Below are 230,686 nucleotides of genomic sequence, written 5' to 3' on the forward strand. Positions count from 1 at the left end.
GCATTTTCACAATGCTGGCAGGCCACGGTCAGCCAGTTTTTCGTCAGATGAGGATACTCCCCTTCCGCACTGTCCAGGCCTTCGCCGCCTTCGGTGAGCACCCGGTTCCAGAGCATGCCCATGGGGACATTATTTTGCATTTTGCAGGCTACTGCACAGGTATTGCACCCCACACAGCGACTCTGATCTATGGTTATTCCCAGTTTAGCCATGCGCTTAACCCTCCACTTTCTTCACTTCGACCAAGGTATCCAGAAAAGCAACAATAGGTCCATAGAGCAGCTTCTTGCCGCGGGGATTTTTGTTGGGATTGGTGACTTCCTGCAAGTCTCCTTTTTGGAAATAGCGGGACCACCATCCTTCGGAAAGCTGAACCATTCCCGGGCGCATATCATTGACGATCTGGCAGCGGCACTGGAAGCTTCCCCGGTCATTAAACACTTCCACAAACTCTCTATTTTGAATTCCCCGGGCCTGGGCGTCGATGGGATTAATCCGGACAAGAGGTTCATTATTAATCTGCAGCAGCCAGCGGGCATTGGAGAATGTGGAATGGGCACGGAAACGGGCATGAGGTGAACCTAACATGAGCGGATAGTTTTGATAGAGGGGATTGGCCGGCGACGCTTCGTTGGGTTCCTCCCACACGGGGAAAGCGCAATGGTCTTCCAGGAATAATTCATTGTAAAACTCCAGTTTGGTGGACTCAGTACCGAATACCCGGTCAAGATAGGCTACGTAAGGCTGATCAGGAACATTCAGCCTCATGATGCATTGATTGGCTTTCAGCGCTTCCACCGTGATTCCCTGGAGGGCCGGGTCCGGTGAGTCCAAGAGCGCCCGCACATAATCTTCCGGTGTCTCAGGCAGATATTGGTCAAGGCCCAGCTTTTGAGCCAGTTCCTTTTCAATTTGAAAATCGGATTTGCTTTCAAATAAGGGTTCAATGACTTTTTGCTGGAGCAGAATGTGATTCCGCTCATTGATCAAATAAGCGATGTCATACTCCGATTCAAAACTTGAGCAGGCCGGCAGGACAATATCGGCGTAATTCACGCTGTCACAATGTTGGTTGTCCACCACAGCGATAAATTCCAGGGAGTCGGCCCATTTTAAGGATGTATTGTAATCCGGTATCATCTGATGGAGCATATTTCCCTGAAAAAAGAACGCCTTGATGGAGGTGGAAGCCGTGGGGATGTCACTAAAAGGCACTTCAGCCGGGGCTGGAGCAAACTCCGGCGGCAAATCCCAGCTGCCCATGGCGGTGACCCAGGACCAGCAGGTTACATGCTGGGTGCCTTGCCCGACTCCGCCTCCCACACGGCCGATATTTCCGGTAAGGCCGGCGAGGATGGTAGCCAGACGGCCGGTGGTATCGGAATGATACCATTTATCCGGGCCGCCCAAACCCCATTGGATGCTGGCCGGGCCGCCAAGGGCGTATTCCCTGGTCAAATCCGTGATGACCTCTTCCGGTATCTCTGTCACTTTAGACGCCCAGGCCGGGGTATATTGCCGGGTATGTTCAGTGAATGCTGTCAGAACCGTTTTGACTTTAACTCCGTTTACCGTAAACTCTCCTTCTACTTCCGGCAGAATCCCCGGCGCCTCAACCGGTCGGGGAGAATCGGAATTTTTGTCCCAGACCAGATAGTTGTTTCCTTCATCCCGTAAAATCCTTTGGTTGTCTTCCCGGATCAGGAAGGGAGCACTGGTATAACTTCTGACATACTCCTGATCATACCATTGATTATTCAAGACCAGATGGATCATGCCTAAATATAAGGCGCTGTCCGTCCCGGGGCGAAGGGGAATCCATTGATCGCACTTCGCCGCTGTCGTGGAAAACACCGGATCAATGCAGACCATCTTCGTGCCTTTTTCCTTAGCGTCAAAGAAAAAGGCCGCATCAGTGAGTGAGGTTTCCAATAAGTTATTGCCCACCAACAGAACCAGATTGGAATTGACCCAGTCCGTAATCTCATTGGTATTGGTTATATTGAAGGGTCCCATAACGATGGATTGCCCGCCGGCCTGACTCATGTCGATGCCGAAATCCAAAGCACCATGCTCCTGAGCGCCGATCAGGGCGGCCAAGGTACTCATGGGATACTGGACGCCGGAACTGTTTGACCATAAAATTGATTTTCCGCCGTATTTGCCTTTGATTTCCGTAAGCTTGTCGGCAATGGTCGTCAGGGCTTCATCCCAGGAGATAGCTACAAACTTGCCTTCTCCTCTTTCCCCAACCCGTTTCAGGGGGGTCTTTAAACGATCCGGGCTGTACACTCGTTCTACTTCGCTGAGGCCCCTGAGGCACACTTTTTTGTGATGGCCGTCAGGCCATTCATTGGGCTCAATTTTCACCAACTTGCCCTCACGGACGGTGCATTTCATTGAACAACGGCCTCCGCAGTTGGGGGGATGAAAGGTATAGGCAATCTTCTCCTCTTCCGCCCCTTCCGCTGCTGCCGGACGAATCCAACGGTTCAATGATCCGGTACCTATCATTCCGAACGCGGCCAATCCGCCGCTGGCCTTAATAAAGTTCCGCCTTGAGATCTCCATGTAAGCATCCTCTCTTTTCTGTTTGATTGACTTGTCTAGACGTTGATAACTATTCCCGTTTGTGCTTATTTTCTCCTTTGTGGTACCGGCCAAAGAAGATGAGATCCCTTTGTTCCTTTTTGCCTTTTTCCTGAGCTGGGTGTCCGTGGATTTGGCGGCATTATACAAACTGAACGGGGCAAATTTGTGGTTATTTCTAATCCCGGGCAATATTGACAAATACATCATGAAAAGCCGGCTCATTCACTCCATTGACGGCCTGGCCCAGATCAGTTTCCTGGCTGCCGGCCAGGCTGTTGATGCTTTTGCCGTTGATATCCTGCCTGGCTGAGCAAAGTATCAGATGAAGGGGTAAGTCATGGCGGATTTTGGCTTTTAAGACCACTTCCCCCCAGGAGTTATAAACGACAACCTTGTCTCCGGCTCCAATGCCTTTTTGTCGGGCTAATTCCCAGCTCAGGGAAAGCTCGTCTGTCGCTTGTCTCTCCAGGAGCCAGTCAAGATGAGCAAACTGGGAGTTGAAGAAATCCGCCCGCCGCCAATTGAGCAGCCGGTAGGGATAACCTTGGGGAGCAGTCTCCGGCAGCACCATCAGGGGAAGCTCCGGACACCCCCACTCCATAGCCTGAGGGACGGAGAAGCGGTACTTGGGATAATGTGAATCCGATAACATATCAGGTTGCACGATTTTTCTTGGGCCTTGCTTTAATTCCCGGTAACTGTCGATTCCCAGGGTTTCACATAATTCTGGCGGAACCGCCCTCTCCAGCCATTGGGACAGGGGCCGCTCCACAGGAAACGGGCAAAGTCCCGGGGCTTCTTCACTAATAGCCACAGCAAGGGATTGGGCAATTTCCAGTTCGGAACGGGTCTCACCGAGAGGCGCAATGGCCTGTTCATTAAGTCCAATCCAGCGGTGCCATTCCCCTGCCACCAGATCCTCAGCCTCCAGAAAGGTGGCCGCCGGCAGAACAATATCGCAGCAGCGGGAGGTTGACGTCAGAAAAAAATCGGTGCCCACAATCAAATCCAGACCGCCCATCAGCTCCCTAAGCTTTTGCAGGTGGGTTCCCTGGACCAAGGGGTTGCTTTGGGTGATCCAAAGCATCCGGATATCCGCCCCATCGTCCCCATGGTTCACTGGCAGAGTAGGAAGGCTAAGCTTCCGGTTCCCCCACTTATCTGAATCCCAGAGATCCGCAAAGGGTGAAAACCCAGACCGGGCCGCAAAAATACCTTCACCGTAATTTTCCGTAACTCCGCCGGCAGCGGCAAGGGCATGGATGGCCCGGATATTCTGGCCGCTGTTGCTGTATTTTTGCAGCCCTTTACCAAGCCAAAACGCCGGATTTGAGCTATGGCGCAGCTCATCGGCCAGATCCGCAACCATTTGGGGGGTGACCCCTGCAATAGTTCTTATCTCTTCCGGATCCGCTTCCAATAACCAATCCTTGAGGTTTTCCCAGCCTTCCGCCTCATGGACAAGAAAGCGGTAATTAATGCTGGTTTTAAACATAAGCTCCCGCAAAACAACCAGAGCCAAGGCCCCATCACCGCCCGGCTTAACCACAATCGTCTTATCAACCCGGCCGGCTGTGGCGGAAGGGAACACGTCAATCAGAATAACCCTGGCGCCGCGTTGGCGCGCCTGCTGGAGAATCTTCATTTGGTGAATTGCCGTAGCGGCAGGGTTGACGCCCCAAAGAACAATCAAATCCGCCTTCTTCATATCTTCCGGATCTTTGGCCCTGACCCTGCCAAAATCCAAGAATTGAGCGTCCAGCCCCGGTCCGCTGCTCTGGGGCCCCCGGATCTCGGTGATTGGCGCCATTGCGGACAGCATGCCGGATAAAGAGCGCGCCAAGACCCCGGTATTGGCTTTTCCGTCCAGGAGTCCCAGGGGTAAGAGATGGTTATGCCGGTTGTAAATCTGCACTATTTGCCGGGCAATTTCCCCTAAAGCCTCTTCCCAGGTTATCCTTTGCCAGTCTCCTGAACCCCGGCTGCTTTGCCGCAAAGGGTGGAGAATTCGCTCGGGATGATACACATGCTTAACAAAGCTATATCCTTTGGCACACAGAGTGCCTAAGGTATAGGAATTTTGGGGATCCCCCGTTATTTTAAGCAGCCGACCATTGTCTGTATAAGCCAGGATACTGCAAGTATCATAGCACTTGAGGGGACAAACATGCCGGGTCATCTGCATCATCTTTTCCTCCAATACTTACGGAACAATCAATGTTCACATTAATAACCTTACCAATCTATAGAAGTGATAGCTATTTCCCATGAAGTCAGCCTGTACCGCTATTTGTTAAAACAATGAACGGGAGCCTTTCTTATTTTACCAAAGTATTGATTTTTACTGAATCCCCTGAAATCTTTTCTCCCTGAGGTTTGCCCCCCCACTCCTTTTAGATTCCACCTCGTGACGGCCACCCTTGGTCTTGGCCATACATCCCCACTATCACTGTACTCATCAGGGCAAACAGCATAAGGCGGACAGCTTCCCCAGCTATCCGCCTTATGCCCCATGCCCCAGGCATGTGTAACCTATTTCTCTATATTATCCTCCTCTGAACCCGGCCGGTTCCCTCTTAACCTCCCGCCAGCTCCAGCAATTCCTCCAGATTCTTCTTGCCGAAAACAACTTTTTCATCGTTGACGACAATAGCCGGTACGCTCATAATCCCGTACTTGTTTTTAAAATCAGGGTAATGAGCCACGTCGATCATCTCCGCCTCGATCAGGGGATTTTTCAAGGCCATCAACTGGGCCAGAGTCACCACATCCGGGCAGAGAGTGCAGGAAAGCGAAACCCCAATTTTGAAGTTGACTTTCCTGCTCACTCCCCGGATTTTGGCCAGGGTCTCTTCTCCTACCGCCTGGCCAGGTCCTGCCGCGTTATACAGGGCCAGAATAAAAGAGTTGATTTCGTGGCCGCCGGGTATGCCGTGAAACTGCACTCCCGTATAGGCCCCGTCCGGTCCCAGCACCGCAACGGCGGGGAAAAGGGTGATCTTGGCTTCTTTCTCTCTGACCGCGTCCTCACCCCGGTTCAGGAACTCAACCTCCACCTTATCGGTCAGCCCGGCAAACTCGGACAGAAAGCTCCGCAGTTCCTCGCTGAATTCGCTGCCCTCCTCCAGAAAGGCCAGCAACCCAATCCGGTTTTCCAGCCGTTCCAGAATAGGCACCAACTGTTCCTTAAGGGAGTCGTCCAATAACGAAGATCCCTGCCGGGTGACTGGAGCTTTCTCCTCATCACCCAGCTCGCCCAGTTCACCCAGCCCCAGCCGTTCCTTCTTCCCTACCAGATATTTCTCAGCGCTGGTGGCCGCAATAGCGCCGTCCGCTACGGCAGTAACCAGCTGCCGCAGCTCCTTGGGACGGATATCCCCTGCAGCATAGACCCCCTCCACATTGGTGCCCATGCTCTCATCGGTGGGAATATAGCCCCGCTCATCGATGCGGACCTCCTGAGCATATTCGGCGCTTTGCGGAATGTATCCCACGAAAACGAACACGCCAAAAGTCTGCTTCTGATCCGTTGCATCATACCGCCATCTTTCGCCACTCCGGTTATTGACGAATTCAGCATAGCGGAGAACCGTATCCCCGCCCGCTTCCCGAAGCTCGGTGTTGAACTTCACCTCGATCTTCGGGTGGGCCAGGACTCTTTCGGAGATGGTTTGGGGGCAGGAAAATCCATCCCCCCGGACGATCATGGTGACTTTTCTGGCATAGCGGGTCAGGAAAATCCCTTCCTCCGCCGCAGCCAGCCCTCCTCCGATCACGAAAACATCCATCCCTGTGAAAAATTCACCGTCACAGGTTGCACAATAGCCGATACCCCGTCCTCTGAATTCCTCTTCCCCAATGAAGCCCAGCTTTCTGGGCACAGACCCGGTGGCAATGATCACAGCCAGAGCCTCATAGTCCCCTTCATCCGTCCGGATTTTCTTAATATCCCCAGCCAAATCCACGGACTCCACTGCCGCCTGCTGAAATTTCACACCGAATTTTTCCGCCTGCCTGCGCATGGTCTGGCTGAGCTCTTCCCCTGAAACATTCAGGATACCCGGATAATTCTCCACCTCGGAGGTGATTTTGATCTGCCCTCCGGCCCGGTCCCGATCAATCACAAGGGTTTTAAGCTTCGAACGCCCGGCATAAATGCCCGCAGCCATCCCCGCACTGCCGGAACCGATAATAATCAGGTCATAGAGTTCTTTCATAGAGCTTACAGCTTCCCTACCAGATCCAGGCTGGGTTTAAGAGTCTCCGCTCCGGGCCGCCATTTGGCCGGGCAAACCTGATCCCCATGCTCCGCAACGAACTGGGCAGCCTGGACCTTGCGCAGCAATTCCGCTGCCTCACGGCCAATGTTGTTGCTGTTGACTTCATAGGCTACGATCTTTCCTTCAGGATTGACCACAAAGCTGCCCCGCAGAGCTAAGCCCTCCTCTTCAATATAAACCTCAAAGTCCTTGGCCAGCTTGGCAGTTGGGTCGGCCAGCATCGGATAGCGGATTTTTCTGATGGTGTCGGAGGCATCATGCCAAGCCTTATGCACAAAATGAGTATCGGTGGACACGGAGTAGATCTCCACACCGATTTTCTTGAATTCATCGTATTGATCGGCCAAATCCCCCAGCTCTGTGGGGCAAACGAAGGTAAAATCAGCGGGATAGAATACGAAAACCGACCATTTGCCCAGCAAATCCCCTTTGGTTACTTCCTTGAAAGCACCTTCCACAAAAGCCTGCACCTTGAACTCGTTTACTTCTTTACCGATAAGTGACATAATAATTTCCCCCTTATCATTATTTTTTTATGGTGATCGGCAAAATGCCGGATCTATCTTTTCTTCTTTCGCTTATCTTCCTCTGCCCTTATCCACCTTTAATGATAATTATAATCTTTATAAATAAGTAATTCATATTATATATTGTATCTATTTGCCTGGCAAAATCAAGTACATTTTAGTCAATTTGCCAAATTTTTTTCCTACATCTAGTTGTGAAACCACTTCCTCCGCAGCCCAGCCGCTCCCCCATCTTAAGCTTTCCGGCCGGAAGCAAAAAATAGGACGGTTTTGCTTTGTGGGAAAAAGCAAACATCCATCCTTTTTTCGGCATATTATGCAATATCAAGATAAAGGGGTAATTCTCAATGCTCAATTCCACCCAAAGAAGCGCCGCCCAGGCCGCCCATGAAACCGCCTTTGAGCTAAGTTTAATCAAAGATGAAAGAATCGGCGATGTTCTTTTTCTGATTGCTTCTATTATCGCCTTAATCTCCACTTACCAGGCTGAGGAAACCATCATCATCGAGGAATTCAGCCAGACACCTCAGCCGGATCGTTCTGCCCGCACGATCGCCGCGTCAAGCTGGACATTTTTGATCGGCAGCATCCTTATAGCTTATGTAGCCATCGTCAGATACCGGGAAATCGCAGCCTCTGCCCCTGATGCATCACCTTTAATGTTAAAGGGAAGATGGTTCACTGCTATAGGGGATATCGTCAGCGTCATCGGCTTTGGTCTGTCCGCCCTGGGCGACCAGCTGAAAGCCCATGCATCTTCCCAAGAACCAACTATAGCCCGTTAGCTGGAGCCATTGATTCCGGGACCCCTACCCCGTTCCAGGGTCCGCTGATCAAGTGCATAATACTTTAAGGCCTCTTCATCGATCTCCACACCTAAGCCCGGGCCCCGGGGTACCAGGATACGGCCCCTTTGGACTGTTATCTCCGGTCGAATCACATCTCTGGCAAAATAACGCCGGGATGAAGATAAGTCTCCGGGGATATAGTTGTCTTTCAGGCTGGCTAAATGGACATGGAGAATTTTTGATATCCCGCTTTCCATCATACTGCCGATCCAATAATGGATCTTACGCTTACGGCAGATCTCAATCATTTCTTTAACATAGGCCAGACCGCCTACGCGGCCCACCTTGAGATTGACAGCCTGACAAGCTCTTAACTCAGCAGCCTGGATCAGATCCGCTTTGGTCTGGATACTTTCATCCAGACACAGGGGCGTCCGCATTTGCTCCTGAAGCCTTTGATAAGAGACCAGATTTCCGGATGCCAAGGGTTCTTCAAGGCACAGCAATCCCAGCTGATCCATTTCTCTCAGCTCGGGGAGCTGTTCTGCCTGGAAACTTCGGTTCCCATCAGCCAACAGCATTAAATCAGGGTATTTTTCACGGACCCTCCGCAATTTGGCAAAACCGTCCCCAGGCTTGATTTTAATTTTAAACCGCACATACCCCTCTTGAAGATAATCTTCGATTTGCCTGAGCAAGGTGGCCGGCTCCAGGTCTCCCAGGACCATGCCCCCATAAATCCTCGCCTGGGTCTCCTCATGAAAGACAGCATCCATAATCGGCTGCTGCTGCCGGCGGGCGAACCCGTCCAGAAGAGCGTTCTCTACCCCGGCCACAGCCATGGGATAACCCAAGTCCGGCCAGGAGTGAATGGCAAAGGGGTGGGGTATTTCTCTCTCCAGAAGTCGGGGAAGCAAGTGCTGGAGCAGGACTTCCTTGGCGCGGGGCAGGGTCTCCCCAGTATAAAAAGGTTCCTTGAAGGCAACCGCTTCGCCAAAGCCGGAATGGCCCAACTCATCCGTCACCTTAATCACAAGGGTCTCCCGCTGATTAAGTATAGTTTGGGCGGATTTAAAACTGAACTTCATGGGCATGTTCAAATGGAACACTTTAATTTTCTCAATCCGCATGGGCCAGCTCTGCCAAATTCTTTTTCAGTATTTTGCCCGTGGCATTTTTCGGCAGTGACCGTAAATGCACTATTTTCCGGGGCAATTTATATCTGGCCAGCTTCCCGGCCAGATAATCCCTGAGCTCCTCATCTCCCAAAGAAGAAACCACAAACAAAACCGGTACCTGTCCCCACTTCTCATTCTTCATCCCCACAATGGCACATTCAGATATCTCAGGATGGGCATACAGCACATTCTCAATTTCCCGGGGATAGATGTTTTCCCCTCCGGAGATAATCATATCTTTGCGCCGATCCAGGATGTAGAGATATCCCTCCTCATCCATACAGCCCATATCCTGGGTGTTAAGGAACCCCTCCACCGCCTCTTTCCCCAGATACCCGTCCATAACCATGGGGCTTTGAACGGCTACTTCCCCGATTCCCTCTGCATCCGGATTAACAATACGCAGGGTGACCCCCGGCAAGGGCAAGCCCACCGCATCAAGCTTGGCGGGATTTTCCGCCACACAAAAGGTCGTGCATTGGCTGGTGGTCTCCGTCATGCCGTAGGATTTATAGATGGGAATCCTTTTCGCCAGACAAATTTCCACCAAGGACTTAGGAATGAATTCCCCACTCACCAAAACCACCCGCAAACGATGTTGGCGGATGCGGTTGACAATCCTCATCAACAGGGTGGGAACCAGGGAGAGCATCGTCAGCGAGCCCTCTTCGATCCCTTTTAAGATCTGCTCTTCATCAAATTTCCCCATCAAGGTGACTCGGGTGCCATTATACAAACTGCGCATTAAAATGGCCAAGCCGCCGATATGGTACATGGGAAGGACGAGCAGCCAGTTATCTTCTTCCCTGACCCCCAGGACCTGTTGGGAGGCCTGGACATGGGCATAGAACTGCTTCCGGCGCAGGGGCACCGACTTATAGTCACCGCTGGTGGCACTGGTATCCATAATCACCGCAATTTTCTCCGGGGCCTCTTCTTCCCGGCAGCGTGCCTGTTCATCATAGTCACCGGCCAGCACCCTTGCCAAGGGAATAAACGTATCATCGTCGGAAAAAGCCACCCGGATGTTTAATGTTTTTAGCTTTTTTGCTCTTTCCTCCCCAGTCAGGCGGGTATTCATCATGAACACCTCGATTTGCAAAGCCTGCAGGGCCAAGAAAAACAGGGCCATCTCCACAGAATTATGAGCATAAAGAGCAACTCTGTCTTCAGCTTTAACAAAGGGATAGATCCGGCCGGCCAGGTCGGTGACACGCCGGTCCACCTCCTGAAAGGACAGTTCATTTAAAAACAGCTTATGGGGTTTCTCCAGAGCCTGCTTTTTAAGCCAGTTGACCACCATTACCTTCCCCTGCCCTTGCTTAGTTCAGTAAAATTCGTGGACATTCTTAAGGAAACTTGGGAAACCGCTGAAAATCCGGGCTCCGTTTCTCCTGATAAGCGTCCCGCCCCTCTTTCGCCTCATCGGTGGTATAGTACAAAAGGGTGGCATCCCCGGCTAATTGCTGCAGACCGGCCAGCCCATCCGTATCGGCATTGAAAGCCGCCTTGAGGAAACGCAACGCCGTGGGGGAATGCCGGAGAATTTCCCTGGCCCAGGTTACCGTTTCCTCTTCCAGCCGCTCAAAGGGCACCACCTTATTCACCAAGCCCATGGCCAGGGCCTCCCGGGCTGTATATTGACGGCATAAATACCAAATCTCCCGGGCTTTTTTGTGTCCGACAATGCGGGCCAGATAGCCGGCCCCATAACCGGCGTCAAAGGACCCCACTCTCGGTCCGGTCTGACCGAAGCGGGCATTTTCCGAGGCAATACTCAAATCACAAACAATGTGCAGAACATGACCGCCGCCGATGGCATAGCCATTGACCATGGCTATGACCGGTTTGGGAATGACCCGGATTAAGCGCTGGAGATCCAAAACATTAAGCCGGGGAATCTGATCCTCGCCCACATACCCCCCATGGCCCCGCACCCGCTGGTCCCCTCCGGAACAAAAAGCCTCCTGATCCTGACCCTGGCCATGATTGGCCCCCGTCAGAATAATAACGCCAATCCGGCTGTCTTCCCGGGCCACCATAAAAGCATCCATCAATTCCTTAACCGTTTTGGGCCGGAAGGCATTGCGGACCTCCGGCCGGTTGATGGTGATTTTGGCCATCCCTGCACAGGTCTCATAGATAATGTCTTCATACTGAGCGGCAAACCTTTCCCAGGCAAAATTCATAATCATACCTCCAATCAAACTTTTTCACACCTTCAGGGCTGAAAGCACCCGACCAAAAACACCGGACCAAAAGTATGGCCTTAAGGCTTGGCTGACTCCTGCAAAAAATTCCCGACTATTTCCGCAAACGTGACGGGATTTTCAAGATGAGCATTATGTCCCGCCCCCGGGATCATCTCCCTCTTGATCCCGGGGTTTAAATCCACGAGCTCCCAGCCAATTTCCTTATACTTCTCATCCTGTTCCCCATGGATGTACAGGATCGGCATGGGCAAAGCCGGGATCCGCTCCCTTAAACAGGGAAACACTCCCTGCCCGCTTCCCAGCAGAGTATTGGCCAGGGCATGAGGCGCATTCCCCAGACGCCTTGCCCTGATCTTAGCGCGGATTTCCGGGGGCAAGCGGGTCTGGGAGGCAAACAGAGGGAGGCTGGACCAGTGCTCAGCGAACCACTCTATTCCCCTATCCAGAATCTCCTGGGCCAGCCGGACATCCTGTTCTCTGCGCAGAGCCCGCTGCTCCTCGTCCCCTATCCCATAAGCTGAACTCTCCAGAATCAGCCCCTGAACCTCCCGGGGATAAGCGGCCCCATAAGCCAAGGCTATACGCCCACCCAGAGAATAGCCCAGCAAGGAATACCTTGTGCAGCCTAACCCTGCAACCAGCTCATGGAGATGCCCCAGCAACACGGGCAAGCTATAGGGTTCAAGGGAAGAAGGCTTGGCGCTGCGGCCATGCCCGAGCAAATCCACCAGAACCATTTGACAGTCCTGGAGCTGAAGGGCTTCCCAGGTGCCGGAGCTTTCCGCAAAACCATGGAAACAGACCAGAGTCGGCCCGGAACCCTTTACCTCTACATAATACCGGCAGCCCTCAATCGTCATGAACACCTTGTTCTCCTCACTTATCCTTTAATCAAGATTTGTCAACCGATCATGCAGCTCTTTGCTCAGCCGGGCATCGATTTTGACATTCAGCACCTTGACCCCCCTTAAGGTAAGGGCTTCCTGAAAATTCTGTGCAAAGCTTTCATAATCAACCGGTTCATAATAAATCAGATCATAGAGGGTCTTAAGCCCGCTGAAATCCATGCCGTGAGGGGTCATAAACAGCAATTCAAAATACTTATTTTCACTTTGGGGCAGATACTTAAAAATAGCACCCCCATTATTATTGAGGAGGATGATAATTAAATTCAGTCCATGGTTTTTCCCGATCAGCAGGCCGTTTAAATCATGAAAGAAGGCTAAATCCCCGGTCAGCAGCACCGTAGGATGGCCGCTGGTGGCAACTCCCAAAGCAGTGGAGACCGTGCCGTCGATGCCATTGGCCCCCCGGTTGCCTAAGACTTTAATCCGTTGTTGACGCGCCTCCAGAAAGTAATCCACATCGCGGATGGCCATACTATTGGCAACAAAGAGACGGCTCCCCTCGGGGAGACTGTCCTGCAGCTTTTGCACCAGCTTCCCTTCAAACAGCTCCTCCTCATCCTGAGCGAGATTGAGCCGCCGGCGCATGCGGGTTTGATAATGCTGCCACCGTCCCGAGTAGTCATCATTGGTATTGTAAACCTTGACAGACTGAGCAAAAGCCTTGGGTGAAGCAATAAGATACCGGCTGATCGACAGGGAGGGATCCCGGTATTGAAAGTGGTCATTGACCTGAAAATACAGAACATCCTGATGCATGGCCGTGAAATTCTGCAACCGTTTGGAAACGGGAGTCTGACCAAAATGAATGATAAATTCAGGCTTTAATTCCACCTTAACCGCATCCCTTTTCAGAAAGGCGTCATAGCAATCCATGATCAAGGGATGGTCATCATTGCGGAAATTGGCGAGAGGATCGGCCAGCAGGGGGGCCTTTAAACGCTCTGCCAGCTCCAGAACCTCCCTGTGATAATCCGCGTAAGGATCACCGCCGCAGATAATGATCCCCTTTTTATCCTGGAAAACCGAACTGTCCATAGTCACCGAACTATCCATAGTCAGCCCCTTCTCCCCTGTTTTCCAGGCAAAAGGATAGTCCAAGCGGCCCGCCGTGAAATCCACCCCATCCAAATCAGGACTTAAGGGTTCACGCAAAGGGATATTGATATGAGCTACCCCATATCCCCGATCCAGAGAACTTACATAAGCCTTGCGCATCACCCCGCGCACATACCGGTACATGCCTTCCCTTTCTTCAGGAAGAGCCAGTTCTTCAAAGTACTTGGCGTAATCATGATAAAACTTGATTTGATCGATGGTTTGGGGAGCCCCCACCTGACGCAACTCGGGGGGCCGGTCTGCCGTTAAAACGATTAAGGGGACATGGGAATGCTTTGCCTCGACGATAGCCGGGAAGTAATGGGCCACCGCCGAACCGGAGGAGCATACCAGCACAACGGGGCGCTCTTTTTCCTTAGCTATGCCTAAGGCGAAAAACCCTGCCGAGCGTTCATCGATACTGACATAGACCTGAAAGCCGTATTCGCAAAACAGCACGGATAAGGGAGTGGAACGGGAACCGGGACTAATCACGGCTTCACGCACACCGAGCTGGTATAATTCGTCAACCAGGGCCGCAATATAATTTGTCATCGCTGTTCCCCTTTATCACAGACTTTCCAGGATGGTTTTGGCTTTATGGGCCGTCTCCGCATATTCCTCTGCACATTCTGAACTGGCGACGATACCACAGCCTGTATAGGCATAAACTGTCCTTCCCTCAATGAGGGCCGAGCGGATTCCGGCCACAAAGATGCCATCCCCCTCTTCATTCATGATGCCTAACGGGGCGGCATATAACCCCCGCTCATGCTTTTCCCAGCGGGCGATGATGGCCAAAGCTTCTGCCACCGGATATCCGCCTAAGGCCGGGGTAGGATGCAGGCGTGCAACCCAATCGGTTAAAGAGCTATTCTCCTTGGCCTTTGCCGCCAGAGGAGTCTTCAGGTGATACAAATTCCTGAGCTGCAAAGTCGTCGTCTCTCCGATCAGGACTTCATCGCTGTAGGTGTTCATGACCTTGGCTATGTAATCCAGAACAATTTGATGCTCATGGCGGTTTTTGGGATCGTTGAGAAGGGCCGTCTTCCCTTGCTCATCCTCTTCATCAGCAGTTCGTGCCCGGGTACCCGCCAAAGCATAGCTCATGATTTGCCCTTTTTCCTTCCTCGCTACTATTTCCGGCGTTGCGCCAAGGAAGGTCTTTCCCTCCTTACAATAGGCAAAAACGAAGGAATGGGGATTTTTCTCCATAAGGTTTTTCAACACACTTTCAACGGACACCATGGTATTACACTGAATTTTTATCTCCCGGGAAATCACCACTTTCTGAACTTTCCCGGCCAGAACTTTTTGTTTTGCACACTGGAATAACTCCTGCCATTCCTGATAGTCATCAGCAAGGATCTCATAATCATGTCGATGGGAAGCAAACTCTTTGGGGGGAACAGCGGAAATATCGGCTGTCTCATGGGCGTAATAAAGCTTTTGCCCGGCCTTTTCTTCAACCAGATAGTATTGGAAGGCTATGGTCTCATTGCCCAGCCCCGACCATTTCGGATCTTTAAGGGTGGGAAAGAAAGTTCTGGTTGAAAAGACATAGGGATATCCCCGGTAGCTCTCCCCCGGCCCAAAGGTTTTTAAACGCCTGGCCCCCATAATAAGCTGTTGCTGGAAAGGATGATAAAACAACACCCGCTCCTCATCTTCAAAGCTCTGCCAAAAAGCAAAGCTGTCATTTAAAGCCACTTCCTTCTCCTGGTAGTTCAAACTTATCTCCCCGTTCAAATCCTCTTAAATCAAATAATGAACTCAAGTTCATTTCTTCATCTTGGATATTACTCTCATTCCTATTTATTGTCAATAAAAAAAATCCCCCCATAGTGTTTTAAGCAGTCAATGCCAAAAGCCTGAGGAGAATTGACTTTCCTCAGGCTTTCCTTTCAGTGAATTATTTTCCTGTCCCAAAAACGAAAGCGCTTTCGTTTTTGGGACAGCCCGGCAAAAAAAGATCTTCAGGTACTCCGTGGTTTATCTATAATCATGGCTAACACCCCCTAGAATAGCTCAGGAAAAATATCCTGGGGCAGCTCCTCCCCATAATGAACATAACTCAGGGTGAGTCCCTGAGGAGTTGCCGTAACTCCCCCCCGTTTCCGATCGAGAGACGCCAGTATATCCGGAATCTCCCCCGGCTGAATGCGGTTTTTCCCCACATAAACCAAGGTCCCGGCAATAATACGCACCATATTATAAAGGAAGCCATCGCCGATGCAGGTAATCCGGAGATGTCCCTGATTCTCCGCCACTTGACATAGATAGAGGGTGCGTTCAAAGGTTTTGCTGGTTCCCCCTGCCGCTGAAAAAGCTTTAAAATTATGCCGTCCCACCAAATACTGGGCCCCCTGCTGCATCCTTTGCCAATCCAGCCTGACAGGCTCATGCAAAGAGTACAGCCGGGTAAAGACATCGGCTACCGGATGGTTATCGATCCGGTAGTCATAGCGCTTCCACTTAGCGGAGAAACGGGCATGAAAATCCTCAGCTGCTTCCTGAGCCGCCAGGATGCGGATATCCCGGGGGAGCAGACTATTAAAGGCCTTGGGAACTTTATCCACGGGAATCCGGGCCCTGGTCCGGAAATTTACCACTTGACCGGCGGCATGAACCCCTGTATCTGTTCGTCCGGCTGTATTGAGGGTTACTTCTTCTTCCACCAACTTAGCCCACACCGTCTCCAAGGTACCTTGAATAGTGGGGCCGTGGAATTCCGGCTGGCGTTGAAACCCATGGTAATGGGTCCCGTCGTAAGCAACCTTTAAACAAATATTCCTCTTATCATCCATCTGGAAGCTATCCTTTCTATCCTTAATATAGCATGGCCTTTCTTTCCCATATTAAAACCCCCGTTCAACACCGTCAAGCCACCGTTGAACCCCCAAGTTCCCCCGCCTCCCCATTGCCCCAGGAAAAACAACCATTCGCCCCGGAAGGAACTTTTTCTCCAAAGTTTGTGCCCCGGATAACTTCCCGGAAAGCTCCTTTAATCCCGGTCCGCCGCCCTTTCATTCTTATTCCGTTTTCTTCCTTTCCCCCCTTTGATACAATGCAATAAACATTTTCATCTTTATAAACTATTGAGGATGGTATGAGAGAAGGAGGACTACCTATGGAAGAAAAGAATCTTGAGGCTTTGCTGGAAGAGGATAGACAGTTCATCCCCAGTGAGGAATTCCACAAAAACGCACTCATTCAAAGCGCGGATATCTATGAACAAGGTCAAAGCCTCGGCTTTTGGGAGGAACAGGCTAAACAACTCTCCTGGTTGAGCCCTTGGGAAAAAACCCTGGAGTGGAATCCTCCCTTCGCCCAGTGGTTTGTCGGCGGGAAACTCAACGCCTCCGCCAACTGTCTGGATCGCCACCTCCATGATTGGCATCGCAATAAAGCCGCTATTATCTTCGAAGGCGAAAACGGGGACAGCCAGGTTCTTACCTACCAGGATCTCCATCGTGAAGTCTCCAAATTCGCTAATGTCCTCAAAGCCAATGGGGTGGACAAAGGTGATCGGGTCACCATCTATCTGCCCATGATTCCGGAAGCTGTGATTTCCATGCTGGCTTGCGCCCGGATTGGGGCTCCCCACAGTGTGGTCTTCGGAGGCTTCAGTTCGGAAGCTTTGCGGGATCGGGTCATTGATGCTCAGGCCAAAGCCGTCATCACTTCCGATGGCAGCTTCCGCCGGGGCAACACCATCCCCTTGAAAGATAATACCGATATCGCTTTGGACGGCGTGGACTGCGTGGAACATGTCTTTGTCATTCAACGAACCAAACAAACCGTACAAATGAAGGAAGAGCGGGACCTTTGGTATCATGAAGAAATGGCCAAGGCCTCCCCGGTGTGTCCGGCGGAGCCCATGGATGCAGAAGATATGCTTTTTATCCTCTACACCAGCGGTACCACAGGAAAACCCAAGGGTGTAGTCCATACCACGGGGGGCTATATGGTAGGGGTATCCACCACCCATCGCTGGGTCTTTGATCTCAAGGAAGAGGATGTTTACTGGTGCACCGCGGATGTGGGCTGGATTACCGGCCATTCTTATATTGTCTACGGCCCCTTGGCCAATGGAGCCACGGTCCTTATGTATGAGGGAAGTCCTGATTATCCGAACCGGGATCGGTTCTGGGAAATCGTCGAGAAATACAAAGTCACCATTCTTTATACCGCACCCACCGCCATCCGGACCTTTATGAAGTGGGGTCCCCAATATCCCCAGAGCCGGGATCTATCCAGCCTGCGCTTGCTGGGCTCTGTGGGTGAACCCATCAATCCGGAAGCCTGGATGTGGTACTACAAATACATCGGCGGCGAACGGTGCCCCATCGTGGATACCTGGTGGCAAACCGAGACAGGTATGATTATGATGACCCCTCTGCCGGGAATTACTTCCTTAAAGCCCGGTTCCTGTACCGTACCTTTCCCAGGAGTCAGAATCGAAGTGGTGGACAGCGCCGGCCATCCCGTCCCCAAGGGAGGCGGCGGCTACCTGGCTATCAAGGAGCCCTGGCCTGCTATGCTGCGCAATATCTACGGAGATCCGGCACGCTTCGAGCGGACGTACTTCGGCAACTGGCCGGGAGTCTACTTCCCCGGTGATGGCGCCAAGTGGGATAAGGACGGATATTTCTGGATACTGGGCCGGGTGGATGATGTCATCAACGTTTCCGGTCACCGGATCGGCACCATGGAAGTGGAAAGCGCTTTAGTGGATCACCCCTCTGTTGCTGAGGCTGCCGTTATCGGTAAAAACCATGAAGTTAAAGGGCAGGCCCTGGCCTGTTTCGTCACTTTAAAGGAAGGCATCGAAATCACTCCCGATCTGGAGGACGAATTAAAGAAACATGTGGCAAAGAAGATCGGAGCTCTGGCCCGGCCGGATGATATCTTCTTTACCGCCGAACTGCCCAAGACCCGCAGCGGTAAGATCATGCGCCGCCTCCTCAGAGACATTGCCGAGGGACGTGCTATCGGTGATACCACCACTTTGGCCGATGCCTCTGTGGTCAATACCCTCAAAGCCAATTACCAGGAGTAAGTCAACCCCATAGTGAGGAGTCCCTCACTACTATGAGGCCAGGGATTCCCCTGGCCTTTCTTTAACCATATCTCCAGCATTCCAAGCCTTCATTTCCTAGTGTATATGATAAGCCTCCCTAAATGTATATTGATGAAAATATAAAACCCCGCAGCCGTCTTAAATGAATCCTGTCAAAGATGACCAAAGCCATAATTTCATAATTATTGTCAATTCCCATCGGATTTTCTTGAGCCCCAACGTTTCCCAAAGGAAAGGAGCGAGATTATGAATAAAACTACGCGCGGGTGGACTGTAACCTTTGCCGGCACAGGTATCAACCTTGCCCTGGGAGTGCTCTATACCTGGAGTGTTTTCGCCGCTGCCTTGACCGAGCAATTAGCCTGGTCAAAAACTGCCGCCTCCCTGCCCTATACGGTGGCCTGTGCGGTATTTGCCCTGATGATGGTTCCCGGAGGCCGCCTCCAGGACCGTTTCGGACCCCGCTGGGTGGCTACGGCAGGAGGCATCTTCGCCGGAGGAGGACTTATTCTAAGCAGCCTGACGGATTCTCTCTTCGTCCTCACCTTAACCTTCGGACTCATCGCCGGAATTGGGATCGGCCTTGGCTATTCGGCAGCAACCCCGGCCGCTGTAAAATGGTTCCCTCCCCAAAAGAAGGGCCTGATCTCAGGCATCGTCGTCGCCGGTTTTGGATTAGCCTCCCTCTACATCGCTCCCCTGACCAATTCTCTCATCGGCAATCTCGGTGTCAAAAGCGCCTTCCGCATTGAGGGATTGATTTTCCTCTTTGCCATTGTTGCTCTCTCCCAAGTATTAGCAGTTCCTCAATCTAACCCCACCCCCACCGCTCCCTCCACACCGGCCTCTCCCCAAGCCGCCACTTCCCTCAATGCTCCCCCATCTCCTCCGCCTGCAGCAAAAGGGGATTTCAGCTGGCAGGAAATGCTTAAAGATCCCCGCTTCTATCTCCTCTGGGTTATGTTCGCTGCCGGTGCTACTGCAGGACTTATGATCATCGGGCAGCTTTCCACCATCACTAAGCTTCAGACCGGGATCTCCTGGGGTTTCGCCATGGTCGCTTTGTTGGCCATCTTTAACGCCGGCGGCCGGGTGTTGGCCGGTTGGCTTTCAGACCGAATCGGCAGAAGTTGGACCATGCGCATCTTTTTCAGTCTGCAAGGTCTCAATATGCTGGCCTTTACCTTCTACAGCAGCCCCGCGCTCATCGCCCTGGGGGCTATTATGACCGGTCTGAGCTATGGTTCCCTCCTTTCCCTTTTCCCCTCAGCCACTTATGACTTTTTCGGCACCAAAAACGGCGGTGTCAACTACGGGCTGATCTTTACCGCCTGGGGTGTGGGCGGAGTCTTCGGTCCTCTGATGGCCGGAGCAGTGGTGGACCTGACCAACAGTTACTTCTATGCTTATTTAATCGCTGCCGCTCTCTGTCTGATCGCCGCTTTCCTGACCATCTTCCTAAAAAGCAGTCCCCTGGAAGCGGAAAAAGCATAGTCAAGACTGCAGGCCAGAATACGCCGACAAGCCGACAAAGCGTAAACATTGACTGCATCTTAACTTAATAAATATGGCGGTTAAGCTTAACGTAAAGACCACTGGCTACCAGAGGTCTTTACGTTTTTCTTATGCTCTTCAAAAGTGCTAAGGTCCGGATAACGGTATTCTTCTTTAAGCCTTATTTACGAAAACCTGATTTATCAAATAACATTAGAGTTTTTTGGAATAATAAAAGACTGTAGATAAGTTAAGCACTGGTTTCTCTCCTGAAATCAGTCTCCATCAAATTGAACCAAAGGAGGGTATTAAATATGACTCTAAATCGACGGGATTTTCTTAAGAAGGCATCCTTAGGCGCTGCCGTAATGGCTGGTTCCGGCTTCTTAGTCGGCTGTAACACCACCAATGTCACTCCCCCTGCCGCTACTCCTGACAAATGGGATATGGAGACGGACGTGGTCGTTGTCGGAGCAGGCAACGGCGGCTTAAGTGCGGGTGCCGCTGCTGCGGAAGAGGGAAAAAAGGTCATCATCTGCGAAATCAGTGGTTTCATCGGCGGTGGTTCCATTTATTCCGGCGGCGGGCTCCACACCTGGGGCACCAAAACCTGGGAGGAATACAAAGCTCACACGGAAGACTTGCACGACCCGGTCTTGGCTAAAACCTATGTGGAAACCTTCAGACAAACCTACATTCCCTGGCTGCAAAAAATCGGCATTCCCATCACCCCAGCCGGCGGAGATCGGGGTTATCTCAAAGACTACACCATGGGATCCGGAGAGCAGGGCTATCTCAGACAAAAAGCCTATTTCGACGCTTTACAAAAATTCATTGAAGGCAAAGGCGGCCAACTCTTAACTAATACCCGGGTTCGCCAATTGGTTGTAGACGAAAACGGTATCGTCAGCGGGGTTTACGCTCAGAAAAAAGGAGAGAATCCGCTCTTTATTAAAGCCGGTGCTGTAGTATTAGCCGCCGGAGGCTTCCAAGCCAACAAAGGCCTGACCGCCCAATACATAGGCCCCTATGGGGACACTGTCCGCAATATGGGAACTCCCTACAATACCGGGAGCGGCATGCTCATGGCTCAAGGTGTGGGAGCATTAAACGGCGGCAGTTTCTCCACTTTCTCCGGAACCCTCATCGGAATTTCTCCTAATCGTCAAACTGAGGAAAACCCTGAAGAGTATGAAAAGGCCCGGAGCGGCGATCCCCAGACTCTCCCCGGCATCGGCAACGGCCGGCCGCCCGCGCCCGGCTGGGTCTCCTTCCTTTTCCCGGAAGATACCACCGGCATTTTAGTCAATCTTCAAGGCAAGCGGTTTATGGATGAAACTTCGCCTATTGATGCCAAGTATCCCCGGGTCCCCCAAACCATTATCAAGCAAAAGCGGGGCATGGCTCTTATGATCGCCGACCAGGCCATCTTTGACAAAAACAAAAGCTCAGACGCCATTCTGAAAATGAATGAAAGCCAGGGAGTCAAGGTGATCAAAGGCAATACTCTGGATGAATTGGCCACGAAATTGCAGGATGCCTATGGTGTCTATAAAGGAACCTTGATCAAAACCATTAACGACTATAACACAGCTGTTGGTAACGGTAGCGCGGCTCAGTTGGATGTTCCCAGAGTAGGAGGGCATTTTAAAGTTGCTGCCGGCCCCTTCTATGCCTTTCCCACAGGTGTCGCCATCTACCACACCTTTGGCGGTCTGATTATCAACGAAAAGGCTCAGGTTCTCGATCTGCAGCGGCAGCCCATCGCGAATCTCTATGCCGCGCCTCCTACTGCCGCCATGTTCCGGGAACCCTATGCAGGTGGGATCGCCTCGGCAGGAACCTTTGGCTACATTGCCGGTAAAGTGATTGCCAAGGGCTCAGTCTGATTCCCTCATAGTAACCGATAAGATAAGATTCAAACTGGCATGATTCTATCCAAAGGAAGTATCTTGCCTGATACACTTCTCTGTCAATAGAAAACAGGGCTTATCAGTTCTTGCTGATAATGCCCTGTTTTTTATGCATCCAATACCTCTCTGCCGGAATTGGATTTACCATTGAGCTTCGTGTAGAGGGTCCTGCGATTGATTCCCAGCTGTTGGGCAGCCAGACTTTGGTTCCCATCCACCAGCTCCAGGACATACTCAATGACCCTTCTCTCAGCCAATTCCAGCAAACCTTGGCGATGGGAGGTCGTCTGGACTGTCTCTGCCACTAATTTTTCCACAGTTCTTTTCCTATAAGCTTGCTGTATGCCCGGAGACAGATGCTCCAGCATGAGAGTCTCTCCATCCTCCAGCATAATGATCGCCCGCTCCATAGCATGCTCCAGTTCCCGGACATTGCCCCGCCAATAATATCTCAGCAGCGCATCGACGAACACTGGATCCATTTTAATCTTACCCCGATCGTATTTTAGGGCAAGCTTCTTAATAAAATACTCGGCCAAAGCTCCAATGTCTTCCTTGCGCTGCCTTAAGGCCGGCAGCTCAATAATAAAGGTACTGATTCGGTAGAATAAATCCTCACGGAATAAACCATCATCGGCATGTTTCAGCAGATCGATCTTGGTGGCCGCCACGATGCGGACATCCACTTGGATTTCTTTGGTGCTGCCGATCTTCTGCACTTTCCCAGTGGAGAGCACACGCAGGAGTTTGATTTGATCCTTAAGGGGCATGCTTTCGATCTCATCCAGGAAGAGGGTTCCTCCTGAAGCCGCTTCTACCTTACCGATCCTGCCTCCCTTCAGAGCACCGGTAAAAGAGCCTTCTTCGTAACCGAACAACTCACTTTCCACCAGCTCCCCGGGGAGGGCCCCGCAGTTAATCGCCACGAAAGGTCCGTTGCGGCGAGGACTGGCACAATGCATGGCTTGAGCAAACATTTCCTTACCTGTACCGCTCTCGCCATGAATCATAACCGGCACCGAAGTCCTGGCTACATTGGCGGCAACCTTTTTAGCTTCCTTAAGGAGGGCACTTTCCCCAATAATCTGATCAAAGGTAAACAACCCTTTGCCTTCCCCTTCCGGAGATGGGAAAATTCCAGGCTTTCTGCCCTCCAGCCTATCCTTAAGCAAAATAAGCTTATAAGGTTTTTCATTATCCACCTGAATTTCTGCACAAGTAACCGCAGCTTCTTGCTTATCCCTAAAACCTGCTCCGACACCCAGCCTTGCCAGCTGCTTGTTCAATTCGCCCTCTATATTGTTCTTGCGCCTAATCTTCAATAGTTCCAAAATTTTATTGTTATAAAGCTGAACCGTATCCCGCTCATCCACAAAGGCAACTCCGTGAGGCATACAATCAATAATCTTTTGCATATGCTTCTCATACCCATTGGTCAAGGGCAGGTACAAGCTATCAAACGCCTGGGCGATAAAGCTGATCATACTATAAGCCTGAAGGCAAAATCGGGGATCTTCAAATCCTAACCCCAAAGCTCCGATGACTTCATTCTTTTCATTATGAATCGGAGCCGAAACACCGTGATTCTGAGTATAGTTTTGACTGTACCGATAAGGGTGGACCAGAAGGATGGGCTGATTATAAAGTTTCGCAAGGCAACTGGCGGTGGTACCTACGGTTTTCTCATTGCAATGTCCTAAGGAAGCATGACCGGACATTCCACCACTGCGAAACAGATGATAGTTTAAACCATCAACAGTATTAAGGTATAGAGTAAGACCGTCCTGCTCCACGAGTTCCACGATCCGTTCAAAAAAGAACCCGTACTTGTTTAGTATTTCCTGCAACTTTTTATATTCTTTTCCTGAGAGATTGACCGGATGGGGGTCTGTCCCATAGGGATCGATCCCATAGCTTCTGCTCCGCTCCCATGATTCAATCACTTCGCTCGGAACCATTTGCTTATTAACCTTTTCCCCCGCTAAAAAGCGCTGCCATTCATCCTTAATCTTCGGGAAGTATGCGGGATCAATCCCTTCCGCCCTCACTAACTTCAAACAATCGTGCAACCTCATCTTTCTTCACTCCCCCCAGGCATCCTCTTTTCTACCCTCGCATAGTTTCCTGGCCCTATAACGGTTATACCGCTCTTTATATTTCTTGATACCAGGTTATGAACTTCAAGCAAAGGATAACTATTTCTTTCACATGAACGCAGATATACTTAAATTATACTAAATGGAACAATTAAGAACAAGAAGGGGTTAAGAGGACCAGATTTTGAGTAAAAAATAAGCACTTGCTCTAAAGTGGATAAAAAATCTCAAGCCAATTCATGGGATATTGACTGTTTCGAGCCGGAAGTCCTTGATAACACGAGCACAATTCAACTCTTGGAGCCGCTGGCATACTTTTTGCATTATAAAATGCATATCACATCTCCTTCACCCCTGAAAAGATAAAAAGCGACAGGCGGATAGGAAGGGATAATGCAAAAAGAAAGCTCAAATAACAAGGAGGAAGAATTAACAATGAACAGAAGGGATTTTCTCAAAAAAGCTTCTTTAGGCGCTGCCGTAGTCGCCGGCTCCGGCTTCTTAGTAGGCTGCAACACCACCGATGCCACTGCTCCCGCTTCAGCCCCGGAGAAATGGGATATGGAGACCGATGTGGCTATCGTCGGCTCCGGCAATGGTGGATTAAGCGCCGGATGCGCTGTGGTCGAAGAAGGAAAAAAAGCTGTCATTTGCGAAATCGCCGGTTTTATTGGCGGCGGCTCCATCTATTCCGGCGGTGGTATCCACTGCTGGGGAGTTAATACCTGGGAAGAGTATCGAAAGCATTTCGAAGACTTGCATGATCCGGTTCTCGGCAAGACCTATGTCGAAACCTTCAGACAGACCTATATCCCCTGGCTCCAAAAGAATGGTTTCCCCATCACCCCTGCCGGCGGCACCCGCGGCTACACCAAAGACTGGACCATGGGCTCCGGTGAACCAGGTTATCTCAAACAAAAATCTTATTTTGATGCTCTCCACAAATTCTTTGAAAGCAAAGGCGGCCAGGTTTTATTAAGCACCCGTGTCATGCGTCTGGTCATCGATGAAGCTGGTGAAGTCTGTGGGGTTCATGCCCTGAAGAATGACGGAACCCAGCTCTTTATCAAGGCCGGTGCTGTCATCCTCGCCGCCGGCGGCTTCCAGGCCAATAAAGGGCTCACTGCCCGCTATATGGGTCCCTACGGTGATTCCATCCGTACCATGGGTGTTCCTTACAACACAGGCAGCGGCATGCTCATGGCTCAAGGAGTCGGCGCTTTGACCGGCGGAAGCTTCTCCACCTTCTCCGGAACCCTGATCGGAATTTCTCCTAATCCTCAAACTGAGGAAAACCCTGAAGCCTGGGAAAAAGCCCGCGGCAGCGATCCCCAAAGCTTACCGGGTATCGGTGATGGCCGCCCCCCTGCTATCGGTTGGGTCTCCTTCCTCTTCCCTGAAGACACGACAGGATTATTGGTCAACCTTGAAGGAAAGCGTTTTATTGATGAATCCTCTCCAATCGATGCTAAATACCCCAGAGTTCCCCAATCCATCATCAAACAAAAACGAGGCATGGCCCTCATGATCGGTGACCAGGCTATCTATGACGCCAACAAGAGCTCTGAAGCCATTATGAAGATGAATGAAGCCCAAGGCTGCCTGACGATCAAAGGCGATACTCTCGAAGAATTAGCTGTTAAGCTGCAGGAAACCTATGGATTCTATAAAGGGGCATTCCTGAAAACCATCAGTGAATATAACAAAGCCATCGACAATGGAACGGCTGACCAGCTGGATGTTCCCCGTGTAGCCGGACACCATAAAATAGCCCAAGGACCTTTCTATGCCTTCCCGACGGGAACCTGCGCCTATCACACCTTCGGCGGTTTGGTCATTAACGAAAAAGCTCAAGTCCTCGATGTGCAAAGACAACCCATTAAAAACCTCTACGCAGCTCCTCCTACTGCAGCCATGTTCAAGGAGCCTTATGGCGGTGGTGTAGCTGCTGCAGGAACCTTCGGATATATTGCCGCCAAAGTCATCACCAAAGGGTCTGTTTAATTCAACTCTTTACAGCAAAGCCAGGTCAATTCATGACCTGGCTTTTTGTTGCACTATTCCGACAAAATGCAGCAGGAAAATCCTGCTAAAAATAGAAGTAGTAATCAACTGAGCGTAAATGAGGTTTGAAGGAGTTGGCGAGTTGTTCACGATACCAATTGTCTATGAAGATAATCATTTACTGGTCGTTGATAAACCACCCAATATCCTATCCCAAAAAGACAGTACCGGGGATATGGATATACTCACCTTACTCAAGCAGGATATCAAAATACGCTACAATAAACCCGGCAATGTCTATTTAGGCCTGGTTCATCGCCTGGACCGGCCTGTAGGCGGAGTCATGGTTTTTGCCAAAACTTCCAAATCGGCAGCGAGACTTTCCGAGCAGATCAGAAATCGGGAGTTTACCAAAACCTATTTAGCACTTATCCAGGGGCAGCCGGCGAAGCAAAAAAACACCTTAATCCACTATTTAGTCAAGGACGAAAAGTCAAATAAGGTATCCGCAGTGAAGAAAGGCGCTAAAGGGGCCAAAGAGGCTATTCTGGACTATGAAGTGGTGCATAGTCAGTCTGATCTCAGCCTGGTAAAAGTCAATTTGCGTACAGGCAGACCGCATCAAATCCGTGTGCAGTTTGCCCATCTGGGCCATCCTCTTTATGGAGATTATAAATACGGCAAGATAGTAAAGACTTCTAAGACATCCCTGACGAGACCGCACCTTGGCCTTTGGTCTTATGAGATTTCCTGCCTGCATCCCATATCCAAGGGTCAAATACATTTTAAGAGTTATCCCCATCAACACAAGCCTTGGAATCAATTTGAACTGGGTTTGTCATGACCAAAACAGCCGCATATCTTAAACCCAGAATGGTAACACAAGCACTGTCCTAGAATTTCTATTCTTAAGAAAGAAATATCTTTTCATAATCCAAATAAAGAAGGAAAGTTATGAACTAGTGTCGAAATACACAAATCGACAAATTATCTTGGTTTCGGGAGGAACTTTATGTCAGGCGAAATGATCTGGGCGTCCTATGAGGAGGCCATTAAAAAAATCAGGTCGGTCATCGGAACGCGCATAAAAGGTAATGAGTCTAATGAAATCTCCGAGATTCATATTCTGGCCAATTCAGAGCGTAACCCCAAACAAATCGTACGGGATGTCGAATCCGTACTGGCTGCTCAATTCGGCATAGAAATCGACCACAAAATAGTGAGTGTTGTGCAACTGGAGCAGCAAGAAGATGAAGAAAGCCCTTCTCCCAACTTCCCCCCGAAAAGAGCACAGATCCGCCCTAAGCTGATCAGTATATCCTTACATACAAACAAGATGATGGCTGAGGTAAAAGTTGAGCTCTCGATGGGAGATGAGACCTATGAAGGAATTGCTTCAGGCACCTCCACAACTTATAACAGACTGCGCCTTTTTGTGGATGCTACAATCAATGCCTTATCAGGTTCCCTCATGGAAAAACTTTTCTTTGCCACGGAAGATGTGATGATCACCCGTTTAGGAAAATATCAGGTGGCACAGGTCATCATCTGCTTGATAACCCCCTTAGGCGAACAGAACTTGGTTGGCTGTGCACTTGTCAAAAACGATGAGCGGGAAGCCATCGTCAAAGCGACCTTAGATGCTGTAAACCGAAAACTATGGTTTTATTAAATTAAATTTAAAAAGATAACTTTTTAGCTATGTTGATTTTGACCGGCTTAACACCTAAAGATTAGCATTGTAAAATCGTTCTTTCCTATTTGAGCGAAGCGGAAAAGAGCGAAGCGGTTACACCTTGATCTTAAATAGATTAAAAGGGGGTCTACCGCAATGAGCAAACTCTATAAAATCATTACTGTCCTTGTAACGCTTGTTCTCGCAGGCGGCGCAAGCTACAAAATCTAATCTGTGTTAAAGCCGGTCATTCAAGATGAGGAGAGCATGTTAAAAGCAAACTTCAAATTCCGCAGCTATTTTAACTTCATAGTTTTTTGTGCAACCCTCATTCTGATATGGAGCATGTTAAGCACTCATTGGGAAATAGGTATGCTGTCTTCTTTTTTAATTTTTGCAGTGTTAACCGTTGCCAGTGAGTGCTTACCTGTAGCTCTGCCTAAGGGTGGCTACGTCACAGTAAGTTGTGCAGTCTTTGTCGCAGCGGCCATCTTATTCCCCATGGGAGTTATCCTTCCCATAGCAACCTGTGGAGCATTGATTCTCTTTGGCAAGGCGGCTGAAGATCAGCCTTTATGGAAACGTTTTTTCAATGCCTCACAATTTATCATCTCCTTAGCTATGGCTAAAACTGTCCTTATCCAAGCCGGACTCACTGATTTTGCGGTGGATATAAGACATTTACCCTTCTATCTCCTTGCCGCCTTTACGTACATGCTCTCCAATGTAACTCTTGTCTCCATTGCCTTAGGAAAAATCAGCGGCAAATCCCCTTGGGCTATTTGGAAGGGCAATATCCGCTGGTCTGTACCCAACTTTCTGGCCCTTGCTCCTCTGGGGGTCCTGATGGCTATGATTTATGTACGTTATGGCCCCTTAGGACTGATCATGCTTTCCGTACCCCTGCTGCTTGCCCGCCACTCCTTCCAGCTCTACATCGATATGCGGAAAAATTATCTTAACACGGTTACCGCCCTCGTCCAGGCTTTGGAAGCCAAAGATTCCTATACCAGCGGCCATTCCAGCCGTGTTGCCCAATGGTCTATTAAATTAGCTGAAGAAATGAACTTGCCGGAGGACCGGGTGGAGTTTATCAAGTACGCCGGAATTTTGCATGATGTGGGGAAAATCGGAGTCAGTGAAACTATCCTCAATAAAAAAGGCAAACTGGATGATGCGGAATGGAAATTTATCTGCAATCATCCCGTAATCGGTCAAAACATTATTCAAAGCATTGATTTTCTTTTTGATGTGGGATCTGCCGTGCGCTTTCATCATGAGCGCTTTGATGGTGCAGGTTATCCCGACGGTATCAAGGGCAAGGATATTCCCCAGGAAAGCCGGATTATTGCTGTGGCCGATACTTATGACGCCATGACCTCAAACAGAAGCTACCGGCAGGCCCTTTCTTCATCGGAAGCTATTGCCGAATTGCGGCGGGTTGCGGGAAGCCAATTGGACCCGGAAGTAGTAGAAGCCTTTTGCCGGGTTATTCAGAAGGAAAATCAGACGGAAAAACTTTCGCCCATAACAGACATGCCAATAGCCAACTAAGGGTTAGGGGGAGATAAGATGCTGCTTGAATCCATTATTTTGGCTATCCTGATCGGCTTTTTAGTTGGAGGAAAGCTTAATTCTTTGTTTGAAATAAACCTTAAAGGACTGGAGCTCTTATTTTTAGGAGCTCTTTTGCAACTTTTTGCCTTTTGGTCAGTAAAACTCCATCTGGAGTGGGCAAATTACTGGGTTATACCTTTTTCTCACTCACTATCTTATTTATTGCTGATGGGCTTTACCTTGAAAAATCGAGCCTATAAAAGCTTTTCTCTGGTTTCTCTGGGAATTGCCCTAAATGGGGTGGTCATTGTTCTTAATGGGGGACTAATGCCGGTTGACCCTGCTTATCTCCCTGAAGCAAGCCGACAACTTCTCCAAGCTGGAACAGGCACCCATGGCATCCTTACGGATTCGACCCGTTTAAAAATACTGGCGGATATCTTGTTTATAAATATCCCGGTTTTGGGAAAGCAGCTCTTTAGTCTGGGTGATATTCTTATCGACCTGGGCATGGGAACCTTTATTGTCATGCAGATGCGCCGATCATATGATATTCCACAATAAAAATGACCTTATCTTACAGCAATGCAGGATAAGGTCATCTTTCTTTATTGATTTTCGATAAGCCTTCCTAATCAAAAAGATGGCAGGCCACCCAATGCCCCGGAGAAATCTCTTTCAGCTCCGGTGCTGTTTCTTTACAGACAGGCATTTCTTTAAAACAGCGGGAACAGAAGCGGCAACCGGCAGGGGGGTTAATGGGGCTGGGCACATCCCCCTCCAAAATAATCCGCTGCTTTTTCTTCTCCGGATCAATAATGGGTATAGCGGAAAGCAAAGCCTGGGTATAAGGATGCAAAGGATTAGCATACAGCTCCTTTTTGGGGGCTATTTCCACCAGCTTCCCCAGATACATGACACCTACCCGGTCGCTGATATGCTTCACTACATTCAAACCATGGGCAATGAAGAGATATGTCAGCCCGAATTCATCCTTCAGATCAGCCAAAAGATTGAGGACCTGGGCTTGAATGGACACATCCAAGGCCGAAACCGGCTCATCACAGACAATGAGCTTGGGTTCTACAGCCAAAGCCCGGGCAATCCCTACCCGCTGACGCTGGCCTCCGGAAAATTCGTGAGGGTAGCGGTTTCTTTGATGCTGGGCCAGACCGACACAGTTCAAAAGGTAAGTGACACGTTCCTCCACCTTGTTGGCCGGCAATAAATTATTGATCACAATCGGCTCAGCAATGATATCCCCTACGGTCATCCGGGGATTTAAGGAAGCGTAAGGATCCTGGAAAATCATCTGCATATCCTTGCAATAGGCCCGGCGCTGATTTTCCTTAAGCTTGGTAAGATCCTTGCCCTCAAAAATCATACTGCCCTTTGTGGGGCTGTAGAGATTAACAATAATTTTACCCAGAGTGGTTTTTCCGCAACCGGATTCTCCCACCAGACCAAAAGCCTCTCCTTTACGAATGGTAAACGAGACATCGTCCACTGCCTTCAGCAAACTGCTGGATTTGCCGAAAAAGTTGCTTTCTACAGAAAAGTGTTTGGAGAGATTTTGAATTTCCATTAAAACGCTCATTGGGCAGCCAATCCCCCTTCCTCAGCTTCTTCCTGAGCTTCTTCGTATAAAAAGCAGCGCACTTTGTGCCCGTCGATCTCCAGAAGTTCCGGGGTTTCCCTGGTGCAACGTTCCATGGAGCGGTCACAGCGATCAGAAAAAGAGCATCCGGGAGGCATATTTAAAGGATTAGGCACCATGCCCTTGATCATATACAAGCGTTCATCGCTGTCATCATCGATCTGGGGGATGGAGTTGAGCAGCCCCACCGTATAGGGATGTAGAGGGTTTTTAAATAAAGTCTTCACATCAGCCTCTTCCACGATTTTTCCGCAATACATGACGATGACCCGGTCTGCCGCTTCTGAAACAACACCCAGGTCATGGGTGATCAGCAAAACCGCCATATTAAATTTTTCCCGCATATGATAAAGCAGATCGAGAATCTGGGCCTGAATGGTCACATCAAGAGCCGTGGTCGGTTCGTCGGCGATCAACAGCTGGGGCTCACAGGACAAGGCCATGGCGATCATGACTCTCTGACGCATTCCCCCGCTCATTTGGTGGGGATAATCATCAGCCCGTTTAGCCGCCGAAGGTATACCTACCATGTCCAGCAACTCAATGGTTCTGGCCAAAGCCTCTTTTTTGCTGATCTTTTTATGGATGATCAGGCTTTCCATAATCTGATCCTTAATCCGTTGGACCGGATTCAAAGAGGTCATGGGTTCCTGAAAGATCATAGAGATTTTGTTGCCCCGAATATCCTGAAGCTCCTTTTTGTTCATCCGGGTCAGGTTTTGGGAGTCAAACAGAATATCGCCGCCGGCAATTTTGCCGGGGTTCTGTAAAAGCCCCATAATGGACAGGGAGGTCACGCTTTTACCGGAGCCCGATTCCCCCACAATAGCCAGAATTTCACCTTTATCTACTGAAAAACTGATGTCGTCAACGGCTCTCACCGTACCGCGCTTCAGTTTAAATTCTGTTTTTAAATTGTTTACTTCCAATAACATTGTACTCATACCCCTATTTTATTCTGGATTTTGGATCAAGAGCATCGCGAAGCCCGTCACCCAGTAGATTAAAGGCCAAAACGGTAATCGTGATGGCAATGCCCGGGAAAATCAAGGTATAGGGTGCGGTAAAAATGAAACCTCTGGCCCTTCCTAACATATCTCCCCATTCAGCAAAGGGCGGTTGGACACCCAGTCCTAAAAAGCCAAGTGCCGCGGTATCCAGCACAGCTGTGGAAATTCCCAAGGTGGCCCGCACAACGATCAGGGATACGATATTGGGCAGGATATGTTTAAAGATGATCCGGCTGTCCCTGTTGCCAATCACCTTGGCCGCCTGCACATAGTCACTTTCTTTGATCGAGAGAATACTGCCCCGGACGATGCGGGCATACTCCGGAATGGACACCAAGCCAATGGCTATGACCGCTTTATCCAGGCCCTTGCCCAGAGCAGCCATGAAAGCAATGGCCAACAAGATGGAGGGGATGGCCAGGATCATATCCATGAATCTCATGATGATCGTATCTGTTCGGCCGCCGCGATAGCCGGCGATGGCTCCCAGAACAACACCGACAGTAAGTGAGATGGAAACTGCCGCAATTCCGACAAAGAGAGAAATCTTCGTTCCATCCATGACTCTGCTGAACATGTCTCTGCCCAACTGGTCGGTGCCAAACCAATGCTCGGCATTAGGATGAGTAAAGCTTTTGGACATATCGGAATAGTTGGGGTCATAGGGCAAAACCTGGATGCCCAGGAGGTTGCTCACCCAGACCACGAGAGAAATAAGAACCAGCATGATGATGATACATAAGCCGACCACTGCGGCCTTATTCTGCTTGAGTGTATCCCACATTTCCTTCAGCTGCGACTCCGGTTTTTCCACGTATTCAGCAGCCTGCAGAGTGTTATCTGAGCTTGAAACATTCGTGTTCTTCATACAAGCTACCTCCTACTTGGAATATTTAATACGTGGATCTAAAAAGGCATAGATCACGTCGACCAGCAAATTCATCAGTACAAAAACCGTGGCAATCAGCAGTACAACTCCCTGCACCACCGGGAAATCAGACTTAAGGATACAGGCTACGGTATAGGAACCGATGCCCGGCCAGGAGAAGACGGTTTCTGTCAGCACTGCTCCGCCGAGCAGACTCCCCAATTGGAGACCAATAACCGTGACGATAGGTATCAGACCATTGCGGAAGGCATGCTTGCGTATGACCTTCCCCTCAGATACTCCCTTCGCTCTTGCGGTGCGGATATAATCCTGCTGCAGGGTCTCCAGCATGCTGGAGCGGGTCATACGGGTAATGATGGCCATGGAGTACATAGCAAGGGCCGTACCCGGCAAGATTAAATGCTGGAAAGCATCGGCAAAGGCCTCTATATCTCCGGCAATCAGGCTGTCGATAAGATAAAATCCTGTAACACTCATGGGCCTCAGCAGCGGATCGATCCTGCCGCTGGAGGGAAGCCAATGGAGAGTCCCGGAGAAAAGAATAATCAGCAGGATTCCCAGCCAAAAGATGGGCATGGATACTCCCACCAGGGCCAGGAACATGCCTGCATTATCGAACAAGGAGTTCTTTTTCACCGCGGAAATAATACCAATAATGATTCCGAATACAGAAGCAATAATAATAGCGAACAAGGCCAATTCAATAGTGGCCGGAAAACGGGACATAATTTCCTCAATGACCGGTGCCTTAGTATAATAGGATGTTCCTAAGTTGCCTTGCAGAGCACCTGTAATAAAATGAAGATATTGAAGGGGAATGGGGTCGTTTAAGCCGTTGGCCTGCCTCCAAACATCCACTGTCTCCTGAGTCGCATGCTGTCCGAGGACAATGGGCGCAGGATCGGGTGAAAAAACACGCATGATCAGGAACACAATAATGGATACACCTATCAATACTGGAATTAACATTAAGATTCGTTTAATGATATATTTTAGCATCTCCAACACCCTTCGGCTCTAAAGATAAAGAAAACTTGGCGGGCGGCAAGCCTCGTGAAAAAAATCCGGCTTTGCTTAAAAACACCAGAGGGATTAGTTCAGTGTGAAAAAGCAAAACCGGGAACCGGTAAAGATACCGGTTCTCGGCAGCCTACTTTTTTCTATTGTTTGGATACTCCGGCAAATGGAGTAACACCGGTTACATGGTATAAGAAGTTTTGAACATTCGGTCTGTACGCAGCGAGAGTCTGAGCATGGGAAATCGGGAGCCATGCTGCGTCTGCAGCTGCGATCTTTTCCAGTTCAGTATAGATCTTATTGCGCTCTGGGCCCGCAGGAGCTTTAATGCCTTCTTTAATCAGGTTGTTAAATTCAGGGTTAGCATAGCGGGCTACGTTCATGGTCGGGTCTTCATGAGCCAGCAGATACATAAAGTTGTCCGGATCTCCGTTATCTCCGATCCAACCATAGAAGCAGATATCATAATCTCCTGCCTTAACTTTCTCTTTATAGGTTGTCCAGTCAAAGGAGTCGATGGTGGCGGTTACACCAACTTTAGAAAGGTAACCTTGAATTGCTTCAGCCAAGGCCTGACCGGTAGCGGCATTATAAGGTCTGGGGTTGGTATAGGTGATGATATGAACATTTGTTATGCCGGCAGCCTTGAGGGCTTCCGCAGATGCCGCAGGGTCATAGGCAGCTTGAGCGATGCTCTTGTCATACCCTTCCATAAAGGTCGGCAGAATGGAGGTTGCCGTCTCGGAATAGCCTTGGTAGAGACTGTCAACTAATTCCGGAACATTAATAGCTTGAGAAACGGCTTTGCGGGCTTTAGCATCATTAAAAGGCGCTTTTGAAGTGTTATAAGCCATATAGTTGACATTCATGCCGGGAGCCTGGAAGACTTTATTCCCTGCACCGGTGATTTGATCAACCACTGTAGCATCGATGCCATCGATCATATCGGCTTCGCCATTATTTAAGGCAACCACACGGGCTGAGTTATCTTTGATGAATTTGAAAATGACATTCTTGGTCAATGCTTTTTCGCCCCAGTATTCATCATTGCGAACCAGAACGATGTTTTCATCCTTAGCCCAGCTTACAAATTTGTATGGACCGGTGCCTACAGGAGTTTGGTTCACGTTGTTATTGTTGTCCTGTAATGCCTTAGGACTGACCATAGGAGCACTCATAACCATAGCCAGGTTATTGAGGAAAGGAGTACTGGGATCTGTTAAATTAATTTTAACTGTGTAGTTATCCACAACTTCTACGCTTTTTACCGATCCATAAACAAAGGAACCATAGGCCATATCAGGAGTGGCCTGAGGCGGAATCTGACGGTCGATATTGAACTTCGCCGCTTCGGCATTGAAGTCTGTTCCGTCATGAAACTTGACGCCCTCTTGAAGGTAGAAAGTGTAAGTAAGGCCATCTTCACTTACATCCCACTTTTTAGCCAAAGAAGGTTCAACCTTTGTTGAATCCTTATTGTACTGCAGAAGGCCTTCATAAATATTGATCATGACCTTTGCCGATTCTCCATCATCGACAAGGGCTGGGTCCAGTCCTCTGGGCTCGGCACCCTGAGCATAGATTAATGTTTCTTTTGCTTTGTCCACTTTTTCTCCTGAGTCAGGACTCCCTGTGCTTGTGCTGCCTCCACCGCAACCGGTGATGGAAATGCCGACTAAAAGCACCATCAAGGCAAGGGCAATAAACCGTTTTCCTTTTTTCAACTTTCTTCTCCCCTTTGTTATATATTAGTTAACCTTATTTTATTCTATCACTCAATAGGATTCTGTCAATAATCTAAATCTTTTCTAGATTATAAAACTTTTAGGCAGATCTAAGGAATATTCAGTTAAGATATGGCATTTCTTAAATATTTGAAAAAATAGGTGCAGATCTCATGAGTTATCAGTGCTTCTTGATGGGATTTAAATTCTTCTAAGGGCAAAATCGGCTGACCGGGTTATGCCGGACATGAAAATCTCCCGCAAAGGTGAACTTTGCGGGAGATCGGCAAAATAACCTGAACAGAATGAGCAATTTGTTTCTCCTAATGGTTAAACTGCTCCGCTTGAGGAATAAGAACTCTATACATTTCCGGGGGAATACTGGTTTCCCAATGTCCCGTGAACTTTGCCAACCCAACCACCATAAACCAGACCAGGATAAGGACAATAGCCGTCCTTTTGGGGTCGAAGGCCAGCCCTTTCCCACCGGATGAAGGTAAACTGAATTCTAAGGTTCCTTTGACCGGACAACTTTTAATACAGTTCAGACACCCGGAGCACTCCGGCGACCAAATAGCTTTTGCTTCAGCTACTTTGAGCTGATTAGGGCAAACAGCCGTACATTTTTGGCAGGAGATGCATGTATCCCCATTTCTACGGATCTTCCAGGGGCTGAAGATACTGAGCAAGCTCATCAGCGCACCATAGGGACAAAGATATCTGCACCAGAAGTTCTGGATAACTACCGAAAGCAAAGCAAGCACGGCAATAACGGTCATGCCCGTCACGGTAAGGTTTTTAAAAAAATCCAACATTTTAACATCAGCGATCATATTATAAGGGGTCTGCAGAAAACCATAGGCACTGGGGCCATCCATGAGGATCAGGATAAAGACCAGGAAAAAGCTGAGAAGAATATATTTCAGAGAACGCAAAGGATAATCCAGCCAACGGGGCAGAACAAAATTCCTGCCCCAAAGCTTCCTGCCGAGGATAGCTAATCCCTCGGATAAGGTGCCAATGGGACAGATCCAAGAGCAGAAGCTCCGTTTGAATAGAAGAGAAAGAGCCATAGCCAAGAGGAGGATGACAAGTCCCGCTGGATGAATAATATCAAATATCCCTGTGTACAGCCAGGATTTCAGAGCAACCAAGGCACTGATGGGCAGGAAAGCTTCCACTCCGGCCGGACGGTGAACCAGCAAGGTGGCATTAGGATCGGCATAGGAATTAACAAAGCGAATGAATTGAATGCCGATCAACAAAGTAATCAACTCAAATAAAAGCTGCACCGCCCTCCGCTCCAGAGATGCCCGGTCTTGATTGAGCAGCTTCAACCTACTTTTTTTCTCTTTTTTAATATTCATTATTGTCCATCCTTCTTGCACATCTTTACTCATTATTTTGGCATACATCTCATTTTACTTAAAAATTTCCTACCAGAGTGTGATTACAATCACTTAATAGTGCTTCAGCAATCGAACGCAACTCAAAAAGCCAGGCTTAATAAAGCCTGGCTTTTCTCACAGAGACCAGAATCCCGCTAATGTTTCACTAGACGAGTTCAATAAGAACCATTTCTGCAGCGTCTCCGCGGCGAGGCCCGACCTTAATGACCCGGGTATATCCACCTTGGCGATCAGCATACTTTGGAGCAATTTCTGTAAACAGTTTGGTGACCACATCTTCTTCCAACAGATAAGTCAGTGCGTTTCTGCGTGCAGCGAGATCCCCTTGCTTGCCGAGAGTAATCATCTTCTCAGCAATCGCGTTAACCTCTTTGGCACGGGCTTCTGTGGTTTGGATGCGCTCGTGTTTTAAAAGGGAGGTAGCCAGGTTGCGAAGCATGGAGCCTCTGTGACCTGTGTTTCTTCCCAATTTACGGTAAGCCAATGTTGTTCCCCTCCTTTTGCACCGAATTAGTCATCGGCTTTGCGGAACCCCAAGCCGAGCTCTTTTAACTTAGACTCCACTTCTTCCAAGGATTTACGACCCAGGTTGCGCACCTTGATCATATCCTCTTCCGTCTTCTGGGTCAGTTCTTCTACTGAGTTAATGCCGGCCCGTTTCAGACAATTGTAAGAGCGGACTGAGAGGTCAAGATCTTCAATTGTCATCTCCAGGATTTTGTCTTTCGCTTCTTCTTCTTTCTCCACCATAATCTCAACATTGTTGAGCTTATCGGTGAGGCCGATAAAGAGACGCAAGTGCTCACTGAGAATTTTCGCAGCCAGGCTGGTCGCTTCTTCCGGTGTGATACTGCCGTTGGACCAGACTTCAAGGGTAAGCTTGTCATAGTCTGTGACCATTCCGACACGAGTATCTTCAACGGTATAATTGACCTTATAGATGGGCGCGAAGATGGAGTCGATGGGAATGATTCCGATGGCTTGGTCTGGCTTTTTGTTCTTATCAGCCGAAACATAGCCCCGTCCTCTTTCGGCAGTCATCTCCATGAAAAGACGACCATCCTTATCCAAAGTCGCGATCTTCAAGTCCGGATTGAGTATCTCAATATCGGCATCGGTGATGATGTCGCCGGCCTTGATGACTCCTTCTCCTTCGGCTTCCAGACGGAGAACTTTGGGTTCATCCGTATGTCCTTTTAATGCAAGGCTCTTCAGGTTGAGGATAATGTCTGTAACATCTTCCAAAACCCCTGGTACAGTAGAAAACTCGTGGAGTACCCCTTCGATCTTTACTGATGTGACTGCCGTCCCCGGAAGAGAGGAGAGAAGAATTCTTCTCAGGGAGTTACCCAAGGTAATCCCATATCCTCTTTCGAGAGGCTCAACGACAAATTTAGCGTAGGAATTATCGTCTGTACGTTCGACACATTCAATCTTGGGCTTCTCGATTTCTAACATCGGAATGCACCTTCTTTCTCGGGAACTTGATATCAACAAGCCATCCTAAGCTCATGATTAGATTAACGGGAGTATTTTTCAACGATGAGATGTTCTTGGATGGGCAATTGAATATCTTCTCGATCAGGTAGTGCGATGATTGTTCCGGTTGCAGCATTAGCATCCAAGCTCATCCATTTCGGTGGAGTCCGGTCCAAAGAGGACAGGATTTCCTTCAGGCGTGGTGAAGATTTGCTGGCTTCTTTGACACCAACGACATCCCCCACACGAACGAGGAAAGAAGGAATATCAACACGGCGGCCATTGATGGTAAAGTGACCATGGCGCACCAGTTGACGAGCTTCCGGACGGGATGTAGCAAATCCCAGTTGGAATACTACATTGTCAAGGCGACGCTCCAAGAGACGAAGCAGGTTTTCACCCACGATCCCTTTTTGGCGGTTGGCCTTATCATAGTAGCTGCGGAATTGTTTTTCCTGAACGCCATAGATCCGGCGGACTTTTTGTTTTTCACGCAACTGAATACCATATTCAGTTGGCTTCTTGCCACGGCTTTGGCCGTGCTGACCAGGGGCATAGGCACGACGATCGATCGCGCATTTGCCTGTATAACAACGATCTCCCTTAAGGAAGAGCTTCATACCTTCCCGGCGGCATAAACGACAAACAGGGCCTGTATATCTTGCCATGATGACACCTCCTTATACCCTTCTACGTTTCGGAGGCCGACAACCATTATGGGGAATCGGCGTCACGTCTTTAATCATATTGACCTCCAAGCCGGCAGCTTGCAGAGCACGGATCGCAGCCTCACGGCCGGCACCCGGTCCTTTGACAAAGCATTCAACTTCTTTCAGGCCATGTTCCATGGCAGCTTTGGCAGCAGTTTCGGCAGCCATTTGGGCAGCATAAGGAGTGCTCTTACGAGATCCTTTGAAGCCGAGGGCTCCCGCACTGGACCAAGAGATCACATTGCCTTTTGGATCGGTAATGGTGACCATACTATTGTTAAATGTGGACTTAATATGGGCAACGCCAGTAGCGATGTTTTTACGCTCACGGCGTTTTGTGCGTACAACTTTACGCGCCATCTCGGTAATCCCCCCTTAATTACTTTTTACGTTTTGCGCCAACAGTCTTGATCGGACCTTTACGGGTACGAGCATTCGTCTTAGTGCGTTGACCCCGTACAGGAAGCCCGCGACGATGACGTAATCCACGGTAGCAGCCGATTTCCATCAAGCGCTTAATATTAAGGGATACTTCCCGACGCAAGTCACCTTCAACTTTAATTTCTTTATCAATAACTTCCCGAAGGCGGTTTACTTCCTCTTCGGATAAGTCACGAATACGGGTCTCCGGGTTGACGCCGGTTCTGGCGAGGATCTTTTGTGCGGTGGGAAGTCCGATACCATAGATATAGGTCAGACCCACTTCAACACGTTTTTCCCGCGGTAAATCTACTCCAGCGATACGTGCCATCTAAACTTTACACCCCCATAAGCTGTTACACCATTGGGACAGACATCCCATGGCTGTTACATTCATTCCAATAAACAAACCATCCGCAACAAACTCTAGTTATGCAAGGTGACAGCTCCCGCTACATTGGATCTAGCTCTAGAACCAATCAGCCGCGCAACGGTGGGCTTAATGTCTTACCCTTGCCTTTGTTTGTGTTTCGGGTTTTCACATATCACCATGACTTTGCCATGGCGCTTAATGACCTTGCATTTTTCACAGATTTTTTTTACAGAAGGCCTTACTTTCACCGTAATCCCCTCCCTTTGGTCCTTTACTTAAACCGATACACGATCCGTCCGCGAGATAAGTCATAGGGAGAAAGCTCCACAGTGACCCGGTCTCCCGGCAGAATGCGTATAAAATTCATGCGGATCTTCCCGGATACATGAGCCAATACCTTGTGTCCATTGGATAATTCCACTAAAAACATGGCATTGGGCAGTGGTTCCAGGACTTTTCCTTCAACTTCAATAACGTCTTCTTTTGACATGTTCAGCCCTCCTCCGGCACTCTATCGGGTGTACTTAACTCCGAGTTAATATCTCAGGGCCATTTTCTGTAATGGCTACTGTGTGTTCGAAATGGGCAGATGCTTTACCATCCTTCGTCACGACAGTCCAATGGTCACTTAAGACTTTTACTTCATAAGTTCCTAAGTTAACCATGGGTTCGATAGCCAAAACCATCCCGATTTCGAGTCGTGGCCCTCGGCCTGGCTTACCGTAGTTAGGAATCTGCGGATCCTCATGCATCGCCCGACCAATTCCATGGCCGACATAGTCTCGTACAACAGATAGGCCATGGGCCTCTACATGGGTTTGTACGGCGTGGGATATATCCTGAAGGCGGTTGCCTTTAATAGCTTGGGGTATGCCCATCATTAAAGATTCTTCCGTAACCCGCAGCAGCAGCTGCAATTCTTCGGAAATTTCGCCTACAGGTAAGGTAATTGCTGCATCTCCCACATATCCATCAAAAACCGCACCACAGTCAATACTGATAATATCTCCAGATTTCAGAGTCCTTAAACCGGGGAAGCCATGAACCACTTGTTCATTGACGGAAGTGCAGAGAGAGGAGGGAAATCCGTTGTACCCTTTGAAGGCAGGAACGGCACCGCATTTGCGGATATACTCCTCAGCGATTCGATCCAACTCCCCCGTGGTGATTCCCGGCCTAACGTTTTCACGCATCAGCTGGAGAGTGTCAGCCACAATCTTCCCTGCTTTTCGCATCACGGCAATCTGAGAAGGATTTTTTAACTCAATCATGCCCATGCTCCATAGCGTCCACAATATCCTGCAGCACTTGGGCAATATCCTGGTCCCCGTTGATCTCCTTCAGCAGGCCCTTTTCCCGATAGTAATCGATGAGGGGCTGAGTTTGATCATTATAGACCTGCAACCGGTTCTTGGCGGTTTCCAAAGTGTCATCACTGCGTTGATAAAGCTCTCCACCGCATTTATCGCAAACCGCTTCTGATGCGGGTGGATTGAAAACCATATGGTAGGTCCCTCCACACTGCCGGCAAATCCGGCGGCCTGTCAGGCGCTCAAGGAGTTTTGCTTCAGGAACTTCGATATTGATCACGCCGTCAAGATTCATCTTGAGCTGGGTGAGAATCTTGTCTAAAGCGTCCGCTTGAGCAACTGTCCGTGGAAAACCATCCAACAAGAATCCTTTGCTGCAATCGGGTTCTGCCAATCGCTCAGCAACGATCCCGATGGTTACCTCGTCAGGGACGAGAGAACCGGCATCCATATATTCCTTAGCTTTCATTCCCAGGGCAGTTCCTGCTTTAATCGCAGCCCGGAACATATCCCCGGTAGAAATATGAGGGATTTGATACCGTGTAATTAAATCGGCAGCTTGTGTTCCTTTACCTGCCCCAGGGGGCCCCATGAGGATTGCTCTCATAGTTTACCTCCTTACTTCATGAACCCTTGGTAGTGCCGCTGCATCAGCATGGACTCCAACTGTTTCATGGTTTCCAGCGCAACGCTCACTACGATCAAGAGTGAGGTTCCGCCCAGAGTGATGTTGGGAATTCCAGTCAGCCCGATGACTAAACTCGGAAGAACCGCAATCATGGCGAGGAAGGTTCCCCCGGCTAAAGTAAGCCGGCTTAAAATTTTGGAAAGATAGTCAGAGGTAGCACGGCCCGGGCGAAGTCCAGGAATGAACCCGCCGTACTTCTTCAGGTTATCTGCCACATCCACCGGATTAAAACTGACGGCTGTGTAGAAGTAAGTGAAGAAGATGATCAGCACCGCATAAACGATCAGGTAAGGGATCGAAGTCAGCGAGCCGTTCATGACAAACCACGTGTTAACAAATCGTACATAGGCGGAGGTTGGGTCCATCCAGGTGGCGATAGTGCTCGGGAAAGCGAGCAAGCTAATCGCAAAGATGATGGGAATAACCCCGGCTTGGTTGACTTTCATAGGAATATGGGAGGATTGACCTCCATAAACGCGGCGTCCAACCACACGCTTAGCATACTGAACCTGGATTCTGCGTTGACCTTCCTGAATAAAGACAACTCCGGCAATGATCCCCAGACCAATCACGATAAGTCCAAATACGGAGAAAACATTGATCTCTCCAACGCTGAGGAGTCCGGCGATGCGTTTAATCGCATCCGGTACTCCGGCCACGATCCCGGCGAAGATGATCAGCGAGATCCCGTTACCGATCCCATTCTCAGTGATTCGTTCTCCCAGCCACATCAGGAATGCTGTTCCGGCGGTTAGGATCAAAGCCACTAAGAGATAGATAGCCCATTCCATTCCCGGCTTGGGAATGATGAGGGCACCGCGCAATCCAAAGGTCATACCAAAACCTTGGATGAAACCAAGGATGACGGTTCCATAACGGGTATACTGGGTGATTTTCTTCCGTCCGAATTCCCCTTCTTTAGCAAGACGCTCCAGGGAGGGGATGACAATGGTCAAAAGCTGAAGAATAATCGATGCCGTAATATAAGGAGTGATACTCAGCGCAAAGACTGAGAACCTCCTAAAGGATCCACCGGAGAAGGTATCTAAGAAATCATACAAAGTTCCCGATCCCAGGATATTCGACAAAATGTCATGGTTGATGAAGGGAATCGGGATATGAGCACCAATACGGAAAATAAGGAACATGAGTAAGGTGAATCCGATTTTTGTCCTGATCTCTGGCAATTTCCAGGCATTTTTCAGGGAATCGACAATCATCTTATTCCACCTCGACTTTTCCACCGGCAGCTACAATCTTCTCTGCCGCGGTTTGGCTGACTTTGTCCACCTGGACTGTCAAAGCTTTGGTCAGTTCTCCTGTTCCCAGTATCTTTACGCCATCTTTAATCGTTTTGATGAGTCCTACTTCAAAGAGGCTCTCATAACCGACTACCGCGCCATTTTCAAAGCGTTCTTCCAAATCACGGACATTCAAGACAACATATTCTTTCTTGAAGATGTTCGTAAAACCGCGTTTGGGCATCCGGCGGGAAAGAGGCTGCTGGCCGCCTTCGAAGCCGGGACGTACGCCGCCGCCGGCACGGGCTTTTTGGCCCTTATGACCTTTACCGGAAGTTTTTCCGGTTCCGGAGCCAATACCACGGCCTAAACGCTTAGGAGCTTTCGTTGAACCTTGTGCAGGCTTAAGTTCATGCAATTTCATGCTCGTCAACACCTCCTTTTATTCTGCGACGTTTTCCACCGCAACCAAGTGTGCGCATTTGCGAATCATCCCTTGGATACTGGAGGTATCGTCATGAACTACACTGGAGCCCATTTTTCCTAAGCCAAGAGACTTGAGGACTTTGCGTTGGTTTTCTGAATACCCGATGGGGCTTTTTACGAGTGTTACTTTAATCTTCACTGCCAACCCTCCTAACCCAGAATTTCTTCTACGGTTTTACCGCGGAGTTTAGCAACGTCTTCCGCCCGTTTCAGAGATTTTAAGGCAGCCATTGTAGCATTCACCATGTTGTGAGGATTTGCCGATCCCAAGGATTTGGTGAGAATATCGGATACACCGGCAGCTTCCAGAACGGCACGGACTGCTCCGCCGGCAATAACTCCGGTACCTTTTGTTGCCGGTTTAAGCAGAACAGATCCTGCTCCGTAGTTACCTAAGATAGCATGGGGAATGGTAGTGCCGATCAAGGGTACTGATACCATATTCTTTTTGGCATCTTCCATGCCTTTGCGAATTGCTTCAGGTACCTCTCCGGCTTTACCGAGTCCAGCTCCCACATTGCCTTGGCCGTCTCCGACGACGACCAGGGCGCTGAAGCTGAAGCGGCGTCCCCCCTTGACAACTTTTGCCACGCGGGCAATATGAACGACTTTTTCAGTCAACTCTAACTTACTCGCATCGATTTTCGCCAATGATTTTCCCTCCTTTACCGTGTCTTAGAACTCCAGACCGGCTTCACGAGCTGCTTCTGCAACAGCCGCGATCCGTCCGTGGTAAATGTTTCCGCCACGATCGAAAACCACTTTGGAAACACCCTTTTCCAGTGCTCGTTTGGCAACCAGTTCGCCGACTTTTTTGGCCCCTTCAACATTGCCCCCAGCCAGCTCGGCAGCTTTAAACTCGGAGTCCAAGGATGAAGCGGTTGCTAAAGTCACGCCAAGCTCATCGTTAATCACTTGGGCGTAAATATGATTGAGACTCCGGAATACAGCTAAACGGGGACGTTCTGCTGTGCCGAAAACGCTCTTCCGGACTCGCTTATGCTTCTTCATGCGAATTGCTTTGCGGTCAATTTGCGTGATCAAAGGAAACTCACTCCTTTCATTTATGCAAGAGTTTTTGCCCTTGCCTTACGTCTTACTTCTTACCGCCTTTTTTAGCACCGGTCTTACCGGCTTTACGACGGACGACTTCGTTTTCATACTTGATTCCTTTGCCTTTGTAAGGCTCAGGCGGACGTTCCTTGCGGATCTCGGCGGCAAAATCACCGACCAGTTCTTTGTCCATGCCTTTGACAATGATCTTGTTCTGAGCAGGGACTTCAACTTCGATACCCTCGAAAGGAATCAATTCCACGGGATGGGATTTACCGACTGAGAGAACCAGCTTGTTGCCTTGCTTCGCAGCACGGTATCCTACCCCTACCATATCCAGGCTCTTGCTGAAACCTTTCGTAACACCTTCAACCATATTGGCAACCAGTGTACGGGTTAAGCCATGCAAGGAGCGGCTGAGAGGTTGATCGTCAGGACGAGTCACGACGATTTGTTGTTCTTCCACGGCAATGTTGATCAGTGAATGCATTTCTTTCGTTAAAGTTCCCTTAGGTCCTTTAACGGTCACAACATTGCCCTCTATGTTGACGTCGACGCCACCAGGGATACTAATGGGCCGCTTGCCAATTCTGGACATTCTCTGCACCTCCGTAGTGTGTGATTACCAAATGTAGCAGAGCACTTCTCCGCCAAGGCCTTCTTGACGAGCCCGCTTGTCGGTCATAAGGCCTTTGGATGTGGAGAGTATCGCCACGCCCAGGCCGCCGAGAACCTTCGGTACTTCATCTTTTTTCGCATAGACGCGCAGTCCGGGACGGCTGATCCGCTTCAGTCCGGTGATGACACGCTCACGATTTTGGCCGTACTTCAGATAACAGCGGATAACTCCTTGCTTGTTATCGGAAATATATTCAACATCTTTGATGAAACCCTCTTCTTTAAGGATTTCAGCAATCGCTTTCTTGACATTGGAAGCAGGTACTTCAACTTTATCATGATAGACCATGCCTGCATTACGAATGCGGGTCAAGAAATCTGCAATTGGATCTGACATTGCCACTTGAGTCTTCCCCCTTCCTTACGCCTTACCAACTGGCCTTCTTCACGCCAGGAAGCTCGCCTTTGTAAGCTAACTCCCTGAAGCAAATCCTGCATATTCCGAACTTGCGGATATACGCATGGGGACGGCCGCAGAGTTTGCAACGGTTATGGTGACGAACTGCATATTTCGGTTGACGTGCATTGCGCACGATCATAGACTTTTTAGCCACGCTCTAGGACCCTCCTTTTTCTACTTGCGGAATGGCATTCCCAGCATTCCGAGTAACTCGCGAGCTTCCTCATCGGTTTTCGCCGTTGTAACGAAAATGATATCCATACCACGGACTTTATCGATCTTATCGTATTCGATCTCCGGGAAGATGAGTTGCTCTTTAATACCGAGCGTATAGTTACCACGTCCATCAAATGCCTTATCGGATACACCGTGGAAGTCACGAACACGAGGTAATGCTACGTTCATTAAACGATCAACGAACTCATACATGCGGTCGCCCCGTAAAGTCACTTTCGTGCCGATAGGCATCCCCGTACGGAGTTTGAAAGCGGCGATGGATTTCTTCGCCCGGGTTACGACAGGTTTTTGTCCGGTAATTTTGCTCAGATCGCCGACGGCAGCGTCGATAGCTTTGGAGTTTTGGATGGCTTCCCCAACGCCCACATTGATAACCACTTTTTCGAGCTTGGGAATTTGCATCACATTTTTATAGTTGAACTTCTGCTGTAATGCAGGAGCTATTTCATTGCTGAACTTATCTTTTAGACGAGCCAACTAAGGTCCCTCCCTTCTCGATTATTTTTTGTCGGGCAGGTTTACACCGCATTTTTTGCAAACACGGACTTTTCCAGCCTCAGTTTCCTTCACACTGACCCGGGTCACTTTGTTGCACTCGGTGCAATACAGCATGACATTTGAGCTGGCGATCGGTGCTTCTTTCTCAAAGATCCCACCTTGGGGCATGCTTTGACTGGGTTTGGTGTGACGCTTGACAATGTTGACTTTCTCAATAACCACACGACCTTTTTTCGGGAACACTTCCAGGACTTTGCCTTTCTTGCCGGCATCCTTGCCTGTAATGACCATAACCATATCGCCTTTTTTGACGTGCATCTTTTGCTTTACAGCAGCCACTTCATTCACCTCCACTGGTATGGGGTCTTAGATTACTTCCGGTGCGAGAGAGATGATTTTCATAAAATCCTTATCACGCAATTCCCGGGCAACGGGTCCGAAAATACGAGTTCCCCGCGGGCTTCTATCATCTTTAATTACAACGGCAGCATTTTCGCTGAAACGGATATAAGTGCCGTCTTTACGCTTGATTTCTTTCTTGGTGCGCACAACAACCGCTTTGACGACATCTCCCTTTTTGACAACGCCGCCAGGTGTTGCTTCTTTAACAGAAGCGACGATTATATCTCCAATGGATGCATAGCGGCGCATTGAACCGCCAAGCACCTTGATGCACATCAGTTCTTTAGCTCCAGAATTGTCTCCGACTCTGAGGCGAGTTTGAACTTGGATCATCTGTTGACCCTCCTTCCGCATTAAAAGTTCAGTCTTAGAGAGCCACAGCTCTTTCTGTGATCTCTATGAGGCGCCAGCGTTTGTCCTTGCTGAGAGGACGAGTCTCCATGATGACAACGGTATCGCCGGTCTTGGCTTCGTTGTTTTCATCATGAGCCTTAAATTTCTTGGTTTGAGTAATGGTTCTATGGTAAAGGGGATGGCGGACTTTCATCTCGACGGCAACAACGACCGTTTTATCCATCTTGTCGCTTACGACTTTGCCCATTCTGACTTTGCGTTGGGTTCTTTCCATGTTAAAAAGTCTCCTTTCCAACCTTAAGCACGGTTAATTTTTAGTTCGCGCTCACGGAGAATGGTCTTGCCACGGGCAATCCCTTTCCTGACTTCCCGGATTCTGGCAGGATTGTCCAGTTGTCCGGTGGCCAGTTGGAAACGCAAATTGAACAATTCCGTTTTGTATCCATCAATCTCCTTGAGGAGCTCTTCATCGGTCATATCACGGAAATCTTTAGTTTTCATTTGCGTCACCTCCTTCTAATTCCTCGCGGCGTACAATCTTACACTTAACCGGAAGTTTATGCATAGCAAGGCGAAGTGCTTCTTTAGCAATCTCTTCAGGCACGCCAGCCAATTCAAACATCACACGACCGGGTTTGACGACGGCTACCCAATACTCCGGGGAACCTTTACCGCTACCCATACGGGTTTCAGCCGGTTTCGCCGTAATCGGCTTATCCGGGAAAATCTTAATCCAAACTTTACCGCCCCGTTTGATGTAACGAGTCATCGCAATACGGGCTGCTTCAATTTGGCGATTGGTAATCCATGCTGGCTCCAAAGCCACTAATCCATACTCGCCGAAGGTAATCGTGTTACCGCGAGTTGCTTTTCCATGCATCCGGCCACGATGTTGTTTCCGGTGCTTTACTCTGGTTGGGACTAGCATTTATTTTCCTCCTTCCACCTGAGCGACCTTCTTGGCGGGAAGAACCTCTCCTTTATATATCCAGACTTTTACGCCAATCTTTCCATAGGTGGTATTTGCTTCAGCAAATCCATAATCAATGTCGGCACGAAGGGTATGGAGGGGAACTTTCCCTTCACTGTACCACTCGGTCCGCGCAATTTCCGCACCGCCCAAACGGCCGCTGCAGGAAATCTTAATTCCCTGACCGCCTTGACGCATGGTGCGTTGTACGGTTTGTTTCATAGCCCGGCGGAAAGATACACGTTTTTCCAATTGTTGAGCGACACTCTCAGCAACCAGCTGTGCATCAAGCTCAGGCTTTTTAACTTCCACGATGTTGACGGCGACTTGTTTGCCTGTCATCGCTTCCAATTGCTTGCGGAGATTCTCTACTTCAGTGCCGCCCCGGCCGATGACGATTCCCGGCTTAGCCGCATGAATCGAAACTTTAACCCGGTTGGCTGCCCGTTCAATCTCAACCTTAGGAACACCTGCTTGCTGTAATTTGGTCTTCACAAATTTGCGAACCTTCAAATCTTCATGAAGGAGTTCCAGGTAGTTTTTATCTGCAAACCAACGGCCTTCCCAGTCACGGATAATTCCGACCCGGAGGCCTTTAGGATTTACTTTTTGACCCACGTTTTAACCCTCCTTCTTTTCAACCACAACCACGGTAATGTGACTGGTCCGCTTCCGGATCTGATCCGCACGTCCCATGGCTCGAGGTTTAATGCGCTTCAAGGTCGGTCCTTCATCCACGTAGATTTCTTTAACAATCAAAGCGTCTGTATCCATCTCGTAGTTGTGTTCTGCATTGGCTACTGCCGATTGAAGAACTTTGGTTACAGGCTCTGTAGCCCCTTTAGGGGTGAATTGAAGAATCGCGAGAGCGTCGCTGACATTCTTGCCGCGAATGAGATCGACGACTTGGCGCACCTTACGAGGAGAGATCCGCACGTATCTTGCAATTGCTTTTGCTTGTTGCATTTCTTTTACTCCTCCTTTTAGCGCAGGCCGCTGGACTTTTCACTGCCAGCATGCCCTTTGTAGGTGCGTGTAGGAGCAAACTCTCCGAGTTTGTGCCCTACCATATCTTCGGTAATATAGATGGGAATGTGTTTCCGGCCCTCATGAACCGCAATGGTGTGTCCCACCATTTGCGGGAATATTGTTGAACTTCTGGACCAGGTCTTCAGGACGCGCTTCTCATTGGCGGCATTCATTTTTTCCACACGTGCGAGCAAGCGTCCTTCTACATAAGGCCCTTTTTTCAGAGATCGACTCATTTAATTGGCCTCCTTTCGATTACTTCTTGCCACGTCGTTTCACGATGAAGCGGTTAGAAGGATGTTTCTTCTTACGGGTCTTCGCTCCAAGGGCAGGTTTACCCCAAGGTGTGACAGGGTTACGGCCGATTGGGTTGCGGCCTTCACCACCGCCGTGTGGGTGATCGTTGGGGTTCATAACCGCACCACGAACTGTGGGGCGGATGCCTAACCAGCGTGAACGACCTGCTTTACCGATGTTGATGTTTTCATGTTCCAGATTGCCGACTTGGCCAATGGTGGCCCGGCAGTCGATATGAACCATGCGCATTTCACCGGAAGGAAGTCTCAAGGTTGCATACTTTCCTTCTTTAGCCATGAGCTGAGCAGAACCACCCGCCGAGCGGACCAGTTGAGCCCCTTTGCCAGGCTTCATTTCAATATTATGGAGCAGGGTACCCACGGGAATGTTTTTAATCGGCAGAGCATTCCCTACTTTAATGTCGGCATCCGGTCCGGATACGACCATTTGTCCCACTTGCAGGCCGTTAGGAGCCAGAATATAAGCTTTATGACCATCCAAGTAGTGGAGCAGGGCAATATTCGCGGAACGGTTAGGGTCATATTCGATAGAAGCGACTTTCGCCGGCACACTATCCTTATTGCGTTTGAAGTCAATCAAACGATATTTCCGTTTATGTCCGCCGCCTTGGTGACGCACAGTCAGTTTACCTTGATTGTTGCGGCCGGCTTTGCTTTTTAACGGTGCGAGCAAAGAACGCTCCGGTGTTGTTTTCGTAATTTCTTCAAAAGTCGACACTGTCATTTGACGACGACCAGGAGAATACGGTTTAAATCCTTTAACTGGCATGGGTTTCCCTCCTTTGCATCAAGCTTACAGGCCAGCAAAGCCTTCAATGCGATCTCCAGCTTTAAGCGTAACAATCGCCTTTTTACGGTCTGCTGTTCTACCTACGTGTTTTCCGACACGTTTCTTTTTACCATCGACGTTGATAGTACGAACATCAACGACTTTAACTTTAAACATCTTTTCCACAGCCGCTTTGATCTCAATCTTGTTGGCAGCTGTGTCCACCCAGAAGGAGTACTTGTTTTCCTCAATAAGTCCAACAGACTTCTCGGAAATCACTGGACGTTTGAGTACATCACGAGCATCGCGCATTACGCTAACACCTCCTCCGTTTTCGTTACCGCTGCTTTGGTCATGACGATGACATCAGAATTGAGAAGATCGTAAATATTCATGCCTTCTACTGCAGTGGTTTTGATTCCTGCAATATTGCGGGCAGAACGTTCAATCGTTTCCATAAATTCATCTGTAACGATTAAAGCCTTTTTGCTGACATTCAGGGCCTGCAGAACTTTAACCATTTCCCGGGTTTTTGCTTCGTTCAAGCTCAAATCTTCCAATACGATCAGCTTTTGTTCGTTTACCTTGGAAGAAAGGGCTGAACGCAAAGCCAGGCGGCGAACCTTCTTAGGCAGGCTGAAGCCATATTTGCGGGGCTTGGGTCCGAAAAGCACAGCGCCGCCTCTCCATAGAGGGGAACGAATGCTGCCTGCACGAGCCCGGCCGGTGCCTTTTTGACGCCAGGGTTTGCGGCCGCCTCCGCGAACTTCTCCACGGAGTAAAGTGGAGTGAGTACCACGTCTTTGGCTGGCCAGTTGTCCTACCACTGCCTGATGCATGACATGAGTATTGGGTTCAATACCGAATACATATTCATCCAGCTCCAGCTCTCCAACGGGAGAACCTTGCATATTAACTACTTGAACCTTTGGCATTGCTTATTCCTCCTTTCTTACAAGTTACTTCGCCTTAACGGAAGGCTTCAGAATGAGCAATGACTTTTTCGCGCCGGGTACAGCGCCTTTAACAAGAATCATATTCTTATCCGCATCCACCCGAACGACCTTCAGGTTTTGAACGGTAACCCGCTCGCCACCCATACGCCCTGGCAGGTTGCGGCCCTTAAATACACGAGCCGGGCCTTTCGCGCCGAGGGAACCGGTACGGCGATGATACTTGGAACCATGCTTCATAGGTCCGCGGCTGGCGCCATGACGTTTAATCATCCCGGCAAAGCCTTTACCCTTGGAGATCCCGACCACATCCACTGCATCACCTGCAGCAAACAGTTCAGCCGTGATAACTTGCCCGATTTCGTAAGCCTCCACATCCTCCACGCGGAACTCACGAATGTAGCGCATCGGCTTCACAGAAGCTTTTGCAACATGTCCTTTTTGCGGCTTGTTCGCCAGTCTTTCCCGTAAAGCACCAAAGCCAACCTGGATCGCATTGTAACCATCCGTTGCTTTTGTTTTCTTTTGGATGACATAGCAAGGACCTGCTTCGACCACAGTCACGGGAATAAGATGTCCTTCTTCCGTGAAAACCTGGGTCATACCCACTTTTTTACCCAAAATTCCTTTCGACACGATTGCCACCTCCTGAACACTTTGAAGTGCGCCGGCTCTATGGCCGGAGCACGAGAGCGTTCCAAATTTGAATTGATATTTTGAAGCGAGTTGACCCGGTTCCCCAATCCACAGTGCCGGGTGTTTCGCGCCACAAACAAAAATATTATATCATAAACCCCAAATGAACGCTAGTTTTTTCGTCTGTCTGAATCTTTAATCTTTCAGACATGCGATTAAAACCAGCGTTTGTTGCTCAGGTTTTATGATTCGCCAAATTAGAGTTTGATTTCGATATCAACGCCAGCGGGAAGATCTAAACGCATCAGAGCATCTACCGTTTTGGAAGTTGGCTCCAGGATATCGATCAGGCGTTTATGAGTCCGCATTTCGAATTGCTCGCGAGAATCCTTGTTAACGTGAGGAGAACGAAGAATGGTATAAATGCTTTTTTCAGTGGGAAGGGGAATCGGTCCACTGACACGGGCACCTGTTCTCTTGGCTGTTTCAACAATTTTCTCTGCCGATTGATCTAATGTTTTGTGATCAAACGCTTTCAGGCGGATACGAATTTTTTGACTGCTCATTAAAAAAACCCTCCTAATAATTCCGTTTAACGGATGTACTGGGTCCAGAAATTCCCTGATGAGCAGCGGAGACACTTTCATCAGCAACCTTCTGCACCAGAGACCCGAGAGATGTTTCCACAGCATCCCAGCAGTGGAAACGAGGCAGGATGCCACAGTGAATCTGTGGCATCCTTTATCAATAGACTCTAAGTCTATGCCTGCATAATACCAAGGACTAAAGCCTACTATTCGATGATGCTGACAACAACGCCGGCTCCAACAGTACGGCCACCTTCACGGATAGCGAAACGAAGTCCTTCTTCCATAGCGATAGGGGAGATAATTTCGCAAGTGATGGTAACACGGTCTCCGGGCATAACCATTTCCGTTCCTTCAGGAAGGGTTACAACACCGGTAACGTCGGTTGTACGGAAGTAGAATTGAGGGCGGTAGTTGTTGAAGAATGGGGTATGACGTCCGCCTTCTTCTTTGCTCAGTACGAAAACTTCGCCGGTAAATTTGGTGTGAGGTTTAATAGAACCGGTTTTAGCAAGTACTTGACCGCGTTCGATATCTTTACGATCCACACCGCGGAGAAGAGCTCCGATGTTGTCCCCTGCTTGAGCTTGGTCAAGGAGCTTGCGGAACATTTCCACGCCGGTGCAAACGGTTTTGCGGGGAGCTTCTGTCAAACCAACGATTTCAATCTCGTCACCGACTTTAATCACACCGCGCTCGACACGACCGGTAGCAACGGTACCACGACCGGTAATGGTGAATACGTCCTCCACAGGCATAAGGAACGGCTTGTCGGTAGCACGCTCTGGAGTTGGAATATAGGAGTCAACAGCATCCATCAGATTCCAGATCTTGCCGCACCATTCACAATCACGGGATCCGCAACCGCATTGGAGAGCTTTCAGGCCGGAACCGGGAATGATGGGAATATCATCGCCAGGGAATTCGTACTCGGAGAGGAGTTCACGAATTTCCATTTCAACCAGTTCCATGAGTTCCGGATCATCTACCATGTCGGCTTTGTTCAGCCAAACCACGATGTAAGGAACACCTACTTGACGGGCAAGGAGGATGTGCTCACGGGTTTGGGGCATCGGGCCGTCAGCAGCGGATACAACCAGGATAGCTCCATCCATTTGGGCAGCACCGGTGATCATGTTTTTAACATAGTCGGCGTGGCCTGGGCAGTCAACGTGAGCATAGTGGCGGTTAGCGGTTTCATACTCAACGTGAGAAGTGGAGATGGTGATTCCACGCTCTCTTTCTTCCGGAGCCTTGTCGATTTGGTCGAATGCTTGGGCTACTGCGCCGCCGGCTTTGGAAAGAACTAAGGTGATAGCAGCAGTAGAGGTGGTTTTACCATGGTCAACGTGACCGATGGTTCCAACGTTAACGTGGGGTTTAGTACGTTCGAATTTTTGCTTTGCCATTTTAAATTTTCACTCCCTCTAAATAATAAAGTAAGCAATAGAAGTTTCCTTTTATTTGAGCGAGGTCCGCTGACAAGGAGATCCCTGAACTTCGAACCCCGCACCGTAAACCATGGACTTAAGATTAAGCGCCGGCGCGTTTAGCAACAATGCCTTCAGCGATATTCTTGGGCACTTCCTCGTAGTGGTCAAACATCATGACATAGACACCGCGCCCTTGGGTCTTGGAACGAAGGTCGGTGGCATAGCCAAACATTTCGGAAAGCGGGACAAACCCGCGAACGATTTGTGCTGTTCCTGTGGCTTCCATGCCCTCAATCCGTCCCCGACGGGAGTTCATATCGCCAATAACCTCACCCATATACTCCTCAGGTACAGTAACCTCTACCTTCATAACGGGCTCGATGATAGCAGGATCAGCTTTCGCCGCACCAGCCTTGAAGGCCATAGAGCCGGCGATCTTAAAGGCCATTTCGGAAGAGTCTACATCATGGTAAGAACCGTCATAGACTGTAGCCCGGATATCCATCACAGGATAGCCTGCCTGGATACCATTTTGCATGGCTTCTTCGATCCCCTGACCGATGGGAGCGATATATTCCCTGGGAATCACGCCGCCCACGATTTTGTTGACGAACTCGAAACCACTGCCCTGTTCCAGAGGTTCAATCTCGATCCAGCAGTGTCCGTATTGTCCACGTCCACCGGATTGACGAACGAACTTACCCTCAGATTTAACAGCACGGCGGATGGTTTCTTTGTAAGCAACCTGAGGACGTCCCACATTGCACTCGACTTTAAATTCACGCTGCAAACGGTCAACGATGATTTCCAGGTGAAGCTCACCCATTCCTTCGATGATGGTTTGCCCGCTATCCTGGTCGGTATGCATTTTAAAGGTGGGATCTTCCTCAGCCAAACGAGCCAGAGCGGTGCCCATCTTCTCCTGGTCCTGTTTCGTCTTGGGCTCAATGGCCACGTTGATGACAGGATCAGGGAATTGCATGGATTCGAGAATGATGGGGGCTTTGTCATCACAGAGGGTATCCCCGGTGGTGGTATCTTTTAAGCCCACAGCTGCGGCGATATCTCCTGCATAGACCTCGGGAATCTCTTCCCGGTGGTTGGCATGCATTTGGAGAATCCGGCCGATTCTCTCCCGTTTGCCTTTGGTTGAGTTGTAAACATAGGATCCCGAACCCAGGACTCCCGAGTATACCCGGAAAAATGCCAATTTACCCACGTAAGGGTCAGCCATGATCTTAAAGGCCAAGGCAGAGAACGGATCTTTGTCGCTGGAATGGCGTTCATCAGCTTCACCGGTCTCCGGATGCACCCCTTTAATATTCGGTACATCAGTTGGGGCTGGCATATACTCTACAACCGCATCAAGTAGTGGTTGCACCCCTTTATTCTTGAACGAAGAGCCACAGACCACTGGGATAAACTTCAGCCCAATTGTTCCTTTACGGATTCCGTTACGAATCTCTTCTTCGGTCAGTTCTTCACCTTCGAGATATTTCATCATGAGCTCTTCATCTGTATCGGCAACTGCTTCCAGAAGCTTCTCACGATATTCATTGGCTTGGTCGACTAAGTCTCCGGGGATATCGGCAACGTCGCTGGTGGTGCCTAAATCGTCCGTATAGATCATAGCCTTCATGGTTACGAGGTCAATAATTCCTTTGAATTGATCCTCTGCGCCAATCGGAATTTGGATCGGTACAGGGTTTGCACCTAACCGGTCAGCAATCATAGATACTCCCCGGAAGAAATCTGCACCCATACGATCCATTTTGTTAATATAGGCGATACGGGGTACACCGTACTTGTCCGCCTGCCGCCATACTGTTTCAGATTGAGGCTCAACACCGCCAACTGAACAGAATACTGCTACAGCGCCGTCGAGTACACGTAAGCTGCGCTCTACCTCGACGGTAAAGTCCACGTGCCCTGGTGTATCAATGATGTTAATACGATGGCCTTTCCATTGGGCTGTCGTCGCTGCAGAAGTGATGGTAATCCCACGCTCCTGCTCCTGAACCATCCAGTCCATGGTTGCTGCTCCATCGTGAACTTCCCCGATCTTATGAACACGCCCGGTGTAGAACAAAATACGCTCGGTCGTGGTCGTTTTACCCGCATCAATATGGGCCATAATCCCGATATTCCGCGTTTTCTCTAATGGAAATTGCCTTGCCACTGATAATCCCCCTTTCTGCCGTAGTCATTCCCCATTGTGGATGATTTTAAGCATACGCTTTGATCATCCTACCAACGGTAATGCGCAAAAGCCTTATTGGCTTCGGCCATTTTATGAGTGTCTTCTTTTTTCTTAATAGAGCCGCCGGTGTTGTTGGCTGCATCCATCAGTTCACCTGCGATCCTCTCTTCCATGGTCTTTTCACTGCGTTTGCGGGCATAGCCTACAAGCCAGCGCAAGCCCAAGGTTTGACGGCGATCGGCGCGAACTTCGATGGGTACTTGGTAGTTGGCACCACCGACACGGCGTGCTTTTACTTCCAATACAGGCATCACATTCTTGAGAGCGGTTTCGAACACTTCAATCGGATCTTTACCGGTCTTCTCTTGAATGAGCTCAAATGCATTATAGCAAATGGATTCTGCAGTGCCCTTTTTACCATCCAACATAATTTGGTTGATAAATTTGGTCAGCACCCGGTTCTTATAAATCGGATCCGGCAGAATCTCACGTTTAGCAATATAACCTTTACGTGGCAAATCATTTCCCTCCTTTACAGCGCAATTCGTATTCCCCTCGTTGCCTACGGCTTACTTCCCTTTCTTAGGACGTTTGGCACCGTACTTGGAACGAGCTTGCATCCGTTTCTGAACACCTTGAGTATCAAGGGCTCCACGAACGATGTGGTAACGAACACCCGGAAGGTCTTTAACACGGCCACCGCGGACAAGAACAACACTGTGCTCCTGCAGGTTGTGCCCGATGCCTGGGATGTATGATGATACTTCAATCGTATTGGTTAAACGCACACGGGCAACTTTACGGAGAGCAGAGTTCGGCTTCTTTGGAGTTGTCGTGTAAACCCTGGTGCAAACCCCACGCTTTTGAGGTGATCCCCCAGAGGCGAATTGCTTGCGTTGTAAAGAGTTATAGCCCCATTGCATAGCTGGAGCTGTTGATTTCTTTGCAATCTTCGAGCGGCCATTGCGAATCAATTGATTAATCGTCGGCATAACTACACCTCCTTCCCAAGAAAGAACATATCAAAGGAATTGCTTGCTTCAGCATAAAGCAAGCAATCCCCAAAACTAACACATTTCGGAGCTTCCTGTCTATTCGGATAACAGGGCCGCTACAGCAGCGCCTACTTCAATCCCGCAGGCTTTGCCCAGCTCAAGCATCGTCTGAACTTCCTGAACTTGAATCCCTTTGTTCCGGCACTGTTCAAGGATGGGGCGAAGCACATGGCTTTCCGCATCCTTAGCCACATAGACACAGATTAAACTCTCTTTTTCCAGGGCCCGCAGAGTTTGCTTGACTCCCACAGTCCTGTTTTTGGATTTTTTCAAGGCTTCATCAAGCATTAATATGCTTTCCTCCTCAAGGATCAGCGGTATTTGCGAAGAAACTACATATTTCTCCCAAAACCGTTAAATCACACTATAGTATTTTATCATCAGGAATTTGTAGTGTCAAGATTTTCAACTTGTTCTTCACCCAGATTAATAACTTTTACATTCCGATAACGAGACATTCCCGTACCCGCCGGAATGAGTTTCCCGATGATGACGTTTTCTTTGAGTCCCAAGAGGGGATCCACTTTGCCTTTGATGGCTGCTTCCGTAAGAACACGGGTGGTTTCCTGGAAGGATGCCGCAGAAAGGAAGGAATCCGTTGCCAAGGAGGCTTTGGTAATGCCCAGAAGCACCGGCCTTGCTACAGCAGGCTCGCCGCCGCCGGCAATCACCTTGGTGTTCTCTTCTTCGAAATCAAAGACATCGATCAAGCCACCGGGCAAGAGAGCGGTATCTCCGGCCTCTTCCACTTTAACCTTGCGGAGCATCTGACGAACCATAACCTCGATGTGTTTATCATTGATATCCACACCCTGCAGACGGTAAACCTTTTGAACTTCGCCCAGAAGATAGACCTGAACGCCGCGGATTCCTTTAACCTTGAGCATATCATGGGGATTGATGCTTCCTTCAGTCAGTTCATCGCCGGCTTCAATCCGGTGACCTTCCCGAACCTTCAGGCGTGAGCCATAGGGTATAGTATACGTCATCCGCTCTTCATTGTCACTGATGACATCTACTTCACGGCGTCCCTTGACTTCGCGGATGGCGACCACACCGTCGTTTTCCGCGATGATGGCCTGGCCTTTAGGTTTACGTGCTTCAAAAAGTTCCTCAACACGGGGCAAACCTTGGGTGATATCGTCCCCGGCCACACCGCCGGTATGGAAGGTACGCATGGTCAGCTGAGTTCCCGGCTCACCGATGGATTGGGCAGCGATGATACCTACGGCTTCGCCCATTTCCACATGATGACCTGTGGCCAGATTCCGTCCGTAGCACTTGCGGCACACCCCATAGCGGGTTTTGCAGGTGAGGACGGAGCGAATGGTGACTTTATCATAAACAGCAGCGATATCATGAGCTTGTTCTTCTGTAATCTCACTATCGGCAGTAGCCAGGATTTCTCCTGTCTCAGGATGCTTCAGGTCTTCCAAAAGGAAGCGGCCCACGAGACGTTCTTCCAGTTTTTCGATGACTTCCGGACCATCCTTGACATCATCCACCATAATACCTTGGGTGGTGCCGCAATCTTCGTCCCGGACAATGACGTCTTGAGATACGTCGACAAGACGACGGGTAAGATAACCGGAGTCGGCGGTCCGCAGTGCCGTATCGGCCAGACCTTTCCGCGCTCCATGGGAGGAGATGAAATACTCCAAAACGGTGAGACCTTCACGGAAGTTAGCCTTAATGGGCAACTCAATGGTTCGTCCCGAAGGATCCGCCATCAGTCCCCGCATCCCGGCCAGCTGACGGAGCTGTTGAATATTACCCCGGGCGCCGGAGGTGGCCATCATGTACACCGGATTGAATTTATCCAAGGAGTGCATCAGGGTTTTGGTCACGGTGTCCGTAGCTTTGGTCCAGATCTCGATGACCTTCTCATACCGTTCTTCATCAGTAATCAAACCGCGGCGGAATTGCTGTTCGGTTTTATTGACCATACCATCAGCATCGGCAAGAATCTGCCGCTTCTCCTCAGGTACTGTAATATCGGCAAGACCAACGGTCATCCCGGCACGGGTGGAGTATTTAAACCCTAAGCTCTTGATTCCGTCCAGGAGCTGGGCCGTTGCTTTATAACCGCCGAGGCGGTAGCATTTGGCCACGATATTGTTAAGGGCCTTTTTCCCGGCCACTTCATTGATATAGCCTACCTCCGGTGGAATCACCGAATTAAAGATAAGCCGGCCAATGGTGGTTTCCAGAAGTTCACCATTAGGTTGGCGGACTTTAATCATCGCCTGGAGGTTTGCCTGCTTGGTATCATAAGCCAGAACCGCTTCATCCCGATTCTTAAAGATCTTGCCTTCCCCCAGCGCTCCCGGACGTTCCATGGTCAGGTAGTAGGAGCCTAAAACCATGTCCTGAGTGGGGGAAGCGACGGGACGGCCGTCTTTAGGATTCAAAATATTATGAGCGGAGAGCATCAGCAGTCTTGCTTCAGCCTGAGCTTCTGCGGAGAGGGGTACGTGAACAGCCATTTGGTCCCCGTCGAAGTCCGCATTGTAAGCGGTACAGACTAAAGGATGGATCTGCAGGGCACGCCCTTCAACCAGAACAGGCTCAAAAGCCTGAATTCCTAAGCGGTGAAGGGTTGGAGCGCGGTTCAGCAGCACAGGATGCTCGGTGATCACTTCTTCCAAAACGTCCCAGACTTCAGAACGAACCCTTTCCACCATCCGCTTGGCGCTCTTGATATTATGGGCATGGCCTTCCTTGACCAGCTTTTTCATGACGAAGGGCTTAAAAAGCTCCAAAGCCATTTCTTTAGGCAGACCGCATTGATGAAGTCTTAGATTGGGTCCTACCACAATAACGGAACGGCCGGAGTAGTCAACCCGTTTGCCCAGCAGGTTTTGCCGGAAGCGTCCTTGCTTGCCTTTGAGCATATCGCTTAAGGATTTTAAGGGACGATTGCCGGGGCCGGTGACGGGACGTCCCCGCCGGCCATTATCGATCAAGGCATCCACGGCCTCCTGGAGCATCCGTTTTTCATTGCGGACAATGATATCCGGAGCGCCCAGATCCAAAAGACGCTTGAGACGGTTATTTCGGTTGATCACCCGACGATAAAGATCGTTGAGGTCGGAGGTGGCAAACCGTCCCCCATCCAGCTGCACCATGGGGCGGAGCTCCGGCGGAATAACGGGAACCACGTCCATAATCATCCACTCGGGACGGTTACCGGATTCCTTAAAGGCTTCCACCACTTCCAGGCGGCGGATAGCTCTGATCTTCCTTTGACCGGAGACCTCTTTCAATTCAACCCGGAGCTCGTCATTAAGCTTATCCAGGTCCATTTCCTCGAGAAGCATCTTAATCGCTTCCGCACCCATGCTGGCTTTGAAGCGGCTGCCGTATTTATCACGGTATTCCCGGTATTCGGTTTCCGTCAGGAGTTGTTTTTTCATTAACGAGGTATCCCCGGCATCGGTCACGATGTAGGATACGAAATAAAGAACCTTTTCCAAGGAACGTGGAGACATATCCAGGAGAAGACCCATCCGGCTGGGGATACCCTTGAAGTACCAGATATGCGATACTGGAGCCGCCAGTTCAATATGGCCCATGCGCTCTCTACGCACCTTGGAACGGGTGACTTCCACACCGCAGCGGTCACAGACAATTCCTTTATAGCGAACCCGTTTGTATTTGCCGCAATGGCACTCCCAGTCACGGGTTGGTCCAAAGATCTTTTCGCAAAAGAGTCCTTCCCGCTCCGGTTTCAGGGTTCTATAGTTAATCGTTTCCGGCTTCCTGACTTCTCCATGAGACCACTCACGGATCATCGTCGGAGAAGCCAAACCAATACGCATCCGGTCAAAATTGTTGACGTCTAGCACGGTTCTCTCTCCTTTCACCCGGGTCTATTCCATATCGTCATCATCAAAGGTCATCGGCTCATCATCAACAGCTTCTTCGTCCTCTTCGAAGTACTCATCATCCTCACCTTCACCGGCTTCATGGATGACAGGCGCCGGGAGGTCTTCATGAAGATCGATGCCCAGCTCTTTCGCCGTCTCGGTCACATCCTCATCGATTTCACGGATTTCAATTTCTTCGTCGTTTTCAGAAAGCACGCGGACATCAAGCCCTAAGCTTTGCAACTCTTTGATGAGAACCTTAAAGGATTCCGGAACTCCCGGTTCAGGGATGTTTTCACCTTTAACAATGGCTTCATAAGTCTTGACCCGTCCCACCACATCGTCAGACTTGACGGTAAGAATCTCCTGGAGAGTATAGGCTGCTCCATAAGCCTCCAGAGCCCAAACCTCCATCTCCCCGAAACGCTGACCGCCGAATTGGGCTTTACCGCCCAAGGGCTGCTGTGTAACCAAGCTGTAGGGTCCGGTGGACCGGGCATGAATCTTGTCGTCCACCAGATGGTGGAGCTTCAGGAAGTACATATAGCCGACGGTAATCTTATTATCAAAGGGATCTCCCGTCCGTCCGTCGTAAAGTACGGTTTTGCCTGTCTCTGGAAGTCCGGCTTTTCTAAGGGTGGCAAAGACATCCTCTTCCTGTGCTCCGTCAAAGACCGGTGTGGCCAAACGAAGTCCGAGAGCTTTCGCCGCCCAGCCTAAATGGGTTTCCATAACCTGACCGATGTTCATCCGGGAAGGAACACCCAGGGGGTTCAAGACGATTTCCACCGGAGTTCCGTCAGGCAGGAAAGGCATATCTTCCTGCTTCATAATGCGGGAGATAACCCCTTTGTTGCCGTGGCGGCCGGCCATTTTATCCCCAACGGAGATTTTCCGTTTTTGAGCGATATAGACCCGTACCAGCTCGTTGACTCCAGGGGCCAGCTCATCCCCGTTTTCCCGGGTAAAGACTTTGACATCCACGATCTTGCCGGCTTCCCCGTGAGGTACACGCAGAGAGGTATCCCGCACTTCCCGGGCTTTTTCGCCGAAAATGGCTCTGAGAAGGCGCTCTTCCGCGGTAAGCTCCGTTTCACCTTTCGGAGTAACTTTACCCACCAGGATATCCCCGGTGCTGACTTCCGCACCGATGCGGATAATTCCCCGCTCATCCAAATCTTTCAGCACATCTTCCCCGACGTTAGGAATATCCCGGGTAATTTCTTCCGGTCCCAGCTTAGTGTCCCGGGCATCGGCTTCATACTCTTCAATGTGGATGGAGGTATAGTAATCTTCCTTAACCAGCTTTTCGCTGATCAGAATAGCATCCTCATAGTTATAACCTTCCCAGGTCATAAAAGCGATCAAAACGTTGCGGCCAAGAGCCAGCTCACCATGATCCGTAGATGGACCGTCAGCGATGATCTGACCTGCTTCCACCCGCTCATTCTTCATCACGATGGGACGTTGATTGATACAGGTTCCCTGGTTGGAGCGCAGGTACTTTAAGAGTTTATGCTTCTCCAGGGTTCCGTCGTCATGACGGATGATGATATCCTCGGCTGTAGCCCGCTCCACAGTGCCGTCTTTAGAAGCTAAGACACAGACTCCGGAATCCTTGGCCGCTTTGTACTCCATCCCTGTTCCCACATAGGGAGCATCGGTGCGCAAAAGGGGCACAGCCTGCCGCTGCATGTTAGCGCCCATCAAAGCACGGTTGGCGTCGTCGTGCTCCAGGAAGGGAATTAAGGCCGTCGCGATGGATACCATTTGTTTCGGAGAAACGTCCATGTAGTCAATCCGCTCCGGCGCCACCAAAACGAAGTCGGGACCATGACGTCCATCGATCTTCTCTTCAATGAAATGCCCGTCATCCGTCAAAGGAGCATTGGCCTGAGCTACGACGAATTTCTCTTCTTCGTCGGCGGTCAGGTAATCGATCTGATCCGTAACCTGACCATTGTTCACTTTACGGTAAGGAGCTTCAATAAATCCATAGGGATTAATCCGGCCATAGGTACTTAAGGAGCCGATCAAACCGATGTTGGGACCTTCAGGAGTCTCGATGGGGCACATCCGGCCATAGTGAGAGTGGTGAACGTCACGCACCTCAAAGCCGGCCCGTTCACGGCTTAGACCACCGGGTCCCAGGGCACTGAGACGGCGCTTATGGGTCAGTTCAGCCAAAGGATTGGTTTGGTCCATAAATTGGGACAACTGACTGCTGCCGAAGAATTCCTTAATGGCAGCCACTACAGGACGGATATTGATCAGAACCTGAGGTGTGATCACATCCACATCCTGAATAGTCATCCGTTCCCGGACCACCCGCTCCATACGGGATAAACCGATCCGGAATTGGTTCTGCAGCAGCTCTCCCACGGAACGAAGGCGGCGATTGCCCAGATGATCGATATCATCCTTATGTCCTTCTCCGCTCATCAGGGTCAGCATTTGCCGCAGGGAAGCCACGATATCTTCCTTGGTCAAATGATGCACATCAGTAGGAACACTGAGCTTCAGCTTTTTATTGAGTTTATAGCGGCCTACTTTAGCCAGATCATAACGCTTGGGATCAAAAAATAATGCTTCTAATAGAGAGCGCGCACTGTCCACAGTGGGAGGTTCTCCCGGGCGCAGACGCTTGTAGATTTCCACCAGGGCTTCCTCTGCCGACTCCGTATTATCCCGCTCCAGGGTAATACGAATATGCTCGTTATCATCGAAAAGCTCGGCGATCTGCCCATTGGTAGCATAACCCAAAGCCCGAATCAATACGGTGGCCGGAAGTTTACGAGTTCTATCCACACGAACAAAAATATTATCATTAACGTCCGTTTCAAACTCTAACCAAGCTCCACGATTAGGAATAACCGTGGCTCCGAAGATTTTCTTCCCGCTGGGGTCGATGCTTTCGGAATAATAAACACCGGGAGAACGAACCAGCTGACTGACGATAACCCGTTCTGCTCCGTTAATAATGAAGGTTCCTTTGGTGGTCATCAGCGGGAAATCACCCATGAAGACCTCTTGTTCCTTCACTTCCCCTGTCTCTTTATTAATGAGACGAACTTTAACTCGCAGAGGTGCCGCATACGTTACGTCGCGTTCCTTACACTCTTCCACCTCGTATTTAGGCTCTCCTAAGCTATAGTCGATAAATTCCAATACAAGGTTGCCTGTGAAATCTTGAATGGGGGAAATATCCCTGAACATTTCCCTTAACCCTTCATCAAGAAACCACTGATAAGAGTTTTGCTGAATTTCGATTAGATTTGGCATGTCGAGAACTTCTCGAATTCTGGAATAACTCCAGCGTTCCCGCGTCCCTACCTTAACAGGATAGAACATGTACGCTTCACCCCTCAAGTGTGATGTCCTCGCCCCGAGGATAGTATTATGACATAAACAGCCAAAAGCAAGGCCTCATATGCAAAACCTCGCTTCGTTGTTTATGGAGATCCCTCTTGCGTGATCAAATTAATCAAATGACAATCTCCCCATCGTCACCTTTAGTACGATCCGATGAAAGTTCTATCGGCGTCCCAAGTTACTGTTTGGAATAGTCTGGATAATTCGTCCATTTTATGTACAGTAACAATTACTAAGGATACCAAGATTATCTTCTATTGTCAAGGAGAAATATTTCTTTTTTTGCAGTTTTATGTCCTTCCCGGAAAATTCTTTTCCGCTAACCCCTTGCCACTAAGTAGATTATACCAAATTTGTCTCCAAAACAATAATCGGGAGGACTTATAAGAAAATTTTTCTGGAGGGAATGCCCCTGATCATATAAAGGGGCTGCTCCTTTTAAGGAACAGCCCCTGTTTGTTTTTCGGAAAGCCCATCAGTAATTCAGTTTTTGTGTCCATTTCAAGGCTTCAAAATACAGCTCCATAAACTTTCGCGACATGGTATACCGATCCGCAGCTTTTTCCCAGTGACCTTTTTCCCAAGCCGTCACAAAATTCAACAGTTTCCGTTGCTCATTTTCGGCCCCCAGCAAGGCCTGTTTAACCTGTATGGATAGGGGAAGCCCCTTTAACACCTGTTCCATCGGACTGTTGAGCAATACATCAATGGCAGAGAAGATCCCTGTGAAGAAAAAACCGGAACTTTCACTCTGAGGGTAAAGTTCTGAGGCAAGGAGTTCCATGAATTTTCCTCGGATCAGGGACTGCTTAATCAATTCGGCATTTTCAACATTCTGCATATCCTTTAACAGCATCAGGGCAATCCATTGATGCATTTCTTTAATCCCGATAAAGGATAACGCGTGAGGAATGGACTGAATCTTATTTTTTGAACCCATATACACCGAATTAGCCAACTTCAATAGTTTATAGGAAAGCCCTAAATCACTTTTTATAATATTGGCCATAACTCCATAACTGGGCTCCGCTGAATTCAGCTCTTCAAGAACACTAAAAAGGTTGACGTTAAGGGTTACCACCTCTTTGGACTGGATTATGGCGGGCTTACTGAAAAAGTACCCCTGAAACAGGTCATAGCCCATAGCCGCCGCTTGTCTGAACTCTTCCCTGGTTTCAATCTTCTCGGCTAAAAACTTTACATTTTTACCGCAGCGTTTCATCAGGCTGGATTGTTCATTTTTACTGACAGCCGGAAATTCTATCTTAATAATATCAGCCATTTCGATTAAGGGCAGATTGTTTTGATCGGCTACAAAATCATCGAGAGCCAGCTTATAGCCCATAGCCTTCATCTTTTTGCAGGCCTCTACCGTAGCCGGAGTGACTTGATCCCGTTCCAGAATTTCCACCACAATATTTTCCTTGGGCAGCAAGAAAGGAATATCACTGTCAATCAGCTTTTTTGAGAAATTGATAAAGGCATTGCTGCCATCAGTCAAATCCTGGAGTCCCATGACAAGAAAGGTGTTGTAAATTAATTCGGCGGTGGCCTGGTCGTCGTCAATGCCGGAGAAAAAATTATCACGGCTCTGTCTGTACAAAAGTTCATAGCCGTAGATTTTCAGGCCTCTGTCAAAAATAGGCTGTCTCGCCAGAAAAGCGTCCATATCCGCACCCCCTTGCCGACCTGAGCTTATCCGCCTCCCACTCAAGCCAGCAGCAGATTATCCCTTGAATTTATATTTTAAATTTCCTTACTAAAGCCTGCAGATTATCCGCACTGCCTTTAACGCTATCCGTCTCTGTTTTGATTTCGTTAGCCTTATCTTTGAGCATGGCCACTTGAGCGGCGACATGGGCCGTTCCCTGGGAACCGAACTCCGTGGATCTTGCTATCTCGGCAATCCCATCCGCTACCGTTTTGATTGAAGCAAGCAGCTCCTGGGAAGTGGCGCTTAGTTCCGCGGCCCACCCATCAATGGTTTGGGCGTCATGATCGTAATTTTCCCCCACAAGGACGGATTCCTTATAGTTTTCAACCACTTTGGTGTCAATGTATTCCAGCATCTGCCTGGAGGTATCCGCCAGGTTCTCCACCACTTCAAAAATAACTCCTAAGGTATCTTGAATTTCTTTCACCGTATTCTGGGAGTTTTCCGCTAATTTTCGTATCTCTTCCGAAACCACCGAAAAACCCTTCCCGGCTTCGCCGGCCCTGGCTGATTCAATAGCCGCATTTAAAGCCAATAGGTTGGTTTGCACAGCTATCTGCAAAATAACCTCGGATAAACTTTTAATTTTGGCCACTTCCGTGGTTTTTGCCAAGGCGGCATCCATTGTTTGCTTGATAGCTGAACGAGTCTGATCCGCCTCGGCCTGCAGTTCAAAAGCGTTGTCCTTTAAGGAGACCGCTTTCGAGCTGATTTCATGAGCGGATAAGGCCCCTTCCTGAGCTTTTACGGCTACGACTTCCACCGCACTGGCAATTTCAGTGGAGGTTGCGGTTATTTCTTCCGTAGAGGAGGCAGTTTCCTCCATCCCGGCCGACAATTCCTGCACGGTTGCCGCTGTGTTTTCCAACTCACCCGTGAGAACCGCTATATTTCGATGGGAGGCAAGGATCGCCGTATTGACCTTATTGGTTTCCGCAATGATTCCCTTAACCACTTGATGGATGTTTTCTATAAATAAATTAAAGTAAGCGGACATCTCCCCGATTTCATCTTGAGCTGAAACCGCCACCCGTTTGGTCAGGTCCCCTTCTCCCTCAGCGATGTCTTTGAGCATGGCCGTGATGGTCTTAATCCTACGGAGGATCGTAATCCGAAACATAAACACCACGCAAAAACCCATGAAGACTCCCAAAACGGCCATAAAAACCGCCTGATTCCTGATCAGCTTTTGGCTCAGCATAGCGGCCACATTATAGCTTTGTCCAAGAAAAAGCATCCCGCTGACTTTTCCTGTAACATCAGCAAGCGGTGTATAACCGACAAAATACTTGGCACCATTAATGGTCGTTGAGCCATAATAAGCTTTTCCTTGCTTCAAAACGGTATCGATAATCCTCTGATCTTCCATTTTGGTGCCGACGAGACGAGTGCCGTTTTTGCCCATAATAGTCGTCGCAATTCTCTCATCGCCTAAAAATACTGTCACATCACAGTTGAAGATTTTCTTTTGTGCATCCACATAGTCATTTTCCGAAAGAGCATATCCCAGGGATACGGCACCGTAAATGCGGCCCTCCTCATCCTGCAGAGGAGCACCGGCCCGGATCGAGTATTTTACCGACGTCCCTTCTTCAATGCCCACAGAGGCTTCCCCTTGCAGGGCCTTCTGAATATTGATCTGGTCAATAATACTGTCCCCGTATTTTTCCGGCTCATGAGTCCGCACAAATACCTTCCCTTCTTGGTCGGTAACCACCAAAAAATCAAGCTCCCATGTTTTTAACTCCTGCTGACCGATGGCCAGCGCCCCTTGGCGGTTCCCGGTCCGGATCGCCTCGAGCAGCCCGGGGGATCCTGTCAATAATTCCGTGGCCTTTAAAGCCCTCTGCTGCCTGTTCTGAAGTTCTTCGCTTAAAACAAGGGCCTTGCCCCTCACCTCATCCTCAATATTTTGGTTAATAACACTTTCCACTGTTAAGGAAATAATAAAGTAAACCGCTATAATAAAAACCGCTACACATCCTGCCATTAACACCGATATCTTCCCTGACAAACTATGGATTTTCATGACCGCCTCTCCTTTGATGCGAACTAATCATTTAATTTAAATGATTTAAAAATTAATTATTATTTTAACAAAGGAGTCTGAACATTTTCTGAACAATTCCTTAAAAGTAAAACATTTAAAATTGTCGTAAAAATGTCTATAAAAATCTTCCCGCTTTATATAGAATAAGAGAAAAGGCTACTAACTCGGAAGGATTCTCTATTATGAACAATACCAACATGCAAAAGTCCTTTTTCGTCATCATGTTGCTGATCATGGCTGCCAGTCTTGCTGTACCGCTCTTCCGCCTCTCCCTGTCCGATATCCCCAAAGCCGTAAAAGGCACCCTGGATCTAAGGGATTATGACGGAGTGCGCGACAAAACTGTAAAATTGAGCGGTGAATGGGAGTTTTATTTCGGGCAGCTTCTGACTCCCGAAGACTTTAAAAACCAGGAACCCTCAGGCAAAACCATTCAAAATGTTCCCGCCAGTTGGGGTTCTTATCAAATAGAAGGGGAGCATTTACCCCCTCAGGGAAGCGCCACCTATCGTCTGAGAATCCTGCTTCCTGCCGAGGGAGGAAACTTCGGGATTAAAATCACCTGCATATCCGCCTCCGCCAGAATATTTGCCGATGATCAGCTTATTCTGGAATGCGGCAGCCCTGGAAGCTCACCTGAAACCACCGTCCATAAATATTATGCAGATACCGGCTACTTCCAAACAGATGACGGCGACGTAGAAATCCTTGTTCAGGCGGCTGACTTTTCTTATGTCAACAGCGGCATCCTTTATGAAATTCACTTTGGCGATCAAAAATCCATTGCCGCCCTGCGGATGTATGACTCTTTCCTTGATATATCCCTCATATCCGGAATGTCTTTTTTGGCCCTTTACTTCTTCGGTTTAGGCCTGCAAAGAAAAAAGAGCGCCGAGATATTGTTTTTTGCCCTTTATTGCTTGGTTTCATCACTCCAGGCTTCTGTTCGTTCGGAAGCACTACTAAATTATGCACTCCCTGCTTTATCGTATAATACCTCCTTAAAAATTCTGATCATTTCCTATACTTTATGTCTTTATGCCCTGATCAAATTTCTCTATCACGCTCAAGAAGGCGGTTCTTCCCGCCGGGCTAACCTGATTATCGATGGTATAACCCTATTTTTTATCTTGCTGGACTGGTTCACCGATTTTTACTTATGGGGATATATCTATACGGTTGCTTTGGTCGGTCAGATTTATGTACTTTTTTTACTTATTTCCCTTCTCGCCAAGAACACCAAGGGTGGCAGCGAGGGCCGTTATTATCTTTTTTCCGCTGTAGTGAGCTCCCTGATTCACTTGCTGACCATCCTCGCTAATTTTATTCTGCTCTGGGAATCCAATCTGTTCCTTCCCGTTTTTCAGCCGATTTTTGTTTTGTCTTTAGCCTTGTACATGTCCGAAAAATATGAGAACTCCTTCAAAACCATTGAAAAACTCAGTGACCGGCTCGTGGTTTTAGATAAATTGAAAGATGATTTCCTGGCCAAGACCTCCCATGAGCTGAAAACGCCCTTAAACGGCATCATCAATATTTCCCAGTCCCTTCTGGATGGCGCGGGAGGCAGCTTAAGCCGGGCCCAGGCCGAAGATATCCGCTTGATCACCAGCATCGGCAAACGGCTCTCCACCCTGGTTTATGATATTCTGGATTATTCTAAGTTAAAGGTCATGGACATTCAATTGCATATTGTTTGTCTGGACGTGCACCAGGTTGCCGAATCGACGGTGGATATTTTCCGTTATTTGATCAAAGGAAGACCCATCACCCTGGAAAATAAAATACCGCCCAATCAGCACTTGATTTGGGCGGATGAGAACCGGTTAAAGCAGATCTTCTCCAATTTGCTGGATAATAGCCTTAAATACACAGAGCTGGGGAGCATTTCTCTCAGCTGCCGGCAGGATGGAGGGTTTCTATGGATCCAGGTCAGCGATACAGGCATCGGCATCCCCGCCGACAAGCTCAAAGACATTTTTGCCCCCTATGAACAGCTGGGGGAACAATCGGCCAACCAAAGGGGAATAGGGTTGGGGCTGACCATAACCCAACAGCTGATTGAACTGCATGGGGGACAGATCGTTGCCCGTTCCGAGCCTGGTCAGGGAACCTCCTTCACCTTCTCAATACCTCTTGCCAAAGACAATAAACCCCAGAGATCATTGCCGGGGGACTATGTGGGATACGACGCGTCTGAATCCTTAGCCACTGAAGCTCTTCCCCAGACAGTTCATGTGGGAGGAGAATTCTCTATTCTTGTCGTTGACGATGAGTTCTCCAATCTAAAAGCCCTGATGAATGTCCTGACCCTCAATCAATACAATGTGACCGTGGCGATCAACGGAGAAGCGGCGCTGCATCTCCTTAAAGGAGCCTTTCACTACGATCTCTGCATTCTTGATGTTATGATGCCGGGTATCAGCGGCTATGAAGTTTGCCGAAAAATCAGGGAAACCTATTCCCCCCTCGAACTGCCGATCCTGCTCCTTACTGCCAAGGCCTTACCGGAGGATATGGAGGCGGGTTTTCGAGCGGGTGCCAACGATTTTATCGAAAAACCCTTTGAAGTCAGGGAGCTTAAGTGCCGTGTCAGCACTCTTGTCCAATTGAAAAATTCTATGGATCTGCTGCTGAAAAAAGAAACCGCTTTTCTGCAGGCCCAAATCAGACCTCATTTTCTATTCAATGCTCTGAATACCATCTACTCTTTTTGTTATACCAATCCCGGCAAGGCAGGGGAGCTGCTTGCCGAATTGGGGGTTTTTTTAAGGAGCAGCTTTGATTTCTCCAGCACAGCTTCCCTGGTTACCGTCGAAAAGGAACTTAGACTGGTCAAAGCCTATGTAGCTATTGAAGAAGCCAGGTTCGGCAGTCAGCTTGAAGTGGAGTACGCCGTTGAGCCCTCTGTGTTAAATTTCTCCATTCTTCCCCTCATGATCCAGCCCATCGTTGAAAATTCAATCCGGCATGGCTTGCTGAAGAGAAGCCAGGGCGGAAAGGTCTCTTTGTCTCTGACACACTCTGAAGACTGCATTCAGGTAGAAGTCATAGATAACGGTGTCGGTATCCCCGCTTCCGTCCTGAAGGATTTGATCCATGCAAAATCCGAAACCCGGGGAGTTGGTTTGACCAATATCAGCCGCAGGTTGCTGCGCTTCTATGGGACCACTTTAACTATCTTCAGCGTGGAAGACCACGGGACAACCGTTTCTTTCCGCATCCCGGCCAAAACCTGATTGACAAATATCCTAAACCGCCACTCATAACTAAAGTCTTATAGAAAGGAGCTGCATCGATGCTAAGAGCCATTATTGTAGATAATGAAGAACCGGCGACCCAGATTCTGCAGATGCTTCTGGAAAAAACCGGTCAAATCAGGGTTGTCGGCACTTTTCTCAGGGCGGCAGACGCTTTATCCAGCCTAAGGCTAACCAAACCGGATGTTGCTTTCCTGGATATTGAAATACCTGACACAAGTGGCCTGGAGCTGGCCAATCATATCCTGGCTATGGACAGCGATGTGGAAATCATCTTTGTGACCGCCTATGATCACTATGCTCTGCATGCCTTCCGGGTCAATGCTTTAGACTATTTATTAAAGCCCCTCCTCCCGGAAGATGTGGAGAGAGCCGTCAGACGCCTTATCAAAAGAAAAGGGTTAGCCAAGGATTCTGCCCCGGAATCTCCTTTGGGAGCCAATATTCATTATTTCGGAAAATTTTCAGTGTACGGCCCCGCCAGCAAAAAGCCAGTGAAATGGCGGACATCCAAGGCCGAAGAACTTTTTGCCTATCTGGTGCAGAATCTGGAAAAGGAAGTTCCCAAGTGGCGAATCTGCGAAGCTCTCTGGCCGGAATACCATAGCGAAAAGGTGGATATTCAGCTCCATACTACCGTATATAAACTAAAAAAAGTGTTGACTTCGGCCAATATCCCTTTCGATTTAAGTTTCAGCAACGGCTGCTATTGGCTGAGCCTTCCCCAAGCAGCCATTGATAAGGTCGAGTTTGATGCCCATATCGCTTCCTCCGTCCCTGTAAATCAAAGCACCATTGCCAGATGCGAACATGCCCTTTCTCTCTATACCGGAGATTACTTGGAGGAAAACGGCTATCTGTGGTCTTTGGCTCTAAAAGCCGAGTATGGGCAGAAATTTTATAAGCTGGCGTCTTCCGTCGTAAACTTCTATATGACTCAAGGTGATTGGGTCAGAGCAGAGAAGATTCTGCGCAGTATTTTAGAACGCTGCCCTTTAGATGAAACTGTACATGAAATGCTCTTAACCTGCTATTTTACCCAAAAGGACCGGACCGCTTTTATTACCCACTATCATACTGTACGAAAGCTTTTCCAAACCGAATTGGGACTTGAGCCTGGAAAATCCATACAAACTCTGTATCACAGTCTTCTCAAGAGAATGGATTAAACCAAAGAAGGCGCCCTCCTCTCACCTTTATGGGTGGAGAAGGGCGCCTTCTTTAAGCACTATTATAGGCTAAACTTACTTAACTTCGACAGTTGCACCAGCTTCAACGAGCTTAGCTTTGATAGCTTCGGCATCATCTTTGCTGACTTTTTCTTTAACAGGCTTTGGAGCGCCGTCAACCAGTTCTTTAGCTTCTTTCAGGCCAAGACCGGTGATTTCGCGAACAACTTTGATGACGTTGATTTTTCCGGCACCAGCATTCATAAGAACAACATCGAATTCGGTTTGCTCTTCAGCAACAGGAGCAGCAGCAGCGCCAGGAGCAGCAGCTACAGCTACAGGAGCAGCAGCACTAACACCAAATTCTTCTTCGAAAGCTTTGACGAGCTCAGCAAGCTCGAGAACGGTTAAGCCTTTTACGGCTTCGAGAATTTCAGCAGTTTTAGACATTGAAATTTTCCTCCCTAATATCACTTAAAATTAATTTTTGTTTTGGAATCCATTTACGGAAATCATTATAATTCAGTTACGATGCTTTGAGGGCCAGGCCCCCCATCATAACCCGAACATCGTAGTTCCCATCCTCAGCGCAGCGTTTTAAATCCTGCTTACGCCTGAGCTTCTTTAAGCTTACGCACTTCTTCCAAGGCATAACCCATTTTGCGGATTGGTCCTTGAAGTACATTGGCCATGCCGACGAGGGGTGCTTGCATTCCTCGCAGGACTTGAGCAAGGAGAACTTCGCGAGAAGGAAGTTCCGCAAGGGCTTTAACTCCCGCTTCGTCAACGACTTTTCCTTCGACCACGCCTGCTTTGATAGCAAAGGTCTTCGAGGTCTTAGCAAAATCAGCTAATACTTTAGCTCCAGCCACTGGATCAGCACTGAAAGCAACGGCTGTAGGTCCTTCCAGATATCCATCCAAACCTTCGATACCGACTTCATGAGCCGCCCGGCGAACCATGGTGTTTTTCAATACATGGTATTCGACACCGGCTTGACGCAGTTGGGCACGCAGTTGAGTTACTTGAGCAACGGTCAGGCCGCGATAATCAGCCAGTACGACCCCTGTGGAGTTTTGGAACCGCTCCTTAATCTCCGCAACCACTTGTGCTTTTTCTTCGATATTTGGCACTTAAGTCCACCTCCTTCCGAAATACCCACACTAATAGAAAAACCCCCGCTTTGACTGCAGAGGTTAAGAAGGCCCAATATAACTTAAGGCTATCTTTCCAACCTCGGCAGGGATATTAAGCTCTAAGAGCACCTGCTGTCTACAGTGGAAGGCTATTCAATTCTAGTAGAGTATAGCTTATCTATGCAAACCTGTCAAGAAATATTCCAGACACTTTTTGGAATCCAATTAATTGGCTTTGACCGGGTTAATCCGTACTCCAGGTCCCATAGTAGAGGACACTGTGACGCTGCGGATATACTGACCCTTAGCAGCAGCCGGCTTCGCTTTAACCAAGGTCTCAACCAGAACCTTATAGTTCTGATAGAGTTGTTCTTCGCTGAAGGAAACTTTGCCGATAGGGGCATGAATGATACCGGCTTTGTCAGCACGATATTCAATCTTACCGGCTTTGATCTCTTTGACAGCTTTGGCTACATCAAAGGTAACAGTACCGGTCTTGGGGTTTGGCATAAGTCCTTTAGGACCGAGCACACGACCCAGTTTACCGACCATACCCATCATATCCGGTGTAGCAACAACCACATCGAAACCAAACCAACCCTGCTCGATTTTCGCAATCATGTCTTCAGCACCAACAAAATCTGCACCGGCAGCCTCAGCTTCTTTAGCTTTATCGCCTTTAGCGAAGACTAATACACTGCGGGTTTTACCTGTTCCGTGAGGAAGCACAAGGGCTCCACGGATTTGTTGGTCCGCATGACGGGTATCGATACCGAGCTTGAATGCTACTTCAACAGTTTCGTCAAACTTTGCTTTAGCGATCTTCTTAACGACTGCTAAAGCTTCCATAGGCTCATGAAGAGCAGCACGGTCAAAAGCTTTAACTGCTTCTTGATAGTTTTTACCTACTTTGGCCATTCTTTAACCTCCTAGTGGTTCTTCGGGACGAGCCCTCCCACAAAAATCATTAACCTTCGACGATGGTGATTCCCATACTGCGCGCAGTACCTTCAACCATACTCATAGCCGCTTCAACGCTTGCTGCATTGAGGTCTTTCATCTTGGTTTCAGCGATCTCACGAACTTTAGTTTTGCTCACCTGAGCCACCTTTTTACGGTTAGGCTCTGAAGAACCTGAATTAATGTTCGCAGCTTTCTTCAACAAAATAGATGCTGGCGGAGTTTTGGTAATAAAGGTAAAGGAACGGTCCTCATAAACGGTAATTTCAACCGGAATAATTAATCCCGCTTGATCCTTTGTACGCTCGTTGTATTCTTTGCAGAAGGCCATAATGTTGACCCCGTGCTGACCAAGAGCTGGACCAACCGGAGGTGCCGGATTTGCTTTACCTGCGTTGATCGCTAATTTAACCAAACCAACGACTTTCTTTGCCATAGTTACACCTCCTTAATAGGGTAATTTCCTGCCCAGTGAGAAGGACACTAGTCGACTTTCTCGACCTGAGCAAAATCAAGTTCCACCGGAGTCTCCCGTCCAAACATGGACACAGATACCCGCAGCTTCCCTTTATCTTCAAGGATTTCCCGAACAGAAGCGATGAAATCCTTAAAAGGACCTGATGTTACACGTACGTTTTGACCCACGGTATAATCCACACGTGTACGGACTTCTTCCACACCCATTTGCTTTAAGATAGCTTGCACTTCATGATCCAGCAAGGGAATGGGCTTGGCCCCGGTGCCGACAAAACCTGTCACACCCGGAGTATTGCGCACCACATACCATGAATCGTCCGTCATATCCATTTCCACCAGAACATAGCCCGGGAAAACTTTACGCTTGGCGATCTTCTTCTTCCCATTTTTGATTTCAATCTCATCTTCCATGGGAACAAGAACACGAAAGATTTTATCCTCCATGTTCATGGATTCTACGCGCTTTTCAAGATTGGTCTTCACCTTATTCTCATAGCCGGAATAAGTGTGAATAACATACCAGTTCTTAGTCATATTTCGAACAGGAACCTCCAATACAAGGCCCCAAACTAACTTGCCTTACTTTCAGGGGCAACCTGTTTGAGTACCTATCCGAGAATCTTGGTCATTAAAATACTTAACCCGCTGTCGACAACCCACAGCATAACAGCTACAATCGCCACAGCGGTGAGAACCACTCCTGTATAAGTCAAAAGCTGTTTGCGGTCCGGCCAGTGTACTTTTTTAAGTTCACTCCATACTCCTTTAAAGTACTCTGTGGACTTTTCTTTTGCAGGAGCATTCGTTTGCTTCTTAACTGCGCCCATCCAATCACATCCTTACAAGACTCTGAGCCACCATCATTGACAACGCAGCCCGGCGTACAGACTTTTGGGCCAAGACATAAAGACAATTCGCCCAACGCCCAGCTATAAATTACTTGGTTTCTTTGTGAGCTGTGTGGGACTTGCAAAACTTACAATACTTTTTAACTTCCAAACGATCCGGATTATTTTTCTTATTTTTTATGGAAGCATAATTCCGGTTTTTGCACTCGGTACAAGCTAAAGTAATGCCAACACGCATTCACGAACACCTCCCTGGGCACAACTAAAAATCCGCATTCAATCCATGCTCATAATACATTATCATATGTAATTTAGCATGTCAAGAATTTGAAAAATTTAGTATGCAATATAATTCAATATAAAAAAACCGCAGAGCTTTAGCCATGCGGATTTTCGTCTTTGGTTGCGGGAGCCGGATTTGAACCGACGACCTTCGGGTTATGAGCCCGACGAGCTACCGCTGCTCCATCCCGCGATGTTTAGTGGTGGGCAGGAATGGATTCGAACCACCGTACCTTTCGGAACAGATTTACAGTCTGCCGCCTTTAACCACTCGGCCACCTACCCAAGTCACTCATTCATTATATACCAAAAGCTAAAAAAATACACCCTTTTTCTAAAAGAAATCTACAGTAAGTGATTGAGTTGAACTCGAAAATGAAAAACCGACTCCATCAAGCCGGCACATGATCCTCTCATAGCAGAGCATAGCTTGTTCTCCAAAATGCACATAAATCCGGACTCCTGACTTCAAGCTTATCCATCACGACGTTCTAAGTAACGCTCAAGCTTCCTTTTTACTCTTTGGAGAGCATTATCAATGGATTTCACATGTCTATGTAGGTCTACAGCAATCTCTTGATAGGATTTTCCTTCAAGGTAAGCCATCAGGACTTTCCACTCCAAGGAACTCAAGATCTCACCCATCTTTTCTTCGATATCGTCGAACTCTTCCTGACTGATGATCAATTCCTCCGGGTCGGTTATTCTGGTGCCGGAAATCACATCCAATAAGGTTCTATCCGAATCTTCGTCATAGATAGGTTTATTTAAGGACACGTAGGAATTCAAAGGAATATGCTTTTGCCGGGTAGCCGTCTTAATGGCGGTAATAATCTGCCTTGTAATACACAGCTCAGCAAAGGCTCGGAACGAGGAGAGCTTATCACCACGGAAATCTCGAATCGCTTTGTAGAGTCCAATCATACCCTCTTGGATAATATCTTCACGATCTGCTCCGATCAGGAAGTATGATCTTGCTTTTGCTCTGACAAAGTTCTTGTACTTATTAATTAAGTATTCCTGTGCTTCGGCATCACCGTTTTTGGCCAGCTCTACCACTTCTTCATCCACTATGACTTCATTCGTGTCGCACTCTTCCAACGCTTCAAGTTGGGCGTTAAGTGTCAAAGCGATCCCTCCCGTATCATGGTGATGAAGATGTTGTAATGGATTATCGCTCTTGTCCTCAAGAACATACTCATTATACCTTGAAAAAAACGGAAGCGTCAAGGCGAAGTTTTAGAGGTTATGTCGTCTCATGCACTCTACAAGCCGGGTTTGGGCTTTTGGCCCCGGCCCTTTCCATGATTGGCTCCAATTATCCCATAGTTTAGGTTGATTTACAAGATTTTTGCAATACAAATCCGTTATGGGTTTATCCTTTATAACCTAATTCCTGCTGCCCCGCTGACGAAGAACCTCGTACATAAGAATGGAACCCGCCACACTGGCGTTTAATGAATTGATCCGTCCCTTCATAGGCAGACTGACGATCTCATCACAGGTCTCCTTGACCAGCCGGCTCAATCCCTTCCCTTCGCTTCCGATGACGATGACCCGCGCCCCTGTGAGGTCGGACCGGTAGACTTCCGTTCCCTCCGCTTCAGCTCCTGAGACCCAGCATCCTGCCTTTTGGAGGTCCTTCAGGGTCTGAACCAGATTCCCTACCCGGGCTACCAGGACATGCTCTACGGCACCGGCTGAGGTCTTCGCTACTGTGGCGGTCAGAGATACACTGCGCCGCTTGGGGATAATTACCCCGTGGACTCCCGCAGCATCGGCGGTCCGAATGAGGGCACCCAGATTATGGGGATCTTCCACTTCGTCCAGAACAAGGATAAAAGGATCTTCCCCTTTTTCTCCGGCCAGAGCGAGGATATCGTCCACTTCGGCATATTCCCGGGGGGCGACGTAGGCCAGGATTCCTTGATGCTTGGCTTTTTCGGTTAAACGATCCAGAGCTGCTTTATCCACAAATTGAAAGGGAATCTTCTGAGCCCGGGCATGGCTGACTATGTCCTGGAAGCGGCCGGCCGTGCCTTCCGCTTGCAGGAGAAGCTTATTGACGGGTTTGCCCGATTGGAGAAGTTCCCAAACAGCGTTGCGTCCATAGACGATTTCATCGGTCATAGATTAGGGTCATCCTTTCCGCTTCCTTCTTCAGTGCCTTGATCCGTCCGCAGCTCATGGCCCCTTCGTGACAAACCCCTTGAGTGACACAGGTAGGCCCGGCTTGACCAAAAACATTAGGGGCAACTTCCCGGACCAGCTCCAGCATTTTTTCGGCCAGGATGCGAATTTCCCACTGGGCGCGCATGCAGGTTCGATGTTCGAAGAAATTCAGCAAAGAGCGGGCATTAAAGGTAGCCATCAACGAGGTCGTGCAGGCATTGGGAAGGATATAACGGGCATCCTCTGCGGGAACCATCGCCAACAGAGCTTGGTATTCCTCCTGCAGAGTGGCCATAATATTTTCGAAGCGTTCCTGGGCTTGGGGATTACGGCGTATGGTCGGGGGGGTGACGAAGTCAAACCCCTCTTCTTTTACATACCGCTGTGATCGTTGAGAATAGCTGGCGATCCGATGGCGAACCAATTGATGGGATAACGCACGGGATACCCCATCGATGGAGAATTGAAAGCTAATGTGTTCAAAGGTCGAAAGATGACCCATGGCGCGAAGCTTCTGGACAAGATTGGCTACCTTTTCCTCATCCAACTTTTCCATGAGCTCCGGAACCGGATCAGGCGAATAGCATAAACGAGCAGCGGCGGCAATGACTTTTTCCGGATCCGGTGTGTATTGAATCAGTTCAACATTCACTTCTCTCTCCCCCTATATTCCTCCCCCGACTTCAGCAGTCTATCTCCGACTGCTCCGCCAGGCTCAATGCATCAGTGATGGATTCTTCTTCCTTGGCTGTTTCTCCCTTGCCTTTTCCTTCATCCTCTTCCCCAACAAATTGGTCCACCTGCTCAAAGGCCCACAGCATACGCTCTGTCCTGCCGGTCAGCTGCCAATAGCCTACCAGCGCTTCAAAGCCGGTGGCATAGCGGTAGGTTACGACATCGGTGCTTTTAGGGTGGCCCCCTTTAGCATTTCTGCCCCGGTGAACCACCGAGAGCTCCTGCTCATCGAGATGAGGGAGAATATGGTGAAGAAGCTTGGCTTGGGTCCCCGCCCGGACATATTGGGTAGCCAGGCGGTGAAGTTCATTAACCTTTTCATAGCCATTATTGAGAAGATGGGTCCTGACCCAAAGCTCATAGACCACATCTCCCAGATAGGCCAGGGTAAGGGCATTCATTTCCTGCCAGGATCTTGGCATGGGAGCGGGCAGAATGCCCTTCCCTCCTTTCTATCTCAGGGTCCAACGCGCCCCTTGAGGAGTATCTTCCAGAACAATTCCCAGATCTTTCAGCCGGTCCCGGATCAGGTCGGACATTTCCCAGTCTTTCTTTTTCCGGGCAATGGCTCTTACTTCCAGGAGGAGCTCCATGACTTGATCCAGTTTTTGGTTGCCGGCTTCAGCTTGGTTGGCAGGCTTAGCCAGATCAAAGCCCAGGACATCAGCCAGCTCCCAAAGGGTAGCTCTGGCTTTTAACAGACCTTCCGAGCTGTAGGGATAAGCTTGCACATGAGCGTTAATGGCTTTGCCCAACTCAAAGAGGCTGGCATAAGCCAGGGCGGAGTTAAAGTCGTCATCCATAGCCTCTTCGAATTCCCGGCGGGCTTCTTCTGCTGCTGCCCTTAGCTTTTGCTCGGGAGCGGCATCTGCGGAGTTTTGTCCCTGGCGGCCCAGTGCTTCATCGGCCAGGCGGATGCTGGTCTGCAGACGCTCCAAACCTTTCTGAGCCATCCGCAGATTCTCATCATCAAAGTCCAATGGACTGCGGTAATGGGTGCCCAGAAGATAAAAACGAATCACTTCCCCGGGGAAATGTTCAAGAATCTCCCGAACCGTAAAAAAGTTCCCCAGGGATTTGGACATTTTCTGTTGATTGATGGTTAAAAAGGCATTATGCATCCAATACCGGGCAAAGGTCTCGCCATGGAGATAGCCTTCCGCTTGGGCAATTTCATTTTCATGGTGAGGGAAGACCAAATCTCCCCCTCCTCCGTGAATATCAAAGCCGGATCCCAAATACTTCAAGGACATGGCACTACACTCAATATGCCAGCCGGGACGGCCTTTTCCCCAAGGGCTTTCCCAAAAGGGCTCCCCGGGTTTGGCATTTTTCCACAGTGCAAAATCCATGGGGTTCTGTTTGCGTTCCCCTACTTCCACCCGGGCACCGGCTTGCATATCCTCCAGCGTCCGGCCGGAAAGCTTACCATAAGCGGGAAGCTTGTCCACGGCAAAATAAACGTCCCCGTCCACAGCATAAGCTAAGCCTTGCTCCTCCAGGCCTTTAATAATCTCTATCATCTCCGGAATATGATCGGTGGCTTTGGGATGTATGGAGGCCGGCATCAGGTTAAGAGCTGCGGCATCCTTAAAATATTCTCCGATATAATCCTGGGCCAGCTCCAGGGGATCCCTTCCCTCTTCCTGGCCCCGCTTGATAATCTTATCATCAATATCGGTAAAGTTTTGCACGAAGGTCACATCATAGCCTTTATATAAAAGATAGCGGCGGATCATATCAAAGACAACAAGCATCCGTCCATTGCCCACATGGAAGTAGTTGTACACCGTTGGGCCGCAGGTATACATGCCCACTTTGCCTTCTTCCCGTGGCTTAAACTCCTCTTTTTGGTGGCTCATGGTGTTGAATAGTCTTAATGCCATTGCATTCAGCTCTCCTTTTCCCCTAGTTTTTTCTCCAGATAATTAATCCGTTCCATGAGGATTTGCAATGTTTCTTGAACGGGATCCGGCATTTCTTCTGCCCGGATCTCTTTATTACATACGGATTTCGTGACCACATGCAATTCCTTTAAGGGCATCCCGTGGCGTGAGACAACCTTTCCAGGAACACCCACCACCGTGGTATTGCTGGGAACAGGCTTCGTGACCACAGATCCTGCCCCGATTTTAACATTATCCCCAATTTTAATGGAACCTAATATTTTAGCTCCCGAACCGATAAAAACATTATTCCCAACAGTAGGGTGTCTTTTCCCTTTTTCCTTACCTGTTCCGCCCAGAGTGACCCCTTGGTAGATGGTCACATTATCCCCCACTTCGGCCGTCTCCCCGATGACCACTCCCATCCCGTGATCAATAAAGAGCCCCTGGCCGATTTTCGCACCGGGATGAATTTCTATCCCCGTAAAAAAACGGGAGGTCTGGGAGATTAAGCGAGGGATTAAAACCATATTCTTTTTATACAGACAGTGTGCCAGACGATGGGCGATCAACGCATGAAGACCCGGATAGCACAGGATAACCTCAACTATCGTTTTAGCCGCCGGATCTCTTTCAAAAATCACTTTAATGTCTTGCTTAATTTGGCCAAACACCACATATCACCTTCTACAGATAAATCCATCTTAAAACCACAGGACACCGAAAACCAACTCAATATAAAAAGAAACCCTCCGTCCAGAGACGAAGGATTTCCGCGGTTCCACTCTGATTGAACAGTTTCCTGCTCCACTCACAGCCTTAACGCAGCCTTACGGAAGGATCTGTTCACCCTTCAAACGCTCCAGGACGCACTTCAAAAGATCCTCCGGGATGGCTTCCACCTTTTCCATCCTCTCTTTGACAAAGGTCTCTTTCTACTCTTTCCCTTCATGACGTACCTTTCATATTCACAAACAAAAAGGATCTATTGCATTATATGCAAATGCAACTCATGGTGTTAGTATAGAGAATCCTTAAGAAGCTGTCAACAGAGTAAGTCAGTCGGGCCGCGCAGCTTATGAAGCGACCGGTGTAAATCAAAATCCTGGAGACTAACTCACGAGTCTATTTTCAAAAGCAGTAAGCCACATCCTATTAGCGGCTGCCGGCAAGCAAAGCTTTCGTCCCCGCCAAGCGGCTCAGCACATTCTCCAGCCCCAGCAGCGGGACAATGTCATAGAGCTCCGGTCCATGCATCTGTCCGGTCAGTGCGATCCGAATGGGCATAAAGACTTGTTTGCCGCCCAGCTTCGTTTCTTTGGTGATCTGCTTAAATAAAGGCTTCACCGTATCGACACGAATTGCCTCCAGGCTCTTTAATTTTTCCACAAAGAGGTCCAGAACAGCCGGGACTTGCTCCCCTTGCAGGATCTCCAGGGCTTCCCCTTCCGGAGCGGGGGCTTCTCCCCCCTGTACATAATGGACAAAATCCTTAACCTGAGCCATATAGGATAGGTGATTAATGATGGCTTGAACGTAGTGAGTCACCCAGGCCCGTTCCTCTTCGGAAAGGGTTCCCTGGGGAATAGCTCCCATCTCCCGGAGATAAGGCACAGCCAAATCTGTGAGTCGCTCGGGGTCCGCCTGCTTAATATAATGAGCGTTCATATAGTTTAGTTTATTCAAGTCAAAAACCGCCGGACTCTTGGAGACCCGCTCCAAAGAGAAGGCTTGGGTCATTTCCTCCAGGGTAAAGAATTCTTCTTCCCCTGGGGGAGACCAGCCCATCAGGGCAATGAAATTCACCACAGCCTCCGGCAGATATCCTTTGGCCTGATAATCGATAACCGCTGTATCCCCATCCCGTTTGCTCATCTTTTTTCCTTCAGTGTTGAGAATCAGGGAGATATGAGCGAATTCCGGAGTGGGGAGGCCTAAAGCCTGGTAAATCAGCACTTGTCGGGGAGTATTGGAGAGATGTTCTTCCCCGCGGATGACATGGGTGATATTCATAGTGGTATCGTCGATGACCACGGCAAAATTATAGGTGGGAATGCCATCGGACTTAACGATGACATAATCGCCGATGCCGTCGCTGTCAAAGACCACTTCTCCCCGCACCCGGTCGTTGATCAGGATCTGCCGGCCTTCAGGCACCCGAAAACGAACCACAGGTTTACGGCCCGCCGCTTCGTATGTTTGGCGCTCTGCTGCGGAAAGATGACGGCATTTGCCCAGGTAGCGGGGAGTTTCCCCTTTAGCCATCAAGTCCTGGCGTTCCTGCTCCAGCTCTTCTTCTGAACAATAGCAATAATAGGCGTCTCCACTGGCGAGAAGCCTGTCCGTATATTCCTGATAAAGAGCCAGACGCTCGGTCTGGCGGTAAGGTCCGTTGTCGCCGCCGACTTCGATTCCTTCATCCCATTGAATGTTGAGCCAGCGCAGAGCCTCCATAATATTGTGTTCCGATTCCCGGCTGGAGCGCTCCAGATCGGTATCCTCACTGCGGACGATAAAAACCCCGTCTTCTTTGCGGGCGAGCAGGTAATTAAAGAGGGCGGAACGTGCACCGCCGATATGTAAGGGGCCCGTCGGGCTGGGGGCAAAACGAACTTTAAGCATAGGTATCCTCCTTGAATAAATAGTTTAACTCAAACCTTAACCAGGCACACAATAGCCTGAGAACTGATTCCTTCTTCACGGCCTTCGAAACCCAGACGCTCCGTGGTGGTTGCCTTTACCGAAACGTTTTCCAGATCGGTTTTGAGAGCACGGGCGAGATTCTCCCGCATTTGGGGAATATAGGGAGCCAGCTTTGGCCGCTGGGCGGCGATGATGCAGTCAATATTGCCGACGGCATAGCCTCGTTCCTCCAGCAGCTTCATAACCTGTTCAAGCAGCTTCATGCTGGAAATCCCCCGATATCGCTCATCGGTATCCGGAAAATGCTTCCCCAGATCCCCCAGGGCCAAGGCCCCTAAGAGGGCATCCATGAGGGTATGGGTTAAGACATCGGCATCGGAATGACCCAGCAGCCCTTTTTCATGGGGGATGTCTATTCCAGCCAGTATGAGAGGACGTCCCGCCACCAGGGCATGAACGTCATAGCCAATTCCTACTCTTAGCATGGATTATCTCCTTTTGAACTTGCTGATCTAATTTATTGATTTAACTTATTGATCTTACTTCATTCGTTCCCTGAACTAGAGTGAATCAAGGGACCTGTCCCCATGATTCACCTGATTCATTCGCTTGGCGAGGATAGCCTCGGCCAGGTCCAGGTCTTCGGGAGTGGTGATTTTGATATTTTCCAGGGAACCCATCAGGGTTTGGACAGGGTGACCCAGCCATTCGATAAGAGCGGCATCGTCCGTGGTGAGGTACCCCGCTTCTCTTGCCTTATGATGGGCTTCTTCCAGGAGGGAGCGGGCAAAGACCTGGGGAGTCTGGACAGCCCTCAGGGTTTCCCGGGGAGGTGTCTCCAGGACCTTGCCCTGGGCATCGACTCGTTTAATCGTATCCTTGACCGGAACAGCCATAATGGCTGCCCTAAACTTTTCCGCCTCTGTAAAAAACCGGTTTAATTCCAGACAAGTCAAAAGGGGGCGGGCCCCATCATGGACCGCCACCCTTTGGATTAACGAGCTAAGAGCCTTTACCCCCGCAAATACTGATTCCTGACGTTCTTCTCCGCCTAAGACAATAGCGGAGACCTTCTGAAAACCTTCTGTACGAACCAATTCAGCGATTCGTTCCCTATCCTCTTTTGCACTGACAATTACAATCTCAGCGACAGCCCCGGACCGCTCAAAGAGCGAGAGAGTATGGGCGAGAAGCGGGCGTCCCTGTAAGGGGAGGAATTGTTTATTGACAGAGGCTCCCATGCGTTTTCCTTGACCTGCAGCAGGGATGATGACACCCAGCTTAACCAAGCGCATTCACCTCATTCGTCCCCGACAGGCCAATCGACTTTTTTTCAACAAGAGCTTTGGGTTTGGCAAAAATCATCCGTCCCGCGGCAGTCTGCAGTACACTTGTTACCAACACGGTGATGGTTTGCCCCATATAACGCCGGCCGGTATCCACAACGATCATGGTGCCGTCATCCAGATAGGCTACCCCTTGTCCCGGCTCCTTGCCCTCTTTCATCACCTGAACTTCCATTTCTTCTCCGGGAAGGACAATAGGCTTCACTGCGTTGGCCAGCTCATTGATATTGAGGACCTTAACCCCTTGCAGTTCCGCTACCTTATTAAGGTTATAGTCGTTGGTGAGGATAGGAGCGCCAAGATTCTGCCCTAAGCGGACCAATTTGCTGTCCACTTCAGAAATATCTTCGAAATCTATCTCCATGATCTCCACATTGTTTGCCAACTCTTCCTTGGAGATTTGGTTTAAGATATCCAGTCCCCGACGACCGCGGTTGCGCTTCAGCAGATCGGAGGAGTCCGCGATATGCTGAAGCTCTTCCAGAACAAAGCCCGGGATCAGAAGTGTGCCTTCAAGAAAGCCGGTCTGAACGATGTCCGCAATACGCCCATCGATAATCACACTGGTATCCAAAATTTTATAATTGGGCAGAGCTGCGCCAAGACTTTGTCTATTGCCATCCTTGCCCTTGCCTTTCTCTCCTTTATCCCCTTTAAATTTCGGAAGAAAGGTGAAGAAGCCCAAAACCTCTTCTTTGCGTTTTACCCCAATGATCAAACCTAAATAACCAAGGGAAACGCTTAAAATAATGGATATTACAGAGCCGATAATGGGGATGCCCCTCAAGGCACTGCTTAATAAACTAGCAATTATAAGTCCGATAATAACACCAACTGCTCCACCAATCAAATCGTGTGTAGGCACTTTAGTCATGCGGGCATCGAACCAGGAAATCATCTTCAAAAAACCTCGCATGCTCGCCGGAGCAATCAGGAAGCCGAGAATAGCAAAAATTGCTACCATCGCCACAAAAGCCCAAATGGGAGAAATCTGCCATCCCAGAGACTGGAGCACATCAAGTCTCATAAGAACAACATTAAGGTAAAAACCTATGGCACCTGCTAAAACCGTGATGATAACGCGCACAATGTTGCGAATCATCATTTCACCTCCTTTATCATATTTTGGCTGAAACCTTTTTTCATTATACAAGAAATTACCATATATTTTCAATTCTAAAATTTAGGCAAGAAGTCCCTTAATTCTCTCTGACATTTCATCTGCTTGCACACCCTCGGCCAGAATCAATTCGCTGACGAGAATCTGATAAGCATTATCATACATTTTCTTCTCACCTGTCGATAAGCCCTTTTCCCTATCCCTTTGAGAAAGACTGCGCACCACCTCCGCAACAGAATATATATCCCCGCTTTTTATTCGATCCATATTGGCCCGGTATCTTCTGTTCCAGGCCAAAGCAGGCAGAGTACTTTCATTTTCTAGAATTTTTAAAACCTGAGGCACCTCTTCGGAAGAGATAACCCCCCGTATACCCAATTGATTCACATTTTTTAAAGGTATATAAACCTTCATATTCCCTACGGGAATATTCATGACATAGTACTGATGGGACTCGCCAAGAACCTCCCGCTCTTCGATAGCTTCAATGATACCTGCCCCGTGCATAGGGTAAACCACTCTATCTCCGATATCAAACATTCAGATCCCCCCTTATACTCATTATAGCAATATTTAAATAGGGGGTCAAAAATTTTTTAATTATATCACAGACGAGCTATTCTGTCAATTTCTTGTTTTCTTCGAGTTTTATTTATCGGAATTAGAGGATTGTAGAAAATTGACAACTCCACCAACCGCTCGCTATAATTAAGGTGTCAGAAAGGAGTGAGGAAATAACTCATGGAAAATCTCACGGATCGCTATCAGATACTCGTTGAATCTCTCTTAATCCGCCACCAAAGTGTCTTGGATATCCTGACCAAGGGTCAGGAAGCCTCCGCTCGGGTCAATCGGGCTGTGGTCAAGACGGTAACTGATTGTGGCTGCTTAAGCATAGACGCCCGCAAGAAGCCTATCCCGGAAGAAGCGAGTTTTAGCGACTTAAAAAGTTTGCTGGACAGCCAGCTTGACGGTGAGCTTTGCGAAAGCTGCAAAGACATCATCGAAACGGAACTGGGTAAGCAGCTCTTCTACATAGCCGCCTTAGCAAACACCCTGGGAATTTCTCTTGACGACGTCATCCAAAAAGAAGAAACACGACTTTCTACCCTGACCATCTTTAACCTCACCTAGAACCCGCTCAATTCTGATGTTACCATGTGAACCTTAAATAAACCATAAACATTCTCTTAACTTTTAGTGAAAAATCTGTTACAGCCGTATCTTCAGGATGCGGCTTATTTTATATCCATTTCAAGCCCAGCAAGATTACTGCTCAAACATAACCTGAACAGCCTCCTCCACCGTCTTCACCGCAATCACCGTAAAATTCCCGGGAACCTTCACCGCTGAGACATTAATCCGGGGAATAATGCAGCCTTCAAAGCCCAGCTTCACAGCTTCCTTCACCCGCTTCTCGATCTGAGAAATCCCGCGCACCTCTCCGGTAAGCCCCACTTCCCCAATCAGAGCATAGCGCTTCAGCGGTCGTTCCCCCAGGCTGGAGGCAATAGCTGCAATGCAGGCCAGATCCACTCCCGGTTCATCGATGCGGATACCGCCGGCAATATTGATAAACACATCCTGGGCTCCCAGATGAAGGCCTACCTTTTTATCCAAAACAGCCAGGAGCATCAAAATCCGGTTGTAGTCGATTCCCGTAGCCGTACGGCGAGGCGGTCCATAGGTGGTGGGTGTCACGAGAGCCTGAATCTCCACCAGCAAAGGCCGGGAACCTTCCACGATCACTGCCACCGAGGAGCCGGGGGCCGTGGCTGAATTCTCTCCCAAGAACACTTTGGAGGGATTGGGAACCTCCACCAGGCCGTCTTCATGCATCTCAAAAACACCGATCTCATTGGTGGAGCCGAAACGATTCTTCACAGCCCTTAACAAACGATAAACATGATGACGGTCCCCTTCAAAATAAAGCACCGTATCCACAATATGTTCCAGGACTCTCGGCCCGGCGATAGCTCCTTCCTTGGTCACATGGCCGACGAGAAAGATGGGAATCTCCTCCTCTTTGGCTAACCGCATCAAAAAGGCTGCGCCCTCCCGCACCTGGCTCACACTGCCTGCGGCGGCCTGCAGCTCTTCCAGCACCATGGTTTGGATAGAATCGACGATTAACAGACCCGGCCCCATAGCCAAAGCCACGTCCCGGACCACCTCCAGCCGGGTCTCCGTTAAAATATGCAAACGGGATTCTTTAATGCCCAGCCGCTCCGCCCTCAGCTTAATCTGCTTCTCCGATTCTTCTCCAGAGATATACAGGACGTCCATGCCCTTGGCCAATAATCCCGCCGTTTGCAGAAGCAGGGTGGATTTACCGATGCCCGGCTCACCGCCCAGAAGAACAAAAGAGCCGGGGACGATTCCCCCACCCAAGACCCTGTTCAACTCCTGACTGCCCGAGCTGACCCGTTCTTCCTCCCGGATCTGAATCTCTGTCAAAGGCGTTGCCTTTACTCCTAAGGGGGTACGCTTGGCAGCGGCACGCTCTACAACTTCTTCAACTAAGGTATTCCATTCTCCACAGCCCGGACATTTCCCTAACCAACGAGGGCTTTCCTGACCGCAGGACTGACAAAAAAACCGCGTCTTCACCTTTGCCAAAACCCTATCCGCCTTTCCTCCGTATATGTTCTATAATACACTAACTCCCGCAAAGAGCTTTGGCTTGCGCCTCAAAGATAAAGTTGTGAAATTCATCCAACCCAATTATTATACGGCGCAGAGGGCTCAAAACCCTTTTCATTCCAGTGGGATCCGCTTAAGAATACAAAATTCATCAAGAGCGGTCACAGGATCGGCCACAAGAAGCACCATAGACTAACCCCAGGGCTAGTCTATGGCTCATCATTCAACCTACTCCGCCGCCTCGGCCTTTTTATTTCTACGGGCTTTGACTTTGGCGAATTTCATCTTGTCCTCTACGGCCTCAACTTTTATTTTGTCCCCGGACTTAAATTCTCCGAGGAGAATCTTTTCCGACAAGCTGTCTTCGATCAGGCGTTGGATAGCCCGGCGCAGCGGACGGGCGCCGAAGGTAGGATCATTGCCCTCTTTGGCAATCAGCTCAAGAGCACTCTTTTCCACCTGCAGATCATAGCCCTGTTCCTGGAGACGGCCATTAACCTGCTTCATCAAAATCTCGGTAATCTTCAAGAGTCCCTCAGTTTGCAGGGAATGGAAGACCACAATTTCGTCCACCCGGTTGAGGAACTCCGGACGGAAGGTCTTTTTCAGTTCCTCCATTACCCGTGAGCTCATATTCTTGTACTCGGTTTCCTCATCCCGGCGGGAGGCAAAGCCCAAAGCTTCTTTCTTCATGAAGGAAGCGCCCACATTGGAGGTCATAATAATCACCGCATTGCGGAAATCCACCGTCCTGCCCTTGGTATCGGTGAGACGGCCATCCTCCAGAACCTGCAGCAGGATATTGAAGACCTCAGGATGAGCTTTTTCTATTTCATCCAGCAGGATAACACTATAGGGTTTACGGCGGATGGCTTCGGTCAATTGACCCCCTTCATCATGACCGATGTATCCGGGAGGGGCTCCCACCAGACGGGAAACCGCATGCTTCTCCATATATTCGGACATATCAATGCGAATCAGAGCGTCTTCCTCACCAAATAAGGCTTCTGCCAAAGCCCGGGCCAGTTCGGTCTTGCCCACTCCGGTAGGCCCGAGGAAGATGAAGGAACCTACCGGGCGTTTGGGATCTTTCAATCCGGCACGAGCCCGCCGCACAGCGCGGGAAACAGCCTTCACAGCATCTTCTTGCCCCACCACCCGTTGATGGAGAACCTCTTCTAAACCCAGGAGCCGTTCGCTTTCTTCCTGAGCCAGCTTCTTCACCGGAATTCCTGTCCAACTGGCCACGATCTGAGCGATATCATCGGCGGTGACCTGACTTTGGCTTATATCCCGTTTACTCTCCCAGGTGTTGCGAAGCTGAGCAAGCTCTTCCCGAAGCTGATGCTCCTCATCCCGGAATTTAGCCGCTTTTTCAAACTCCTGACCTAAGACAGCCGCTTCCTTCTCACTCTTTAAGGCTTCGATCTTTTCTTCCAAAGACTTAAGATCGGGGGGAGCTGTAAAGGCTGCCAAGCGCACACGGGAAGCAGCCTCATCCATTAAATCAATGGCCTTATCGGGAAGGAAGCGATCCGAGATATAGCGATCGGACATCTTCACAGCTGCTTCCACCGCTTCATCGGTAATCTTGGTCCGGTGATGGGCTTCATAACGATCCCGTAAACCCAAGAGAATCTGAACAGCCTGCTCTACTGTAGGCTCTCCTACCGTAATAGGCTGGAAACGCCGCTCCAGAGCGGGATCTTTTTCAATATATTTACGATATTCATCCAAGGTCGTCGCGCCGATGCATTGGAGCTCTCCCCGGGCTAAGGCCGGTTTGAGGATATTGGCCGCATCGATGGCTCCTTCAGCCGCTCCGGCTCCGATTAAGGTGTGAAGCTCATCGATGAAAACGATTATGCGGCCGTCCACCCGAATCTCTTCCATGACCTTTTTCAGACGCTCTTCAAATTCCCCGCGATATTTGCTTCCAGCCACCACAGCGGAGAGATCTAAGGTAACCACCCGCTTGCCCGCCAGGGTTTCGGGCACTTTATTATTGATGATCCGTTGGGCCAGCCCCTCGGCAATGGCCGTTTTCCCTACCCCCGGTTCGCCGATGAGCACAGGATTATTTTTGGTGCGGCGGCTGAGGACCTGAACTACACGCTCAATCTCGTCTTCCCGTCCCACTACCGGGTCCAGCCTGCCCTCCCGGGCTTGCTGGGTCAGATCCCGGCCAAATTCATTCAAAGCCGGCGTATTGGCAGCTCCGTTATTCTTGGCTGCGCCGGGCCCGGGAGCACCGCCGGGCATGGGAATATCATCCGGTTGACCTCCTAAAAGCTGAACCACTTGCTTCCAAATTCTTTCCGGGCTCACCCCGAGATTGCGCAGCACCCGGGCCGCTACACCTTCTCCTTCCATCAGCAGACCGAGGAGCAGATGCTCAGTACCGATATAGCTGACCCCATGACGACGGGCTTCTTCATGAGCCAGCTCCATTACCCGTTTAACCCGGGGAGTCAGGCTTACCTCTCCGGTAAAAGGCTGGCCGATACCGGTCAGGTTGCCGATTTGTTCCCGGATTTTCTCCGGAGTCACCCCGATGCCATGAAGGGATTTGGCGGCGATACCTTCCCCTTCAGCCACTAAACCAAGCAGCAGGTGCTCGGTGCCAATCACATTGGAGCCCATGCGCTTAGCTTCGTCTGAGGCGAATTGCAGCGCCTTGAGGGCCTTTTCCGTATATTTTTCATTCATTTTGATTTCACCATCCTTGTTTTAATTCATTAAGCATTTATTTCACTTCGGCCATAGCCTTGCGCATATAACTGGCGCGCTCCTCATCTCGCTGCTCCGGACTAAGCTCCCGCTCCAAGCCATATTGCAGGGAAGCCGGCAAAGTCTCCACCAACAAAGTACTAAAGCTTTGCTGACGGGGAGGAAGAATTCCCATATCGACTCCCAGACGATCCAGGGACAGGCATTGCAAAGCATCCTCAGAGTTGAGAAGCCTGGCCTTTTCCAGGGTTCCCCGAGCTCTCCAGACCTTATCCTGGAGGACCAGGGGGGCCTCCCGGACCAAACCTTCCCGGGCATGAACCTCCTGTTCGATAATCTGACGGGTCACCGCTTCCAGATGAGTGATGGTATCCTCTTCACTCTTGCCCAGAGTGATCTGATTGGATACTTGATAGATATGCCCAAAGGCTTGGGAACCTTCCCCATACAAGCCCCGGACAGCTAAACCCAGATGATTGAGAGCCCCCAGCAGCTGCTGCACACGGTTGGTCATGACCAGAGCCGGCATATGCACCATCACTGAGGCCCGCATGCCTGTGCCCACATTGGTGGGGCAGGCGGTCAGATACCCCTGGGCTTCCCGATAGGCGAAATCCAAACGTTCCTCCAACTGATCATCCATGGTATTGGCCAGGAGATAGGCTTCCTTGAGCTGATCTCCCGGCAGCAGCACCTGGATTCTGAGATGATCCTCTTCGTTGACCATCACGGAAACCCGGTGATCTGAATTAATCGCCACCCCGCGAGCGCCCCGGGAGTTGACCAAGGCCGGGCTGATCAGGTGTTTTTCGATCAGCACATACTGCTCAATAGGAGTCAAATCCTTCATAGAATAGTAGGTTAATTTATCCTGATCGATAGTCAGGGCCTCCAGCTCAGCGGAGACTTTCTGTTCGATATCCTGAGCAGCTTCCTGGGAAAGCCCCAGAGGGAAAGGCACTCCTTCCAGATTGCGGGCCAGACGAATCCGGCTGCTCAGCACCACCGGGGTGTCCGGGTTTTCCCTCATCCACTCACTATTCTTCAGCAAATGTTCTTTTCTCTCCATAGTCTCATCCCCCCAGCTTCTGCTCGAGTTCACGAATTTGGTCACGCACCACGGCGGCTGCTTCAAATTCTTCCTTGCGAATGAGCTGTTGCAGCTTCTCCTTGAGTTTTTCAATCTCCGCTTTTTCGCGCAGGTCGGCTCCTTTGCGGGCAGGAATCTTGCCCACATGACAGCCGCCCCCATGGATCTTGCGCAGGATAGGCTCCAGCTCCGACTGGAATTTATCGTAACAGCCGCTGCAGCCCAGCTTTCCCGCCTGAGTAATCTCCGAAAGCCGGCGTCCGCATTGGGGACAGGCTTCTTCCTTTAAGGCCTGGGCATTGGTGGTAAAATTAAAAAGGGACTGTAAGAAATCCGGAATAATTCCCGGGCTGAAAACAAAGCTCACTTCCGGAGCATTCTTAGCGCAGTGATCGCAAAGGTACAGTTTGACCATTTCCCCATTGACGATCTTGGTAAACTGAACATTGGCCTCTCTCTGTTGGCAATGTTGGCAGAGCATAGTGATCCCCTCCTGTTTAATGCAAATCCTCACGGCTTAAGGTCAGAAGGATTCGTTTCATCATATGGGCCCTGAGCCCATTGATGGTGGGGCTTTCCGGACCCAGAGTTTCCCGGTGGAAAACAGTGCGGATGATCTCTTCTTCCCGCCGGGTAATAATCTCATCTTCAACCAGACGCTGCAGCAGATTAAAGGCTCGGCTCTCCCCCAGCTGACTGCCGATCAGCTGTTTCATGATCGTTTGAAAATCTCCGTCATCATGAAAGCCCAGGCGGACAATCCGCAAATACCCGCCGCCGCCGCGACGGCTCTCTACCAAATATCCCCGCTCTACAGAAAAGCGAGTATCAAGAACATAATTAATCTGAGATGGAGCACATGAGAACTCCTCAGCCAGAACACCCCGTTGCAGGATAACATAGCCCTCCGCCGATTGTTCCAGGATCCGCTTCAAATAAACCTCGATGCGGTCCGCTAGATTTCCCATTACACGACACTCCCTTGACTATGACATTCTTTGACCTTATGACCTTCTTTGACCTTTGATAATATTTTACCCTAAAAATGCATTTTTGCAAATACTTTCAGCAGATTCTTTCTGCACATCCTTACCGAACTATCCTTCCCGATTTCATACAAATCATTGCATAGTGTTATCCGGGGCGGACAGAGGGAACAGCTGAGGATAAATAAAAAACTTCGTTTTTGCCAATCAAGCAAAAACGAAGTATGCCCATGTCCCCAGGGTGATGCATCCCGTTAAGGATAAGATGATATAGACTTTGGTTCCCGACCAAAAGGGCTGGTCCTCTGCCAAAAAGTCTTCAGCAAAATCCTCATCAGTATCCTCTTTAAAATTAAAGCTTTCCCGGCCCTTTTCATTATGATTAAAGTTCCTGCCCTGACCCTCACTATTAAAAGGACCTCTATCCGGAACCTTTGTCTGCTCAATATCCTTAAAGGAAGGCTTCTTCAGGAAGTCCCCGGACTCAGCCTCTATGGTCCCCAGGTCCACAGTTTTCCTTAAGGGCCCTGCCGTCCGGGATGCAATATCCTCCCAATGAATCGTACCCTTTAATAGATAGTCAATCTCCTCTGAAGTGAGGCGAATTTCTTTTTCCTTCATGTCTGCACTACGCTCCTATTGGGTTTAACTTACACATTTTGGTATTCGCTAAAAAAAGAAAAAACCCTGCTTGCCATAGCAGGGCTAAAGGCCTATTTATCCAAGAATTTTGTACTAATTTGCCGGACTTTGCTGCGAATCATCTGATTCATAAAACAGAACCAGTCTAATAAACAGTGCTCAGCCTACTTCACAAGCAACACCGGAACCGGTGATTTCTGCAATACCCGTTGGCTGACGCTGCCCAGGACAGATCCCGTGATCGGTCCATAGCCATGACTGCCGATGACTACCAAATCAATACCATCCTTCTTAATCTGATCGATAATCTTAATAACCGGGTGACCAATCTCCAGCACCGTCTTCGTCGGCACTCCCTCTGCGGACACTTCCGCCATAGTCGCATCTAAGGCCATCTGGCCATTCTTGGCAACGTCCTCCTGGGAAAAAACATAGCCATAAGGTACAGTGTTGCCCCAAAGAGCTTGCGGTGTATAGGTCACATGAATGAGTACAATTTCTGATTGAAAAAGTCCGGCCAGCTCGACAGCCGTCTTAAAGGCCCGCACAGAGAATTCGGACCCATCTGTTGGAACAAGTATCTTCTTATACATAGAAATTGCCCCCCTTCTTTTAAAGACTCCCGGCTAGGATTCTTCTTACTTTAATTTTAAGTAGTTATTTTTCAAAAAGCAACTTATAATAGTGTTTTATAGGACATTTTTAAAATGTAACAGGTCGGCTTGTTTATCATCTCAGAAAGAAGTGGGAATTTTGCAACCCTATGTAAAATCATTCCGTTATGGCTGGAGCAGCTGGAGCATCTTAGTCATAGCCTTCATTACCGTCTTTTTTCACCGCTTATCCGTTGGCTCCGTAGCAGACGAACTGACCCGGGAAATTCCCATGAATTCAGTGACTCTGGGGAATCTGACCGCCATGAATTATTACGCCTACGCCCTGATGCAAATACCCGTAGGCATCCTGGTGGATCGCATCGGTGTCCGCAAAATCAACTTCTGCGGGCTCTTAGTCACAGCGGCCGGAAGCATTCTGTTCGGACTGGCCCATACCCTGGAAGCGGCCTATCTCTCTCGTTTCCTGGTCGGCATCGGCTCCTCGGTGATTATCGTCTCCATCTTCAAGATTCAAGCCACCTGGTTTCCCCTTTCACGCTTCTCCGCCCTGTCGGGGCTGACGTCCTTCTTTGGTAATTTCGGCTCCTTACTGGCCCTCTATCCCCTGACCTTTCTCTCCCTGACCTTCGGGTGGCGGAATGTCTTTTATTGGATGGCCGGCATCTCCCTCTTGTTGGCCCTTCTGGTACTCTGGGGAGTGCGGGATGCCAGGACCGAAATTTACAGCCCCCCTCGGGAGACAGCCGCAGCCGGTTCAACAGGTCCAACCGGTTCAGTCAGCCCCTTAAGCCGAAAGCATTCCCAAACCCCAGAACATACCTCCACCGCAGTAAAGCCCCTTCCTTTCCTGGCTTACCTCAAGGAAAGTCTCTCCTGCGTTCTCAAGAATCCCCGGACCTGGCCCAATGTGCTGATCCTTTTCGCCTTTACCGGATCCAGCACCACCTTGCTGGGACTGTGGGGAATTCCCCTCATGACTCAACTTTACTCTCTCGATAAAGCCACCGCAGCGGGATATGTGACTTTTGCCACCTTCGGCTTCATCCTGGGCGCTCCTTTAATCTCCCTTTGGGTCCGTTTGCTGAAGGGGATCCGCCCGGCTCTTTTAGCCGGAACGGGGCTTAACCTGCTGTTGTGGGTATACATCGTCATCATTGCCGGCGGCCGCCCGGCAGCAGAGCTCTGGCCCGCCTTTTTCTTCATCTTCGGCCTGCTGATCATGACTCATATTCTCGCTTTCTCCAATGTCACCGCTGTCAACCCTCTTAACTACAGCGGCATGGCCACAGCGATTACCAATATGGCCGAATTCATCGGCAGCTCCCTGGCCAGCTTAACCATCGGTTTGATTTTAGATTTCAGCGGCAACCCCAGTGCCGCCTGGTGGGTCATCCTGAGCATGGCTGCTCTAGGCTTTATGGCCGCCCTGTTGATAAAGGAGCAACCTGCAAGTTGATTCTCCAGGATTTTGCTTTAGGCGTTCACTCCATAAGCTGCGCGGAGCAATCTAATCGCTTAAATCTGTTCTCTGCCTTAAAGCAAAATCCTTGGGCTGCTTTGCAGGTCTGAGTAGTTCAACTCTGCAAAAAACAAAGAACCCTTTACGGGTTCTTCGCAATATCCTGATCTGGAGCAGGTTTTTAGTATACTTCCGGCAGGGGCTTGAAATAGCCTTGAGGATGTTGGCAAGCCGGGCAAAGATCGGGAGCTCCGGAGCCCTCATGAACATAGCCACAGTTCTCACATTTCCAGGAGATTTTTTGATCTTTTTTGTAGAGAGTGCCATTTTCCAATTCAGCGGCCAAGCGGGCATAACGCTCTTGATGGTGAGCTTCTACCGTGGCGATTTTGCGGAAGGCCACGGCGATATCGGCATAACCTTCTTCATCAGCAATATCGGCAAAGGTATTGTAGTCGATTACTTCTTCACCTTCACCGGCGGCTGCGCTCTTCAGGTTGGCCAAAGTATCCCGATAGTTGAGAGGATAATCGGCGTTCACACGGAAAACCTCGGTTTGGTCACCGGCATATTTTTGCAGGAATTTATAGAATACTTTTGCATGCTCTTTTTCGTTGTCTGCAGTAGAGATGAAGATGTTTTGAATGGCTTGGTGTCCTTCATTCTTGGCGACGCCGGCGTAAAAGGTATAGCGATTGCGTGCTTGAGACTCCCCCGCAAATCCATTGACTAAGTTCTGAAATGTTTTTGAATCCTTGAAATCCATTGATACAAACCTCCCCGTTTTTGCTTTTGGTAGTATACCAAGTATTGGTCTTTCTATACTTGGCTCAATACACTTTTGTTAAATTCTTCATTTAGGTTGCTTTTCCTGCCTCTTTTCCTAAAGTTTTTTAAAATCATTATTGATTACCCGATTTTAGAGATATTATTTTCCTAAAAGTGGATTGTTATTTTTTCTTTCCAGTGATACGTTATTATGGCGGCTACTATCTTTAACTACATAAGAGGTTATACTATGAATACACAGTACCTGAATAAATTCAATATCCCACAGCCCATCCTGGTTTTGATCATCGGAGGATTTATCCACTCAGTGGGCAGCTCCTTTATGTGGCCCCTGAACAGTATCTTTATGCATAATATCCTGGGACGTTCCCTCACTGAAGCAGGAGCCCTTATCTCTCTGCAGGCTCTGGCCACCTTGGTGGGACAGTTTATCAGCGGTGTCCTGGCCGATCGTTTTGGTTCCCGCAGGGTTATGATCTATGGATTGATCGGCGCGATTCTTCCCCTCATCTTAATCAGCTGCTTCCCTATTTGGGAAGTGTATGCTCCCGGCCTCCTTTTCTATGGTTTTGCAATCGCCTTCATTTTCGTGCCCATCAACGCCTTAGTCTTTACCCTCTGGCCTGAAGGCGGGCGGCGGGGATTTAACCTGCTCTACGTGTTCAACAATGCCGGAGTAGCTGTGGGAACAGCTCTAGGCGGCTTTATCGCCGCCCTGTCCTTCAAATTGGTCTTTTTGCTCAACGGTCTTTTCTTTTTTATTTATCTTTTAATGGTTCTTATCTTCTTGCCTGCCAAAGATATCCAGAGCAAGCCCTTGAGCAAATCCCGGGTTAAAGTGCCTATTTTTAAGGATCGCGGCTTCCCTGTTCTGATCGCTCTTTGTGCCGCTATCTTCCTTATGTGGGGTGCCTATATCCAGATCAACACCGTTCTGCCAGTGACCATGACGAATCTGGGGTATTCCTTGCCCCAATACAGTATTCTCTGGACCTTAAACGGGGTGATCATCGTCGCCTTCCAACCGGTCATCCATTGGATTATCCGCCACTGGGCGCCTACCCTCTCCCGTCAATTCTATGTATCCTGCCTATTTTACGCCATAGGCTTTCTGATGCTGCTGGGCAATTTCCCTTACCCCTCTTACTTCATCATGATGATCATCATCACCTTGGGAGAAATGCTGGTTCTGCCCGGTGTTCCGGCTGCAGCCGCCCTCATCGCCCCGGAAGGAAAAACAGCCACCTATCAGGGGGTCGTGGGAGGAGCTGCCTCCGGCGGCCGTGCCCTTGGTCCTATTCTGGGAGGATTGGCCTTTGACCATTACGGCGGCAACATGGCTTGGGCTTTGGCCCTGGTCTTTGTCAGCATCGCCCTGTTGCCCTTCTATCTCTATCAGCGTCGGGAAAGAACCTTCACGCAAGGAACCGGCGCCAAGGAGCAAGCAATTTAAACTAATTGAGCCAAAAAAACATTAAAGGGATGAAATGCTATGCCGCTACCAATCGTTGACTATAAATTCTGCCCCCAATGCGGGAAACCTCTCCTCAGCGTCGATTTCTCCGGCCAGCACCGTCCTCACTGCCCGGATTGTTCCTTTGTCTTCTGGGGGAATTTCTCCTTAGGGGTAGGAGGAGTGGTCTGGCATGAGGGCAAGGTCCTCCTGGTTCAACGGGCCCATAATCCCGGCAAGGGGAACTGGACCATCCCCGGAGGCTATGTGGAACAAGACGAGCAAATCGCCATTGCCATCACCCGGGAAATCCGGGAAGAGACCGGCATCCACGCCAAGCCCCTTTCCGTCATTGCCTTGCGGGATCGCCCCGGGGAAAAGCACGATGCTTATGTCGTCTTTCTCCTGGAATACTTAGGGGGCACTTTGCAGGGTGAGCCTGAAGAAGTAAGCGATTTGGGCTTCTTCACCCTTGAGGAATGCGAAAACCTCCCCATCGCCCAGCTCAGTCTCAGTGTGATCAAAGCTTCCCGCACCCTGCTTATCCCCACCTCTCCAGGCTTTCTGCCCCAGACAGGGGTAAAAATGATCGGTGGCGATCAGGCTATTTTATATCAGATATCGAAGGAGCAAGAATAACAAAAGCAGCATGCCATTAGAAAAAATGGCCATGCTGCTTTCTTAGCTTTAGCCCCTGCCTCCATACAAGGTTTTTAATTCCTCTTCCTTCATGGTAAAGCTGTGCTCATCATCGGGGAAATTCATACTTCTTACCTCATCCGCATAGTCCTGCAATCCTTTGAGCATGAGTTGATCAGCATTGGCATAAGCTTTGACAAACTTGGGAGCCCGGTTCACCCCATAGGTGAGTATGTCATGGTAGACGAGCACTTGCCCATCGGTATGAACACCTGCGCCGATGCCAATGGTGGGAATTGTCAAGTTCGTGGAAATTTCCTGGGCCAGCTGCTTGGGAATACACTCCAGGACCAGGGCAAAGGCCCCTGCCTCCTGGCATTCCTTCACATCCTCCAGCATTTTGCGGGCGGCTTCCCCATCTTTACCCTGAACTTTAAAGCCACCGAGAACTGCCGCAGTCTGAGGTGTCAGACCAAGATGGGAGACTACAGGTATCCCCGCGCGGACAAGAGCTCTGATATGAGGGATCATTTCATCCGCCCCTTCCACCTTCACAGCCTGGGCCCCCGTCTCCTGAATAAGCCTTGCTCCATTGAGCAAAGTATCCCTGATGGACAGATGGCAGCTCATAAAAGGCATGTCCGCCACGATAAACGTATTGGGAGCCCCGCGCTTAGCTGCTTTCCCATGATGGATCATGTCTTCCATGGTGACATAAACCGTAGAGTCGTAGCCCAGCACCACATTGCCCAGAGAATCCCCCACTAGAATTATGTCCGCACCCGCTTGTTCGGCCTGCTTGGCTGAGGGGTAATCGTAGGCGGTAATCATGACAATCTTTTTCCCCTCATTTTTCATCACCCAGAAGTCTTTTGTTGTTTTCAACGTTTTTCCTCCTTTTTTCAGGAGAGAAGACAAAACAGAGCAACAAAAAAGTTCCCCCTTGTCAGAAGGAACCACACAAAACACAGCACTGTTTTATCCCTCTGTCCCGGTCCGTATTGGCTACAGGCAGTGTAATATTGAATGGTTCTTACGAAAAGGTGCAGTTCGAATGATACTGCCCAAATCAAGTATAGCAGATATTATCCGGATCGGCTACAGAAGAAAAACAACGGCTCATGGCACCCCCCTAAAACCTTTCAGGCTTTTCGTATATCTGAATAAATACCTATAGCAAAACCATCAGTCATTAAGACCGATGGTTTATTTCTTTGTTTATGATTCTTTGTTTATGATTCTTCTATATAATCCAAAAGGAGGCCTATCATGAATAATTCCCCGGACCCTCAAGGGAAATGGCAAGCTTATCTTAGCAAGGCCTTAGCAAAATGCCGCACCTTTAAGTTCCCTGCTTTCTATAAAAAACCTAAATTCTGGCGCAACCTGGCCATCCTTTTTTTGTTCGTACTGCTGTCCGGCCTGGGCGCCGGTTACTATTGGATCTCCACCCTGGATGTAAGCAAGCTGGAAAGCCCCCTGGCCAAGCCCACCTATATCTACGACCAGGCAGGCAACAAGATCTCGCAGCTCTCTTCCTCCCGTATTGAGCCCGTAACTCTGGAACAAGTCCCTCAGCTTACACAGCAGGCCATTATCGCTACCGAAGATAAACGCTTCTATGAACACCAAGGTGTGGATTTCCGCTCCATCCTGCGCGCTCTCATCCAGGACCTGAAAACCCGAAATTTCTCCGAGGGGGGCAGCACTATCAGCCAACAGCTGGCGAAAAACCTTTTTCTCACCTCAGACAAGACCCTCAGCCGCAAGTTGAAGGAAGCCGGCTATGCCATTAAAATTGAAGCCACCCTCTCCAAGGAAGAGATTCTGGAAGCCTACCTCAACCATATCTATTTTGGGGAAGGCCGCTGGGGACTTCAGGAAGCCGCCCGTTACTATTTTGGCAAAAATGCCGAAGAGCTGAACCTGGAGGAATCCGCCCTTCTTGCCGGCATCCTCAAAGGCCCCACCATCTACTCCCCTCTCCAAGATAAGGAACTGGCTCTCCAGCGCCGGAACATCGTCCTCGCCATGATGGCCGACCAGGGCTATATTACCGCCAAGGAAGCCGCTCAGGCTACTGCAGCGCCCATCGCCCTGCGCACCAAGCCTTTAGATAATTTATCCGGCAAATACGCCCCCTACGTGGATTATGTCATCGAAGAAGCTATCAACCGCTATGGCTTTACAGAAGATCAGATTCTCACCCTTGGTCTGCAAATTCATACCCAAATGGATGCCAAGGTTCAACAAGCCGCCGAAACCGTCTATAAAGATGACCAATTCTTCCCCCAAGGCCAGAGCGATCAAAAGGTCCAAAGCGGCATCGCCATTCTTGACCAGCATACCGGGGCTATCCGAGGTCTGGTGGGGTATCGGGGAGAAAGCGCTTTCCGCCAGTTTAACCATGCCTCCCAGCTCAAGCGCCAACCCGGTTCCATCATCAAACCCCTGATGGTCTATGGCCCCGCTTTAGAAAAAGGCTATCGCCCTGATGCCCTCCTCTATGATGGTCCTCTGGATCTGGACGGTTATGCGCCAAAGGATTGGGACGGCCAAACCCGGGGCTGGGTGACCATGGAAGAGGCCATTCAGCAATCCTGGAACATCCCCGCTGTCTGGTTATTTGATCAAATCGGCATCGACACCGGAAAAGCCTTTGTGCAAAAAGCCGGCATCCCTTTAACTGAAAAGGATGCCCATTTAAGTCTGGCTCTGGGTGGATTTGCAGAAGGAGTCTCTCCCCTGGAGATCGCCCAGGCCTATACCGCCTTTGCCAATCAAGGGCTCATGCACACAGCTCACGCCATCACCAAAATTACCACCGCCGACGGACATGTCTTAGCCCAAATGCAGCCGGAAAGCGTCCAGGTCACAGAGCCTGCTCACGCCTATACCATGACCCTTCTTCTCCAAAACGTCGTCCAGCAGGGAACCGCCCCTAAAGCCGCTCTGGGCAGTCGTCCCGTAGCCGGAAAAACCGGTTCTGTGGAGTTGCCGCCTACCCAAGAGTTTGCAGGTATCAGCAAGGGGCAAAAAGATGTCTGGTTTGTCGGTTACACGCCTGAGCTGACCGCTGCCATCTGGATGGGCTATGATCAAACGGATCGGGATCATTACCTCACCACCTCCGGCGGCTCGGGGCCTGCCGTCGTCTTCCATGAAGTCCTCTCTTCAGCCCTCAAGGACACCCCTATCAAACCTTTTGAGGTTCCCGCCGGGTATGTGAAGGATTGGAATATCTGGCCCGAAGGCTGGGATGATCAGGATGAATACGACCAAAACAAGGATGACGATAAAGATAAAAAGGACAAAAAGGGTAAGAAGAACAAGAAAGACCCCAAAGATAAAAACGAGTTCTGGGACCTTTTTCAGGATCTATGGAGCTAGTAACCTTATGTCCTGTCGTTATCTTTCTTAACGATTCTTAACCTATCCCGCGGCGAGGATGCCAGCTCCTTGATGCCCTGGAGCCGCCGCGGATAGATCAGCAAATCGGCTTCGAGGGATTGGCAAAAGGCCTCGATATCCTCAGGATTAATGGCGAAGTCCATTGAAAAATAGGCAGGTTTACGCAGGGTATGAACCCAATCGGGACAGGTTTCATGACCTAAGGTAACCCGCAGCGTCTCGATTTTTCCATTCTCTCCCCGAAGAGCTTGAAACAGGAGGTTAGGCTCAATAAACTCCAGCACCTCTGACTCCGGCTGTTTATAAAGTATATCCCGTGCCCATTTAATCAAAATTCCCGCTTCCCAGGTTAATAGACTGGGGGCTCTTTTGACCCAAGTCTTTTCCCCATGTTTGCAATAGACCTCCACAATCAGCCAATTGGAGTCAAACCCCAGATCATTGTCTTTATCAGGAAACTCATATCCCACAATCCTTAATGAGAATTCATCTCCATGACTCCCTCTGAGCATAGTGCTAATCCTCCTTCTTCAAAGCGTCTTTCTTTACCTGTCAATAAGAATGGACTTTACCACAGCAAAATACTCGCGAAGATAAGCATTGGGTCTGATATACCAAGGGGTGGAGCAAGGCACCCCCACAGGATTCAACCCATTGCGTTCGGCTAAAATCTTGGAACGAAACATATGAAAATCGCTGGTGATCACCAGCACCGGTTCAGCCGGATCAAAGCCCTCCAATTGATCAAGCAAAACGCGGGAAAACCGGAAGTTTTCCATAGTACTGGTGGAGCGATCTTCTTTGAGGATTCGCTCCGGGGCAATTCCCTGCCCGATCAAATACTGAGCCATGGCCTCCGCCTCGGGAATCCATTCCCCTGGTCCTTGGCCGCCGGAAACCACCACCTTCATCTGCGGGTTTTCTGCTAAGATTCCTACCCCCTTATCCACCCGCTCCCGCAGAGTCCAGGAAAGCTGCTCCCCATTCAGACCTGCGCCCAGGATGATCAAAACCTTCCCCTGTTCAGGTATTCTATCTTCTGTGTTCCATAATATTAATCCCTCAATAATGAAAAAGGAGCCCAGCAACAGAACGATTCCCCAGCGAATTAGTTTGCGCAACCCTGGAAACCGCTGGCTAAAAAGCGTATTTCTAAACTTATCCCCCCATAATCCCCATAACAAGAATAAGCTCCCTACTCCCGCGGGGAGGATAGTCCCTAAATTGACTCCACCCTTAAGACCGGTTACTACGATTGTATCGAGGATCCCGATGATCCCTGCCAGGATGCTAAGCCAGGAACCCCAGCTTCTCTTCACCATAGCTACACCCCTAACCATTGCCATTGTTACACACAAATTTGTGAATTTATTGTTAAATAGCAACATTATCTATTATGACATTTCTAGGCATATTCCTGCTATTTTTTCTATTTTTAAACAAAATATCAAATATAAAAACAGCAAACTATAAAAATCTGCTGTTTCGCCTTAAATTTGGGATATTTTAGCATTCATTTTAAAAATTAAAGGGATTTTAGCAAAATTTCACCCGTCGCTCCAACCAGTCCACAATATCCGCCAAAACCTCTTCCCGCTCCGGCTCATGAATCAATTCATGATAAAGCCCTTCATAAAGCTTGAGGGTCTTATCCCGAGAGGAAATCTCAGCGAATATCCTTTGGGAGGCCTGATAAGGAACGAGTCGATCACCGGTTCCATGGAGTATGAGGCAGGGCAATTGATAGCGGCCGGCTTTTTCCTGAGCAAAGGCCACTCCCCGACAGGCAAACTGATAGAAAAAACCCAGAGTTGCATACCTTAGAACCAAAGAATCCCCATCGGAAATTTTGCGCACAGCCATGTTCCGGGTTGTCTTGCCGCTCAATTTAGGGCGAATTCTGAGCCGCTTCAATACTACATTCAAGAGTTTAAAGAGAAAAGTCGGAATATATTCCGTTCCCACAGGCCTGGCCAAGGCAGCTCCGCTGAAAATCTGCCCCTGCAATTTTCCCGGGTGGAGAATCCCATAATTAAAGCTGATTAATCCTCCCATACTATGGCCAAACATGAAGAGAGGCTGTGTTGGGTGAAGCTCCCGAACATGATCCACGAAAACATCCAGATCCTCCAGGAACACCTCAAAGCGGTCCAGATGACCCCGCTCAGCCTCGGAATGCCCATGGCCCCGATGATCCAAAGCATAAGCCCCATAGCCATGCTCAGCCAAGAACTCCATAAACTGAACATAAAAGCTGGAATGCTCCGCATAGCCATGGCAGATCATCACCACAGCCTTAGGATGGGCGGGGAGTCTTTGCCGATAATAGATCCTGGTTCCTTCTCTGGTTTGAATAAGCTGACAGCCTTGCTCCAAGTTGTGTCACTCCTTTATCGTATGCAGCTCCGTTGCAGTCCCGGTGTCTATGGAAAAATCAGCAGGCCCTCAACCTGCTGATTTTTTGCACTTGTACTCGGCTAAATAACCAGACTATGACCCTTTTCCCGCAGCCAGCGGCGGTGAGCGGCATGCTCCGGACAGTAACGGGCCACATGCTCCCAAAACTCCGCCGAATGATTCAGATAGATAAGATGGGAAAGCTCATGGATCACCAGATAATCCAGCACCGGCTCCGGGGCCATAACGGCCCGCCAGTTCAGATTGATATTGCCCAGGCTGGAGCAGCTTCCCCAGCGGGTTTTCTGCTCTTTTAAGCGGAACTGGTTATAGGTTACTCCCATTTGGCGGCTCCAAAGATTAAGCTTCTGGAGAAACACCGCACGGGCTTTTTGCTTATACCACTTGTCAAGAATCTCCCGAACCGCTTCCTGCCGCTGTTCTCCCTGAAGCTCCTGAGGCATCTTGATCTCTAAGGTTTCCTGGTCCTTTCTGTAAAAGGCACTGATCATTTTATGAGGGGTATCGATGATCTCCAGGTTCAGCTCTTTTCCCAGATAGGAAACCTTTTCACCCGTTTCATACACCCTTGGGGGCTTAACCATCGTTTCTTGAAGCTTGGTCCAATTCTCTAAGATCCACTCCTGATTCTTCTCAATGAAGGCCTGAATCTCACCCTTGGCAGTACGCGCAGGAGCAGATACTCTGACCTTTTCGGGCGTAATGCGGATGGAAATTCGCTTGATCCGGGAGCTTTTTCTTTCTTCATAAGGAATAATCGTCTTTCCCAGCTTCAAAGATGAGGGCATATTATCCTGCTCCTAATTACTTTATTCGGTAACTTTCAGCCGTAAGAGTTAAGCATTACCTGAGCCCCAAGTCCCTTTAAAGACGATCTGTGACATCTCTTTGCGGGGTCTTGGCTTTCTTTCCTCCGCCGGGTAACCCAAAGGAGTCATGGCCAGGACGCGGACATTCTCAGGAACCTTCAGGATCTCCCGCACCTTATCTTCAGCGAAAAGCCCCTGCCAGCAGGTTCCCAGACCCTGCTCGGCCGCCGCCAGGATCAAATGCTCCATAGCCAATCCCGCATCCAGCATCATATAGTCCTTGCCTTCCCAGACCTCGGACTCCGCCGGCACCCCGCAGAGCACCACGATCAGAGGGGCCTGCAGCAAAGCTTTGCGTCCGGGATTGGTCTCCGCATAGGCTGTGGTCAGCTCCTGCCGCAAATCGGCATCTTCTACCACGATAAAACGCCAGCACTGCAGGTTTTTCCAGGAGGGAGCCAAACGGGCGCACTCCAGAACATACTCCAGCTTTTCCTGCTCCACAGGGTCAGGCAGATAACTCCGCAGACTTCTTCTTTTTTGAGCCAGTTCAAGAAAACTCATATCGATTCCTCCTCTTTCATTCTCTACCACTTTATTCTTTATTATGTCCTTCATTCCCTCCCCATTGTCATATACTTCTAAATTTTATGAACACTTCCTAATGTCGTTAAGAACTGCCCTTGATGTGCCGATAACATAGATAAGGGATCTTTTAAGGATGAAATCGACGACAAGGAGGTCGCCCTATGAAAATTCAAAGCTCAGCCATCGTCATGGCAGGGGAATCCAAGCATACGGAGAGCTACAAAAAGGAAGTCACCCTGCAAAGCTGGCAGAACAAAGACGCCGCCGGAAAGCCGGTCCTTAATCTGGAGAATACAGACATACTTGATCTATCTGATTCGATTAAAGACCGGAAAAGTCCTGCCGCCAATGTCCAGCAAGCCCAAGAGATTAGCCTGGAAATGAGCGAAGGGGATAAGCGCAAGCTGGAACTGCTCCAGCTCATGCTGGAAGCCATCACCGGCAAGAAGCTGCGCTTCTTTGTACCTCAAAAGCTCGTTCTCAATGATTCCAACAGGCTCCCCTTTTCCCCCACTCAAGCCCCCACTCAAGGCTGGGGCATCGTCTTCGAATCCAGAGAACAGTATATTGAGCAGCAATCCATGTCCTTTTCCGCTCAAGGCCAGGTGACCACTGCCGACGGCAAGACCATTGACCTGCAGCTTCAATTGAATATAAGCCGCAGTTTTGCTTATCAAAATAATATCAGCTTCCGGGCCGGTGATGCCGTGACCATCGATCCTCTGGCGATCAACCTGGGGGTCAGCTCCGCCCAGTTGACCCAGCAAAAATACGTCTTTGATCTCGACTACGACGGCAACACTGAATTGATCTCCTTCCTGGCTCCCGGCAGCGGCTTTATCGCTCTGGACAAAAATGGGGATGGCATCATCAACGACGGCAGCGAGCTTTTCGGCACGAGAAGCGGAGACGGGTTTGCCGATTTAGCCCTCTACGACAGTGACCACAATGGCTGGATCGATGAGAATGACCCCATCTATGACAAGCTCCGCATCTGGACCAAAAACGAAAAGGGAGAAGATGTACTCTTCGCCCTGGGTGAACAAAGCATCGGTGCCCTCTATTTAGGCAGCGCCGCCACCGACTTCAGCCTGAAGGGTGACCGCAATCAATCTTTGGGCGAGATCCGCAGGACCGGCATCTACCTGAATGAAAACGGCACAGTGGGAACCCTCCAGCATGTGGATTTGACCATCTGAGTTTCCTGCCGATACCTGTCTATTCCTTATAGACGCTACGTGTATCTATCTATATCTATATTTGCCCTTACTCCCGTTTGTCCTTCGTGCTTCGTCCCGCCAGCTTGCGGCTTAAGGAAAGGTACTGGGTTCCGCGCATCAGGATCCCGGAGCCATATTTATCCCGAAGTTCATCCACCGTTCGATCCAGCTCAGTTTGTTCCTCGCTCTCTTCCTGGAACAGACTGAGCTGTTCTATACCCTTTTGCAGACGGCTGGCGGTCAGACCCAGCAGGCGGATGGGTTTTCCTTGGGGCCATTTGGCCAGGAGTTTAAGACTCTCCCGATAGATCACATCGGTACTATCCGTAGGCTCAAAAAGGGTCGTGGAATAGGTCCTGGTTTTAAACTCTGCATCCTTGACCTGTACCGTAAGAGTCTGAGCCTTGGTATCCTCCCGGCGGACCTTTCTGCCCACGCTGTCAGCCAGAAACAACAGGACCTCCGCTCCTTGCTCCGGGTCTGTTATATCCTGAGGCAAGGTGATGGACCGCCCGATGGAATGATCCTTCGCCTGATCTTCCGGGGTTACAGGCCGTTCATCACGCCCATTGGCCCATGCATAGAGTTTGGCCCCGTAGACACCAAATCCCTTGCGAAGTGCCTGAGGAGAAGCCTGCGCCAAATCCCCGATGGTTCGAATCCCCAGGTCCGCCAGCTGTTTTTCCGTCTGCCGGCCGATGCCGGACAACTCACCCACCCCTAAGGGCCATACTTTGCTTTCCAGCTCACCTGGAGCGATCACGGTGAAACTGCGGGGAAGCTTGACTCTGGTCTTCGGGTCCCGCTGGTAGTCGCTGGCCAGCTTAGCAAAAATCTTGCAGTAGCTGACCCCCACCGATACCCCCAGGCCTAACTCTTCCAGAATCTCCTTTTGCACCCGGCGGGCTATCTCTTCCGTACTGCCAAAAAGAAGATGGGAACCTCGAAAATCCGCAAAGCACTCATCCACAGAGACCACTTCAATATGATCTTCGTCAGTATACCGCTCCACGATCTCCCACATTTTCCTGCTGAGGTCCAGGTACAGCCGAAAATCCGGGGACAGCACCACCGCCTCCGGGCACAGCTTTAAAGCCTGAAACAAAGGCATGGCCGTCTTAACCCCATAAAACCGCGCCTCATAGCTGGCCGTAAGGATAATCCCTGTCCGGTTCCTGGGATCTCCAGCCACCAGCAGGGGCTTACCCTGGAGTTCAGGATTTACTGCCTGATGACAGCTGGCATAATAGCTGTTGGCATCGAAGAGAACAATATCACAGTCCTTCGCTTTATGTTCCGGCATCATGGCCTTTTCCATCTCCCGTCCCTCGTCCCAGAGTCACTTGTCCCTTTGACTCCGCTCTGTCCTATATCACAAAGTATACCACAGGGCCGGTGCAGCAAAAAGCCGGACAATAGGATACCCTCCATGACCAGCTCCAGCGAGACCTGGTTATGAAAGGTATTTGAGAGGGCATATGCACCGATTATTGTTCTCTTAGTATGGTTGTCTTACTTCACAAATTGAGTCAGGAACATGGAAATGGAAGGCACATAAGAAATCAGCAACAGTACGGCGATCATGCCTAAGAGGAAGGGGACCACCGCTTTGGATATCTCTTCGATCTTCAGCTTCGCCAAACCGCTTGCCACAAACAGGTTCACACCAACCGGTGGTGTAATGAAGCCGATCGCCAGGTTGACCACCATAATGATTCCGAAGTGAATCGGATCGATACCCACCTGAAGGACAATCGGCAGTAAAATCGGGGTAAGAATAACAATCGCCGCCAAAGCTTCCATGAAGGTTCCCACGAAGAGCAGCAATAGGGTAATGATCAGGAGGATAACGTATTTGCTGTCGGTTATCGCCAGCATCCAGGTGGCGATTTTGGTGGGAATCTGTTCAATCGTCAAAATATTACCGAAGATCGTGGCCATGGCCATCAAGGCAATAATGACGGCGGAGGTACTGCAGGATTCCGTGAAGCAATAGACAATATTCTTCAGGTTAATCCCTCTGTGGATGAAAACACCGACGATCAGTCCATAGAAAGCTGCCACAGCCGCCGATTCGGTGGGGGTCATGTACCCGGAATAAATCCCGCCTAAAATTATCACCGGAACCATCAAGGCCCACTTGGCCTCCCAAAAAGCCTTGCCCACTGTACGGAAGGTGCGTTTGCGGGCTTCGCCTTTCCAGCCGTTCTTTTTGGAATAGTAGTAACTGATGCCCATTAAAACCAAACCAATGATCAAGCCGGGAACAATCCCGCCCATAAAGAGTTTGCCAATGGAGACCTGAGCGGAAACACCATAAACGACAAAGGGGTTGCTGGGAGGAATCATCACCCCGATGGAGCCGGCCGCTGCCACAAGTGCCGCCGCAAAGGCCCGGGAATACCCTCTTTCCACCATGGCCGGGATGGTCAGGGAGCCGATGGCAGCTACCGTAGCCGGCCCCGAGCCGCTGATCGCCGCAAAAAACATACAGGTGACAACCGTAGCCAAGGCCAGGCCCCCGGTAAAGGACCCCAGGAGTTCATCAGCCAGGCCTAAGAGCCGCTTGGATAATCCCCCTTCCCCCATGAAGACACCTGCCGCCACAAAAAAGGGAATGGCCATAATCGGAAAGCTATCAATGGAGGTAAAGGAAATTTGTGATATATACTCGATGGGCATCGTATTGGCACAGAGAATCGTCCCTAAAGCGGAAAGGCCTAAGGCCATGGCAATGGGCACCCCAATAAAGATAAAAAGCACAAAATAGCCAAAAAGCCAAGCCATGGCCGGAACATCGGGCTTTAAGAAGAGGGGAGAAAAAATTGCCGCCGTAACCAAAACCCCGATCAAGGTATCCTTAAGGCCAATTTCCAACGCCTGCTTGACCAAGTCCTGGATACACCGGATGGACATTAAGCCAAAACCAATGGGTAGGATTAAGTAGGGAAAAAAGAAGGGGATATTGAGCGCCGGGGAAGTCTGAGGATAGTTTAGCATCATCTGCAGATGATCGATCCCCATAAAGAATATCACACCCGTTAAGACGAGGATGCAGCTGTCGACCATGATCCAGCTGATTTTCTGCCACCGGTCGGAAATCCGGTCATAGAGAATATCGACCCTGATATTATTGCGCCCTTTAATGGCCAGCGGGATCGCCAAATAGGTGATCCATATGAAAATAAAGCGCGCTAATTCTTCTAAGCCCACAATGGCCGTACCGCCGGTGATATTGGAAACGATATAACGATAAAGAGTTTGATAGGTAATCAGCATAATAATCGCCAGCATGCCGATTACAAGAAATGGTTTTTCAAAATTCCCATCGATCCATCTCAGCCATTTTTTCCAGGAATTTTCTGGCTTCTTTGCAATGTCCAGCATAAATTACCTCCCGTCTTACTCGCTGAAGAAAACCCCGAAAGCACTGCTTTCACACTTGTTGCTTCGCTTAAGGCAACGTTCGTGCTTGTCCTTATCCTGCCGGTGAAAACAGGAGAGCGGGGAATACCCCTCTCCCCTGTTTCCCATGGCCAGGGCTGTTATTTTTGCGTAGCTGTGACCAAATCAATCAACTCTTGAGGAATTTCCGGGAATTTATCCCACACCGGACGGGTTATAGTCTTCAACTCTTCTTTTTCTGCCGGAGTCAAGTCATAAAGGGTTACCCCGCTGTCGATCAACTTTTGTTTAGCTTCCGTTTCCATGTCATTGCTTACGGCACGCTGCCATTCCAGAGCCTCTTTACCCGATTCAACCAAGATCGCTTGCAGTTCTTCAGGCAACGCATCAAAATACTTTTTGTTGATCATCAACAAATGCATACTGTAGTTATGGCCCGAATCAATGCCATATTCCAGAACTTCGCCATGTTTGGCATCGGAGAGCAACCCCCAGGTATTTCCCTCGGCATCAACCGTGCCTTGCTGCAAGGCTGTATAGGTTTCCCCCCAGGCCACCGGAGTGGCACTCATTCCTAAAGCTTCCGCCACGGCAACTTCTACGGGTGAATCCGTTGTCCGAACTTTTAACCCTTTTAAATCGGCCGCCTTGGCAAGGGGTTTCTTGGTCGAAACAAAATTGCGATAACCATATTCACTGTACATAATCGGCTTTAAGCCAACTTTTGCACTAATCTCGTCAAGATACTTCCCTAGTTCACCATGGTCTAAAGCATCGTACAATTTTTGCTGATTTTCAGGCTGAGTAATATAGGGAAGGTCGAACACCATGAATTCACGGGCAAAACTGGCCATATTGGGAGATGAGCAGGACGCCATCTCCAAGGTGCCCTTTTGGGTGGATTCCATGGTGACACGGTCACTGCCTAAGGTTGTGTTGCCAAAGATTTGGATTTCGATTTTACCTGCAGATTTTTCCTCAACGATTTCCTTGAATTTTTCATAACCTACCGTAACATTATTTCCGGGTGCCATAGGATGCCCCAAGCGGATAACGATTTTCCCATCGGCTGAAGCTTTCTCGGTTTTACTGCAACCGGACAGGGAGAAGACCAGCAGACATGTCAAAATAAACACCGAAACCTTTAATAGCCCCTTTTTCATGACAATTCTCCTTCCAAATAATCACTGATTTACTATGGATTTTGCCACTTCTCTAAGCTTTTCGAACTTAACATCCTCCAGCTGGGTATCCGGCCAGGGATACTCCTGACCCAGAAAGTGGTATTTCTGCTGTCCCAGCCGATGATACTTGAGCAATTCATAGGCCACATTAGGCTTATCCTTGACAAACCCGGCAATTTCCCGGATATCTTCTTCGTTATCGTTAAAACCGGGAATCACCGGAGTTCTGATAAGTTTAGGCAACTTAGGAAAATGCTCACAGAGCTTGTTGAAATTGTCCAGAATAAGCTCGTTGGAAGCGCCTGTATATTCTTGGTGTTTTTCCGGGTCCATGCATTTGATATCCATAATGAGCGAAGTCAAATGTTGACAGACTTTCTCCATGGTTGACCAATCGGCATAGCCACAGGTTTCAATGGTTGTTTTCAGCCTTCTGCGGCGGGCTTCTTTCAGTGTTTCGGCCACAAAATCCCCTTGCATTAAGGGTTCACCGCCGCTAAAGGTCAGGCCCCCTCCTGATCGCGCATAGAAAACACTGTCTTTTTCAACTTCTTTGAGCACGTCTTCAACCGTTATCGGTTTTCCGAAAACCTGCAGCGCTTGGGAAGGACAGACATCCACACATTGCAGACAATCCGTACATAATTTACGGTCAATCAGAATTCTGTCACTTTCCTCCACATTCAACTTAACCGCCCCATAGGCGCAAACCTCCGCACAGCGAAAGCAGGCTTTGATTCCCAGGCATTTATTGGGGTTAAACCCCAGCTGCGGCTGCAGCCGCTGCGACTCAGGATTGCTGCACCAAGGGCATCTGAGGGGACAACCCTTGGTGAAAACAATCGTTCGTATACCCGGACCATCATGAACAGAATAATGCTGAATGTTAAATACTATTCCGGTTTTGCGTTCCGAAACTTTCGACTCCCCCATAAAGACCCTCCTCAACCGCTACTATAATTACTTCTCTAACTGCTTCTATAAACTACTTCTATTAGATCATCTCGTGCTCCGTTCTGGCGATAATATCATCCTGAAGGTCTGAGGAAAGATCCACAAAGTAGGCACTATAACCGGCAACCCGCACGATCAGACCGCGATATTTATCCGGGTCCTGCTTGGCCGCCAGCAAAGTTTCCCGGTTGACAATATTGAACTGGATATGCCATAGTTTCAAATCACACCAGGTTCTGATGAAGGAGACTAATTTTTCGCTGCCTTCCTCACCGGCTACACAAGAAGGACTTAATTTGATGTTCAGCAAGCGGGCCGCCCGATTGCGATAGCCATAATTCTTGGAGTAAAAATTGGACAGGAGCACTGCTGTGGGGCCGTTCACATCGGCACCGTGGGATGCGGAGGAACCGTCGGCCAGGGGCATCCAGGCTTTTCTGCCATTGGGTGTGGCACTGACCACCTTCCCGAAAGGCACGTGGGAAGTGAAGGGCACCAGTCTCAGGTCCAGATGAACCCCCAGCTCCCGGGAATATTTCTTCGTGAACTCAACCGCCGTACGATCGACTTCTTTAGCAATAACATCCGAGTAAGGGTCATTGTTGCCGTATTTGGGTGTATGCATGACCATTTCCCTGATCACTTCGTGTCCTTCAAAGTTATTGCGAACCGCTTCCAGCAATTCTGCCATGGTCAGTTTTTTCTCTTCATAGACTAATTTCTTAATGGCAGCTAAGGAATCGACGACAGTACCATAGCCGATCAATTCAAAGTAGCCTAAATCGATACCGCCCTTAATCACCGGCTGATGCAAATCGGTGCAATTTTCCATGCAAAGGTCATGCATTAAGGAGCCTAAGGGTGAGGCAAAATGCTGGGCACGCAGCCTGATAATAATATGCTGTTGGATAAAAGCATGTTTGAGGAAGTTGGTTTGTTGGGCAAGATAGGCCTTCCAGAACTCATCCCAAGTCCCAAATTGGGTGGGATCACCGGTTTCCAGCCCCAGCTGTTCATCCCCGTATTTAAGCATCCGGCCGTTATATAAGGTCATCTCAATGGCGGCGGCAAAGTTAATATAGGGATTACCGCTGGTATAAGTATCCCGGTTCGGCATCCGGCACTCGGCACAGCCGGACACCGCATAATCCAAGGCTTCATCAAATTTAGCACCCTTAGACAAGAGCAGGGGCACGACCTCCTCATCGTTGATGAGTTTCGGGAAACCGGTTCCTTCCTTAACCGTCTCAGCCACTTCATAGAGATAGCGTTCCGGCGAGCGGGAATGAATCCGGGCAGCCAGGTCTGGATAGTTAAGAGGGAATTTTTGTTTGGATTCCAGGAACAGATAGGTCAGCTCATTGGTTGCATCCACACCGTCCGGAGTTTGGCCACCCACAGTAACGGCCTCCCAGTGGGCATATCCTTCGTTAAAGGCGCCGCCGGTGGGGGATAAGTAAAGGTCAATAAATTGAGCCATCCCTACCCACATGCACTCCAACAGCTCGATGGCCTGCTGAGTGTTGAGGATGCCTTCTGCCACATCCTTTTGATAATAGGGGTAAAAATATTGATCCATCCGGCCATTGGAAATGATCGTCCCGGTTTTTTGCTCAATTCTGGAGAACATTTGCACAAACCATTGGGATTGAACCGCTTCCCGGAAATTGCGCGCCGGATGTGCAGGCACCCAGGCACATCTTTCGGCAATATCCGACAACTCCTGCTTGCGTTGGGGGTCCTTCTCCAGTTTGGCCATTTGGGCAGCCAAGTCGGCATGGCGGTTGGCCCAAACTACGATGGCGTCACAGGTGATGATCACCGCTTCCAGGAAAGGCTTTTTCTCCATATGATCGGCAGGACTCAAAGGATCAAGCTGGTCCAGTTTGGCTTGAGCTTCTTCTTTGATCCCCTTAAAGCCTCTCTTGAGAATCTTTTCATAGTCATGGACCCATTGAATGGATGAGCGGAAGGAGGCTGTTTCGTTGACAATAAATCTGGAAGCTAAGGGATCCGCCGGATCATAGGTCACTTTCAACGTATCCCCGGGAAGTGCCTTGGCCAACTCCTCATGGAAGGTCTTTCCTTTCCAGTAAGGGGCAACATCATTGATAATGATTTGGGCATCGTCGGGATCGATATTAAAGGGAGACTCCACCCGTTGGGGCAGCTGCTCAATGGCTAAGCCCAGAAAATCCCCATCCAGCTCCGGAAAAATGATCCCATAGCGCCCTTGAGCGCCGGCCCGGCCGACAATCAGTTGCTGATCGTCAATATAAACGGTGATATTCTGAGCAATATGCATCAGGGCTTTGGCCCATCTCAGCTGTAGGGGCTGTCCTTCCGTCGCTTTGAAGGACTCTGTAAAATATTTGGCCCGTTCAACATCAATTTTCGGGCGGAGATCCTGAAAACTCTCCAGAATCTTGAATACCCTTTCACGGCCTTCATAATTCACCTTACCCTTTTGCGGGTCGATAATTCTCTCTTCATGAGGAGATAGACAACATGCGCTCATTATGATACTCCTTTCGATAAAAACAAGTTCATTCTGGGGATACCTTCCGATAGCCGGGATGGCAAGTGTGTAAACCGGTCCTCCTTTTATCATCAGAATAACCAATTGCGCTCCATGCTTTTCTTAATTGCAAAAGTCATGCCAACCGCAAATCCCCTGAATATCCTGCCTATTTTCCAGGTCGGCGCAAGTTGAGTTGCACATGTGCAACGCATCCTTGGCCCCAAACTCATGTGCTAGCTATCCCATTCACAAGAAAGAGGGTTTGTTGTCTTTTTGCACCGTTGTTTCCGAACTGCAACATCCGCTCATAACAGTTTATATTTTTTGGCTTTTCTAAAGATGGTTGAACGATCCACTTGAAAAAACTCCGCCACCTTGGAACTTGATTTATATCGGTCTAAAGCCTTTTTAAGCAGATTTCTTTCATAATCCGCCACAAGCTCATCCAGGGATTTTCCCTGGGAAGGATTACCGGCTTCTTCTGGCTTGCTGAGATCGAGAAGCATATAATGGGGCAAATCCGTCACATCAACACTCTCCGTCTCATGAGTAACCACCAGGCTCTGAATCAGGTTGTCCATTTGCCGGACATTGCCGGGCCATTTGTAGGCAAGGAGCACTTCCGCCAATTCTTTGGTAAAGGATATTTCTTTACGAAATTTAGCATTGTATTTGTCCAGAAAGGCTTGCATCATCACTCTGATATCTTCCTGCCGCTCCCGCAGCGGAGGAATCTCCAGATCGGCAACACGTAAACGATAGTACAAGTCGCTCCTGAACGTTCCTTTTCTCACTTCTTCCTCCAGATCGCGGTTGGTGGCGGCGATGAAGCGGACGTTGACCTTTTTCACCTTGGTTGAACCAATATGGATGATTTCCTGATCCTGGAGAACCCGCAGCAGCTTAACTTGCAGCTGTAAGGGAATTTCACCGATCTCATCCAGGAATAAGGTCCCCTTGTCGGCCATCTCGAACAAACCGACCTTTCCTTTCGTATTGGCCCCCGAAAAGGCCCCCTGCTCATAACCAAACAACTCCGATTCAATTAAGTTTTCAGGAATGGTGGAACAATCGATTTTGAGAAAAGGTTCTTTGCGCCTTGGGCTGTATTGGTGAATCTTGCGCGCTAAAACATCCTTCCCTACCCCGGTTTCCCCCAGCAGCAGCACCGTGGTATCTGTTTTGGCTATCTTCTTCAGTTTTTCCATGAGGGCGATCATTTTTTTACTTTCAAAAATCTCCACATTGCTGGTCAAGGCCTTTTTACACTGCTCATTGGCTTCCCGATATTTATCGATAATCTCCTGTTGATCCGCAATCTGCTCCTTAAGCTGGGACAATAAAGAAATATCCCGCACAAAGGTTAATACAAAGGAAACCTTGCCTGAGTCATCAAATATGGGATAGCCGTTCAGCAAAACTTTCCGCCCGGTCTTGGTGATCTGCACAGACATCTTATGCTCACCAGTGACCACAATCTCCGGATTTAATGCCAGATTGTAGACCCCTTTTTCCACCAGCACCTTGACATTCTCCCCCATGACTTCCTGACCTTTCAATCCCGTCAGCTGCTCATACATCGAATTGACCGCAATTGTCGTCCCCTCGGCATCAGAAATATAGACTCCCTCAGGCAACAATTCGATAACTTGCTGATACACTTGAGACGTAGCGAATTTATTCCAATGATCCTGAGTCATCCTGAATCTCTCCCTTCCTTATTGCTCGTTGCCTCATGGTATGGCACGTTGCATAACGGCAACACCCATGCAATAGTGCATCAAAACGACAAAGTTCTTATCCCCCCTTTCACAATTCCGCTCTCAAAACCGGGGATTCGTTGCATTTTTACAACGATTCTATCATTCATTTCTTGACTGTGTAAACCCCTCAGCCAATTTCCGTGGTTGGTATGATTATTGCAATACAATTAAACCGAAGTGTGTCGACTTGGGCTGCTGCGGAATTGCGCTCCGCTTTATGTACAACAAGGAGGAACCTTCATGAACATTATTGATTTCAGGTTCAGGCCCAATACTGAAGCCATCTTAAAAGGAATCTCAAGCAACCCTGCCTTTAAAGGGATGTGCCAGTCCATCGACTTCAACAAAATGCTTCCCCAAACCCTGGAAGAAGTCGTTGAAGAGCTGGACCGGCATCATGTGGTTAAGGCCGTTATCTCCGGCCGGGATTGTGAAACAACTTACGGTGCCAAATCCAATAATCCCAGTGTCATTGAGTTTTGTCACAAATTTCCGGATAAGTTTATCGGTTTTGCCGGGCTGGATCCCCATAAAGGGATGGCTGCCCTGGCCGAGATCACCCATGCTGTCCATGAAGAGGGGATCAAAGGAGCGGCCATTGACCCCTACCTGGCCCGCATTTATGTTAACGATGCCAAATACTATCCCATCTATGCCAAATGCTGTGAGCTGGGGATTCCTTTGATCATTGCCACGGGACCCGGAACCCTGGTTCCCAATGCGGTGATCGATCATGTGGCCCCCCGGTACATCGACTTTGTGGCCCGTGACTTTCCCGAGTTAAAAATTATTGCCAGTCATGGGGGCTATCCCTGGGTCAATGAGATGATCACGGTGGCCCAACGGAATGCCAATGTCTATCTGGAATTATCGGAATATGAATTTTTCCCCCAATCAAGCGCTTATATCGAGGCGGCCAATTCCATCCTCAGCGATAAGATCATGTACGCCAGCGCCCATCCTTTTGTGGATTTTAAACTTGCCTTGAAGAATTATGAGCAGCTCCCTTTAAAACCCGAAGTCCGTGAAAAAGTGATGTACAAAAATGCCGCTAAGGTCCTGGGGCTTAGTGATGGGACTTTCTCCGCAAGCAAAGCCATGGACGCCCAGGAGGTCCAGATGATTATCGAAAATGTGATCGCCCAACTCTCACAAAGAGGTTTGTTAGCAAACCGCTAACTATAACAGCTATGAAAGATATGAACGCCATGAAAAATATAAACGCTCAGAACGCTATGACAGCTATGGAAAAAGCCAACCAACGTATCGCCGCCTTCCAGGAGACTATGGAGCACCCCAAGCCTTATCAGGAGCAGAAAAAGCTTTACACAGTGTTGATCTCGGCACAGCCTATACTGTGCTGGCCGTGGTCGATGAAGAAGGGACTCCGGTAGCCGGCGCCATGGGTTTTGCCCAGGTGGTCCGGGACGGCCTTGTTGTGGATTATATTGGCGCTGTTGATATCCTGCGCGAGCTGAAGGCAACCCTGGAGGAGAGCCTGGGGGCTGAGCTCCTTAAGGCAGGAGTAGCCTATCCTCCGGGAACTTCCCCAGGGGACCAAAAAGCGCTTCACTATATTGCCGAAGCTGCTGGCTTCAATGTGATCGCTGCCCTGGATGAACCCACCGCTGCCAACAATGTCTTGAATATTGAGGACGGTGCCGTCATCGATATCGGCGGCGGAACAACAGGTACTGCCGTCATCGGCCAGGGGCAAGTGGTCTGCGTTGCTGACGAACCTACGGGTGGAACCCATGTCAGTTTAGTCATTGCCGGTGCTTATCGACTGCCCTTTGCCGAAGCAGAAAAGCTGAAAATGGATTCCTGCAAACATCAGGAGCTGTTGCCCATCATTAAACCCGTTATCGAAAAAATTGCCGGCATCATCAGACAGCATATCCAGGAGCACCCTGTTGATCAGGTTTACCTTGTCGGCGGCACCAGCTGCTTTACAGGATTTGAAACCATCGTGGCGGCAGAGCTGCAGCGGCCGGTGATTAAACCTGCCAACCCCTTCTTAGTGACTCCCTTGGGAATCGCTTTAGCAGCAGCCAAAACCTGCTCAAACCCTTGAGCTGTTTTATCCTTAATCCCTTGATCCATCTTAAGTAAAGGGGTGAACTTATGCGAATTGGAAGAGTCCTCAACAGTATCTGGGCTACACGCAAAGCGGATTCTCTGATCGGAACCAAGCTGATGATCGTGCAGCTCCTTGACCGGCCCCATGGTGAATTAGGTCCCATCATTGTTGCCGCCGACATTATCGGCGCAGGCATCGGCGAGAAAGTCCTGGTTACTGAAGGCAGCTCAGCACGAAATATGGATAACTTTAACGACTCCCCCATCGACTCGACCATAGTCGGGATCATCGATGAGGAGAAAGATAAACTGGCCGAGGTGTCCAAGCATGCGTGAAGAATTGATCGAAAAAATTAAAAAAGCCGGTGTGGTTGGCGCTGGGGGTGCAGGCTTTCCGACCCATGTCAAGGTCAATTCAAAAGCCCGGACCGTTCTTGTCAATGGGGCTGAGTGTGAACCCCTGCTCCGGGTTGACCAGCAGCTGATGGCGGGGCAAGCCTCGAAAGTGGTCATGGGTTTGGAACTGGTGATGTCCGTCACCGGGGCCAAGGAGGGGATCATCTCCCTTAAGCACAAGTATCACGATGCCATCAGTGCCCTGGAAAAAGAAATCAGCGGCAAGCCCATCCGCATCCACATCCTGGATGATTTTTATCCGGCCGGTGACGAGCATGTTACTGTCTATGAATCCACAGGACGTCTCGTACCCCAGGGCAGTATTCCTCTTAAAGTGGACTGTGTCGTCCATAATGTGGAGACCCTGCTCAATACTGTTGATGCTGTTGCCGATCAACCGGTGACTGATACCTACCTCACCATCACCGGCGAGGTCAATCAGCCGTTGACCTTAAGATTGCCCATTGGCACCGCCATAAGCGAAGCCCTGGCTATGGCCGGTTACCATGATTCAGGGGGCATGCAGGTCATTGAAGGCGGTCCCATGATGGGAAAAATCGTCGCGGATCTCCATCAGCCCATCACCAAAACTACCAAGGGATTAATTGTCCTGCCCCGGGAACATCCTTTGCTGAGGCTGAAAACCCTGCCTGCCGACAAAGTTCTGCGCCAATCCCGGGTCAGTTGTGTTCAGTGCCGTTTTTGTACAGATTTATGTCCCCGCTATTTGCTGGGGCATCAGCTTGAACCCCATAAAATCATGCGGATGGTTAACTATGGCCAAGGGCAGGAGGAGACGATGAAGATGGCTTTTGCCTGCTCCGAATGCGGGGTTTGCGAGCAATACGCCTGCATCATGGGGCTCTCCCCCCGGGCCGTCAATGCCCTGCTCAAAAAAGAGCTGACCAGGTTAGGGATAAAACCTTCCCCCTCCCCGGCAGACCAAGCCGTTGATCCCCTCCAGCCCCATCGCAAAATACCTGTAAAGCGCCTGATCAGCCGGCTGGCTCTCCAGGACTATGACCGGAATGCACCTTTACAGGAAAGGGACTATCCCATTGACCGTGTGGCCATAAAATTATGCCAGCATGTGGGTGCCCCCAGTGTGCCTACCGTTAAAGCAGGACAAAAGGTAAAAAAAGGAGACCCCATAGCTTCACCCCCTGCCAAGGGTCTGGGGTCTTATCTCCATGCCAGCATCGACGGCGTCGTCCAGGAAATCACGGATAGTATCCTTATCTCTGCACGGAAAGGAAGTGAAACACAGCCATGGAATCCATCGGTTTAGTGGAAGTCAACAGTATTGCCAGAGGCATCGAAGCCGCCGATGCTATGCTGAAAGCGGCCCAAGTCGATCTCCTGGAGGCCAAGCCGGTTTGTCCGGGAAAATATATCGTTCTGATTTGCGGTGATGTAGCCGCTGTGCAAAGCTCGGTAACTGCCGGAAAAACTATGGCCGCCCACTCGGTCCTTGATGATTTTATTCTCCCCAACGTTCATCCGCAGGTTCTCACCGCTATCTCAGCCGCCACGCCCCTTACCCTGATCAAGGCCCTGGGTATTATTGAAACCTTTTCCATTGCCTCACTCATAGTGGCCGCCGATACTGCTGCCAAAACCGGTCAGGTGGACCTGGTGGAAATACGGATCGGAATGGGCATCGGCGGAAAATCCTTTGTTACCCTCACCGGGGACGTGGCCTCGGTGGAATCCTCCGTTGCCGCAGGGGTTATGCTGGCTTCGGAAAGAGGAATGCTTGTGGATAAGGTCGTGATCCCTTCCCCTCATGACCATTTGAAACGATGTCTTTGTTGAGAATTCCGACCCGGCAGAAGGTCCGTCACAAAGGAGGTGAAGTGACGCTTGAAAGCCTTAATTACCGCAGCTGACATTAAAAAAGCATCGGAAACCCCTGAAAAAATCCTCACGATCTCTGAGGCAGACCTGATCACCCCGGCTGCCCGGGATGCTGCCAAGGAGCTGGGCGTTCAAATCACAGCCCACCCTGTTTCTCTGCCGCCAACTGTTGCTCCGTCTCCGGCCTTCTCCCCGGCCTCCCCTCTCGATCCGGCCTTGGTATCCCGCATTATTGAGGAGGTCATGGTTTGCCTCAATCGGTCCGGCTCACCTGCACAGCCTCAAAAAGAAGCCGATCCCGGTGGTTTAAGAATTGTAAAGGGGAACAGCCTTATTCTAGAGGATTTTGCTACCGGCAACCCCAGGGACCAGATCAAGATTAAAGAACTATTCAACAAAAAAGAGTGCCCCCTCTATTCGGCAGGGATCATGGCTCTTGACAAAACCAGTTATAGTTTGACTCCGGCCAGGGATGAGCTGAATTACATCATCGAAGGCACTTTGGAATGTTGTATTGATAACCGCTGCTATACGGCCCAAGCCGGCGATACACTCTATATTCCCGCCCAGGCCAAGATAATCTTGACTGCTGCAGACAAAGTCAAGCTGTTTTATGTCTGCTGACCCAGTACTCTGTAATACCCACAGAGTAGCAGCCAATTTAAAAAGGAGGATTTTACTATGCAACAGGAAGCTTTAGGAATGATCGAAACCAAAGGTCTCATTGGTGCCATTGAGGCAGCAGATGCCATGGTCAAAGCCGCCAATGTTCACTTAATCGGCAATGTGCTGGTCGGCGGCGGTCTCGTTGCCGTCATGGTCCGCGGCGATGTCGGTGCAGTCAAAGCCGCTACAGATGCCGGTGCCGCTGCCGCCCAGCGGGTGGGCGAGTTGATCTCCGTCCATGTTATTCCCAGACCTCATGGCGAGGTGGAAATGATCCTGCCGAAAGCCAAGTAATTGAAGTTAAACCTTAGGAGGGAACGCAATGCAACAAGATGCCTTAGGAATGGTTGAAACAAAAGGTTTGGTTGGCGCCATCGAGGCCGCCGACGCCATGGTCAAAGCAGCCAATGTTCATTTAATTGGTAAAGTTCTCGTCGGAGGCGGTCTCGTCACCGTCATGGTCCGTGGGGATGTCGGAGCGGTCAAAGCCGCTACAGATGCCGGTGCTGCCGCTGCCCAGCGGGTAGGTGAATTGAAATCCGTTCATGTCATTCCCAGACCCCATACAGAAGTTGAAATGATTCTTCCCCATGATGATTCAGGGAAGGCGTAATTGGAAAGGATGATTCCTCGTGGTATTAGATACGGACTTAGCTTCTATTCAAGAATCCCGTAATCTTGTCCAAAAGGCCAAGGAAGCCCAACTCCACTTAGCTCATTTTAATGAGCAGCAGATTGATAAGATCCTGGCGTCCATCGTTGCCGCTGTTGAAGAGAATGCCGAAGGATTGGCACGGATGGCTTGCCAGGAGACTGAATACGGGATCGTTGAGCATAAAATCGCCAAAAACCTTTTTGCTGCGCGGGATGTCTATGAATCCACAAAACATATCAAAACCATCGGTACCATCAGTGAAGACCCCGACCGGAAAGTCATCCGCTATGCCGCCCCCATGGGTGTACTGGTAGGAATTACTCCCCGTACCAATCCCACCTCGACCATCATTCACAATGCTCTTTGCGCCATCAAGGGAGCCAATGCCATCGTCTTTTCCCCCCATCCCTTTGCTGTTCAATGTGGGTGTGCCACTGCCAGTCTGATCAATGAGGCTGCCGTCAAAGCCGGGGCTCCCGACGGGGTCTGCTCCTGCCTCAGCATGACCTCCCTGCAGGCCAGCCATGAGCTTATGCATCATCCCGACGTCGCCGCGATTATCGCCACCGGGGGACCGGGACTGGTTAAATCGGCCTACAGTGCCGGCAAGCCGGCCTTTGGGGTGGGATCGGGCAATGTTCCCGTCTTTATCGAGCGCTCGGCGGATATCAAGCAGGCCGTCAATGATATTATGGTCAGCAAAACCTTTGATAATGGCATGATCTGCGCTTCAGAGCAAGCGATTCTTGCCGACCAGCCGATTAAAGATGAGGTGATCAAAGAGCTGCAAAACCAGGGCGCTTACTTCCTCTCTCCGGAAGAAGTTCAAAAGGTGGGCCGGGTGGTCATCCATGCCAACGGCAGTATGAATAACGCCTTAGTCGGACAATCCCCTGCCGTCATCGCCCAACGGGCAGGGATCAGCATTCCTGCCGATACAGCCCTGCTCATTGCCCCCATGGAGGGTTACGGCAAGGATTATCCCCTCTCCCACGAGAAACTTACCACTGTATTAGGCTTCTATGTGGTTCAGGATTGGAAAGAAGCCTGTCATCTCAGCATTGAGCTTTTAAAGTTGGGGGGAATCGGCCATTCTTGTGCGATCCATTCCCAAAACGAGCAGGTGATTCGGGAATTTTTGGCTAAACCGGTTTTCCGGATTATCGTCAATACACCTTCAGCCCTTGGCGGCATCGGCCAAACCACCGGCATCATGCCCTCTTTAACCCTTGGTTGCGGCACATGGGGCGGCAGCAGCATCTCGGAGAACTTAGGACCTCAGCATTTGATCAATATTAAACATCTGACCTATGGTCTTAAAAAAGTGGCTTTCCATAAGGTGCCGGCTACCCAAGGCAATGTTTCCCCACTTCTGCCGCCGACCAAGGCAACTTCCTGGGACATCAAATCAGACGATATCGACGATGTGGTTAAACAGGTTCTTCAGCAACTGAAGATCGGTTAGTCATCATCAAGCAAGTGCAGGTGAGATACATGGAGCATAATCAGCTTATTGCCATGATTACTGAAGCCGTCATGGAACAAATCCGCCCCCTCCCTAAGATAAATCAGATTCCCGTGGCCATATCCAACCGCCATGTCCATTTGTCCCAGGAAGACGCCCAAACCCTCTTCGGCCCCAACTATTCGTTTAAAATAAAAAAAGACCTCTCCCAGCCCGGGCAATATGCCTGTGAAGAAAGGGTAACCCTGGTGGGACCCAAAGGAGTTATTGAAAACGTGCGTATTTTAGGACCGGTCCGCCCTCAGACTCAGGTGGAGCTCTCGGTTTCTGATGGGATCAAGCTCGGTATCACCCCACCCGTCCGGGATTCCGGCGATCTGGCCAACTCAGCCGGGATCACTCTGGTTGGCCCTTCAGGCTCCCTCACCTTACCGGAAGGGGTGATCGCCGCCGCCAGGCATATCCATATGCATAGCACCGATGCTGCACGTTTCGGAGTCAAAGACAGGGACCGGGTCAGCGTCACTGCACCTGGCCCCCGGGGATTAGTCTTCAGGGAAACCCTGATTCGCGTCAGCCATAACTTTACCCTGGAGATGCATATCGATATTGATGAGGCCAATGCTGCAGCCCTGCGCAATCAGGACTATGTGGAGCTGCTTTTAGTGAATCATCTGCTTCCATAGGCCGGCTGCTTAGGGCTAATTTCAGGGCTAATTTTCTATGAAATCTTAACTACTGAAGTCTTAACTTCGCCGCATAAAGGAGGGGCGTGTCGGAACCAAGCTTTCCACACGCCCCCTTTTTGCATACCGTCCCGCACCGGCATAAGCTATACTTCTGATATACAGCCTATGCTTCCAAGCCGGATGAGTGCAGAATACAGTCCTTAATGCAGGCTACCAGGGAGGATCGACCATGAACACCTATGCCCTTATATTAATCGTACTCATCGCTTCAACCATGCAGGCCGCCACCGGATTCGGATTTGCCATCATGTCCATTCCTTTCCTGCTTCTCTTGCTTGACCCCCGTGACGCCATCCAACTGAATATTCTACTTGCCTTCATCATCTCCCTGATGATGATCTATAAAATCCGCCATACTGTTAAAGCAGCCACTTTAAAGAGATTAATCATGGGCAGCTTACTGGGAACGCTGCCGGGAATCCTTATCTTTATTTTTCTGGATGTACGTCCCTTGAAACTCTTGATCAGTGTATTGCTGCTGATATCGACCTGTTTATTGGCTGCTAAAATTTGCTTTAAAGAAAGCAACACCAAAGAATTCCTGATGGGGGTCTGTTCCGGATTTCTCACCACCAGCATCGGTATGCCCGGTCCCCCCCTGATGATCTATTATGCGGGAACCGATCTTGATAAGGCCACCATACGCAGTACAACCGTCGCCTACTTTGTCTTCATCAATTTGCTCAGCATTCTCATGCAAACCTTTCTTTACGGCAATTCCGCCATAGTCTGGAAGTCCACCCTGATTTCTCTTCCTTTTCTGGTGCTGGGAATTGTGCTTGGACAATTTGTCTTTGTCCGGCTCAATCAACAGCGGATGCAGCAGCTTATCTATCTTTTATTGTTTTTTACCAGCATCTACTTATTTATAACCACGATTATTGTCTAAAAACGTTTGACTGAGGACACCGTCATCCTGTCTGAAGAAAACGGAGGTTAACTCAACTTTAAATCATTTGCATAACGATAGGGTATGATCTCTCTTTGAGCCGTTTCTATATACCCTTTTTCCTTATGAGAAAAATCCGATATCTTCGTTGCCGAAAAATCCTTGAAATATTCAGCTATGGCAAAAATTACTTCCAGCTCCTCATTAGAAAACAGGTCTTGATTTCCCCTTTCTGTTGGCATCAATATCTCACCCTCGTATAGTCCGTCATAGGGCTTTGTTTCAATGACTCCTACACTTTCAAGTACCCAATGGATTAAATCATGATTTACAGGAACCGGGCCAAAATGATGGTGAATATAGACCAGCCCCGTTATGGGATATCCATAACGCTTAAAATGAAGGTTATCAGCATAATAAAGAAGCTTTTGCAACTTCGTCTTCACTAATTCCCTATTCGTTACAGCAAATATCTGAACCAGAGCAGCAAGTTTTTCAAAATCAAATTCAATATTTGTAATCCCCTTGTTATAAAATGGAGCGAAACGTTTATTCAAAAAATCAACCGGATCTTGCTCCGCCGCTGGATCTGTCTTATCGATTTGGGCTAAGATTTTTCTCTTTTCTCTATCGGTCAGTTTGTTTTTATTACTGTCATAAAGATAGTTGAGATAAGTGGGATCATTTTTCAAACGCAATAATTGCTCATGATGAGATGCACTCGGTATGGCTCCTCCCTCATAACGCACAAAGGTAGCCTGGCTCCATCCCAGTAGTGAAGCGACAGTTCTTCCCGAGCCAATGGATTCACGGATTTGCTTTATTTCGAAAGGTGAAAGCAAATTGTGTTTGTTGCGATAGGCTTGATAAACCCTCTCCAGATTCTTGGTATCCAGCTCTTCATCGAAAAGCTCATTTCTGCAGATTGAACAAATGCGAATATCGGAAACGGTCTCTATTTCTTCCCCACGAACAGAAAAAGTCTCCCTCTTATTGTCAACTTGTGTTTCTTGCTCACATTGGCAAATATCACAGTATTTTTTCACGATGCTATTCCTCCTTATCCAAGGCGAAGGGAAGTGTCTTTGGTCCAGCAATTTTTATCACCCTTTTTTATTATAACACCATTTGCTATTAAATAGTAGCAAAAATATGGAGGAATTTCTCTTACCAAGTTGCTTCTCTCTAGGCTATCAATTCTTTAAAAAAACACTGTATTTTTCAGTCTACAGATATTATATTTATGCATAATAATGTATAATTATATAAGGTTTTTCTGCACGTATTCCCTTCAATAGAAAGTAAGGAGTGGTTGATCAAGATGCCTAAGAGAGAAGATATTAAGAAGATAATGATCATCGGTTCCGGCCCCATCGTCATCGGGCAGGCTGCCGAATTTGACTATTCAGGAACCCAGGCTTGCAAAGCCCTCAAAAACTTAGGTTATGAAGTGGTGTTGGTGAACTCCAATCCCGCCACGATTATGACGGATGCCGGTACGGCTGATGCTACCTACATCGAGCCTCTCAATGTCCAGAGAATCACCGAGATCATCGAGAAAGAGCGCCCCGATGCCCTTCTGCCCAATTTAGGAGGACAATCCGGGCTAAATCTGAGTTCCGAACTGGCCAAAGCGGGAATTCTCGATCACTATGGCGTGAAAGTCATCGGGGTACAGCTGGATGCCATCGAGCGGGGGGAAGACCGCATCGCCTTCAAGGAGACCATGGAACGCCTGGGTATCGATATGCCCAAAAGCAGCCCTGCTTACACTGTGGAAGAAGCCGAGAAAATCGCTCAGGAGCTGGGCTATCCCGTGGTGATTCGTCCTGCTTACACCCTGGGCGGCACCGGGGGCGGCCTGGTCTACAATGTGGAAGAATTAAAAACCATCGTGAACCGGGGCATCTCCGCCAGCATGATCGGACAGGTTCTGGTGGAAGAATCCGTCCTGGGCTGGGAAGAGCTGGAGCTGGAAGTGGTCCGGGACTCCAAAAACCAAATGATCACCGTCTGCTTCATCGAAAACATCGACGCTATCGGCGTCCATACCGGGGATTCCTTCTGCAGCGCCCCCATGCTGACCATCTCTCAGGAGCTTCAGGAAAGGCTTCAGAAATACGCCTACTCTATCGTGGAAGCCATCGAAGTCATCGGTGGGACCAATGTCCAATTCGCCCATGATCCCAAAACCGACCGGGTGGTGATCATCGAGATCAACCCCCGTACCTCCCGCTCCTCCGCCCTGGCTTCCAAAGCCACCGGGTTCCCCATTGCCCTGATCTCTTCCCTGCTGGCCGCCGGCCTGACCCTGGATGAAATCCCCTACTGGCGGGAGGGAACCCTGGATAAATATACTCCCTGGGGTGACTATGTAGTGATCAAGTTCGCCCGCTGGGCCTTTGAAAAGTTCAAGGGTGTGGAAGACAAACTGGGCACCCAGATGCGGGCCGTGGGTGAAGTCATGAGCATCGGCAAAAACTATAAAGAAGCCTTCCAAAAAGCCATTCGCAGTTTGGAAATAGGCCGTTACGGCTTAGGCTTTGCCAAAGATTTCAACACCAAGACCCTCCCCGAGCTTCTGGAGCTGCTGAAAACCCCTACCAGTGAACGGCATTTTATGATGTACGAAGCCCTCCGCCAAGGGGCTGATCCGGCGGAGCTTGCCGCCATCACCTATGTCAAGACCTGGTTCATTGAACAAATGAAGGAATTGGTGGACCTGGAAGAAAAGATCCTGGAGTATCAAGGCCGGGAGCTCCCCGCCGAGCTCCTGATCCAAGCCAAAAAGGATGGTTTTGCCGACCGCTATCTGGCCCAGCTCTTAGGTATTTCTGAGACGCAAGTCCGCCGGCAGCGCCTGGGGCTGGGGTTGACCCAGGCCTGGGATGCCGTACCTGTAAGCGGGGTAAACAACGCCTCCTATTATTACTCCACCTATAATGCCCCGGACAAGGTCACCACCAGCCAGAGGGAAAAGGTCCTCATCCTGGGCGGCGGCCCCAACCGCATCGGCCAGGGCATCGAATTTGACTACTGCTGCGTTCACGCCGCTTTTGCCTTAAAAAACCTGGGCTATGAAACCATCATGATCAACTGCAACCCCGAGACCGTATCCACCGATTATGACACCTCGGATAAGCTATATTTCGAGCCCCTGACTGTGGAGGATGTCTTAAGCATCTATGAAAAAGAACGCCCCATCGGCGCCATCGTCCAATTCGGAGGCCAGACACCCCTGAATATCGCCGCCCAGCTCCAGGAGGCGGGAGTAAGAATTCTCGGTACCGTACCGGAAGTCATCGACCAGGCTGAGGATCGGGATCAGTTCCGCAAAATGATGGAGAAACTGGCTATCCCCATGCCCCAGGCAGGTATGGCCAGCACTCTGGAGGAAGCTTTGGCAGCGGCGGAGATGATCGGTTATCCCGTCATGGTTCGTCCCTCCTATGTCCTGGGAGGCCGGGGCATGGAAATTGTCTTTGATGAAGAACAGCTGCGGGAATATGTGGCCGCCGCCGTGGACATCACCCCGGAACGCCCCATTCTTATCGATAAATTCCTGGAGAATGCCATCGAAGCAGAAGCCGATGCCGTCTCAGACGGTACTCATGCCTTCGTCCCTGCCGTTATGGAGCACATCGAGCTGGCGGGGATCCATTCCGGAGACAGTGCCTGCGTCATTCCTCCCCTGACCATTGCCGACCGCCATTTGCGCACCATTATCGATTATACCCAGCGGATTGCCCAGGAACTCCATGTGGTAGGGCTTATGAATATCCAGTACGCCATCGCCGAGGATAAGGTCTACGTCTTAGAGGCCAATCCCAGAGCTTCCCGCACCGTACCCCTGGTCTCCAAAATCTGCAACACCCCCATGGCCAGGCTGGCCACGGAGTTGATACTGGCTGATTATACCGGGCAAAAGAACGATATCGCAACCAACTTCAAGCCTGCTCAGATCTCCCATTACGGCGTCAAAGAAGCGGTCTTCCCCTTTGACAAATTCCCTGAAGTAGATCCCGTCCTCGGCCCGGAAATGCGTTCCACCGGAGAGGTTTTGGGCATGGCCAATTCCTTCGGCCTGGCCTATTTCAAGGCTCAGGAAGCAACCCACTCCTCCCTGCCCTTCAGCGGAACCGTCCTTATGAGCATTGCCGAACAGGACCGCTCTTCAGGGGTCATCGAAATCGCCCAGGAATTCCTCAAGCTGGGCTTTAAGATCAAAGCCACTCAGGGGACCCGGAAATTCCTTCAGGATCATAGCATTGACGCCGAATTCATCCATAAAATTGAGGAAGGCCGTCCCAATATCACTGATGGTATTATGAACGGCGAGATCCAATTGGTCATTAACACCCCCATCGGCAAACGCAGCCTCAAAGATGATTCCTACATCCGCAAGACCGCCATTAAGTATAAGATCCCTTATATCACCACCACCCCGGCCGCCTTAGCCAGCGCCAAAGGAATTGCCGCATCTCAGGAGGCGGCAGCCAATAAAACCGTGGTTAAATCCCTGCAGGAATATCATGGTGAGATAATGTAATTTCGGTAATATAATTCAGATCATATAATTTGGCTCATGTAATTAGATAATGTGATTTAGATCGTTGACAGTCCCCTTGCTTTTAAGATATGATTTTATCAGTCTTAGCTCAACTGGTTTTCGGTTGCACACCCCTATATATAGTGTTTTTTTATAAACTTTCATCTATATATGGTGTTCAACGAGATTTTGATGTATAATGAGACTGGTTCATTAATAAGGAATCTCATAGGTGACTGTACAACCACAGTTGAAAAGGGAAGCCGGTTAGAGGCCGGCACGGTCCCGCCGCTGTAAGGGAAATATACTTCTTGGCATTACCACTGAAAGGGTTTCGGGAAGGTAAGAAGTATAGATGATCCTAAGTCAGAAGACCTGCCTATGTGTATACCACCAACTCTACGGAGGATAGAGTATGTTGGGCTGCTAACGGCATGTTGTTTTTAGCTTCTCGGCATCTCTGTCGGGAAGTTTTTGTTTCGGATGTCATCATGAGTCCCTGAACGATGATAAGAGATCAGATTGAGAAAAGAGGTAGATTGTATTTGATTACTAAGATTCGCAAGCGCGACGGACGGGAAGCTCCTTTTAACATTGAAAAAATAGCCAACGCTATCTTTAAGGCAGCCAGTGCCACAGGAGGCAAGGACTATCAATCCTCTCTCCTTCTTGCGGAAGAAGTGGTCAACTACCTTGAGGTTAACCTACATAAAAAAGTCCCCTCTGTGGAAGAAATTCAGGATGCTGTGGAAAAGATCCTGATCGAAAGAGGCCACGCCCGCACAGCCAAGGAATTCATTCTCTATCGGGCGGAACGGACCCGTGTCCGGGAAATGGATACCCGGCTTATGAAGGTCTATGAGGAGCTGACTTTTAAAGAAGCCAAAGATAATGATATGAAGCGGGAAAATGCCAACATTGACGGAGATACCGCCATGGGCACCATGCTGCGCTACGGCTCCGAAGGAGCTAAACAGTTTAATGAGATGTTTGTCTTAAAGCCCGAACACTCCAAAGCCCACAAAGAAGGAGATATTCACATCCATGATATGGATTTTCTCACCCTCACCACTACCTGCTGCCAGATCGATATTATTAAACTTTTCAAAGAAGGCTTTGGGACCGGCCACGGCTTCTTAAGAGAACCCAATGATATCCAGAGCTACAGTGCTTTGGCTTGTATCGCTATTCAGTCCAACCAAAACGATCAACACGGCGGCCAAAGCATTCCTAATTTTGATTACGGTATGGCGCCGGGAGTAGCCAAAACCTATATTAAGCTTTATAGACAGAACCTGCTTAAAGCCTGCGAGCTTTTAATCCATCAGGATGTGGATCAGGAAGAGCTGGAAGCCCATCTCAAGGATGTATTCTCAGCCCTTGCCAACCAAGGGCATACACCTACCCTTTCCTCTGACCCGGATTATTTTGAGCAGGAAGCCGCACTGCTTCAAACCCTGCCTAATCTTAAGCTGGACATGCCTACCATCCGCAAAGCTCAGGAGTTTGCCGTCAAAAAAGCTCTTGCCGAGACGGATAAAAAAACCTATCAGGCTATGGAAGCTTTGGTCCATAACCTCAATACCATGCACAGCCGTGCCGGAGCCCAAATTCCCTTCAGCTCCCTCAATTACGGCACGGACACCACCCCGGAAGGCCGTATGGTGGTCAAAAACCTGCTCCTGGCCACCGAAGCAGGTCTGGGCAACGGCGAAACCCCCATCTTCCCTATCCATATCTTCAAAGTGAAAGAAGGGGTTAATTATAATCCCAGTGATCCTAACTACGATTTATTCCAGCTGGCTTGCCGGGTCAGTGCCAAAAGACTTTTCCCCAACTTCTCCTTTATTGATGCTCCCTTTAACCTGCAATACTATGTCCCCGGCAGGCCTGAGACGGAAATTGCCTACATGGGCTGCCGCACCAGGGTGATCGGCAATATTTACGACCCTTCCCGGGAAACCATCTTTGGACGGGGAAATCTCAGCTTCACCACCATTAACCTCCCCCGTCTTGCCATCAAAAGCCACCAAAGCCGCACCGAATTCTTCGCCATGCTGGATGAGAAAATCGACCTGGTTATCAATCAGCTCCTGGAACGTTTTGAAATTCAAGCCCGTAAAAAAGTCAAGAACTTCCCCTTCCTGATGGGACAGGGAATCTGGCTGGATTCCGACCAACTGGGCTGGGATGATGAAATTCGCGAAGTGCTGAAGCACGGCACCCTTTCCATGGGCTTTATCGGACTGGCTGAATGCCTTATGGTCTTAACCGGGCAGCATCACGGGGAATCGGAAGAGGCACGGGAGCTGGGACTGGAGATTGTTCAGCAACTGCGCCGGCGCATGGATGAAGCAGGACGGGAATACGGGCTGAATTTCTCTCTCTTGGCCACTCCTGCCGAGGGCCTCTCCGGCCGCTTCATCAAAATGGACCGGGAGCTTTTCGGCAGCATCCCCGGTATCACAGACAAAGAATACTACACCAACAGCTTCCATATCCCCGTCAGCTTCCCGATCAGCGCCTTTCACAAAATCACGATTGAAGCCCCCTACCATGAGCTGACCAACGCCGGCCATATCACTTATGTGGAGGTTGATGGCGATCCCACTCAAAACTTGGAGGCTTTTGAGAAAATTGTCCGTTGCATGAAAGAATCCGGCATCGGCTTCGGTGCTGTCAATCATCCTGTGGATCGGGATCCCGTCTGCGGATATACAGGAATCATCGGCAACGAATGCCCCCGCTGCGGCCGCGAAGAAAGCACTGCTCCCTTTGAGCGCATCCGCCGTATCACCGGCTATCTGGTGGGAACCTTGGATCGCTTTAACGACGCCAAAAAAGCCGAAGTCCGGGATCGGATTAAACACCTGAATTGCCTTGACTCCTCCATCGGTGAGAAAGGGACGCTTTAATGATGGACTCCTGCATCCGGATCGCAGGAATCATCGGGGAGTCCATTGTGGATGGCCCGGGCATACGCCTGGTGGTGTTCGCCCAGGGCTGTCCCCACCACTGTCCCGGCTGCCATAATCCTGAGACTCATGCTTACGAAGGAGGAAAAAGTGTTGCCATCGCGGAAATTCTTCAGCGTTTAGCCATGAACCCTCTTCTAGACGGCATCACCTTAAGCGGCGGGGAACCCTTTGCCCAGGCGGCCGGCTTTGCCTTGCTGGCACAGTCCGCCCGGCAGAGAGGCTTCCATGTCATGACTTACTCAGGATATACCTATGAAGAACTCACTGCCTCAAGTGAACAGAACCCCGCCTGGGCTCTCTTGCTGGAACAGACGGACCTCCTGGTGGACGGGCCTTTCCAATTGGCTGAAAGGAACCTTCTCTTACCCTTTAGGGGTTCGGAGAACCAGCGGGTTATCGATGTGCAGGAAAGTTTGAGACAGGGTAAGGTTGTTCTGGCCTCGGTTTAAATTCACAAAGAAACGCAAAGAAAAAGACCCTTGTGCTCATTGAAAAAGGTTTGGCTAAACCGCCAGGCTGTGCTATAGTAGATCCAGAGGAGGGATTGCCCATGGATATAGCCGCTTTATCCGTCGTTTCCAATCAGGTTCAGCTCAAACAGCAGGCGTCGCTATCGGTCATGAAGATGGTTATGAATGCTTCTCAGGAGCAGACGAATTCTCTCTTGGCTATGACAGCGGGGATGTCCGGTGAGATGGAGTCATCTGTTAATCCTCATCTTGGCAGTAAACTTGACGTATTAGTATAGGGATATCCTTATACCCCCACTTATCTATAAGCTAAAAAGACCCCTTGCCGGTGAACTCATTTTCCCTGGCAAGGGGCCTTTTCGTACTTACGAATGCTTATTCTATTTCATAGTATCACCGTGGACGAACTACTCACTTAACCGTTCTCGAATTCGTTCTACTAATTCACCAAAAGCAGGGACATATTTTCCCTTTATATCTTGACAAATCCTTACTGCAGTCATTTCGTTGTAAATATGAACAGTAGCATTCCTATCGTCCAGCATGGAAAGCCATAACTCCTCATTCCCAATGACTTCAGTGGCGAAGGCCTCTCGTAAGATTCTCTTTGGAGAATTTAGACCGATTAACCCTTCGTCCTCAAAGACGGCCTGCAAAGTTTTCCATGCTAACTCGAAAGTAAACTCAAAACGCTGTATTAATCCATCTCTCATTAAATCATCATTTCCGTCATACCGGTTACTTCCCTCTTTGAGTCGCGCATATGCTTTCTCAAAATTATCTAACTTAGTGTAGGGTTCGCTCATAGAGGGTAACACCTTCTTTCTTGATATTTTCCAGCAAACGTGAATCCATATGTTTATCGTGGAATAAGATATCTAATTTCAAAAGGGTTCTTAGGTCATCGAACTCACTAAGAAGGCTTCCTCGTTTATCGAATTCAGGCAGTGGAAAAATGACCAAATCAATATCACTAAGCCCTTTATTATCTCCTCTGGCACGGGAGCCGAAGAGAATAATTCTTTCAACTGCATATTTTTGCCCAATGTTTTGGATACTCTCCACTAGTCTTTTGTCTAAGTTCACGTTAACCATCCCCTACACATAATCCCCTAAAGGAGGGTCTCCCCCCTCCCCAATCCTTCAGGATTCGATACGTTCAAAACGCTCATACTAGTGTACACTTTTCCAGACAAACCCATTATACCATTTTCGCAAGTAAATTCTTAGCATAAAAATTCAAAGAAAAACCACCTTTTGTTTGGACAAATTGTTGGGCACAAGAAGCCCCGCAGCCAATACAACTACGGGGTTATCTAAAAAACAATTTACAATTTTCAAATGAACTCTGTCCCAAGGCTTGACTATCAATATCCTCTTGAATAATCCTCAAAGCAATCGAGACACACCTTTTTCCCCTCCTGGAGCCTCATTTTATGCTCAGGCGCGCCTTCTCCGCAGACTTCACAGATCACCGTCTTAAAGAGGCGGGCCTGCTTAGGCAAGGTAAAACCAGGCTTTTTAAACTCAAAGACATCATCCATAGGAGCAGTCAGGATATAGTTTTGACGTTCCTGACGATCCATTTCACTTGAAGAGGGCTTAAGAACGATGCGCATACTTTCTCCGGTGTTTCTGCTGAAGAAGCTGAAGGCCATTTTCCCGGTGCCGCGATAGATCAGATTACCTTTACCAAAGCTGCACCCCGTAATCACCTGCACGGCGTCTGCTCCGCAGGCATCATTTTCCGTTACACACACGACTTCCTCATCCTGAGAAAACTTAAGGCCCATTTTTTCCTGAACTGCTTCACATGCTCTGAAACCAATCGCTAACCCCGGACATTCATGACCATGAAAGGCCACCGCCTTTTCCCACAACTGCTTATCCATAATCACCTATTCCTTTCCTTAATTGATGCTTTATGATGATGCATTATGCTCTTTACATTATGCTTTATTCGCTTTAACACCTTGTTCAGGGAAGGGCACGACTATTTTGGCCCCATGGGCATATTCTATAGCCACCGGTATGCCGTACACTTCGCCGATAACCTTGGCATTCATAATTTCTTCGTCGCCATAGGCATAAATTCCTCCGTCTTTAATAAAGAGAAACCGGTCGCAATAGCGCAGGGCAAGATTCAGATCATGAATGACCATGAGGACACAGATGTTTTCCTCCTTGGCAATTTTCCCTACCAAGCCAAGCATATCATGCTGATTTTTCAAATCCAGATTGCTCGTCGGTTCATCCAGCAACAGCACTTTAGGCTGTTGGGTCAAAGCCCGGGCCAGCATGACTTTTTGCAGTTCCCCGCCGGAAAGCTCATCGATATAAGCCAACGACATCTGGCTTAATTCCAACTTTTCGATCATGCCATGAACGATCTCATAATCTGCTTCCGTAGGACTGAACCTGATATAGGGTTTGCGTCCCAGCATCACCGCATCATAAACCGTAAACCGTGCGGTTTCACTATGCTGGGCTACATAAGCCATCTCTTTCGCCACATTGGTGCGGGACATGCTGCACAAATCCCGTTCATCCAGAAGAACCTGGCCAGAGCGTGGGGACAGTATTCTATTGAGGCATTTGATCAAGGTGCTTTTTCCTGCGCCGTTATTGCCCAGAATGGCCACACAATGTCCGTAGGGAGCCTCGAAATGCATATCCTCCAGGACAAGGCGGGAGCCATATTGAAAGCTTAGCTCCTGAACTTTCAGCATATTTATTTTTTCGCCCCCTTGTAAATGAGATAGATGAACAGCGGTGCACCGAGAAATGAGGTTATGGCACCAATAGGCAGCACGATGGGGGCTATGATGGTTCGGGAACAAAGATCACTTAGCAGCAGGATGCAAGCCCCGGCCAGCATGGAAGCCGGCAGTAAAAACCGGTAATCGCTGCCCACAAACTTTCTGACCATATGGGGTGCCACCAACCCCACAAAATCAATAATGCCCACGAAAGATACCGCACTGGCCGCCAGCAGGGCAGCCAGCACCATACTGACTATAATCAGCTGATCCACATGGATCCCCAAACTCCGTGCCGTCTGCGATCCACTTTGTATCCCATTGTAACTCCAGCTGTTAAACATAAAATAGACAAAAGTCGGACCAAGAATGATAAGGATCAGCCCAATTTCATGCCAGCTGGTGCGTCCAAGATCGCCAAAAGTCCAATAGACTGCCGAAGCCAACGCCACATCGTCGGCAAAGTATTGAACCAAGGCAACCCCCCCGCGAAACAGAGAAGAAAGAGCGACGCCGGCTAAGACCATGGCGGCAGGGGTAACAGTTTTGATCCGGGACAAGACTAAAATAACGAATACGGAAATCATCCCCCCCATAAAAGCGCATGCTGTGACCAGATAGGGGTTGGTAATACTGATGGCTCCGCTTCCCGCAGCATTATGCTGAGAACCCGCGCTAAAATAAACGATAGCAATGGCAGCCCCGAAAGCAGCCCCATGAGAGATGCCTAAGGTTGATGACGAGGCCAGGGGATTGCGCAGCACACTTTGCATGACACAGCCTGCCAGAGCCAAGGCTCCCCCCACCACGATGGCGGTAAGGATGCGGGGCAGGCGTACATTCCAAACAATGGCCTGGGCCTGAGCCGTGCCTGTACCCATGAATGTCCTGAAGACCTCTCCCAGAGTCAGACCGGCAGAGCCGGCTGTAATCGAAAACAAAGCCACACCAAGCAGCAGGGCAATCAGTACCAGGATGACAAACCTTTTTCTGGCCATATACTTTCCGTAAGCTTCCCGGTAGTGAAGCTTACTCCCCTTATTGACCAAGTGTAATCTTTCCAAAGGATAATCCAGCCTCCTTCATATCGGCATAGATCCCCTTTCCTAAGAACTTTTTATAGATCTCATCCACTTTAGCCTCCATATCAATGTCGGCAAACTTCTCGGGGAACAGTACCTTACCCGCATAGTAGGCATCGGCAATTGCCGTTTCAATATTGGTCGTATAATTATTAAAGCTGATGATCGAGTAAACATTTTCTTCTGTCACCGCGCGCAGAGAATTGAAATAATCGGGCTTCTTTGCATATTCTTCATTGACCAGACTTATATTGCCGGGGTCAAGGAAGATAACATCAGGATCCCAGACCTGAATCTGTTCCCAATCCACTTCAAAGCCTTCTTTCTTTCCTACCTCATCCATGACACCACTGACATTAATCGCTTTAAGGGGGCCCAAGCCACCGTAGGTTCCGGCAAATCCCCGGCCCCCCTGATTGGATATAGCCCCGGCATACACCGTCGGTTTGTCTGCCTCCGGAATATCCTTAGTACGGTTATTGAGGTCGGCCTCATATTGGCCCAGATAAGCAATCACCTCAGCACAGCGTTCTTCTTTCCCCAATATTTCACCTATTAATTTCAGGGATTCAACGGTATTTTCTTCAAATAAATTGCCCTGAATAGCGGTAGATACTACAGGAATACCTGTCTTGGCGGCAAGCTGGTCAAGAGCGTCACTGGTATAACTACAGAAAATGACATCCGGCTGCAGGGCGATTATCTGCTCTTCATAGGCGGTATAGCCTCGGCCGCCGCCCTTGCCGATACTGGGGAGGTCTTTGAACTGATCATGATAAACATAGTTATAAGGCCGCCCTATCACTCCGCTCTTGTCGGTATCTTCAATGCCAATCACGAGATCCGTGGCCTGGGCATAAGCGATCAGCCGCAGAGCACCGGCACCGGTACAGATGATGGAGTTTATCTTTGTCGGCACCTCCACTTCTCTTCCCATCATATCGGCAATCACCTGTGTACTTTTCTCTGCACTATTCTCTTTACCGCCGTCTTCCTGACCGGGATTCTGAGATACCTGACTTGCGCATCCTGTCAGAATAAGAAGCGGAATCATCAAAAATAGCAACCATTTTTTCAAAACATTCATCTCCTCTTTTTACTTTTTTAAATATTCTTATATATGTTTTAGACAGCATTATGCTGAACTTTATTGTTTAAGAAAAAACTCATTTATTAATCTCTGACCCAAAAAGATCAATAATGAGCAAGGAAGAGAAGGTATATTGAACCCTGCCAAGGGAATCCAATATCAATATCAGTCAAACTGAAATCACCAAAAGAATCGGATTTCTCACTAAATATTACAAAAAGACCATGAAGTATCCTCCCTATATTAGGGAAAAAGACCTCCATGGTCTTCGTTACACTATGAAGATTTACCTACACTGAAATAATCTCGCTGAGAACTTTCAAAAAGCTATCTATAAATTAACAATTCTTCTCTTATCCTACAAGCCCCCCAGGGGTATTATTTTTCCAATATCCTTAATATTCTTATCGATAGCTTCATAGATAGAGCCGTCCCCGCCAGTGCTTTAATATAGCCCTTAAGCTTTTCTTCTTCCGGCAGGGTGATATCCCGATAGGTTTTAATTCTATTGATTGTATTACCAAGCTTCCCATCTATACACTCAAGCCTATTTTTTTAAAACAAGCCAGTTTAGAAAAGAAACCCATTTTATTGATCCCAGACCCAAATGGGACCAAAAAATGAGCAAGAAGAGAAGGTATATTGAATCCTGCCAAGGAAATCCAATATCAGGATTTGAGAACCTAACAACCTGATGAAAATCCAATGCAATGCCAAAAGACCATGGAGTGTCCGCCCTCTAGTTAGGGTAAACAGACCTCCATGGTCTTCGTTATACTATGATAGGGTGACAATTCCCATCCATCGTCAACTCCTGAATCTAAGCCTAGCTTAACAATTCTTTCCTTATCCTGCAAGCCCCTTGGGGGGATATTTTTTATAATTTTCTCAGCCTGTCTTCACCGCACAGAGCATGAATGTCGGAATTGCCTTATATAATTGCTCATAATATTCATCATACAATCCTTTGGGAAGGCTGAACTTCACAGCAATCTCTTCACAGCCCATATTGGCGAGGGTCATAAAATCCCACTGCGGCCGCCAGCAGCCGGAAAGGGGCAGCTCCCTGAAGATATTGTCCAGCTCCCCGCCATGATCACTTTCTTTGAGCTCAAAACCATGTTCAACCACAGCGGCCTGCCCTTCCTCAAAGTTACGTCTCGCTGTGTCGTCACGCAGATGCAGGAACCAGTTGGCGTCGAAGTTAATCAGCTTCCCGTGGGGCTTAAGAACACGGAGCCATTCACCATAAGCACGTTGCGGGTTCTCTAATACCCAAGTCATATTTCTGCTGATCACAATATCAAATACAGAATCCTGGAACGCCAGGTTCTGCGCGTCCATCTGCATCAGCTTGGTCAGCTCCGGTCTGCCCAGCTTCTCTATATTTTTACGAGCCTCTGCCAGCATTTTACCGTTAAAATCTACGGCAGTGACGTGGTGGCCCAGGCAGCTCAGAAAAATCTCAAAGAAACCGGCGCCACACCCTACATCCAAAATCTCCAGTTTTCGATCAGTCTGAACAAAGGGTTTCAGGATGCTTTTCCAGAGCGCGTTCTTCTCACTTGTTAATTCATCGACACTGATTTCTGTAAAGGCTTCCGCTTGGGTGCTCCAGTAATCATTGATGATAGCCAATTTGCTCACACCGCTTTTCTGATTAATTGAATTTTGATCACGACTTCAACAATCCGCTCTTATCAACCTGATTGGCAACCAGATCTTTGTAAAAGCCTTCCTGAGCGATCAATTCGCTGTGATGCCCAACCTGCACGACGCGGCCTTTGTCGAGCACCACCAGCTTGTCCGCAGCCATAATCGTGGACAGGCGATGGGCAACGACAACCGTGGTTCTGTCGCCTAATTTATCATGCAGCGCCTGCTGAATAAATTTCTCGTTCTCACTGTCCAGACTGGAAACGGCCTCGTCCAAGACAAGGATCGGCGGGTTTTTCAGTACGGCACGGGCAATAGCGATACGCTGCCGCTGTCCCCCGGAAAGACAAAAACCCCGTTCCCCGGCAATCGTATCGTACCCATTGGGCAGCTCCATAATGAAATCATGAGCATAGGCCGCTTTGGCCGCTTCTTCAATTTCCCCATCCGTCGCCTCCGGCCTGCCCAGCCTGATATTCTCCCTGATGGAAACATTAAAAAGAAAAACATCCTGCAGAACCGCCGCGGTTAAGTCACGCAGGTTATCCAGAGACATGTGGCGGATATCGACGCCGCCTATGCGTATGGAACCGCCTTCAGCATCCCAATAACGCAGCAGGAGGTTGATACATGTGCTTTTGCCGGCACCGGAGGGGCCGACCAGGGCAACAGTCTGGCCTGGCTCTATGGCAAAGCTCACATTGTCCAGGACCTTGTCCAGGTCATCATCATAGCGAAATGAAACATGCTCGAAGACGACCCTATGCTGAAGCGAGGAGCAATCCATATCCTTCCCATCGTCTTTTACGACAGGAGCGGTATCAAAAACCGTCTGAATGCGGTTGGCTGCGGCAAAAACATTGCCAAGATTTCTGGCGACGCCGCATACTTCAATGATCGGGCTGAACAGCAATGCGGAGAGCATGACGACCATGGGATAGACCTCAAAAGCCAAAACATTTTGAGATACGAATACGGCGGTCACAGCCATGACGACAACAGTAAAGACCCCCACAAAAATCTGCATCAGGGCACTCTCCGTCCCCGCCCGTTTACCGTATGTCAATTGCGCATCGTAGAGACTCTGCATGCTCTCCTTATTTCTCCCTTTGTAGCGCTCCAGATAATTCAGAGTCAGCAGCTCGCGCAATCCCTGAATGCCTTCGATGGTGACCGCATTGGCTTCGGCTGCTTTTTCACGGACTTGCCTGCCCTGCTCATCGGCCTTTTTCTGCAGCAGAAAGGGTGTCCATATGGTTAATATGGAAAATATCATCATGAGCAGAGAAAGCAGGATATGAATCTTGGCCAGCAGGACAAGCAGCACGATCGTAATTGCCACCGCGACCAGGAAGCTTCCGAAGGTATGGGCCAGAAACCACTCCAGAATTTCGACGTCACTCATCAGCGTGGCCCCGATCTGACCGGAACGCTTCTTTAAAACGAAGGCCGGCGAGATGGTTTCCATCTTGTCATACAGCTTGATCCTGAAATCTCTCAAGACCCGGTAAGCTACATCATGACCGAACCACATCTCTCCGTAATACATAACAGCCCTCAAAACAATACAAACACAAAGCCAGCTGAAGAGCACGCGGAATTCAGGCAAAAGTCTGCCTTCCATGGCCAAGGCCGCCATGTAGGCCACGATGCCGGCGGAGCCGATTGTCCCGATGTGCTTTAAAAAGGTGGTGACGATGGTGGCTATCATCTCCAAGGAATAGGGCTTCATGGAGGCGATAAGGCGGAGGGTATTTTTAATGCGCGTCGTTTCATGCTTGCTTTCCCCGTTAGGCATTGTTCTCATCCCCTCTCTGGGCACGAACGAGATCGGCATATATGCCGCCCTTCAGCAATAGCTCTTCGTGGGTGCCTGCCTCTGCCAGCTCACCATGATCCAAAACAACTATCTTGTCCGCATTCTGCACTGTGGAAAGCCGATGGGCAATGATGATGGTGGTGCGCCCCTTGGTGAGCGAATCCAGCGTATTCTGAATTAGGGCTTCATTCCTGGCATCCACACTTGAGGTCGCCTCATCCAGGATCAGCAGCGGCGCATCCTTCAGGATGGCACGGGCAATCGCCAGTCGTTGCCTCTCCCCTCCGGAAAGATTGACACCCCGCTCGCCAACGACAGTAGCATAGCCTTGGGGAAGCTCCATGATAAATTCATGGGCACCGGCCGCTTTGGCCGCGGCTATGACTTTGTCATCAGCAGCATCGGTGTGGGACATACGGATATTCTCAAACACGGTTCCGTAAAAAAGATAGGTATCCTGAAACACCACGGCGATCTTGCTTTGCAGATAACTGATGCCGTAATCCTTTATATTTATGCCGTTCATCAAGATGCTGCCCTGGGTCGGCTCATAAAAGCGGAAGAGCAGATTGACCATGGTTGATTTGCCTGATCCGGATTTGCCGACAACGGCAATGGTTTGACCGCCTTTGATCTCCAGATTGATTCCTGCAAGGGCCGGCTTCGCCTCTTCGTTATAAGCAAAGGTCACATCCTGAAACTGAACTGCCGGCAGGGGACCATCCAGCGAAACAGTATCGGCATGCTCTTTTTCCGTGATTTTCAGCTCTTCATCCACGATTTCAAAAAGCTCCTCCGCCACGGACAAGCCCAGAAAGCTGTTGTGCCAGTGGCCGTTAAGCTCCGACATCGGGCGGGCGCATTCCGCGGCAAGAAACAGGAAAGTGGATATCGCCATCACGGGAAAGATCCCTGACTCTGCCCGATAGGCGGCGATGGCCACGGTTATTGCCGACGCGACCGAAGTCAGCAGCATCATGAGGCCTGAATCGATCAGAGAGAAGGTTGTATTGCGAATGGCCTGCACATAAAAGCCCTGGGCGTTTTCAGCCAGTTCACGGCCCTTGGCCCGGCTGGCTTTAAAGGCCATCAATGTGGACATCCCCTGGACAGCATCTATATATTGGGCGTTGAGGGTCGCATAGGAGCGCCAGTAGGTCACAATGCTGCGGCTGACCAGCGGTACGGTTAAATAGGGGACAATAACGCAGAGCAGCATGGACACAATGATGATCAGGCCTGTCACCACATCGAGGGACGTCAGATAAATACCGATGGCAAGACCGGATATGGATATGGTTATTATCTGGGGAATATAGTTTACGAGGAACGGCTCCAGGGATTCGATCCCATCCAGCACCAGGGACTGAACCTTCCCGCTCCGCTTATCGCTCAGATACCCCGGACCGAGATGGAGTATCTTGTCGAAGACCAAAAGCCTTATCTTGTTCTTGACCTTAGCGGCCACTACCTTGCTGTAGCTCTCCATCATACGGCTCAAAAATCCGCGCAGAAGCACCGCTGCCAGCGCGATTAGGACCGGGGCGACAATAGCCTGCAAATCACTGCGCGCAAAAACAATGGACACGGCTTTGGCCATGGCCAGTGCCTGTCCGATATAGGTGGCGCTGATTGCCAAGCCAATCAGAACCTTCAAAGCAACCTCACCCTTAATTGCCGCGACGTATCGCAAGAGGCGTCCATATGCTCTCATCTGTTTATCCTCTCGTTATTTATATAGGGAAAAAAGCAAGCCGCCTGATGTCCGGGCCCGCACTCCGTGAGCTGAGGTCTTTTTTCGGCGCAAACCTGCCTTCTCCTGCCGCAACTCGCCAAGAAGCAGCATCCACTCTCTTCAGCATTCAACTCTGCCGATGGTATGGCCGGCAGTTCTTTATTGGTACCGGAAGTATCCAGCATAAAAGCTTCCGCACAGGATATGAGCAGCTCTGTATAGGGATGAAGGGGATAGTTCATGATGCATTCTGTTGTACCGCACTCTACTAATTTTCCCCGGTACATCACAAGGACCCTGCTGCACAGACACGAGACAAGAGCCAGATCGTGGGAAATAAATAAATAGGTTGACTTTTTTTCCTGCTTTAACCTGACCAGCAAACGCAGAATCTGTGCCTGAACCGTAACGTCAAGGGCGCTTGTTGCCTCATCGAAAATCAGCAGATGAGGCTCGGTTAAAAGGGCCCGGGCAATGGCCACACGCTGACACTCTCCCCCGCTGAGCTGCCGTACCCGCCGGTGCATATATTCTTCCGGGATTTCTACCATGCGCAAGGTTTCCCTTATGATCGATTTCCCTTCTGCCTTAGATGTTTTACGGGTATGGGACAGCGCCTCGTATAGGCAGGCAAAAACCGTCATATGCTTAGCGAAGGTATCTGAGGGATCCTGAAACACCATATTGACTCTGTGTTTCCGCCCGCGGCCTTTCTCAATGCGAATGGGTTTGCCATTCAGGAGTGCTTTTCCTGAACTGGGCGCTTCCAGGCCCGACAGCAGGCGAGCCAGAGTACTCTTGCCGCAGCCGCTCTCCCCCACCAGGCCGATGGATTCTCCTTCTTGAATTGAGAAACTCACATTATCAACAGCGGTGAGCTCTTCGTAGCGCTTGGTCAGATTTTCAATGGTCAGGATGTTACTGTGCATATTTTTCTCCTGCCAATCGGCACATAACCCTATGGTCTGAGCCAATCTCCCGGGTTTGGGGAAGGGTTTCCCTGCACAGCCCGCAGCCTAGGGGACATCGGTTATAAAATGAGCAGCCTTGAGTTTTCTCTTCATGGTAAATCGTCGGGCCCATTGGCAGCCTGCCCTTTTTGTTTAAAACCGAATTGATCAGCATGTGGGTATAAGGGTGGGCGGGACTGGAGAGAACCTGAGCTTTGGAGCCCGATTCGATCAGCCGCCCGTCAAGCATGACGCCGATTTTGTCTGCCATACGGGCGACAACGCCTATATTATGAGTTACAAGAAGCATAGCGGCGCTGCAATTTTCCTGCAGTTTTTTCAGTGTACCCACAACTTCTACCTGTACCGTAACATCCAAAGCAGATGTGGGCTCATCCGCCAGAATCAGAGTGGGGTTCATCGCCATGGCCATGGCCAGTGCTACTCTTTGAATTGTGCCGCCGCTCAGCATGCCGGGATAGGATTTGAGGATTCGTTCCGGCTCTTTTAAAGCCAGTGTCTTCATACACTCCTGGGCCAGGCGGTCGGATTCCCTTCGGCTTATTTTTGCCCTGACCGAAAGGGCCTCATGAAATTGTTTCCCCACCTTCATGATCGGATCCATTGCGCTGCCGGCTTGCTGGTGGACGGTCGCAATGGCTGCTCCGCGCAGTTTTCGCAGCTCCGGCTGTGGCAGTGAGATGAGCTCTTTCCCTTCAAATACGACCTCGCCTTCAATATATCTGCCGCCCTCTCCCAGCAATCCGGTAATTGCTTTGAGTAAGGTTGTTTTTCCGCTGCCGCTTTCGCCAACCAGGCAATAGGTCTCATGACTTTTCATAGCAAGGGTGACGTCTTTGAGAGCCAAATGATTGCCATAGGCTACGGAAAGCCTGTTTATTTCGAGCAAGAGCTCACCTCCTCCGCAACCTGGTTTTCGAATACTTAGGCGTTAATATCCGTATTTTCGTTCAGCAAATAGTATTCGGTGGCTTGGGTGGAATAGCCGGTGACTTTTTTATTGGCTGCAATCTGATATTTGAGGTGCCCAATCGTCAAGAACCCGCAGTCCTCCACGATCTTTTTCTGAATTTCTTGGGCAAGCTCTTGCCTTTTGCCGTCAGCAAATTCTTCATCGAGCTGAGCGATTAGTGCGTCAACCTCCGGATTTGCATACTTGCCGTAGTTATAGTCAGCGCCGCTTTTAAGCATAATGTCCGCAAAATACTGGGGATCCGCCACAGGCGCCATGATATAGCTGTTGAGCGCCAGATCAAAACCGCCGTTTTTGAGAAAATTGGTATGGGGCTCATAATCGTTGATCCGGATGTCGATGCCGATGCCGATTTCCTTTAGGGACGCCTGAATCGCCTCGCAAAATGTCGGCAGCAGGCTGCCATGAGAACCATAGGAGTAGAGCTTGAAGCTCATGGGTACCCCATTCTTATCTAAGATGCCATCGCCGTCGCTGTCTGTATATCCGGAATCGGCAAGAAGCTTCTTGGCCCCTTCCTTATCGTAGTCGACGCCTTTAATCTTTCCATAGGAAAAGCTGACGGGGAAAATTGCCGTCGCCGCTTCTGAGTTGCCTTTGTTGATAACGTCAGCAAAGGTCTCCCGGTCAATGGCCATGGTAATGGCCTTGCGCACATTAAGATCGGACAGAAATTGATTTTCAAAATCAAAATACATAACTTGCGAACGGGAGCCCGAGGATTTCGTCACATCAAACCGATCGTTGCCCATAAACTGCATAATATTCTCAGTAGGAAGCTGAAAGGCAAGATCGACTTCTCCATTATCTAGGGCCATCGCCTGAGCGTTGCCATCCGTGATGTATTTTATGGTGATGGAGCCGAGCTTGGGCGTACCGTTCCAATAGTCTTGATTGGCGGTTAGTTCCATCTGGCCTTCCGCCATCGACTGTATCACAAAAGGCCCGGTGCCAACCGGTATACCCGTTTCATCGCTAAGGGTATCACTATCCAGGATGGTGCAGACAACGTCCGCCATGTTGTTAGGAAGGGCGGCATTGATCCCATTTGTTTTGACCGTGAGCTTTTGTCCATCCACTGCTATGGAGGCGATATTCAGCATGGTCACCGCCCGCGGGTTCATGGCAATCGTGCGCTCCAGGCAAGCCTTAACAGACTCGCCCGTCATTTTTTTCCCATTAGAAAAGTTTACGTCATCACGCAGGATAAACTCCCAGGTGAGCTCGTCAAGGCGCTGGTAGGTTTGGACAAGCCAAGGCTCCAGCTCCAAATGATCATTAATTTTAAAAAGGCGCTCGCCGACACCGATACGGGTGGTGTCCCAGCTTGTTTTACCAGGGTCAAGTGATTTGATTTCCGAGTGATAGGCAACATTCAAGTGCTTTGCCCCGGCCTCAGTCCGGCTTGTCCCCGGGGATTCGGAGCCAGGGCTGACCGCTGCGGGCGTGTTGGAGCAGCCGGCCAGGATCACAGCCGCCATGACCAGCAGTATGAAGCCTTTTAATCGTCTTTTCATAACTTTCCTCCCCTATTTTGTTTTTACATTACAGACAGCTCTTGCTGTCTTACTGCCATATAGTCCTGAACACTGTCACCAAGCCGGTTTAAAATGATGACGGTGATCAGTATTGCAATTCCTGGAAATAACGTCTGCCACGGTGCTGTCATGAGTACTTTTCGGCCTTCACTGATCATAAATCCCCATTCAGGTATGGGTGGCGTTGCGGAGAGTCCCAGGAAAGAAAGGGCTGAAATCTCCAGCATGGTTCCCGCCAGAGCGTTCATGGCTGTTACAAACAATAATGAACTGATATTGGGAATAACATGATGAATCATAATGTAGGCTGAGCCGCATCCGCACAGTCTCGCCGCGTTAACATAGCCCGCGTTCCTGATCTTCAGCACCATGCTTCTCGCTATTCTCGCATAGGATATCCAGCCGATTACACCGAGGGCAATCACCGCATTGCCAAAACCGGCTCCGAGGACGCCGACGATGGCAATCGCCAGAACCTGACCGGGAAACGACTGAAAGATCAGTAAAAGCCGTTTCAGGATATTATCTACGATCCCGCCATAATATCCGGCAGCCACTCCTATCAAAGTACCCAATACACCGGTAATGGCCACGATCAGCAATGTTGCCGACAATGAACTCCGCGCACCGGTCAACACCCTTGAGAACAGACATCTCCCCAAATTATCCGTTCCAAACCAATAGTCGTAACTTGGCGGCTGATCAATGGCCATGACATTGGTCTTATAGGGATCATAGGGAGCTATGCTCTCACCAAACAAGGCAACCAAGAGCAGGCCCAGGGTAAGTACTATATACACGGCAAGCCTGATTTTTGTTCTTTGGCATTTCATCCCATCGTGCATTAGGTCGTTCTCCCCTTAGCCTTTTTAACACGCGGGTCAAAAAAACTGTATGATAGTTCTGTCAACCCATAAAGAAGGCAGAAGATCAGAGAAGTTGTCACAACAAAACCTTGAATAATTGTATAGTCTCTTTCGTTAATTGCGTTAAGGGCCAAACGCCCCAATCCCGGCCAGGAAAAAATTGTTTCCACGACTGCTGTTCCGCCAATCAATTCTCCAAAGCTGAGGGCAATAAGGGTCATGATGGGGAGCATCGTATTTTTCAGAACATGGCGAAAGAGAATTCTTAATTCACCGACACCCTTTGACCTGAGTCCATTGACGTAGGGCTCCCTCAGTTCTGCGGAAAAAGTAGCCCGTATCTGCCGCACCATTCTCGCGCAAATACCGGTAGCAAGGGTTACCACAGGCAGGATGATGCCGGCCGCTCCTGCCGTGCTGCTCATCACAGAGATTAGTTTCAGTTTGTAGGCAAAAACATAGAGCAGTCCCAGTCCGACTAAAAAGGAGGGCATAGCCAACCGTATGAAGGCAAGGGTGCAGGTGAGTTTGTCAAAGGCCCTGTCTTTTTTTACAGCTGCCAATACACCAACAGGCAACGCCACAGCAATACCGGCAGCCAGACTGACGGCCGCTAACAGCAGGCTGTTTTTGAGCGCGTTCATGATCCGCGGCGTCACGTTTTTCCCATCGACCATGGAAACGCCGAGATCCCCCTGAACAAAGCCCGACAGCCAGGAGCCATACTGCTCAAGAAACGGCCGGTCCAAACCCATTTCGGCTCTTTTCGCAATAATATCCTGCTCGGTTGGCATGGCCCCCCCTGCGCGCAGTATGGTCACCGCCGGATCACCGGGCGCAAGATGCATAAGGGAAAAAGATAAGAAGGTCACACCAAACAGCAATATCGCTACGTCGAATAGTGTCTGCAATAGTTTCTTAATACCGTGTTTCCACATTTGTCTCTCGCTTCCGCCAGTCACTGCCCGTCTTTGTCCGCAGGTGACAGTGCCCTAACCTGGATTCATAATTTGGAGGGGATTGAGGCCTTATCCGCTGTGACCATAAAAAGGGGGACAGAGCGGTAAAGGAGCTGTTTTTCCTCACTATACACCTCTTCATTAAGTCTGGGTGTAACTTTTATCTTTTCATATCCAAATACCGGCAGTTGCTCAGTATCCCAATCCGGACGCAGGATATTATTAAAGTACAGGAGCTTTTTGAACTCTTCCTCTGTTTTCTCATCCCCGCGATATGAATTGGGCGGAGTGCCATATTTCTCCCTGTACTCCGCCTCGTCTGCTTTTCTGGCGGCATTCCAATCCTCATTAAGTGTATAGTGCCAATTCCCATCCAAATACAGCAGGCGCCCGCCCGGCTTCAAGACACGCAGCCATTCTTTAAAGGCTTTTTCAGGCTCATAGAGTATCCAAGTGACATTGCGCCCCACGATATAGTCGAAGGTATTGTCAGGAAAATCCAGTGAATGGCTGTCCATTACACTGAACTCTGCGTCAATCCCCGCCTTTTGGGCGTTTGCAACTGCGGTTTCAATCATTTTTTCAGAGCAATCAATGCCATGAACATCCCAGCCCATGCTTCCCATCAGCAAGGCAAAAAAACCAGGACCAGTGCCAACATCCAGCACTTTGCCGGCCGGGCAGGGCGCATTGCCGATGAGGAGGTCGCTCCATTTTTTGGACAGCTCACCGGAGAATTCATTTTGAATAATCGCATTGTAGCCATCGGCGCAAAAGCTCCAACGCTTGCCGATTGCTTTTGCTTCAGAAATTCCCATATGTATCACCTTTCGTTTGCATAATATTAAAAAATGACAAAAGACCATGAAGTGTCCATCCCTGGTTAGGGCAAACAGACCTCCATGGTCTTCGTTATACTATGATGAAATGGCCCCATCCATGGCCAACCTCCAAAGGTATTCATAGTTTAGCAATTCTTTTTTTATCTCACAAGCCCCATGGGGGGATATTTTTTGGCTCATTTTATAAACCGGTCAATGGCCTTATTCAGATTTTCCATAGCCTCCTCATTACCAAGCTCCCAGGCATCAACAATGCAATGCTCAATATGATCCTTAAGAATAACCTTACCGGTATTATTGAGTGCGGCTATAACTGCCGATAATTGAATCAGCACTTCGCTGCAGTCCTTCTCCTCTTCTACCATCCGTTTCACTGATTCCAGATGGCCAATGGCCCGGGATAACCGATTGAGTACGGCTTTGGTGTGATGGTGAGTGTGGCTGTGGCCCTTCTCTCTCATGATAATCATCCGACTCCTTCATTTAACAAATTAAGACATCTAACAAATTAAGACATCCGCGAAAAAATAAAAAACCACAGAGTTAACCCCTTTTGGGCTAAACCTCCATGGTTTAATTAAATCTTATTCACTTCTTGTGAGGTATGTTATTCGCTCTAATTTTGCTTTTTCCTCCTTTAGGGGCTTTTACTTCGGTTTATCAGTTGTTTGTTGATACAAGCTCGACTTGGGCATGGGTGAAATGGGGTGTAGTGCCTAATATAACTTCTAGTTCAGGGTAATTACGCTCAATCAGTAACCGGTAGTTCTCATGAAAAGCGCAGAAAGTGCTTATGCAATTCGTGAAATGAATAGCCTCCACTTGAAAATCCGCTAAGTTTTCTATTTGGGCGATAATCCGATAAGGGGCGATTTGAGACGGACACCCCGGACAATTGACCACTCCTACCAGCTCAACCTGTATATCCCTGGCATATCTACCAAATGCACCAACTCTGTTTTTCACATCATACAGGCATTGGGCGCTGGAACAGCCAAGCTTTTGAGTCACTTTCGAGCAGCAAAAAAGCGCGATTTTCATTGCTGCATGCACCTCCTCACCGTTTCTCAATAGGCCTTTGCCCATTAAACAGGTCTCAGTCCACAATAAAAAAGCCATAGAGTGCCCGTAAATCAGGCAGACCTCCATGGCCTTGCTCATGCATTTTTAGTTTCATCGTCTTATAAATGAATACTAGAGATCAACCCTTAGAATCTGATTTTTTCTAAGATTTAGCGAAAATCTTCAGATTTCCCTTACAGCTGATATCTATTCGACGCTTGAGAATAATCTCCTTCTCTGTCTGTCGTTATATCCCCCCTGGGAGCTTGTCTGAATTTTTCGACATTGTTATACTCATTCCAATTACATTTAGGATGATTTTACGAAGGAGGATTTTATGAAAAAGAAACTTGCTCTGGTATTATCTGTACTTCTCATGATTACGATCACAGCTTGCTCCAGCGGTGCCGGTAAGACGGTGGAAGACACACCTTTCCAAAATGGCTCTGCCCAGCCCCCAGCCGATGAGATAGTCGCTTATGTGGGCGGCACTATTTTTGACAGCAGCCTGGACCCTGTTAAGGGGGCCATGAGCTATGGGTATTCCTTTACCAACTGTGCCCTGCTGAGGGTAAATCCGGATTCTAACTACGAAGGCGACATGGCCACAGAATGGTCGATTAGTGATGACGCTTTGGTCTATACCTATACACTCAGAGAAAACGTCAAATTCAGCGATGGTTCAGATTTTACCGCCGACGATGTGGTTTTTACCTACAATACGGTCAAAGAGAATCAGGCACACAACGAGAATGTCGATCTTACCAAGCTGGCCTCGGTCAAGGCGCTCAATAATTATACGGTGCAGTTTACCCTGTCGGAACCCTATTCACCTTTCCTTGATGCCACCGCCTGCTTGGGGATTGTGCCCAGTGACAGCTATGACAGCAAAACATTCGACCAATATCCCATCGGAACCGGAGCCTGGATCGTCACCCAATATGATTCCAACCAACAGATTATTGTCAGGGCCAACGAGAATTATTACGAGGGTGCTCCCGCAATCAAAAAGGTAACCTTTGTCTCTATGAACAGTGAAGCAGCTTTTTCCAACGCCAAATCAGGTCAGCTGGATATTGTGATGATCGGACCCAATTACACCGCTGAAAAAGTAGCTCACATGACGACCGAAAGATTTGAAACAATGGATATCAGGATGATCAATCTCCCGGTTCTCAAGGAACAAACCATGAAAAATCCCGATGGGAAGGAGATCAAGGTAGGGAATAACGTGACATCAGACATCAGTGTCCGCAAAGCCCTGGCGATCGGCATCGACCGTCAGACGATTATTAACCACGCTTTTAACGGCATCGGCAAGCCTGCGGTCAGCTTCACTGCCAATCTGCAATGGGCCAATACCGATACCTATCAAGATAACAGGAAAGAGGAAGCGGCCGCCCTGCTCCAAGATGCCGGTTGGGTGGATACGGACGGCGACGGCATCCGGGAGAAAAACGGCATAAAATGCGAATTTGACGTTTATGCCCCCGGCTCCGACAATGAGCGCTTTCTGCTGGCCAACGCAGTTGCCGAGGATGCCTTACAGCTGGGCGTGAAGATAAACGTCAAAACCGCCAGCTGGGATGAGGTCGCTCATCTTCAAAGCAATTCAGGTATTGTCTGGGGCTGGGGCCAGTACAGCCCGACCGTATTGAATTCGCTGTTCAATTCCCAACTGTTCCTCAAAGGCGCTTATGATAACGTTTCTGGCTACTCCAACCCGCAGGTGGACGCAGACATTCAAAAGGCATTCACTTCCACCTCTCACGACAGCGCCATTGCCGCCTGGAAAGCAGTTCAGGCGACAGCCAATCAGGATTATCCCTATTTGTATATTGTGAATATCGAGCACTGCTATCTGGTCAACGATTCCTTGAATCTGTCTCTGGATACCCAGATTGCTCATCCCCATGGGCACGGCTCGCCGATTATCTGCAACATGAAGGATTGGAACTATAAATAATGACATCGAGAGGTCTTTCCGGTTACCGCACTTTTGGGGGAGATAAAAATGATCAGAACTAAACAAACTGTTTCCATTTTAGTCCGGATGGTTCTGCTGCTGGTGGCGGTCTGTGTGATTGCGTTCCTTTTGATTACAAGCTCACCCATAGATCCTTTGGTTTCCTATATCGGAACAAATTCTACCCTGTCGGAGGAAGCCAAGCAGGAGATTTCCGATTACTGGGGGCTTAATGACCCTTTGCCGGAAAGATTCTCGGCTTGGGCCACCAATGTGCTGCATGGGGACTTTGGCGATTCCATTACTTACAAAAAACCGGTGCGTGATGTGATTTGGGAGCGTTTCTCCTATTCCGCCGTCCTGATGCTGATCGCGTGGACAGCCTCCGGCGTGTTAGGCTTCCTGATCGGCATCGCGGCCGGTATGCGCAAGGGGAGTCTTTTTGACAAAATGGTCAAGACCTTTTGCCTATGCCTGCAATCGGCTCCGACCTTCTGGCTCGGCCTGCTCATACTCAGCCTTTTTGCCGTTACTTTGGGATGGTTCCCCATAGGCATGGCCGCTCCGATGGGCAAACTTGCCTCAGACGTGACGCTGGGAGACCGGGCCTACCATCTGGTGCTGCCGGCACTTACTCTTACCATTGTCAGTATAAGCAAGATCACACTTTATACAAGGCAAAAGCTGATTGAAACCATGGGCAGCGACTATATTCTGTTTGCGAAAGCAAGGGGTGAAAGCGACCGGCAGCTCGTCATTCGCCATGTGCTCAGGAATATCGCTTTGCCTGCCGTTACCATACAGTTTGCCTCCTTCAGCGAACTGTTCGGAGGCATGGCTCTGGCGGAAACCGTGTTTGCCTATCCGGGCATCGGTACGGCCACTACCGCCGCCGCCCTCAACGGCGATGTCCCGCTGCTGCTGGGTATCGCCATCTTCTGTGCATTGTTTGTTTTTTCGGGGAACCTGATCGCCAATATCCTGTATGGAGTGCTGGACCCAAGGGTGAAGGAGGGCGGCGACTATGTATGAGAACAAGCTTACACCTGCCGGAAAACTTGGACTGCCCAAGATCAACATAAGAACCAAAATGCTTATTTTGATTATTTTTTCCGCCATTTATTTATTCGGTATTCTTATTTGGGGTTTTTTCATGGACGAGTCCCTGTATGCGGTCAATTATACTCACAAGTTCATCCCTCCCGGCCTGGAGCATCTTTTCGGCACGGATTTTATGGGCAGGGATATGTTTTACCGCAGCATTAAAGGGCTGTCGACAAGCCTTGTCATCGGAGTGCTCGCCTCTGCTGTCAGCTCCGTTCTGGCCCTGCTGCTGGGGATAGCTGCAGCAACCATAGGCGGAAAATTCGACCGGTTTGTCAATTGGTGTGTCGATTGCTGCATGGGCCTGCCCCATCTGGTCCTGCTGGTTCTGATCTCTTTCATGTTGGGCCGCGGGGTGAAAGGCGTGGCGGTAGCCGTTGCTCTGACCCACTGGCCGGAGCTTACCAGGATCGTACGTGCCGAAGTTCTGCAGATTCGTTCCTCCCAGTATGTGCAGTTATCCTATAAGGCTGGAAAGTCAAGATTCTGGGTTGCCAAGGAACATATGGTACCTCATGTGCTCCCTACCTATTTGATCGGGCTGGTTCTGCTGTTTCCCCATGCTATCATGCATGAGGCCGCACTCACCTTTCTGGGCTTCGGCCTGCCGGCGGAATCCCCCGCGATCGGGGCGATTCTATCGGAAGCGATGGTCCATATCGCGACGGGTAAATGGTGGCTTGCCCTGTTCCCCGGCCTGTTGCTCTTGATCGCGGTCATCCTGTTTGACGTCATCGGCGAAAATCTTAAAAAGCTGCTGAATCCTAACAGCGGTAATGAGTGAAGAGGCGGTGAGGTGTATTCATGCAGCTTGAAGCAAAAGATATCTGTTTTCGTTATACGAGCAAAACGGCCCCCATACTCAGCCAGGTAAATTTTACATTGAAAGAGGGTGAAAAACTGGCCTTGGTCGGCCCTTCGGGCTGCGGTAAAAGCACCCTTGCCAAAATCCTGGCCGGATATATCAAGCCGTCCAACGGTACGGTGCTGCTGGGCGGCAAGCCCCTCCCTGATCAAGGCTATTCCCCTGTCCAAATGATCTATCAGCATCCTGAACTGGCGGTCAACCCCAGATGGAAGATGTCCAAAATCATTCATGAATGCTGGACCCCCAACGATGAACTTCTCAAGGACATGGGAATTGAGAAGGAATGGATGTCCCGCTGGCCAACAGAGCTGTCGGGAGGCGAGCTTCAGAGATTTTGCGTCCTACGGGCCCTTGGACCGGAGACAAGGTTTTTAATTTGTGATGAAATAACCACCATGCTGGACGTTATTACCCAGGCACAGTTGTGGCAGATCATTTTGGATATTGCCAATAAGAACAGGTTAGGCCTGATAGTCGTAACACATAATAACTATCTGGCGCACAAGGTCTGCGATAGAATCGTTAAGCTGACGGATATCAATCATGTCTGATCCGCAATTGGGCGGAAACGAAATGCAGGATGTTTTAAGCCACAGAGAGAAAAAAGCACATCATTGACCAAGCATTAGAGCATATTCGTGAATTAGAGGCACGGGAAATTTCTGATGCCGGGAACCACGAGATGATCTGGAACTATAGACGCATATGCTCACAGGCGCTGTTTTCACACAGCGCCTATTTTACTAATTTGGCGCACCAGGCTCCGTCCTTTTAATCTTCAAATTAGTCTTAATCGCCGGAGGATATTGTTTCAGCGTCTCCGCCATGTTCGTCGTTATCTTTAACGCCTCTTTCCTGTTGGCTTCTTTCTTCACCGGGTCCACTCTGTTTAAAGCGACGAGGGTTTTCAGCAGCTCCCCGTAAGCGCTGAGCATAGTGTCGCGATGCGTGGCGTATTGGGCGTTATATTTCATGCTCTCGGGATTAGCGTCCTCTTGTTGTAGCTCAGTTTGAGCAGTTGGCACAGTTTTCGGCTTGATGATCTTCCTTTCCACCGGGATCAGTTCCAGGGGCTTATCCATTGCCTTATCCGCTGCCTCTTCTGTCTTTTCTTGATTTTGCACCCCTTGATTCTCCGGTTCCCGGCGTTCTTCTTCCTCAGCCGTCCGCTCCCTTACCTTGACCGTCTGCTGAAGCTCCCGCTTGCTCATCTTTCCCACATCATTGTCCGCTATAAATTGGTCCCGATCCTCTACCGAGATCCCAAAGAGGGCAATCCCTTGGGTGTAGTTCAAATGGTGCACCGGTGCACCATTTGAGCCCTCTTCCCCATCGGTTGAGGAGAGTATCGGCCCGTATTCCCGGAAAATTTTCATCAGCCTGCTGGCCGTGCTCCGGGAGTAACTCACGGATTCAGTCAGCCATTTGAGCCACTCCCCGTGGGGTACCAGCTCTTTGGCCTCTGTCAGACGCCGCCCGATCTCTATGGCATTGCTGAGCAGCATTTTTCCACTTTGTTCCTTGATAACGTTAATTTCAGACGCTATTTGCCCAGGCGTCCTGTTGGAATTTTCCATCCTCATATCGGCCTGCCCATCCTTTTTTCAGAATACCTTTTCAGATACCGCTATAGGATATGCCAAACCCCAGACAAGTGTGAGGATTGGAGCCGTCAATAAAGATAATTAAGGCTCCTTGGACAAAAGTGCGTTCCAATAGTAACCATAGTACAGGCAGCTTCATACACTATACAACCATGCCGAACCTATCGGCCTCTGGCTTAGAGGGGAGGGAAAAAAATATGGCTATTGTCGATAAGCCTTTGACTTCAACCTTAGTGTTGAAATATCAAGATGGGTTGACACCTGCCGGTGATCCTCAAATTAAGCAAAAAAGCTTAAACTATGTGAGACCCGGTGTTGATCATGCGGTCCTCCATGAGATTGCTGTGGCATTATTCAGTCTCACAGAGCATCCGCTCATTGCTGTGATCCTGCGGGATAGCACGGAGTTAGTGGAAGAACCGGAGGACTAATACCCTCCCAATCCTGACTGGGGGCTGTGTCTGAATTTCCACCCAGCCCCCTCTAAGCACTTAAAACCGCAGATTTTTAACTATGGCCATACCTTGCTCATAGCCAGCCCCTAAAAGTGAAATGAACAAAAAAATCCCTCCCAACATAGATAAACACCCGTTTATCCAGTAGTGAGGGATTTGAAAATAAGCTTAAAAAGCTAATTGAAGCTCTGAACATTTCACATTCCTTCGAAAACCAAACCCAAATCAACGACCAGCTCCGGAAAAACGGTGACCCGAACCTTAGATTCCTCTGTGTAAACTTCGGGGCTGCCAAAACGTCCGTTTTCCTGCAAGGTAAATGATGAGAAGATCCGGCTGGACTACAAAGGTTGTCTCTTCATCCTTTTGGTTGCCTTCCGGAAGCCTTAAGTCAAAAGGTACCGCAAACACTTGACCCTACTCTTCTCTCTCGCCGTCATCATCGCGTCTGCCACCTCGTCTGTGGGGAAATACGCCCCCATAAAAGCCGTGGAAATCACCCCTGTGTCCGCCAAAGTTGCGGCCATGGTGATGATGGCACTGCCTGAGTCTCTCCATCATCTGCTTGCGCAAATCCCCGTCGCCATCGGTGAACTGTTCCTCAAGCCGTTCCGTGATGCGCTTGAGATAGTCGCTGAGATTGGCCAATTCCTCATTATTTAAAACATCAAACAATTTTTCCAATTCCGGCGGCATATCGCCCATCTCGCCGGCTACGGCGGCGCCTTTTTCAGTCAGCTTGATGTTGACACTGCGCCGGTCTTCTTCCGATGTTTCGCGGGTGATGAACTCATTTTTCTCCAGCTTATTTAAAAGTTCCGCCAGCCCCTGCTTGCTCATATCCAGCAAGTAGGTCAATTCTTTTTGACTGATTTCAGGCTTTAGCTTCAAGAGGGCAAGAACCCTTCCCTGTCCTCTTTGCGGATTACCCCAAGGCCCGAAATTCATAAAGCTCTGTGCCTGATAGCGATGCAGCAACCCTTGCAAACGCATGAACCGTCCTAAGATCTCTTTTTTTGTTTCACCCATGTGATGCACCCCCGTTTTTAATTTTATTTCGAGTTACTATAGTCAAGTACCTGACTATAGTTTAGCAACAATCACCTCATACGTCAAGTACTTGACTAAATATTTTTTCGCCAAATAAAAAAAGCCCCTCAATAAGGCTCTCTGTAAATATGGTCATGATCGCCTATGTCTCTTAATAGGCACACGGTATTACCTTCAGCATCTACTTCAAAAGTAAAGCTAAACGTAAAACGATACTCCATATTTAAGCTGGCGGACCAAATCCCATTCGTACCTTTTAGCATATGAGTACGAAATGAAGGGTGCCGCCAGTTCTCTTTAAATTGATGAATTTTATCTTCGAATAAAAGCTGTATATCCTTAGGCAACTTAGAATAGGAGCGTTTAAAACGTGAAGTAAACTTAATCTTCATTATTTAGAGCCTCCAGCAAGTCTTTAACATTATCGAACGCGGGAGAGACTCTACCGGCTTTAATATCTTCCTCCGCTTCACGCTCACCAGCTTGCCACCGCTCTGTCCAGAACCATTCTTGCTCCTTAGGAATTAAAGTTTTCGGCTCTAAGATAATCTTGCCGTTATCAACGATTATTTCAAATAGTTCACCTTCATCGGCCAGGTGCAAGGCAAGACGAACCTCCTTGGGAATAGTAAGAATAGCTTTCTTCTTCATTTGAACAACACCATAAGAATGTCTTTTTGCCAAAGTTCGCATAAGCTCTCCTCTTTTCCGAAAATCAGAATTTCCTGTTATAAATTATATGCAATTAAGAATGGAATTACAAGTTATCCTTCTCACGGTACAAGAAAAAGCGCCTCCTCCATCGTAAGCGCTTTAAGTCATCGTTTCATTCCTCTCTACCCTTTGCCCTCTTATCCAAATTGCTCCAAAACCTCTTCGATTTTTTCGGTGAACTCCTTATCCCTGATATACATAAGGTTTGATTTTATATGATAGAGCAGAGACTTCAAGGCCGCCTCCGCCAACATATAGGCTTGGGCAGAATCCGTAATATAGCTGTCGCCAATATGGTGGTGCTGCATTTTGATCAACTGCATCATTGCCCAGATGTCTTCCGCCAGCTTAATAGGTACGATTACAGCTTTCTTATAGCTTTCCTGGATTTTTTCATCCCTTATTTTACGATTCTCGGCACTATCCGCTGCCAGCTTATAAGCACTTAACACTTCTGAAAATACTTTGGCATCCTCATCAATAGCATCGGTAAATTTCACCCTGTAACTATGGAATACTTCTGCCATCCCTTTCAGTTCTTTAGCCAGTGCCCCATCCTCCATTTTATCAGCCGTCAATCTGGAGGCCATTTCCGCCAGCGCCGCAGCGGATGCGGCATTTAACGCGGCAACGCTTCCCCCTGCAGGTGTAGACGGCAGCGACGCAACTTTTTCCAAAAAAACATGTATGGTTTCGTCAAAAAGAATACTCTCACCCCATCTCTAGTTTAAATTCACCACTTCATAGCTCTATGGTATTTTTTCCAACTCTGGTTTCCCTACACCTGGATTGCTCACGAAAATTTTTCCAGTCCTTAAGCTGAACCAAACGAGGCGGTACGACTGTCTGATGACGCAAAAACCCGGTCCCATTCGGAACCGGGTTCAAATAATTTGCCGTAATCTATTTATGACGAGGGATTTCCTCCACATCCTTATTCTCGTTTCTGACGAAATCTCCATTATAGGGGAATCTGGCGACCTTGACGCGGATATTCATCTGCCGGGTCCCTGGAGTACCCCAAATCAGAGTCAGTTCTGTACCCCCTTTGGCATAGGCCGGATCAATGAAACCCAGAGAAATCATGCTGTTGTAGTGATAAGAAACGATTCGGCCGGAGCTGATGCCGATATCTTTACCGTTGTAGAGAACACGGTCGGCACGATAAGCCATCTCGCCTCTGAAAGTATTGCTTGTGAACACCCCTTCCGATTCAGCCCCTATGCTTTCGCAGGCTTCTTCGCCGGGCTTGAACTGGGTTGCAAATACCGCGCCTACGTCATCACCATTCCATTCCAGGGTTACAGCAGTACGGGGAGGGTTCTTGGCAATCTCCTCCAGGGCTTTACGGCCTCTGAACTCATGGTTGAATTTGACCAGGAACCCCCAGCCCACATCATAAGGAGTCACAAAACGGGCTTGCAGTTCCTCACCCACGCTTCCTACCAACTTGCGATTGAGATTATACATAGAATATTGAGGATTGGCCAGCATATACTTGGCCATATCCTCCCCTGATTCAAACCAGGGAAGAGGATAATGAAGATGGATATTGGGGAACCCGGCTTCCGTATGATTAAACAGGTTATAGGCATGCATTCCTAACTTCCGGGCGCCAAACTTCTGACCGCTGTTCCAGACTTTACGGTATACTTCGTCGAACTCAGCCATGGGGCCATGGATTTCATAGGCAAGGTTTCCCGACATGCCGAGACGGATAATTTCCACTTCTTTTCCGTCCATGCTCGCCTTGCGGTGGGTGGCAAACTTGATATCATGGAGATCCGCTGCAAAAGCATCCTCCAGAATTTCCAAAGATCTTTCACCGGCAATCTGGATGAAGTATTCAGTGCCGCTCAGATCTTCACCGGCCACATTCATCCCACTGGTTTTCAGAAAATAATCAATCGGGGGATTCAGCCAATAGGTACGGTATCTGTCTTCACCAATCCGAATCACAACCCCATCCGTTAAAACCTGGCCTTGATCATTGCAGATGACCGCATGCCTTAATCCTTTAGTGGTCAAATTGGTAAAGTCATTCACACAGATCGAGTTTAAGAACTTAACCGCATCCGGTCCAACCACGTCGTAAATCGGACTGATCATCAGTGTTGTGCCAATCCAGGCACTCTTTCTGTAACCATCGATTTCATATTCGACGCCTCCAAATTCGTAAGGTACAAGAAGGCCGGGCGCCATCTGGAACAGCAAGGTCGCTGTTTCCAGGGCCGGGCTGAACTGATGATAAATGGCGGGGCTCTCATTGCCGGTAACCACTTGAAATTGTGCTCTTTGGTTGTCTGAACTCATGTTAAGTACCCCCTTTTTCACACTTCATTGTTTTTTAGCGTTTTCTGCTTATCTCTAACTATAGATAGCAACAAGGCTCCAAACAATGTGCCGGCGGTACTAAAACAAGGATTGCAATTTGTCCTCCCGGTACAATCCCCCATCAGTCAGGAGCTTTCTCTTCCAATCCATTCAGATATTCCAGGATCAGACAGGATAAGATCCCCTGCAGGCGGATCAGCGGCGAATTTAAATCCAGGCCGCTGATCTGCTCAATTTTGCCTAGACGGTAAACCAGCGTATTGCGATGGATATGCAGCTCCTGAGAAGCCGCAAGCAGGCTTTTTTCCTGCAGCAGGTAAACCTTCAGGGTTTGCAGCAAGCTGCTGTTATTCTGCTGATCATGCTCGGCGATCCGCAGCACCGAATCGTGGCATAAGGAGCGTAGATTAAAAATACGGCTGCCTTCACTGAAGAGATGTTCCAGCATCATATCCTCATAGAAGTAAAGAGCTTCCTTAGGATATTTCCAACTGCCGATTTCCAGGGCTGCATTGGCAAGCTTGTATTCCTCACCCAGCATGTCAAAATCATGAAAGGTTTTGCTGACGCCGCAAGCGGCGTTTTCATTTTTAAGATGTTTTTTCAGTTCAGCAAAACGACGTTTGTCTGCTTCCGTATCCCTGGCGCAGCGGATAACCAGGATCAGCACCTCATTCAGATCCAGAGAGACATAGTGGGGGAAAATGCTTTCATAGATTTTTCTGTTATGACCGGCGGTGCCGTCCGCCAGTTCCGCGGCAGTCAAGGGGATTTTCAGAAGCCGGTAATCCTCTTGGTCGGTCCAGCCGATGTGGGCAAAATTAGTTTTCAGGATAGCCCCATCAATTTTTTGGCCATGGAGCAGATTGCTGATATTGCTGCGAATCGCAAACAGGTAACGGGAGGATGCCTTGTGCTGTTTCCTGACCTCTGCGGTCAGCAGCTTTGCCACATGGTCGACAAGACCTGCCTGCAGGGGACTCAGGGGTGTGTACGCCTCGCTGACGGTAAAGGTGGCAATCCTCACTTCCTGATCAAAATAGTTGGCGCAGATGATCTTGGAATAGTTTTCGCCTACATTGACAAATTCCGCTTTTCGGGAGGTATTGAGGAGGTTGGTCAGCTTTTTTCGCTTCATAAGCAAGAGCAGTTCTGAACTTGATCGTCCCGATTCTATAGTCTCTTGCCAGGCCCGATCTGTCTCCGGGTGGGCAAAATTATCGCAGGTTGCGACTAAACATAGCGCGGCATCGGTGATAAAGGTCGGATTAGCAAAGAATTTTGCACAGATATTCAGCAAAACATTCAAGGGCTCTTTGCATAAAACGGCCTCCAGCAATTCAGATTCCAAACGGTTGTAATGCTGGAAAATATCCTGAAGCCTTTCAAAGACCTCATTCAATTCAACTTCGGAGTCCAGAATCAGGGCCTTCACCCCATGCTTCTCCAGCCACCGGTCTGTGGTTTCATCCCTGCCGATACATACAACATAGGAAGGAGGCCTTATCAGCGCTTGCAACTTATCCCACGCACCAATGTACACAGACTCAGACAGAAATGTTTCCTGCCTGTCTATAAATCGTACATCCCCGATCCCTAACCCGTGAACCTCTGAATCATAAAGCCTTGGGGCATAATCAGCTAAATGATAAGCAAATACCGCTAAATTAAGCTTCATAGTTCACCGCCCTTCTTCATCACAACAGCTCAGTTGCTTTGCTGTTGAGCCTTAACGCAATAAACCAAGTGGGGCATATCCACGCCCCGGTAGTGCTTAACCATCTCATCGATGCAGGTCATGCCATTCCGTTTGGCCACATTTTGGGAAGGAGTATTGCTGTCACGGATGATTGAATAAACTTCCTGGGCCTTAAGTTCGTTAAAAGCGTATTTTTTACAGGCGATAGCCGCCTCAGTGGCATAGCCGTAGTGCCAGCTCTCCTTCTGGAACAGATAACCCACTTCCAGAACTTGACCACCCTTATACCCCTGCATCGTCAAGCCGCACTGGCCGACCATTTCTCCGCTTTCCTTCAAAACAACTGCCCAGAGACCAAACCCGTCTTTACGGCAACGCTCGATCTGCCTGTCCAACCATACTTGAGCCTCAATCAGGCTGAAGGCTCCCTCATAAGCATACATCACTTCATCATCCTGAAGAATCTTGCAAAGCGCCGGGAAATCCTCCTGGGTCATTTCCCTTAAAATCAATCTTGCCGTTTCTAAAATCATAGGGCGTTTAACCTTTTCTTTTTTTAATTTAAATTTAGTTGTTCTTTAATGCAAATCGACAAACGTTAACTATACGTCATCCTAATTATACTCCCAATATACATGGAAGTTAGTAGAAGTTAGTAAAGGAAGTCATTGATTTTCTAAAAATCCTGCCCTGACAGTATTCGATAAAACGTTAGGTTCAGGAAAGATTTTCGATGACTTTATCAAGCACGCGGATACAAGTTTCTATTTCTTGAAGGGCAATGCCCTCGGTAACTTCTCTGTTTGTTTTTTTACCCATGGACATGAGCGTCTCTCTCATATCTCTGCCGTTTTCCGTTAGGAAGATCAAGTTGGTACGACGGTCGCTGGGGTGTCGGGTGCGGAACACCAGATTAAACTTTTCCATCGTGTTAACAATTCGGGAAACACTGGGCTCATCTTTCCCAGTGGACTCGGCTAAGCTGGTCTGAGTCTGCCCATCTTCTTGGTAAAGATAAAGAAGGATCTTCCATTGTTCCGCATTGATCTTAATATCACTCTCGCGAAAGTTTCTTACCAACTTATGAGTAATCAGGCGGGCAGACTTATTAAGCTTATGTCCAAGAGAACCACTGGTATATTCATAAAAAGACGTCATACGTCTCAACCTCACTTTCTACCATCATAGAGGCAATTACCAATTTATTGAGTATACTCAATCGTGGCGGCGACAATCATAGAATTGGGCCTCGAAGATTTCTTAATTGCACCAATGGCCCGATGCTTCTGTTTCCTTTGTTTTCTTTGATGCAGAGAGCAGTCAGTGGCCCATCTGCCTTGTTCCTGATCAACAAGCTAGGCAAAAAGAACGCAGGTTTGATCGCTTGCTAAAAAGGTTTTTTATCCTGGCATGCAAGCTAAAAGAGCTTCTATAAGAATACCCGTCAGGGCCTTGTGAACCATGACGGGTATTCTTACTCTATATCCAAGCAATAAGCATGTCTTAGACTACGTCATTTTAGATGCGCCACTCAGCTGTTGGATCAATGCCACCATATTTCTTCCCAGCTGTCTGGATGTTGCCTGGACTAATTCATCATCTGCCCCACTGCGCCGCCAGACCGCCTTATCTTCCTTGAATCCCGACATCATAGCTCCCACCACACCAATGGTAAAAATCCCGGTATTAGGATTGCGGGCATCCACGATATGCAGCCCATGAGCCTGCAAAAAACCTTCCATGATCTTTAACGTGGCTTCTTGCCCGCCATGAAGTAGACCGGCGTTTGTCACTGCGGCTCCTGCCTTTCCGGCCAGTAAATTTCTCGTTATATGCAAATAGCGGCTGCGGTCCATAAAGTTTTTCATTAAAGCAGTAACATTGCTCCAATAAACCGGTGAGCCAAGCAAAATGCCATCTGCTTCTAATAGCTTATGCTCCACCATAGCCATATCATCACCGGCAACGGAACAGCGGGATTGCTTGAGGCAGACGTTGCAGGCGATGCAGAGCTTTATATCCAAATCAGCTAACTCCAGCAGTTCTGTAGAGCAGCCCAGTCTCTCCGTTTCCTCCAGCACTAACTTAAGCAGTGCTGCCGTGTTTTTTCCCTTACGGTGGCTGCCGTTTATCCCCAATATTTTCATTCCTGACCTCCTTACCTCTCCTCAGGGAGGCTATAGGGAAACTGCCATCTTCCCCAATTCTCTCTTGTCGATCTTTCCGTTGCTGAGTTTAGGCAGCTGCTCTACTAGAAGGACCCGATCCGGCACCTTGTACTTGGCTATCTTCCCTTTGGCATATTCGCGCAAAAGGGCGGCTGTCTGTTGGGAGTGGCTTTTTAATTGGATAAAAGCAACCGTTTGTTCTCCCAAATCCTGATGGGGGAGGCCTATGACACATGCTTCCATGACCTCAGGATGGTTATAATAGACTTCTTCTATCTCCCGGGGATAGATATTATATCCTCCGCGGATGATAACCTCCTTCTTTCTGCCCACGATTGTGATATAGCCGCGTTCATCTATCCTGGCCAGGTCTCCGGTGTGCAGCCAGCCCTCCGCATCCAATACTTTCCGGGTTTGAGCAGGCAGCTGATAATATCCCTTCATTGCGCCATATCCTTTGCAGCAAAGTTCCCCCACTTCTCCCGGTTCTGCCGTCCTCCCGCTCTCGTGAACGGCCCTCACCTGTATCCCCTCATAAGGCTTCCCCACCGTCTTCAATCTATCTTCTATAGTATCACTTAAGGTTGTCATTGAAACCCCTACAAATTCGGTAAGTCCATAGGCAACCATAAGGTTAAACTTAAATATGTCCGTGATTTTCTTCAGCACCTCTTCGCTGCAGATTGCACCTGCTGCAACGCCTGTTCTCAAGGACTGGAGGTTGACTTCATGTCCTTTATAGTCTTCCAGCTCCCGAATAAACATGGTGGGCACGCCATGGTGGACGGTGATCTGTTCCTGTTCAATGAGCTTCAGGGCTTCCTTGGCCCTAAACCTTTCCATGATCACGATTTTGGCGCCAACATACAAGGGCACCACCATTCCTGTCACAATGCCAAACAAGTGTGTGCAGGGGAGGGGTACCAGGAATACATCCCTATGGGAACTCTCTAAACGTATGCCGATGCTTATGGCCGTTTGCATGATACTCCTGTCGGTTAGTTCCACACCTTTGGGAGCACCTGTTGTCCCGGAAGTAAAGATAATGGTGCACATAACCTCGTCTTGCCTTTTTCCCGGGAGCTTTTGCTCTCGGTTTTTTTCCCCTAAGGCCAATAATTCCGAATACCCCATTGCTTTTTTATCTTCAAAACGCACCGCAATTATTTTACAGCATCCAGCCTCTGCTTCCAGCCACCTCAGTTGATCATGGCCGGAAACAAATGCCAGTTTAGGCTGAATCATTTGACAGCGTTGACTGATTTCCTTTGCTGTTAAAGAAACTCCGCAGGGAACCAGGACCGCCTCCATTTTGGCCAATGCAAAAAATAGAACAATAAATTCATGCCAGTTAGGCAGAATGGCCAGTACCTTATCCCCTGCCTGAATGTTTAAACAAGCTAGAGCCTTTGCCAGCTGTCCGGCCTCTCTTTTCAGCTCCCCATAGCTCATGCGCCTCAGTCCATCATAGACTGCCTCTTTGTCCGGTGTTTTCCCGCCCCAGTAATCCAACAGACCCTCGAAGGTTTGCCTCATATCCATTGTCCTTATCTCCTTCGCCAAGGGATTACCCGAATCTGAATTCTATCCCCAGCGTTCCCTGGGGAAGCTCCCATTTTTCTATAATGGTCTTGCCGCACAACACCCGACAAGTTCCGCATTCTAAGCATCCCGCATAGTCAAATTGGGGATTTCCTTTTTCGTCGATCTTATATAACCCTGCCGGGCAGGCGATCACCAGTTTCTGATATTCCTTCATGTCCAGGTTGTCTTCTTTTAAAACGATATGGGCATTTTCTTCATCCACATGAAATTTATTGATGCCCAGTTTGTGATCGACGTTGACGTTATTCTTGATGATCATAGGGAACGCACTCCTTTCCAGCAGTCCTTGGCAATGTTCAGCAGTCCGATTTCCCTGATATTTTTCATCATCATTTTCATAAGGGGTTGGGGTGGATTGTCGGTCACCACAAATAGGTCTTTCATGATATCTGCCGCCAGCCTGGGATAGCCATCAAAAATCCTGGGGGTTTCCTCAAGGAAATGAGGAAAATTCCTGTATTGTTTCAGATCCTTCATGACGAAGCTTTCATCCAAGAAAAGCTGATAGCACTGAAGAGAACTCTCACTGAAATCCTGGGCTTCTTTGGCTTTCAGCACTGCTTTGGCCGCACATTCCGCAGAACCCACCGCAAAGTCCATCCCCCGCACAGCGTAGCCTAAGTTAATACAGAATCCGGCCGCATCTCCCACAACAAGGACACCATGGCCAATGATCTTGGGCACCATGGTCAGTCCCCCTTCGGGAACCAGGTGGCCGGAATACTCCACCATCTTGCCGCCTTTGATTAACGGTTCGATGGAGGGATGGGCTTTAAAATCCTCCAGCATTTGCGGAAGGGTTTTGTTGGCTTTGATCAACTCGCTTAAAGTACTGACCACCCCTAGTGAAATGCTTTCTTTGTTAGTATAAATGAATCCCCCGCCAACTTTCCCTGCCGAAGGGGTCCCGGCAAACAGCCAAGAGGTTCCCTCCCCTTTTTTGCAGTTGAAGCGGTCTTCAATGGTCTGTGCCGGTAATTCAATGATTTCTTTGGCCCCTACGGCAACCTGGTTAGGCTGCAGCTCATCTCGGAAACCTAATTTCTGAGCCAGCAGAGAGTTTACCCCATCGGCTAAAATCGTCACATTGGCTTCCAGTTCATCCTCACCGGCAATGATTCCGCAGACCTTTCCTTCTCTAAGGATCAAATCATCGACACGGATACCGGGGATGATCTGAACCCCCGCCTCTTCCGCTTTAGTGGCCAGCCACTGGTCAAAAACGCCTCTTAAGACGGAATAGGAATCACGGCCTTGTTCTCCCAGTTTGGTGGAACTGAAATCAAGGGTGACATTGCTTTCTTCTGTCATCAGGCTGATTTTTTCACGGGTAATTTTACGTTCTACCGGCGCTTCCTGGGCAAAGTTGGGCATGATCTTTTCCAGGCTATGGCTGTAAATGCGTCCGCCGGTTACATTCTTGCTGCCGGAGTAATTCCCCCGCTCGACCAGCATGACTTCCAGACCTTCCTTGGCCAGCAGATATGCGGTCACAGTACCGGCTATCCCGCCACCGACCACAATGGCATCAAATCGATCATCAGACATTTCTATAACTCCTCCTCTGGTGTAGGAACGAAGGGGAAATATCTTATATTTCCCCCTCGTCCCAGGCAGCTTTTCTTTACTTTAACTGCTCGATCAAAGCTGGGACGACCTTGTATAAATCTCCGACAATCCCATAGTCAGCCTGGGCAAAAATTGCTGCATTCTTATCCTTATTGATGGCTATCACGACCTTGGATCTGTTCATACCTACCGTATGCTGGACCTGCCCGGAGATACCGACGGCTACATAGACCTCAGGGGCAAGCATTAAGCCGGATACACCGATATAGGTTTCCTTAGGCAACCACTTTTCCGCTTCGGCAATGGGACGGGAGCACCCTACTTCGGAATGGATAACGGCTGCCAGCTCCCTGATCATGCCCAGATCCTCTTCTTTGGCAATTCCTCGTCCTACTCCGATGACCCGTTTCGCACTGGCCAGATCCACGCTGGATTTTTCCTTTTTCGCCCTGCTCACCACTTGGATTCTATGGCTCGGTTGAACAAAGGGGAAGACTTCCTGCTCTCCTTTTCCGCCTTCATCGGCTCCTGACAACACTCCGGGTCCCACCATGACAATGGCCAGACTGGTAGCGGCTTTTTCTTTGCGTATGGCTGCCCCCCCATATACCAGATGCTTGCCTACGCCGTCTTCCGTAAGGTCGATCAAATCCGTCATGACACTGGTGCCTGCCATGGCGGCAAGTCTGCCCGCCATGAGCTTGCATCTTTTGGTAGGCTCAACCAGCAGCAATTGGGGCTGTTCTTGATGCAAAAGGGCGGCAACCGTCTCCGTATAGTCCTCGAACATAGCCCCTTCTTGTGCTGGAATGGACCAGATTTTGTCTGCGACTGCACTATCCTTATCGTTACCGATGACGATGACTTCCACCTGTTCCCCATAGGGACGGGCACCTGCAGTCAGTTCCAAGCGGGCCTTGCGGCTCTCTGCCAATACAAATACTTTCATTTCTTTTTCCACCTGCCCCTACTTCAATATTTCCCGTATTTTAGCAACGAACTCTTTAATACTTTCATCGGAATCCCCTTGGACAATATCCTGCTTGCGATCGGTTTGTTCCGGTGCCTTGGTCTCGATGACTTCAATGGTCCCCTTGACAGCCCCGACACCTGCATCCCCTGCTTTCCAGATGGTGGCCTGCTTTTTGCCGGCGGCCAGAATCTGCTTCATGCTGGGAATCCTCGGCAGGTTGATATCTGAGGTTACAGACACGACTGCCGGTAAGGCAATTTCCAGGTTTTCAACTTCGTTTTCCAACGTGCGTTCGACGATGGCTTTATCACCTTCTAAGGTAAGCTTGCTGACGCTATTGATGGTGGGCAGGTTGAGAAGCTGTCCCAGTTGGGGACCCACTTGCTGGGCGTAGAGATCGGCGGAGCCTTCACCACAAAGGATCAGACCATAGTCCCCAATTTTTGCGATCAGCCCTTTTAAGGCATTGGCGGTCTGATAGGTATCCAGATTGTCCAATTGATCATCGGCGATCATGAAGATGCTTTCCGGCCCCCGGGACAGAACATTCTTCTTTAATTTGGAATCATCGATCTTGGCTGCACCTACACTGACGCCGATCAGGCTGGCACCATGGGCTTCTGCCAGCTGGATACCGGCTTCAATACAATTCAAGTCGTAAGCGCTGATCGCCAGGGGAGCCTTTTCAAAAGATATCTCCCGGTTGGGTTTTATGGTGATATCCTGTTCTTCAGGCACCACTTTAAAGCATGCAATAATGTTCATATTTACACCTCAATGTCTATTCTCGTTATGGCCTTCGGGAGATTATTTCGCGTATTTCTTGACGATTTCTCTGCCGGCAATGTGAACCATAATTTCATTGGTACCGCCTGCGAATTCCCAGCCTCTGGCATCCTGCCAAGCTCTGGAAACCCGGGTTTCCGTGGTATAGCCCAGTCCCCCGAAGATTTGCATTGCTTCATAGCATACTTCCGTTGCCGTCATGCAAATATAACGCTTGGCTAAAGCGGAGTCCAGCTTAATTGAAATACCGTTGTCGGCTTTCCAGGCCGCTTCATAGAGCATATTGCGCATGTTTTTTATTTTGATTTCCATGTCCGTCAATTTTTGTTGAATCAGCTGGAAGCTGCCGATGGTTTTGCCAAACTGCATTCTTTGCCCGGCATAGGCGGCGGCATCATCCATAGCGGCTTGGGCTAAACCTAAAGAGAAGGAGGAAATCAACAGCCGTTCTACTTCAAGGTTTTTCATCAGCTGCATAAACCCTTCCCCTTTTTTGCCCACTAAGCAGCTTTCATCGCAAACTACATTATCCAGATACATTTCAGCGAAGACAGTGGTTGTCTGGCCAATTTTATGCAGGGGTGCGAATTTAATGCCAGGGGTATCGCTGGGGACAAGATACATGGAGATCGCCTTATTGGTTAAGTCGGAATTGTCTTCTTTGGCAAATACCAGGGCGTAAGGTGCCACTCCTCCATGGGTAATCCAGGTTTTGCTGCCATTGAGAATCACTTTTCCATCTTTATGAACGGCGGTAGTCGTCATTCTCATATTGTCCGATCCTGCCTGAGGTTCAGAAATAGCCAGCAGGAAAGCCGGGCTGCCGGTTTCTTTGGTAATATCCATGGTCAGTTTGATTTGCTCCGGAGTCCCGAACTCGACCACGTCATACATATTCAAGATATTAGACAAGAGGGGAATCGTCGCGCAGGTTTGATGAACCACTTCTTCTGACACCAGCATGAGGGTGGTGACATCGGCCGGTGTGCCCCCATGTTCTTCGGGAATGCCCAGAAAACCAAAGCCTGCTTCGATGAAGGCTTTATTGAATTTCTCGGATACGGCATGGTTTTCATACCAGGTTTTCACATCGGCTTCCGTAACTTCTCTGGCGATCAATTCACACAGGCTCTCCAGCAAGAGCTCTTGTTCTTCACTCATTCTAAAATCCATTTCACTCTCTCCTTTTGTTTCACATGACTATCATTCAGCAAAATTAACCTTAAGGTTACTCTCACTATAAATGGCTCCTTGATGATCGGATTATCTTAGCTGTGTTCTCCCAATTTGGGGTAAGGTGCGGCAAAGTCCAAGAAAGATTTCCCTTGCCTGTAGTGGGTAGCCACATAGTCCATCCCCCATTTATGCTCAATAAAGTTTCTTTCTTTGACGAATTGCTGTTCCTTAAGTTCACTGACTGCCAGGACAGGAGCCAGGCAGCAGTCCACTTGCCGAGAGAACTCCGCCCATTCTTTGAAGGTTTTGCTCTTAAAGACCTTTACCATTTCCTGATAATAGGGATTACCGGCTTCGGGTGCGGTTCCTTGCCAAGGGAGCAGCTCCATTCTGTCCACTCCCTGGCAGAAGTTCTTCCAGAATTTCTCTTCCAGGGCACCCAGAGTCATATAGCGTCCGTCTTTGGTCTCATAGATAGAGTAGGCAATACCGTGATCATTGATCCCGTGTTCTTCTCCGGTAACGGAGTAGTGAGATACATGAATGCCTAATAAGGCCATCATTGATTCTGTGATCGAAACATCCAGATACACGCCCTTGCCTGTTCTTTCCCGCTGCACCAGACCAGCCAGTATTTCTTCACTGGACACTACGCCGCCAAGCAGGTCGGCTAAAGCCAGCTTGGGCTTGATCGGTCTGCCCTCTTCATCTGTCAGCTGGGCCAGCACACCGCTGTAAGCCATATAGTTTAAGTCATGGCCTCCCAGTGATGAAATAGAGGTATTCTGACCAAAGCCTGATAAAGATAAATAGACGAGAGAAGGATTGATCCTGAGCATAGTTTCATAATCGATTCCCAGTCTTTTCGCCACGCCGGGGCGGAAGCTTTCAATCACAACATCCGCATCAGCTATTAATTCGGCAACCTTTTGGTAGTCTTCTTTCTGTTTCAGGTCAAGAACAACGCTCTTCTTCCCACGGCTTTGGGAGCGGAAAACACATCCCTCTTCTCCATTAATGGTGTCGAACATGGTTCTGGCCGGGTCTCCCGCCCTATCCTCGATCTTGATAACCTCTGCTCCCCGTTCCGCTAAGCGCAAAGTTGCAACCGGTCCGGGAAAGTAACGAGTGAAATCGATGATTTTTATTCCTGACAGCAAGATTAATCCTCCTCTCTTAATGATTACTGATTAGCCTTTGCCGCTTGCTCTGCAGTCAAATGAGGAAGCTTCTTGCCTCCGTTCATGACATAGTTGCCGGCGGCTAAGGAGACGGCCATGAGCACAGCGGAAGTGATAAAGACATAAGCATAGCTGTTGGTGGCATCGACGATGAACCCCCATGCTGAAGAACCGATAGTGGAGCTGAAGGACAGGGCCATGGATATATTACTGATGATTTTTCCGTAATCTCTGCTGCCAAACGCTTCCTTAATCACCATGGGGATCACGACGCTATTGACGGCGTTGGCCCAGGCATAGAGGAAAGCCCCTCCCATAATAAACAAAGGGTTGACAGGTCCCAGGAAGTAAAGAATCAGGATCCCGGCGATCGAGCCCACCTGACCGATAAATAATGCTCCCCGTACATTTTTATCGGCAACGGCACCAAGAATGAATTTGCCGATCATATTACCAAACATGCTGGCAGAAGCGGCCGTAGCACCTACGGTCAGAGCAAGCCCCAGAGAAGTGGAATATACGGGAATATAGAAATTTATATTGGTAACAAAAGCATTGCAGAAAGCGAACAAAAGAGCTACATAAAAGACTACGGTTTTAATAACAAACGCCCTGGATACCCCCGTCAGGCCAGCTGTTGTGGCAGCAACGGTTTCCCCTGTATCCCCGTAGGGCTTCAAACCCATATCGCTTGGGTAGTTGCGGATTAAGAAGGCGCAGGGCAGACCGATGACCAGGGTGGTGATGGCATAAATCAAATAGCCTTGCTGCCAGCCGGAATTGGTAATAGTCTGTCCGGCAATCGGGTTGAAGATGATAGCGCCTACACCGGTAAAAGCAGAAGCGATGCCAATAAAGGTACCGGCGCTCTTTTTAAACCAACGGGGAATCATGGTCGGCGCCAAAAGATAAAGAACGAAGGCCTGGCAGAAACCCATCATCCCACCGGCAATGTAGAAGGTGTAGACTGAGGTTGCCTGGGACATGAGGAGGAAGGCTGCCGCATTAATCACCACAATAGCCATCAGAATTTTACGGGCACTGTATTTGGAATACCAAGAACCGGCAAAGGTAAGGGTTATGGTACAAACGGCCAATAAGATAGACATATAAAGAGCGAAGGTTCCTTTGCCCACACCCAGGGCACTACTAACCGGACCATAAAATACACCTGCTGCATTAAAGGTCAAAGCTGCGACTGTTCCCAAAATTCCGCAACAAGCTATGGCGATCACGAAGGCATAGTGGAATCCACCGGATTTATTGGGGGTGGCTGTACTCATTGTTATTCTCCCTTCAAAATTAAAATCGAACGTCTTTTGGGGTTAACGATCTTTTTCACTTATTGGTATTGTGATCACCTCTCTTATCTTGCTTCTGAAATGCTTCTGAAATATTTGCCTGGTGCCCCTTTACTATGGATGCTTTTCCCACCTCTCCTTTCCTTTGCTTTGCTCTCTTACCACACCCCTTAACAAATGCAACTTTTATGCCAAGTATTAAAACCGCCCCTAATTGGCCCTTACCTATATGGTTGTGAGGGAAGTGTCAAGAATTGTATCGTTCTGTGTCATGTATAATAGATCACAAACAAACGCCACCCCCCGGCCCGGTTGTCTTCTGACCTGCTCCCCCTTACTTCTGCCTGAAAGCAAGGATGATGCTTCCCTCCCTCGCTGCCTCTGGCAGCTGATGAGGAGCAAGCTCTTCAGGGCGTTTAAGCCGCTTATTGTAGCTATTCTCCGTTGTGAAACAAAATCGTACAGTTTTAGGCAGGCCAGAAAAGGGATTGATCTGGAATGACTGGATAAACACGGCAAAAAGCCAAAGTCCTTAACCGCTGGGACTTTGGCATGGTAATTGCTTATATATAGAGCAGATCGGTCTGTGTTCTGCATAGCCAAACGCTGTGAGAACCCTGTGCAAGCGTTCAGTTCAGACCATGATCAATAATTATTTTAATGGAGGTTATGTCATGAAAAGTTCAGAAATTCCAAAGTTTGGACCCTTATCCGGAGTCAAGGTCATCAGCTGCGGATTGTCTGTTGCCGGCCCTTTTGCCGCTGCTATGATGGCCGACTTTGGTGCAGATGTAATTTTTGTCGAAAGTCCTATCGTAAAAGACCAATTCAGAACCACCGATTCACTGTCCTATCTGAACAAGGATCGCCGTAATCACAGAGCCATCGTCCTGGATGTGGTCAAACCTGAAGGAAAAGAGATCTTCTTAAGCTTACTCAAAGACGCCGATATTTTTATTGAAAACTCCAAGGCCGGTACCTGGGATAAAAGAGGTTTGGGTGACGAAGAGCTTTGGAAAGTTAATCCAAAGCTTGTCATTACTCATATCTCCGGATACGGTCAAACCGGTGAACCCGAATATCTCAGCAGAGGGTCCTATGATTCCATCGGCCAAGCTTTCAGCGGTTTTATGAATATGAACGGCGAACCCGATGGGCTTCCCGCTCCGGCGCCGGCCTATATGGGGGATTATGTTGCCGGCCTGACTGGTTCTTGGGCAACTCTGGCTGCCTATATTAACGCCCAAAAGACCGGCGTAGGTGAAAGCATTGACTGCGCACAATTTGAAGCCTTGCTGATGATCCAAGCCGGGTTCCCCAGCGACTGGATCAACTACAAGATTGAACGGAAACGTTCCGGTGCTTCCAGTCCTACTTTTGCCGGATGTCAACCCTATAAATGCCAAGACGGCTATGTCTATACCTTCTTCCTCAGTACCCTTACTCTGCAAAAAGGATTGCCCCTCCTGGGCCTTGAATTCGGCTCACCGGATTTCCCATCGGATAAATACGCTGTCTTCAAAGGAACCCCCGGGGCTGAGCTGCTGCACCAGCGACTTGAAGAGTTTTGTGCCGTGAGGACCGTTATGGAAGCTGAAAAAGAGCTTAACGCCCATGGCATCGTCTCCAGTGCCATCATAACTTACCAAACGATGTATGATCATCCTCATTATAAAGCCCGGGGCGTATTCCAGGAATACGATGCCTTTGAAGGGGGCAAATTCATTGCCCCGGCCATCGCTCCCCGCTTGAAAAACAATCCTGGCAAAGTGTGGCGGGCAGCGCCCAGTTACGGAAAAGACAATGAAGATGTTCTTGAAGAGCTTGGCTATAGCTCAGAGCAGATCAAGGATTTCTATGCCAAGAATATTCTCAAGCAAGATCCCACTTGTTAATCGATCCTTTCCTGACGTTAAAAGCATCCCAGACCCTGCGGGGCTCCTGGGATGCTTTATTTCAATCACGCCGATTACCTGAGCTTTGCCAGGCTTAGAGCAGGTTATAGCTCTTCAGTTTTCTATATAAGGTACTTCTGGATATTCCTATCTCTTCTGCCACTGCTGATTTGTTGCCATTGAATTTTATCATCAAAGCCAGCATCTTCTTCTTTTCCTCAAACTCATAGACGCTTTCATGGCCCAAGGAGCCTTCCCGATCATCAAACATCTTTTCTTCTTTCTCAAAAAAGTACCTGGGTAAATGCTCAAGCTCCAGAGTTTTGCCCATAGCGTTGTTGATGCCGCACTCAATAGTATTTCTTAATTCCCGTAAATTCCCTTCCCAGGAATGATTAATTAAAAAAGCCATGGTCTCAGGAGCCACTTCTCTGACCTTTTTATCTAAGAATCTATTAAAGTAATCCAGATAATAATCAACAATAATCGGAATGTCCGTAATGCGTTCTCGCAGAGGCGGCAGATGAATATGGAGTACATTGATTCTATAATATAAATCCAAGCGGAAGGAACCATCCTTCACCATCTTATGGAGATTTCTGTTGGTGGCGCAGATTAGCCTGACATCCACAGGTGTTGCAATATTGCTGCCGATCCGGTTGACCCTCCGTTCTTCCAGTACCCTCAGTAAAATTGTCTGGATATGGAGGGGCATTTCCCCAATCTCATCCAAAAATATGGTCCCTGTATTGGCATACTCAAACTTACCCATGGAACCGCCTTTTCTGGCTCCTGTAAAAGCACCTTCCACATAGCCAAACAGCTCACTGGCAATTAACTCTGTAGGGATAGCCGCACAATTAATAGAAACGAAGGGACCCTCCCGTCTGGGGCTGGCCTTGTGGATGGCCTGGGCAAATAACTCTTTACCGGTTCCGCTTTCTCCGGAAAGAATGACATTACTGCTGCTGCAGGCCGCATTCATAGCCCTTTGTTTTGCTTCTTGCAACGCCCCAGACTCTCCGATGATCTGATCAAAGGTATAGTAAGCCTGGTTGGAGATTTTACTCATTCTTTGGCGAAAGGTTTTATTGTCCATTAAGATAATGATCAAGCCGGTAATTTTTTTATCGCTTTCGATAGGCTTTACATCCATTTGCACAAACTGCATATGGGGGGGCAGCTTGGATAATTGAATTTCCTCCGAAGTGATAGTTTTACCCGTTTCCAGACAGGAGAGGATTCTTTGCATCTCGGGCAATACCTCGGTCAATTCTTTATCCTTCAATTCAGCTTTCTCCACATTGACCCATTTGGAGAACTTCTGATTGGCATCCACAATCTTGCCAAAGGAGTCAATGAAAATAACCGCTTCATTTCTTGCCTCAGATAACTGATTAAACAATTCACTTTTCAAATCCGATTCCAGGCTGTTCCTATAGCACCTGATGGTGCTTTCCCGGGCCTTGTTAAAGAGCCGGAAATATGAAAGCAGCCCATCGGTAAATGCTTCCTTGGGTACGATGATAAAGGCATAGGAGTGACCGTAAAAATCTTCCTGATAATAGGTATAAGTGGCATAGGGAGTAAGCAAATCCAAATAATGTTCATGCCCAATGACCCAGGATTCTTCATGGGGTTTATCCACCAATGAAAAAGCAGTGGTTCCTATATACTCTTCTGAGAGACAGGTGCCAATGCCAATATTATGCTGGTTCAACTGCCTGAGGAAATCCTGGTTTCCCCTTTGGGAAAAAACAATAGCGTTTCTTTGGTACACCCAAAACAAGGCCCCCTGACACTCCTGGAGCAACTGATAAAGCAATTTAGTGATATCAGGCAGAATATCGTCTCTCAAAAAAGACATAATCGGATTGGGAAGCTTTTCACCTTCGGAAATAGTCGGCAGGGTTTTGATCACCGTTGTCTTGGCATCAAGCCGGCGCTCTCTGCATTTCTCCCATGAAGCGAGCACTTCCTCCCTTACCCCTGTGGAGGGGCATTTCCCTTCTGCTAAAAAGGTAACCCTGTTTGTCATGACTTCTGTTTCATCATAATTCTTTAACATCAATATTCACATCCTCTCTTTGCTCTCTGTGTCATTTGTGTTGCAAGTGATTAATATCGTTCGCACACTATGGCACATTTTGATACAGATACTGTGAATCCATAAAACCAAAGCCGGACAAGTCTTGATAAAAATAGCACAATATAAATTGGCATGGATGTTGCATCCTATATCGAGAGGTAACAGATAATTGATTACAAGCAAGATTACTTTTGAAGGAGGTTCATGCCCAGTTAATTCTATTAATCCATCCGCAAGGGAGGTGTAAAAAAACAGCCTGGTTAGTTTGGCTTGTTATATGTGACCATATTAACTAATTTATAACCATTATGCAAATGATTTATTATTATTTTAATATCCAACAAAAATCTTATAAAATTTTACAAAAATCTTGAATTTTTAGAGGTGTTCACTATGAATGCAGCATCTAATCGTCTCCATCACGCCTTCCTAATCGTTGTTGCCTGCTGTGCCATGAGCCTGACCTGCTCCATCACTTGGAATACAGCCGGAATATTTTTCGTACCCATTCTGCAAGAGCTTGGGGTCCCCAGAGGTTCTCTGGCTCTATACTTAACGATTGTTTCTTTTTCGGCCATGCTTTTTCTTCCTGCAGCCGGTCAGTTACTGGTTAAGTTTAACGCACGGAAGCTTTTATCTGTTTTTGTTTTAATCAATGCTGTTGCTGTGGGAGCCATGTCTACCTATACCAGTGTTTTTCATTTCTATATCGGGGCAGTTTTTCTTGGCGTCTCACAGGCGTTTTTTCTATATATTGCCACACCGACCATGATCACCCGGTGGTTTAAAGCCCGGACTGGCTTTTTCACCGGCTTATGCATGGCTTTCACCGGGATTGGGGCCATTATCTTTAATCCTATTGGCGGCTATATCATTGCCACTCTGGGCTGGCGCTCCGCTTACTTAGCCTTTGGCCTCTTTATTGGGGTGGTTGTTTTTCCGCTGGTAGCCCTGCTCATCCGTAATGACCCCCGGGACATGGGATTATTGCCTTATGGTGAAAAAAGCTCTGCTGAAGCTTCAGGGAATGGCCCGGAAGGAAAGTACGCCCCAGTGATCACCGGTGTGCCGGTCTCGGTGGCGGTTAAATCTTCCGCTTTTTATGTTCTCCTGCTTTTCTTGGCTTCTGTGGCTCTCTTCACAGACATCAATGTCTATTATCCCTCTATCGTTACCTCACTGGGCCAAGGTGCAGTAGTTGCTTCTACGGTGGGTTCTGCCAGCATGTTCGGTGCCTTGGTAGGAAAGGTGGTCTTAGGGTGGATCAATGATAAGAGTGTCGTTGGCGGGATTCTATTCTCCGGAATCTCCGGAGTGGCCGGCGTGGCGATGATTACATTTATCGGCACCCATAACGCCACTTTTTTCCTGATCGGGGCTTTCCTCTATGGCTTTGGCTTCGCTCAGGCCACAGTTCAATCACCGGTCCTAACCCGGAAAATCTTCGGTGATCGCTATTTTACTCAAGTCTACTCTATCGTAATGATGTTCTATGCCGCAGCTTCGGCTATCGGTCAGTCTCTATACGGATACATCGCGGATTTTAATGGCGGCTCTTACATCATCCCCTTGCTCATGGTCATGGGACTGGCTGCCGCATTCACTATTTTTGGCATCACAGCCTATTCTTTACGAAAGAGCATCGCCTTTGACAACCAATAGATGAGCATTTAGGTCTTCGTGGCATCACAGGATACATAAAGGCATCGTCACTATACAACTCCAAGTATCCTTCTGTTGCCATAAGTTTGCTGTCGAAGGTGATGCGGATATAGTTGGCCGGAACAATAAAAGCATACCATCGGTACTGTACGATGTTTTGGGCCGGTACATCTGCTCACTCATAAAACGGTACAGCTGTTGGGCAAGAGGGAGTTGCATCTTGCCCAAGGATGTATAGTCCCCTGTCGTCAACCCCGATACTTGATCTCTCATGCAATGGACGAAAAAAGAAAATTTAGACAACTGTTACTATTGTAACATACATAGATAAAACCCTTGTGCTAATCTAAATCCAAGAAGTGTACAAGGAGGTAATATCAATGATTGAGCAATATATGGCCTTAGCCATCCAGCCTACCATGCGCGGTGCAGAAAAAAGGGAGGATATCAAACGGAATATTGCCCATATCTCGGATGTCATCGATGCCGCAGTATGGTTAAGCGGAATTGAAATGCCGGTAAGGCTCATTACTATTCCCGAGGGTGCTCTGCAAGGATTTACCGATGAATTATTCGATTGGGATCACCAATACTATGTCGATCATATGGCTATTGATATTCCTGGTGAAGAGACTGAACTCCTTGGCAAAAAGGCCAAGGAATACAATGCCTACCTGATAGCTCAAGCCAAAGTAAAGCACCCTGAGTTTCCCGGCCGCTTCTTTAATTCAGCTTTTTTGATTGATCCGAAAGGCGAAGTCATTCTGCAAAGTTACAAAATGCAGGTTTTCTGTCAGGAGCATTCCACCGTTCCTCATGATGTATGGGATAAATGGATAGAGCTTTATGGCTATAAATTAGATTCTTTCTACTCCGTAGCCGACACGGAAATCGGCAGAATCGGCCTCCTGGTCTGCCAGGAAGGAGATTACCACGAACCGGCCCGGGGACTTGCCATGAATGGTGCGGAAATCATCTATCGATCCAGCGCTCCTGAACCGGCTGTAGCCAATGGCTGGTGGGAACTTCAAAACAGAGCCCGGGCTTTGGATAATACCTGCTATGTGGTAGCACCTAATGTCGCCACCTATTATCCCTCCCAAGCAGCCGAGCTGTCTGTTGACACCTTTGGCGGCCAATCCATGATCGTCAATCACCATGGGGAGGTAATTTCCAACCATAAGTATGGTTCAGGCAGCTCCTATGCCGGAGCGATTATCGATGTTGAATCCCTGAGAGAATACCGCGAACGCTCCCTCTTCGGCAACTGGATGAAAGACCTGCGTACAGAGCAATTCAAACTCATCTACGAAGAGCCCCTCTTTGCCAAGAATCTTTGCCTGGATCGCGCGCCCCTCAAACACAAAGACACCCACGAAATTTACCGTCAGCATGTCAGACAATTAATCGAACGCGGCATTTGGGTTGAATCTGCCCGGTCTAAAAAGTAATCGACGCCGTCACATTATAAAACCAGAAGCCTAAAGGAGGATAGCTTCGGGGCAAATCCCGGAACTCTCCTCCCTTTATATTTTTTCAGAAAATCAACCTTCTGCTTCCTATTATTATTGTACAATATCATTGTAACGCAATGATTGGGGGTACGATCATGAGCTGCATCATTCCAAATATCTATTCTCAGCCAACGGATACAAACCTATGGAATATTCTCTTAAGCAGCGGGATACCAAGGCATTATCAAAAAGGAGAATTTGTCTTCGAGAAGGATCAACCCAGCAACGGACTTATTTGCCTAAAGAAAGGCAAAGTTAAAGTCTCCAGCTTTTTCTCCGAGGGAAGTGAAAAAATCTTCGGCATCCTTGTCGCCCCCGCACTGTTCGGGGAAACAGAAACCCTGGACCAAGGCCCGCGCATGGTTTCCGCAACCGCTCTGACCCATGTTGAAATCGTTGCCATTTCCGGGAATAAGACGAAGGAGCTTATCTATACCTATCCGGACATTGCTTTATCGATTATTCAATCCATCGGAGTTAAATTAAGATGGACAACCTTGCAGGCTGAAGATTTATCCACGCAAAAAATCGAGTACCGGCTGGCAAGATTATTGCTGGATTTCAAACACTATGGTATCTTCACCAGTAAAAACAACGATAACTGCCTGATGATTACCCATGAAGAGCTGGCCCACTTTATTGGCACAGCTCGTTCCAAGGTAACGACTTATCTTAACGAATTTGCCCATAAAGGCCTTATCCGGCTTAGACGAGGAGAAATAAGAATTCTGGATACTGCAGGGCTCAACAAGTATAAATATACCCATAAGAGCCAGGCATAACCTAAAAGCTTAAAGAAAATATTCAGAAACGTCAAAAACAAAAAAGGATTTCGAAAAGAAACGGCGAAAACATTATATCAAATATTGTCGACAAGCGACTGTCGTACGTCGGTCCATCTATATGTCGGCACTGCAACCCGCTAGTTATAAATGGAGGGATACTCACATGCAAAAAACTATGTTTGATCCTGCGGAACAAAAGAAGATTGGGATGCTGACCCCATCTTCCAACACAGCCCTGGAGCCTATCTGCTCAAAAATGGTTTCCGGTTTGGAGAATCTTGTCACGATGCACTATTCACGTTTAGAGGTGACAAAGATTTCTTTGGAAAAAGACGCCTTATCTCAGTTTGATCTCGATCCTTTTCTGCGTGCCTCAGAATTTCTCGCTCATGCCGATGTGGACGCCATTGCCTGGAACGGAACCTCAGGTGGTTGGACGGGCTTCGATTTCGACAGGATGGTATGTGAGAAAATTACCGAAGCAACGGGGATCCCGGCAACCACCTCCATGCTGGCTATGCTGGAAGCCTTCGAGGAAAACAAGGTCAAGACTCTCCACATGGTTACACCCTATATCCCGGCCATCGATGAGCTCATCGCTAAACAGTTTGAGGAAAAATGCGGTTACCAAGTTATTAATTCCCGCGGCTTGAATCAAACCGTCAACCGTTCCTTCAGTTTAGTCACGCCGGAACAAATTGATGGAATGTGTAAAGAAGTCAGCGTTGATCCCGCTGATGGGATCAGCATCATTTGCACGAATTTAAGATCCACCTGGCAGATTGAACAACTGGAAAGAGATTATGGCATTACCGTCTACGATAGTACCGCAGTCACTATCTGGAAAACCTTAAAAATGGTCGGCGTCGATCCCGGTGTCGTTAAAGGCTGGGGTAGATTATTCACGGGGAAATAACCGGCTGTTCCAATGAAAAAGGCGAATTCTTCAGGAATTCGCCTTTTTCATGCACCTAGCGACGAACACCCTTGACTTAAGCTCATGGCTGGTCGCTACATATTGCCATACATGCTATTTATGGCGTGGCGCAAGACTCCAGCTCTCTGAGCTTACTTTACAAGTGTTCACTAATTTGCCGATTTCTGATATTTCAATTTCAACTTTATCATTAACATCCAGGGACGAACCATAGCCGCCAGGTGTACCTGTCAAAATAATATCTCCCGGCAGCAACGTTGTAATGTGAGAAATAAAGCTTACCAGGTACTCTATGCCGAAAATTAAATCGGCAGTAGTACCTTTTTGCTTCTCCTGACCGTTTACCGAAGAAGTAATCATTAAATTATCGGCATTAATTCCACTGACGATCCAGGGCCCCAAAGGGAGAAAGGTATCGAAGGACTTTGAGCGGGTCCATAGGATGTCGGCCTTCTGCAGATCCTTTGCCGTTACATCATTAGCGATTGTATACCCCCAGATATAGTCATGAGCCTCCTCTTCAGGCACCAGGTGCGCCCTTTTTCCTATGACAACGGCCAACTCCGCTTCAAAAGCCAACTCCTCCGCCATTGCCCATTTGATAATATCATCTCCAGGATTTGCAACGCTTGTCGATGGCTTGATAAATAAAAGAGGTTCCTTAGGCCATTGTGCCCCTGGTTCGAGGACTGTGTCTTTATAATTAAGCCCAACACAGACTGCTTTCGTAGGGTGGCAAGGGGCCAATAGCTTAAGGGCGGAAAGCTCATGCTCTATTCCGGATTCTTTAAAATCAGCAGGCTCCTCACCGCTCAGCTCCGCAACTCTATCTCCTTTGACTAATCCAAAGCAAATCTTATTACCATTATTAAAACGAACGTACCGTTCCATCGGATACCCCCTGCACGCGGAAGAGGAGTGTGGACAAGGGCTGCCCTGAACACCACCTATTCCAGTCAATTTTACGACTTGTTTTGCATCGAACAGTTTACCCCAGCACTTAGCGCTTCGGGCCAGTTCCCATGATCTCGGCTTTTTTCATATCGCTGCCGGCCCACTAGCCTATACGGTGCTTCCCCAGACACGGCAAAGGATTCCAGCAAAAGTATGCCAGAATCCTTTACTGACATCAGCGTGTGCGATCCAATAGTGCGGCCAGAGCTGCCGGCAATCCCTTATTGGGTTTCAGGGGAGGTCGAGCGAAGCTTCCTTGCATTGCACAGCCGGGATTCAGCGCAATCAGCGATTCGCAATGACGCACTGCGCTGGACACTCCGTCCACTACCGGCACCGGCAACTGACCTTCAAGGCTGCGGGCAAGACCTGCCAGAGGCGCTCCCGCCAGTATGATCACGTCAGCACCATCTTTCTCAACCGCCTCCATCGCCAGCTCTTTTAAGCGTTTGGCATGATCTTCCTGTACCGTGCCGATACTACGCAATGTATCATTCAAAGACCGTATACTGGCAAGACGAGTAGTCAGGTGACTTCGTTCCACAGTTTCCAGATACCATGCCTTAATCCGCGAAGAAATAGCAATGATGGAAAAGCGCTGACCTAAAAGGCAGGCCGATGCCAAAGCCGCTTCCGTCATCCCCACCACGGGAACGTTGAGCATTTCTTTAATGCCCAAGAGTCCGGGATCGCCAAAGGCATCAATAATTACCCCATCATATTCCCCCTGGCGTTCAGCTGCAACGCAGGCCGCAGCATACCCACCGATAAGAGCCTCCATACGAGTTTCAATATACTCTACGCCAAAAGGTGCTGTTGCGAACAGCAATTCAGTTCCCGGAGAAGCTACACGCCTTGACTCCTGGGCTATAAGATTGGTAACGATTTCAGAAATATTAGGATTTATAACCAAAATCCGCATTATCTTTCACTCTCCTTTCTTCTTCAAGACATACCACCTTGGTCCGCCATGGACTCCACTCAAACAACACCGATTTTCTTTTCATAGTTGATGAGCGCACCGGCGACAGCAAGGAGGACACCTGCCGCAACGAAGATCAGCAGACCGGCATGGAATGATCCTGTAAATTTGACAATTAAACCGATGTAAATCGGAGTGATAACCCCGGCAATATTACCGGCAAAGTTCATGCATCCACCGAGTACACCGACATGGTGGCGTTGGGCGATGGCAGCCGGAACACTCCAGAAGATACCTGCCCAGCGCAAAAAGAACAATGCGGTGGATAACAAAGCAATCGCCATCGTCAGGGAACTGGCCCTTGTGAGCAGGAAGATGGAAGCTGAAGTTGCCAGACCGGCTATGCCGATGCAAGTTTTCATAACCGTGTTATATTTACCGCCGACTTGACGCCATTTGTCAACGAGTTGCCCGCCAACAAGCTCGCCCACAAAGCCGCAGCCAAAAATCAGCAGTGTCGAGAAACCGATAGCCTTAATATCAATGCCCTGAGTCTGAGCGAGGAAACTTGGTCCCCAGGTTAACAGGCCATAGAATACGGTGTTGAAGGAGAACCAGCCTAAGCACATTCCCCAGAAACTTTTGTTGGACAGGTATGTGGATGTTTTAAGCTCTGTCTTGGTTTCTTTCTGAGCTTCTTCCTGCTCCTGAGCCAGATGAGTTTGGATATATTCACGCTCAGCCTGATTAACTCCCTTGTGAGTGGCTGGATTTCCTTTAAGGATATAATAGCAGATAACCCCGAGAATAATAGTCATCAGACCGGCGCCGATGAGGGCTCCGCGCCAGCCGCCAAACCAAGCCATAAAGGCAATAATAATCGGTCCGCCGACAGCTGTACCCAATGGAGCACCACTATCGATGATGGTCGCGCCTCTGGCTCTTTCTTTGCTTGGCAGCCAAATACCTTGCAATTTTGCTCCGGCAGGCATGATTGGAGCTTCCGTAACTCCGAGGAGAACCCGGAAGAACATCAGCGAGCCGGCGCTGTTTACAAAACCGGTCAAGGTTTGGGCAATTCCCCAGCCCACCGCCGAGCCAAGGACCACCTTTGAGGGGTTAACCCTATCAAGAAGGAAGCCGGAAGGAATTTGCATTAGGGCATAACCCCAGAAGAAGGAACTGAGAATAACTCCGACAATTGCGGGATCCAAGTTTAAGTCCTTTTGAATCGCAGGCATAGCAATAGATAAAACCGCACGGTCAACATAATTAATTGTGACAAGTACTAACATAGCAATGAAAACGTACCAACGCACATTTGTCCGCTTAACGTTACCCACTAGAGTGTTTTGGGGTTCATGATCTTGCTTTGATGCATTCGACATGTTCCTAACCTCGCTTCTTTCCGTTTAATTTGCAGGGGGTTAATTGCTAGTGCTCTTTGGTTTCTAAAAAGCCTTTTGAATCAAGCTTGACCCAAGGATATGAGTATGTTCAGTTCTACTCCTTTCCTAACTTTGTATACGGTAGTTGATAGACTGTCGACAGTATATATTCTTGGTCCTTGCTAATAATCCTTCATATATTTTAGCAAATTCAGAAAAAATATTTCATTGACACTATTTGGATTAATCCATTCATTCTGATGAGCAGGGGATTAATGTTTAAAACCGAGTGAAGCTGTTGCTTCCTCGGTTTTAAGCTGAGCCAATAGGGAATTTTACACTTTGCTGTTCTGGCTTCGTAAGGTTTGACGAGCTATAAACTTCCCATCTCCTGGCTTGCCAACGTATTTTCCTTCCTCGACAATCACTTCTCCCCGCAGCAGAACCTTAGCGACCCGGCCTTTCATCCTTAATCCTTCATATGGAGTATAGTCAGAAGCCTGCTGCTGCTCCTTTGCCGTAATCGTCCATGCCAGCGCCGGATCGAAGATCACAAGATCGGCATCGCTTCCCGGTGCGATCGTCCCTTTTTGCGGAAATAAGCCAAAGATCTTCGCCGGTTTTGTGGCGATAAGATCGACAAATCGCGAAAGATCTATTCCCCGTTCGGTTAAAGCATGATACATCAGGGTGAAACGCTGCTCGATTCCCGGCCCGCCATTGGGAATACGGGTATAGTCATCTTTGCCCAGTTGCTTATGGGTAGCATAGTTAAACCCATTGTGATCTGAGGAAATAATATCTATACCCTTATTTTTAATTCCTACCCATAATTTTTCTTTTTCCTCTTTGCTGCGCAACGGGGGGGATATGACATATTTGGCTGCTGCGAATTCACCCTGCCGATATTCCTCATCGTCCAAGACCAGATAATGTGGACAGGATTCTGTGTAAATCGGAGTAGCAGCCTGTGCACCGGTTATGATCTTGACTCCCTCCAGATTGCTGACATGGGCAATCAGCATAGGACATTCAGCCGTCTTTGCCAAGGCAATGGCCCGGTTAATCGCTTCATTTTCACTGCTTAAGGGGCGGCTCTGAAAGTGATAGTAGGGTTCAAGTTGTTTTTTCTGCCGGTGTCCGTTTTGCAGGTGAGCGATAATCGCTCCATTTTCCGCGTGAACACAAGCCAGTCCACCTAAACGAGCTAATTCTTCCATAAATATAAGCAGTTGTTGATCATCCAAAGCTAAATCATTGGCCATAAACAGCTTAAACGAGGTAATCCCAGAAGCGACGAGGCCTTTGATCTCTCCAATCGTCTGAGCATCCGGATTGGTTACGATGACATGAAACCCATAATCAACCGCCGCCTGGCTCTCCGCCAAAACAGAAGCGCCATCGATACTTTCCTGCATACTCTTGCCATATTCCTGCAGGACATAATCAAGAATCGTGGTGGTCCCGCCTATTGCAGCTGCCATCGTTTCCGTATCATATCCAGCCGACACACTGCCATCAGAACAGGGAACATTCATATGGACATGAGCATCGATTCCGCCCGGAAAGATAAACTTATCCTGAGCATCAATCTTAACATCGGCCTCATCCCCGATATTTGTCCCGATACAGACTATTTTTCCATCCTCAATTAAGAGATCTGCCCGGCAATATTCTGAAGCGGTTATGATCGTACCATTTTTAATAAGAGTTTTCATTCCTAACCCCCCCATTTTTTACTTTGAAATTCCTGGCAGCTACTTTAGGGAGAATCCATTTTATTTCTTTAATACTTTTTCATAAGCCAAGCTATAGAACTCAAAATCGTTCATAATATGAATTCTCAGCAATCTCTCCGCTTCGTCCCCATTTCTTTGGGTGAGGGCTTCTAACACCCCTTCATGCTCATCCAGGTAACCCTCTTCTCTCTGGTAACATTCAAACTCTGTTTTCCGCGAAAGAATAATGAGTGAGCGAATTTTTTCAATGATTCCAATCAGGCGGCTGTTGCCGCTGCTCTGAATAATAATATCGTGGAATTGGGTGTTTGACTCGACCACTTTCTCGTAGGCCTTTTGATTATGATAGACCCGAGCTTGTATCACAAGGTTGCGCAGGGCAGCCAAATCTTCATTGGTCAGCTTATCTGCGGAGATTTTCGCAGCGAACGGCTCTAAGGCCATCCTGCATTGATAGATTTCTTCCATATCCGAAAACTCCATCGGGTTAACAATCAGTCCAGTTGACGTTACCACAACCAATTCATCCTGCTCGAGCATGCGCAAAGCCTCTCGCACAGGGCTGCGGCTAACCCCCAACTCCTGAGAAATCTTATTCTCATAAAGTCTTTCGCCACGGCTGATCTCACCATTCAATATTTTGCCTTTAAGAATCTCATATATTTGAAGATGAAATGGCAGGCTTTTAGTTATTGCACTCATAATATCCCCCTCAAGTTCTATGTCGACAGTCTTCTGAATAAGTATATTCGTTATTATTTCCCTAATTCCTGCCTATTCATCCCCTTTTTGTTATGCAAAAATCCCTCTAAACGCAGATAAGACCAGCTTATCTACGTTTTAGAGGGATTTGCAACTAAACTCAAAATCAACGAATAGTTGGATCTTCCATGATTCCTACAAACAACGGGCTATTTGTCTGCCAATCGATGATGGCATAGACAAAAGGCCGATCAAATACGACTTGGGTAAGATCGATGGGCATACTGGTCGTGTTGACCTCCACTCCTGTTACTGCAGCGGCTTCTGTTCCCTTTTCATCCACTTTAATATAGGTTTTATGCTTTACTCCCCCGATAAAAAGGTCCTTGTTATGGGCCTTATTCATTAATGAGAAATCAGCACGGAAAGGATCAAAAGCTACGTCCATTCCCAAGGCATTGAGTTCATCCCGCAGTTCGTTTTCATAGCTGCTGGCAAATTTGGGCAGAGAAAGATCAACGTTCTTGATCTTTTTCGTGCTGATTAATTTCAGCATATCCGCCGCAGTGGTCGTGTTGATAAAATCCCGGGGAGATTTCCCTTCTTCAGGCAAGATCCCTACGAAAGCAAAGCGCTCATCGGCGTAAGGGAGAATGACCCCCGTAGCCCCTTGATTTTGAATATAATCCATATTTCCGCTTCGTCTCATAAATGGAGTTTCTACACCGCCCGCCGGAGCGGCGAAGGTTCCTGTATAGGTACTTCCCGCCTTAAACGGCTCCTGCCAATCCCCTTTAAAGTAGATGGCATTGATAAGATACATCATTAAATCATCATCCATCGTCTCGATGATCTTATCGATGGTTCCCTCTGTTTTCTCTTCCACCCATTGATTGATGATCTTAGGGGCCGAGGGATCGGCAAAATCAAGACTTCTTATGCCTGCTTGATAATAATCCCCATTGGTCTGCAGAAAAGCCGGATCGGCCTCAAAACCATTGCGAATCCAGATCGAATTAGCAATACGCACATCAGTCTTATTTTTCTTATCCATCAAGGAATTGCTCCATGCGGACAAACCTGCATTAAGATCCTCCAGCTTTATGTTTTGGGCAGACAGAGCTTTGAGCATGGCTTCTCTGGTCTCTCCGTCGGCACCATTTAAAGCCATCCCTAAGGCCAGATAGACAGAGGGTGCTGAGATCATGACATTCCCCTTATCGGCACCGCTTTCCTTAAACAAATTCCAAGTAAAATCCAGCAGCGCTTGATTTAACTCTCCATCCATTTCCTGGGGAAGCTGGACAGGATTTTTATTAATCCCCTTCATCAAATCCCCGACAGCCACATTGGAGTTTCCTGAACAGCCGGTCAGAGTCATTCCCAGCAGCACCGCCACTAAGGCCCAAGTTACCATTAATCGATATTTTTTCTTCATAGCCTTCCCTCCTATCAAAGATTAAGACGTTTATCCAAGCTAAAAGCTGACACGAAAAAATTAATCTCCGAAAACTATAAGCCCATGGTGTGCCGCGCCTTCCAATAAATCACAAAAGCGATTCCAATAGGAAGCAATGCCCACAGATAAATGGCCTGATAGCCGACCAGTTCAGCGACAGCGCCCCAAAGCATAGCCCCCACGCCAATACCCAGGTCGAATCCCAAAAAGAAGGTAGCATTAGCCGCCCCTCGTCGCGAAGGAGGGACGTTGCGCACTGCCATGGCCTGCAAAGCGGGTTGAAGGGCACCAAAGCCTAAACCATAAATAAAACCGGCAACTACAAATCCTGCCAGGGTATGGGCAAAAAATAGCAGCAGCATCGCACCGGAAACGCCTATCATTCCAGGCAGAATGGCAAAGGAATACCCTTTTCGATCAGAAAGCTTACCAAACACAGGCCGGGATATCATCAGTGCAATAGCGTATACTGTAAAAAACAACCCGATGTTTTCAACTTGACGCTGGGCTGCATAAAGAGCAATAAACGAAACAACCCCTCCATAGGACATGGTAATAAAGGCTATCGTGACTCCCGGCCGCAGAGCTGTCTTTTCGAATATACTCTGTTTATTGGCAAGGTCAGGATTGGCCCTTCCCTCCGGTTCCTGGTACCGGATAAGTAAAGCAAACACCAAAGCAATCACCACTGAAGCAGTCGCAATGGTGAACACCGTATTATAGCCGTAACGGCTCGCCAGGCCCAGGCTAAGGGCCGGCCCCACTGCCATGGCCAGCGTACCTGTCAGGCCAAAGTAGCCCATCCCCTCGCCCATACGGGCTTTGGGTATAATATCTGTGGCGATAGTACTGCTGGCTGTACTGGAAGCACCCCAGCCAAAGCCGTGGATGAAGCGCAAAAGGAGTAAAAACACAATACCGGGAACCCAGTGATAGGCCACCATACATAAGAAAAAGAGCAATAAGCCCCCCAGATAGACGCCTTTGCGGCCTTGCCGATCAAGCAAACGCCCGGTAATAGGCCTCATGATCACGGATGCCAATGTAAAAATCCCTGTGACCATACCCGCCCATGCTTCCGTTCCGCCTAATTCAAGAGCAAATACCGGCATAATCGGGAGAAGCATTTGAAAACCAAGAAATATAAACAGGTTCCCGAGGGTAATGAGGAGAAAGTCTCTTGTCCAAAGTTCTTTTTGTTGGGTTGTATTATGGGCCGATGCCAAAGTAACTCCCCCTTGATCTCTCTAAATACTATAAGGATTTGTATCCGATGTTTGCCCCATACTTGCATAAACAAGTATTGGGTAAAAGGGCCTAAGAATCATTTTTATTCTTAAGCCTTTTCCTCCATTCCACCACGTCCGAGCCTGCTTCTGAAAAGCAGCTCTCCTTACCCGATGCTCCCCATCTCATAGGGTTTAATCAGCCCATACAAGGTTTCAATGGTGGGCAGTTCCATATTCTTTCTGCCGGCCAGACGAATTGCGGCCCCCTGAAGGCTTTCCACTTCCAGAAGCAAGCCTTTGCGCATGTCTTGATGCATGGAGGATGTGGAGCCTTTCGCGTATTTCGGCAGCCCTTCCACATTTTGCTCCACAAAATCTTCACTTAAGGCAGCTCCGTAGGCATCGGCCAGGCTTTTCATCTCTTCCAGAGAACGGCGGTAGACTTTTACCGTAGCCTCATGAGCACAGATTTGATCCGTGGTCAGATCACCGGCGGAGGTAACCCCGGAGAATACGGTGATAAAGGCATACTTACTCCAGATTTCGTTTAAGATATTCTCCGTATATTTCACCTTGAAGTTGGCCTTCGCCATAGCTTGTTCCAGCCTCAGGCAAAACTCCTTGCCGGAGGGTTCCAATTCGCCAAAGATGATCTGGTGAACTTTGCTGGTATGATGAATGGTTCCTTCTGAGTCGAGAGTGGAGATGATTTTACAGACACCACCCAGAACATTCTCCTGGCCAAGTTCTTTTGCCAGTATTTCAAAATGCTCTACCCCATTGAGGAAAGGCAGTATTTTAGCACCCCGATTCACTAAGACCTTGAGCTGGGGAAGACTTGCCGCCAGTTGGTAGTTTTTCAATCCCAGCAGCACTAGGTCGCAGGCAGGAATATCTTCCGCATTAATGGCTATCTGAGGAGCCTCAAGGGTTAAATCCTCTACCACACTCTTGATCACCAGACCCTTTTCCCTCAGCTGAGCCGCCCGTTTCTCACGGACCAAGAACGTGACATTAAGCCCGCTTGCCGCCAATCTTGCGCCAAAGTATCCTCCGGTAGCTCCCGCACCTACTATGGTTATGTTCATGGTCTCTAGTCCTTTCTTTTCACTATTTTGACAAATCAATTTCTCTATATTCTATTTTACTCAAATCTTCAGATATTGAAAGATTAACCTGCTCCTGTCCATAATAATGTCCTATTGAGGAAATAAAGGTATTTCAAATTGCTAAGCAGAATTTATTAGTTTAGTCGTAAAAAGCAAATACTCTTGCACTACTCTAAGGAGGTTTTTTCGTGAACAAAAAGAAAAGGTTGCTATGGGTTGCCCTGCTGTTCATCCTCTTGGCCTTTACCGGATGCATGGGCTCAGATGATCAATATGCCCCCGATAAAGCTGCCATAGAAACCTTAGTCAACGACTACTTTACAGCTGCTTTTAACATTGATTACACTACCTGGACCGGTGAGAACGAGCTCCCTTTTTTAACTCCTGACCAGGCCCAGATTATGCAAGGACGCTTTGCCGATTTCAAACAGTCCTTCGTCGATAATCGACTCACTCAAGAAGTGGATTCTGTGGAGATTATACGTGTGAATATTGAGACCGAAACCAGCGGCAATGTTTACTGTATCATTAAAGTATCCGGTCACGATAATGGCTCCGCTTATCGGGAAACCATCGAGTACTCCATACCGGTCAAAAAAATCGAAGGGCAATGGCTCATTGACGATTTTAAAATTCAATCCATTGAGTAATTCTTAAAACCCCCACCGGGGTTCCTTTTATTTTTCAGCTTGCTCCGGAGGATTGGGATGCTGGCAGGAACTGCAGTCTCCACTGCAGCCCCCGCAAGGGTTATCCTTGTTCCTCCAGATAGAACGTACAGCCATCAAAAAGCCCGCTATAATGAGCACCAGAAGCAAAACGCTCCACCCGTTCACTGCTCTACACCCACCCCATCATGATGCCAAGGAGATGGACGAATAGGGCCACCACCCAGGCGATAACACATTGCATAACCGCTACACCCACAGCCCATTTTCCGCCAAGCTCACGCCTTACGGAGGCGATGGCTGCCACACAGGGAGTATATAATAAGGTAAATACCAGAAACACGATGGCCGAAAAGGGAGTGAACATGCTGCCCAGGGAAGCAGTGGAACCACCCAATAGCACGGTCAACGTGGAAACCACGCTTTCCTTGGCCATAAATCCCGTGATCAGGGCCGTCGAAATCCGCCAATCTCCAAAACCAAGCGGTACGAAAATCGGAGCGATAATACCCGAAACCAAAGCCAAGAGGCTGTCTTGGGAATCGGAGACTACATTTAAGCGAGGATCAAAATACTGCAGGAACCAAATAATGATCGTTGCTACAAAGATCACAGTAAATGCTCTGGTAATAAAGTCCTTGGCCTTATCCCACAGAAGCTGCCAGACATTCTTGAAACCGGGCATGCGATAATTGGGCAATTCCATCACAAAAGGGACCGGTTCTCCTTTGAACATAGTTCCCTTTAAAAGCAAAGCAAATACTATCCCCGTCACAATTCCGGTAAAATACAGCCCGATCATCACCAAAGCTCCGTATCTGGGGAAGAATGCCGCCGTAAAGAGAGCGTAAATCGGCAGTTTGGCGGAACAGCTCATAAACGGGGTCAACAAAATAGTCATCTTCCGGTCCCGTTCGGAAGGAAGGGTCCTGCTGGCCATAACCCCCGGAACAGAACAGCCAAAGCCGATCAGCATCGGCACAATGCTGCGGCCGGAAAGGCCGATTTTTCTTAAAAGCTTGTCCATGACAAAAGCCACTCTGGCCATATAACCGCTATCTTCAAGGATGGATAAGAAAAAGAATAAAGTCACGATAATCGGCAAAAAACTCAGCACACTGCCCACACCGGCAAAGATACCGTCGATAATCAAAGAGTGGACAACCGGGTTAATCCCGTAGGCGGTCAGTCCCAGATCCACCAACTCCGACAGCCAGGTGATTCCCAGGTCGAGGCCATCCGCCAACCAGGTGCCGATCACGCCGAAGGTCAGCCAGAAAACCAGGCTCATAATGCCCACAAAGGCTGGAATGGCTGTATATTTCCCCGTCAGTATATTATCAATGGCCACACTTCTGGCGTATTCCTTGCTCTCCTTAGGTTTAACCACCGTTGCGTCGCATACTTCTTTAATAAATTTGAACCGCATATCGGCAATGGCTGCCCCATGATCCAAGCCTCTTTCATCTTCCATCTGCTGAATAATATGGTCGAGGAGCTCCAGCTCGTTTTGATTCAGATTCAGCGCTTTGAGAATTTCCCCATCCCCTTCGGCAACCTTGCTGGCGGCGAAGCGCAGAGGAATCTGAGCCCGTTTGGCATGATCCTCAATCAGATGGATGATGGCATGAAGACAGCGGTGAACAGCGCCGTTATCATGGTCCGGATCGCAAAAATCCATTCTTCCGGGCCGTTCCTGATTTTTGGCCACATGAATAGCGTGATCCACCAGCTCCTGGATTCCTTCGTTTTTGGAAGCAGCGATGGGAACAACAGGTATTCCCAGCCTGTTCTCCATTTCGTTAATGTGAATAGAACCGCCGTTTTCCCGCACTTCATCCATCATGTTCAAAGCCAACACCATAGGAATATTCAATTCCATCAACTGTATGGTCAGATAGAGGTTTCTTTCGATGTTCGTAGCATCTACAATATTAATAATCCCCTTAGGCTTATCCTGAAGCAAAAACTGGCGGGTTACCAGCTCTTCATTGCTGTAAGGAGACATGGAGTAGATCCCCGGCAAATCGGTGACCAGAGTATTGGCATGTCCCTTGATGACGCCGTCTTTTCTATCCACTGTCACTCCCGGAAAGTTCCCCACCCGTTGATTGGAACCGGTCAGTTGGTTAAAGAGGGTTGTTTTACCGCAGTTCTGATTGCCTGCCAAGGCAAAGGTAAGGAGTTGGCTGTCCGGCAGCGGGTCTCCGTCCGCTTTCGTGTGAAATATCCCGGTCTCCCCAAGCCCCGGGTGCTTGACGAACTCCCTCTTCTTGGATTTCTCCGCTAATTGTTCCACATCATCAACAGGCAGGATTTCAATTTTTTCTGCATCGGCCAGGCGCAGTGTCAATTCATAGCCATGGATGCGCACTTCCATAGGGTCTCCTAAGGGTGCCAGCTTAACCATAGTTACGATGGCACCGGGAATGACGCCCATATCAAGAAAATGCTGACGCAGAGCGCCTTTTCCGCCTACGGAAATGATCGAGGCGCTCCGGCCTATTTCCAGTTCATTAAGCTTCATATAATTCTCCTTTAGTGCATGATGTGTTTAGCATAAGCGCCATTTGATAGGCCATTATTTTCTCCGCCCAAAAGTTAGTATAGTCCAACCTACACTATAATCAATAGGATCTTAAAAATTTTATCCGAAAATGTCTTATGCTTTTCCGGAGCTTATTAACTTTTTATCATAGATGCCTTTCTTTCATCTTTCGTCCTGATAGCTAAAAATCAAATCCCAAATTCAGGATTTGGTTCCCCATGCACAGATTGAACGTTTTGACCTTTCGCGTGGCATTGGTTTTAAGAACTAGAGGTGTTGATCAAAGATAAACATCAGTTAAGTCCCGGGAGCAATCCCAGGGCTTAACTTTCTCTTGCTCAGAAATTGAAACTACTACTCAATTGATCCTTGTATCAGCATTACTCCACTAAAGGGCAAAGGGAACCAAGTCATATGATAATCTATCCTGGATGAATCCACAGGATGCGACAGAGAGAGGAATCATGAACAACGATACTGTTTATTAACAAAGTTATCCCCTTTATCCACAGGTTTGTGGATACTTCTGTGGATAAGTTCCGGATTGTATAAAGAAAACCACAGATTAATATTTCATTAATATTTTCGTAATATCTTGTTACAAGACATTAATAATTAACTGTTAGAGTATAGACGTTGGCTGGCGACGAAAGGAGGGAAAGACATGGGTGTACATGAAGGGCGCTTATATGTTTATCAACTACTCAAGCACTTATTTGAACAACCTTTAAACCGTGAAGGCCTAATAGAATTACAAGAGCAGCCTGGACTGAAGGAACTGGCTCAGATAAGTTCCGGAGCACAGAGCATTAACGATTTCTTAGTTACGAACAAAGACGAGTATCCTGAAACACTTTGCCAAGCGCTTCAAGCTGAGTATCAGAGGCTTTTTGTCGGCCCCGGACAGGTACTTGTACCCATCTGGGAGTCCGTCTATTTTGACCCGGAGCATTTGATGTTCGGGGAACGCACCTTGGCAGTGAGAGAATTCTACCGTAAGTATCATCTCGAGTCGATTCACAAGAACCGGCAACCCGAAGACCACCTGGCAGTGGAATTGGAGTTTATGACTTATCTGATTGGCCAATATCTGGCAAGTGAGGATGACGTCCAGCAAACAAAGCTGCTCAGGGATCAAAAAGAGTTTATTCAGAAACATCTTGCCACATGGAAGGATGAGTTCCTCCAATTTCTGGAGAAGTCAACCGACTGCCTGTTATATCGAGGCGGCGGACAATTGCTAAAGGAATTTTTGGATATGGAATGTGAGATGTTTGAACATCTAGAGGAGGTAAGCTAGTGATGAACTTATCAAGAAGAAGTTTCTTAAAGTGGTCTGCCACCCTGGGGGCCATGGGAACAGGACTTATGTCATTAACCGCCTGTAGTCAGAACGCTTCCTTAACCGGCAGCGAAGCAGCTTCTGCAGGAGAACAAATCATCCCCACCGCCAGCACTCAGGACTGCGGGGGGCGTTGCCTGATCAAAGCCCATGTGAAAGACGGCGTAATCACAAGAATCAGTACCCGGGGCGCTTATGAGGAGGATGAACCCGGTGCGAATATGAAAGCCTGTCTGCGGGGACGGAGCTATCGCAAACATCTCTATCACCCTGATCGCTTGAAGTACCCCATGAAACGGGTAGGCAAACGGGGAGAAGGAAAATTTGAACAGATCTCCTGGGAAGAAGCCATTGATACCATTGCCAATGAAACCCGGCGCATCTTTGATCAATATGGACCTGAATCAAGATACTGCAATGTAGGCACTGGGGATACCGGCGGCGTAATTTACCGTATGGGCCTTGGCGGCCGTTTCCTAAGCGCCACCGGCGGTCATCTCCCGTTGTACAATTCGGTTAGTATGGGGAATACGGGCACTGCTACTCCTTATGTCTATGGGGTCGCCGCTACCGCCAGCAGTCTGGACAGCTTAAAAGACACCAAGCTGGTTATTCTTTGGGGACACAATACCACCGAAACTATTTTCGGCGCCTCCAATTATTATTTCCGTCAAATGAAGAACCGCGGCTGTAAATTTATCTGCGTCGATCCCCGCAACTCCAATACGGCTGTGGCTTTTGCCGACGAATGGATTCCCTTGCTGCCTACCACGGATAATGCCCTGATGGATGCCATGGCTTATGTGATCGTCAGCGAGAATCTGCACGATCAAGCTTTTCTGGATCAATACGTCCAGGGCTTTGATGAGGAGCATATGCCCGAAGGAGTACCCGCCCATGAATCCTTAGTATCCTATCTCTTCGGTAAAAAGGATGGGGTGGAGAAAACCCCGGAATGGGCGGAGGCTATCTGCAAAGTTCCTGCCGAGACCATTCGCCGTATTGCCCGGGAATACGCCACCACGAAACCGGCGGCCCTTATCCAGGGCTGGGGCCCCCAACGGCATTCCTGCGGAGAAAGAACAGCCCTCGGCGCTACCATGCTGGCTTCCATTACCGGCAATGTAGGCGTTCTTGGGGGCTGGGCCGGCGGCTATATCGGTCTGAGCCGCAAAGGTTGCGTTGGACTTCCTGACGTACCGAATCCTTATCCCGGAGCTATTCCAACCTTATCCTGGGTCGATGCCATTGAATGCCCTGAAAAAGTCACCCCGGCAGAAGGATTGCTGGGTGTAGACAAACTGAACAGTCCGATCAAAATGCTCTTGAACTTGGCCGGAGATTTTATAGCCAACCAAAATCCTGATATCAACCGCACGATCAGAGTTTTAGAAGATGAGAGCCTCGTGGAATTCATCGTGGTCAGCGACCTGTTCATGACTCCCAGTGCCCGCTATGCGGACATTCTCCTGCCCGGCAACACCTTCTTTGAACGTTATAATATCGGCGCAACCTGGAATAATGGGGATTACTTCATCCTCTCCCAAAAGATTGTGGATAATTATTATGAAAGCCGTTCCGAATATGATTGGTTGGCTGAAGTAGCGGATAAGCTGGGAGCAAAGGATGTCTTCACCGGCGGCAAGACTGAGGAAGAATGGGTGCGCTGGATTGTCGACGAGACCCGGGCCAAGTATCCGGAGACCCTTTCCTGGGAGGAGCTGGAGAAAGTAGGCATCAGCAAATTCCATTATGACGGTCCCCGGGTAGCTTTCCAGGATCAGATCGAAGATCCGGTCAACAATCCTTTCCCCACCCCATCCGGCAAAATAGAGCTCTTCTCCAAGACCCTTTACGATATGCATAACCCCGAAATTCCCGCTATACCTGTTTACGTACCGGCCTGGGAAGGACCGGAAGATGAGTTAACCGAAAAATATCCCCTGCAGCTGATTGGCTGGAAAACGAAAGCAAGAGATAACTCCACCTTCTATAATAATCCCTGGCTGCAGCAAGCCATGGTCCAGGAAGTATGGATCAACCCCATGGATGCCAAACCCAGAAATATTGTTACCGGCGACCGGGTCAAAGTATTTAACGACCGTGGCACGACTATGCTCCAAGCCCGGGTTACATCAAGGGTTATTCCCGGAGTTATCGCCGCCCCCACAGGATCCTGGTTTACTCCCGATGGCAAAGGCGGTTGCACTAACGGCAACCTTAACGTCCTGACTACCTTAAGAAAAACTGCTCTTTCTCATGGCAATACTCAACATACCAGCCTGGTGGAAATAAGCAAATTATAAAGACCAAGAATTTAAGGAGGGATATTGATGAGTGTACAGTATGGTTTTTATATTAACCAAAGCAGATGCAGCGGCTGTCATGCCTGTCAGACCAGTTGCAATGATAAAAATGATCTGGAACCAGGCCGCCTTTTCCGGCGCATCAAGGAAACCGACGGCGGGGAATTTACCCCTTCTAATCAAGGATACGCTCACAATGCCTATGCTTTTTTTACATCCATCTCCTGCAATCATTGTGAGCATCCGAAATGCACGGAAGCTTGCCCCAGCGGTGCAATGCACAAGGATTCGGAAACCGGTATTGTCTCTGTGAATCAAAACCGCTGTATCGGCTGCCGCTATTGCACATGGGCTTGCCCCTATGGCGCACCCCAATACAACAAAGAAGCCGGCCGGATGTCCAAATGTGACTTCTGCGCAGATTTGCTCAGTCAAGGTGAGACTCCCGTATGTGTGGCCGCCTGTCCCTATGAAGCTCTTGATTACGGCCCCATTGAAGAATTGCGGGCGAAGTACGGCACACTGGCCGATTCTCCGGATTTACCCTCATCAGATGAGACCCACCCTAATATAGTCCTCAAACCTCATAAGAGATAATACATCGATCATAGGAGGGATTACTATGCATTCATGGCCTTTATATCTGTTCACCTTGGCTATTCAATCCGCTGTGGGCGGCTGCATCATGCTTATGCTTTATAATATCCTGCTTAAAAAAGTGCTCGCCAAAGATACCTTGCAAAAAGCCAACCTAAAAAGCTTAACTGCCTTGACTGTTCTTTCCGTTCTCGGCCTTGGTTTCTCATTTTTCGATATTGGCTATCCTCTCCATGCCGTCAACGCCATAACCAATCTTGGCGCTTCTTGGTTAAGCCGTGAAATCCTGTTTACCGTCTTGTTTATTGCCCTGGTCTCTGTCGCATTAGCAGCTAACTGGAAAACACAGCACCTTTCCCAAGCCCTGCTGGCCGCTGCCGGCATCGCCGGACTGGCTGTAATCTTTGCTATGGGGTCCCTCTATAGCCATACGATTTTTGAGCCCTGGAACAGCTTCAATACCCTAATCGGTTTCTATGGTTCCACCATCATCTTAGGGGCTGTGCTGATTAACCTCATCTTTTTCCCAGTATTTAAAAACACCCGCGGCTCCTTTGAGGCGATCAAGCTGCCCACCTTGCTGGCTGTTTTAGCCGCCTTCATTATTCAGTTCGCTTTCATAGCAGCTTTAGGGTCAAGCCTCGCCACTCTCAATCCCGCCATGTCCTTAGTCCGTTGGTTCTGTTCAGCCTTGGCAGCTCTCTTGCTGGTCTACTTATATTTTAAAGACCCCAAAAAATCCGAGCTGCTTTACATCTCTTTCGGGCTCCTGTTGGTTGGTGAATTGATCGGCAGATACTTATTCTATCTTCCCTTAAGCTAATCTCACCCTTTAGCTTGCGCTCATAGGCGGCGCACCAAAAGAAGGAACTGTCCGGCCTCTCAGCCAGGACAGTTCCTTTTGTTATCAACTATAGGCAATACCGGCTGGAATTAACCCAGCCTCACTTGGATTTGAATTTATACCCAACTCCCCATACAGTCAATATGTATTGGGGCTTTGCCGGATCAGCTTCGATCTTCTCGCGGATGCGGCGAATAAATACCGTAACCGTATTGGTATCTCCCTCAAAATCCAGACCCCAGATTCTATCCAGCAACTGCTCCCGGGTAAAGACCTGCCCCCGGTTTTTGGCCAAAAAAGCCAGGACCTCAAATTCCTTGGCGGTCAGCTCCACCTGTTCACCACCGGAGTAAACCTCATATTCATTTAAGCGCATCTCTAAATCACCGACTTTTAAGACTTCATCACTGTTATTTGGTTCATCTTCCAGGCGATGGGGTCTGCGCAGCAAGGCCTTAATCCGAAAATCCAGTTCCATGGAACTGAAGGGCTTAACAAGATAGTCGTCTCCCCCCATTTTAAAGCCAATCCCTTTATCGACAATATCCCCTTTGGCCGATAGAAAAATAATGGGCACATCGCTGAAGGAACGGATTTTCTCACACACGGCAAACCCATCCAGTCCCGGCAGCATAACGTCCAGAATCAGCAGATCAGGGGATTCTCCGGCAAAAACTTCAAGGGCCTCCAGGCCATTATCCACATAACAAAACTGATAGCCATTTTCCCGTACGATATATTCAACAGCCTTTTGAATGCTTCTCTCATCATCGACCAGCATGATCTTCATTCTGCATCTCCCCTTTGTGGTCTTTCAATGGGCAGCAGCACTATGAAAGTGCTGCCCTTATTCAAATCGCTTTCTACGGAAATAACCCCGCCATGGAGCTCGGTAAGTTCTTTAGCCAAGGCTAATCCCAATCCGCTGCCGTTATATTGCCTTGAGGAGGATGAATCCACCTGAATAAACTTTTCAAAGATATGCGCTTGATTTTCTTTGGAAATCCCTATCCCGTCATCCTGAACCGTGATCTTAACATAGTGCGGATCCTCTGCCAAAGAGGCCTGAATATTCACTTTGCCGCCCAAAGGCGTAAATTTAATGGCATTCCCCGCTAAATTCTCGATGATCCTGCGCACCTTCTCATAATCTCCTTGAATGAGGGGTACGCCCCGTTCGACTCTGGCCGTCAGGTGAATATCATTGCGCTGGGCTAAAGGCCGAATCACGCATTCCACATTATTAATGACATCCACTAAGTCCACCGTCTCTATGGACAGAGAATTCCTGCCGGTTTCCAGGCGTGCCAGATCCAGGATGTTATTGATCATGTGGAGCAATACTTCGCTGTTCTCTTTGATTTCACAAAGGATTTGTTCTTCCGAGGAATCTTCAAACCGTTTCTTTTTCAGGAGGATCTCCGCAAAGATGATGATAGCCGTCAAGGGCGTTCTTAACTCATGGCTGACCATCGCCAAGAAATCGGCTTTATACTGACTGTCTTCTTTTAAGAGGGTGTTGACCTTTTCCAGCTGTATTTGCTTGATTTGCAGCTGTTCATTAGCTTTCCCCAGCTCAGAGGTCCGCAGCTCCACTTTATGTTCTAAATCAGAATACAGCTCTTTCAATTGTTTGGCCATGTTGTTAAAATGGTCTGCTAAGCCTTCGATTTCCTCCGCCGCCCTGAAGTTTTGCAGATCAACGTTCAAATCTCCTTCGCCAACCTGCTTTACCGCAGTTTCCAGATGCTCTATAGGCTTGGTTACCCGTTTGGTCACAAAATAGTAAATGGCTAAAACACAACCGATGATCAGTAAAGTAAAGGTCATGCATTGCCAAAACATGTTAAAAACAAGGGCCTGATCCTGAATGGTTGTGGGCATGGTAATGCTGATCGCACCGGCTAAGTCACCGATCTTCATGCCCTCTTTAGCATAACCGGAAATATCCATTTCTCCCGCCGGTTCACCATGGCATTCCAGACAGGTTTCATCAATGCGCATGGGGGTGACATAGCAGAAATAGCGCTGTCCCTCTTCCTTGACCAATTCCCAATAGGAATCTATTGCGGTATCATTCGCAAACTTTTCTAATACCCTTTTTTCAAAAGGATCAGGTTCATTCAAAGGATTACGGGGATTTGTATTCACATACCGGATCTTATAGCCGTTTTTTTCAGCAAAAATGACGCCGATACTCATTCCTGCAGTAGAGCAGTTGAGTCCTTTAAAATCAAAGTCGCCTTTGGCACTGGTATTGATCCTGTGTTGATTGATGGATAAAAATTCCCAAGTAGAATCCAATTGTTGGGTCAGGGCCAGACCCTTTTCCTTCAGTTCGTTAACCGCTTGCTTTTGTTGAATTTGAAATACCAGCACTATGTTGATGCTCATCAAAATAAACACAATGATCACCGTAGGAATAATGAGCTGATATTTTAGTTTTTTGACTTTCAATAAAACACCCCTGTCTATCTTAACATTAAAGCTTGCGCTATAAAACACTAATAAGAAAAAACTCTCCTTGAAAAACACCGATACCACCTGTAAAAGGCAGCATCGGTGTTTTTTTCACGCCAGCTGTATCAGCAGCAAAGCCATCAAGTTCAGTCCATGTTTTGGGTGCTGACAATTTTTCTGACACTGTCCGGCGAAAGATAATATTGGGCCGCAATATCCTCAATCCGGCTTCCCACCCGGTACAGTCTCATAATACTTTGATTTCTTTCCCGTAAAGCAGCTTTGGTTCCGTTCATTTCCCCCCAACCGGTCTTATGGGATGTTTTGCGGGGAATGTAAAGAGTTTGCCCTTGTATATATTTTTGAATTTCGTCAATAAGCTTCTCCGGCAATATATTTTTAGCATTCTGATACTCCATAAATCTCCTCCTGAAAATAGGTTCAAAAAATGCGGCATAGGACATGGCCTGTCCTCAGCAGTGCTCAGGAAACAACGACCATGCCTCTACACCCGAATATTTATTTAGAGGTTTGCCACCTCATAAATATCCTTGATCAATTTAACCATCCCCTTTCAGCAGAGATTGTAGATCCGGACTACAAGTTTATTTTAGAGGCTGCCCGATTTAAAAGCAATGGAAAGAATAATTATAATCCTAAAGAAGTTCCTTGGCGAAAAACTCTATCTGCCGATCCACAAATCCATCCGGCGATTCATGCCCATATTCCGGATAGATCAGCAGTTTCTTTTCTCCACAGATCCCCTTATACAGCCAATAGACGGTGGCAGGCGGGCAGACCGTATCCTTTAGGCCCATAGATACCAGGCAGGCAGTTTTTTTCCCCAGCCAGGGAGCAAAGTGAACCCCATCAAAATAGTCCAGAGTGGTAAAGATCCCTTCCTCTCGTTGGTGTTCCGGGTCATGAAGTTGAAAATACCAAGCAAGCTCCTCCAGGGGTCCACCCTTTTGCAGCTGGTAGCTGCTGCGGAAATCGGCCAGAAAGGGCATTGCTGCACTCACTGCCTTCACCCCGCCCTTTAGGTTGACTTCCTGCCCCAGAGCGTTGATCACCCCTCCTGCTATGACCGCTAATCCTCCCCCCTGGCTTTTGCCCATACAGCCGATGCGCTTTTCATCCACCTCCGGCTGATTAGCCAGAGCTTCCACGGCCCGGACTCCATCCAGATAAACCTGGCGGAGGTAATGAGTATGAGGGGATTCCAGGCCCAAAGTCAACCATCCGGAAAAAGCTCCCGAGGGATAGACTCTGGTATCCGGTGTTTCCCCGCACTGGCCCCGGACATCCAGGGCCAGGACAGCATATCCTTGCAAGGCCCACAAGAGGAGTTCTGAGAGCTGACCCCGGTTGCCGGAATACCCATGAAAGCGCACCAGGCCGGGCAAGGCCTCCTGGGGGTCAATGGCTCTGGGGCGCATATAATAACCCTTAAGTTTTGTTCGATCTCCGGATAGCACGGTGGCTGAGAAGACTTCCACCTTGGACAAGGGATAAGCGATTGCTTCAAGCTCCAGGCGAGCCTTGGTTTGGGCATCCCTTCTCAGGCTCTCCAGCCAGAATTCCTTAAAGTCTTCAGGCGGCACTCCTCGATAAGGGATGGTTTCTAATTGCTGTATGGCATCTTGAATTATTGTCATTGGCCTTCACCTCTACCAACTTAGTCTTAACCCACTCTAGTATTTCTATATTTCTTTAAAAAAGCCTCCAGAAGACAATGAAGGAGTGACCCACTTTTAGATGGCTCACTCCTTCATTATCTTCCCTTTTTATCTTTGGGTAAATTGCTGCATGCTGGATTCAAGCTCTTCAGCCAGAGCCGCCAGTTCCTGACTGGCCCCGGCGATCTGATCCATGGCTGCCGTCTGCTCCTGCACCGATGCGGATACTTCCTGGGTGCTTGCTGCACTTTCCTCAGAAATAGCGGAAAGGCTCTGAATCATGTTCATAATGGACTGATTCTTATCGGCTATCCCATCTGTGGAGTTGCTGATAATCTCCGTATATCCCTGGATTCTGTCGATAGCTTCGGCAATGCCGGCGAATTTGGTCTCGGTGGCCGAGACGCTTTCCGACTGAATCTTGACCACTGAATCCATTTCGCCCATCTTGACCACCGCTTCCCGGGTCTTAAGGGTCAATACTTTAGTGATGTTTTCGATCTCTGTAGTAAAGCGATTGGATTCTTCCGCCAACTTGCGAATCTCCTCAGCCACCACCGCGAAGCCCCGCCCCTGTTCACCTGCTCTGGCCGCTTCAATAGCGGCATTAAGGGCCAAGAGATTGGTTTGGGCGGCGATCTCCTTGATCTTCAAGCTGGCTTCCACAATATTTTTAGCGCTTTCATTGGTTTCCAGAATGGTCTCCTGAACCTCTTGGGCGCTCTTCCCATTTTGATCAGTAATTTTAATCAGATCCGCCAGAATCATGGTTCCTTCATCTTTAAGTTGTTCCACTCGATCCGTTGCCTGGCGCAGATCCTCCACCTTCTTTTGATCCTCTGCCACTAAATGTCCCAGGACATCCATTTGAGCGACACCGTTTTGAATCTCATTGGCTTGGTCGCTGGCCCCGAGGGCAATTCCTTCGATGGTTTTGGCAATTTCCATGGCTGCGGTGGAAGATTCCTGGCTGATATTCCCTAAGAAGGCTGCTGAATCAGCCAGTTTCTCCGAGGAAAGGGCCAGCCCTGCCACCAGGTCGCGAATATTATGAATCACCCCCTGGAAGGCTCGGGAGAGACCTCCCACTTCATCCTTACGGTTCATGAAGTGTTCGGGGATATTCTCGGATACATTGAGATGTTCAACGATCCCGATCAGCTTTTGGATAGGCTGAGAAATCCGGTTGGAGCTCATAAACCAGATAGCGATTAAAAGGATAAGATTAAACACCATAAGTACAGATTGAATCACCTTTAAGGCTTTAACTTTGGCGGCGGAGAATCCTTCAGCAGCTGCCACCGCTGCATTGGTGGTGGCAAAATAAGACTCGCTTTCCTGAACAAGAGCGGTCATATCCCCACTGCGCCGGGCTGATTCGATGGTACCCTTTAAGGACTGCCATTCACTTTTCACCTTGTTCATCTCTTGGATGAAAACCTCATCGCTAGCCTTGGGCAGGCCTAAGCTCTCGTCACCTTGAATTAACCCTTCGATAATGCCATCCAATTTTTGAATAAGCTCATCGTTAGGCTGCTTTGCCATCTCCAGCTTGATGAGTCTCTGGGTTGCCCCCCTAACTACTCCCGCCGTATTAATGACAGCGCCATCCTGCTGCATTTTTTCTAATTGGTAAAAGACAACCACTGTGCTGGTAACAGAAAAAAGCAATAAAAGTACTACGATGGCTCTTAGTGTGGATCGTATCGTCACCCGACATCCCCAGCCTTTCAACTCCAAAATCCCTGCTATGTAGAAAGTATTATCTCATATCATATCAAACAATTTTTGATTTTCCTATCATTATTTTATAATTATTATAGTTGCTATCTACTAAAAGTCTTCTCAGGAATTAGCCTTCCTCCAATAAGAATATTTACAAAAATCATCCTTGTTCAGCACACATCTTTCCCCTTGATACATCAAAAAAATGTGTCCCAACTTGGGACACACGCTCCATTAGTCTGACGCTGCAACTATGTCGTTAACAAACTGCCAATACATATCGCTGCTGCCGGTATGATTGCTTGTAAAAGCTATGATCAGCTCTAATTCCGGTATTACAAAAATGTACTGCCCTCCATGCCCCTGAGCAAAAAAGGTGTCATATTGTTCTTCTCCAAATGTACGTACCCACCATTGGTATCCGTAATCAGCAGTTCCTGATGACCGTTTGAATTGAAGTCTTGTGGATTCCTCAACCCACTCTCTGGAAATAATTTGCTGTTCTCCCCAAAGCCCTCCGTGATAATACAGCAAACCAAACTTCACCATATCATAAACCGTCATGGAGAAACCATTGCCACCGTCTGAAATACCCTGTGAATCCATATTGCATTGAACGCTATCCATACCAATTAAATCGAACAAGAATTCCTTTCCAAATTCATAGGCAGTTTTTCCCGTTGCTTTTTGAAGTATAGCCGCCAGCAAATGAGTATTTCCGGTAGAATAGCTGAATACGGTACCCGGTGTTGACGTGAGCGGACGATTCAGCACAAAATTCACCCAGTTCTCCGAATTCCGCCATTCACGCCAGTATTCGGTATCGCTGCTATCAAAACCTGAAGTATTGGTAAGCAAATGCCCCAGGGTAATCTGTTTCAAGCGGTTGTCATCAGACTCAAGAATTTGCGGGAAGTACTCTGCTATTGGAACGTCCACACTCTCAATATATCCTTTGTCTATAGCAATGCCGATCAGCGCACTCGTCACGCTTTTCGAGCAGGAATGCAGCAAAAACAAACTTGCCTTATCATAACCATCCTTGTAGTACTCATCAACTATGTGTCCATCTTTGAAAATAACGGAGGCTAGAATCTGAGTAGTGTCATATGTGGCATGAAGTGACTCCAACGTATCACCGTTTAGGCCGTGATCCTCGGGAGCGCCATATTGCCATTCCCAAACCAAGACATCCCGCTGCTCTGGGTTTTGTTGCTCCCTTTCTTCCATGACCGTTCCTTGCTCCGGCTCAGCAATCCTTCCACAGCCGGTCAGGTAAACAGATCCAATCAGCATTGCCATCAATAGCAGTATTTTTGATTTCATTTTATGCTCACTCCATATTCCAGACAGTCAGCGTTCATTTAAGGATTCCCATATCCTCATCTCAATCACAAAATCAACGCAGGTAGAAAAGCCGCAGGACTTCAAAATCCTGCGGCAAATCTTCAAAACTGAAATTATCCTCATTGAACCCAAGGCTTTACCCCAAGTCTTTGCTTAAATCTTAGTAACGGCTGCGTGGTGTGAAGCAATCGCGGCAATAAACCGGTTTGTCACCACTGGGTTGGAAAGGAACCATGGTATCTACGCCGCAGGAAGCACAGACTGCTGGATACATTTGGCGTTCCTGACGTTGATAGCCGCCACCATTGCCGCCACGGGATTGTTGCTTTCTTGCCGCACGGCAGGAAGGGCAACGGCCAGGCTCATTGGTGAAGCCTTTTTCTGCGTAGAATTCTTGCTCGGACACGGAGAATACAAACTCAGCGCCACAATCTTTACAAGTGATTACTTTTTCTTGATACATAATAAAAAAACCTCCGATAGTTTAATTGCCGCTACTTAAAAGGAATTTTCATCACTTCCCAGCGCTTTAGGCAACACAAGAAGGTTCTTACAAAATCCAATATTAATTTAACGGGCATATTTACTATACCAGCAATTGGGTGATAAGTCAAATAGATCTCGCTTTTATTTATCTTTCTTATTTTTTCGGGACAGGGACAACCCTCCAAAACCGCTGATCACGGCAATATAAAAGCCAAAATCATACCACCAGCCGGTGTTAAACACTTCATAGACCCTGACCGTCTCACTGAATATCCCCATAATCAGGGAAAGGGGCGCAATCCAGCCATGCCAGACACCGGACAAAAAACCGGCCGGCTTATCAAAATCATAGGAACCATCCCCTGGAATGCATCCTGTCAGGATAAACAGCATCAGGACCAGGGCTAACCCAGAAAACACCATGCTCTTTCTCATTTTCATTCTCCTCCCCCCCTAGAGCCCAATTATCGTGAACGTCGGCCCGCTAACTTTTCAAGTTCCCCAATTCTTGCTATGATAAAAGACAGTACTGTGGACTGTCACCACATTGAAGCGAAAGGATGCCGAAGATGCCCAAAAGTGTTCTCCTTAACGACGGCCTGGCGGACAAATATGCCGGCCTATTGAAATGCCCTATCTGCCATAACTCCATGGCGCTCATTAATAAGAAGAGTTTAATCTGCCGGGATAAGCATTGTTTTGATTTGGCCAAACAAGGCTATGTCAACTTATTATCCCATGGAATTAAGACCAAATACAATAAGCAATTGTTCGAAGCACGGAAACTTCTTGCCCAAAGCGGCTTTTTTGAGCCTCTGAACCAGCTGCTTTGTACCTTGATCGGCAACCTTATGAACAACTCAGAAGGGAAGGCTCAAGGCCCTTTCCTAAACATTGTGGATGCCGGCTGCGGCGAAGGATCTCATCTGGCCACCATCCAACAAAAACTCTTGCAGAGCAAGGGAATACAGCCCTTAGGAGTGGGGATGGACCTTGCCAAAGAAGGGATTCAAATGGCGGCCCGGGATTACGGGAGCATCTTTTGGTGTGTAGCGGATCTGGCTCAATGCCCTTTTGGCGATCAGCAGTTCAATGTGCTTTTGAATATTTTATCCCCTGCCAATTACTCCGAGTTCGCGAGAATCCTCACCGATGATGGGCTGATCATCAAGGTCGTTCCAGAAAAGGACTATCTCAAAGAATTACGGGAAATTCTTTACGAAGAAACGGCAAAACAGGATTACTCCAATGCCAAAACCAGAGAACTTTTTGAAAACCATCTGCAACTCTGTAAGCTGATGCCCCTTCGCTACTCTGTGACTTTGGACCAACCGCTGATCGGGCACCTGGTCCAGATGACCCCGCTCACCTGGGGGGCTGAAGAGACTCGGATCGCAAAAGTTCTTAAGCTGGAGTCACTTGAGATTACTATCGACTTGACCATTATGGTGGGACAAAAAAGGGAGGAACGATCATGAAAAAGGATGCAACTCGCATTAAACTAAGCAAAGAGCAAAAAGAAGAGATGGCTTCCGCCATCCAAAGATACTTTCTGCAGGAACGGGATGAAGAAATAGGAGCTTTGGCTTCCAGCCTCATGCTGGATTTTATCATTAAAGAATTGGCCCCGGAATTCTACAATCAAGGAGTCTCCGATTCCTACCAATTTATGAATGAGCGGACCGAAGACTTGTTCTCTTTGCAAATTTATCGCTGAACTAACCCGCTTTCATAACCCCGCCTCTGCGGGGGTGATCCCCCACTGGAGAAGGTCCTGCTCACTGATTGGACACCCAGGTAAATTCTCCGCTGTCCCCATCCACGACCTCCATATCCGGGGGAATACGGACTAATATCCCTTTCTCTCCGAAAGTCATGCTGCCGCCCCCAATATAGTTACTCTGTTTCTCCTCTTTGAATTGCCATACAGGGAAACTGTCACTATACATTTTAAACTCGAAGCTCTGCTTAACAGGATCTCCAATCTTCAGGACACCTGCTTCCCATGTTATTTGGGGAGGAGCGACCAATTTCGTGAAGTCGATAGGTTTAAAAGTATCGGTTCTGGCATAATGAGGCGCCACATAAGTGCTGACCTCGATAAGCCCGTCGGCATTCTTTTTACGTTCCAAAAAGATTCGCCCATACCCTGTGCTCCCTGCAGTTTGGATTCTCAACTGAGGGGTGTCCGCCGCGTAGGTCTGCCGGCTGTTCTCCACAAGCCCTGCTTGCCTTTCTAAAGGCTCATTCTCAAAAATATGGTATCGACCGCCATCCTCCGACCAATCGGCAGGAGCTTCGGCCAACATCCCCTGAGCCTGAGCATTACGGGATTGAAAGAATTCCCCTTGATCGAGAAAGAGGGCCAGAGGAATGGAAACTACAAGCAAAGCGAGATAAGCACCGGCAATCAGGAGATTGGTCTTCCAGCGATAAACGCGGCGCAGCCTGGGCCGCACAAATTTAGCCAGAAGGTAAATCAAGCCTATGATCAAAAACAAGAAGATAATGTTGGTGAATAAGAGTTTGGTCATCGTTTTGCCTCCATCCCCTTAGTAATCAGCATACTGGACCCGAAAAAAAGAACCGCTGTGCAGAATACTTTCAGGACAAAGACCCCCAGCGAAGTTTCCGCCGCATAAAATTCCAGGACCTTCCCCAAATTGAAATCAAAAATCCTCACGGTTCCAAAGCCGAAAGCAAAAAAACAGATCCACAGGATAATTCCCAACCCTTTACTGTGCAGACTGAAGCTCTGAATCAAATACACGGTGGCCGCCACAAGAATAAAGTAAAGCGTGGCAACGAATATCCCCAGCAGCAGATCCTGAGGTATGATCTGCAGCCCCCCAAAGAGAAACTCCCCTTCCTTCAGAGTTGCTGAGAGGATCAGACGGTGGATGATCACCGCCAGGGTGCTGGTTACTCCCGCATAAACAGCATAGGTAACCAGCAGCAGGATATTCGAGGCGTGACTGACCAGCCGATTATTGACCACTGAAAACTCCATACTTCGATAAGGCTGAGAACCCAGCAAGGAAGCCACTACCATCAGCCACAAAAGAGAGAAGATCAATAAAATATCTCCTGTATACGTTCGCACCGCAATACTTATGAGATCGCTGTTCGAAGACATGCCGCTGCTTGAACCCAGGGATAAGAGTATAGCAAGCAGCTGCACAATTATCAAAGAATAGATGAGTCCGGAATGCCCTTTCAGTTTGTATCCATATTGCTTGAGAATCACTTGGGACAAGGTACTGGGTCCCGTTTTAACCTCGTTTATAGACATCATCTATTCCTCCCTTCCTTGGTGCAGTGAGAGTGTTGCATAGATCATCCAAACTTACCGGAAGGATTTCAACACCGCTGGAGCGGATATTCTCAAAATCCTCCGGAAGCTCCTCGGCCTTGATCATCAAATAGAGGCTTCCTTTAGCAAACTCCTCCCGATGGAGGATGGCTTCCTCACTCAGCCTGTTCAGCAGATTCTCCTGCAGGGCTTGAGCGCTCCCCCGAAAACCCAGGGCATACTGCTTCAGATCCAGAATCGGCTTATGCATCAGCAGGCCCCCTTGATTAAGGAGGAGAATATCTTCCAGAATATCCTCCAGCTCCCCAAGCAAATGGCTGGAGAGAATAATGGTTCTTGGCTGCTCCAGGTAATCCTTGAGCAAGACCCTATAGAAATCCTTACGCACTGCTGAATCCATACCTGTGGTAGGCTCATCCAGAAGAGTGAGGGGACACCGGGCGGCAATACCCAGTATGGCATTAAAGGTACTTTTGCTCCCTTTGGATAAATTGCCGTGCCGCTGCTGAGGGTTAAGCAGAAAATACTCCAACAAGCCCTGGGCTATTTGACCATTCCAATTAGGATAAAAGACAGCCACTTCCCTCAGGATATCCTGCAAAGTAAAAGAATCGGGAAAAGCCATGGTATCATCCACGAGAAAAACTTTCCCGGCGACATCCAGATTATCAAAGGGGTTTTGGGCAAACACCCTCAGCTTGCCTTGGGTAGGCTTAAGATGACCGGCTATCATCTTTAATAACGTGGTCTTTCCCGTGCCATTTCTGCCAATCAAGCCGGTGATGGTGTTCTCTTCGATGGCAAAGGATACATTCTCCAGAGCCTGAACTTTGCCATATCTTTTATAAAGCTCATATCCCACGACGACACTCATTGTTTTTCCTCCTCTTCCCCGCCTGCTTCACGGTCTCTATCATCTGCCTCCTGATAAGCAAGCTCAATCATCTCTAAAAGTTCTGTCTTTCCCACTCCCAGGCGCACCGCCTCATCCACCAGGTCCCTGATCATCTGCCCGAGGATTTGGTTTTTGCGTTTCTGCAGGATATAAGATTTAGCATGGGGGGATACAAACATTCCCAGTCCCCGTTTTTTATAGACAATCTCTTCATCGGCGAGGAGATTAAGGCCTTTCGCTGCCGTAGCCGGATTAATCGTAAAGATCTCCGCCAATTGATACTGAGAATAGATGCGTTCATCTTCGGTAAGGTTGCCTTTTAAGATCTCTGCCTCAAGCCACTCAGCGATTTGAATATAGATAGGCTTAATACTATCTGAATTTAAAATAATCGCCCTCACCTCCAGAACTCATGTACCATAGCACATCAGTCATGTAATGTACTATGGCTATAGTATATGAGATATAGCTTATTTTGTAAATACCGGGATTAAGATTGCTATCCATAAAAAGCAAGAACTTGCCAAGCAAGGGAAAAGGATTTACTCCTAAACATGTCGAAATAATTATAATAACTGTCAGCTGATGGGAAGGTGATACCCTTGAAAAAAATGCTCCTGGCCACATTAATTGGCATATCGATAATCTTGACAGGCTGCAATGGAAGTAAAGATGTGGATTCTCCGATTGGAGCAACATCACCCACTCATTCTTCTACTCTGAGTCAAGAAGAAGCCCTCCGGGTCCTCTATCAGGAACTCTTAGCCAAAACGGAACACACTGTAGCCTTTTTGAAAGAAGCCAGAGTCGGCAATCATACAATTTACGCTTTTCAGCACATGGTCAATGGCAGAGCTCCGACCATTGCTTTCGTTCATAGCAAGACCGGCAAAGTTTATTATGATAGTGTCGAATTGCTTTTGGATATTTTTATTAATAGTGAGGATAAAGAGCCCTACAAAGCGGCCAACTATATTAATAAAGACATTTATTATCTGGAGATGAAATCAGTAAACGATCCGGAACCAACAACCTGGAGCACCTATGTCTTCAACGAAGATGCTTATACCAGTGCCGAAGCGGCTAAAAAGGCCGTTGTTAAGGTATACGCGGAGAATCACCCCACCTTAAGCCTCCTGGGCAAGCCTCTGGCTGAAGTCGAGAAAATCACCAAAGTTGAATCCCTGAAAGCGCCTGTAGAGACTAAAGGCGGGGAACCCGCCGAGGTCACTCAGATTAGTCTTGACAATATTCTAATTCTCTTTGATGAAGATTCCATTTCCTCAGAGATCTTCCTTGAGGGTCAGCAGGAAATCTTAGGCGTAAAAATCGGTGAACCCTTTAACGAAATCAGCGATAAGCTGGGCATGCCCGATAGCTTCGGCCAAGATCCGGAGTTCGAGAATATCTATACCATGCGTTACCTTTTTGATGGTTTTCAAATCGAGTTCTATGGCGAGAACAAGGACGCCAATACTGTAAGCGCTCTGATTAAAAAACGGATTTAACTTAACTGCGGGCTCTCCGGCCCGCAGTTTTTTATTGAATTAATTTATTATGAATGAAAAAAGCAGCTGCCTGATGAACTTTGCCGTTCATTGCGCAGCTGCCCTGATTTTGCTCAAATATTTAAGAGTAAAATGATAATCGATAGCAAACTAAAGCATACACTCATTAAACTGATGAAAGCTACCGTCTGTTTGGGGTTAAGGCCCGAAGAAATCAAGCGGTGGTGGATTTGGGTTGCATCTGCCTTGTAAATGGATTCCCCACGGGAAAATCGCTTCAACACCACAATAAGATTATCAAAAATCGGTACGCCAAGAGCCAGCACAGGAATACTCAAAGATACCAGGGTAGCTTGTTTAAAAGCACCGCTTAAGGCAACGATGGCCAGAATGAACCCCAGAAAATTAGCTCCCGAGTCACCCATAAAGATCCTGGCCGGGTGCCGATTATATCTTAAAAATCCCAGGGAAGCCCCCACCAGCAATGCCGAAAGCAAAGCCGAATCACTTTGTCCTTTCGCCAAAGCGGCCACATAGAGTGTCGCACCGGCAATAGCGGACAGAATCCCGGCAAGACCGTCAATGCCATCGGACCAATTAATAACCGTAGTAACTCCTACGATCCACATGATACTTAAAATAAGCTGAATGATATAAGGCAAGACAATGTATTGCTGTGTAAAGGGATTCGTAAAGCCATAGAAGACAATCCCTGCAGAAAACACCATCCATGCCGCAAGGATATGGACCATGAGTCTGGGCAATGCCGGAAACTCCTTGCCAAGAGTTTTATACCAGTCATCAATCAGCCCAATCCCTAAAACGAGAACAGAAGCGATAATGATAGCCAGCGACTGGTAATTTATCGGTCTTACGAAAACTAAGTAGCCGATCATAAAGCCTAAGAAAATTCCAACACCGCCGAGTAAAGGAATGGGATGTTTATGTTTTTTTCTTTCCGTCGGTTTATCAACAAAGTTCCATTTCACGGCGAGCTTTTCCAATAGAGGTATACTCATAAAAACAATAAAGAACACGAAAAAAAAGGGGATAATAAACTCCATCAAAAGTACTGCCCTCCCTTATGTCACCCTTAAAGCAATACACTATTTACTCTAGATCGTTGCTACTATAAATCTTTATTACTATTAAGATCTTTATTATAGCATTTTATCCTCTAAAAGCGAACCAAGCCTTAGCTCTCATGTCCTGTAAACTAAAATTTCCCGACCTCCCCTCACAAGGAGAAAGTTTTACTCAGCACTACAAATTCTTCCTTGTAAAAGGTCTGCCCCGCCATTTATGATAAAAGAGGTATTGTGTAAAAATGTATTTATAGGAGGTTCCTGCATGTTGCACACAAACGGAGAGCAGTTGCTTAAGGAATTCGCGGACCATGCCTACCCCCGTCAGGTGGTAGAGGTGATCCCCGGCAGTGTTTATCATGTGATAGGCTATGGGCACAGCAATGCCGGTTTTATTATCGCCGAAAATTCCGTCATTCTCATCGATACTCTGGACAGCGATGAGCGGGCCCAAACCCTTAAATCCCTGATCGCTCAACATACCGACAAACCGGTTAAGACTATCATTTACACCCACGGTCATCCGGATCATCGCGGGGGTTCCGGTGCCTTTATGGACAGCAATCCGGAGATCATTGCCTTTGCTCCTTGCAAGCCTGTTCTGGGGCGAATGAATGCTCTCCATGATGTGCTCAATCAGCGTGGCATTCGCCAGTTCGGCTACCAACTCAGCAATGAGGAAGCCCTTACCCAAGGCCTTGGAATTCGGGAGGGCAAGGCTCAAGGAGAGGGGCAATATGCCATTATGCCGCCGACCACAGTCTATCAAGAAGACACCGTTCTTCGGTCTCTAGACGGCATTGATCTGGAGCTGGCAGCGGCACCCGGTGAAGCCGACGATCAGATTCTGATCTGGCTTCCTGCACATAAAGTCCTCTTCTGCGGTGATAATTACTATGGCTGCTGGCCTAATCTCTACGCTATCCGCGGCAGTCAGTACCGGGATGTCAGCGCCTGGGTGGATACACTGGATAAACTCATCGCCTACCGGGCCCACTATCTGCTGCCCGGCCATACCCGCCCCATCATCGGGGAAACCGCTGTTCAGGAGACCCTGACTAATTTTCGGGATGCTATCGATTATGTTCTTACGGAAACTCTAAAGGGAATGAATCAGGGCATGACCATGGATGAGGTGGCCGAAGCCGTCAAGCTGCCTGAAAAATGGGCTAAGCTACCTTATCTGGGCGAGTTTTACGGCACCGTGTCCTGGTCTGTCCGGGGCATTTATGCTGGTTATGTAGGCTGGTTTGACGGTAACCCCACTCACCTCAATCCGCTGCCGCCTGCCGTTCAAGCCCAAAAAACCGTGGCTCTGATGGGCGGAGCAGAAACGGTTCTATCCGCCATCGGCCAGGCCTTGGCTGACCAGGATTATCAGTGGAGTATCGTCCTTGCCGATCTGCTGCTTGTTATGGACCGCTCCCATAAACAAGCCAAAGAGTACAAAGCCCGGGGACTGGTGGGACTCGGTCATAGGGAAACCAGTGCCAATGGCCGCCATTATTACCTTGCCTATGCCAAAGAGTTACTGGCCGAATAGAAGGATCAAGATTTTCTTCTCTAGCATTTAGAAATATGATATACTTCTTCCGTTGTCATGCAGCATAGGTCAACATCATGATCTACTCATAAGCGATACAACGGAAATGGAGACACCCATGAACAGGTCGTATCTCAAATACATAACCTCCCTGATTTTGTTCGGCTTCAACGGAATTGTAGCCAGTCATATTTCTTTAAGCAGCTATGAAATTGTATTTACAAGAACACTCATCGGCAGTCTGTTTCTGGTTATTGTCTTCGGTTTTTCCAAACAAAAGATGCGGTTTTTAAGCAATAAATCCCACTTTCTCTATCTGAGCCTATCCGGCGTGGCCATGGGTGCCAGCTGGATGTTTCTTTATGAAGCATATACCCAAATCGGTGTGAGCATTGCCACCCTTGCCTATTACTGCGGTCCTGTGATTGTTATGATCCTTTCTCCCCTTCTTTTCAAGGAAAGGATGACAAATGCCAAACTTATAGGTTTTCTCGCCGTACTGACGGGCATGCTTTGTGTCTCCGGTCAGGCGATGTCTGAGGAGAAGACCCTTTTCGGATTAATGTGCGGGCTCTTATCCGCCGTGATGTACGCCGTTATGGTGGTCTTCAATAAAAAAGCAGTCAGCATAACCGGACTTGAAAACTCAATGTGGCAGCTGATGGCAAGCTTCGCCACTGTCTTCCTCTTTCTTGGCCTGAAGCAGGATTTTTCCATTAGCATTGCCTCGGGGGATTGGCTGCCCATTCTGATCTTAGGCATCGTCAACACCGGTATCGGCTGTTATTTCTATTTTTCCTCTATCGGTCATTTGCCGGTGCAGACAGTAGCCATCTGCGGCTATCTGGAACCCCTTTCCGCTTTGCTGCTTTCAACTGTTCTCCTGGGGGAGAGATTAAGCTTAGTGCAAGCCCTTGGCGCGCTGCTGATATTAGGAGGCGCTGCTTTTGGGGAATTGTACCGTCGGAAACTCCCGGCCAACTCTTCACTGACCACATGAACCTGGTATGAATGCAGAAATAATTTCCAGGCCTTTTAACTCTAAAAATCTGCTTCCTTATCCGTATTAATGGTTGTATCCATGAAAGGTTAAGGAGGCATCGCTTTGAAACGACTGAAATTTCGCGTGTGGAATAAAGTATCCAAGAAAATGCATAATCCTCAAGCCATCAGTTTTGATATCCAAAACTGCAATCCCTTCGCCGTAAGCATCCCAGCGAAATCCTGGGATCCCGCTGAGAAATATGAGTTGCTGCAATGGACCGGTTTAAGGGATGAGGGTGGCACAGATGTCTATGAAGCGGATTTAGTTCTCATCGACTATGAAATTTACAAAGTTCATTGGCATGAATCTGAAGCAGCCTTTAAGCTTATATCTCTGAAAGGTTCCCTGGAGAAGGAAGCCGGCCTCCTTCCTACGGGCAAAATTATCGGCAATACATATGAAACGGAGAATCTTTAGACCGTTATCTTTTGATGGAATGGTCCTAGAGAAAGGGCATACCCAACAAGTGCTAGGCACAAGATGGGTATGCCCTTTTCCTTTACAATAACCTCAAGATAAATACAGCCGCCAACACCAATACCAATGAACCCAGGGCCATCGGAAATATTTTCTGCAGCAGTCGATTTTCTTCAGAGCGAATATTACATACAGAAGCTCCCAATAAGACGCGGGAAGGTGAAGCCATTGTCATATGTGAGGAGCTCGTGTTCTGCATACTTGCGAATAATTCAGGAGGCATTCCAATTTGTTTTGCTACTTCGACCTGAAGATTAATCAGCATCGCATTAGAGGCTACATTGCTTCCGGTAAGAAAACCGCCGAACCCACCAATAAGCGGCGAACACAATACAAAAGCTGAACCGAAAGCAGCGGCTGCCGCCTGGGCAAGGGTGGTTGTCATTCCTGCCGCTGCCATAATCTCCGATGTCCCTATAAAGGCAATAGTGGATAAGGTTACCGGAAGCCATTGTTTTAGAGACAGCTGAACCGCTCTTTTAATGACATGCTTTTGAATTTTGAAGAGAAGGATGGTCAACAAGCAAGTAAGGAAGATCGAAAAGCCAGGAGAATATAGCACGGGCAGACTGAATGAATAAGCCGGTAAGCTGAATACCGCATGAGAGCCGGCAAATTCCTTGATCGGCGGAACCAATCGGGATATAAACAGGACTCCCGTCAAAATCAAATAGGGGCTCATCGTTTTTAAGATGTCCGCTTTCGATTGATTTCTGGCCGCTAATGAGAAAGCGGCCTCCTCGGGAGTGCTTTTCGCAGTGAAATAAATGAATGCAAATTCCACGCCCAGGGCGACTAAAGATGCGAACACTCCCGCCAGTTCGACACTGACGTAAGCATTGAAAAGCCAAACCGAAAAAGCCAGTGAACCTGCCACCAGCATAAGCTCCGCCCATTTCGCTCTGACTCCCTGCCATCCTCCGGCCAGGTAAACAGCGGTCACAGCAAAGTAAAAAAAGGTAGGAATACTTAAAGCCGCTACATCCGTTCCCAGCCTCTGAAAAGGAATTCCCGCCAGATTTGCCCCGATATACGTTCCTGTTGCCAATGCTCCCCAGGGCACAGCGCTTAAACCCAGCAAGGATAGCAGCACTGCTTTAAAGCGGCTGAAGCCCAGCTCAACCAAAATAGGGGCGACGACAATAATAGCGATCCCATAGCCACTGACCGATTCAACTAAAGGTGAAAAGGCCACGACCAAAAGAATAACTTGCCTGACCGGATCCTGTGTTGAGCCAGAAATGAGGGACGCGATCCTCTTGATAAGGCCCGTCTCGTTCATAATATGGTACAAGAAAATGCCAAAGAGCAGCACATAAGCAACTATAGCTGAGGTTAACACAGCTTTCACGGTGGCATGTAAGATCTCCTGTCCCTCTATCTGAAAGCGCGGAATAACCAGGGCAATTAAAAGCGTGAGCAGATAGGCGCTTGTTCCTGCCCGGACCGCCGATTGCCGCAGGATAAACAGCAGAACCAAAATGATTAAAAAAGGCATAGCAGCCAGGATGATTTCCAACAGTTCGAACTCCTCTTTTTCTTAAGATAAAGGTTTAAACATTCGTGTTAAAGTTCAGTGCAACTGACAGTATTGCTATGTTACAAAATTATATACAAAAAATGCTGCTATTAAAAGATTCAATTTTCCCCTTGTCCGCTTTTGCCGGCAATTCATGAACCTGAATAACCTACAAAAAAGGAGCCATAGGAAATTCAGATTTCCCATGGCTCCTTTTCTATAACTAAGCAATCATTACCCGCATTTAGAGTATCCGCAGTGGGTGCAGACGACACAGCCGCTTTCGTGATTAATGCCCATACCGCATTCAGGGCAGGCGTTGCCTTCAGCTACTGTGGCTCGGGTCTTTTGGGGGTTGGTGATGGAAGCGCTCTTGCTTTGTACCGGTTTTTCTTCCACTGCCGGCTGAGAAGTAACCTTTACGGAATTAACCTTGCCTTTACCCAGTTCTACATATTCCTTAATCACACGGGCGATGGCATCGGGGCAGGAGGTGACATTAACCCCTTCCCGGCGAATGCAGGCGGGGCAACGAATGCCTTTGACCTGCTCGATGATGGCATCCACAGAAATTCCGGAACGAAGGGCGATGGAGATCAAGCGGGCTGTAGCCTCGGATTGGGAGGAGCAGCCTCCGGCCCGCCCGGTGTTGGTGAAGATCTCGCAGATTCCCTTCTCATCAGCCATAACACTGACATAGAGATTACCGCAGCCAATGCGGATCTTCTCGGTAACTCCTGTGGTGGTCGTGGGACGGGGACGGGGCAATACGGTATTCACTTCCGGAATGAAAGGCACCTTAGGAATGGATACTTGTGTCTTGGCTTCCTCAGCCTTTTCTTCAGCCTTCTTGGCGATTCCTGTGGAGAGAACCTGTTCTTCCCTGCTGCCGTCCCGATAAACGGTCAAGCCCTTGCAGTTGAGTTCATGGGCCAGCTCATAAGCTTTAGCGATATCTTCATGGGTAGCATCATTGGCGAAGTTAATGGTTTTGGAAACAGCGTTATCTGTGTATTTTTGAAAGGCAGCCTGAATGCGGATATGCCATTCGGGCTCGATCTCCTGAGCAGTGACAAAGACCTCCTGCACCCAGTTTGGCACTTCCGGGAAGCCCAGGACAGTCCCTTTCTCCGCAATCTTGCGCATAAGCTCCGGGGAGTTAAAACCATAGTCTTCAGCAAGGCTTTGGAAGATGGGGTTGACTTCGATTAAGGGTGTCCCATCCATGACCGTCTTGGTATAAGCCACTGCAAAGAGGGGTTCCACCCCACTGGAAGCACCGCAGATCATGGAGATGGTTCCTGTAGGCGCGATGGTAGTTAAGGTGGCATTGCGCAGGGGACGGACGCCATCATAGATGGAGCCTTGATAGTTGGGGAAAGTGCCTCTCTCTTCAGCCAGACGCTGGGACTCCAGGCGGGCCTCAGTCTGAATGAAGTTCATGACCTTTTCGGCATACTCCACGGCATCCTCTGAAGCATAGGAGGTCTGAAGAAGAATCAGCATATCCGCAAAGCCCATAACGCCCAGACCGATCTTGCGATTGCCTTTCACCATCTCTTCGATGGACGGAAGGGGGTAGGTGTTGGCTTCAATGACATTATCCAGGAAACGGGTAGCCAGACGGGTAATCTGCCCTAAGCGCTCCCAGTCCACTACGACTTTGCCGTTTTTCTCAGTAACCATGAGTTTAAGGTTAATCGAACCCAGGTTGCAGGCTTCGTTGGGAAGCAGGGGTTGCTCGCCGCAGGGATTGGTAGCTTCGATCTCACCTAACTGAGGGGTAGGGTTGTCCCGGTTCAGACGATCCAGGAAAATGATTCCCGGCTCACCATTTCTCCAGGCATGATCTACGATCAATTGAAAGACATCAGGTGCATAAAGCTGTCCATCGGCTTCCTTGGTATGAGGGTCGATCAGGTTATAATGGCGTTTTTCCTGGACTGCTTTCATAAACTCTTCCGTAATCCCTACGGAAATATTGAAATTGGTAATCTCTTTATTGTCTTCCTTGCAGGTGATGAATTCCCGAATATCCGGATGATCCACCCGCAGGATTCCCATATTGGCTCCACGGCGGGTCCCGCCCTGCTTCACGGCTTCAGTGGCTGCGTTGAAGACCTTCATAAAAGACACAGGGCCGGAGGCCACTCCGCCGGTGGAACGGACCGTGCTGTTTTTGGGGCGGAGGCGGGAGAAGCTAAAGCCTGTTCCACCGCCGGATTTATGAATAATCGCTGCGCTTTTTATGGCATCGAAAATTTCCTCCATACTATCTTCCACAGGCAAAACAAAGCAGGCGCTGAGTTGACCCAGGTCACGTCCTGCATTCATTAAGGTTGGGGAATTAGGCATAAACTCCAGTTTAGCCATCATCTCATAGAAGGATTTGGCCAGTTCTTTGACTTCTTTTTTAGTTTTGCCAAAGGTCTCCTCCACTTGGGCTATGATGCTGGCGACCCGATAAAGCATATCTTCCGGGCTTTCCACAACCTTGCCATTCTCTTGCTTGAGATAGCGTTTTTCCAGAATGACCCGGGCATTGGGTGTTAAATTGGCTTTCAGCCAGGCTTTCGGTGCTGATTCTTGGAAACTCAAAATTAATCCCCAACTTTCTCTAAAACTTTACCTTTTATGTATTTTCTCTTCTATTTTGGAGGATATTCTCGTAATTTAGAATAGGTCCCCAGCCCTATTTTCCTCAGTCCTAGGGGGCATAGAAGAGCTCAACTTCCTGTTCAATTATTTGCTGCTCTTTTTTTCCACTAATTCATGCAGTTCTTCTAAAAAACGCTGAACATCCTTAAACTCCCGATAAACGGAAGCAAATCGTATATAAGCCACTTCATCCAGATGGACCAAAGCATTCATGACCACTTCACCAATGGCCTTACTCTGCATCTCACGCTCGCTGCCGTTGCGCAGACCTTTTTCGATCTCATAAACCAGGGTTTCGATCTGCTCTATAGAAACGGGCCGCTTTTCACAGGCTCGTAAAATACCAGCTTTCAGCTTCCCCCGGGAAAATTCCTCCCTGCGCCCATCCTTTTTGACCACAATCAAGGGTGTATCTTCAAATTTTTCGAAAGTGGTGAACCGCCGGGCACACCGTTCACATTCCCGCCGCCGACGTACAGCGGTCCCTTCCTCCACTTGCCGCGATTCCAGGACTTTCGTCTCATCATTCCCACAAAATGGACAATGCAATTCAATCCCCCCATATATAGCGTTCAATCTATCTTACCAACACCATATGTAGTATGTCAAAACTCTGAATTCCCCTTTTTTACTTATTGCCCCCTTTTTATGTCACTCGTCCCTCTTCACTCTCTTGCGTATGGACTTGTCCAAAATAATTTATTCCATGCCAACATGGATTTCCAGACCCAGGGCAAACTATCAAGGATACTTATATCCTTCGCAGAATGAAAGGAGATATGGCCTTATGGTGGAAAAAAAGTTTCCGGATAAACCGGCTAACCCGGATACGAAACCTGCTCAGAACCATAAACCGGATAAGGCGCCTAGCATGGATTCCCGGGATGGGCACGGTTTGTCCAAGGACCAGGCATTGCAAGGCAAGGGTTAAACTTCCCTCTCCGGTCCAAAAAACGAAGGAGCTGCGGAAAGGCGAACTTAAGGTTCTCTCTCCGCAGCTCCTTGATTATATCAGCCAGCTTTTTCAGTCATGAGGCATCTGAGGCATCTTTTCTATTTCAAGCTCTAACAGCTCTTTGTAAAGCTCTTTCCGACGGTCCGCCAAGAAAAAAGTATCCCGCATAGACTGCCGTTTCGGACTTCTTAAGGTATTAATCGGCTTGGCCGGAAGGTCAACGACAAATAATCGCTCCTGAGTGTCTTGATTTTCAGCTAATACTTCTCCTTTAGGACCGAAAACCAAAATCCCGCCGCTGAACTCTTTATCTCTGTTGTTGGTGCCCACAAGATTGCAGGCGCAAAGATAGACTGAATTGTCATAAGCCCGGGCTCCCAGATACCTCTTCCAGATCTCTTTCCGATCCCCGGAAACTACAGGGGAAGCATGGGGGGCAAATTGAATTTCTGCTCCTTTTAAAGAACAGATGGTTGAGAGTTCCGGAAAATGCCAATCCCAGCATATACCTATGGAAAACTTAACTCCACCGGCTGCAAAGATAGGGAAAGAGTCCCCCGCCGTAAAATAATGCTGCTCAATGCGGCCAAGATGGACTTTACGATAAACCTCCGGCTCACGATCCGGAAACACAATCAATTGCGAAATATAGGGCTTCTTCCCTTCCGGAGACTTTTCAACCATCCCCACAAGCAAGATGAGGCCAAGATCCCGGGCACACTCCCTGAGACGGGCTACGGCCATGCTATCCAATGGGTCCGCAATCTCCGAGGCATCTTTAGGAGAGTAACCATGGAGTGCACACTCAGGGTAACATAAGAGGCTGACCCCTTGGGAGGAAGCAACTTCCGCGGTCCGGATAATCTCCTGCAGGTTTCTCTCAGTATCTCCTACTTTAGCTTCGAATTGAGCAAGTCCAACCCGAATATCCTGTAACATGTCCCAATTCCTTTCCAGCTATGTTTATCCCCCAGCAGATCACACCCTTCTATGCTTCCAGACAGTCGCAGGGATAGAGCTCTTTGTCATCTTCACAGTTGCCATTGATGATAGCCTCAAGGAGATCCCGATCATGCAGCATACTGATGAGAAAGCGCTCATCCTTAGTTTGAGTAGTATGAGCAAGTGTTAACATATTCAAGGGCCGATACACAGGTGAGTCCTGGACCTTCAAAACCTTAAATAAGCCATTTTCACATTCCCGGCTCACTGTCAGGGATGAAATGATGGTAATGCCGATACCGGCAGCCACAACTTTCTTGATAGCCTGAGTGCTGCCCAGTTCCATGGTCACGTTGATCTGAGAGAGGTCAAGGCCCATTTCCTTAAGGGCCAGTTCGGTAACTTTGCGTGTGCCTGAGCCTTCTTCCCTCATGATAAGCCGCTCCTTGGCCAGTTCGGCCAAAGTAATACTGTGGCGGGCGGCCCAGGGGTGGAAGGAGGGAACAACCACTACCAGCTCATCCTGCCAAAACTTTTCAACGACAATTTCTTTATTACGAGGTGCCGGCCCCTCAATAAGTCCGATATGAATGCGTTTTTCGATCACTTCCTGGGATATAGTCTCCGTATTGGCGATTTTCACCTTAAAGTCCACATCGGGGCGAATCTTATACAAATAAGCTAAAATATTCGGCAGAATATATTCACCAATGGTCAAGGTAGCCCCGATATAAATGAGTGCTCTCTGATCTTCAGTTAATACACTAATTTGTTGTTGGGCAACGGTGAGAATATTTAGTATATTATTCACATGATCATAAAAAACTTCTCCTGCTTTGGTTAGGGTAACACCTTTATTGGTTCTATTAAAGAAACGGGCGCCATAGAGGTTCTCCATATTCTGAATCTGCAGGCTGATGCTGGGTTGGCTCATATGCAGGCGCTTCGCAGCCAGGGTAATGTTCTTCGTATCCGCGACTTCTTTAAAGACGACAAACTGCTGTTCAAACAAAAGTCTCCGCTCCTTTCCCACAAAAGACCTTGTCATTTAGAATTTTTATGACAAGTTCATTATAACACAATTACCTTGTCATAACCGACTTTTTTCACATATCACACGATTTACCAAAAAGGGCCATCTCTTCCGTAACAAAGAGATGGCTCTTCATTTCTAGACTATTAGAACATCTTATCGGCAATAAAAGAGGAATCAGCTGCTTTTAAATAGTTCGAAAACCATCTTCGATCGTCGTTCTTTGTACTGGGTGGCAAGCTTCACCATACATTCCGCCCAATCAGGAGAACCCAGGGCATGAATATGATTATAAGCAGCCATTACACCCTTATAGCATATCCCCTCATACTTGCCGTCGATACCGTGCCCCCGCTCCACTTCAAAACCAAACTCAATCTTCGTTCGATCCAGGTTAAGCACACTGGAATTATGGAACTCATGTCCACGAATCTTGGGTTGACGGAACCAGGGATTGTTTTCCAGAACTTTCATCACGGTATAGCCATGCCCTTGGGGTTTCTTCTCCATCCTGGTATCCAAAGGCAGCAATCCTACCATGTCGTAGGAACCATCACCGGTTATAATGGATCTCCCTAAAAACATAAGTCCGCCGCACTCAGCATAGATCGGTAAGCCGTCCTCTCCCGCTAAGCGTATCTCCTGGCGGAGAGTCCTGTTGTTGGCCAATTGCTCAGCAAACACTTCGGGAAAGCCTCCCCCAATATACAGAGCGTCAAGATCCTTAGGTAAATGCTGGTGAGCGAGGGCACTGATGGTCACTAATTCTGCTCCTTTAGACTCAAGGACAGCCAAGTTTTCCGGATAATAAAAGGAAAAGGCCGCATCGCGGATCACTCCGATACGCGGTGCAGGAGGTTTTGTCTTAAGAGGATATCCCTGAGATACAGAAAACTTAGTCGGAGTTGAGTAAGAAAGAGGCGCAGCAGTCCGTGCCAGCTCCATAATTTTAGCTATGTCTACATTTTCGCTAACCACATCGGCAAGATTATCCAGAAAAGTATCGGTTTCAGACCATTCACCGTTGGTGACCAGCCCCAGATGACGATCCGGAATTAATATTCTTGAATCCTTAGGGATCGCCCCAACCACCGGAATCCGGCAGTATTGTTCGATAGTTTCTCTGGCCAATTTCTCATGTCGGGCACGGGCTATTTTATTCAACACCACGCCTACAATATTAATATTGGGATCAAAGTGTTGGCATCCCATGACAATAGCCCCTAAGCTGCGGGTAATTCGGGTTGCATCGAGAACAAGCAAGACTGGAGATGATGTTATTTTAGCTATCTCAGCCGTTGAAGCACTGCCATTGATATCTAAGCCGTCAAAAAGTCCCATAGCACCCTCAATGAGACTGAATTGACAGTCCTGAGAGTGCTGTGCAAGGGAGCGACAAATATCTTCCTGACTCATCATGAAGGAATCAAGGTTACGGGATACTCTGCCGGCGGCCGCAGTATGCCAGCTGGTATCGATGTAGTCCGGACCTTTTTTATAAGGCTGAACCGGAAGGCCTTGTCGGCTCAGAGCACGCAGCAGACCAAGGGTAAAGGTTGTTTTGCCGCTTCGCCCTTGAGGGGCTCCGATAACCAAACGAGGGGTGCTGAGAGTACTCATTTGCTGATTTTCATGATTGGTGGTCATTGCTCTCATCCTTTCCTTATTACCGGAGCCTAAGGTGTCCAGGGCAAAGTCGACCCTAGATTAAACGCGACTGGGCTTAGCCGCCCTGTGGCACCCGCCTCCTATAGAGGCAGGTGGCCTGGGGCGGGTTGGTTCAGTATTATACGCAGCCGGTAGGTTTGGGAAGTCCGGCAATTTTACAGGCGCCTTTTCCAGGGCCGGTTGGGAACAGATTGTAGATGGTTTTTTGATCGTAGCCGGTATCTTTGAGCAGCTTACGAACCATAGGAGCTACCCCATATTGATCATAATAGTCGCGGAGGTAATTAATCACCCTCCAGTGCTCTTCGGTAAGTTCTTCTACATCTTCGTTAGGAGCCAAAGCTTTGGCTACGTCCTCATTCCATTCAGCAGCATCTTCTAAGAAGCCGTCTTCATCGAGTTCGTAGGACACTCCATTTACTACTAATTCAGCCATTTTAAAATTCCTCCTTGTTCTTTATTTGAGTTTTTTTGAGAAAACATTATATCTCTTCTCTGACACCAATGACGACTTTGTAAAGGATCGTGATCAGCAAGGCACCAATGGCGTATACCATAAGAGTAACCGCCAGTTCTGTGGCCGTCGGGGTGTATTCCACCACATGTTCTAATGGGGTAGGAACAAATCCGCCTAAGACCAAGCCTAACCCTTTATCGATCCAAGCCGCTATGAAGACAGAGAGCAGAGCGAAGGGTAAGATTTTTTCGTTGCGCCGGAATTTGGGGACAACCAGTAAGAAGATCCCCACAAAGGCCAGAACAACGGCAACCCACATAAAGGGCACCAATTGACCATGCCCGTGCAGGCCTGCGAAAAGGTATTGCAGGGGATGCATGTGTCCGGGAATATTGCTGTAAAATGCGGTGAAAAACTCCAGGATGTAGAAAAATACATTGGCAATCATCGCATAGGTGACAATTTTAGCTAAGGATTGTATGGCTTCCTTTCCTGGGTCAAAGGTGCTCACCTTGCGGACAATCATGCAGAGAAGAATCAGCAAAGCAGGTCCTGCCGCAAAAGCTGAGGCTAAGAAGCGGGCCGCCATGATGGCTGTAAGCCAAAGATGTCTTCCCGGCATCCCGGAATAAAGGAAAGCTGTTACGGTATGAATACTGACCGCCCAGGGAATGGAGAGATAAATCAGAGGCTTAACCCAAGCCGGAGGGGGAAATCCTTTGCGTTCCGAGCCTAATGCGGTCCAGCCAATCACCAGGTTGAGGAGCAGATAGCCGCATAATACACACATATCCCAGAACATCACGGAATGGGGTGTGGGATGCAGCAGGACGTTCAGAATTCTGTCAGGGCGTCCTACGTCCACGAAAATGAACAGGATACACATGATGACGGAAGGAACCGCCAGGAATTCTCCGAGGATGACGATTTTGCCAAACTTCTTGTAGTTATGCAGGTAATAGGGAATGGCCACCATCACTGCCGAAGCCGCGACTCCTACCAAAAAGGTAAATTGGGAAATGTAGAGGCCCCAGCTGACATCCCTGCTCATGCCGGTGACTCCCAAGCCCTCGTTATACTGCCTCAGGTAAGCCAGAAATCCACCCAAGATAACTACAAGTAAGAAACCGACCCATAGCCAATATCTTTTACTGCCGGATAAGGATTTCTCAAGCACGCTCCTCACCCCCGATCAGATAATAGACACTGGGCTGTGAGCCCAATTCAGGCTTACGCCGAATGGAGTAATGGGTGCTTAATACTTTTCTCACTGCGGAATTGGGATCCTCCAGGTCGCCATAGACAATCGCCCCTTTGGATTTCTCCACACAGACAGGCGCCAGCCCTTGATCCAGACGCTCCATACAGAAGGTACATTTTTCTACAACCCCTTTGGAGCGGTGAGGATATTCCGGATTGATCTTGGCAAGATGAGGTTTGGGATCCCAGTAGTTGAAACTGCGTGCTCCATAGGGACAGGCGGCCATGCAGAACCGGCAGCCGATACAGCGGTGCATATCCATTCCTACAACCCCATCTTCTCTTCTGAAGGTAGCCTGGGTAGGACAGACCCGGACACAAGGCGGATGGTCACAGTGATTGCATAGGGTCAGGAAAGGCATGGTCTTGGTTTTCTCATCCAGGTAATGGTTTTCATCCCCAGGGAAAACATGTTCATAGGTATCTGTCCAGATCCACTTGATTTCATCTTTTTCATTCCCCATATCAGGGACGTTATGAAGCTCGTGACAGCCTTTAATAATTTCATCGATATCCGCCTGGCTGAGCTTGCTCATATCGATGACCATGGCCCAGCGCTGAGCTGCTAATTTGTTTTCGCTGGTAAAGTCCGCTGCTTTAAGGGGTTCCAAAAGTTCAAAGGCATCGAGGGTAACTGCTCCCCCCAGTCCTAAGGCAGCAATGACTCCAGCTTTTTTCAAAAACTCTCTTCGATTGATGCTCATTTCTCTGCCTCCCTTGGCCCGGCATGGCAAGCCCAGCAATCAGGCTCTACCGCTGCATAATTATGACAGGAGTAGCAGAACTGGTTATCTCCCTGATTGGCTGTTTCGGCTGTGTAGTAAACTGTTTCGGGCGTATCGTTATGACAGTTTAAGCAGGTATTTTGGAGACTCATTTCAAATTGTTCTCCCTGGCTGTTGGTGTAGGTTGTTTTGCCTTCGCGAACGACAGCATCCCGCCATTCCAACAAGAGGTGCATATGGTTTTCTCTCATATATTCAGTGCCTTCAATGCACTGAGTAGCCCCTAGTTCCCGTATCACCGGGGTATCCGTATTGATCTCCGGCTTGGCATCCGCCTTGCCCATATTATAAAGGAAGGGCATGATGGCGATAACCACAAAGATCAAAAGGCCACCGATTGTTTTTCCTCCCTTACTCATCTGCTGTTACCCCCTTTTCGGGTAAATCCTCGCCGCGCAGGTCTGTGGTTCTTTCCTTCTCACCCGTCATGACCAGAGCATTGGCCACCAATTCATGGACGCCGATCACGCCCACTCCGGGGGCCCAGTAGTCCATGAGGGCTGGTAAAGCAGCTCTGTCCACGGCACAGATATTGGCTAGCATATTGACTCCGTGTTTGTCTTGAACATATTTTACGGCATTAGCTCTTGGGAAACCGCCCCGCATACGTTCTTCCATATTCTCGGAAGCATTGAGTCCCGAACCGCTGCCACAGCAGAAGGTCTTTTCACGGATGGTGCTTTCCGGCATTTCGTAGAAGTTGTTGCAGACATTGTTGATAATGTAGCGGGGTTCCTCCAGGAGTCCCATAC

Annotated in this window: 223 protein-coding genes, 2 tRNA genes, 1 riboswitch and 2 other annotated features (2 of these 228 cut by a window edge); of the genes, 55 read left to right on the forward strand and 170 right to left on the reverse strand. The window is 48.6% G+C overall.

The features are described from left to right. The 5 genes from DESLBE_RS14180 to ahpC all read right to left on the reverse strand — a co-directional run. Positions 1 to 212: the start of a 4Fe-4S dicluster domain-containing protein gene (locus DESLBE_RS14180; RefSeq protein WP_144677394.1), read on the reverse strand. 400 nt of this gene lie to the left of the window's left edge; only the first 212 of its 612 coding nucleotides appear in the window; the start codon lies at positions 210 to 212; its stop codon lies off the left edge, out of view. A gap of 4 nt (positions 213 to 216) precedes the next feature. Continuing rightward, a complete protein-coding gene (locus DESLBE_RS14185) occupies positions 217 to 2,814 on the reverse strand; it encodes a molybdopterin-dependent oxidoreductase (RefSeq protein ID WP_144677395.1) in 2,598 nt (865 codons plus the stop codon). Beyond that, on the reverse strand, positions 2,768 to 4,780 hold the full coding sequence (locus DESLBE_RS14190) for a molybdopterin-dependent oxidoreductase (protein WP_144677396.1): 2,013 nt from the start codon (positions 4,778 to 4,780) through the stop codon (positions 2,768 to 2,770). The genes DESLBE_RS14185 and DESLBE_RS14190 overlap by 47 nt, the downstream gene beginning before the upstream one ends. 388 nt (positions 4,781 to 5,168) lie before the next feature. Next, positions 5,169 to 6,809: an FAD-dependent oxidoreductase gene (locus DESLBE_RS14195; protein WP_144677397.1), complete on the reverse strand. Its 1,641-nt coding sequence runs from the start codon at positions 6,807 to 6,809 to the stop codon at positions 5,169 to 5,171. Between the two features lie 5 nt (positions 6,810 to 6,814). After that, complete coding sequence (ahpC, locus tag DESLBE_RS14200) at positions 6,815 to 7,378, reverse strand: alkyl hydroperoxide reductase subunit C (protein ID WP_018214372.1); 564 nt, start codon at positions 7,376 to 7,378, stop codon at positions 6,815 to 6,817. A gap of 368 nt (positions 7,379 to 7,746) precedes the next feature. Between ahpC and DESLBE_RS14205 the strand changes: the two genes are divergently transcribed. Beyond that, positions 7,747 to 8,184, forward strand: a complete 438-nt coding sequence (locus DESLBE_RS14205) for a hypothetical protein (RefSeq protein WP_144677398.1) — start codon at positions 7,747 to 7,749, stop codon at positions 8,182 to 8,184. On the opposite strand, the gene menC is transcribed toward DESLBE_RS14205, so the two are convergent. The 7 genes from menC to truA all read right to left on the reverse strand — a co-directional run bounded on the left by menC (position 8,181) and on the right by truA (position 16,388). Next, positions 8,181 to 9,317 carry an o-succinylbenzoate synthase gene (menC, locus tag DESLBE_RS14210; RefSeq protein WP_144677399.1) on the reverse strand — a complete coding sequence of 379 codons (1,137 nt, stop codon included), beginning with the start codon at positions 9,315 to 9,317 and terminating at the stop codon, positions 8,181 to 8,183. The genes DESLBE_RS14205 and menC overlap by 4 nt on opposite strands. Continuing rightward, a complete protein-coding gene (gene menE / locus DESLBE_RS14215) occupies positions 9,307 to 10,668 on the reverse strand; it encodes an o-succinylbenzoate--CoA ligase (protein ID WP_144677400.1) in 1,362 nt (453 codons plus the stop codon). Before menE ends, menC begins: the two co-directional genes overlap by 11 nt. A gap of 46 nt (positions 10,669 to 10,714) precedes the next feature. After that, on the reverse strand, positions 10,715 to 11,554 hold the full coding sequence (gene menB / locus DESLBE_RS14220; RefSeq protein WP_144677401.1) for a 1,4-dihydroxy-2-naphthoyl-CoA synthase: 840 nt from the start codon (positions 11,552 to 11,554) through the stop codon (positions 10,715 to 10,717). An 80-nt stretch (positions 11,555 to 11,634) separates the two neighbouring features. Further along, a complete protein-coding gene (menH, locus tag DESLBE_RS14225) occupies positions 11,635 to 12,438 on the reverse strand; it encodes a 2-succinyl-6-hydroxy-2,4-cyclohexadiene-1-carboxylate synthase (protein ID WP_144678657.1) in 804 nt (267 codons plus the stop codon). 27 nt (positions 12,439 to 12,465) lie between these two features. Further along, on the reverse strand, positions 12,466 to 14,136 hold the full coding sequence (menD, locus tag DESLBE_RS14230) for a 2-succinyl-5-enolpyruvyl-6-hydroxy-3-cyclohexene-1-carboxylic-acid synthase (RefSeq protein WP_144677402.1): 1,671 nt from the start codon (positions 14,134 to 14,136) through the stop codon (positions 12,466 to 12,468). 15 nt (positions 14,137 to 14,151) lie between these two features. Then, complete coding sequence (locus tag DESLBE_RS14235; protein WP_144677403.1) at positions 14,152 to 15,330, reverse strand: isochorismate synthase; 1,179 nt, start codon at positions 15,328 to 15,330, stop codon at positions 14,152 to 14,154. 269 nt (positions 15,331 to 15,599) lie between these two features. Further along, positions 15,600 to 16,388: a tRNA pseudouridine(38-40) synthase TruA gene (truA, locus tag DESLBE_RS14240; RefSeq protein WP_144677404.1), complete on the reverse strand. Its 789-nt coding sequence runs from the start codon at positions 16,386 to 16,388 to the stop codon at positions 15,600 to 15,602. Positions 16,389 to 16,711: 323 nt separating this feature from the next. On the opposite strand from truA, the gene acs reads away from it, so the two are divergent. From acs to DESLBE_RS14255, 3 genes are all read left to right on the forward strand, one after another. After that, on the forward strand, positions 16,712 to 18,643 hold the full coding sequence (gene acs / locus DESLBE_RS14245) for an acetate--CoA ligase (protein WP_144677405.1): 1,932 nt from the start codon (positions 16,712 to 16,714) through the stop codon (positions 18,641 to 18,643). Between the two features lie 267 nt (positions 18,644 to 18,910). Further along, positions 18,911 to 20,158 (forward strand): OFA family MFS transporter, encoded by a 1,248-nt coding sequence (locus DESLBE_RS14250; RefSeq protein ID WP_011459119.1) that lies wholly within the window; start codon positions 18,911 to 18,913, stop codon positions 20,156 to 20,158. A gap of 314 nt (positions 20,159 to 20,472) precedes the next feature. After that, complete coding sequence (locus DESLBE_RS14255) at positions 20,473 to 22,047, forward strand: FAD-binding protein (RefSeq protein WP_035243347.1); 1,575 nt, start codon at positions 20,473 to 20,475, stop codon at positions 22,045 to 22,047. Between the two features lie 131 nt (positions 22,048 to 22,178). Here DESLBE_RS14255 and DESLBE_RS14260 read toward each other — a convergent pair whose 3' ends face one another. Then, a complete protein-coding gene (locus DESLBE_RS14260; protein WP_144677406.1) occupies positions 22,179 to 24,146 on the reverse strand; it encodes a sigma 54-interacting transcriptional regulator in 1,968 nt (655 codons plus the stop codon). 414 nt (positions 24,147 to 24,560) lie between these two features. Here DESLBE_RS14260 and DESLBE_RS14265 point away from each other — a divergent pair, with 414 nt between their 5' ends. The 5 genes from DESLBE_RS14265 to DESLBE_RS14285 all read left to right on the forward strand — a co-directional run bounded on the left by DESLBE_RS14265 (position 24,561) and on the right by DESLBE_RS14285 (position 29,967). After that, the gene (locus tag DESLBE_RS14265; RefSeq protein ID WP_144677407.1) at positions 24,561 to 26,171 is read left to right on the forward strand and encodes an FAD-binding protein; all 1,611 of its coding nucleotides are present in this window, start codon (positions 24,561 to 24,563) and stop codon (positions 26,169 to 26,171) included. A gap of 118 nt (positions 26,172 to 26,289) precedes the next feature. Next, positions 26,290 to 27,015 carry an RNA pseudouridine synthase gene (locus tag DESLBE_RS14270; RefSeq protein ID WP_144677408.1) on the forward strand — a complete coding sequence of 242 codons (726 nt, stop codon included), beginning with the start codon at positions 26,290 to 26,292 and terminating at the stop codon, positions 27,013 to 27,015. 168 nt (positions 27,016 to 27,183) lie between these two features. Then, complete coding sequence (locus DESLBE_RS14275) at positions 27,184 to 27,843, forward strand: hypothetical protein (RefSeq protein ID WP_015942774.1); 660 nt, start codon at positions 27,184 to 27,186, stop codon at positions 27,841 to 27,843. A 270-nt stretch (positions 27,844 to 28,113) separates the two neighbouring features. Then, positions 28,114 to 29,400, forward strand: a complete 1,287-nt coding sequence (locus tag DESLBE_RS14280; protein WP_144677409.1) for an HD-GYP domain-containing protein — start codon at positions 28,114 to 28,116, stop codon at positions 29,398 to 29,400. 18 nt (positions 29,401 to 29,418) lie between these two features. Further along, positions 29,419 to 29,967 (forward strand): DUF5317 domain-containing protein, encoded by a 549-nt coding sequence (locus tag DESLBE_RS14285; RefSeq protein WP_144677410.1) that lies wholly within the window; start codon positions 29,419 to 29,421, stop codon positions 29,965 to 29,967. A 67-nt stretch (positions 29,968 to 30,034) separates the two neighbouring features. Here DESLBE_RS14285 and DESLBE_RS14290 read toward each other — a convergent pair whose 3' ends face one another. The 46 genes from DESLBE_RS14290 to DESLBE_RS14515 all read right to left on the reverse strand — a co-directional run bounded on the left by DESLBE_RS14290 (position 30,035) and on the right by DESLBE_RS14515 (position 68,371). Further along, positions 30,035 to 31,000 carry a dipeptide ABC transporter ATP-binding protein gene (locus DESLBE_RS14290; RefSeq protein WP_144677411.1) on the reverse strand — a complete coding sequence of 322 codons (966 nt, stop codon included), beginning with the start codon at positions 30,998 to 31,000 and terminating at the stop codon, positions 30,035 to 30,037. Then, positions 30,997 to 31,995, reverse strand: a complete 999-nt coding sequence (locus tag DESLBE_RS14295; protein ID WP_144677412.1) for an ABC transporter ATP-binding protein — start codon at positions 31,993 to 31,995, stop codon at positions 30,997 to 30,999. The genes DESLBE_RS14290 and DESLBE_RS14295 overlap by 4 nt, the downstream gene beginning before the upstream one ends. A gap of 13 nt (positions 31,996 to 32,008) precedes the next feature. Then, positions 32,009 to 32,938 carry an ABC transporter permease gene (locus tag DESLBE_RS14300; RefSeq protein ID WP_005810093.1) on the reverse strand — a complete coding sequence of 310 codons (930 nt, stop codon included), beginning with the start codon at positions 32,936 to 32,938 and terminating at the stop codon, positions 32,009 to 32,011. Positions 32,939 to 32,950: 12 nt separating this feature from the next. Continuing rightward, entirely contained in the window at positions 32,951 to 33,958 is a 1,008-nt protein-coding gene (locus DESLBE_RS14305; RefSeq protein WP_018214391.1) for an ABC transporter permease, read from the reverse strand. A gap of 161 nt (positions 33,959 to 34,119) precedes the next feature. Continuing rightward, on the reverse strand, positions 34,120 to 35,700 hold the full coding sequence (locus DESLBE_RS14310) for an ABC transporter substrate-binding protein (RefSeq protein ID WP_144677413.1): 1,581 nt from the start codon (positions 35,698 to 35,700) through the stop codon (positions 34,120 to 34,122). 323 nt (positions 35,701 to 36,023) lie between these two features. Then, the gene (locus DESLBE_RS14315; protein WP_243131322.1) at positions 36,024 to 37,067 is read right to left on the reverse strand and encodes a 4Fe-4S binding protein; all 1,044 of its coding nucleotides are present in this window, start codon (positions 37,065 to 37,067) and stop codon (positions 36,024 to 36,026) included. 187 nt (positions 37,068 to 37,254) lie between these two features. Further along, the gene (gene rplQ / locus DESLBE_RS14320) at positions 37,255 to 37,593 is read right to left on the reverse strand and encodes a 50S ribosomal protein L17 (RefSeq protein WP_011459109.1); all 339 of its coding nucleotides are present in this window, start codon (positions 37,591 to 37,593) and stop codon (positions 37,255 to 37,257) included. 26 nt (positions 37,594 to 37,619) lie between these two features. After that, positions 37,620 to 38,567 (reverse strand): DNA-directed RNA polymerase subunit alpha, encoded by a 948-nt coding sequence (locus tag DESLBE_RS14325; protein ID WP_005810110.1) that lies wholly within the window; start codon positions 38,565 to 38,567, stop codon positions 37,620 to 37,622. A gap of 62 nt (positions 38,568 to 38,629) precedes the next feature. Then, entirely contained in the window at positions 38,630 to 39,256 is a 627-nt protein-coding gene (rpsD, locus tag DESLBE_RS14330) for a 30S ribosomal protein S4 (protein WP_015942768.1), read from the reverse strand. A gap of 12 nt (positions 39,257 to 39,268) precedes the next feature. Then, the gene (rpsK, locus tag DESLBE_RS14335) at positions 39,269 to 39,658 is read right to left on the reverse strand and encodes a 30S ribosomal protein S11 (protein WP_005810114.1); all 390 of its coding nucleotides are present in this window, start codon (positions 39,656 to 39,658) and stop codon (positions 39,269 to 39,271) included. A gap of 19 nt (positions 39,659 to 39,677) precedes the next feature. After that, entirely contained in the window at positions 39,678 to 40,049 is a 372-nt protein-coding gene (gene rpsM / locus DESLBE_RS14340; RefSeq protein WP_005810116.1) for a 30S ribosomal protein S13, read from the reverse strand. A gap of 176 nt (positions 40,050 to 40,225) precedes the next feature. Then, a complete protein-coding gene (gene rpmJ, locus DESLBE_RS14345; RefSeq protein ID WP_005810119.1) occupies positions 40,226 to 40,339 on the reverse strand; it encodes a 50S ribosomal protein L36 in 114 nt (37 codons plus the stop codon). 23 nt (positions 40,340 to 40,362) lie between these two features. Then, positions 40,363 to 40,581: a translation initiation factor IF-1 gene (gene infA / locus DESLBE_RS14350; RefSeq protein ID WP_005810121.1), complete on the reverse strand. Its 219-nt coding sequence runs from the start codon at positions 40,579 to 40,581 to the stop codon at positions 40,363 to 40,365. A gap of 34 nt (positions 40,582 to 40,615) precedes the next feature. Then, complete coding sequence (map, locus tag DESLBE_RS14355) at positions 40,616 to 41,362, reverse strand: type I methionyl aminopeptidase (protein ID WP_144677415.1); 747 nt, start codon at positions 41,360 to 41,362, stop codon at positions 40,616 to 40,618. Then, complete coding sequence (locus DESLBE_RS14360; RefSeq protein WP_018307160.1) at positions 41,355 to 42,008, reverse strand: adenylate kinase; 654 nt, start codon at positions 42,006 to 42,008, stop codon at positions 41,355 to 41,357. Before DESLBE_RS14360 ends, map begins: the two co-directional genes overlap by 8 nt. An 11-nt stretch (positions 42,009 to 42,019) precedes the next feature. Beyond that, complete coding sequence (gene secY, locus DESLBE_RS14365) at positions 42,020 to 43,309, reverse strand: preprotein translocase subunit SecY (protein ID WP_015942766.1); 1,290 nt, start codon at positions 43,307 to 43,309, stop codon at positions 42,020 to 42,022. Position 43,310: 1 nt separating this feature from the next. Then, a complete protein-coding gene (gene rplO, locus DESLBE_RS14370) occupies positions 43,311 to 43,754 on the reverse strand; it encodes a 50S ribosomal protein L15 (RefSeq protein WP_015942765.1) in 444 nt (147 codons plus the stop codon). 18 nt (positions 43,755 to 43,772) lie between these two features. Next, positions 43,773 to 43,955: a 50S ribosomal protein L30 gene (gene rpmD, locus DESLBE_RS14375; protein ID WP_005810130.1), complete on the reverse strand. Its 183-nt coding sequence runs from the start codon at positions 43,953 to 43,955 to the stop codon at positions 43,773 to 43,775. An 11-nt stretch (positions 43,956 to 43,966) separates the two neighbouring features. Continuing rightward, entirely contained in the window at positions 43,967 to 44,467 is a 501-nt protein-coding gene (gene rpsE / locus DESLBE_RS14380; RefSeq protein ID WP_005810132.1) for a 30S ribosomal protein S5, read from the reverse strand. A gap of 24 nt (positions 44,468 to 44,491) precedes the next feature. Further along, positions 44,492 to 44,860: a 50S ribosomal protein L18 gene (rplR, locus tag DESLBE_RS14385; protein ID WP_018307161.1), complete on the reverse strand. Its 369-nt coding sequence runs from the start codon at positions 44,858 to 44,860 to the stop codon at positions 44,492 to 44,494. A gap of 52 nt (positions 44,861 to 44,912) precedes the next feature. Continuing rightward, positions 44,913 to 45,467 (reverse strand): 50S ribosomal protein L6, encoded by a 555-nt coding sequence (rplF, locus tag DESLBE_RS14390; RefSeq protein ID WP_005810135.1) that lies wholly within the window; start codon positions 45,465 to 45,467, stop codon positions 44,913 to 44,915. Between the two features lie 24 nt (positions 45,468 to 45,491). Continuing rightward, the gene (rpsH, locus tag DESLBE_RS14395; protein WP_011459105.1) at positions 45,492 to 45,890 is read right to left on the reverse strand and encodes a 30S ribosomal protein S8; all 399 of its coding nucleotides are present in this window, start codon (positions 45,888 to 45,890) and stop codon (positions 45,492 to 45,494) included. A gap of 25 nt (positions 45,891 to 45,915) precedes the next feature. Continuing rightward, the gene (locus DESLBE_RS14400; RefSeq protein WP_011459104.1) at positions 45,916 to 46,101 is read right to left on the reverse strand and encodes a type Z 30S ribosomal protein S14; all 186 of its coding nucleotides are present in this window, start codon (positions 46,099 to 46,101) and stop codon (positions 45,916 to 45,918) included. Positions 46,102 to 46,121: 20 nt separating this feature from the next. Then, the gene (gene rplE / locus DESLBE_RS14405; protein WP_011459103.1) at positions 46,122 to 46,661 is read right to left on the reverse strand and encodes a 50S ribosomal protein L5; all 540 of its coding nucleotides are present in this window, start codon (positions 46,659 to 46,661) and stop codon (positions 46,122 to 46,124) included. A gap of 21 nt (positions 46,662 to 46,682) precedes the next feature. Then, positions 46,683 to 47,021 carry a 50S ribosomal protein L24 gene (gene rplX / locus DESLBE_RS14410; RefSeq protein ID WP_011459102.1) on the reverse strand — a complete coding sequence of 113 codons (339 nt, stop codon included), beginning with the start codon at positions 47,019 to 47,021 and terminating at the stop codon, positions 46,683 to 46,685. A gap of 27 nt (positions 47,022 to 47,048) precedes the next feature. After that, positions 47,049 to 47,417, reverse strand: a complete 369-nt coding sequence (rplN, locus tag DESLBE_RS14415; RefSeq protein ID WP_011459101.1) for a 50S ribosomal protein L14 — start codon at positions 47,415 to 47,417, stop codon at positions 47,049 to 47,051. Positions 47,418 to 47,451: 34 nt separating this feature from the next. Continuing rightward, positions 47,452 to 47,712, reverse strand: a complete 261-nt coding sequence (rpsQ, locus tag DESLBE_RS14420; protein ID WP_011459100.1) for a 30S ribosomal protein S17 — start codon at positions 47,710 to 47,712, stop codon at positions 47,452 to 47,454. 23 nt (positions 47,713 to 47,735) lie between these two features. Next, positions 47,736 to 47,939, reverse strand: a complete 204-nt coding sequence (gene rpmC, locus DESLBE_RS14425; RefSeq protein ID WP_072771051.1) for a 50S ribosomal protein L29 — start codon at positions 47,937 to 47,939, stop codon at positions 47,736 to 47,738. Further along, a complete protein-coding gene (gene rplP / locus DESLBE_RS14430; protein WP_005810150.1) occupies positions 47,929 to 48,366 on the reverse strand; it encodes a 50S ribosomal protein L16 in 438 nt (145 codons plus the stop codon). Before rplP ends, rpmC begins: the two co-directional genes overlap by 11 nt. After that, on the reverse strand, positions 48,367 to 49,026 hold the full coding sequence (rpsC, locus tag DESLBE_RS14435) for a 30S ribosomal protein S3 (RefSeq protein ID WP_005810152.1): 660 nt from the start codon (positions 49,024 to 49,026) through the stop codon (positions 48,367 to 48,369). It lies immediately after the preceding gene. Between the two features lie 3 nt (positions 49,027 to 49,029). After that, complete coding sequence (gene rplV / locus DESLBE_RS14440; protein ID WP_005810154.1) at positions 49,030 to 49,374, reverse strand: 50S ribosomal protein L22; 345 nt, start codon at positions 49,372 to 49,374, stop codon at positions 49,030 to 49,032. 17 nt (positions 49,375 to 49,391) lie between these two features. After that, positions 49,392 to 49,673: a 30S ribosomal protein S19 gene (gene rpsS / locus DESLBE_RS14445; RefSeq protein WP_005810155.1), complete on the reverse strand. Its 282-nt coding sequence runs from the start codon at positions 49,671 to 49,673 to the stop codon at positions 49,392 to 49,394. Positions 49,674 to 49,692: 19 nt separating this feature from the next. Next, the gene (gene rplB / locus DESLBE_RS14450; RefSeq protein ID WP_011459099.1) at positions 49,693 to 50,523 is read right to left on the reverse strand and encodes a 50S ribosomal protein L2; all 831 of its coding nucleotides are present in this window, start codon (positions 50,521 to 50,523) and stop codon (positions 49,693 to 49,695) included. Positions 50,524 to 50,547: 24 nt separating this feature from the next. After that, on the reverse strand, positions 50,548 to 50,835 hold the full coding sequence (locus DESLBE_RS14455; RefSeq protein WP_005810158.1) for a 50S ribosomal protein L23: 288 nt from the start codon (positions 50,833 to 50,835) through the stop codon (positions 50,548 to 50,550). Next, complete coding sequence (gene rplD / locus DESLBE_RS14460; RefSeq protein WP_005810159.1) at positions 50,835 to 51,458, reverse strand: 50S ribosomal protein L4; 624 nt, start codon at positions 51,456 to 51,458, stop codon at positions 50,835 to 50,837. Before rplD ends, DESLBE_RS14455 begins: the two co-directional genes overlap by 1 nt. Before the next feature lie 24 nt (positions 51,459 to 51,482). Further along, entirely contained in the window at positions 51,483 to 52,112 is a 630-nt protein-coding gene (rplC, locus tag DESLBE_RS14465; RefSeq protein WP_144677416.1) for a 50S ribosomal protein L3, read from the reverse strand. A 257-nt stretch (positions 52,113 to 52,369) separates the two neighbouring features. Further along, positions 52,370 to 52,678 carry a 30S ribosomal protein S10 gene (gene rpsJ / locus DESLBE_RS14470; protein WP_005810163.1) on the reverse strand — a complete coding sequence of 103 codons (309 nt, stop codon included), beginning with the start codon at positions 52,676 to 52,678 and terminating at the stop codon, positions 52,370 to 52,372. Positions 52,679 to 52,905: 227 nt separating this feature from the next. Further along, positions 52,906 to 54,108 (reverse strand): elongation factor Tu, encoded by a 1,203-nt coding sequence (gene tuf, locus DESLBE_RS14475; RefSeq protein WP_005810165.1) that lies wholly within the window; start codon positions 54,106 to 54,108, stop codon positions 52,906 to 52,908. 124 nt (positions 54,109 to 54,232) lie between these two features. Then, complete coding sequence (gene fusA, locus DESLBE_RS14480) at positions 54,233 to 56,311, reverse strand: elongation factor G (protein WP_015942752.1); 2,079 nt, start codon at positions 56,309 to 56,311, stop codon at positions 54,233 to 54,235. 68 nt (positions 56,312 to 56,379) lie between these two features. Next, a complete protein-coding gene (gene rpsG, locus DESLBE_RS14485) occupies positions 56,380 to 56,850 on the reverse strand; it encodes a 30S ribosomal protein S7 (RefSeq protein WP_005810168.1) in 471 nt (156 codons plus the stop codon). A gap of 51 nt (positions 56,851 to 56,901) precedes the next feature. Continuing rightward, positions 56,902 to 57,324, reverse strand: coding sequence for a 30S ribosomal protein S12 (rpsL, locus tag DESLBE_RS14490; RefSeq protein WP_011459097.1), 423 nt, complete (start codon positions 57,322 to 57,324; stop codon positions 56,902 to 56,904). Positions 57,325 to 57,423: 99 nt separating this feature from the next. Next, positions 57,424 to 57,675, reverse strand: coding sequence for a ribosomal L7Ae/L30e/S12e/Gadd45 family protein (locus tag DESLBE_RS14495; protein ID WP_144677417.1), 252 nt, complete (start codon positions 57,673 to 57,675; stop codon positions 57,424 to 57,426). A gap of 92 nt (positions 57,676 to 57,767) precedes the next feature. Next, positions 57,768 to 61,235: a DNA-directed RNA polymerase subunit beta' gene (gene rpoC / locus DESLBE_RS14500; RefSeq protein ID WP_144677418.1), complete on the reverse strand. Its 3,468-nt coding sequence runs from the start codon at positions 61,233 to 61,235 to the stop codon at positions 57,768 to 57,770. Positions 61,236 to 61,259: 24 nt separating this feature from the next. Further along, entirely contained in the window at positions 61,260 to 64,607 is a 3,348-nt protein-coding gene (rpoB, locus tag DESLBE_RS14505; protein WP_005810176.1) for a DNA-directed RNA polymerase subunit beta, read from the reverse strand. Positions 64,608 to 65,103: 496 nt separating this feature from the next. Then, positions 65,104 to 66,297, reverse strand: coding sequence for an HDOD domain-containing protein (locus tag DESLBE_RS14510; protein WP_144677419.1), 1,194 nt, complete (start codon positions 66,295 to 66,297; stop codon positions 65,104 to 65,106). Between the two features lie 70 nt (positions 66,298 to 66,367). Continuing rightward, on the reverse strand, positions 66,368 to 68,371 hold the full coding sequence (locus tag DESLBE_RS14515; protein WP_144677420.1) for a methyl-accepting chemotaxis protein: 2,004 nt from the start codon (positions 68,369 to 68,371) through the stop codon (positions 66,368 to 66,370). A 203-nt stretch (positions 68,372 to 68,574) separates the two neighbouring features. Here DESLBE_RS14515 and DESLBE_RS14520 point away from each other — a divergent pair, with 203 nt between their 5' ends. After that, positions 68,575 to 71,631 (forward strand): ATP-binding protein, encoded by a 3,057-nt coding sequence (locus DESLBE_RS14520; RefSeq protein WP_144677421.1) that lies wholly within the window; start codon positions 68,575 to 68,577, stop codon positions 71,629 to 71,631. A 59-nt stretch (positions 71,632 to 71,690) separates the two neighbouring features. Further along, positions 71,691 to 72,821, forward strand: a complete 1,131-nt coding sequence (locus DESLBE_RS14525; RefSeq protein ID WP_144677422.1) for a response regulator — start codon at positions 71,691 to 71,693, stop codon at positions 72,819 to 72,821. Between the two features lie 75 nt (positions 72,822 to 72,896). On the opposite strand, the gene rplL is transcribed toward DESLBE_RS14525, so the two are convergent. The 20 genes from rplL to DESLBE_RS14625 all read right to left on the reverse strand — a co-directional run bounded on the left by rplL (position 72,897) and on the right by DESLBE_RS14625 (position 86,966). Continuing rightward, the gene (gene rplL / locus DESLBE_RS14530) at positions 72,897 to 73,271 is read right to left on the reverse strand and encodes a 50S ribosomal protein L7/L12 (RefSeq protein WP_011459089.1); all 375 of its coding nucleotides are present in this window, start codon (positions 73,269 to 73,271) and stop codon (positions 72,897 to 72,899) included. A 158-nt stretch (positions 73,272 to 73,429) separates the two neighbouring features. Beyond that, positions 73,430 to 73,954 (reverse strand): 50S ribosomal protein L10, encoded by a 525-nt coding sequence (gene rplJ, locus DESLBE_RS14535; protein WP_005810195.1) that lies wholly within the window; start codon positions 73,952 to 73,954, stop codon positions 73,430 to 73,432. Between the two features lie 27 nt (positions 73,955 to 73,981). Continuing rightward, positions 73,982 to 74,117: a sequence feature (ribosomal protein L10 leader region), on the reverse strand. Between the two features lie 65 nt (positions 74,118 to 74,182). Then, positions 74,183 to 74,875, reverse strand: coding sequence for a 50S ribosomal protein L1 (gene rplA / locus DESLBE_RS14540; RefSeq protein WP_005810196.1), 693 nt, complete (start codon positions 74,873 to 74,875; stop codon positions 74,183 to 74,185). 49 nt (positions 74,876 to 74,924) lie between these two features. After that, on the reverse strand, positions 74,925 to 75,353 hold the full coding sequence (gene rplK, locus DESLBE_RS14545) for a 50S ribosomal protein L11 (protein ID WP_005810197.1): 429 nt from the start codon (positions 75,351 to 75,353) through the stop codon (positions 74,925 to 74,927). A 47-nt stretch (positions 75,354 to 75,400) separates the two neighbouring features. Then, the gene (gene nusG, locus DESLBE_RS14550; protein WP_018214415.1) at positions 75,401 to 75,928 is read right to left on the reverse strand and encodes a transcription termination/antitermination protein NusG; all 528 of its coding nucleotides are present in this window, start codon (positions 75,926 to 75,928) and stop codon (positions 75,401 to 75,403) included. A gap of 74 nt (positions 75,929 to 76,002) precedes the next feature. Continuing rightward, positions 76,003 to 76,221 carry a preprotein translocase subunit SecE gene (secE, locus tag DESLBE_RS14555; RefSeq protein ID WP_005810200.1) on the reverse strand — a complete coding sequence of 73 codons (219 nt, stop codon included), beginning with the start codon at positions 76,219 to 76,221 and terminating at the stop codon, positions 76,003 to 76,005. 109 nt (positions 76,222 to 76,330) lie between these two features. After that, a complete protein-coding gene (gene rpmG / locus DESLBE_RS14560; RefSeq protein ID WP_005810204.1) occupies positions 76,331 to 76,480 on the reverse strand; it encodes a 50S ribosomal protein L33 in 150 nt (49 codons plus the stop codon). A 162-nt stretch (positions 76,481 to 76,642) separates the two neighbouring features. Beyond that, positions 76,643 to 76,717: transfer RNA gene (locus DESLBE_RS14565), tRNA-Met, on the reverse strand. Positions 76,718 to 76,725: 8 nt separating this feature from the next. Then, a tRNA-Tyr gene (locus tag DESLBE_RS14570) sits at positions 76,726 to 76,809 on the reverse strand. Between the two features lie 189 nt (positions 76,810 to 76,998). Beyond that, entirely contained in the window at positions 76,999 to 77,652 is a 654-nt protein-coding gene (sigH, locus tag DESLBE_RS14575; RefSeq protein WP_015942746.1) for an RNA polymerase sporulation sigma factor SigH, read from the reverse strand. A 261-nt stretch (positions 77,653 to 77,913) separates the two neighbouring features. After that, positions 77,914 to 78,654 (reverse strand): 23S rRNA (guanosine(2251)-2'-O)-methyltransferase RlmB, encoded by a 741-nt coding sequence (gene rlmB, locus DESLBE_RS14580; RefSeq protein WP_005810207.1) that lies wholly within the window; start codon positions 78,652 to 78,654, stop codon positions 77,914 to 77,916. Further along, positions 78,644 to 79,348 (reverse strand): FAD-dependent thymidylate synthase, encoded by a 705-nt coding sequence (gene thyX / locus DESLBE_RS14585; RefSeq protein ID WP_005810208.1) that lies wholly within the window; start codon positions 79,346 to 79,348, stop codon positions 78,644 to 78,646. Before thyX ends, rlmB begins: the two co-directional genes overlap by 11 nt. A 31-nt stretch (positions 79,349 to 79,379) precedes the next feature. Then, on the reverse strand, positions 79,380 to 79,853 hold the full coding sequence (locus DESLBE_RS14590) for a ribonuclease III domain-containing protein (protein ID WP_144677423.1): 474 nt from the start codon (positions 79,851 to 79,853) through the stop codon (positions 79,380 to 79,382). A 30-nt stretch (positions 79,854 to 79,883) separates the two neighbouring features. Then, positions 79,884 to 81,317 carry a cysteine--tRNA ligase gene (gene cysS, locus DESLBE_RS14595; protein ID WP_144677424.1) on the reverse strand — a complete coding sequence of 478 codons (1,434 nt, stop codon included), beginning with the start codon at positions 81,315 to 81,317 and terminating at the stop codon, positions 79,884 to 79,886. Between the two features lie 5 nt (positions 81,318 to 81,322). After that, positions 81,323 to 81,994 (reverse strand): serine O-acetyltransferase, encoded by a 672-nt coding sequence (gene cysE, locus DESLBE_RS14600; protein WP_011459083.1) that lies wholly within the window; start codon positions 81,992 to 81,994, stop codon positions 81,323 to 81,325. Positions 81,995 to 82,072: 78 nt separating this feature from the next. After that, positions 82,073 to 82,278 (reverse strand) — a binding site (T-box leader). Between the two features lie 194 nt (positions 82,279 to 82,472). Then, entirely contained in the window at positions 82,473 to 83,939 is a 1,467-nt protein-coding gene (gene gltX / locus DESLBE_RS14605; protein WP_144677425.1) for a glutamate--tRNA ligase, read from the reverse strand. Between the two features lie 29 nt (positions 83,940 to 83,968). Then, complete coding sequence (gene ispF, locus DESLBE_RS14610; RefSeq protein ID WP_144677426.1) at positions 83,969 to 84,445, reverse strand: 2-C-methyl-D-erythritol 2,4-cyclodiphosphate synthase; 477 nt, start codon at positions 84,443 to 84,445, stop codon at positions 83,969 to 83,971. A 75-nt stretch (positions 84,446 to 84,520) separates the two neighbouring features. Beyond that, entirely contained in the window at positions 84,521 to 85,249 is a 729-nt protein-coding gene (gene ispD / locus DESLBE_RS14615; RefSeq protein ID WP_144678658.1) for a 2-C-methyl-D-erythritol 4-phosphate cytidylyltransferase, read from the reverse strand. Further along, positions 85,242 to 86,408 carry a PIN/TRAM domain-containing protein gene (locus tag DESLBE_RS14620; RefSeq protein WP_015942743.1) on the reverse strand — a complete coding sequence of 389 codons (1,167 nt, stop codon included), beginning with the start codon at positions 86,406 to 86,408 and terminating at the stop codon, positions 85,242 to 85,244. Before DESLBE_RS14620 ends, ispD begins: the two co-directional genes overlap by 8 nt. Before the next feature lie 81 nt (positions 86,409 to 86,489). Beyond that, positions 86,490 to 86,966 (reverse strand): CarD family transcriptional regulator, encoded by a 477-nt coding sequence (locus DESLBE_RS14625; RefSeq protein ID WP_005810219.1) that lies wholly within the window; start codon positions 86,964 to 86,966, stop codon positions 86,490 to 86,492. 201 nt (positions 86,967 to 87,167) lie between these two features. Between DESLBE_RS14625 and DESLBE_RS14630 the strand changes: the two genes are divergently transcribed. Then, entirely contained in the window at positions 87,168 to 87,560 is a 393-nt protein-coding gene (locus DESLBE_RS14630; protein WP_005810220.1) for a hypothetical protein, read from the forward strand. 135 nt (positions 87,561 to 87,695) lie between these two features. Here DESLBE_RS14630 and radA read toward each other — a convergent pair whose 3' ends face one another. The 7 genes from radA to DESLBE_RS14665 all read right to left on the reverse strand — a co-directional run bounded on the left by radA (position 87,696) and on the right by DESLBE_RS14665 (position 95,110). After that, positions 87,696 to 89,045 (reverse strand): DNA repair protein RadA, encoded by a 1,350-nt coding sequence (gene radA, locus DESLBE_RS14635; protein ID WP_144677427.1) that lies wholly within the window; start codon positions 89,043 to 89,045, stop codon positions 87,696 to 87,698. A gap of 252 nt (positions 89,046 to 89,297) precedes the next feature. Beyond that, positions 89,298 to 91,778 carry an ATP-dependent Clp protease ATP-binding subunit gene (locus DESLBE_RS14640; RefSeq protein ID WP_144677428.1) on the reverse strand — a complete coding sequence of 827 codons (2,481 nt, stop codon included), beginning with the start codon at positions 91,776 to 91,778 and terminating at the stop codon, positions 89,298 to 89,300. A gap of 37 nt (positions 91,779 to 91,815) precedes the next feature. Continuing rightward, positions 91,816 to 92,868: a protein arginine kinase gene (locus DESLBE_RS14645; protein WP_026198979.1), complete on the reverse strand. Its 1,053-nt coding sequence runs from the start codon at positions 92,866 to 92,868 to the stop codon at positions 91,816 to 91,818. 4 nt (positions 92,869 to 92,872) lie between these two features. Further along, positions 92,873 to 93,370: a UvrB/UvrC motif-containing protein gene (locus DESLBE_RS14650; protein ID WP_015942740.1), complete on the reverse strand. Its 498-nt coding sequence runs from the start codon at positions 93,368 to 93,370 to the stop codon at positions 92,873 to 92,875. 16 nt (positions 93,371 to 93,386) lie between these two features. Then, on the reverse strand, positions 93,387 to 93,857 hold the full coding sequence (locus tag DESLBE_RS14655; RefSeq protein WP_005810233.1) for a CtsR family transcriptional regulator: 471 nt from the start codon (positions 93,855 to 93,857) through the stop codon (positions 93,387 to 93,389). 225 nt (positions 93,858 to 94,082) lie between these two features. Then, the gene (locus tag DESLBE_RS14660; protein ID WP_144677429.1) at positions 94,083 to 94,496 is read right to left on the reverse strand and encodes a hypothetical protein; all 414 of its coding nucleotides are present in this window, start codon (positions 94,494 to 94,496) and stop codon (positions 94,083 to 94,085) included. Between the two features lie 185 nt (positions 94,497 to 94,681). Continuing rightward, the gene (locus DESLBE_RS14665; RefSeq protein WP_005810241.1) at positions 94,682 to 95,110 is read right to left on the reverse strand and encodes a universal stress protein; all 429 of its coding nucleotides are present in this window, start codon (positions 95,108 to 95,110) and stop codon (positions 94,682 to 94,684) included. 151 nt (positions 95,111 to 95,261) lie between these two features. Here DESLBE_RS14665 and DESLBE_RS14670 point away from each other — a divergent pair, with 151 nt between their 5' ends. After that, positions 95,262 to 96,590, forward strand: coding sequence for an MFS transporter (locus DESLBE_RS14670; RefSeq protein ID WP_243131323.1), 1,329 nt, complete (start codon positions 95,262 to 95,264; stop codon positions 96,588 to 96,590). Positions 96,591 to 96,774: 184 nt separating this feature from the next. Here DESLBE_RS14670 and rbr read toward each other — a convergent pair whose 3' ends face one another. Beyond that, entirely contained in the window at positions 96,775 to 97,359 is a 585-nt protein-coding gene (gene rbr / locus DESLBE_RS14675) for a rubrerythrin (RefSeq protein ID WP_005810244.1), read from the reverse strand. Positions 97,360 to 97,611: 252 nt separating this feature from the next. Here rbr and DESLBE_RS14680 point away from each other — a divergent pair, with 252 nt between their 5' ends. Beyond that, positions 97,612 to 98,835 carry an MFS transporter gene (locus DESLBE_RS14680; RefSeq protein ID WP_144677431.1) on the forward strand — a complete coding sequence of 408 codons (1,224 nt, stop codon included), beginning with the start codon at positions 97,612 to 97,614 and terminating at the stop codon, positions 98,833 to 98,835. Between the two features lie 39 nt (positions 98,836 to 98,874). Next, complete coding sequence (locus DESLBE_RS14685; protein ID WP_144677432.1) at positions 98,875 to 99,474, forward strand: NUDIX domain-containing protein; 600 nt, start codon at positions 98,875 to 98,877, stop codon at positions 99,472 to 99,474. Between the two features lie 48 nt (positions 99,475 to 99,522). Here DESLBE_RS14685 and panB read toward each other — a convergent pair whose 3' ends face one another. After that, entirely contained in the window at positions 99,523 to 100,359 is an 837-nt protein-coding gene (panB, locus tag DESLBE_RS14690; RefSeq protein ID WP_144677433.1) for a 3-methyl-2-oxobutanoate hydroxymethyltransferase, read from the reverse strand. Between the two features lie 384 nt (positions 100,360 to 100,743). Between panB and DESLBE_RS14695 the strand changes: the two genes are divergently transcribed. Beyond that, entirely contained in the window at positions 100,744 to 102,864 is a 2,121-nt protein-coding gene (locus DESLBE_RS14695) for a PBP1A family penicillin-binding protein (protein ID WP_144677434.1), read from the forward strand. A 5-nt stretch (positions 102,865 to 102,869) separates the two neighbouring features. On the opposite strand, the gene DESLBE_RS14700 is transcribed toward DESLBE_RS14695, so the two are convergent. The 5 genes from DESLBE_RS14700 to DESLBE_RS14720 form a co-directional block, all read right to left on the reverse strand. Next, entirely contained in the window at positions 102,870 to 103,397 is a 528-nt protein-coding gene (locus tag DESLBE_RS14700; RefSeq protein ID WP_011459071.1) for a hypothetical protein, read from the reverse strand. Positions 103,398 to 103,430: 33 nt separating this feature from the next. Next, positions 103,431 to 104,207: a YdcF family protein gene (locus DESLBE_RS14705; protein WP_018307189.1), complete on the reverse strand. Its 777-nt coding sequence runs from the start codon at positions 104,205 to 104,207 to the stop codon at positions 103,431 to 103,433. Between the two features lie 214 nt (positions 104,208 to 104,421). Continuing rightward, the gene (locus DESLBE_RS14710) at positions 104,422 to 105,261 is read right to left on the reverse strand and encodes an alpha/beta hydrolase (protein WP_011459069.1); all 840 of its coding nucleotides are present in this window, start codon (positions 105,259 to 105,261) and stop codon (positions 104,422 to 104,424) included. Positions 105,262 to 105,362: 101 nt separating this feature from the next. Beyond that, positions 105,363 to 106,091 carry a SprT family zinc-dependent metalloprotease gene (locus tag DESLBE_RS14715; protein WP_005810266.1) on the reverse strand — a complete coding sequence of 243 codons (729 nt, stop codon included), beginning with the start codon at positions 106,089 to 106,091 and terminating at the stop codon, positions 105,363 to 105,365. A 48-nt stretch (positions 106,092 to 106,139) separates the two neighbouring features. Beyond that, on the reverse strand, positions 106,140 to 106,676 hold the full coding sequence (locus DESLBE_RS14720) for a nitroreductase family protein (RefSeq protein WP_011459068.1): 537 nt from the start codon (positions 106,674 to 106,676) through the stop codon (positions 106,140 to 106,142). Positions 106,677 to 106,861: 185 nt separating this feature from the next. Here DESLBE_RS14720 and DESLBE_RS14725 point away from each other — a divergent pair, with 185 nt between their 5' ends. Continuing rightward, on the forward strand, positions 106,862 to 107,899 hold the full coding sequence (locus DESLBE_RS14725) for a hypothetical protein (protein ID WP_011459067.1): 1,038 nt from the start codon (positions 106,862 to 106,864) through the stop codon (positions 107,897 to 107,899). A gap of 67 nt (positions 107,900 to 107,966) precedes the next feature. Here DESLBE_RS14725 and dinB read toward each other — a convergent pair whose 3' ends face one another. The 6 genes from dinB to DESLBE_RS14755 all read right to left on the reverse strand — a co-directional run bounded on the left by dinB (position 107,967) and on the right by DESLBE_RS14755 (position 117,684). Next, positions 107,967 to 109,238, reverse strand: a complete 1,272-nt coding sequence (gene dinB, locus DESLBE_RS14730) for a DNA polymerase IV (RefSeq protein ID WP_242662007.1) — start codon at positions 109,236 to 109,238, stop codon at positions 107,967 to 107,969. A 194-nt stretch (positions 109,239 to 109,432) separates the two neighbouring features. After that, positions 109,433 to 111,307 carry a TRAP transporter large permease subunit gene (locus tag DESLBE_RS14735; protein WP_011459065.1) on the reverse strand — a complete coding sequence of 625 codons (1,875 nt, stop codon included), beginning with the start codon at positions 111,305 to 111,307 and terminating at the stop codon, positions 109,433 to 109,435. A gap of 158 nt (positions 111,308 to 111,465) precedes the next feature. Next, on the reverse strand, positions 111,466 to 112,488 hold the full coding sequence (locus DESLBE_RS14740; protein WP_144677435.1) for a TRAP transporter substrate-binding protein: 1,023 nt from the start codon (positions 112,486 to 112,488) through the stop codon (positions 111,466 to 111,468). A gap of 21 nt (positions 112,489 to 112,509) precedes the next feature. Beyond that, positions 112,510 to 113,442, reverse strand: coding sequence for a glycyl-radical enzyme activating protein (locus DESLBE_RS14745; RefSeq protein WP_144677436.1), 933 nt, complete (start codon positions 113,440 to 113,442; stop codon positions 112,510 to 112,512). A gap of 61 nt (positions 113,443 to 113,503) precedes the next feature. Beyond that, the gene (locus DESLBE_RS14750) at positions 113,504 to 115,981 is read right to left on the reverse strand and encodes a glycyl radical protein (protein WP_144677437.1); all 2,478 of its coding nucleotides are present in this window, start codon (positions 115,979 to 115,981) and stop codon (positions 113,504 to 113,506) included. 308 nt (positions 115,982 to 116,289) lie between these two features. After that, positions 116,290 to 117,684, reverse strand: coding sequence for a sigma 54-interacting transcriptional regulator (locus tag DESLBE_RS14755; RefSeq protein ID WP_005810284.1), 1,395 nt, complete (start codon positions 117,682 to 117,684; stop codon positions 116,290 to 116,292). A 303-nt stretch (positions 117,685 to 117,987) separates the two neighbouring features. Here DESLBE_RS14755 and DESLBE_RS14760 point away from each other — a divergent pair, with 303 nt between their 5' ends. From DESLBE_RS14760 to DESLBE_RS14815, 12 genes are all read left to right on the forward strand, one after another. Next, complete coding sequence (locus DESLBE_RS14760) at positions 117,988 to 118,926, forward strand: amidohydrolase family protein (protein WP_015942723.1); 939 nt, start codon at positions 117,988 to 117,990, stop codon at positions 118,924 to 118,926. Positions 118,927 to 118,955: 29 nt separating this feature from the next. Beyond that, on the forward strand, positions 118,956 to 119,141 hold the full coding sequence (locus DESLBE_RS27060; protein ID WP_144677438.1) for a hypothetical protein: 186 nt from the start codon (positions 118,956 to 118,958) through the stop codon (positions 119,139 to 119,141). Further along, a complete protein-coding gene (eutJ, locus tag DESLBE_RS14770; RefSeq protein WP_015942722.1) occupies positions 119,105 to 119,821 on the forward strand; it encodes an ethanolamine utilization protein EutJ in 717 nt (238 codons plus the stop codon). The genes DESLBE_RS27060 and eutJ overlap by 37 nt, the downstream gene beginning before the upstream one ends. 50 nt (positions 119,822 to 119,871) lie before the next feature. Then, positions 119,872 to 120,162 carry a EutN/CcmL family microcompartment protein gene (locus DESLBE_RS14775; protein WP_015942721.1) on the forward strand — a complete coding sequence of 97 codons (291 nt, stop codon included), beginning with the start codon at positions 119,872 to 119,874 and terminating at the stop codon, positions 120,160 to 120,162. Further along, positions 120,155 to 121,510 (forward strand): 4Fe-4S dicluster domain-containing protein, encoded by a 1,356-nt coding sequence (locus tag DESLBE_RS14780; protein ID WP_015942720.1) that lies wholly within the window; start codon positions 120,155 to 120,157, stop codon positions 121,508 to 121,510. Before DESLBE_RS14775 ends, DESLBE_RS14780 begins: the two co-directional genes overlap by 8 nt. Then, positions 121,492 to 122,037, forward strand: a complete 546-nt coding sequence (locus tag DESLBE_RS14785; protein ID WP_015942719.1) for a BMC domain-containing protein — start codon at positions 121,492 to 121,494, stop codon at positions 122,035 to 122,037. Before DESLBE_RS14780 ends, DESLBE_RS14785 begins: the two co-directional genes overlap by 19 nt. A 48-nt stretch (positions 122,038 to 122,085) precedes the next feature. Then, entirely contained in the window at positions 122,086 to 122,703 is a 618-nt protein-coding gene (locus DESLBE_RS14790; RefSeq protein WP_015942718.1) for an ethanolamine utilization protein EutQ, read from the forward strand. A 57-nt stretch (positions 122,704 to 122,760) separates the two neighbouring features. Beyond that, the gene (locus DESLBE_RS14795) at positions 122,761 to 123,039 is read left to right on the forward strand and encodes a BMC domain-containing protein (protein ID WP_005810301.1); all 279 of its coding nucleotides are present in this window, start codon (positions 122,761 to 122,763) and stop codon (positions 123,037 to 123,039) included. Positions 123,040 to 123,067: 28 nt separating this feature from the next. After that, positions 123,068 to 123,358 (forward strand): BMC domain-containing protein, encoded by a 291-nt coding sequence (locus DESLBE_RS14800; protein ID WP_005810303.1) that lies wholly within the window; start codon positions 123,068 to 123,070, stop codon positions 123,356 to 123,358. Between the two features lie 19 nt (positions 123,359 to 123,377). Continuing rightward, complete coding sequence (locus DESLBE_RS14805; protein ID WP_015942717.1) at positions 123,378 to 124,865, forward strand: aldehyde dehydrogenase family protein; 1,488 nt, start codon at positions 123,378 to 123,380, stop codon at positions 124,863 to 124,865. A 29-nt stretch (positions 124,866 to 124,894) separates the two neighbouring features. Beyond that, complete coding sequence (locus DESLBE_RS14810) at positions 124,895 to 125,551, forward strand: phosphate propanoyltransferase (RefSeq protein ID WP_015942716.1); 657 nt, start codon at positions 124,895 to 124,897, stop codon at positions 125,549 to 125,551. 232 nt (positions 125,552 to 125,783) lie between these two features. After that, positions 125,784 to 126,503 carry a sulfite exporter TauE/SafE family protein gene (locus tag DESLBE_RS14815; protein WP_015942715.1) on the forward strand — a complete coding sequence of 240 codons (720 nt, stop codon included), beginning with the start codon at positions 125,784 to 125,786 and terminating at the stop codon, positions 126,501 to 126,503. A 47-nt stretch (positions 126,504 to 126,550) separates the two neighbouring features. Here the strand turns inward: DESLBE_RS14815 and DESLBE_RS14820 are convergent, their stop codons facing one another. Then, entirely contained in the window at positions 126,551 to 127,549 is a 999-nt protein-coding gene (locus DESLBE_RS14820) for a type II TA system antitoxin MqsA family protein (RefSeq protein ID WP_015942714.1), read from the reverse strand. 275 nt (positions 127,550 to 127,824) lie between these two features. On the opposite strand from DESLBE_RS14820, the gene carB reads away from it, so the two are divergent. The 4 genes from carB (at position 127,825) to DESLBE_RS14840 (ending at position 134,778) form a co-directional block, all read left to right on the forward strand. Beyond that, positions 127,825 to 131,052 (forward strand): carbamoyl-phosphate synthase large subunit, encoded by a 3,228-nt coding sequence (gene carB, locus DESLBE_RS14825; RefSeq protein WP_015942713.1) that lies wholly within the window; start codon positions 127,825 to 127,827, stop codon positions 131,050 to 131,052. Positions 131,053 to 131,265: 213 nt separating this feature from the next. Then, a riboswitch (cobalamin riboswitch) is annotated at positions 131,266 to 131,450 on the forward strand. A 147-nt stretch (positions 131,451 to 131,597) separates the two neighbouring features. Next, positions 131,598 to 133,967, forward strand: coding sequence for an anaerobic ribonucleoside triphosphate reductase (locus DESLBE_RS14830; protein WP_015942712.1), 2,370 nt, complete (start codon positions 131,598 to 131,600; stop codon positions 133,965 to 133,967). Continuing rightward, complete coding sequence (gene nrdG / locus DESLBE_RS14835; protein WP_005810328.1) at positions 133,967 to 134,479, forward strand: anaerobic ribonucleoside-triphosphate reductase activating protein; 513 nt, start codon at positions 133,967 to 133,969, stop codon at positions 134,477 to 134,479. The genes DESLBE_RS14830 and nrdG overlap by 1 nt, the downstream gene beginning before the upstream one ends. A 101-nt stretch (positions 134,480 to 134,580) precedes the next feature. Continuing rightward, positions 134,581 to 134,778 carry a YjfB family protein gene (locus DESLBE_RS14840; protein WP_015942711.1) on the forward strand — a complete coding sequence of 66 codons (198 nt, stop codon included), beginning with the start codon at positions 134,581 to 134,583 and terminating at the stop codon, positions 134,776 to 134,778. A gap of 129 nt (positions 134,779 to 134,907) precedes the next feature. On the opposite strand, the gene DESLBE_RS14845 is transcribed toward DESLBE_RS14840, so the two are convergent. The 17 genes from DESLBE_RS14845 to DESLBE_RS14925 form a co-directional block, all read right to left on the reverse strand. Further along, complete coding sequence (locus DESLBE_RS14845; protein WP_005810333.1) at positions 134,908 to 135,306, reverse strand: nucleotidyltransferase substrate binding protein; 399 nt, start codon at positions 135,304 to 135,306, stop codon at positions 134,908 to 134,910. After that, positions 135,287 to 135,595 carry a nucleotidyltransferase domain-containing protein gene (locus DESLBE_RS14850; protein WP_005810336.1) on the reverse strand — a complete coding sequence of 103 codons (309 nt, stop codon included), beginning with the start codon at positions 135,593 to 135,595 and terminating at the stop codon, positions 135,287 to 135,289. The genes DESLBE_RS14845 and DESLBE_RS14850 overlap by 20 nt, the downstream gene beginning before the upstream one ends. Before the next feature lie 272 nt (positions 135,596 to 135,867). Next, positions 135,868 to 136,392 (reverse strand): FmdE family protein, encoded by a 525-nt coding sequence (locus tag DESLBE_RS14855; protein ID WP_005810340.1) that lies wholly within the window; start codon positions 136,390 to 136,392, stop codon positions 135,868 to 135,870. Between the two features lie 57 nt (positions 136,393 to 136,449). Beyond that, on the reverse strand, positions 136,450 to 137,229 hold the full coding sequence (locus tag DESLBE_RS14860) for an ABC transporter ATP-binding protein (RefSeq protein WP_015942710.1): 780 nt from the start codon (positions 137,227 to 137,229) through the stop codon (positions 136,450 to 136,452). A 2-nt stretch (positions 137,230 to 137,231) separates the two neighbouring features. After that, positions 137,232 to 138,308 (reverse strand): iron ABC transporter permease, encoded by a 1,077-nt coding sequence (locus tag DESLBE_RS14865; RefSeq protein WP_018307197.1) that lies wholly within the window; start codon positions 138,306 to 138,308, stop codon positions 137,232 to 137,234. Continuing rightward, positions 138,298 to 139,419, reverse strand: coding sequence for an iron ABC transporter substrate-binding protein (locus DESLBE_RS14870; RefSeq protein WP_015942708.1), 1,122 nt, complete (start codon positions 139,417 to 139,419; stop codon positions 138,298 to 138,300). Before DESLBE_RS14870 ends, DESLBE_RS14865 begins: the two co-directional genes overlap by 11 nt. Before the next feature lie 900 nt (positions 139,420 to 140,319). Continuing rightward, the gene (locus DESLBE_RS14875; protein WP_015942707.1) at positions 140,320 to 141,078 is read right to left on the reverse strand and encodes a class I SAM-dependent methyltransferase; all 759 of its coding nucleotides are present in this window, start codon (positions 141,076 to 141,078) and stop codon (positions 140,320 to 140,322) included. Positions 141,079 to 141,106: 28 nt separating this feature from the next. Next, positions 141,107 to 142,885, reverse strand: coding sequence for an ABC transporter ATP-binding protein (locus DESLBE_RS14880; protein WP_015942706.1), 1,779 nt, complete (start codon positions 142,883 to 142,885; stop codon positions 141,107 to 141,109). After that, positions 142,878 to 144,620: an ABC transporter ATP-binding protein gene (locus DESLBE_RS14885; protein ID WP_015942705.1), complete on the reverse strand. Its 1,743-nt coding sequence runs from the start codon at positions 144,618 to 144,620 to the stop codon at positions 142,878 to 142,880. Before DESLBE_RS14885 ends, DESLBE_RS14880 begins: the two co-directional genes overlap by 8 nt. After that, on the reverse strand, positions 144,617 to 145,570 hold the full coding sequence (locus DESLBE_RS14890) for an oligopeptide/dipeptide ABC transporter ATP-binding protein (RefSeq protein ID WP_015942704.1): 954 nt from the start codon (positions 145,568 to 145,570) through the stop codon (positions 144,617 to 144,619). Before DESLBE_RS14890 ends, DESLBE_RS14885 begins: the two co-directional genes overlap by 4 nt. Next, entirely contained in the window at positions 145,560 to 146,501 is a 942-nt protein-coding gene (locus DESLBE_RS14895; RefSeq protein WP_015942703.1) for an ABC transporter ATP-binding protein, read from the reverse strand. The genes DESLBE_RS14890 and DESLBE_RS14895 overlap by 11 nt, the downstream gene beginning before the upstream one ends. 35 nt (positions 146,502 to 146,536) lie before the next feature. Then, complete coding sequence (locus tag DESLBE_RS14900) at positions 146,537 to 148,102, reverse strand: ABC transporter substrate-binding protein (protein ID WP_015942702.1); 1,566 nt, start codon at positions 148,100 to 148,102, stop codon at positions 146,537 to 146,539. 23 nt (positions 148,103 to 148,125) lie between these two features. Next, positions 148,126 to 148,968: an ABC transporter permease gene (locus tag DESLBE_RS14905; protein WP_015942701.1), complete on the reverse strand. Its 843-nt coding sequence runs from the start codon at positions 148,966 to 148,968 to the stop codon at positions 148,126 to 148,128. Further along, positions 148,968 to 149,927: an ABC transporter permease gene (locus DESLBE_RS14910; protein ID WP_015942700.1), complete on the reverse strand. Its 960-nt coding sequence runs from the start codon at positions 149,925 to 149,927 to the stop codon at positions 148,968 to 148,970. Before DESLBE_RS14910 ends, DESLBE_RS14905 begins: the two co-directional genes overlap by 1 nt. A gap of 65 nt (positions 149,928 to 149,992) precedes the next feature. Next, positions 149,993 to 150,766 carry a class I SAM-dependent methyltransferase gene (locus tag DESLBE_RS14915; protein WP_015942699.1) on the reverse strand — a complete coding sequence of 258 codons (774 nt, stop codon included), beginning with the start codon at positions 150,764 to 150,766 and terminating at the stop codon, positions 149,993 to 149,995. Between the two features lie 200 nt (positions 150,767 to 150,966). Further along, positions 150,967 to 151,260 (reverse strand): metal-sensing transcriptional repressor, encoded by a 294-nt coding sequence (locus DESLBE_RS14920; RefSeq protein ID WP_015942698.1) that lies wholly within the window; start codon positions 151,258 to 151,260, stop codon positions 150,967 to 150,969. 190 nt (positions 151,261 to 151,450) lie between these two features. Continuing rightward, positions 151,451 to 151,831 carry a CGGC domain-containing protein gene (locus tag DESLBE_RS14925; protein ID WP_015942697.1) on the reverse strand — a complete coding sequence of 127 codons (381 nt, stop codon included), beginning with the start codon at positions 151,829 to 151,831 and terminating at the stop codon, positions 151,451 to 151,453. Positions 151,832 to 152,189: 358 nt separating this feature from the next. On the opposite strand from DESLBE_RS14925, the gene DESLBE_RS14930 reads away from it, so the two are divergent. From DESLBE_RS14930 to DESLBE_RS14945, 4 genes are read left to right on the forward strand one after another with little or no spacing between them, the layout of a single operon-like run. Then, on the forward strand, positions 152,190 to 153,818 hold the full coding sequence (locus tag DESLBE_RS14930) for an ABC transporter substrate-binding protein (RefSeq protein ID WP_015942696.1): 1,629 nt from the start codon (positions 152,190 to 152,192) through the stop codon (positions 153,816 to 153,818). Between the two features lie 48 nt (positions 153,819 to 153,866). Beyond that, positions 153,867 to 154,850 (forward strand): ABC transporter permease, encoded by a 984-nt coding sequence (locus tag DESLBE_RS14935; RefSeq protein ID WP_015942695.1) that lies wholly within the window; start codon positions 153,867 to 153,869, stop codon positions 154,848 to 154,850. After that, complete coding sequence (locus DESLBE_RS14940) at positions 154,843 to 155,706, forward strand: ABC transporter permease (RefSeq protein ID WP_015942694.1); 864 nt, start codon at positions 154,843 to 154,845, stop codon at positions 155,704 to 155,706. Before DESLBE_RS14935 ends, DESLBE_RS14940 begins: the two co-directional genes overlap by 8 nt. Positions 155,707 to 155,726: 20 nt before the next feature. Beyond that, on the forward strand, positions 155,727 to 156,341 hold the full coding sequence (locus DESLBE_RS14945; protein ID WP_015942693.1) for an ATP-binding cassette domain-containing protein: 615 nt from the start codon (positions 155,727 to 155,729) through the stop codon (positions 156,339 to 156,341). Positions 156,342 to 156,533: 192 nt separating this feature from the next. Here DESLBE_RS14945 and DESLBE_RS14950 read toward each other — a convergent pair whose 3' ends face one another. Then, positions 156,534 to 157,373 carry a DUF3102 domain-containing protein gene (locus DESLBE_RS14950; protein WP_015942692.1) on the reverse strand — a complete coding sequence of 280 codons (840 nt, stop codon included), beginning with the start codon at positions 157,371 to 157,373 and terminating at the stop codon, positions 156,534 to 156,536. A 218-nt stretch (positions 157,374 to 157,591) separates the two neighbouring features. Here DESLBE_RS14950 and DESLBE_RS14955 point away from each other — a divergent pair, with 218 nt between their 5' ends. Further along, positions 157,592 to 157,825, forward strand: coding sequence for a DUF1659 domain-containing protein (locus tag DESLBE_RS14955; RefSeq protein ID WP_005810364.1), 234 nt, complete (start codon positions 157,592 to 157,594; stop codon positions 157,823 to 157,825). A gap of 441 nt (positions 157,826 to 158,266) precedes the next feature. Here the strand turns inward: DESLBE_RS14955 and DESLBE_RS14960 are convergent, their stop codons facing one another. From DESLBE_RS14960 to DESLBE_RS15040, 17 genes are all read right to left on the reverse strand, one after another. After that, a complete protein-coding gene (locus DESLBE_RS14960; RefSeq protein WP_015942690.1) occupies positions 158,267 to 158,878 on the reverse strand; it encodes a MarR family transcriptional regulator in 612 nt (203 codons plus the stop codon). Between the two features lie 128 nt (positions 158,879 to 159,006). Continuing rightward, positions 159,007 to 159,291, reverse strand: a complete 285-nt coding sequence (locus DESLBE_RS14965) for a hypothetical protein (RefSeq protein ID WP_005810370.1) — start codon at positions 159,289 to 159,291, stop codon at positions 159,007 to 159,009. Further along, positions 159,281 to 159,592, reverse strand: coding sequence for an AbrB/MazE/SpoVT family DNA-binding domain-containing protein (locus tag DESLBE_RS14970; RefSeq protein ID WP_015942689.1), 312 nt, complete (start codon positions 159,590 to 159,592; stop codon positions 159,281 to 159,283). The genes DESLBE_RS14965 and DESLBE_RS14970 overlap by 11 nt, the downstream gene beginning before the upstream one ends. Before the next feature lie 158 nt (positions 159,593 to 159,750). Then, positions 159,751 to 160,320 (reverse strand): cyclodeaminase/cyclohydrolase family protein, encoded by a 570-nt coding sequence (locus DESLBE_RS14975; protein ID WP_345788263.1) that lies wholly within the window; start codon positions 160,318 to 160,320, stop codon positions 159,751 to 159,753. A gap of 196 nt (positions 160,321 to 160,516) precedes the next feature. Continuing rightward, on the reverse strand, positions 160,517 to 161,926 hold the full coding sequence (locus DESLBE_RS14980) for an aminomethyltransferase family protein (RefSeq protein WP_015942688.1): 1,410 nt from the start codon (positions 161,924 to 161,926) through the stop codon (positions 160,517 to 160,519). Between the two features lie 142 nt (positions 161,927 to 162,068). After that, positions 162,069 to 163,625, reverse strand: a complete 1,557-nt coding sequence (locus DESLBE_RS14985; protein ID WP_015942687.1) for a helix-turn-helix domain-containing protein — start codon at positions 163,623 to 163,625, stop codon at positions 162,069 to 162,071. A 29-nt stretch (positions 163,626 to 163,654) separates the two neighbouring features. After that, positions 163,655 to 164,179, reverse strand: coding sequence for a GNAT family N-acetyltransferase (locus DESLBE_RS14990; protein WP_015942686.1), 525 nt, complete (start codon positions 164,177 to 164,179; stop codon positions 163,655 to 163,657). A gap of 184 nt (positions 164,180 to 164,363) precedes the next feature. Next, positions 164,364 to 164,804, reverse strand: coding sequence for a MarR family winged helix-turn-helix transcriptional regulator (locus tag DESLBE_RS14995; protein WP_015942685.1), 441 nt, complete (start codon positions 164,802 to 164,804; stop codon positions 164,364 to 164,366). 350 nt (positions 164,805 to 165,154) lie between these two features. Then, positions 165,155 to 165,793 carry a flavodoxin family protein gene (locus DESLBE_RS15000; RefSeq protein WP_015942684.1) on the reverse strand — a complete coding sequence of 213 codons (639 nt, stop codon included), beginning with the start codon at positions 165,791 to 165,793 and terminating at the stop codon, positions 165,155 to 165,157. Positions 165,794 to 165,823: 30 nt separating this feature from the next. Then, positions 165,824 to 167,356, reverse strand: coding sequence for a class I adenylate-forming enzyme family protein (locus tag DESLBE_RS15005; RefSeq protein ID WP_015942683.1), 1,533 nt, complete (start codon positions 167,354 to 167,356; stop codon positions 165,824 to 165,826). Positions 167,357 to 167,381: 25 nt separating this feature from the next. Continuing rightward, positions 167,382 to 167,678 (reverse strand): 4Fe-4S dicluster domain-containing protein, encoded by a 297-nt coding sequence (locus DESLBE_RS15010; protein ID WP_015942682.1) that lies wholly within the window; start codon positions 167,676 to 167,678, stop codon positions 167,382 to 167,384. Continuing rightward, positions 167,675 to 168,967 (reverse strand): FAD-dependent oxidoreductase, encoded by a 1,293-nt coding sequence (locus DESLBE_RS15015; RefSeq protein WP_015942681.1) that lies wholly within the window; start codon positions 168,965 to 168,967, stop codon positions 167,675 to 167,677. Before DESLBE_RS15015 ends, DESLBE_RS15010 begins: the two co-directional genes overlap by 4 nt. Before the next feature lie 76 nt (positions 168,968 to 169,043). Further along, positions 169,044 to 169,937, reverse strand: a complete 894-nt coding sequence (locus DESLBE_RS15020; protein ID WP_015942680.1) for an FAD-binding protein — start codon at positions 169,935 to 169,937, stop codon at positions 169,044 to 169,046. An 18-nt stretch (positions 169,938 to 169,955) separates the two neighbouring features. After that, a complete protein-coding gene (locus DESLBE_RS15025; protein WP_015942679.1) occupies positions 169,956 to 170,726 on the reverse strand; it encodes an electron transfer flavoprotein in 771 nt (256 codons plus the stop codon). Positions 170,727 to 170,768: 42 nt separating this feature from the next. Next, a complete protein-coding gene (locus DESLBE_RS15030) occupies positions 170,769 to 171,920 on the reverse strand; it encodes an acyl-CoA dehydrogenase (RefSeq protein ID WP_015942678.1) in 1,152 nt (383 codons plus the stop codon). A 95-nt stretch (positions 171,921 to 172,015) separates the two neighbouring features. Continuing rightward, a complete protein-coding gene (locus DESLBE_RS15035; RefSeq protein ID WP_015942677.1) occupies positions 172,016 to 173,083 on the reverse strand; it encodes a CoA transferase in 1,068 nt (355 codons plus the stop codon). 23 nt (positions 173,084 to 173,106) lie between these two features. Further along, positions 173,107 to 174,387, reverse strand: a complete 1,281-nt coding sequence (locus tag DESLBE_RS15040) for an MFS transporter (protein WP_015942676.1) — start codon at positions 174,385 to 174,387, stop codon at positions 173,107 to 173,109. A 692-nt stretch (positions 174,388 to 175,079) separates the two neighbouring features. Here DESLBE_RS15040 and DESLBE_RS15045 point away from each other — a divergent pair. Next, entirely contained in the window at positions 175,080 to 176,300 is a 1,221-nt protein-coding gene (locus DESLBE_RS15045; RefSeq protein WP_015942675.1) for a CoA transferase, read from the forward strand. A 94-nt stretch (positions 176,301 to 176,394) separates the two neighbouring features. Here DESLBE_RS15045 and DESLBE_RS15050 read toward each other — a convergent pair whose 3' ends face one another. After that, the gene (locus DESLBE_RS15050; protein ID WP_015942674.1) at positions 176,395 to 178,368 is read right to left on the reverse strand and encodes a sigma 54-interacting transcriptional regulator; all 1,974 of its coding nucleotides are present in this window, start codon (positions 178,366 to 178,368) and stop codon (positions 176,395 to 176,397) included. Positions 178,369 to 178,782: 414 nt separating this feature from the next. Here DESLBE_RS15050 and DESLBE_RS15055 point away from each other — a divergent pair, with 414 nt between their 5' ends. The 4 genes from DESLBE_RS15055 (at position 178,783) to DESLBE_RS15075 (ending at position 183,266) form a co-directional block, all read left to right on the forward strand. Next, positions 178,783 to 180,051, forward strand: coding sequence for an MFS transporter (locus DESLBE_RS15055; protein WP_015942673.1), 1,269 nt, complete (start codon positions 178,783 to 178,785; stop codon positions 180,049 to 180,051). A gap of 380 nt (positions 180,052 to 180,431) precedes the next feature. Beyond that, on the forward strand, positions 180,432 to 181,502 hold the full coding sequence (locus DESLBE_RS15065) for a nitrilase-related carbon-nitrogen hydrolase (protein ID WP_015942672.1): 1,071 nt from the start codon (positions 180,432 to 180,434) through the stop codon (positions 181,500 to 181,502). A 158-nt stretch (positions 181,503 to 181,660) separates the two neighbouring features. Continuing rightward, entirely contained in the window at positions 181,661 to 182,347 is a 687-nt protein-coding gene (locus DESLBE_RS15070) for a Crp/Fnr family transcriptional regulator (protein ID WP_015942671.1), read from the forward strand. 166 nt (positions 182,348 to 182,513) lie between these two features. Next, the gene (locus DESLBE_RS15075; RefSeq protein WP_015942670.1) at positions 182,514 to 183,266 is read left to right on the forward strand and encodes an aspartate/glutamate racemase family protein; all 753 of its coding nucleotides are present in this window, start codon (positions 182,514 to 182,516) and stop codon (positions 183,264 to 183,266) included. A gap of 114 nt (positions 183,267 to 183,380) precedes the next feature. Here DESLBE_RS15075 and DESLBE_RS15080 read toward each other — a convergent pair whose 3' ends face one another. The 8 genes from DESLBE_RS15080 to DESLBE_RS15115 form a co-directional block, all read right to left on the reverse strand. Next, positions 183,381 to 184,178, reverse strand: a complete 798-nt coding sequence (locus tag DESLBE_RS15080) for a fumarylacetoacetate hydrolase family protein (protein WP_015942669.1) — start codon at positions 184,176 to 184,178, stop codon at positions 183,381 to 183,383. 238 nt (positions 184,179 to 184,416) lie between these two features. Further along, the gene (locus DESLBE_RS15085; protein WP_015942668.1) at positions 184,417 to 185,163 is read right to left on the reverse strand and encodes an aspartate/glutamate racemase family protein; all 747 of its coding nucleotides are present in this window, start codon (positions 185,161 to 185,163) and stop codon (positions 184,417 to 184,419) included. A 59-nt stretch (positions 185,164 to 185,222) separates the two neighbouring features. Beyond that, the gene (locus tag DESLBE_RS15090; RefSeq protein ID WP_015942667.1) at positions 185,223 to 186,551 is read right to left on the reverse strand and encodes an MFS transporter; all 1,329 of its coding nucleotides are present in this window, start codon (positions 186,549 to 186,551) and stop codon (positions 185,223 to 185,225) included. Positions 186,552 to 186,886: 335 nt separating this feature from the next. Then, positions 186,887 to 188,269 carry a dihydropyrimidinase gene (gene hydA / locus DESLBE_RS15095; RefSeq protein WP_144677439.1) on the reverse strand — a complete coding sequence of 461 codons (1,383 nt, stop codon included), beginning with the start codon at positions 188,267 to 188,269 and terminating at the stop codon, positions 186,887 to 186,889. 60 nt (positions 188,270 to 188,329) lie between these two features. Beyond that, positions 188,330 to 188,992 carry a GntR family transcriptional regulator gene (locus DESLBE_RS15100; RefSeq protein ID WP_005810396.1) on the reverse strand — a complete coding sequence of 221 codons (663 nt, stop codon included), beginning with the start codon at positions 188,990 to 188,992 and terminating at the stop codon, positions 188,330 to 188,332. A gap of 166 nt (positions 188,993 to 189,158) precedes the next feature. Continuing rightward, entirely contained in the window at positions 189,159 to 190,430 is a 1,272-nt protein-coding gene (locus tag DESLBE_RS15105; protein WP_015942665.1) for a serpin family protein, read from the reverse strand. 74 nt (positions 190,431 to 190,504) lie between these two features. Continuing rightward, positions 190,505 to 191,677 carry an MFS transporter gene (locus DESLBE_RS15110; protein ID WP_018306053.1) on the reverse strand — a complete coding sequence of 391 codons (1,173 nt, stop codon included), beginning with the start codon at positions 191,675 to 191,677 and terminating at the stop codon, positions 190,505 to 190,507. A 167-nt stretch (positions 191,678 to 191,844) separates the two neighbouring features. Beyond that, positions 191,845 to 192,768: a ketopantoate reductase family protein gene (locus DESLBE_RS15115; protein WP_015942664.1), complete on the reverse strand. Its 924-nt coding sequence runs from the start codon at positions 192,766 to 192,768 to the stop codon at positions 191,845 to 191,847. Between the two features lie 209 nt (positions 192,769 to 192,977). Between DESLBE_RS15115 and DESLBE_RS15120 the strand changes: the two genes are divergently transcribed. Then, complete coding sequence (locus tag DESLBE_RS15120) at positions 192,978 to 193,439, forward strand: hypothetical protein (RefSeq protein ID WP_015942663.1); 462 nt, start codon at positions 192,978 to 192,980, stop codon at positions 193,437 to 193,439. 27 nt (positions 193,440 to 193,466) lie between these two features. On the opposite strand, the gene DESLBE_RS15125 is transcribed toward DESLBE_RS15120, so the two are convergent. Next, the gene (locus DESLBE_RS15125) at positions 193,467 to 193,625 is read right to left on the reverse strand and encodes a FeoB-associated Cys-rich membrane protein (protein WP_144677440.1); all 159 of its coding nucleotides are present in this window, start codon (positions 193,623 to 193,625) and stop codon (positions 193,467 to 193,469) included. A gap of 4 nt (positions 193,626 to 193,629) precedes the next feature. Beyond that, complete coding sequence (feoB, locus tag DESLBE_RS15130; protein WP_144677441.1) at positions 193,630 to 195,984, reverse strand: ferrous iron transport protein B; 2,355 nt, start codon at positions 195,982 to 195,984, stop codon at positions 193,630 to 193,632. Positions 195,985 to 196,669: 685 nt separating this feature from the next. On the opposite strand from feoB, the gene DESLBE_RS15135 reads away from it, so the two are divergent. The 4 genes from DESLBE_RS15135 to DESLBE_RS15150 are packed head-to-tail and all read left to right on the forward strand — an operon-like array spanning position 196,670 to position 201,073. Further along, complete coding sequence (locus DESLBE_RS15135; RefSeq protein ID WP_144677442.1) at positions 196,670 to 197,305, forward strand: molecular chaperone TorD family protein; 636 nt, start codon at positions 196,670 to 196,672, stop codon at positions 197,303 to 197,305. 2 nt (positions 197,306 to 197,307) lie between these two features. Beyond that, positions 197,308 to 199,653 (forward strand): DMSO/selenate family reductase complex A subunit, encoded by a 2,346-nt coding sequence (locus DESLBE_RS15140; RefSeq protein WP_144678660.1) that lies wholly within the window; start codon positions 197,308 to 197,310, stop codon positions 199,651 to 199,653. Positions 199,654 to 199,680: 27 nt separating this feature from the next. Next, positions 199,681 to 200,250, forward strand: a complete 570-nt coding sequence (locus DESLBE_RS15145) for a DMSO/selenate family reductase complex B subunit (protein ID WP_144677443.1) — start codon at positions 199,681 to 199,683, stop codon at positions 200,248 to 200,250. Between the two features lie 25 nt (positions 200,251 to 200,275). Then, positions 200,276 to 201,073: a DmsC/YnfH family molybdoenzyme membrane anchor subunit gene (locus DESLBE_RS15150; protein WP_144677444.1), complete on the forward strand. Its 798-nt coding sequence runs from the start codon at positions 200,276 to 200,278 to the stop codon at positions 201,071 to 201,073. Positions 201,074 to 201,194: 121 nt separating this feature from the next. Here DESLBE_RS15150 and DESLBE_RS15155 read toward each other — a convergent pair whose 3' ends face one another. The 8 genes from DESLBE_RS15155 to DESLBE_RS15190 form a co-directional block, all read right to left on the reverse strand. Next, a complete protein-coding gene (locus tag DESLBE_RS15155; RefSeq protein WP_144677445.1) occupies positions 201,195 to 201,884 on the reverse strand; it encodes a response regulator transcription factor in 690 nt (229 codons plus the stop codon). Beyond that, on the reverse strand, positions 201,881 to 203,551 hold the full coding sequence (locus tag DESLBE_RS15160; RefSeq protein ID WP_026184226.1) for a DUF3365 domain-containing protein: 1,671 nt from the start codon (positions 203,549 to 203,551) through the stop codon (positions 201,881 to 201,883). The genes DESLBE_RS15155 and DESLBE_RS15160 overlap by 4 nt, the downstream gene beginning before the upstream one ends. Positions 203,552 to 203,700: 149 nt before the next feature. Then, positions 203,701 to 203,973: a CD3324 family protein gene (locus DESLBE_RS15165; protein ID WP_015942661.1), complete on the reverse strand. Its 273-nt coding sequence runs from the start codon at positions 203,971 to 203,973 to the stop codon at positions 203,701 to 203,703. A gap of 237 nt (positions 203,974 to 204,210) precedes the next feature. Continuing rightward, positions 204,211 to 205,212: an acetylxylan esterase gene (locus DESLBE_RS15170; RefSeq protein WP_144677447.1), complete on the reverse strand. Its 1,002-nt coding sequence runs from the start codon at positions 205,210 to 205,212 to the stop codon at positions 204,211 to 204,213. 129 nt (positions 205,213 to 205,341) lie between these two features. After that, positions 205,342 to 206,973: a methyl-accepting chemotaxis protein gene (locus DESLBE_RS15175; RefSeq protein ID WP_018306049.1), complete on the reverse strand. Its 1,632-nt coding sequence runs from the start codon at positions 206,971 to 206,973 to the stop codon at positions 205,342 to 205,344. Positions 206,974 to 207,192: 219 nt separating this feature from the next. After that, positions 207,193 to 208,284, reverse strand: a complete 1,092-nt coding sequence (locus tag DESLBE_RS15180) for a serine hydrolase (RefSeq protein WP_144677448.1) — start codon at positions 208,282 to 208,284, stop codon at positions 207,193 to 207,195. A 181-nt stretch (positions 208,285 to 208,465) separates the two neighbouring features. After that, entirely contained in the window at positions 208,466 to 208,768 is a 303-nt protein-coding gene (locus DESLBE_RS15185) for a zinc-ribbon domain containing protein (RefSeq protein ID WP_072771171.1), read from the reverse strand. A 164-nt stretch (positions 208,769 to 208,932) separates the two neighbouring features. Next, positions 208,933 to 209,232 (reverse strand): hypothetical protein, encoded by a 300-nt coding sequence (locus DESLBE_RS15190; protein WP_144677449.1) that lies wholly within the window; start codon positions 209,230 to 209,232, stop codon positions 208,933 to 208,935. A 128-nt stretch (positions 209,233 to 209,360) separates the two neighbouring features. Here DESLBE_RS15190 and DESLBE_RS15195 point away from each other — a divergent pair, with 128 nt between their 5' ends. Continuing rightward, the gene (locus DESLBE_RS15195) at positions 209,361 to 210,269 is read left to right on the forward strand and encodes a putative RNA methyltransferase (protein WP_144677450.1); all 909 of its coding nucleotides are present in this window, start codon (positions 209,361 to 209,363) and stop codon (positions 210,267 to 210,269) included. After that, positions 210,266 to 210,508 carry a DUF2164 domain-containing protein gene (locus DESLBE_RS15200; protein WP_005810437.1) on the forward strand — a complete coding sequence of 81 codons (243 nt, stop codon included), beginning with the start codon at positions 210,266 to 210,268 and terminating at the stop codon, positions 210,506 to 210,508. Before DESLBE_RS15195 ends, DESLBE_RS15200 begins: the two co-directional genes overlap by 4 nt. 61 nt (positions 210,509 to 210,569) lie before the next feature. On the opposite strand, the gene DESLBE_RS15205 is transcribed toward DESLBE_RS15200, so the two are convergent. Genes DESLBE_RS15205 through DESLBE_RS15220 form a run of 4 tightly spaced genes read right to left on the reverse strand, consistent with a single transcriptional unit; the run spans position 210,570 to position 213,400 of the window. After that, entirely contained in the window at positions 210,570 to 211,325 is a 756-nt protein-coding gene (locus tag DESLBE_RS15205) for a hypothetical protein (protein ID WP_144677451.1), read from the reverse strand. After that, complete coding sequence (locus DESLBE_RS15210; protein WP_144677452.1) at positions 211,322 to 212,086, reverse strand: hypothetical protein; 765 nt, start codon at positions 212,084 to 212,086, stop codon at positions 211,322 to 211,324. Before DESLBE_RS15210 ends, DESLBE_RS15205 begins: the two co-directional genes overlap by 4 nt. Beyond that, complete coding sequence (locus DESLBE_RS15215) at positions 212,064 to 212,978, reverse strand: ABC transporter ATP-binding protein (RefSeq protein ID WP_144677453.1); 915 nt, start codon at positions 212,976 to 212,978, stop codon at positions 212,064 to 212,066. Before DESLBE_RS15215 ends, DESLBE_RS15210 begins: the two co-directional genes overlap by 23 nt. Beyond that, entirely contained in the window at positions 212,975 to 213,400 is a 426-nt protein-coding gene (locus DESLBE_RS15220; RefSeq protein WP_015942653.1) for a GntR family transcriptional regulator, read from the reverse strand. Before DESLBE_RS15220 ends, DESLBE_RS15215 begins: the two co-directional genes overlap by 4 nt. Positions 213,401 to 213,601: 201 nt before the next feature. Here DESLBE_RS15220 and DESLBE_RS15225 point away from each other — a divergent pair, with 201 nt between their 5' ends. After that, on the forward strand, positions 213,602 to 214,507 hold the full coding sequence (locus DESLBE_RS15225; protein WP_015942652.1) for a hypothetical protein: 906 nt from the start codon (positions 213,602 to 213,604) through the stop codon (positions 214,505 to 214,507). Positions 214,508 to 214,620: 113 nt separating this feature from the next. Here the strand turns inward: DESLBE_RS15225 and DESLBE_RS15230 are convergent, their stop codons facing one another. After that, complete coding sequence (locus tag DESLBE_RS15230; protein WP_242831859.1) at positions 214,621 to 215,574, reverse strand: MraY family glycosyltransferase; 954 nt, start codon at positions 215,572 to 215,574, stop codon at positions 214,621 to 214,623. A gap of 283 nt (positions 215,575 to 215,857) precedes the next feature. Between DESLBE_RS15230 and DESLBE_RS15235 the strand changes: the two genes are divergently transcribed. The 3 genes from DESLBE_RS15235 (at position 215,858) to DESLBE_RS15245 (ending at position 218,597) form a co-directional block, all read left to right on the forward strand. Then, a complete protein-coding gene (locus tag DESLBE_RS15235) occupies positions 215,858 to 217,135 on the forward strand; it encodes an alkyl/aryl-sulfatase (RefSeq protein ID WP_015942650.1) in 1,278 nt (425 codons plus the stop codon). A 118-nt stretch (positions 217,136 to 217,253) separates the two neighbouring features. Beyond that, a complete protein-coding gene (locus DESLBE_RS15240) occupies positions 217,254 to 218,135 on the forward strand; it encodes a DMT family transporter (RefSeq protein ID WP_015942649.1) in 882 nt (293 codons plus the stop codon). Positions 218,136 to 218,240: 105 nt separating this feature from the next. Then, a complete protein-coding gene (locus tag DESLBE_RS15245; protein ID WP_015942648.1) occupies positions 218,241 to 218,597 on the forward strand; it encodes a YopX family protein in 357 nt (118 codons plus the stop codon). Between the two features lie 82 nt (positions 218,598 to 218,679). Here the strand turns inward: DESLBE_RS15245 and DESLBE_RS15250 are convergent, their stop codons facing one another. The 3 genes from DESLBE_RS15250 to nrdR form a co-directional block, all read right to left on the reverse strand. Continuing rightward, complete coding sequence (locus DESLBE_RS15250) at positions 218,680 to 220,176, reverse strand: L-lactate permease (protein ID WP_144677454.1); 1,497 nt, start codon at positions 220,174 to 220,176, stop codon at positions 218,680 to 218,682. Between the two features lie 234 nt (positions 220,177 to 220,410). Then, positions 220,411 to 222,774 (reverse strand): vitamin B12-dependent ribonucleotide reductase, encoded by a 2,364-nt coding sequence (locus tag DESLBE_RS15255; RefSeq protein WP_144677455.1) that lies wholly within the window; start codon positions 222,772 to 222,774, stop codon positions 220,411 to 220,413. 144 nt (positions 222,775 to 222,918) lie between these two features. Beyond that, positions 222,919 to 223,383 carry a transcriptional regulator NrdR gene (gene nrdR, locus DESLBE_RS15260; RefSeq protein ID WP_144677456.1) on the reverse strand — a complete coding sequence of 155 codons (465 nt, stop codon included), beginning with the start codon at positions 223,381 to 223,383 and terminating at the stop codon, positions 222,919 to 222,921. A gap of 238 nt (positions 223,384 to 223,621) precedes the next feature. Here nrdR and DESLBE_RS26595 point away from each other — a divergent pair, with 238 nt between their 5' ends. Then, positions 223,622 to 223,765, forward strand: a complete 144-nt coding sequence (locus DESLBE_RS26595; protein WP_015942646.1) for a hypothetical protein — start codon at positions 223,622 to 223,624, stop codon at positions 223,763 to 223,765. 93 nt (positions 223,766 to 223,858) lie between these two features. Here DESLBE_RS26595 and DESLBE_RS15265 read toward each other — a convergent pair whose 3' ends face one another. From DESLBE_RS15265 to dsrK, 8 genes are all read right to left on the reverse strand, one after another. After that, entirely contained in the window at positions 223,859 to 224,728 is an 870-nt protein-coding gene (locus tag DESLBE_RS15265; RefSeq protein WP_144677457.1) for a nitrilase family protein, read from the reverse strand. A gap of 49 nt (positions 224,729 to 224,777) precedes the next feature. Further along, complete coding sequence (locus DESLBE_RS15270) at positions 224,778 to 225,779, reverse strand: LysR family transcriptional regulator (protein ID WP_172625440.1); 1,002 nt, start codon at positions 225,777 to 225,779, stop codon at positions 224,778 to 224,780. Between the two features lie 162 nt (positions 225,780 to 225,941). Further along, positions 225,942 to 227,411, reverse strand: a complete 1,470-nt coding sequence (locus tag DESLBE_RS15275) for a cobyrinate a,c-diamide synthase (protein WP_035213761.1) — start codon at positions 227,409 to 227,411, stop codon at positions 225,942 to 225,944. A 139-nt stretch (positions 227,412 to 227,550) separates the two neighbouring features. Next, positions 227,551 to 227,868 (reverse strand): TusE/DsrC/DsvC family sulfur relay protein, encoded by a 318-nt coding sequence (locus DESLBE_RS15280; protein ID WP_005810486.1) that lies wholly within the window; start codon positions 227,866 to 227,868, stop codon positions 227,551 to 227,553. 46 nt (positions 227,869 to 227,914) lie between these two features. Beyond that, positions 227,915 to 229,066 carry a sulfate reduction electron transfer complex DsrMKJOP subunit DsrP gene (dsrP, locus tag DESLBE_RS15285; protein WP_005810488.1) on the reverse strand — a complete coding sequence of 384 codons (1,152 nt, stop codon included), beginning with the start codon at positions 229,064 to 229,066 and terminating at the stop codon, positions 227,915 to 227,917. Next, a complete protein-coding gene (gene dsrO, locus DESLBE_RS15290) occupies positions 229,059 to 229,853 on the reverse strand; it encodes a sulfate reduction electron transfer complex DsrMKJOP subunit DsrO (protein ID WP_011459005.1) in 795 nt (264 codons plus the stop codon). The genes dsrP and dsrO overlap by 8 nt, the downstream gene beginning before the upstream one ends. Beyond that, positions 229,850 to 230,293, reverse strand: coding sequence for a sulfate reduction electron transfer complex DsrMKJOP subunit DsrJ (gene dsrJ, locus DESLBE_RS15295; protein ID WP_005810493.1), 444 nt, complete (start codon positions 230,291 to 230,293; stop codon positions 229,850 to 229,852). Before dsrJ ends, dsrO begins: the two co-directional genes overlap by 4 nt. After that, positions 230,286 to 230,686: the 3' end of a sulfate reduction electron transfer complex DsrMKJOP subunit DsrK gene (dsrK, locus tag DESLBE_RS15300; RefSeq protein ID WP_005810495.1), read on the reverse strand. 1,228 nt of this gene lie beyond the right edge of the window; 401 of the gene's 1,629 nt are visible here — the last part of the coding sequence; the start codon falls outside the window, past its right edge; its stop codon occupies positions 230,286 to 230,288. Before dsrK ends, dsrJ begins: the two co-directional genes overlap by 8 nt.

Source organism: Desulfitobacterium sp. LBE (assembly GCF_007830365.1).
GTDB lineage: Bacteria > Bacillota > Desulfitobacteriia > Desulfitobacteriales > Desulfitobacteriaceae > Desulfitobacterium > Desulfitobacterium hafniense.

What these genes read in the sequence shown, in the direction of transcription:
- DESLBE_RS14780 (WP_015942720.1), top strand. Translation starts at nt 120,155, where the DNA reads ATGCGTGAAGAATTGATCGAAAAAATTAAAAAAGCCGGTGTGGTTGGC.
- DESLBE_RS14590 (WP_144677423.1), bottom strand. Translation starts at nt 79,853, where the DNA reads ATGCCAAGATCCTGGCAGGAAATGAATGCCCTTACCCTGGCCTATCTG.
- DESLBE_RS14510 (WP_144677419.1), bottom strand. Translation starts at nt 66,297, where the DNA reads ATGGACGCTTTTCTGGCGAGACAGCCTATTTTTGACAGAGGCCTGAAA.
- DESLBE_RS14655 (WP_005810233.1), bottom strand. Translation starts at nt 93,857, where the DNA reads ATGGGAAATCTAGCGGACCGCATCGAGGTTTATTTGAAGCGGATCCTG.
- DESLBE_RS15020 (WP_015942680.1), bottom strand. Translation starts at nt 169,937, where the DNA reads ATGAAAGTATTTGTATTGGCAGAGAGCCGCAAGGCCCGCTTGGAACTG.
- DESLBE_RS15070 (WP_015942671.1), top strand. Translation starts at nt 181,661, where the DNA reads ATGAGCTGCATCATTCCAAATATCTATTCTCAGCCAACGGATACAAAC.
- DESLBE_RS15075 (WP_015942670.1), top strand. Translation starts at nt 182,514, where the DNA reads ATGCAAAAAACTATGTTTGATCCTGCGGAACAAAAGAAGATTGGGATG.
- rplK (WP_005810197.1), bottom strand. Translation starts at nt 75,353, where the DNA reads ATGGCAAAGAAAGTCGTTGGTTTGGTTAAATTAGCGATCAACGCAGGT.
- carB (WP_015942713.1), top strand. Translation starts at nt 127,825, where the DNA reads ATGCCTAAGAGAGAAGATATTAAGAAGATAATGATCATCGGTTCCGGC.
- DESLBE_RS14705 (WP_018307189.1), bottom strand. Translation starts at nt 104,207, where the DNA reads ATGGTGAAGAGAAGCTGGGGTTCCTGGCTTAGCATCCTGGCAGGGATC.
- DESLBE_RS14945 (WP_015942693.1), top strand. Translation starts at nt 155,727, where the DNA reads ATGCAGCTTGAAGCAAAAGATATCTGTTTTCGTTATACGAGCAAAACG.
- rpoB (WP_005810176.1), bottom strand. Translation starts at nt 64,607, where the DNA reads ATGTTCTATCCTGTTAAGGTAGGGACGCGGGAACGCTGGAGTTATTCC.
- DESLBE_RS15090 (WP_015942667.1), bottom strand. Translation starts at nt 186,551, where the DNA reads ATGTCGAATGCATCAAAGCAAGATCATGAACCCCAAAACACTCTAGTG.
- dinB (WP_242662007.1), bottom strand. Translation starts at nt 109,238, where the DNA reads ATGGAAAAGGCCATGATGCCGGAACATAAAGCGAAGGACTGTGATATT.
- DESLBE_RS14840 (WP_015942711.1), top strand. Translation starts at nt 134,581, where the DNA reads ATGGATATAGCCGCTTTATCCGTCGTTTCCAATCAGGTTCAGCTCAAA.
- gltX (WP_144677425.1), bottom strand. Translation starts at nt 83,939, where the DNA reads ATGCTTAAAGTTCGTTTTGCCCCCAGCCCGACGGGCCCCTTACATATC.
- DESLBE_RS14315 (WP_243131322.1), bottom strand. Translation starts at nt 37,067, where the DNA reads ATGAATATTAAAAAAGAGAAAAAAAGTAGGTTGAAGCTGCTCAATCAA.
- secY (WP_015942766.1), bottom strand. Translation starts at nt 43,309, where the DNA reads ATGATTGTCGATTCCCTGAAAAATGCCTGGAAATTGCCAGAGATCAGG.
- DESLBE_RS14980 (WP_015942688.1), bottom strand. Translation starts at nt 161,926, where the DNA reads ATGAGTTCAGACAACCAAAGAGCACAATTTCAAGTGGTTACCGGCAAT.
- DESLBE_RS14515 (WP_144677420.1), bottom strand. Translation starts at nt 68,371, where the DNA reads ATGAAAATCCATAGTTTGTCAGGGAAGATATCGGTGTTAATGGCAGGA.
- tuf (WP_005810165.1), bottom strand. Translation starts at nt 54,108, where the DNA reads ATGGCAAAGCAAAAATTCGAACGTACTAAACCCCACGTTAACGTTGGA.
- DESLBE_RS14640 (WP_144677428.1), bottom strand. Translation starts at nt 91,778, where the DNA reads ATGAATGAAAAATATACGGAAAAGGCCCTCAAGGCGCTGCAATTCGCC.
- DESLBE_RS27060 (WP_144677438.1), top strand. Translation starts at nt 118,956, where the DNA reads ATGAAAAATATAAACGCTCAGAACGCTATGACAGCTATGGAAAAAGCC.
- DESLBE_RS14280 (WP_144677409.1), top strand. Translation starts at nt 28,114, where the DNA reads ATGTTAAAAGCAAACTTCAAATTCCGCAGCTATTTTAACTTCATAGTT.
- rplL (WP_011459089.1), bottom strand. Translation starts at nt 73,271, where the DNA reads ATGTCTAAAACTGCTGAAATTCTCGAAGCCGTAAAAGGCTTAACCGTT.
- DESLBE_RS14795 (WP_005810301.1), top strand. Translation starts at nt 122,761, where the DNA reads ATGCAACAGGAAGCTTTAGGAATGATCGAAACCAAAGGTCTCATTGGT.
- DESLBE_RS14935 (WP_015942695.1), top strand. Translation starts at nt 153,867, where the DNA reads ATGATCAGAACTAAACAAACTGTTTCCATTTTAGTCCGGATGGTTCTG.
- DESLBE_RS14995 (WP_015942685.1), bottom strand. Translation starts at nt 164,804, where the DNA reads ATGACGTCTTTTTATGAATATACCAGTGGTTCTCTTGGACATAAGCTT.
- DESLBE_RS14265 (WP_144677407.1), top strand. Translation starts at nt 24,561, where the DNA reads ATGCAAAAAGAAAGCTCAAATAACAAGGAGGAAGAATTAACAATGAAC.
- rpmC (WP_072771051.1), bottom strand. Translation starts at nt 47,939, where the DNA reads ATGAAAACTAAAGATTTCCGTGATATGACCGATGAAGAGCTCCTCAAG.
- DESLBE_RS14930 (WP_015942696.1), top strand. Translation starts at nt 152,190, where the DNA reads ATGAAAAAGAAACTTGCTCTGGTATTATCTGTACTTCTCATGATTACG.
- DESLBE_RS14905 (WP_015942701.1), bottom strand. Translation starts at nt 148,968, where the DNA reads ATGCACGATGGGATGAAATGCCAAAGAACAAAAATCAGGCTTGCCGTG.
- DESLBE_RS15240 (WP_015942649.1), top strand. Translation starts at nt 217,254, where the DNA reads ATGAACAGGTCGTATCTCAAATACATAACCTCCCTGATTTTGTTCGGC.
- DESLBE_RS15165 (WP_015942661.1), bottom strand. Translation starts at nt 203,973, where the DNA reads ATGGAGTATCAGAATGCTAAAAATATATTGCCGGAGAAGCTTATTGAC.
- DESLBE_RS15170 (WP_144677447.1), bottom strand. Translation starts at nt 205,212, where the DNA reads ATGACAATAATTCAAGATGCCATACAGCAATTAGAAACCATCCCTTAT.
- DESLBE_RS14270 (WP_144677408.1), top strand. Translation starts at nt 26,290, where the DNA reads ATGAGGTTTGAAGGAGTTGGCGAGTTGTTCACGATACCAATTGTCTAT.
- DESLBE_RS15025 (WP_015942679.1), bottom strand. Translation starts at nt 170,726, where the DNA reads ATGAACATTATTGCATGCTTTAAAGTGGTGCCTGAAGAACAGGATATC.
- DESLBE_RS15265 (WP_144677457.1), bottom strand. Translation starts at nt 224,728, where the DNA reads ATGTTACAGGATATTCGGGTTGGACTTGCTCAATTCGAAGCTAAAGTA.
- map (WP_144677415.1), bottom strand. Translation starts at nt 41,362, where the DNA reads ATGATTGAGTTAAAAAATCCTTCTCAGATTGCCGTGATGCGAAAAGCA.
- rpsS (WP_005810155.1), bottom strand. Translation starts at nt 49,673, where the DNA reads ATGAGTCGATCTCTGAAAAAAGGGCCTTATGTAGAAGGACGCTTGCTC.
- DESLBE_RS14950 (WP_015942692.1), bottom strand. Translation starts at nt 157,373, where the DNA reads ATGAGGATGGAAAATTCCAACAGGACGCCTGGGCAAATAGCGTCTGAA.
- DESLBE_RS14625 (WP_005810219.1), bottom strand. Translation starts at nt 86,966, where the DNA reads ATGTTTGATATCGGAGATAGAGTGGTTTACCCTATGCACGGGGCAGGT.
- DESLBE_RS26595 (WP_015942646.1), top strand. Translation starts at nt 223,622, where the DNA reads ATGGTGGAAAAAAAGTTTCCGGATAAACCGGCTAACCCGGATACGAAA.
- rpsL (WP_011459097.1), bottom strand. Translation starts at nt 57,324, where the DNA reads ATGCCGACGATTAATCAATTGATTCGCAATGGCCGCTCGAAGATTGCA.
- DESLBE_RS14915 (WP_015942699.1), bottom strand. Translation starts at nt 150,766, where the DNA reads ATGGGAATTTCTGAAGCAAAAGCAATCGGCAAGCGTTGGAGCTTTTGC.
- DESLBE_RS14885 (WP_015942705.1), bottom strand. Translation starts at nt 144,620, where the DNA reads ATGAGAGCATATGGACGCCTCTTGCGATACGTCGCGGCAATTAAGGGT.
- DESLBE_RS14285 (WP_144677410.1), top strand. Translation starts at nt 29,419, where the DNA reads ATGCTGCTTGAATCCATTATTTTGGCTATCCTGATCGGCTTTTTAGTT.
- DESLBE_RS15085 (WP_015942668.1), bottom strand. Translation starts at nt 185,163, where the DNA reads ATGCGGATTTTGGTTATAAATCCTAATATTTCTGAAATCGTTACCAAT.
- DESLBE_RS14775 (WP_015942721.1), top strand. Translation starts at nt 119,872, where the DNA reads ATGCGAATTGGAAGAGTCCTCAACAGTATCTGGGCTACACGCAAAGCG.
- DESLBE_RS14925 (WP_015942697.1), bottom strand. Translation starts at nt 151,831, where the DNA reads ATGAAAATCGCGCTTTTTTGCTGCTCGAAAGTGACTCAAAAGCTTGGC.
- rplV (WP_005810154.1), bottom strand. Translation starts at nt 49,374, where the DNA reads ATGCAACAAGCAAAAGCAATTGCAAGATACGTGCGGATCTCTCCTCGT.
- DESLBE_RS15135 (WP_144677442.1), top strand. Translation starts at nt 196,670, where the DNA reads ATGGGTGTACATGAAGGGCGCTTATATGTTTATCAACTACTCAAGCAC.
- DESLBE_RS15185 (WP_072771171.1), bottom strand. Translation starts at nt 208,768, where the DNA reads ATGTATCAAGAAAAAGTAATCACTTGTAAAGATTGTGGCGCTGAGTTT.
- rlmB (WP_005810207.1), bottom strand. Translation starts at nt 78,654, where the DNA reads ATGACCGATGAAATCGTCTATGGACGCAACGCTGTTTGGGAACTTCTC.
- DESLBE_RS15280 (WP_005810486.1), bottom strand. Translation starts at nt 227,868, where the DNA reads ATGGCTGAATTAGTAGTAAATGGAGTGTCCTACGAACTCGATGAAGAC.
- DESLBE_RS14920 (WP_015942698.1), bottom strand. Translation starts at nt 151,260, where the DNA reads ATGATTATCATGAGAGAGAAGGGCCACAGCCACACTCACCATCACACC.
- DESLBE_RS14250 (WP_011459119.1), top strand. Translation starts at nt 18,911, where the DNA reads ATGAATAAAACTACGCGCGGGTGGACTGTAACCTTTGCCGGCACAGGT.
- DESLBE_RS14855 (WP_005810340.1), bottom strand. Translation starts at nt 136,392, where the DNA reads ATGGATAAGCAGTTGTGGGAAAAGGCGGTGGCCTTTCATGGTCATGAA.
- DESLBE_RS14985 (WP_015942687.1), bottom strand. Translation starts at nt 163,625, where the DNA reads ATGAAGCTTAATTTAGCGGTATTTGCTTATCATTTAGCTGATTATGCC.
- DESLBE_RS15045 (WP_015942675.1), top strand. Translation starts at nt 175,080, where the DNA reads ATGAAAAGTTCAGAAATTCCAAAGTTTGGACCCTTATCCGGAGTCAAG.
- DESLBE_RS15010 (WP_015942682.1), bottom strand. Translation starts at nt 167,678, where the DNA reads ATGATCATCAAGAATAACGTCAACGTCGATCACAAACTGGGCATCAAT.
- DESLBE_RS14495 (WP_144677417.1), bottom strand. Translation starts at nt 57,675, where the DNA reads ATGCTTGATGAAGCCTTGAAAAAATCCAAAAACAGGACTGTGGGAGTC.
- DESLBE_RS14295 (WP_144677412.1), bottom strand. Translation starts at nt 31,995, where the DNA reads ATGTTATTGGAAGTAAACAATTTAAAAACAGAATTTAAACTGAAGCGC.
- DESLBE_RS14740 (WP_144677435.1), bottom strand. Translation starts at nt 112,488, where the DNA reads ATGAAAAAGGGGCTATTAAAGGTTTCGGTGTTTATTTTGACATGTCTG.
- DESLBE_RS15195 (WP_144677450.1), top strand. Translation starts at nt 209,361, where the DNA reads ATGCCCAAAAGTGTTCTCCTTAACGACGGCCTGGCGGACAAATATGCC.
- DESLBE_RS15215 (WP_144677453.1), bottom strand. Translation starts at nt 212,978, where the DNA reads ATGAGTGTCGTCGTGGGATATGAGCTTTATAAAAGATATGGCAAAGTT.
- DESLBE_RS14645 (WP_026198979.1), bottom strand. Translation starts at nt 92,868, where the DNA reads ATGGAGAGAAAAGAACATTTGCTGAAGAATAGTGAGTGGATGAGGGAA.
- rplO (WP_015942765.1), bottom strand. Translation starts at nt 43,754, where the DNA reads ATGAAATTGCATGAACTTAAGCCTGCACAAGGTTCAACGAAAGCTCCT.
- DESLBE_RS15105 (WP_015942665.1), bottom strand. Translation starts at nt 190,430, where the DNA reads ATGAAGAAAAAATATCGATTAATGGTAACTTGGGCCTTAGTGGCGGTG.
- DESLBE_RS14455 (WP_005810158.1), bottom strand. Translation starts at nt 50,835, where the DNA reads ATGCGCGATGCTCGTGATGTACTCAAACGTCCAGTGATTTCCGAGAAG.
- DESLBE_RS14630 (WP_005810220.1), top strand. Translation starts at nt 87,168, where the DNA reads ATGGAAAATCTCACGGATCGCTATCAGATACTCGTTGAATCTCTCTTA.
- hydA (WP_144677439.1), bottom strand. Translation starts at nt 188,269, where the DNA reads ATGAAAACTCTTATTAAAAATGGTACGATCATAACCGCTTCAGAATAT.
- DESLBE_RS14860 (WP_015942710.1), bottom strand. Translation starts at nt 137,229, where the DNA reads ATGCTGAAAGTTCAGGAGCTAAGCTTTCAATATGGCTCCCGCCTTGTC.
- DESLBE_RS14785 (WP_015942719.1), top strand. Translation starts at nt 121,492, where the DNA reads ATGGAATCCATCGGTTTAGTGGAAGTCAACAGTATTGCCAGAGGCATC.
- DESLBE_RS14665 (WP_005810241.1), bottom strand. Translation starts at nt 95,110, where the DNA reads ATGTATAAGAAGATACTTGTTCCAACAGATGGGTCCGAATTCTCTGTG.
- DESLBE_RS14900 (WP_015942702.1), bottom strand. Translation starts at nt 148,102, where the DNA reads ATGAAAAGACGATTAAAAGGCTTCATACTGCTGGTCATGGCGGCTGTG.
- menC (WP_144677399.1), bottom strand. Translation starts at nt 9,317, where the DNA reads ATGCGGATTGAGAAAATTAAAGTGTTCCATTTGAACATGCCCATGAAG.
- DESLBE_RS14750 (WP_144677437.1), bottom strand. Translation starts at nt 115,981, where the DNA reads ATGAGCGCATGTTGTCTATCTCCTCATGAAGAGAGAATTATCGACCCG.
- DESLBE_RS14990 (WP_015942686.1), bottom strand. Translation starts at nt 164,179, where the DNA reads ATGATTTTAGAAACGGCAAGATTGATTTTAAGGGAAATGACCCAGGAG.
- DESLBE_RS14300 (WP_005810093.1), bottom strand. Translation starts at nt 32,938, where the DNA reads ATGAAGAACACGAATGTTTCAAGCTCAGATAACACTCTGCAGGCTGCT.
- DESLBE_RS14305 (WP_018214391.1), bottom strand. Translation starts at nt 33,958, where the DNA reads ATGCTAAAATATATCATTAAACGAATCTTAATGTTAATTCCAGTATTG.
- DESLBE_RS14850 (WP_005810336.1), bottom strand. Translation starts at nt 135,595, where the DNA reads ATGGTTAACGTGAACTTAGACAAAAGACTAGTGGAGAGTATCCAAAAC.
- DESLBE_RS14890 (WP_015942704.1), bottom strand. Translation starts at nt 145,570, where the DNA reads ATGCACAGTAACATCCTGACCATTGAAAATCTGACCAAGCGCTACGAA.
- menB (WP_144677401.1), bottom strand. Translation starts at nt 11,554, where the DNA reads ATGAATTTTGCCTGGGAAAGGTTTGCCGCTCAGTATGAAGACATTATC.
- rplA (WP_005810196.1), bottom strand. Translation starts at nt 74,875, where the DNA reads ATGGCCAAAGTAGGTAAAAACTATCAAGAAGCAGTTAAAGCTTTTGAC.
- DESLBE_RS14970 (WP_015942689.1), bottom strand. Translation starts at nt 159,592, where the DNA reads ATGCGAACTTTGGCAAAAAGACATTCTTATGGTGTTGTTCAAATGAAG.
- DESLBE_RS14725 (WP_011459067.1), top strand. Translation starts at nt 106,862, where the DNA reads ATGAAAATTCAAAGCTCAGCCATCGTCATGGCAGGGGAATCCAAGCAT.
- DESLBE_RS15080 (WP_015942669.1), bottom strand. Translation starts at nt 184,178, where the DNA reads ATGGAACGGTACGTTCGTTTTAATAATGGTAATAAGATTTGCTTTGGA.
- truA (WP_144677404.1), bottom strand. Translation starts at nt 16,388, where the DNA reads ATGGATGATAAGAGGAATATTTGTTTAAAGGTTGCTTACGACGGGACC.
- DESLBE_RS14955 (WP_005810364.1), top strand. Translation starts at nt 157,592, where the DNA reads ATGGCTATTGTCGATAAGCCTTTGACTTCAACCTTAGTGTTGAAATAT.
- DESLBE_RS14325 (WP_005810110.1), bottom strand. Translation starts at nt 38,567, where the DNA reads ATGTTAGAAATCGAGAAGCCCAAGATTGAATGTGTCGAACGTACAGAC.
- DESLBE_RS14185 (WP_144677395.1), bottom strand. Translation starts at nt 2,814, where the DNA reads ATGAGCCGGCTTTTCATGATGTATTTGTCAATATTGCCCGGGATTAGA.
- DESLBE_RS14190 (WP_144677396.1), bottom strand. Translation starts at nt 4,780, where the DNA reads ATGATGCAGATGACCCGGCATGTTTGTCCCCTCAAGTGCTATGATACT.
- DESLBE_RS15200 (WP_005810437.1), top strand. Translation starts at nt 210,266, where the DNA reads ATGAAAAAGGATGCAACTCGCATTAAACTAAGCAAAGAGCAAAAAGAA.
- rpsM (WP_005810116.1), bottom strand. Translation starts at nt 40,049, where the DNA reads ATGGCACGTATCGCTGGAGTAGATTTACCGCGGGAAAAACGTGTTGAA.
- ahpC (WP_018214372.1), bottom strand. Translation starts at nt 7,378, where the DNA reads ATGTCACTTATCGGTAAAGAAGTAAACGAGTTCAAGGTGCAGGCTTTT.
- DESLBE_RS14290 (WP_144677411.1), bottom strand. Translation starts at nt 31,000, where the DNA reads ATGAGCGTTTTAATGGAAATTCAAAATCTCTCCAAACACTTTTCTGTA.
- rpsQ (WP_011459100.1), bottom strand. Translation starts at nt 47,712, where the DNA reads ATGGAAAGAACCCAACGCAAAGTCAGAATGGGCAAAGTCGTAAGCGAC.
- dsrO (WP_011459005.1), bottom strand. Translation starts at nt 229,853, where the DNA reads ATGAGCATCAATCGAAGAGAGTTTTTGAAAAAAGCTGGAGTCATTGCT.
- menH (WP_144678657.1), bottom strand. Translation starts at nt 12,438, where the DNA reads ATGACGATTGAGGGCTGCCGGTATTATGTAGAGGTAAAGGGTTCCGGG.
- DESLBE_RS14650 (WP_015942740.1), bottom strand. Translation starts at nt 93,370, where the DNA reads ATGCTCTGCCAACATTGCCAACAGAGAGAGGCCAATGTTCAGTTTACC.
- DESLBE_RS15000 (WP_015942684.1), bottom strand. Translation starts at nt 165,793, where the DNA reads ATGAAAATATTGGGGATAAACGGCAGCCACCGTAAGGGAAAAAACACG.
- DESLBE_RS14735 (WP_011459065.1), bottom strand. Translation starts at nt 111,307, where the DNA reads ATGCTGGACATTGCAAAGAAGCCAGAAAATTCCTGGAAAAAATGGCTG.
- DESLBE_RS15270 (WP_172625440.1), bottom strand. Translation starts at nt 225,779, where the DNA reads ATGACAAGGTCTTTTGTGGGAAAGGAGCGGAGACTTTTGTTTGAACAG.
- DESLBE_RS15155 (WP_144677445.1), bottom strand. Translation starts at nt 201,884, where the DNA reads ATGAAGATCATGCTGGTCGATGATGAGAGAAGCATTCAAAAGGCTGTT.
- DESLBE_RS15235 (WP_015942650.1), top strand. Translation starts at nt 215,858, where the DNA reads ATGTTGCACACAAACGGAGAGCAGTTGCTTAAGGAATTCGCGGACCAT.
- DESLBE_RS14205 (WP_144677398.1), top strand. Translation starts at nt 7,747, where the DNA reads ATGCTCAATTCCACCCAAAGAAGCGCCGCCCAGGCCGCCCATGAAACC.
- rbr (WP_005810244.1), bottom strand. Translation starts at nt 97,359, where the DNA reads ATGGATTTCAAGGATTCAAAAACATTTCAGAACTTAGTCAATGGATTT.
- DESLBE_RS14660 (WP_144677429.1), bottom strand. Translation starts at nt 94,496, where the DNA reads ATGAAGGAAAAAGAAATTCGCCTCACTTCAGAGGAGATTGACTATCTA.
- DESLBE_RS15015 (WP_015942681.1), bottom strand. Translation starts at nt 168,967, where the DNA reads ATGTCTGATGATCGATTTGATGCCATTGTGGTCGGTGGCGGGATAGCC.
- DESLBE_RS14685 (WP_144677432.1), top strand. Translation starts at nt 98,875, where the DNA reads ATGCCGCTACCAATCGTTGACTATAAATTCTGCCCCCAATGCGGGAAA.
- DESLBE_RS14745 (WP_144677436.1), bottom strand. Translation starts at nt 113,442, where the DNA reads ATGGGGGAGTCGAAAGTTTCGGAACGCAAAACCGGAATAGTATTTAAC.
- DESLBE_RS15065 (WP_015942672.1), top strand. Translation starts at nt 180,432, where the DNA reads ATGATTGAGCAATATATGGCCTTAGCCATCCAGCCTACCATGCGCGGT.
- DESLBE_RS14965 (WP_005810370.1), bottom strand. Translation starts at nt 159,291, where the DNA reads ATGAAGATTAAGTTTACTTCACGTTTTAAACGCTCCTATTCTAAGTTG.
- DESLBE_RS14195 (WP_144677397.1), bottom strand. Translation starts at nt 6,809, where the DNA reads ATGAAAGAACTCTATGACCTGATTATTATCGGTTCCGGCAGTGCGGGG.
- DESLBE_RS14910 (WP_015942700.1), bottom strand. Translation starts at nt 149,927, where the DNA reads ATGTGGAAACACGGTATTAAGAAACTATTGCAGACACTATTCGACGTA.
- rpsJ (WP_005810163.1), bottom strand. Translation starts at nt 52,678, where the DNA reads ATGAGCAGTCAAAAAATTCGTATCCGCCTGAAAGCGTTTGATCACAAA.
- nrdG (WP_005810328.1), top strand. Translation starts at nt 133,967, where the DNA reads ATGATGGACTCCTGCATCCGGATCGCAGGAATCATCGGGGAGTCCATT.
- DESLBE_RS15145 (WP_144677443.1), top strand. Translation starts at nt 199,681, where the DNA reads ATGAGTGTACAGTATGGTTTTTATATTAACCAAAGCAGATGCAGCGGC.
- menD (WP_144677402.1), bottom strand. Translation starts at nt 14,136, where the DNA reads ATGACAAATTATATTGCGGCCCTGGTTGACGAATTATACCAGCTCGGT.
- rpsD (WP_015942768.1), bottom strand. Translation starts at nt 39,256, where the DNA reads ATGGCAAGATATACAGGCCCTGTTTGTCGTTTATGCCGCCGGGAAGGT.
- DESLBE_RS14940 (WP_015942694.1), top strand. Translation starts at nt 154,843, where the DNA reads ATGTATGAGAACAAGCTTACACCTGCCGGAAAACTTGGACTGCCCAAG.
- DESLBE_RS15055 (WP_015942673.1), top strand. Translation starts at nt 178,783, where the DNA reads ATGAATGCAGCATCTAATCGTCTCCATCACGCCTTCCTAATCGTTGTT.
- DESLBE_RS14260 (WP_144677406.1), bottom strand. Translation starts at nt 24,146, where the DNA reads ATGAGGTTGCACGATTGTTTGAAGTTAGTGAGGGCGGAAGGGATTGAT.
- rplF (WP_005810135.1), bottom strand. Translation starts at nt 45,467, where the DNA reads ATGTCCAGAATTGGCAAGCGGCCCATTAGTATCCCTGGTGGCGTCGAC.
- DESLBE_RS14525 (WP_144677422.1), top strand. Translation starts at nt 71,691, where the DNA reads ATGCTAAGAGCCATTATTGTAGATAATGAAGAACCGGCGACCCAGATT.
- menE (WP_144677400.1), bottom strand. Translation starts at nt 10,668, where the DNA reads ATGGTGGTCAACTGGCTTAAAAAGCAGGCTCTGGAGAAACCCCATAAG.
- rplN (WP_011459101.1), bottom strand. Translation starts at nt 47,417, where the DNA reads ATGATCCAAGTTCAAACTCGCCTCAGAGTCGGAGACAATTCTGGAGCT.
- DESLBE_RS15180 (WP_144677448.1), bottom strand. Translation starts at nt 208,284, where the DNA reads ATGAAATCAAAAATACTGCTATTGATGGCAATGCTGATTGGATCTGTT.
- DESLBE_RS14715 (WP_005810266.1), bottom strand. Translation starts at nt 106,091, where the DNA reads ATGCCCTCATCTTTGAAGCTGGGAAAGACGATTATTCCTTATGAAGAA.
- DESLBE_RS14960 (WP_015942690.1), bottom strand. Translation starts at nt 158,878, where the DNA reads ATGGGTGAAACAAAAAAAGAGATCTTAGGACGGTTCATGCGTTTGCAA.
- DESLBE_RS14360 (WP_018307160.1), bottom strand. Translation starts at nt 42,008, where the DNA reads ATGAGAGCAATCCTCATGGGGCCCCCTGGGGCAGGTAAAGGAACACAA.
- nusG (WP_018214415.1), bottom strand. Translation starts at nt 75,928, where the DNA reads ATGACTAAGAACTGGTATGTTATTCACACTTATTCCGGCTATGAGAAT.
- DESLBE_RS15140 (WP_144678660.1), top strand. Translation starts at nt 197,308, where the DNA reads ATGAACTTATCAAGAAGAAGTTTCTTAAAGTGGTCTGCCACCCTGGGG.
- DESLBE_RS15040 (WP_015942676.1), bottom strand. Translation starts at nt 174,387, where the DNA reads ATGAGTACAGCCACCCCCAATAAATCCGGTGGATTCCACTATGCCTTC.
- DESLBE_RS15190 (WP_144677449.1), bottom strand. Translation starts at nt 209,232, where the DNA reads ATGAAAATGAGAAAGAGCATGGTGTTTTCTGGGTTAGCCCTGGTCCTG.
- rplP (WP_005810150.1), bottom strand. Translation starts at nt 48,366, where the DNA reads ATGCTAGTCCCAACCAGAGTAAAGCACCGGAAACAACATCGTGGCCGG.
- DESLBE_RS14845 (WP_005810333.1), bottom strand. Translation starts at nt 135,306, where the DNA reads ATGAGCGAACCCTACACTAAGTTAGATAATTTTGAGAAAGCATATGCG.
- cysS (WP_144677424.1), bottom strand. Translation starts at nt 81,317, where the DNA reads ATGGCATTAAGACTATTCAACACCATGAGCCACCAAAAAGAGGAGTTT.
- DESLBE_RS14680 (WP_144677431.1), top strand. Translation starts at nt 97,612, where the DNA reads ATGAATACACAGTACCTGAATAAATTCAATATCCCACAGCCCATCCTG.
- DESLBE_RS15005 (WP_015942683.1), bottom strand. Translation starts at nt 167,356, where the DNA reads ATGGATATGAGGCAAACCTTCGAGGGTCTGTTGGATTACTGGGGCGGG.
- DESLBE_RS14815 (WP_015942715.1), top strand. Translation starts at nt 125,784, where the DNA reads ATGAACACCTATGCCCTTATATTAATCGTACTCATCGCTTCAACCATG.
- feoB (WP_144677441.1), bottom strand. Translation starts at nt 195,984, where the DNA reads ATGAAGCTTAATGAACTGGAAATAGGCCGGAGCGCCTCGATCATTTCC.
- DESLBE_RS14700 (WP_011459071.1), bottom strand. Translation starts at nt 103,397, where the DNA reads ATGCTCAGAGGGAGTCATGGAGATGAATTCTCATTAAGGATTGTGGGA.
- DESLBE_RS15030 (WP_015942678.1), bottom strand. Translation starts at nt 171,920, where the DNA reads ATGGATTTTAGAATGAGTGAAGAACAAGAGCTCTTGCTGGAGAGCCTG.
- DESLBE_RS14760 (WP_015942723.1), top strand. Translation starts at nt 117,988, where the DNA reads ATGAACATTATTGATTTCAGGTTCAGGCCCAATACTGAAGCCATCTTA.
- DESLBE_RS15150 (WP_144677444.1), top strand. Translation starts at nt 200,276, where the DNA reads ATGCATTCATGGCCTTTATATCTGTTCACCTTGGCTATTCAATCCGCT.
- secE (WP_005810200.1), bottom strand. Translation starts at nt 76,221, where the DNA reads ATGGGCGCAGTTAAGAAGCAAACGAATGCTCCTGCAAAAGAAAAGTCC.
- DESLBE_RS14720 (WP_011459068.1), bottom strand. Translation starts at nt 106,676, where the DNA reads ATGAGTTTTCTTGAACTGGCTCAAAAAAGAAGAAGTCTGCGGAGTTAT.
- DESLBE_RS15100 (WP_005810396.1), bottom strand. Translation starts at nt 188,992, where the DNA reads ATGAGTGCAATAACTAAAAGCCTGCCATTTCATCTTCAAATATATGAG.
- DESLBE_RS14755 (WP_005810284.1), bottom strand. Translation starts at nt 117,684, where the DNA reads ATGACTCAGGATCATTGGAATAAATTCGCTACGTCTCAAGTGTATCAG.
- DESLBE_RS15205 (WP_144677451.1), bottom strand. Translation starts at nt 211,325, where the DNA reads ATGACCAAACTCTTATTCACCAACATTATCTTCTTGTTTTTGATCATA.
- rpsK (WP_005810114.1), bottom strand. Translation starts at nt 39,658, where the DNA reads ATGGCGCGTAAAGTTGTACGCACAAAACGCCGTGAGCGTAAAAACATC.
- rpmG (WP_005810204.1), bottom strand. Translation starts at nt 76,480, where the DNA reads ATGCGTGTTGGCATTACTTTAGCTTGTACCGAGTGCAAAAACCGGAAT.
- DESLBE_RS15275 (WP_035213761.1), bottom strand. Translation starts at nt 227,411, where the DNA reads ATGACCACCAATCATGAAAATCAGCAAATGAGTACTCTCAGCACCCCT.
- DESLBE_RS14255 (WP_035243347.1), top strand. Translation starts at nt 20,473, where the DNA reads ATGACTCTAAATCGACGGGATTTTCTTAAGAAGGCATCCTTAGGCGCT.
- infA (WP_005810121.1), bottom strand. Translation starts at nt 40,581, where the DNA reads ATGTCAAAAGAAGACGTTATTGAAGTTGAAGGAAAAGTCCTGGAACCA.
- DESLBE_RS15115 (WP_015942664.1), bottom strand. Translation starts at nt 192,768, where the DNA reads ATGAACATAACCATAGTAGGTGCGGGAGCTACCGGAGGATACTTTGGC.
- DESLBE_RS15050 (WP_015942674.1), bottom strand. Translation starts at nt 178,368, where the DNA reads ATGTTAAAGAATTATGATGAAACAGAAGTCATGACAAACAGGGTTACC.
- rplB (WP_011459099.1), bottom strand. Translation starts at nt 50,523, where the DNA reads ATGCCAGTTAAAGGATTTAAACCGTATTCTCCTGGTCGTCGTCAAATG.
- DESLBE_RS14800 (WP_005810303.1), top strand. Translation starts at nt 123,068, where the DNA reads ATGCAACAAGATGCCTTAGGAATGGTTGAAACAAAAGGTTTGGTTGGC.
- DESLBE_RS14520 (WP_144677421.1), top strand. Translation starts at nt 68,575, where the DNA reads ATGAACAATACCAACATGCAAAAGTCCTTTTTCGTCATCATGTTGCTG.
- ispF (WP_144677426.1), bottom strand. Translation starts at nt 84,445, where the DNA reads ATGCTAAGAGTAGGAATTGGCTATGACGTTCATGCCCTGGTGGCGGGA.
- acs (WP_144677405.1), top strand. Translation starts at nt 16,712, where the DNA reads ATGGAAGAAAAGAATCTTGAGGCTTTGCTGGAAGAGGATAGACAGTTC.
- DESLBE_RS14880 (WP_015942706.1), bottom strand. Translation starts at nt 142,885, where the DNA reads ATGCCTAACGGGGAAAGCAAGCATGAAACGACGCGCATTAAAAATACC.
- rplD (WP_005810159.1), bottom strand. Translation starts at nt 51,458, where the DNA reads ATGCCAAAGGTTCAAGTAGTTAATATGCAAGGTTCTCCCGTTGGAGAG.
- DESLBE_RS14810 (WP_015942716.1), top strand. Translation starts at nt 124,895, where the DNA reads ATGGAGCATAATCAGCTTATTGCCATGATTACTGAAGCCGTCATGGAA.
- dsrJ (WP_005810493.1), bottom strand. Translation starts at nt 230,293, where the DNA reads ATGAGTAAGGGAGGAAAAACAATCGGTGGCCTTTTGATCTTTGTGGTT.
- DESLBE_RS14275 (WP_015942774.1), top strand. Translation starts at nt 27,184, where the DNA reads ATGTCAGGCGAAATGATCTGGGCGTCCTATGAGGAGGCCATTAAAAAA.
- DESLBE_RS14620 (WP_015942743.1), bottom strand. Translation starts at nt 86,408, where the DNA reads ATGATTCGCAACATTGTGCGCGTTATCATCACGGTTTTAGCAGGTGCC.
- DESLBE_RS14695 (WP_144677434.1), top strand. Translation starts at nt 100,744, where the DNA reads ATGAATAATTCCCCGGACCCTCAAGGGAAATGGCAAGCTTATCTTAGC.
- DESLBE_RS15210 (WP_144677452.1), bottom strand. Translation starts at nt 212,086, where the DNA reads ATGATGTCTATAAACGAGGTTAAAACGGGACCCAGTACCTTGTCCCAA.